Raw genomic sequence first — 230,686 nt, forward strand, 5'->3', positions numbered from 1 at the left:
AGACGCAATGAACCGAAAGTTCGCAAGCATTCACAAAAACCGCACAAACTATCGCATACCCAATTTGCTGAAGCGTCGAAAGACGGTTCGGTACCCGAATTTCTTGACGACCATAGAGCATTGGAACCACCTGATCCCATCCCGAACTCAGAAGTGAAACGATGCATCGCCGATGGTAGTGTGGGGTTTCCCCATGTGAGAGTAGGTCATCGTCAAGATTAAATTCCGAAACCCCTATCTGCGTATGCAGGTAGGGGTTTTGTTTTGTCCGCAGGAAAGTTCGTACAGCAACATCGGAACGGTCCCGGCTGTCACGGTCTGCCGACAGTGCTAAGGTTCGGCCCTAGCTTTTGTATTTTCCCAAGGAAGCCTTTATGCCGGACGCTACGTCCCTCAGTGCTGGTTTTATGGTGGTTCACGGCAACCGCCTGGACGAGCTGCGCAGCCTGGTGGTCAGTTGGATGCGGCGCTACCCGCTGGCTCCCTTGGAAAATGAAATTGCCCTGGTGCAGAGCAACGGCATCGCCCAATGGCTGAAGCTGGCACTGGCCGAAGACCCAGAAGATGACGACATGGGCGGCTGCGGAATCGCTGCCGCCATCGATGTGCAGTTGCCAGGCAGCTTCATGTGGCAGCTCTATCGCATGGTGCTGGGACGTGACGAAATCCCGGCCAAGTCCCTGCTCGATAAAGCCCCGCTGACCTGGCGCCTGATGCGTCTGCTGCCACAGTTGATCAACCAACCGCACTTCGAACCCCTGCAGCGCTTCCTTACGAATGACACCGACTTACGCAAACGCTATCAATTGGCGGAGCGGCTGGCCGATCTATTCGACCAATATCAGGTGTACAGGGCGGACTGGCTCGAAGACTGGGCAGAAGGCCGTCACCAATTACGAAATGGCAGAGGCGAAGCCAAAGCCCTGACTCCGGCCAACTGCTGGCAAGCAGAGCTGTGGCGTGCGCTGTTGCTGGATGTCGGTGCACAAGGCATGGCGCAAAGCCGCGCGGGTGTCCACCAACGCTTTATCGAGCGTATCAATAGTCTCGACAGCGCGCCCAGTGGATTGCCTTCCAGGGTGATTGTTTTCGGGATTTCTTCACTGCCAGCTCAAGCCTTGGAAGCACTTGCCGGGCTGGCTCGATTCAGTCAGGTCTTGCTGTGCGTACACAACCCATGTCGCCACCATTGGGCGGACATCGTCGCCGATAAAGACCTGTTGCGGCATCAATACAAGCGCCAGGCTCGCAAGCGCGGCATGCCGGTTGTGCTTGATCCGCAAACGCTCCATCAGCATGCCCACCCGCTATTGGCGGCGTGGGGCAAGCAGGGGCGGGACTACATCAATCTGCTCGACAGTTACGACGATCCCAACAGCTATCGCTCGGCATTTCGCGATGGGCGCATCGACCTTTTCAGCGATAACCAGCCTCAGAGCATGCTCAATCAGTTGCAGGACGACATCCTGGAATTGCGCCCCCTGAACGAAACTCGCGAGAGTTGGCCAGCAGTCGATCTGACAGAGGACGAATCGATCCGTTTTCACATCGCCCATAGCGCTCAACGCGAAGTGGAGATTCTCCACGATCAGCTGCTCGCACGATTCAGTGCTGATCCAGACTTAAGGCCTCGTGACGTGATCGTGATGGTTCCAGACATCGACAGTTACGCCCCCCACATCCGCGCTGTCTTTGGTCAGCTTGATCGCCACGATCCACGCTTCATTCCCTTCACGCTCGCGGATCAAGGCCAGCGCGGCAGGGACCCGCTACTGATCGCTGTCGAGCATCTGCTCAAGCTGCCCGACAGTCGTTTCCCCGTCAGCGAAATTCTCGATCTGCTGGACGTTCCGGCATTACGCGCTCGGTTTGGCGTAGAGGAACGTGACCTGCCGACCTTGCACCGCTGGATCGAAGGCGCAGGTATCCGTTGGGGGATGAATGCCGAGCAGCGTGCGGGTCTGGGCCTGCCGGAAGAACTGGAGCAAAACAGTTGGCGTTTCGGCTTGCGACGGATGTTGCTTGGTTATGCCGTGGGCAGCGCCAGTGCCTGCGAGGGTATTGAACCCTACGACGAGATCGGTGGCCTGGATGCTGCGCTTATAGGTCCTTTGGTCGCACTGCTGGATGCACTGGAGATTGCCCACCAGGAGCTCACCCAACCTGCGTCGCCCAAACTCTGGGGCATCCGCTTGCAAGCACTGGTGCAGTTGTTCTTCCAGGCCAGTAACGAACATGACGACTATTTATTGGCTCAACTCGAAGAGTTGCGCGAGACCTGGCTTGAGACCTGCGAGTCAGTAGGCTTGCAGGACGAGTTACCACTGACCGTAGTCCGTGAAGCCTGGCTGGCTGGCCTCGACCAAGGTCGCTTGTCTCAGCGCTTTCTCGCCGGTGCCGTCAACTTCTGTACCTTGATGCCCATGCGAGCAATCCCGTTCAAACTGGTCTGCCTTTTGGGCATGAATGACGGCGATTACCCTCGCGCGCAGCCGCCACTGGACTTCGACCTGATGGGCAGCGACTACCGGCCCGGCGATCGTTCCCGGCGTGAAGATGACCGTTATCTGTTGCTGGAAGCCTTGTTGTCGGCGCGGGACCAACTCTATATCAGCTGGGTCGGCCGCAGTATTCGGGACAACAGTGAGCGCCCGGCTTCGGTATTGATAGGACAGCTACGTGATCATCTCGCCAGCGGTTGGCGATTGCACGATGACAAGGCTGATCTGCTTGAGTCCATGACTCAGGAACATCCGCTGCAACCCTTCAGTGCACGCTACTTCCATGAAGGCGATGATTTGTTCAGCTACGCCAGCGAGTGGCAGGTACTTCATCAGTCCAGCGGTTTGACGCCTGCCATCGAGGTTCTTGAGCCCTATATTCAGGACGAGCCGCTGAGCCTGGGTCAGTTGCAGGATTTTCTGCGCAATCCGGTACGGCATTTCTTCAGTCAGCGACTCAAAGTGTTCTTCGAGGCTGCCGAAGCGCCTTTGGCGGATGAAGAGCCATTTGTACTCGACGCGCTGCAACGCTATAGCCTCAGCGACAGCTTGCTCGAAGCAGCGCTCGGGCAATTGGACCAAATCGATCAGGTACTGGAAGCACAGGCGAAACGTCTGCAGAACAGCGGGCTCTTGCCCATGGCTGGTTTTGGCGAATGTTTGCAGCGAGAGTTGATCGAGCCACTGCCGGATCTGTTGCAGCGCTATCAGCAGCTCCTGGCGTTATGGCCGACCCCGCTCACCAGCGCGTTGCCCGTGAGTCTGGAACTGCATGGGCTGCGCCTGGAGGGCTGGCTCAGTGGCCTGCATCAACGCGCGGACGGTGGCTTGCTGTCGGTCACCACGATTCCCAATAGCATCGGCTCACTCAAGACCCGCAAATGGCATCGTCTGACACGACCATGGATCAATCACCTGGTTGCCTGTGCCAGCGGGATGTCGATGACCACCGCGTTGGTGGCCAGCGACGACAGTCTGTTACTGGCTCCGTTGGCGAAGGATGCAGCACTTGATGCCTTGGGTAATCTGTTGCTGGCCTGGCAAACGGGCATGCGCCAGCCGTTGCCGATTGCCGTAAAAACAGCCTTCGCCTGGCTGGCTCAAACCGATCCGGTCAAGGCTGACGCCGCTGCCCGCAAGGCCTATGAAGGCGATGGCCAGACAACTGATGGTGAGCGCCGCGAAAGCCCGGCACTCGCTCGGCAATACGCCGACTACGATGTCCTGATTGCCGACGAGACCTTCCCCGATTGGTGCGACGCTTTGTATCGGCCGCTGCTTGAGGCTCCCTGGCGTTCATTGACCAGCGAGGAGGCGCGCTCATGACCACGAAAACACCGCTGGCCCTGGCATTCCCCCTGCGTGGAAGCCAACTGATCGAAGCCAGTGCCGGGACGGGCAAGACCTTCACCATTTCTGCGCTGTACTTGCGTCTGGTCCTTGGTCATGGCGACGAGTCGAGTGGTTTTGGCCGTGAATTGCTGCCGCCGCAAATCCTCGTGGTGACCTTCACCGATGCCGCGACCAAAGAACTGCGCGAACGTATTCGTACGCGACTGGCTGAAGCTGCGCGTTTTTTCCGCGATGAGACACCGGCACCGGATGGCCTGATTGCGGAGTTGCGCGAGCAATACCTCCCTGAGCAGTGGCCCGGCTGTGCAAATCGCCTGGACATCGCCGCCCAGTGGATGGATGAAGCGGCGGTATCGACCATCCACAGTTGGTGCCAGCGCATGCTGCGCGAACATGCATTCGACAGTGGCAGCCTGTTCACCCAGACCCTGGAAACCGATCACAGTGATTTGCTTGGCGAAGTCCTGCGCGACTACTGGCGACTGTTCTGCTATCCGATGCAAGGCGATGCGCTGAATTGGGTTCGCGGCAACTGGGGTGGCCCGGCAGCGTTGTTGCCGCGAGTGCGTGGATTGTTCGCCAGCGAGCGTGACAGCGTTGAAGGTAAAGAACCTGCCGAGTTGATCGCCGAGTGCCTGGAGGAACGACGGGCCGCGTTGCTCGAGCTCAAGATGCCCTGGCGCCAATGGGCCGATGAGCTGCTTGCCATCTGTCATCAGGGCGTCGCGAGCAAAAGCGTCGATGGTCGCAAGATGCAGGCGCGCTACTTCGAACCCTGGTTCGAAAAGCTCCGGGCCTGGGCCGAAGACGAATCTCTGGAGCAACTGGACATTGGCACCGGCTTCACTCGCCTGACTCCCGATGGCATGGCTGAAGCCTGGAAAGGTGAAGCTCCCCGTCATCCCGGTCTCGATGCGATGCCCGGCCTCAAGGCCAGTCTCGATGGCTTGCCGACCCCCGATGCCGCCGTGCTGCAACATGCCGCCCACTGGGTCGGTGCTCGGTTCGAGGAAGAAAAGCGTCGTCGCGCGGAAATGGGTTTCGATGACATGCTGCTGCGTCTCGATGCGGCGTTGCAGTCCGATGGCGGTGAGCGTCTGGCGACCTTGATCCGCGAGCAGTTCCCGGTTGCGCTGATCGACGAGTTTCAGGACACCGACCCGGTGCAGTACCGAATCTTCGAGAGCATTTATCGCATCGAAGACAACAACCCTGAATCCGGCCTGTTCCTGATCGGCGACCCGAAGCAGGCGATCTATGCCTTTCGCGGTGCCGATATCTATACCTATCTGCGCGCCCGGCAAGCCACCACTGGCCGCCTGCATACCCTGGGCACAAATTTCCGTTCCAGTCATGGCATGGTCAACGCGGTGAACCATGTGTTCCAGCGCGCAGAATCTCGCGAGCAGGGGCGCGGCGCGTTCCTGTTCCGGGAGAAGAGTGGCGAGAACCCGGTACCGTTTCTGCCCGTGGAGTCCCAAGGGCGCAAAGAAGTCCTGCACATTGAGGGGCAGGTTGTGCCTGCCCTGAACATCTGGCATTTGTCCTCTGACCAGCCACTTTCCGGTGTGGTGTATCGACAACAATTGGCCGCCGCCTGCGCCAGTGAGATCACTGCGTTGCTCAATGGCGGTCAGCAGGGGCGTGCGGGCTTCATACAGGATGGTAAGGGTCTCAGAGGCCTGCTGCCGGCGGATATCGCGATTCTGGTGCGCGACGGCAAAGAGGCCCAGGCCGTGCGCGGCGAACTTTCCGCTCGCGGTGTGCGCAGTGTTTACCTGTCAGACAAGGACTCGGTATTCGCCGCGCAGGAGGCCCATGATCTGCTGACGTGGCTCAAGGCCTGTGCCGAGCCGGATGTCGAACGTCCCCTGCGTGCCGCGCTGGCCTGCATCACGCTGAACCTTTCACTGGCTGAACTGGAGCGACTGAACCAGGACGAACTGGCCTGGGAAGCACGGGTCATGCAGTTCCGCGGTTATCGCGAGCTCTGGCGCAAACAGGGCGTGCTGCCCATGTTGCGGCGATTGCTACATGATTTTCAGCTGCCCCAGGCGTTGATCGCGCGCAGCGATGGTGAGCGGATATTGACCAACCTGCTGCACTTGTCCGAGTTGCTGCAGCAGGCCGCCGCCGAACTCGATGGCGAGCAAGCACTGATCCGTCATTTGTCCGAGCATCTGGCATTGTCCGGTCAGGCTGGCGAAGAACAGATCCTGCGCCTGGAAAGCGACGAGCAACTGGTCAAGGTCGTGACCATCCACAAATCCAAAGGGCTTGAATATCCGTTGGTGTTTCTGCCGTTCATCTGCTCGGCAAAACCGGTGGATGGCAGTCGTCTGCCGTTGTATTACCACGATGCCGCGGGCAAGGCGCAGGTGAGCTTGAAGCCGACGGCCGAGTTGATCGCCCAAGCCGACGATGAACGTTTGGCTGAAGACCTTCGTTTGCTCTATGTGGCCCTGACCCGGGCACAACATGCGTGCTGGCTGGGTGTGACTGATCTCAAGCGCGGCAATAACAACGGCTCGGTCCTGCACCTTTCGGCATTGGGTTATCTGCTGGGCGGTGGTGCGCCATTGGCTGAGTCGGCAGGGCTGCGTCGTTGGCTGGAAGACCTGCAGCAAGACTGTGCGGCGCTGAACTACGCTGAAATGCCTGACGCGACCGCCGAGCATTACCATCCGCCACGCAATGAAGCGACGTTGTTGGCCCCGCTGATACCCCGGCGCAAGGCCAGTGAAAACTGGTGGATCGCTTCTTACAGCGCCTTACGCATTGGTGACAGTCTGAGCGTGGGCAGTGACGAAGCACCGGAGAGCGCGCAAGCACAAAAGCTCTTTGATGACGAACGCCTTGATCCTGAAGCGCCACGAGAAGTCGCCGCTGGCGGTGCTGATATTCATCGATTCCCTCGTGGTCCGAACCCCGGCACTTTTCTTCATGGATTGCTCGAATGGGCCGGTGACGAAGGTTTTGCCGCTGCACCGCAAACCGTGGAAGACGCGATCGCCCGTCGCTGCAACCGCCGTGGCTGGGAAGGCTGGATCACCACGCTGAGCGGCTGGCTGCAGCACTTGCTCAAATCCCCATTGCACATCGGTGGCGGGCAGGCGCCGGTGGTGTTCGAGCAACTGACTCAATACCGGGTCGAGATGGAGTTCTGGTTCGCCAGTCATAAAGTCGATGTACTCAAGCTCGATGAGCTGGTGCGTCAATACACCCATCACGGCGTGGCCCGGGTGGCCGCCGAACCGGTGCTGCTCAATGGCATGTTCAAAGGCTTCATCGACCTGACGTTCGAGCATGAAGGCCGTTACTACGTCGCTGACTACAAATCCAACTGGCTGGGCGTCGATGACGCGGCCTATACCGAGCAGGCCATGGAGCAGTCGATTCTCGATAACCGTTACGACCTGCAATACGTACTGTACCTGCTCGCCCTGCATCGCCAGCTTAAGGCTCGGCTGGTCGATTACGATTACGACCGGCATGTCGGTGGAGCGTTGTATCTGTTTCTTCGCGGTACTCGAGCGGCCAGCCAGGGTGTGTATTTTGCCCGTCCGCCACGGGAGCTGATCGAGCGCCTGGACCGGTTGTTCCAAGGCAAGCCAGAGCCCAAGGCCGAACCCGCCTGGGAACAGGGAGTATTGCTATGAGTCGCACTTTCGCCGATTTGCTGCCTACGCCGTTGGCGGCCGAAAGTCTGGCGGACCTGGCCCCGTTGAGCCGCGCAGATGACTTGTTGCTGCTGCTCACGCGCTGGGTCGAACGCGGCTGGCTGCGGGCGCTGGACAAGGCCTTCGTCGCGTTTCTCCACGAGCTCGCTCCCGACGATGATCCGCTGGTGCTGCTGGCCGCCGCGTTGATCAGTCACCAACTGGGTCACGGTCATGTCTGCCTGGATCTGTTCGAAACACTGAAAGAGCCGGATTTTGCCCTGTCGCTGCCGCCGGAGGGTGATGTGCAAAGCGGGGCGATGTTGCTGCCGTCGCAATTGCTTGAGGCGCTGGACGGTGCCCATTGGTGCAAGGTCCTGGCGTCCAGTCGTCTGGTGGCTCTGGCCGTCGATGGGCGTGAGGCTGCGCAACACCGGCCGTTGGTGCTGTCGGGCAAGCGCCTGTACCTGCGCCGCTACTGGGCTTACGAACGGCGCATCGACCACGCGCTGCGCCAGCGTCTGGCGGCACACGAAGCAACGCCGGATGATTTGCCTCAACGCCTGACCGGGCTGTTCGGTCCAGCCAGGCTTGATGACGTGATCGACTGGCAGAAGCTCGCGTGTGCCCTGGCTACCCGAAGTGCATTCAGCATCGTCACCGGCGGCCCGGGAACCGGCAAGACCACCACGGTTGTGCGCTTGCTTGCATTGCTCCAGGCACCCGCAGTGGAGGCCGGTAAACCGTTGCGTATTCGTCTCGCGGCACCCACCGGCAAAGCTGCCGCACGATTGACCGAGTCCATCAGCCAGCAGGTTCAAACCCTGAAAGTGCCTGAAACGGTGCGCGAGAAGATCCCGTCGGATGTGACCACCGTGCACCGTTTGCTCGGCAGTCGTCCCGGTACCCGGCATTTCCGTCACCACGCGGGTAATCGCTTGCCGCTGGATGTATTGGTGGTGGACGAAGCCTCGATGATCGACCTGGAAATGATGGCCAACCTGCTCGATGCGTTGCCGCCCCATGCCCGTCTGGTGCTGCTCGGTGACAAGGACCAACTGGCGTCGGTAGAGGCCGGTGCCGTACTGGGCGATCTGTGTCGTGATGCCGAAGCCGGTTGGTACAGCCCGCAGACCCGCCAGTGGCTGGAGGCGGTCAGCGGTGAGCGCCTCGATGCCAGCGGTTTGCGGGAAGACACCCAAGGCGCGCATCCACTGGCCCAGCAAGTCGTGATGCTGCGCCACTCACGGCGCTTCGGCGAGGGTAGCGGCATTGGTCAGTTGGCCCGTTGGGTCAACCAACAGCATCCCGAGGACGCGCGCAAGTTATTGGCCGCTGCAGGTCATGACGACGTATTTTCCCTGCCCCTCAAGGGTGAGCAGGACCGGGCGCTGGAGCGCTTGTTGCTCGAGGGCCATGGCGGGGGGCCGCAAGGTTATCGGCATTACCTGAGTCTTTTGTGCAGCCAGCGACCATCGCTCGACCGCCCGCTCGACGATCCATGCTGGGCTGATTGGGCTCGCGTGGTGCTGCAGGCCTTCGACGCTTTCCAGCTGTTGTGTGCCGTACGCAAAGGGCCTTGGGGCGTGGAAGGTTTGAATCAGCGCGTGACCGACGCGCTGCTCAAGGCACGGCTGATCGACAGCGACCATCAGTGGTACGAAGGTCGGCCCGTGCTGATGACCCGCAACGACTATGGCCTGGGTTTGATGAACGGTGACATTGGCATTGCCCTCAAGCTGCCGGAGCGTGAAGGCCCGGAGGCCGGGCGGCACGTGCTGCGTGTGGCCTTCCCGCGTAATGACGGGCAGGGCGGTGTGCGCTTTGTCCTGCCAAGCCGACTCAACGATGTCGACACGGTGTATGCCATGACCGTGCACAAATCCCAAGGCTCGGAATTTGCGCATACGGCGTTGATTCTGCCGGATGCTTTGAATCCTGTGCTTACCAAGGAACTGATCTATACCGGGATAACCCGGGCCAAAGACTGGTTCACCCTGATTGAGCCTCGAGCCGGCGTATTCGAAGAGGCCGTGCGGCGCAAGGTCAAGCGCTTGAGCGGGTTAATGCTGGAGCTGGAAGAGGGTGCCTGGCCGAGCCATTGAGGGGCGGTGGCAGACGCCGGAATCTGTCCGATGTGCCGTGGCGCGTCGCCTCGCTGGTGTTTCAGTGCTGTGCTATCGTTGCGGCATCATTTTGTTGCGATCGTAGAGAATTCCTGCATGAAGTTGGCTGTCTGGGCGACAGGGCGCGTCGTTGGCTGCAAACAAGTGCTGCTTGCCGGCCTCCTCTGTTTGTTGACGGGCGTTGCCTGTGCTGAGTCGGAAACTATCGTGAGCAAAGCCGACCAACGTGCCAGGTCGGTCACTCAGGTCGTACTCGGGATCCTCAGTTATGCCCGATGGCCTGTTGAGCCCCAACAACTGCGCCTGTGCGTGGTCGGCCCCACTGAATACACCGACGACCTGGTCAAAGGCACCACACAAGCCACGGGTCGACCGGTTACTGTACGACGGTTGCTGGCTGATAATCCGGTCATCGCCAGTGAATGCGATGCGGTGTACATCGGCAAGCTGACCGGCGATGAACGCAGTCGGCTATTCGCCTCGTTGACGGGACGCCCGGTGGTGAGCATCAGCGAAGGCGGCGATCAATGCACTGTCGGCAGTCTGTTCTGTCTGCGGGTCGGTGATGAGCAGGTGTCCTTCGAGGTCAACCTCGACTCGGTCGCCCGCAGCGGTGTACGCATTCATCCCAGTGTGCTGCAACTGTCGCGCCGCAAGCCGGCGGCGCCATGAATCTATTCAAACCTCGCATACGTCCGACCCTGGGATCGGTTATCGGCCGTGGGCATTTGATCGTCGCCCTGGTGGGCGTGGCCATGGCCAGTGTTTCATTGACCCTGCTGGGTGTTCTGGCTTTGCGGGTCTATGCCGATCACAACCTGAATCTGATTGCCCGTTCGATCAACTACACCGTGGAAGCCGCGGTGGTGTTCAACGACAAGGCCGCCGCCACCGAAGCGCTGGCATTGATCGCGTCCACTGAAGAAGTGGCTGATGCACAAGTGATGGACGAGCAAGGCGAGTTGCTCGCACGTTGGCAACGACCGGAAACGGGGTGGCTCTCCGATCTTGAAATGCAGATCGCCCGAACGATTCTGGAAAAACCCATCAGCATGCCGATCACTCATCAAGGTCGGGAAATCGGCAGCATCTTGCTCATCGGTCACGGCGGCAGCCTGATGCGCTTTTTGCTCAGCGGTCTGGTGGGAATCGTCTTGTGTACCGCTGTCAGTGCCTGGGTAGCGCTTTATCTGGCGCGTCGGCAATTGCGAGGAATCACTGGCCCGTTGCGCAGCCTGGCTGCCGTGGCTCACGCCGCCCGTAGCGAGCGTGCTTTCGACCGACGCGTACCGCCTGCCGACATTGCCGAACTCGACAACCTGGGCAACGACTTCAATGCTTTGCTCGACGAGCTCGAGTCCTGGCAGACCCATCTGCAAAGCGAAAACGAAACCCTGGCCCACCAGGCCAGCCATGACAGCCTTACCGGGTTGCCGAATCGGGCGTTTTTCGAAGGCCGCCTGATGCGCGCCTTGCGCAATGCGGGCAAGCTGGAAGAGGGAGTGGCCGTACTGTTTCTCGACAGCGACCGGTTCAAGGAGATCAACGACAACTTCGGTCACGCTGCCGGTGATGCGGTGCTGATCGCCGTGGCAACCCGGGTTCGTGCGCAGTTGCGTGAAGAGGATCTGGTTGCGCGTCTGGGCGGCGATGAGTTTGCCGTGCTGTTGACGCCGCTGCACAAGATAGAAGACGCCGAACGGATTGCCGACAAAATCATTGCCAGTATGGACGCGCCAATCCTGTTGCCGGGCGGTACCCAGGTGTTGACTTCACTCAGCATCGGCATCGCCGTGTACCCGGATCATGGGCTTACGCCCGGTGCGCTGCTCGATGCTGCAGATACCGCGATGTATCAGGCCAAACGCCTTTCCCGAGGCGCTCACCACACGGCAGGGTCGGAGCACTCTGTCGTCCATCTTCAAACCAGGAGCTAATTTTTGTGTTCACATTCACTCAGCGTTCTCTGCGATTTTTTACGATTAGCTTATTCATGACCTTGCTGGCATTGACCGGTTGCCAGACGACACCGCAGAAAGGACTGACCCCAGCGCAGATCGCTGTACTCAAGCAACAAGGTTTCGAGATGACGGATGAGGGCTGGGCCTTCGGCCTGTCCGGCAAAGTGCTGTTCGGTAGCGATGTCGAACACCTCAACCCTGCCAGTACCCAGATCGTCGAACGCATTGGCAAGGCGTTGTTGGGCGTGGGAATCGAGCGGGTGAGGATTGACGGCCATACCGATGCCTCGGGCGAGGAATCCTATAACGAACAACTTTCCCTGCGTCGCGCGAAAAGCGTTGAAGCGGTATTGGCCGCTGTCGGCATGAAAGAACAAAACATCCAGCTACGCGGCCTGGGCAGCAGCAAGCCCGTCGCCTCCAACGCCACCGCGGCCGGGCGCACCGAGAACCGCCGGGTGTCGATCGTGGTGAGTGCCGATTAATCGGCGAACACCATCTCCCGACTTTCCCCCATCAACAGCGCCTGATTCTGCTCGGTGACGGTACGGATGTAATCCCACAACAAGGTAATCCGCTTGAGCTTGCGCAGGTCCTCCCGGCAGTACATCCAGAACTGCCGGGTGATGGTGATCTCTTGTGGTAACACCGGCAGCAATCGCGGATCCTGAGCCGCTAAAAAGCACGGCAGAATCGCCAGTGACCGTCCTTGCTGCGCCGCCACGAACTGCGCGATCACACTGGTGCTGCGCAGATTGGCACTGGCACCGGGCAGCACATTCGCCAGGTACAGCAGCTCCGAGCTGAACGCCAGATCGTCCACATAACTGATGAATTGATGCTTGCTCAAATCTGCCGGGCGGCGGATCGGTGAGTGCTTGTCCAGATAATCCTGGGTCGCGTACAGCTGCAATCGATAGTCACAGAGTTTGCAGCAGACATAAGGGCCGTGTTCCGGCCGCTCCAGCGCAATGACGATGTCTGCCTCGCGCTTGGACAGGCTGATGAAGTGCGGCAGCGGCAGGATGTCCACCGAGATCGCCGGGTAGGCGTCGACGAAATGGCTCAGCTGCGGGGTGATGAAAAAGCTGCCGAACCCTTCGGTACAGCCCATGCGCACATGCCCGGACAACGCGACGCCTGAGCCCGAGACCTGCTCGCAAGCCATGTGCAGAGTGCTTTCGATCGATTCGGCGTAACCCAGCAGGCGCTGGCCTTCAGCGGTCAGGACGAAGCCGCTGGTGCGGGACTTCTCGAACAACAGCGTACCCAACGAGGCCTCCAGCGAACTGATGCGTCGCGACACAGTGGTGTAGTCCACCGCCAGGCGCTTGGCCGCAGTGCTGGCCTTGCGAGTACGGGCAACTTCAAGGAAAAACTTGAGGTCATCCCAGTTCAACGAGCCTAAAGACGTGATGTTTTTTTGCATGATGGACCGGCTTTTATGTGCGTTCTTATTAGAAGTTTGCACATCTATACTCCAAAAACAGTCCGACAACCAAATCGCGACACACGCCTCATCTCAAGGCGACTTTCTCGCCTTGGCTCCCAAGATAGCTCTCTAAATAAGAACAACGTCCCGGAGACCCGACATGAACGCATCGCTAGAAACCACCGTACAAAAGATCAAGTTATTGATCGATGGCGAGTGGGTCGAATCCCAGACCACCGAATGGCACGACATCGTCAATCCGGCGACCCAGCAAGTGCTGGCCAAAGTCCCCTTTGCGACCGCTGCTGAAGTCGATGCCGCCATCAGTGCCGCTCATCGCGCCTTTCAGACCTGGAAGCTGACGCCAGTCGGCGCGCGGATGCGCATCATGCTCAAGCTTCAGGCGCTGATTCGCGAGCACTCCAAGCGTATTGCCGTAGTGCTCAGCAATGAGCAGGGTAAAACCATCGCCGACGCTGAGGGCGATATCTTCCGTGGCCTGGAAGTGGTCGAGCACGCCTGCTCCATTGGCAGCCTGCAAATGGGCGAGTTCGCCGAGAACGTCGCAGGCGGTGTCGACACCTACACCCTGCGTCAGCCGATCGGCGTCTGCGCCGGCATTACCCCGTTCAACTTCCCGGCGATGATTCCGCTGTGGATGTTCCCGATGGCCATCGCCTGCGGCAACACCTTCGTGCTCAAGCCTTCCGAGCAGGATCCGATGTCGACCATGCTGTTGGTGGAGCTGGCGATTGAAGCCGGCATTCCGCCGGGTGTGCTCAACGTCGTTCATGGTGGCAAGGATGTGGTCGATGCGCTTTGCACCCACAAGGACATCAAGGCTGTTTCGTTCGTCGGTTCGACCGCGGTCGGCACGCATGTCTACGAGCTGGCCGGTAAACACGGCAAGCGCGTGCAATCGATGATGGGGGCCAAGAACCACGCCGTTGTGCTGCCCGATGCCAACCGCGAGCAAGCGCTCAATGCACTGGTCGGCGCCGGTTTCGGTGCGGCCGGGCAACGCTGCATGGCCACCTCGGTGGTGGTGCTGGTGGGCGCGGCCAAACAATGGCTGCCGGATCTCAAGGCGCTGGCGCAGAAACTCAAGGTCAATGCCGGCAGCGAGCCAGGCACTGATGTTGGCCCGGTGATTTCCAAGCGGGCCAAGGCACGGATTCTCGAGCTGATCGAAAGCGGGATCAAGGAAGGCGCCAAGCTGGAGCTGGACGGTCGCGACATCACTGTTCCGGGCTACGAGCAGGGCAACTTTGTCGGCCCGACCCTGTTCTCTGGCGTAACCCCTGAGATGCAGATCTACACCCAGGAAATTTTCGGCCCGGTGCTGGTAGTGCTGGAAGTCGACACCCTCGATGAGGCCATCGCCCTGGTCAACGCCAACCCGTTCGGCAACGGCACGGGCCTGTTCACCCAGAGCGGTGCGGCGGCGCGTAAATTCCAGTCGGAAATCGACGTTGGCCAGGTCGGCATCAACATCCCGATCCCGGTGCCGGTACCGTTCTTCAGCTTCACCGGTTCCCGTGGTTCGAAGCTCGGCGACCTCGGTCCGTATGGCAAGCAAGTGGTGCAGTTCTACACTCAAACCAAGACCGTCACTGCACGTTGGTTCGATGACGACAGCATCAACCACGGTGTGAACACCACCATCCATTTGCGCTAAGGAGCCGGACATGAAAATCGCTTTTATCGGTCTCGGCAACATGGGCGCGCCGATGGCGCGCAACCTGATCAAGGCTGGCCATTCGCTGAACCTGTTTGACCTCAATCAAACCGTGCTGGCCGAACTGGCTCAACTCGGCGGCACCATCAGCACTTCACCGAAGGAAGCGTCGAAAGACGCGCAACTGGTGATCACCATGTTGCCGGCAGCGGCCCATGTGCGCAGTGTCTGGCTGGGTGAAGACGGTGTGCTGGCGGGAATCGCCAAAGGCGTGCCAGCGGTGGATTGCAGCACCATCGATCCGCAGACGGCGCGAGATGTTGCCGCGGCGGCCGCAAAGCAGGACGTGGCCATGGCCGATGCCCCGGTTTCCGGTGGCACTGGCGGTGCAGCGGCCGGGACGCTGACCTTCATGGTCGGCGCCACGCCTGAACTGTTCGCCACTCTGCAACCGGTGCTGGCGCAGATGGGCCGCAACATCGTCCACTGCGGTGAAGTCGGCACCGGGCAAATCGCCAAGATCTGCAACAACCTGCTGCTGGGGATTTCCATGGTTGGTGTCAGCGAAGCCATGGCGCTGGGCAGCGCCCTGGGTATCGACACAAACGTGCTGGCGGGCGTCATCAACAGTTCAACCGGGCGTTGCTGGAGTTCGGAGATGTACAACCCGTGGCCGGGCATCGTCGAAACAGCGCCGGCCTCGCGCGGTTATACCGGCGGTTTCGGTGCTGAACTGATGCTCAAGGATCTGGGGCTGGCTACTGAGGCGGCGCGTCAGGCGCACCAACCGGTCGTGCTCGGCGCGGTGGCCCAGCAGTTGTATCAGGCGATGAGCCTGCGTGGGGAAGGGGGCAAGGACTTCTCGGCGATCATCAACAGCTATCGCAAACCCCAATAAGCGTTTGTGGCGAGGGAGCAAGCTCCCTCGCCACAGGATTCATGCATGCCTTTTTACCGAGAGACCACGTCGGGTGGTCTCTCGGTTTTTTGCGTCAGGCAAACACGAAATACTTGCGCACGGTTTCAACCACTTCCCACGTGCCTTTCATCCCCGGTTCGATGACGAAGATGTCACCGGCGCGCAGGTGGATCGGCGCCATGCCTTCCGGGGTGATGATGCAGTAGCCTTCCTGGAAGTGGCAGTATTCCCACTTCACATATTCCACATACCACTTGCCCGGCGTGCAGATCCAGGTGCCCATGATCTTGCTGCCATCTTCGCTGGTGTACGCGTTGAGGTTGACGGTGTGCGGATCGCCTTCGAGCTTTTCCCATTTGCAGGCGTCGAGTACGGGCAACGGGTGAGTGTCGCGAAGAACGGTAATCGGTGCGGTCATGTGGACTCCGGGCCTTGGAATATAGAAAGTGGTACTGAAGAACTGAAGTCGCACCCTATAGCGCCTATGCTCCGCTCAGTTGTCTGTATTCGACATCGAGCTGTCCAGAAGCGCGCAAACGCTCAAAGATTTTCCGGCGGGCAAAAACCTGCCCCTCAGGGCAGAGTCAAGACGCTCAGCAAGGCCTGGGCATAACGGGGCAACACGGTGAAGTCCCGGGCGCACAGCAACAGTTTGCGGCGAGCCCACGGCTCTTCCAGTACGACGCTTTTGAACGGCGTTTCAGCCGGCCAGCGTTCGACCGCCGCCAAGGGCACGATCGCCAGCCCGGCTCCCCGGGCGACCATGCGCATCACGCCCTCGAAACCATCGGCGCGGATGCGGACCTGCATCCGCAAGCCGCTGTGCAGGGCCTGTTCTTCCAGGTAAATGGCCAAGGCGCTGTTGGCGTTCAGGCCGACGTAGTCGTGGTGCAAAGTGGCGCTGAAATTTAGCGGTCCGGTGTCGGCCAAGGGGTGATCACGCGGCAGGATCAGCACCAGCGGATCGTCGCGGAAATAGCGGGTTTGCAGGCCGTCGGTATCCACGGCGTCGGACACGATCCCCAGGTCTGCTGCGCCCTGGCGCAAGGCGTGGGTGATGCGTGTGCTGGGCAGCTCCTGCAGGTCGATGTCGAGGTTCGGATGGTCGCGCAGAAAGTCCGCCAGCAACTCCGGCAGGTACTCGGTGATCGCAGTGGTATTGCACAGCAACCGCACCTGGCCTTTGACTCCTTTGGCGTATTCGACCAGGTCCTGCTGCATGCGCTCGGCCTGTTGCAGCAGGACTCGGGCGTGCTGCGCCAGTGCCTTGCCGGCCGGAGTGGGGCTGACACCGCGGCGACCTCGCTCAAGAAACTCGATGCCCAGTGAGGCTTCCATCGCGCGGACTCGTGCACTCGCCGCCGCCAGCGACAAATGGCTGCTGGCGGCACCGGCGGTGATGTTGCCAGTGTCGAGGATGTTCAGGTAGAGGCGCAGGTCGGTGAGGTCGAAGTGCATACAGTGTCCCGGATCGTTTTTAGCCTCTACCGATTCAAGAGGCAGCCTCAGTATATGGCAGATTTTCAAGGCCCCCTTCAGGGCCCACGATAGCCCCATGAATACACTTGCCGCGTTCTATCAACATCTGGGCTTGGCCCTGTCTTTATTGGTTGTCGCCACCTTCCTGCTGGCCGGGATGATCAAAGGTGTGATCGGCCTTGGTCTGCCGACCATTGCCATGGGCCTGCTCGGCCTGGCTATGGCACCGTCGCAGGCTGCGGCGTTGTTGATCATTCCCGCGACGCTGACCAACGTCTGGCAACTGGCATTCGGCGGTCATTTGCGCGGGTTGCTCAACCGGTTATGGCCGATGCTGCTGGCGATTTTCATCGGCATTGGTGCTGGCACAGTGTGGATCGGCATGGCCGGTGGACATTGGGTGGTTCGGGGGCTGGGGGCGGCGCTGTTGATCTACGCCTTGAGCGGGTTGTTCCTGCCCACCTTGCGCGTCGGCGGTCGCACCGAGCGTTGGCTCGGTCCGCTCTGCGGTGTGCTGACGGGCGTCATCACCTCGGCCACCGGTGTCTTCGTGATTCCGGCGGTGCCTTATCTGCAAGCACTGGGCTTGAACAAGGATGAACTGGTGCAGGCGCTGGGCCTGTCGTTCACTGTCTCGACTCTCGCGTTGGCCGCCGGCCTGTCATGGCGCGGCGCCCTCGGCGGTGGCGAGTTGAGCGCGTCGCTGCTGGCGCTGATCCCGGCGGTGCTCGGCATGTTGCTGGGGCAATGGCTGCGCCAGCGGATCAGCGCCGTGTTGTTCAAGCGCGTGTTCTTCATCGGCCTCGGCGTGCTCGGCGGCCACTTGCTGATCAGCGGCTAGCGGACGATGTGCTGAGCATCTCGATCGGGCGGATATCGAAATCCTGCTCCAGATATTCCATGCGCATGTCGAGGAACTGCTTCATATGGGGCAGGTTCGAGTGCACGTCCAGATGGGCCTGGGATTGCCAGATCTCGTAGAAGATAAACAGCGTCGGGTCCTGCTTGTCGCGCAGCATGTGGTACTCGATGCAACCGGGTTCGGCGCGACTCGGTTCGACATAGGCACGGAAGAACGCTTCGAAGGCCTCGGCTTTTTCCGGGCGGGTCTTGGCGTGCAGGATGAAGCCTTGCAGTTCGCTCATCAGAATCTCCTAAACAGTCAGAATCGGCGCAAGTTTATGGCAACAATCGCTTGTTGATTCGTGCGTATAGGTCAAATGAATTTTGCGGATGGAGCGCTTATTCCGCGCGAGGCTGATCGTTAGGCTGCCGCCATCGATTCCAACCTTGCGAGATTTCTCATGAAAAAAGTCCTGTTGCTCAATGGCGGCAAAAAATTTGCCCACTCCGATGGTCGCTACAACACGACGCTGCATGAAGCAGCGTTGAGCGTGCTGGATCGCGGTGGTGTGGATGTGAAAACCACGTTCATCGACGAGGGCTACGACGTCGCCGAGGAAGTCGCCAAGTTCCTCTGGGCCGATGTGATCATTTATCAGATGCCCGGCTGGTGGATGGGCGCGCCCTGGACGGTCAAGAAGTACGTCGATGAAGTCTTCACAGCGGGCCACGGCAGCCTCTACGCCAGCGACGGCCGCACGCGCTCCGACGCGTCGCAGAAGTACGGCAGCGGCGGCTTGTTGCACGGTAAAAAGTACATGCTGTCGGTGACCTGGAACGCCCCGCAGCAAGCCTTCGACGACTCGACCGACTTCTTCGAAGCCAAGGGCGTGGACGCGGTGTACCTGCCGTTCCACAAGGCCAATACCTTCCTCGGCATGACCGGTCTGCCGACCTTTTTGTGCGTCGATGTGATGAAGCGCCCGAATATCGAAGCGGATGTGGCGCGTTATGAGCAGCACTTGACCGAGGTGTTTGGCCTTAAGGCATGACGCTCGGCTACTATCGATATCTGAAGCAGTGCAGGACTATCGATAAGGGACACACGTGAAAGCCAGATCCGATGAGTTGCAGATTTTCGTCTGCGTGATTGAGTGCGGGTCGATTTCGGCTGCGGCTGAGCAAGTCGGGCAAACGCCGTCGGCGGTCAGCCGCACGCTGTCGCGGCTGGAGGCCAAGCTCGATACCACGCTGATCAATCGCACCACGCGGCGCATGGACCTGACCGAAGAGGGCAAATATTTCTTCGAGCACGCCAAGCTGATTCTCGATCAGATGGACGAGCTCGAAGAGCGTCTGTCCTCTCGCCAGCAAACCCCGTCCGGGCGACTGCGGATCAACGCCGCGTCGCCGTTCATGCTGCACGCCATCGTGCCGTACATCGATGAGTTCCGCCGTCTCTACCCGGACATCCAGCTCGAACTCAACAGCAACGACTTGATCATCGACCTGCTCGAACAAAGCACCGACATCGCCATCCGCATCGGCACGCTGGCCGACTCGACCCTGCACGCCCGCTCCCTGGGTTGCAGCCCGCTGCACATCGTCGCAAGCACAGCGTATCTGGAACAACACGGCGTACCGAGCGCTGTCGAGGATTTGAGCGAGCACACGCTGCTGGGCTTTACCCATAACGAAGGTCTCAACCAATGGCCACTGCGCTATGTCCACGGTGATCGCTGGCCGATTCAGGCGTCGATCAGCGCGTCGAGTGGCGAGACGATCAGGCACCTGGCGCTGGCCGGTCAAGGCATTGCCTGCCTGTCGCACTTCATGACCATCGACGACATCCGCGCCGGTCGCTTGCAGGTGTTGCTGGCGGAGTTCAACAGCGGATATCGCCAACCCATCAACGCGGTGTACTACCGCAACTCGCAATTGGCCCTACGGATCCAGTGCTTTCTGGACTTTATCCAGGGCAAGTTGGCGGCTTATGCGATTGCCGATTTCAGGGGCTGATTCGCAGGCCGCGTGATCGTTCATTGCGAGCAGGCCACCCATTCACTGGCCCGCCCGCCGTCAATTCCGTAACATCCGCGTCCCTCTTTTCCCGCCTGTATTTTTAGGTAAGCCATGAAACCCAAACGTCTGCGCGCCGATGTCCTGGCCGGACTCACCACCTCTTTCGCCCTGCTCCCCGAATGTATCGCTTTCGCGCTGGTGGCCCACCTCAATCCATTGATGGGGCTTTACGGCGCTTTCATCATCTGCACCCTGACTGCGCTCTTCGGCGGACGGCCGGGGATGGTGTCTGGTGCCGCTGGCTCGATGGCGGTGGTGATCGTCGCGCTGGTGGTGCAGCACGGTGTCCAGTACTTGCTGGCGACGGTGTTGCTGGGCGGGCTGATCATGTTGGCGTTTGGTCTGTTGAGGCTGGGCAAGCTGGTGCGCATGGTGCCGCATCCGGTGATGCTCGGCTTCGTCAACGGTCTGGCGATTGTCATTGCGCTGGCCCAGTTGGAGCACTTCAAGAGCGGTGAGGCCTGGTTGAGTGGGGCGCCGCTGTACATGATGATCGGGCTGGTGGCGCTGACGATGGCCATCGTTTACCTGATGCCGCGCCTGACGCGTGCCGTGCCGCCGGCGCTGGTGGCGATTCTGGGCGTTGGGCTGGCGGTTTACCTGCTCGGCCTGCCGACCCGTACCCTGGGCGACATGGCGCACATTGCCGGTGGCTTGCCGGGTTTTGCGCTGCCAGACATCCCCTGGAGCCCGGAAACCCTGCGCATCATCGTCCCTTACGCGATATTGATGGCGGTGGTCGGCTTGCTGGAAACCCTACTGACCCTGAACCTCACCGACGAGATCACCGAGAGCCGCGGCTATCCGGATCGCGAGTGCGTGGTCTTGGGCGCTGCCAACATGGTTTCTGGTGTGTTCGGCGGCATGGGTGGCTGCGCGATGATCGGGCAAACCGTGATCAACCTCAGCTCCGGCGGTCGCGGTCGGCTGTCCGGTGCGGTGGCCGGGGGGATGATCCTGCTGTTTGTGCTGTTCCTTTCGCCGCTGATCGAGCGCATTCCGCTGGCCGCATTGGTTGGGGTGATGTTCGTGGTGTCGCAGCAGACGTTCGCCTGGGCTTCATTGCGGGTACTGAACAAGGTGCCGCTGAACGATGTCTTGGTGATCATCGCGGTCACGGTGATTACCGTGTTCACCGATCTGGCCATCGCTGTGTTGTGCGGGATCATCATTGCGGCGCTCAACTTTGCCTGGCAACACGCTCGCGAGCTGTATGCCGACAGTCACGTTGAAGCCGACGGCAGCAAGCTCTACCTCCTGCACGGCACGTTGTTCTTCGCCTCGACGACGCCTTTTCTCAACCAGTTCGATCCCGCCAATGATCCGTCTGTGGTCACTGTCGACTGTCGCCACTTGAGCTTCGTTGATTACTCGGCCATCGCCGCGTTGAAGACATTGCGCGAGCGCTACACCAAGGCTGGCAAGCAGCTACGCGTGCTGCACTTGTCCGATCGCTGCAAGAAACTGCTCAAACGCGCCAGCGAGCATCACGACTGACATCGATGGGGGTCGTTCCTGTGCTCTGTGTCACGAGTGGTGGCGAATTATGGACAGTCTGATGGCTACTTAGTAGCATCCGCTGCATACGGATCTTTCTCCTGCGCGTCGATCGACGTGGGTCTATCAAGGAATCGAAATGCACAACTTTACCCATGGCGATAAAACCGTTTCTTTCACCGTCTTGAGCGGTGAAGTGGTGAGCAGTGAAAAAATCAGCGAGACCCGTGTGACATCCACGGGCGGCGTTCAGGTGAACGGTAACGACGGTGATGTGACGCCTGTGCGCATCAGTTCTGTTTCAATTATCAATCATGAGATCTGGGTCAAAACCCCGGACGGTATCGAGCACGATGTAAAGCTGCGCGGCATGGACATTCCTTTGCGCACAGGTCAGGAAATCTCTTTGATCAGTGCCTTGAAAAAGGATGGTTCGCCTCTGCACACCATTTTGCAGAACCACACAGCGTCCAAGCGATGGGTGCTGCGTGACGCGAGTGCACTGAATACCGAACTGGAGCTGTCGCCCTTTAACTGGAAGACAGTGCTGATCGTGCTTGGATTGTGCATCGCCGGTCTTGTTACGGCCGGGCTAGGCTTCCTGGCGGCGGCGGGCTATTTTTTCTACGCGTGGTATCGGGGCGCCCAGCGCAAGAAACTGCTGATTAGAGATTTGAACGCCTACATCGAGACCCTGGACAATCGAGTCGCCAGTCGCGAACAGGCGCCAAGCCCTGTTCAAGCCGAAAGCTCGGACCAGGCTGAAATCTCTTTCCAGGCCGAAAGTCCTGCACCGACGCTATCCCCTGCCGAGACTGAAAGCCCTGCGCTGAACAGTGATAGCGTACGCAGGGCGCTATCGCGCAATCTCTGATGACTTGATCTCGATACAGCAGAGTCAAGCCTGCCTCGATAGTGGAACTATCATCCCTCTACGCTGATTGTTCTCACGCAGAGGGATGAAAATTCCGCTATCCGATTTTCATAACCTGCGATCTCCCATACCTCTGCACGACATCCCTTACCCCTCCACGAAAATTACTTTCACTTCGTTTGAAAGTAGCCCGTCGAAATGATTTATGAGTTTCACAACCCATTCGACGTGACCCTTTCGAGGAGTACCGCATGACGCTTTCCTTCGGCTATTGGCTGTTGGTTTACGCCGCCATCGCCATCATTGCGCTGATCGTTCTGATCGCCCGTTACCGGATCAATCCCTTCATTGTGATCACCCTGGTGTCTATCGGCCTGGCGCTGTTGGCGGGGATGCCGCCGTCGGGTGTGGTGGGGGCGTATGAGGCCGGGGTTGGCAAGACGCTGGGGCACATTGCGCTGGTGGTGGCGCTGGGCACGATGCTCGGCAAGATGATGGCCGAGTCCGGCGGTGCGGAGCGGGTGGCGCGCACCTTGATCGACCGTTTCGGCGAGAAAAATGCCCACTGGGCGATGGTGTGTATCGCCTTTCTTGTAGGGCTGCCGCTGTTCTTCGAGGTCGGTTTTGTCTTGCTGGTGCCGATCGCGTTTACCGTGGCGCGGCGGGTGGGCGTGTCCATTCTGATGGTCGGTTTGCCGATGGTTGCGGGGCTTTCGGTGGTCCACGCGCTGGTACCGCCGCACCCGGCGGCGATGCTGGCGGTGCAGGTCTATCAGGCATCAGTGGGGCAGACCTTGCTCTATGCGATTCTGATCGGTATTCCGACCGCGATTATCGCCGGTCCCCTTTACGCCAAATTCATCGTGCCGCGCATTCAACTGCCGGCCGATAACCCCCTGGAACGCCAGTTCCTGGAGCGTGAACCGCGCGATAGCCTGCCGGGTTTTGGTGTCACCATGGCCACGATTCTGTTGCCGGTGGTGCTGATGTTGATCGGCGGCTGGGCCAACCTGATCTCCACGCCGGGTAGCGGTTTCAATCAGTTCCTGCTGTTCATTGGCAACTCGGTGATCGCCTTGCTGCTGGCGACCTTGCTGAGTTTCTGGACCCTCGGCCTGGCCCAGGGCTTCAATCGCGAGTCGATCCTCAAGTTCACCAATGAATGCCTGGCGCCGACCGCCAGCATCACCTTGCTGGTCGGTGCCGGTGGTGGCTTGAACCGGATTCTGGTGGACGCTGGCGTCACCAATCAGATCGTCAGCCTGGCCGATGAATTCCAGTTGTCGCCGCTGTTGATGGGGTGGCTGTTCGCCGCGTTGATGCGCATCGCCACTGGTTCTGCCACCGTGGCCATGACCACCGCGTCTGGGATTGTCGCGCCGGTGGCCGTTGGTCTGGGTTATCCCCACCCGGAGCTGTTGGTGCTGGCGACGGGGGCGGGGTCGGTTATCTTTTCCCACGTCAACGACGGCGGCTTCTGGTTGATCAAGGAATACTTCAACATGACCGTCACCCAGACCTTCAAGACCTGGACAGTGCTCGAGACGCTGATCTCGGTGGTCGCCTTCGGCCTGACCGTTGGCCTTTCTCACCTGCTTTAGTCGGAGCCATCCGCCATGGACATCCTCTATCAGATCCGCGCTCGTCAGGAATCCTTCAGCGCCGGCGAAGGACGTATCGCTCGGCTGATGCTCGACGATGTAGGATTTGCCGCATCCGCCAGCCTCGATGAGCTGGCGCAGCGGGCGGAAGTCAGCACTGCCACGCTGTCGCGATTCGCCCGCACAGTCGGTTGCCGCGACCTGCGGGATTTGCGCCTGCAACTGGCCCAGGCCAGCGGCGTCGGTAGCCGCTTTCTGGACCCGGCGGGCACGCCTGAACAGTCGGCGTTCTATGGGCAGATCGTCGGCGATATCGAGTCGACCTTGCGCCAGCACCTGGCGGCGTTCGATGAGTCGCGCTTCGCCGATGCGGTGAAACTGTTGGGCAAGGCGCGGATGATTCACGCCTTCGGCATGGGCGGCTGCTCGACCCTGTGCAGCGATGAACTGCAAGTGCGCCTGGTGCGCCTCGGCTACCCGATTGCGGTGGGTCACGACCCGGTGATGATGCGCGTCACCGCCGCCAGCCTTGGCGCCGAACACGCGGTCATCGCCTGCTCGCTGACCGGCATCACGCCCGAACTGCTCGAAGCGGTGGAGCTGGCGCGCAGCTACGGCGCACGAATTCTCGCCATCACCCGCGCCGACTCGCCGCTGGCGCAATTGGCCGATGTGCTGTTGCCGCTGCAAAGCGCCGAGACTTCCTTCATCTACAAACCCACGGCGGCGCGCTACGGCATGTTGTTGGCCATCGATGTGCTCGCCACCGAGCTGGCGCTGGCCAGTCCTGAAGACAATCAAGAACGTCTGCGGCGGATCAAACTGGCCCTGGACGACTACCGCGGCGGCGACGATCACTTGCCGCTGGGAGACTGACATGATGTACGATACGCTGATCCGCAATGCGCTGATTATCGATGGCAGCAACACCCCCGGTTACCCCGCTGACGTGGCGATTTTGAATGGCCGCATCGAGCGAATCGGCGATTTGCACGACGCTCGCGCCATCGAAGAAATCGAGGCCGCTGGCCGAGTGTTGGCGCCGGGGTTCATCGATGTGCATACCCACGACGATACGGTGGTGATTCGCCAGCCGCAGATGCTGCCCAAACTCAGCCAGGGTGTGACCACGGTGATTGTCGGCAACTGCGGGATCAGCGCGTCGCCGGTGAGTTTGCGCGGTGATCCGCCGGACCCGATGAACCTGCTCGGCACCGCCGCGGCGTTCGTGTATCCGCGCTTCAGCGACTATCGCGCGGCCGTCGAAGCGGCCAATACCACGCTGAACGTAGCTGCGCTGGTGGGGCACACCGCGTTGCGCAGCAATCACCTGGACGATCTGTATCGCACCGCGACCGACGCTGAAATCAGCGCGATGCGCGAGCAACTGCGCGATAGCCTTGAGGCCGGTGCCTTGGGTTTATCCACAGGCTTGGCCTACGCCAGCGCCTTCTCGGCATCCACTGATGAGGTGATGCAGTTGACCGAAGAGTTGACGGCATTCGGCGCGGTCTACACCACCCATTTACGCAGTGAGTTCGAGCCGGTGCTGGAGGCCATGGACGAGGCGTACCGCATCGGACGCCACGCACAGTCGCCGGTGATCATTTCCCACCTCAAATGCGCCGGCGCCGGTAACTGGGGCCGTAGTCCGCAATTGCTGGCGTCCCTCGAACACGCCGCAAAAACCCACCCGGTGGCTTGCGATTGTTATCCCTACGCGGCGAGTTCTTCGACGCTGGACCTCAAGCAAGTCACCGACGCCCATCGCATCACCATCACCTGGTCCACGCCGCACCCGGAAATGGGGGGGCGGGATCTGATGGACATTGCTGCCGAGTGGGGCACTGCGCTGCTCGAAGCCGCCCGCCGACTGCAACCGGCGGGGGCGGTGTATTACGGCATGGACGAGGCCGATGTACGAAGCATCCTCGCGCATCCGCTGTCGATGATCGGCTCCGACGGTTTGCCGGAAGACCCGTTTCCGCATCCACGCTTGTGGGGCGCGTTCCCACGAGTGCTCGGACATTTCAGTCGCGACGTCGGCCTGTTTCCGCTGCACACCGCCGTGCACAAGATGACCGGGTTGTCGGCGGCACGCTTTGGCTTGAAGGAACGTGGCGAGATTCGTGAAGGGTATTGGGCGGATCTGGTGTTGTTCGATCCGGCGACGATTCGCGATGTGGCCGACTTCAACGATCCGCAACGGGCGGCGCAAGGGATTGATGGAGTGTGGGTCAACGGAGTCTTGAGTTACCGCGATGGGCAGGCGAACGGCAGAAGGGAAGGGCGATTTCTGGCGCGGGAGGGGGATTTGCGTAGAGGGTTTCATTGATCGCGCCTTCGTAGAAGCTGCCGAAGGTTCGGGCCGCGTTCGGATGATCTTTTGATCCAGGTCTCATGGTGGCACATTGCAGTTAAAGAAAGCCGTCACCAAGCCGAAGCGCTGACATCCAGCCCAGCCACACTGGGCTCATTCAGTCAGGGAGTTACCCCATGAGTTTCGGCAAAACCACCCCGATCCTGCGGATTTTCGATGAAACCAAGGCTTTGGAGTTCTACGTCGAGTTTCTGGGGTTCAAGATTGATTGGCAGCACCGCTTCGAGGCGAACCTCCCGCTGTACCTGCAAATCTCCCGTGGCGAGTGCGTGATACACCTCTCTGAACACCATGGCGACGCGACACCGGGCTCGGCCCTGCGCATCGAGACCGATGAGCTGGAGGCGTTCCAGCAGCAATTGCTGGCCAAGGAATATAAGTTTGCGCACCCACAAATCCAGGCGATGCCGTGGGGCAGTCAGGACATGACCGTGGCCGATCCGTTTGGCAATCGGTTGGTGTTTACCAATGCGATTAGTGTCTAAGCGTTAGATAGCCTTCGCGGGCAAGCCTCGCTCCTTGTACAGGTTACTCACTGAACCTGTAGAAGCGAGGCTTGCCCGAGAAGGCGATTTATCATTCACCGCAAAGTGAATATCAAACCCGGAAGTGACTCACCATCATCTGCAACTGATTGCCCAACCGCGCCAGTTCAACACTGGACGCAGCGGTTTCGTCGCTGGCGGTGGCGGTCTGTTCGGACACGTCGCGTACGTTGATGATGCTGCGGCTGATCTCTTCGGCCACGGCGCTTTGTTGCTCGGCGGCGGCAGCGATCTGCTGGTTCATTGACTGAATGTTGGACACCGTGCGGGTGATGTTTTCCAGTGATACGCCGGCCTTGCGAGTCAGCGCCACGCTGCTGTCGGTCAGGGTACGGCTGTTGTTCATCACCGCCGCCACTTGTTGAGTGCCGTTCTGCAAGCCGGCCACCAGGCCTTCGATTTCCTCGGTGGATTTTTGCGTGCGCTGGGCCAGGCCACGAACTTCGTCAGCCACCACCGCAAAACCACGACCAGCCTCACCGGCACGGGCCGCTTCGATGGCAGCGTTGAGGGCCAGCAGGTTGGTCTGTTCGGCCACGGCTTTGATCACATCCATGACGCTGCCGATTTTGTCGCTTTCCTGCTGCAGTACGCTCATCGCTTCAGTGGAGCGCACCACTTCGCTGGCCAGGCGCTCGATCTGGGCGATGGCTTCGTTGACCACTTTGTCACCTTCGCGAGCTTCACCGTCAGCAGCGGCTGCGGCTTGGGAAGCTTCTTCGGCGTTGCGCGCGACTTCCTGCACGGTGGCCGTCATTTCGTGCATGGCGGTGGCGACCTGATCGGTTTCTACTTTCTGGCTGTTCACACCGGCGCTGGTCTGCTCGGTCACGGCCGACAGTTCTTCGGCGGCGCTGGCGATCTGGGTGACGCCATCGCGGATGCCGCTGATCAAGTCCCGCAGGGTCACGCCCATGCGCGCAATACCTTGCTGCAACACGCCGAGTTCGTCGCGGCGGGTGACCTTGATGTCCTGAGACAAGTCACCACCGGCGATGCGCTCGACCACTTTAAGGGTATCGCGCAACGGACCGGTGATCTGACGGGTGATGACCACGGCGGCGATGATGCCCACCAGCAACGCCAGCAAGGTGCTGATCAATTGAAGTGTGCGGGCCTGGGCGCTTTCGGCATCACGGCGGTCGAGCTGGAATTGATACAGCTGATCGCTCAGGGTCACGATGGCGGCGCCCTGATCGGTCATTTCCTTACGCGCCTGCACCGCATCGCTGTTGGCGGCTTTATAGGCTTGCAAGGCACTGCGGTAGTTGCTCAGGGCGGTTTCCAACTGACGCAGCGCGTCTTGTTGTGTGTCGGCGAAATGCGCGTTCAGCGACTTCAGGCTGGCGATGGCCGCATCCAATTGGGAAACGGCCTTTTGCTCGGTCTCGGCATTGGTGTTGGCGGTGTAGCCGCGCACTTCATAGCGGGCAAGAATGAACGCTTCCTTGGCGGCAGTGATGGCCAGGAACTGTTCGAAGCGCTGATCGCTCAGGGGCATTTGCTGTACGCGGATGTTGATTGCGTCGATCAGCTTGCTGGCGGTTTCGGCGTTGGCGCCCATGGCGTCGCGGGCGCTGTTGCCGGTGCGGTAGGCGCTGCGCATTTTGTTCAGCGACGTCTGATAAGCGGCGATGGTCGCGGCCTGCTCTTTGAGCATTTTGACGTTTTCAGGGTTTTTGAAGCTGCCCAGCAGGGCGGTTTGCTGAGCAACAAAACTGTCCAGGGTGGTTTGCACATTCTGTGCGGCGGTTTCGTCGCCGTTGGTCAGCATGTATTGCAGGCGAACCACGCGCAGCTTGGTCAGGCCGGCATTGAGCTGAGTGATGTCGCTCATCCAGTTGCTGCGGTCAATCAACCCGCCCAGGCTGGTCCAGCCGGTCAGGGCGAGGATGCAGGTCAGTGCCAGGACCAGGCCGAATCCCAGGCCCAGTTTCAGGTTCACGCTGATGTTACCGAACCAGCTATTCATCAAATTCCTCCAGGAACGTTGCGCTTTTAATCGTCTGTTGGCTGGAAGATTTTTGTTTTTGGGAGCCAGCAAGGTGTGTAGCAGGTATGTATCGGCCGCAATCCCGGGAGCTGAAAGGATTTTGTCGGATGGATTCTGTAACAAGATTTTTACGCAGTTCTTAAGCTTTTTTTCACATGGGTTTCACCAGCAGCCAACGCGAGACTCGCTACCCTTGCGGTTTTGTATGATTGTGATGCATGCCGGCGAGGCGGCTGAACGTGGAATTGAGACTGAGTCTGTTCGGAATAAAATGCTCGATCGATCTGAGCCGTTTGGCCCGTTATCGAAACGCAATGGTCGTCGTGGCCTCACTGCTGCTGGTGATTCCGCTGACCGTGTGGCTGTTGCGACCTGCGGCTGTGCCCGATCTGTCCCATGGCAATGTGGCGGGTGCCCGTGCGCTGGCTGCGGGGTGGGCCAAGGGCGACATGATCGTGCTGGTGCGTCACGTTGAGCGTTGCGATCACTCCACCGCCCCCTGTCTGATTGGCAATGATGGCATTACAGATCGCTCGCGCAGTGTGGCAGTGGGGGTCGGTGCGCAGTTTGAACGTCTGGGCCTGAACAAGACCGATATCTATAACAGTCCGATCATCCGTGCGGCACAGACCTCCAGTTATATGTTCAACAAGGTTGGCCTCGGCGAAGACTGGTTGATCAACTGCCGGGGCAGTATGTTACGTGATGCTCTGGCGCACAAAGTGGCGGGGCGCAACCTGATTCTGGTGACCCACAGTGAGTGCATGGCGGAACTCGAAAAAGAGCTCAAGCTGCCGACTGCTACTCTAGGCTACGGCGCTTCTCTGTTTATCTCCGCTGAAAAACCTCAGGAACCTCGTATGCTTGGTTCCATCGAGGCCTCTGACTGGCACTCGGTTACCACCGAATGAGCTTCTTCTTCATCACTCTGGATCTGGACGTACGATGCTGACTTCTTCCCGTTACCGCTTTTACTGGGTGAACTTTGGTATTCCGCTGGCCTGCGCGGTCGCGGTGTTCCTGATGTTTGACATGACCAAAATCGACATCGCTTTCAGCGATCTTTTTTATGACCCGGTTACCCAGGTGTTTCCGTTGGAGCATGTCCGTCTGTTCGAGCAGATCACCCATAAATGGGCGCGGATCATCCCGAACTGGACGGGTGAGATTGCGATCATCGGCGCCTTGCTGTCATTTCTCTGGCCGCGACTGAAGGCTGAAAAACATTCGAAGATCATCGCCTTCCTGGAAAAAATCAAAGTCGCGCCTGTGCTTCGGTTCGCCAGTAAACACCGCCGGGACTTCCTGTATGTGGTGTTCGCGTTTTCCATCAGCACCGGCGTTATCCACTACCTCAAGAGCCACACCAGTGTGTATTGCCCGGTTGAAACCACTCAGTACGCCGGGAAAATCGAGCACAAGGAGTGGTACCAGAATTTTGACCTGCTGAAAGAAGCCGGTGACGGTCGCTGCTGGCCGGGTGGGCATGCGTCGGGCGGCTTCACCATGCTCGCGCTGTACTTCGTGGCTCGCCGCTACCGCTGGCGGTACGCTAAAGCGATGATGTACGGCTCGCTGCTGCTCGGTTTCGTCTACGGCACAACACGGGTCCTGCAAGGCTGGCACTACATGTCCCACACCTTTTGGGCCGGGATCTTCGTGTGGCTGACGTGTTTACTGACGGCATTGGCGTTCTATGGGCGGGCGCGACTGGAGCTGCCGGTGCTGCAAAAGGCTGAGCTACCCGTCGCTGAGCCGTTTACAGGGTCACAAAGTAGTAAGCCTGACGCCCCACCATCATTGTCTTGATCACCTTTAAGGGCGCGGCGGGTTCATTTACACCAGACATGAGTGCCACATTAGCCGGTGAGGCGCTCAGAAACTCATGCAATTGCGCCTCGGTATCCAGGCCTTTGAGTACGCGTCGGGTGTAGAACACGCTGGCGCCGCCCACCCGCTCGTTGGCTTGAAACAACGCGACCTGCTGCCCGCTGGCCTGGAATGCCTGAATCTGTTCAGTCAGCGGCAGGAAGGACAGTGTGCGATCTGCGTGAGGCAATACCCATTGTGCGGCAGCGAGGTAGCTGCCAATCACCACGGCCAGTACGCCAACCCCTATACCGCGACGATGCCGGACAATCAGCCCCGGCAAGGTCGATGCACCGGAGTAGGCCTGAAGTCGCTCGAACAGCACGCTCGCATATTCCGCGGCAATCACCGCCGCTGCAGGCGTCATGGACATCAGGTACACCGTGCGTTTGCTCGACGCCAGGGTCAGCATGACGAACTGCGCCAGCAGCCACACCGTGAAGAACAACAGGTAACGATTGGCCATCAGGCTTTTGCGAAAGTGCCACAGCCCCAGGTACACCAGAATGTTCCAGGGCGCGAAGGTCTCCGGCAGTTTGGCCAGGTAGTAGTAGAACGGTTCGTAATGGCCGGCCTCGACGAAGGAGCCGCTGAAGCGCCCGACACTATTGGTCAGCAACACTTCCCCCACGGCATGCGCACCATCGCGTTGATACAGCACCGCGAGCCAGATCATCAGCGGCACCAATCCCAACAGTGTCAACAGGCCGGGGCGCAGCCAGTCCGAGGGCTTCAGGCACTTGTCCATCAAGGTTTCGGCCAGCAGATACGCGAAGATCACCACCCCCGGCATCGCCAGCCCCAGCACGCCTTTGCTCAAGGTCGCGATGGCGATCCCTGAAGCAAACAGCAGGGCATTGCCGACGGTCGAGTGCCGTTGACCATGAAAAAACGCCAGCAGCGCCATACTCACGCCGAAGGCTAGCAATGCGTCTTCGCCGACGCTGCGCGTATTACTCCAATAACTGGCCATGGTCGCCAGCAAAATCCCCGCCGTCCAGGCAACAATCTTGGGTCGGTTGAATCGCCGCAGCATCGTGTACAACAGCATCACACTGAACAGCCCGGCAAACGCGGACGCGAGCCGCACCGCCCACGGCGTACCGCCGAATGCGCGAATCGCCCCGGCGTCGAGCCACAAGCTCAAGGGCGGTTTTTCAAGAAATGGCTCGCCGAACAAATGCGGGGTCACCCAGTCGTTATCCAGGTGCATCTCCATGGCAATTCCGGCGACCCGGGCCTCCGTGGAACCTTGTAATTGGTGATTGCTTAGCGCGAAGAAAAACAGCAGAGCGGCGAGTAGAAACAGTGAAGAGACGGGGCGTGACATGAGTTTCTGGCTAACCGAGCAGGGGACCGGGAACCCCAAGCATATGAGTTGAATGCTTAACGAAACATGAACGGCCAGCGAGAGGTGACGGGTGACGTTGGGGCAGCACTAACGGAGGGCGATCTGAGTAGCAGCGTCCTTCCAGGCGCTGTTATTGTCTGACGTCATGGAGTTGGTAGTTAAGGATGATGCAATGGAGCTTGCGCTGACGGTTGGCACTCACACATTGAGATTGAGCGCCCCCGACCCCGAATGGTGTAAAGCGTTGCAGCATGCGCTGAACGCCAGTTTTACAGTCCACTGCGAATTTCTGCCCTGGGCCAAACCCTATACCACCGAGGACGAGGCCCGATCGTTCCTCGCGCGAGCAGTCGATGAATTCAAAAGCGAAACCGGTGAGCGGCGGCTGTTTATCGTCGACGATGCCGCGCACGCGATCATCGGCTGCATTGGCTTGAAGCCCCGGCGCCGTAACCGGTATCTGGTCGGCTACTGGGTCAATACCGAGTATTCAGGCAAGGGCTATATGCGTACGGCGCTTGCAGCGTTGATCAAAAGCATGCCCGGTTTCACGTTTTACCTGACCATCGCCTCGGCCAATGTGGCGAGCCAGCGGCTGGCCGAAGCGGCCGGGTTTGGTTTGATCAGACGGTGTTATCAGAGGCCTTGTTTGCAGCCGCATGAGGCGCAGGATACGTATTTGTATCGGTTGAAATGATGGTGGGAGCAGTCACTGGAACCGACCGCTAACCAAATCGCAGGCAAAAAAAAGCCCGCGGGAGGGCGGGCAAACCGTAGTTTCTTGAATGAGCGAGGGGAATGTACAGGTTGGAGGGAGGCGGTGGGGTGAAGAAAAATTCATGTGGATGGATGGCTTTTCCATATTGCTCACCATGACGAAGAGGCATTGATAAAATCATTGCTTTACAAGGCGACTCAACAGTAAGTTACATAAAGTGAAACCTTCTGTAGAGTCTTAGGTGTGCAGTCATACTCAAAATCCACCCAGCCAATGGGGCGCCTCCTCCGGAAACTGACCCTGTTGGCCAGTGACGAGCGCTATCTGTTCACCCCGGACGATCTCAGGGCGTTGGTGCCCGACATTTCCGACGGCGCCTACAAAACCTTGTTGAGTCGTGTGGCCTCGGAAGGCCATCTGGCACGAGTGTGTCGAGGGCTTTACCTGTTTGAAGCGGCCATGCCATCCAGAGGGCTGGTGCTGTTTCATGCGGCCGCCAGACTGCGTGCAATGCAGTTCAACTACATCAGCCTGGAAACAGCATTGAGTGATTGTGGCGTCATCTCACAGATTCCCATCAACTGGATCACGCTGATGTCTTCTGGGCGCAGCAGCACTCTTTCCTGTGGACGTTGGGGCACTATCGAATTTGTGCACACCCGCCAGAAACCTCAGGACCTGGTTGGTCAGCTCCACTACGACGCACGTTGCCGCCTATGGCGGGCAACACCGCAACAGGCATTGAGAGATATGAAGGCGGCGAAACGAAATATGGACTTGATCGATTGGAGCGTTGCCAATGAGTTTGTTTGATGAACTGGTAGATGAGGCACTAAAAAACAAGCAGGATCTGGCGCCATTGCGGGTCGTGGTAGAAAAGGAATTGCTGCACCACGACATCATGTTGGCGCTGAGCTCTGCTGGCATGCTCGCCAAGCTGACCTTCATTGGCGGTACCTGTTTGCGTGCTTGCTACGGTTCTAACCGTTTGAGTGAGGACCTGGATTTTACCGGTGGTGCAGATTTCAATCGCGAGAGCCTGACCGAACTTGCCCATGTATTGGTCACCACACTAAAAACCAAATATGGCCTTGAGGTTGAAGTTGGAGAGCCTGTTCGTGAGGAAGGGAATGTAGACACCTGGAAACTGAAGGTTCAAACCCGACCTGGGCGCAAAGACCTGCCGGCACAGCGCATTAACATCGACGTGTGCTCCATCCCGAGCTATCAGCCACAGCCCATGCAGTTGCTTAACCCTTATGGTGTCGAAATGGGCACAAGTGGTCTGATCTTGCAGGCTGAAACACGCGAAGAAATCTATGCGGACAAGATCGTAGCGTTTGCTCTGCGCCCTAACCGAATCAAGAACCGTGACCTCTGGGATATGGCTTGGCTGCGTCAGCAGGGCGTAACACCGCAACTGGATCTGATTGCGAAAAAACTGGGCGATCATCACTGTAGGCAGGACGAGTTCTTGAGGCTGTTCAAGGAGCGTTCAACGCTGCTCGACACCGATCCGAAAGTCGCCATCGAATTTCGCCGGGAAATGAGTCGGTTCCTGCCGGGGGAGTTAGTAAATCAAACCGTTAATGAACCGGCGTTCTGGACGTTTTTGGTTGGGCATATACGCGACTTGTATGTGATGACAGAGAAAGCGCTGAGCGGCGACGGGGGCATGCAGGACTTAGGCTTCAAGATGTAGCAATGAGGGGCAACAGACGGCATCAGCAAAAAAATGGGCGACCTCAATGAGGTCGCCCATTTTGCTTTTCTACGCGCAAATCTGCGTCTGTAGCTGTCGCTCAATCAACAAGCGCGATCACTCAATGCAAGACAGGAGGCGTGTCTACGGCCGCCGACGCGTTCGGATCGAGGTTATCCTTCGCTCGGTTGACCAAAAGCTCGGTCAGCATCGTCAACTGCTGAAGCGCCAGTGCCACATTGCGCTGCGGGCCTTCGAGTCGGTCGGCAAAGTCCAGCGTCATGACGTTGAGGGACGCCAGGGTTTCGCTGGCGTGAGCGAGCAGGGTGGGCATGTCGACGTCGGGGCGGACGCTGAAGATGTTCCTGTTCAGGTTGCGCCGGCGGGCACTGACGGAGCGTTCGGTGGTTTTGGGCTGTTGGGTCGGGTCGAGGGTTTCAGGTTGTGAAGTGGCCGGATTTTTCAGTGGGATTCGGGTGATCTTTTTCATAAGGGCGTTCCATTGGTTTAGGGATCCTTACGTAATTTCGGCTTGTTAAAACCATCCGCAGGGTCGCAGCGAAGGGTGAAGACTATCTTTCAGAAATGTTGTTCACCAGTTCATGGCAGTCGCTACGGGTTGCAGGAAAATTCCCAGGATGACGTGGTTCTAATCTGTCAGAGAAATCCTTTTCCACTACTGTTGACCCTGAGCAACTGCCGCGCCGTCTCAGTCGCTCAGTGTTGGTGCCTGTGATGGATATCGGGAAAGTGCGGATGACTGTGTTTAATGGGAGTGTGGTCGTGTAAATGGCTATGAGGTTCAGTGCCGTCCCACTCAAAGGCATGTTCATGTTGATGGTGCTCGTCATGAATATGCGGATGGTCATGTGTTTGCGGATCGTGTTGGTGTTCGTGAGAGTGGCTCTCGGTCAGGTGTATCCAGACGCCAACCCCCATCAGACCTGCGGCCACCCAAAATACCCACGTCACCGCTTCGCCTAACAACAGGATCGAAATAGCGGCCCCCAGGAACGGTGCAGTAGAGAAGTACGCACCTGTGCGCGCGGTGCCAAGCCCCCGCAAAGCCAAAACGAATAGCACCAGGCTAACGCCGTAGCCCAAAAAGCCTACCAGTAGCGTTGGCCCCAATAGAGACAATTCAGGGAGATGCATGCCAAGAGCAATCCCCAAAGCGCAGTTGACGACCCCGGCGACCAATCCTTTGATGCCAGCGATAAACAATGCATCCGATGCGGAAACCTTCCGGGTAAGGTTGTTATCGATGGCCCAACAAAAACAGGCAATCACCACGGCGACCGGGCCAACCCAGCCATGGATCCCTGCGGAAGTTTGAGGCCAACCCAAGAGCACGCCACCGGCAACGATTGCGATCATTCCAGCGACGATCCGCCGGTCGGCGTTCTCCTTGAACACCATCCAGGCAAGCAGGGCGGTCAATACCGCCTCAAGGTTTAGCAACAGCGAAGCAGTGGTAGCTGATGTGAGGGTAAGGCCAAACATTAAAGACACCGGCCCCAGCACGCCGCCGAACGCGATAGCGCCAATGAGCCATGGCCATTCGGAAAGGGTTAAGCCGACAGGTTGCCAGCCGCGATCGCGGATCAGCCGGGTAACCGTGAGACCCAAGCCACTTCCCAGGTAAAGCAAACCAGCGAGCAAGACGGGTGAAACGTTCAGCCCCAGGACCTTGGCAAGCGGCGTGCTGGCGCCAAACAGCGCTGCAGCACCCAAGGCGTATATAACGCTTTTGTTCATCATCTGTTCCGTAGCAAAAGGCATGATTGAGAAACACGATACTCGTCATGCATCGATAGCGCATTGAATCGAATCCACAAAAAAGGCACCTGCGATATTCTCGTCAGGTGCCTTTTTGCGTTGGGGCGCGGCAACGATGCCCTATGCCGGATACGTTAAGACGCTGAAACCTGCCGCTGCAACCGCCGCCCCACCACATCCAGCAAATCGCAACCATCACGCAACGAAGTCACCAACACCCGCGCCAGCTCACTGTGAACGCCTTCACTTACAGCGAAGCTCTCCAGCAATTGAGTCGCCGTGCGGATGCGGTAGGCTGCCGTTTCATGCAGCACATCCAGCGGCGCTTCGGTGTCGATCAGCAGCGACGCGATAGTGCAGTCGATGCCGGTGATCGGCATGTATCGATCCATGACAAAACCTCCATTCGATCAATGATCGCGATTGCTCAGTGGCAGACGGGCTCGATCGTCGGCATGGGTGAATCGAGGTTATCCAGCGCTCGATTGATCAACATCTCGGCCAGCACGGCCAGTTGCTGCATCGCCAACGCCACATTGCGATGCGAGCCTTCGAGATGGTCGGCCAGGTCGGTGGTCATGACGTTCAAGGAGGCCAGGGTTTCACTGGCGTGACCGAGCAGGGTGGGGGTGTCGACGTCGGGGAGGATGGTGAACACTTGGCTCACGGGGTCGGGGTGTTTCGGGTTGCGCAAGCGGGCGCTGACGGCGCGTTGGGTGGCTTGGGAGAGTTGGGTCAGGTCGAGGTCTTCCGACTCTGAAAGGGTTGGGTTTTCAAGTGGGTTGGTCTTTTTCATGGAGGAACTCCGAAAGGTTAGGGATCCCTACGCTTTTCGGCCTGTCAAAACCGTCCGCCGGGTTGCAGCGAAGAGGGAAGACTATCTTCCAGAAATGTTGTTCGCCAGTTCATGGAAGCCGCTACGGGTTGCGGGAAATTTCCTAGGATGGTGTGTACGAGCCTGTCAGGCAGGTGTGGACCGACGCTGCGGGCGAGTGAGATCGAAGAGCTTCTATCTCATAAATGGAGCTAGTTACAGTCGGACTGGATTGGTGAGCGCTCCGTCCCGAATAGGGCCATTCCAAGCGATGGGTGAGAGTAGGAATACTGTGGCAAGGAAAGCTACCTGGGACAGGTAAAACGGCTCCAGCCATTGTTGATTCAACGCGACGTATAAAGTGTTATGGGTCACGTCGACCAAAATAATCGCTAACGTAAGCACGATTCCGGCTCTTGGCTTGATGAAAAGTAGCAGTGCTGCAAGCGGGTCAAAAAACGTAAGCGCCCCCCAGAAAATGCGGCTGGCCAAGTAAGCGCTATCCCCGTATCCGTAGTCCCAGAGCAATCCATGCGAAACGTCTGCACGGATGTGATTAGCAGTTGCGATGAAAAGGCAGCATGCGAACAAAATTCTGATGGCGAATGACAATCTTGGCATGGCGTTATCTACATTCGTGATCTATGCCCTGCATGATAGCGGGACCGACCAACGACGCTAACAGTTGCAAACTGGGAATGCGTAATCGCTGAACGCTTGCGTTAAATGGACGAGCTGAAGATGAGCCTGTTGCCAGAACAAATCTGCTAAGGTCGACCATCGTTGATACCGCTGACAGGGAGTCATGCATGGCAAAGCCAGCCGCACGTATCACCGATCCGACCAGTTGCCCAATACTTGGACATGGCACCAAAGCCATCGCCTCCGGATGCTCAAAAATAGAGTCATCCCGGTAGGAAGAGAAAAGGGCCTTTAACCCGATCCACCCCCAGGCTTTTCAAATACTCGATGGTCTCAGACGATGGTGCGTAACCGTGCTTGATAAAGACGCGGTCGGTCTGGATCAGGTTGTCGTCGTCTGGAGCGGGGGGCAGCTTCTGGAAGGGCGTTTTGGATCCGTCGTGGCGTTCGATGGTGGCGACGCAGGGCAGGGTGCCGATGAGTGTCTGGATACCGTCGATGAGCCCAAGGCAGCTTCATCCGAAGCCTATACATCCAGCGCACGGACAAAGACATTCACGTCATTACCGTAGTACACGGAAGAGCCTTCATACTGAAACCGCAACTTAGATAAAACATGAGTAGAAGCATTGTTATCGGGCCAGACGAGAGCAACACACTCTGAAAGACCTAGCACGTCACGCGCATAATCGAGAATTGCCGCACCAGCCTCTGTAGCGTATCCGTTACCCCAAAAGACTTTAGCGAAACGGTATGCCAGTTGAAATCGATCAGTGGATTCTAGGGGGGTGAGGCTTATCCAGCCAATTGGTTTCCCCTGTAACTCCACACGCCAATGCCCTGGCCCCTCATGCGGTGCAGAATTTACATAGGCGAGAACTTCTTTCCGTCGAGAAGGGGTAGGGGCAACTACTCCGGTCGTGTAGCGCATGACCTCTGGGTCGGCCTCCATCGTCATCACAAAACTGACATCATCCGGCGACAGGCGCGTTATCAAAAGTCTGCGGGTCTTAAACGTCGCCATTGCGCAACTCCAATGCTGATTACTCACCGCAGGCAGTCTACTGACGCGGCCGCCGATTGGGACAATAACCGATACCCTAACCAGTTCACGAGCGCAGATGGTTATTGAACGCGCGGTCCACATGTGTTTGCCAGCCGCTTACATTTCAAGAACCGTTCAGCAGAATCAAAGCAAAGGAGCCCGCTCCCACAGGGGGACATGTGAGCCATCGATTGCCAAACCCCAGATGCAACAAAGCCCGCACTTGGCGGGCTTTGTCGTTTTCGGATTGGTGGAGCCGGGGCCGTTTGAACGTGCCGGTCAATATCCCGGATACATTGGGTCTGATGCGGTAGTGATTTTGTTGGGATACACGTGGGGATACACGCTGACCGGGCCTGTGTGTATTTCAGGCGTGGCAATATCGCCTAATCAGCCTTCCTCGCGGGATCTTTTTTGTCTTTTGCCTTCAGCACAGTTTTCCTCATCACTCGGTTGGTCTTGTTATCAACCTTATAGAGGGTGTCTTTTACTAGGAGGAACGAGCTCTTCGTGTCAGCAACCACGAGTTGACCGGTGATCTCACCCTTGTCTGTGATTATGCTGTGAACCCTGCTGATGCCATTGCTTACGTCAATTCCAGAATCTGCCTTGATATTTTCTCGCGCTCTCTCTACCCCATGATGGACGCCGAGGACGGGGGCTATAAACACAAGCAACAGAAGCATCCCTCCCCATGTTCCTTTTTCGAGGATTTCTCCTTTCTTGCTGACCCTACTCATCAGCAAATATACGAATGTCAAAGCCACGGATATGAACATCAATCCTGGTATGAGCGCACCGATGAAAGGGATCAGGTAAACCAATCCCATGATGCTGGAGAAGGCATAGCTATACCCATAAACCAATATGGTGGGGGTGCCGAGCTCCAGCTCAGTCGTGCCGATACCAAACTGCTCGTAGTAAGCACTCAACTCCAGATAGCCATACGCAAGCAGGCCGGCCTGCAGGACAATTGCGAAGTAGGTGAGCAGTTTGATTGCAAAATCCTTGTCGACCTCTCGCACGATTGGTGGGGACTTCGTATCGCCCTGTTGAGGGCTGCTCGACGGAGAACTGATATTGATCGGATTCAGAATCTCTACTTGAATTTTGTTATCTCTTTTCCAGAACACGTGTCTTCCTTGAGAAATAGAGGGGGTTGGAGCGACCTACCTAACATAACGGATCCTACGCCAGAAAAGTCGCCGGGGACCCTGAGGGTTTTATCGACACACGGGGTCGGAAACCCGCGACATCTTGTTAGCGGCAGATCTCCCACCTTACTGAAATTTCAACGTTGAAGTTGAAAGGACCTTGAAGAAAAAGAGACATCGTTACCGTGTAGGTAATGGTGACCTTAGATCCGTCGTTTCGTAGGGCAAATGTACAGGTGAACAGGCAGTTCACCAGGTTCACCTGTTCACTAAGCTGGGAGGTCTCCCGCTATCAAGGTCCTGCGGGTTTCCGCCCCCGTGCTTGTCTCATCGCCTCAGGGGCCCCAGCTCCCGCTTTGAATCTCCTCGCTGGTGGAAGTCAATTTCATGGGGAGTGGGGCGGGTACCTGTCAAATGTCGTGTAACTCGTGTTACAGGTGTAACGAGTCTAGTTAACTGATTGAATTTAAACGATAAATCTAGCGTTACACGCCCTGATAGCGTTCCGTGTTCATGGTGTAACGAAGACGAATTGTGTAACGCTTTCAGTCAGCGAAACCAAGGAAAATCAGCGCTACTTAATCCGGCAGCACTACGGCGCGGGAATAATGAGGTCGGACCACTGAATCCGCCAATGCCTGCGGTCTCGGCAAAGGGCTACTAACGTCTGGCTTTCCCACGTGCGCAGCACGCACAACTGCCGAGCATATTAGGCGAGGTTTTTTGGACCAAAAAAAAACCGCCTCGGTCGAAGCCGAAGCGGCATACCTCTCAGCCATTACTGACTTTTGAAGTAGTCTCGCAGCAGTTCAAAGACGTGATGCACACGTACACAAACCACCACGAAATCCCATGCATGTTTCAAATGTTTCAAATGTTTCAACATGCTAGGCCCTCCCGTAGTTGGGCCATACCTCCAGCGCGCTTATCCCGGAACACACGCGCCTTTCGGAACACACCACGCGTTCCCTATGAGGTGGCTAAGCTGATGGCCTCCCGAAATCCGGCACGGATTACTAAGCCCGTGTTGGGAAGTCCAAATTCATGCTCAAATGCTGGTCATTTACCCCAGCTGCCGAACGCGAATCTGGCCCGATGTTAACGAACTTTTTCCAACCGTGGTGGGGCAGATCCGCGCATTGAGCGGTTATAAAGGGGGAGTTTTCGGTGGAAGCTAGGGTTTACAGGGCTTTGGCTGGAGAAGATTTTTTTAAGTTTTTTTTGTGAGGGTTTTTTTTGTACAAAAAACAACCAAAAAGGCGCCAGCCCTCGCCTGCCGCCACCTCTGAGCGCCGACGTCAGACTGACGTCACACCGCCAATCGTTAATTATTGCGCGAGGTGGCACCAGCTTGTACTCTCTTGTGGACACCACGCGTTCCCTGTGAGACCGCCGGCCCGGCCACTAACCGGACTGGCACAAAAAAGCCGCCCTACTAAGGCGGCTTTTTTTTGCCTGGAAATTGCCAGCGTGGCGCGTTAAAGGCTCTTAATGCCCTAGCTTGATCATTGCTCTCACTTGGGCACGCACCTGACAGCGCGTAACTTCCAATGCTTGGAAGGTTTGAGGGCAAATTACCTCGGCTTGACGCAAGGCGGCGGCCCCCCCGGACCGGCCATTGCCCAGGTGTCCTACTCGTTTTACATAAGCGGCGTTATGGGTAACGGTCATTACCCACCTTCCTCCCCGCTGTCGATGCTGTCGCCCAACGGGTTTGCTTCCGCCATTTTTTTGGCCCACAGCGCAGCGTTTATTTCGTCATTGAACGCGTCGAATTCGTCTTGCTCGAAAATCCCCAGTTCTTTCAGCTCCAACATGCGGCCATTGATCATGCCCTGACGCCAGGCACGAGATTGGGGATCGTCTTCGTCCAGCAGGTAGCCAAGCTCTTCGCGCAATCGCGCCAGACGGCGGGCTTTCAGGGCTTCGTCGGGATCGACAGTCATCGCGGGGTTCCTTTCCTTTGTAATCTTTGGGAGATCTATTAGAGCTCAGACAGAGTCGCATTCTGCAAGCGATGTGTACTGCGCTTAGCGTCGATATCAAATATGACGTCTTTCATACATTGATCTCGGCTCCACTCTCCCGGACCAAGCTTCTCAGCCGGTAACCCGGAATGGGAAAGGAGTTTTTTAGCTGCTGCAGACGCCTCAAGCCCTAACACCGCATATCCCCGCCTCCTTGCTGGAAATACCCAATGTGGTCTGGCGGGTCGAAGTCGAAGTCCCATATTCCCGCAAGGTTGCCTTGAAGCTGGTCCTGCTGATCCGGAAGTCGAAGGATCGAATACATCAGATCTTTCGGTAACAGCCTCCAGTTAACGTCGAGCTCCAACGGACGAAATACAGGGGATACCTTAGTGGTTTCACATTGACCATCTTGGCCCGCAGGTTGACCGTGCAAAGTGCCGTCGTCCTGAGAAACATCGAAGCATCCTGTTGCGAATCGATCCAAATGGGACACAACAATAATCCCTAGGTATGTCGTGTCCTGATTAACCGTCTTGCGCTTGGCCCACCATTCTTTAATCAGAACGAACGAGTTGCCGAGCAAGACGCCGCTGATACCTGCAACAGCCGAAATGATTGCTGAAACATTCCCTGGTTCCATGATTGCCTCTGCGTGGATTGAGCGTAGAAACTCTGATTGTAGGTATAGCGTTCACCTAGGTGCGGGCTTGCATCTCTAAGCCAGAAAACGACACTCCAGTCCCATATCAGTCCCATATGGGTATTTTTCAGACGCCAAAAACCAAAAACCCCCGACTTTCTTTAGTAAAATCAGGGGTTTGCGTTTTCAGAATTTGGCCGTGAAGGAGAGATTCGAACTCTCAATTTTTATAAGTCTGTAGTAGCTAACGACACGCTAACGTGACAGCGCTTTAGGTTGTCATTCGCCTTACGCCACGGTCCGTATCGGTTCGACCGCAGCAATCGTTTCGAAGCTGTTCCCGGCCGACGGCAGGCGTTTATGACCGCCCGCTATCGGCCACAAGCTCTCATCCGAATCATTGAGCTGGATGCGCCGGATTCTGCTTGCTAGGACTCTGTAATCGTTATCAAAGAAATGAAATTCGTCGATCTTGGTCAAGCCACTAGCCACCAGAGATGGCTAGTGGCTATTCTGACATTGCTCATTGGGGGAGACTGAGATCATTGACGAACCCGTCACGTGACCGCCCCTCGCTCAGCAGGCACAAAAACACTAGGGAGCGCATATGAGCGATTATGATAAGTATAAAGACGATGTGACGGATGATATCAAAACATGTATTGAGGCGATGGGCTGCCAGCCTATACTTTTCGTAGGGTCAGGCCTAACTAAAAGATACCTTAACGGCCCTAATTGGGAGGAGTTACTGCACTCGCTTAGTGAAATGTGTCCCGAGATCGATAAAAAATTTGCTTATTATTTGCAGCGCTATCCTAATCTTGTCGACATTGGAACCGTCTTCTCAGAAAAATTCAATGACTGGGCTTGGAGTGGCGGCGAAGACGAGTTTCCCGGTGAATTATTTGGCTCAGGCAATGAGTCCGATATTTACTTCAAACATGCAGTGTGTGAAATTTTTAAGAAATTATTGAGTGAAACAACTGCCACGGACAACGATGAAATTGAACTGCTGAAAAAGATTCACCCTCACTCTATAATCACTACCAACTATGATTGTTTACTAGAGAGCATTTTTCCTGACTACGCCCCGATCATTGGGCAGCGGATTCTCTATGCAAATCATTCAAGTATAGGTGAGATATTCAAGATACATGGATGTGCTTCGGATTCTAGGAGCGTAGTCATCACACGAGAGGACTATGATAACTTTCTGAAAAAGAAAAAGTATCTAAGTGCCAAAATGCTTGCTTTTTTTGCGGAGCATCCTCTTATTTTTGTTGGCTACAGCGCCGAAGATCCAAACATTAGAGCTATACTGTCGGATATTGATGAGATTCTTTCCGAAAATGGCGCGTTAATTCCAAATATTTACCATTTGGAGTGGTCAAGCAAGGAAGTCACCGAATATCCTAGACGTGAACGCCTGATATCGGTATCAGAGAATAAAAGCATACGTATAAAAAGTATCGTTGCACATGACTATAGCTGGGTATACAAGGCTTTTGGCGCTAACCAAGCATTGGACAATGTCAACCCAAAGCTGCTGCGTGCACTACTGGCAAGAACCTATGAGCTAGTGCGTTCTGACATCCCTAAAAACCCCATCCAAGTTGATTACACTGTACTTGCAAACGTTTCTGAGTCAGAGGGGGCATTAGCTAAACTTTACGGAATAGCTGACGCCTCTGACGGCCTAGCTTTCAACGTCAATTTTCCACATACGCCATCAACTTTAGGAGTAAGTTTAGGTTTCAAAGGATGGCACGACGCGAATAAGTTGCTCGAAATTTTGAAGAATACTACTGGTGTAGATATAAAATCGTTCGACAATAAATATCATTGTGCTGTAATGAACGGCAATGAGGTTCAGGCGCATAGATACTCTAACTTGTTGCGACAGTTACTTGAGAAGATAAAGAACGGAGAGGAATTTACTTTGGATTTGCCAGCATAACCTTTTATGCTTAACTAAATGTCTTGTCATGGGTTTAAGATGCTATCAATGTCCTTGGCGCCTTAACAGCCCATCGGGAGTGGCTGAAATCACTGTCATGACGTCATTTGTCAAGATCTGCTAGGATTTTCAACAAGGAGGAACATTGAATTTATTAAGCCTTTCCCCAGAACAATTTGAAAGTATGACATTTGATATTGTTACTACTCTTGGGTTGAGAAATACAGTATGGAGAACTCCTGGAAGCGATGTCGGAAGAGACATTGAAGGAGATTATTTTATTTCGGATTTATCCGGTCAGTATCAACGCCAAAAGTGGTATGTTGAATGCAAAAGATATACAGGTTCTGTTGACTGGCCTACAGTGTGGAATAAAATATCATATGCAGAAGCGCAAAGCGCTGATATGCTTTTATTTGTAACAAGCTCTTCCCTCACGCCGCAAGCAGTTGATCAGGTTAGAGCTTGGAATGAATCACGAAGAAAACCGATTATTAGATTCTGGGGGGCAGTTGAGGTTACTACTAAATTAAATCTTTATCCCCAGCTTGCGAGGAAGTATGGGCTGAAATCAGAAGCGGCATCTAAACTCGATCTATTTTACCCTTCCATATTGCTACTTATTAAAACATCTAATACTCTTTCGCCGGACACCGGGCCGATACCTGAAGTCAAACTATGGCTAGCTCACTCTGTCAGCGAACTGGTATCGACTAGGATGTCAGATATAAAAGTTTTAGATGAATTCTATTTTCGAACTCACAAGATTGAAGATCAATTCGAATGGATAGATTATTCAGGGTTGTGCGTCAAATACTTTGATCGGTTCTCTATTAGAGCGCTATTTGCGTACTTAGTGTTTATTTTTAAGAAAACACCAGTTATCACGCAAGACCAAGAACTTAACTTGGCAATTGAGTTGCCGAGAGCGTTAATTGAGTCGGAAGAAAGTCACATCCAAGCGCTTTCAGGTCTGTCAAATTTTAGCGCTCAGCTAGGGGCTGAAAATATTGGTTTAACTATAATTAAAAGGGCCGTATAAATGGATAACAAAGAAACGTTATTCCTTATTCAAAATATTACTCATCAAGCAATAAATCCTATGAGTGGTGTGATTGGAACACTCGACAATTTAATAGGTGGTGTAATTCCAGAGAATAAAAAGGCTCAGCGATTAGCACGCGCTAGGGCGCAGTTAGAGTATACGGTTTCGTTGATAAGAAACCTTTCATATTTTGCAGAGTACGCATCGGGAAATACTGAATCAATTTCTAACTCCTCTATCAAAACTACCGTTATACCACAGGCTATTATCGAGTCTGCGCAATTCTTTCAAGAGCAAGGGGCGAGTAGTAAGGTAAAGGTAGAGCTAGAGGATAAAAACACTCAAAACTGCGTAAAGGGAGATCCGAATTTACTTAAGCAGGTTTTCATGAATCTCATCGATAATGGAGTTAAATACGGCAAGGCCGGCTCGACTTTGACAATAAAAAATTGGATACAGAAAAAAACTGATAGCCTGATCATTACATTTGAGGGGCAAAGCGAGCCATTTTCTAACGATGACGATATTTTCGCAATCGGGTATAGAGCAAAAAGTGCAAAAGAAAGAACATCTTCAGGGTCCGGCTTAGGGCTTCATATTTGTAAGCTAATCGTCGAGAATGCATTTCAGGGGACGATTGAGGGGAGTCATTCATCTTCTGGAATAACGAAATTTGAAATCAGAATTCCAAATGGGTTTTTAAAATGAGCGCAAAAATTCTAATTCTTGATGATGAGCCTATGTTTTTGGATTGGCTAGAGGACTATGTAGAGTCACTAGGTTTTAGCGTGGATTTTTCAACCTCGATAGATGATGCAAATAAAAAGCTAGTGGGCTCCAGCGTAGATGACTATGCAGCACTTATTTTTGATCTCAATGTGCCGGCCTCTTCTGCGTTTGAAAGCGTATTGGAGCAGAGGGGAAAACTGTTTCAAGAGTTCAGAGGGCTCTTTATTGCGCAGCAAGCTCGAACGAAAGGGATTAACGGTAACAAAATAATAGTTTACTCGGTTCACGACAAGCCAGAAGTCGAAGAGATGTGTCAAAGATTAAATGTTTCATATATACCTAAAGGTAGAGCAAGAGCATTAAAAGAAAAGCTTTCGTCAATATTAACGAGAGCGTGAATAGGCGCTGTCGAAAATATTTTTATTGCTCTGAGGTCGCAAATTTTAAAACAGCTGAGCCGGTCGCATGACGGATTGGACGTGAGAAGACTTACGGTTTGTAACCCTGTAAGCCGACCACTTTCAGAATACCTCACCTCCACGCCGGCAATGGTGATGCGAACCACTTCAGTTGGCTGTCAGTCTCCAGGAATCGCCCCATGGTTTGGTAATCACACGGAGTGACAAATTTTGGAGGAAGGCACACTTCTGCGACCGTCTTCTTATGGCTGAAAGCAGTCTTCTATTAATGCACTATGAAACTACGAATATGATAGAGTTTTTCCAGGAGGCTGTGAGCTGACGACAAAATCATTTGCGTGAGTCAAGCGCTGCCATTAAAAAGGGCCCGTCTGGGCCCTTTTTCAGGTGAAGCAGTTTTACTTCTTCAGCCATCCCTCGACGACGTCAGCGCCGTGCTCTGCTTTCCACTCTTTCAAAGCCTTGTGGTTCCCGCCTTTGGTTTCGATCACTTCCCCAGTATTCGGATTTTTGTAGACCTTGAGTTCGCGTGGTTTGCGTGTGCTCGAGGCCGGGGCCGCAGATTGGCGTCGGGCAGTGGTTTGCGGATCGAGCAGGTTGATGATGTGCTTCAGGTTGTAGCCGTAATGCTCAAGCAGCTTGCGCAGCTTGGTTTCGAACTCGATTTCTTTCTTCAGTCCATCATCACCTTTCAGTGCTTCTAATGCCTGAAGTTGCTCGGCGAGATGTTTTTCCAGCTGACGGTACTCTGCGAGTTTAGACATTTTTATTCCTTTGTTCTGTGGAGTATTACGTGATTATTAAGATAGTCATGCCTGTTACAAATTCGACACTATTTACGGCGGTTCAGTTGCCTTTCAATGTTCGCCATTTCCGCGTTGATCGCGTTGATAGTCAGCGTTTGTATATGACTGGTTTTGCCCGCACCCGCATTTATGGTTTTCAACAAGGCATTCAGGTGGGTTTTCCGAAATTTGAGCGTGTCAGACCAGGTCACGCTGTTCTGTAGTGGCTTGTTCATTACGTTCATCCTCGCGATGTGCCGGATTGCTCACTTCTTCTTGCTGTTGCGGTATAGGTAGACTGCTAAGCTGGACTAAGTCCCGCGCGCTGTATTGACGAGAGCGATCTATTAGCTCGTGCCATGTCCATTGCCCATAGTTTTCGCCTTGCTCAGGAACCGCCAGTTTCATCAGTGCTACCTGATCAAGTCCCAACTGGCTGTAATTTGCCCACAGCTTACCACCCACCTCGAACAACGCTTTTGCTGCCTTGTTCCATTGCTCCTCGAGTACCGTCTGCGAGAGCCACAGAGCGTTGCGTTCTATCCCCCTATGCTTTTCTTGTGCTTCAGCGATGTATTTATCTACGGTGACCAGCTCCTGCTCCAGAGCAGCCATGATCAGGTGTTGCCGACGGTTATGTTCGGTGGCCGCTGTCAGGTTCTTCGCAGCCTTTTGTGCTTCGGCGTTGGCGGTCTTCTCACCTTCGGTGTCGCCCCATGCGACGGCTTGCGCGTAGGCCGTGGCAGCGTCCGTTTCCGCCTGACGGGCTTTGGCCATGTCCTCTACCGCCTGTTGTTGGATCTGCTCCAGGCGGGTGCTGAGGCTTAGACGCTTTTCATTAAGCTCCTGCTCATCCGCTGTCCAGTTATTCATCGCCTCAATGTAACCCGCCATCAGGGAGTCGCAATTGGCGAGGTTTTCACGGCGATTGATCTTCCGATCTAGAAGGTCTGCATTGATGTTGCGCGAATCGAACTTCCTTTTCAGCGTGTTGTAATTGTCCCGCAGTTCGCGTTTCCGATCCGGTTCGATAGGTTCTTCACTTTCCAGCACCGCCTCAAGGGGCAGCAGTTCGGCGTGGAGTTTGTCTGCTTCGAGCAGCAGTTGGTCGCGGCGGTCTTTCAGCTCTTGAATCTCTTTCATCTGTTTAGTCTCTGTTCAATTCGATTGTGGGTTGGTTGAGTGGCTGGCGAGGCCGGAAATAAGCCGGCGCTACCTCAATCAGCAGAGATGCCCTCAGGCAGCCCGAGCCTCGCTCTCATCCATTCCCGGAATCGTCTTCACGATGTAACAGCGTTGCTGACCGAGGCCGGGCAGCCGGACCAGACTCGACGCCTTGCCGTCGCTGCTCGGTTCCAATACACCGCGCTGCAGCAGCTCCTTATTCACGGCGTTGATGTTCATGCCCCGGAAGATCTCCGAGCGCCATGCCTCGGGCAGCACGTAATAGGTGTTCGTGGTGTGTAGGGAGTCGCCCAAGCCGTGCTCCAGCGTCTTGCGAAAGCCGAGACGGTCAATGGTGCGCGGGCCGTGTTCGTCGATCTTTGCCGCCGCCGATTCCCAGCGGGTGAACCTGCTTTCGCCGAAGCGTTCGATGACCTGGCGCAGCCGCGCCAAGATCGCATCGCCTTCGAAGTTCCCGGCACCGCCACGCTCGTTCATCCATGCGTTGAGGCACACGCGGGCGGCGGTGGTGGCGGTTCCATCGGGCCAGCCGGTAATTCCCATCGCGGTGGCCAGCTCACCCGCTGCGGCCGCGAGGCCGAAGCGAGCGGCGGCACGGTGCGCTTGCCCGCTGGCCGAGGTCGGTAGCGATTGGGCGATAAACCCTTCCAGCGTGCGGCGCAGGATGGCGGACCAACCGTGACGTTTGCCCGGCTCGCACAACGCAGTGAGGAAGGCCGTGAGTGGAGTGCCGTAATACTTCGCTACCCGCGCCTTGAGTGCGTCGGCGAGTGACGCCGCATCCTCAAAGCCGTTCAACGCATCGAACATCCCGAGGCCTTTGCTCGCATCGGCCGGAACGGCGAGCATGCGTACCTCCATGCCCGCTTTCAGCTCCTTGTTGGCTTCGGCCATGTGCTGAGCCAGCGTCTTCTCTCCGGTGGAGAGAAACAGCAGGCGCCACTCCTGTACCTGTCGGCCTGCTTGGCCTCGGTCATTGGCGCGTGCCTTGCCGGTGCCGTTGCCGAGCATGTACACCGTCTCGCCGATGATGCGCGGATCGCACATGCCGATTTCATCCAGCACCAGAAGGCCGTCGGAATGCGCGGCGGCGATCGATTCCAGTGCGTTGTCGGTGGAGCGCCACGAACGCACCAGACGAGGCCCGCCGTAGATCGAGGCAGCAACTTGCAGGTGCGTAGTCTTGCCGCCTGAACTGTCGCCGTACAAGTGGAAGCCGCCCGATTCGTGTCCAAGCATGTGCAGCAGCGGGCCAGCAAAAGCCACGCCGACGACGAACGCCAAGCGATGGTTGCCGACACACAGTGCGCCGATCTGATCTTGCCACTGCTCAAGCGTGCCTCCTTCGCTGATCGGCGGAAGCTGAGAGCCGGCCTCGTAGAAGTGCAGGTGTTCGCTGTGCGCGCCGACCTGCTGCTCGGGCAGCAGAAAAGCGTTGTCGTGCCAGCCCAGGCGGGTGACCAGTAGTGCCCGTTGCGCGCTGTCGAAGCCGCCGAGGTAACTCTGCAGGTCGTTGCGTGCGTTGCGTCCGGATCGACTACCGGCGAGGCGCAGGCCCATATCCACCAACGGGCCAAGCACGTCCTTGCCGAAGTCGCCAGTCATGGTGCGCGCCGGGATGTTCCAGCGTTTTTTGGCGCCGTCGGGGTCGTCGAACTCGACCAGTAGGCCCCAGTTCTGGCCTTTGTCGTCGCGGGTGCGAGCCAGGATTTCCAGAGGCGAACACACCGGGCGCGCCTCGCCATCATCGCCAGAATAAAACACACCTTCGGGCGTGAGGCGAAAGCCACCGGGCATCAGGTCATTTTTCGATTTCGCGGGACTCTTAGTGGCTGTTTTTGTCTTCGGTTCTGGTTTGGTCTCTATCTGTTCAGGCTCGGTCTTTTCGACAACCAAACCGAACAGTTCTCCGCTGCTTTCCAGCTCGGCGAAGTGGGCCGCTGTCCAGCCTTTGGCGAGTGCATCAGCGGCGTCGTCGCCATCGCCCCATTGACCACCTTTGGCGAAGGCGGCGCGGCCGTTCTTCAGCGTGGGTTTGAGGTTGAACACCTCCAGCGCGATGACCCGGACCGACGCGGCACCGATCTCGCGCAGTTTGTCGGCGACGACTTCCATGCAGGCTTTGCCGCTGACATCGTTGTCCGGCCACAACAGCACGTCGCGACCTTTGAGCGGTGTCAGGTCGGCTTTGTGCCAAGAGTTGGAGCCATTCGGCCAGCAGATGGCCACGTGACCCGGCAGCAGTTTAGCGGCGGCGTCGGCAGCTTTCTCGCCCTCGCACAGGGCAACCGGCGCGTCGACACGTTGGGCCAGTTCATCAAGACGCAGCAGTGGTCGAGGATCGGGCAGACCCTGCCAGCGCCATTGCGTGGTCTGGCCATCGGCGCGCTGGCACCACGTCAGTGGCGCAAAGACCTTCTTCGGCTTGCCGTCTTCATCGGGGCCGAGGTCGAAGCGGTAAAGCGCCATAAGCGGCTGGCCCTGTGCATCACGATAGATCCACACCTTGGATGGCGCGCCGTGCTGCCGATGCTTGGCCGGGCACTTGTTCATGGCCTCGGCCGGGATCGGCTGAATGGCAGTCCACTCCGGTGCTTTTGTCTTGGCAAGCGCTGGCTTCGCCTGGGCGGCGCCGGGCGATACGTTGAGGAGGTCTGCCAGTTTATTGCAGGCATCTACGTCGGTGCCGCCGTCCAGATAGCGCACCAGATCGATCAGGTCACCGCCCTTGTCGCCGGTGGCAAAGTCGGCCCACGTGCCTTTGCTCAAATTGATCTTAAGCGAACCGGCGCGCTTGTCGCTGCGGGTTGGATTGGGAGCGGTGTATTCCTTGCCGCCGTCTACGCGTTTACCGCTGGGCAACCAATGCATCAGGACACGATCAATGTCTTTCAGTGCAGCGGCTTTCACGTCGGCGAAGCAGGGACGTTTCGCGGAGTTGCTCGGGCGTTGGCTCATGCGTCAGCCCTCGGCAAAAAAAGCGCGTCGTTGATGTCGTCGATCAGGGCTTTGGCCATCTCGCCAAGGTACAGAGCAGGCCAACTGAAACGCTCGCCGCTGTCGCTCATGGCGGCGTTGAAGTTGAGCTGGTTAGCGTGATGCTGCAGCAGGGAAACCATCTCTAGTGCATCTTCGACCGGTACTCCGGCATTCACCCGGAACAACTTCAAATCGGTAGCGTTCACGCGAGTAAATGTGGCGCGACCAAGGGTGGTGGATGTGGTCATAGCGCACCGCCTTTCTGCGCAGCTGGAATGGAGGTGGTGTCACCGTGCAAGGCGAGGGTCTTGATCAGGCCAAGGGTGCCGCGCACGTCCCAGAGGACGGCTGCGATCACATGATTGGCGAGGCGCGAGGATTCGCTTTCGAAGTGATCTTCAAGCAGCGTCAGCACCGAGTCGGCGCGATCAATGGCGCAGGTGATGGCGTCGATGGGCACACCGGCTTCAGCAGTTGGATTCACGCAGAGCAGGTCTTCGGGCAGGGCAAAACTCAGTGCGCTGTTCATTGGGCACCGCCTGCGGTTTCGAGTGCACGGGCTTTGGCCATGTGAGCGTTGTAACGGGAGAGGCGTGTAGCGAGGCTGGAGTTGGCGTGTAAAGCGGCGAGAGCCATTGCACGGTGTGCCGCGGCGCGAATTTTGGACGGATTGAGGGCGTGCATTGGTGAAGCTCCTGTATGTGAGGAGCTGCCACTTATCGTCGCCAAACGATTTAAGGGTGGCAGCTGTGCGCGGGTTGGCGAACCGGGCATACAGGACCCCGGCAGACCCGAAGGTCTCCCACGCACAGCCACCATTAAGCAGGAGTGCGGGCACAAAAAAAGCGCCTGCAATCGGTATGGGGGCGCCTGTGCGCCTGTATGAGCTCGGGTCGCCAAACCCGGTCGCTGATTTTGCAGTGACGGCCAGAGAGTAACGTCCGTTTTTCGAAAGTGCAACTGCGCTGATGGCTTGCGGATTTTTCAGGTGCGGCATAAATTGTTCGTGCATGTAGATTTACCTCAACGCCTCCGGATCGCCCCCGGAGGCGTTTTCGTTTCAGGCATGGGCTTCCCAGCGCAGGGAAAGGAGGGGCAGGAGGCCACCGCTGAGCATGGAGCGGGCGTCTTCGTAGGCATGCGTTTGCTGGCCTTCGTCGACGATCACGGCTCCAGTCTTTTCGCAGTGAAGGGAGAGGGCGCACCAGGTGCCGTCGGCCCAGCTCAGTACGCTGACAACGCGGCCCTGTTTGTCCTGCTGGCGGCGGTAGCGCTCAAGGCGCTGCATGAGGCGAGTTGAAAAGCCGATCCGACGCAGCACGGAGAAGGGATGCATCAAAGCGTTGTTTGCGGTCTGACGACTCATGCGGCCACCTGATCGCGTGCCTCGATGCGGCTGCGTGCCCATGCCTGCACTTCAGACAAAACCCAAGCAACAGGAGCCCCGCGAGCGGTGCTGTTGCTCAGTTTGACGGGCTGCGGAAAACAGCAGTCGGGGCGCTGCATGAGCTTGTAGATAGTGGAACGCTTCATTCCCACAATGCCCTCAACTTCAGGCATGCGGATCAACGTCGAAGATGCATCGAACAGTGGGCTGGAAGATGCAGAAATAAGGCGGGGAAGTTCGATGATAGAGGCTTTCATAGGTCTTGCTCTCAACAGGTTAGGACTGAGAGCGATGATCTAGAAATGGGCCAGCGGTAAGCAGTTCACTTCCAATTGAAATCCAATTGAAATTTCAGTTACAGCACGAAATTGCGTTTGAGAATGGCCTCCACGCTTTTGCGAGTCAGCGCCTTTTCGAGCTCGAGGGTGACCCACTCAGGGCGATGTTTGAGTGGTTTAGCTACTTCACGTTTCAACCAGGCATGCACTGCCGTTTTGACATTCCGTTCTGGCATGCCTTTCGACAAATAGTGCTCACCTTGCTTAACGATTGCAGCATCTCGGGCGCTAATGTCCTTACTACGCTCCATCCCGCTGATGATGCCGCCTTTACTGCGGATAGCTTTCCTCATCGCCCGATCAGCTACGGGCGTCAGTTCGTCATCAATCAAACAGGGGAGGGTAGTGATCGGCTCCAATTGGAAGACATACTCGTCGAGTGCCTGGGTGCGCTGATTCGTATCGACCTGCGATTCTACAAACTGGCAATAAAGATCCCATGGCCAATCGGTCGGTATTGCCGTGATATGCATCCACGCCGCTTTATCGGCGGTGTGCATCCAGTCGTTAAGAACCCCCAGCGCTTTGACAGCACAGGCCATGATGTAGGCGGTGTGTGCCTCGCGATCCGTTGCCGAGTAACAGTTGCTGTACTGGCGAACCCAGTGTGCGAGGCGCGACCTGTGGTCGGTGGAGGCATACTGAAAAATGGTCTCTTCATGCATCGTTGTCTTGATGCACATACTGCTGAGATCGCTATCGATTTCGCCGGTCTGGATGCGCAGACAGCACTGATCAATCAAGTAACACACGTCAGCTAACTGTTCACGGCAGAGCTCATAGAGCGGTTGCGCCGAGAGATGCGCGATCAGGCCAGCAGTTAGCGCTGAACGAGGAGTGATTTGGTGATCAATCATCGCCAAGGTCTCTCAACGTGTAACGCTCGATCCCACGCCCTTCGTTTTGCACGCGTAACCAGCGAGAGTCGGGCTGTAGCAACGAGCCCAGAACGGTAGCCTGCAGCAAGCGTCGGCTGAGTTTGGCGTTACACACTAGGGCGGCGTTACACGGGGTGTATGGACAGTCGCGCAAGCGTGTAACAGGTGCGAAAGCCAATGAATTCGGGCATTTCGCATAGAGCGTTACACGCGTTACACCTGTAACACGGATTTTGGAGGGGGTGAGGATATTCGCGCTCATACCACCTCATCGAAATGTCCGTGAAGGACATTTCCAGCGGCCAACTGATCTAGGTAATCCGCGTACCACTGCATCATCGTCGTACGTTGCTTGAGGTACACCGCTTTGTTGTACACACCCGCGATTCCATCCTTCACATGTGAAAGCTGGGCCTCGATATGGTTTTCATCAAAACCATGTTCGTTGAGGATCGTGCTAGCGATGTGTCGGAATCCGTGGCCGGTTTGTCGACCTTCGTAACCCAGACGACGTAACGCCATCAAGAAGACGGTATTGGAACGTGCTTTAGTCGTATCGCTGCGGCCTGGGAAAAGTAGCTGATAGCTGCCGGTCAAAATGTGTAGTTCTTTAAGCAAAGTTACCGCTTGGTGAGGAAGTGGCACCAAATGCTCTCGGCGACGTTTCATCCGTTCCGAGGGGATGGTCCAAACAGCTTTTTTCAAATCGAACTCAGACCACCGAGCCTCACGAATTTCGGAAGGGCGACAAGCCAGCATGGAAAGCAGGTGGAGCCCAATACGGATATCCATAGCGCTTGGATAAGCGCGGATTGCTCGAAGGAGGGGGGGCAATTCTTCCTGGGATACATGAGCGTAGTTTTCTGCTGGTTTCGTCTGCAGGAATTTGTGAAGACCTTCCAGCGGGTTGTGTGTTGCCCGCCCGGTGACCCGAGCAAGGTCGTAGATGTCACGACACATTCCCCGAACGCGACTGGTCTGCTCAATGATTCCTTTGCGTTCCATCGTGCGAAGAAAATCCATCCATTCCATCGGAAGAATCTCTCGGTAGGAACGGGTGCCGAAGACCGGGAAGACATGCAGCTCTAGTGCGCCGATGGTTCGAACGGCTGTGCCTGCGGTCCAGCCTTTACGCTTGGACGCGTACCACTCACGAGCTAGTTTCTCAAAAGTATTACTGGCGCTTTCTAGCTCTGCGGCTTTTTTGGCTCGCATGGTTGCCAGTAGGTTGCTTCCTTCAGCTGTACTAACACGCAGCTCGGCGGCTTTCTGGCGTGCAGCAGACCCGGCGACTGCTGGGTAGCTGCCTAGCCCGAGCCATGACCACTTACCGTCAGCTTTCTTGTAACGGAGTTGCCACGACTTCTTTCCGTCTGGCCGTACACGAAGGTAAACATTGTTCCCGTCGTGCTCCCGGTACTCCTTCGAGTCAGGTTCCAGAGTGGCTACGACCGTGTCTGCTAGGGGGCGACGCTTGATTTCAGTGCGCTTCATTTCCTTGTACCCATCAGTTTCAATTTACATCCGTGGTACATGAAAGGATACAGCGCACGTTGGGATAGGGGTAGACAGGGAGGGACAGCTAGAAACAAGAAAGCCCGCACAGGGCGGGCTTCTTGGGGTGTTTCGTAGACTGTCTGAGACAGGTCTAGATTGCTATTTGGTGGAGCCGGGGGGAATTGAACCCCCGTCCGCCAGTACTCCGCTGTCGGTACTACATGCGTAGCCTTGTCTATTAAGTTAACCCTCAGCGACCCGACGGGCAGGGTGCTTTGGGCGAGTTGTGTAAGTTTTAGCCGCTTCGTCCACAACGTACTGCACGGCGATTCTGTTCTATATGACAATCACTTTGGGTTTACAGACATCCCCTGATGATTGCTGGACCCGAAGGTACCAGAAGCTCAGGATCTAAGGCTGCTTACGCAGCGAGAGAGAATTCCTGGCCGTAGGTTTCGTCATTGGCAACTATAAGTAGTTGCAACAGTGGATTTACGACTTCTGTTACCAAGTCGGCATGCACCTAAAGTTTCGCAACCGGCGTCGAATCCAAAGCGGCCCCGAACCTGCTGTGTGTAACCAGCAGGTAAGCGAAGTGTACGCCAATACGCGCGGCGAGTCGACCTTCTGTCCTTACCTGCATGTTATCTGGCCTGGCCCTAATGGCTATTCAAGTGGCTTTGAATGTCCTGGAGCGCTTGCTGCGCCAGGGAAACACACTCTCTGTCGTTGTTGGAGGCGTGGGCGGCCTTGGCTTGTTCGGCTTTGGTGACGACGACACCTTTGGTGGCGGCGTCCAGCGTGGCTGCGCTGGACAGCTTGCTATTGACCTCCTGGAGCTTCATTACGCATTGATCGCTATCGTTTGAGGCGTATGCGGAGGAGGCCAGCATTGTTGCAGTGAGGAGCAGTCCAGCCAGGGCGGAACGCTTCATGGGTATCTCCTGGAACGGGGGTGGGGATGGGCCACGCTGATTGGGGCTTAACAAATGGACTGTGGAGGCGTGCAAGGGTTCTGTTTTTGCTGGCGATGGGGTGAAAGATTTTTCCGGGAGGCGGGTGCGAAAAAGGGACAAGAAGCGCCTGATGCCGGTCAGTTAAGACCGCATGCAATCTGTTGCGGCTGCCGAGCTCGCGTGGCTGCGTTCGGCTGCGAAGTAGTCGTGAGTCTGCCTGATGCTCCGCAAGCTTAGGGGTTACGTGGCTCAGAAGGCCAACCCGAAGGTTGGCCTTGTACTGGATTACTTCCCGCCTTTGTTCGCGTTCTTGAGTTGCTGGATAGTTTGTTCAGTCTCGGCTATGCAATCATCAGTCCCTTCCTTGGTGCCTTTTGCCTGATCGGCTTTGGCTTTCGTGACGCTTTCCATTACCTGATCAGTCATCTCTGGAGGAGTCTGTGCCTTGGCATTTTCGATGGTTTTCAAGTTGACCGCACAGAGGTCTTCGACCGCAAACGAGGGGGAGGCCAGCATTGAGGCAGTAACGAACAGACCTAGCAGTACAGAGCGTTTCATGAGTATCTCCTTGAACTGAGGGTCCAGGCATCGCTGGCCATCAGGACGGGCTGCCAATTTGAGGGGAAGTCCCGCGCTGCGGGACTTGATCGGTGGACTGTGGCAGTACGTCAGGGTTCTATTTTTCTTCAGGTTCCCCTGGCCTGAGTGACCCGATCCACTAGATAGACCAGCCCGTGGTAGTCAATTCCACCGTGTTGTGTCAGACCAATCTCACAGGTGCGGCTGGTGGAAATCCCTTCGCTGCATTGCTGTACCGCGTCCTTCAGCGTGCGTAACGAATGCGCGTTCAGTTCCGGCGTGGTAAAGCCCTTGTCGCCAGCGAAACCGCAGCAGTGAATGCCTTCCGGAATGACCACGTTTTTACTGCATTTGCGCGCCAGATCGATCAACGCCTGGCTCTCGCCTAGATGCTGCGTGCTGCACGTGACGTGCACCGCGATAGGTGCTTCCTGCGGGGTGAAGTCCAGTCGGTCCATCAAATGCGTACGGATGAAACGCACCGGGTCGTACAGGTCCAGTCGTTCGTCGCCGAGGTCCTGAACCAGCCGCAGCGTGCAGGGGCTGGTGTCGCAGTAGATTGGGTCGAGCCCGCCGCGGCTGGCATGCAGCAGTGCGCCGATCAGCTCCTGACGTTTGTGTTCGGCCTGTTCGGCATAGCCCTTGGACGCGAATGGCTGACCACAGCAGAGGTTGTCCTGATTGTCTGGAAGGACGACCTGATAACCGGCCTTTTCCAGCAGGCCACGGGTTTTGTCGTACAGCGACATTTGCTCTTTATCACCCGCCGCCGGGCCCATGACCCGCGACACGCAGGCCGCGAGATACACCACCCGAGGGCGCTCGTCCGATACGCTCGGGCTGAAGCGAATGGCCTTTTCCGGCTGTGGCATGGCGTTGGTCCATTGCGGAACCTGGCCTTTGGACAAACGGGTCAATGTTGCCGAAAGCTTCGCCAAACGTGGTGCCCCCAACAGCATCCGTGCACCGTTGGCGACGTGCAAGGTAAAGCGCGCGCCTTGTAACGCAGTGGCGAAATTGCCTTCAATCCAGTTGGCGGTTTTCGTATGGGTCGCGTTACGGTCACGGAGCTTTTTCACCAGCTCGCCGGTGTTGATGCCTACAGGGCAACGTTGTGCACACAGGCCTGTGGCGGCGCAGGTATCGATGCCCTGATATTCGTAGGCCTGTTCCAGTTCGGCGGTGTCTATGCCGGCGCGTTTCTTCGCCTGGATGTCACGCCAGATCACGATGCGCTGGCGTGGGCTCAAGGTCAGGCCTTTCGACGGGCACACCGGTTCGCAGAAACCGCATTCGATGCACTTATCCACAATCTCGTCGGCGGCCGGCAACGGTTTCAAGTGCTTGAGGTGAATCTGTGGATCGTCGCTGAGCACCACGTCCGGGTTGAGAATGCCGTTGGGGTCGAGCAGGCGTTTGAGCTGCCACATCAACTGGTAGGCATCGCTGCCCCATTCCAGTTCGACGAAGGGCGCCATGTTGCGACCGGTGCCGTGTTCGGCCTTCAGCGAGCCGCCGAACTCCACGGCCACCAACTGCGCCACGTCGTCCATGAACGCCTGGTAGCGTGCGACTTCTTCCGCGCTGTTGAAGCCTTGGGTGAAGACGAAGTGCAGATTGCCTTCCAGGGCGTGTCCGAAAAGGATCGCTTCGTCGTAGTGATGTTTGTCGAACAGCTCGATCAGGCGATTCACGCCGATGGCCAGTTGTTCCACCGGGAAGGTCACGTCTTCGATGATCACCGTGGTGCCGGTTTTGCGCACCGCGCCGACGGCGGGGAAGGTGTCCTTGCGGATCGCCCAGAGCCGGGCGTTTTCCACAGGGTCTTCGGTGAAGTCGACTTGTTTTTCCACTGGGAAGTCGGTCAGCGACGCCATGATCTGCGCCAGTTGTTCCTGCAGCAAAGTGGAGGAGGCCGCGCGGGATTCGATCAACAGAGCGCAGGCATTAGGCGACAGTTGTTGTACGAAAGCCGGCATGCCGGGCTTGTCCTGCACTGAGCGCAGGCTGCGACGGTCCAGCAGTTCCACGGCCGACACTGGTTGGCTTTTCAGGACGGAAACCGCGTTGCAGCAGGTTTCCACGTCCGGGAACACAATCAGCGCCGATGCCTTGTTCGGGTGATCGATCACCGTGTCGTAGGTCACCGCGCTGATGAACCCCAGCGTGCCTTCGGAACCCACCAGCAAGTGGCTCAAGATATCCACAGGCTCGTCGAAATCCACCAGGGCATTGAGTGACAGCCCGGTGGTATTTTTCAGACGGTATTTGTGGCGAATTTTCGCAGCCAGTTCGGCATTGGCGCGGGTCTCGCGGCCCAGTGTCGCCAGACGCTCCAGCAATTCGGCGTGGCTCTTTCGGAACGCCGCAACACTGCTGGGGTCTTCGGTATCGAGTCGGCTGCCATCGGCCAACACCAGACGAATCCCGGCCAGGGTGTGATAGGTATTTTGCGCTGTGCCGCAGCACATGCCGCTGGCATTGTTGGCGACGATGCCGCCGATTTTGCAGGCATTGATCGACGCCGGATCCGGACCGATCTTGCGTCCAAACGGTGCCAGCCAAGCATTGGCCTGGGCGCCGATCACGCCCGGTTGCAGACGGATTTGCGTGCCCTGGCCACGGATCTCGCGACCGTTCCAGTTATCCCCCAGCACAATCAGCACTGAATCGCTGATGGCCTGGCCGGACAGGCTGGTGCCAGCGGCGCGGAAGGTCACCGGGACGTGGTCCCGTTGCGCCAGTTTGAGCAGCGCCACTACTTCGTCTTCGGACTCGACGCGGATCACCAGTTTTGGAATCAGCCGGTAGAAACTGGCGTCGGTGCCGAAGGCCAGGGTTGATAGCGGGTCGTCGAAACGTCGTGTTTCAGGAATCAGTTGCTGCGCATCGCGCAGAAAAGCCGCCGGTAGACTCATTGGTCCTCCAGGATCAACACCACCAGGTCTTTCGGGCCGTGGGCTCCGTAAGCCAGCACTTGCTCGATATCGGCAGTCTTCGACGGGCCGGACACCAGCAAGGCGTTGGTCGGCATGCCTTGGGCCCATTCGAATTCCTGCTGCACCTGATAGAAGTTGTCGCGGATTTCACTGGCCTTGAGCAGGGCAAAATGCACCGGCGGCACCAGGCTCATCAAGCGCGGTTCTTCCCGCGTCGGCCAGAGAATCAGGCTACCGGTCGCGGCGATCGCGCCGAGGGTGGTAGTCAGGCTGGCCGGGGTGTCGTTGAACAACTCGGCTTTCCATTCCTCGACCGGGCGGTTGTAGGCTTTGAGCGCTGGCAGGCCAGGATTTTTCGCCCAATGCTCGGTGATGCGTTGCCCGTGGGGCGTCGTCGGCGCAATCAGCAGGCTCGGCAACTGGCGGTCCCGCAGCAGTTGCGCGAGCAATTCGGGCCAGCCTTCCCTGGACGTCAGATGGATTTCGGTATGCACCGCTTCCATCAGTTTGCGCAGTTGCGAAATGCGTTGTTCCGGCGTGTAGGTGTAAGGCTCGGTCACCAGTTCGACATCGAAGTTGTCAGCCACCGGCGTGGTGCCCGTCAGACTGTTGCGCAATTTGGCGAGGATATTTTGCTTGGCGCTCATCAACGGTCCCCCTGTTTGGCCAGATGCTCGCGGGCCATGTCATGCAGTGAGCGGGCCGCGGGTTTCGGTGCGCTGTGGTTCTGGGTCCATGGGCCGACGTTGCTCGGCGTCAGCGCTCGCAGGCGAGTGGCGAAGAAGCCGAACAGGCGATAAAGCGTTGGCGAACTGTTGAGCCTGGCCCAGGCGTTCCAGATAAATCGTTCTTTGCGCGAATACTTGCTGCCCTGACCGCGCATCACTTGATGTGGGCTGTCCGGCGCTTTGACGTTTTCTTCCCGCAGGCGACGCAGCAATGCGGGGATCGGAATTTTTACCGGGCAGACTTCACCGCAGGCGCCGCATAACGACGAGGCACTCGGGTGGTCGGGGACTTTCGCCAGACCGACCATGTGCGGGGTGATGATTTTTCCGATAGGCCCAGGGTAAACCTCTCCGTAGGCATGGCCGCCGATTCGGGTGTAGACCGGGCAATGATTCATACAGGCGCCGCAGCGGATGCAGTTCAGGGTCTGGCGCAATTCGCTGTCGGCAAATGCCTGGCTGCGACCGTTGTCGAGCAGCACCAAGTGCACTTCCTGTGGGCCGTCGAGTTCATGTTCCTTGCGCGGGCCGGAGATCATGTTGACGTAGGTGGTGATCGGAATGCCCAGTGCCGAGCGGGTCAGCAGCGACAGGAGCGGCACCACGTCGCGCAGGTTTTCCACGACTTTTTCGATGCCGGTTACGGCGATGTGCACTGGCGGCACCGTGGTGGTCATCCGCCCGTTGCCTTCGTTTTCCACCAGCAGCAAGGTGCCGGTTTCGGCCACGGCGAAGTTGACGCCGGAGACGCCAATGTCGGCTTCGAAGAATTTCTGCCGCAAGACTTTGCGACCGATCTGAATGAGTTGGTCAACGTCCTTGGTGTACTCCACGCCAAGTTTGTCGTGGAACAAGGACGCGACCTGACCGGCATTCTTGTGGATCGCCGGCATAATGATGTGTGAAGGCTTCTCGTGGTCGAGCTGGACGATGTATTCACCCATGTCCGACTCCAGGCATTCAATGCCTTGAGCTTCGAGGACATGGTTCATCTCCATCTCTTCGCTGACCATCGATTTGCCCTTGATCACTTGCCGCGCCTCGTGAGCGCGGATGATCGACAGGACGATGCCATTGGCTTCGTCTACCGTTTCCGCCCAGTGCACTGTCACACCGTTGCGGGTCAGGTTCTGTTCAAGCTGCTCGAGCAGGTCGGGCAACTTGGATAACGCGCGGGCGCGGACGGCATTGCCCAGCGCTCGCAAATGTTCTCTTTCGTGGGCATCGCTGAAAGACGCTGCCCGTTTGCTCATCAGTGAATCCATCGCCGTGCGAAAGTTATTTCGCAGTTGCGTGTCAGCCAAGGCCTTGTGAGCCCGGCTGCGAAAATCTTCTTCTACGGCGACCGTAGGAATAATCGTGGAGCTGCTCATCGGGCACCTCCGGTTCGCTGCCAAAGGAAGCTGGCCAGATGCTGACCGCGCAACGCCTCCTGCTGTTTCTCCAACGAACCGTTGATGTTCATCAAGCAGCCGCAATCGGCACTGAGTACCTTGTGTGCGCCGGATTCCTTCAACGCACGGGTCTTGTCAGCCACCATCGCACCGGAAATATCCGGCATACGGACGCTGAAAGTCCCACCAAAGCCACAGCATTCACTTTCGTGGCTGTGGTCGACTCGCTCCACGTTGCTCAGCTGCGCCAACAACTCACGGCCATGCAGGTGGGTGTTCATTTCACGGCGTGCCGAGCACGACGTGTGCAACGCCACTTTCACCGGTTCGCCGCTGTCCTTGAGCTGCACCTTGCAGACAAACAGCAGGAACTCGGCAAGCTCGTAAGTCCGTGCCGCGAGGGCCTGAACCTGTTTCAGCGTTTGCGGCTCGTCCTTGAACAGGTCGGCATAGTGTTCGCGCAACATGCCCGCGCAAGAACCCGACGGCACCACCACCGGATAATCCCCGGCAAACAACGCCAGTTGCGAGCGCGCCACGGTCCGGGCCTGTTCGGTGTAACCCGAGGTGTAGGCCGGTTGCCCGCAGCAGCTCTGCCCTTGCGGGTATTCGACACGAATGCCCTCGCGTTCCAGCAGGTGGATCGCGTCCATCCCGGCTTCGGGGTAGAACAGATCCACCACGCAGGTCCCGAACAGGTACACCCGTGACGGTTTTTCGCTGGGGTATTGCCGAGGTTCAGGCAGTGGCGGGGCGACGCGGGTCGCGTTCGGCACAGCGTTGTAAAAAAGCTCGCTCATCAGGCGTGTCTCCGGGTGGTCCCGGTTATCCGTCCGCTGAGGCTGCTGAATATAGAGAGAGAAGCTTTCAGCAGCCTTGCAGACCCGGTTGTGAATAGCTGACGCCGGGGGCGTAACCCAGCGTCGGTTTTTTCCGTGTGGCGTGTAGTGCTTAGTGCACCAGCATGCCGGTGAACCAGTAAGCCTGAGCCAAGGTGATCAGGCCGACGATCGTTGCAAAGAATAGGCTGTGCTTGAGGGTGAAGCGGAACAGATCCGATTCTTTACCCACCAGCCCGGTCGCGGCGCAGGCCACGGCGATCGATTGCGGCGAGATCATTTTGCCGGTCACCCCGCCGCTGGTGTTCGCCGCCACCAACAGGGTGTCGTTGACGCCGATCTGGTGCGCGGTGGTGGCTTGCAGCGAACTGAACAGCGCGTTAGACGAGGTATCGGAACCGGTCAGGAACACACCGAGCCAGCCGAGGAATGGCGAGAAGAACGGGAACGCCGCACCGGTGGCAGCCAATACCAGAGCCATGGTCGACGACATGCCCGAGTAGTTGGTGACGAAGGCGAAGGCCAGCACCATGCCGATGGACAAAATCGGCCAGCGCAGTTCGTAGAACGTCTCTTTTAAAGTGGTCAGACCAGTTTTAATGTTGACCTTCAGCACCAGCATCGAGATCAGCGCGGAGAAGAAAATCGCCGTGCCGGTCGCGGAAACCGGATCGAGTTTGAACACTGCCGGAATCGCTGTCGGGTTGGTTACGATCGGCGCGACCTTGATCACCATTTGATCCAGGTGCGGGATCGCGAAGTTGAACACCCAGCCATACATCGAGCCGCCGGCGGCAAACATCGCCTTGAACGGTTTCAGCGTCCAGATGGTGACCAATACGGTGAGGATCAGGAACGGCGACCAGGCTTTGAAAATTTCTCCCAGGCTGTAGGGCGAAGCCACGGTGGTGCGCGGTTGGCCGAAACCACCGGTGCTGGCCACTACGGAAGCCGAGACTGCGCCGACGATGTGCGCGCCTGCAGCGCGTTTTGGCTGCCAGATTTTCAGGAACAGCGTCAGGGAAATCAGGCTGACCAGCGCCGAGGTGATGTCCGGCAGTTCCGGGCCAATGAAGTTCGAGGTGAAGTATTGGGTGATGGCAAAACTCAAGCCGGCCACCAGCGCAGCTGGCCAGGTTTCCCGAACGCCGCGCAGGCCGTCCATCATGAACACCAGCCAGAACGGCACGAACAGCGACAGCAACGGCAGTTGGCGACCGGTCATGGCGCCGATCTTGAAGGCGTCGATGCCGGTGACTTGCCCGGCGACGATGATCGGAATCCCCAAGGCGCCGAAGGCCACCGGCGCGGTGTTGGCGATCAGGCACAGGCCGGCGGCGTACAGCGGGTTGAAGCCCAGTCCAACCAGCAGTGCGGCGGTAATCGCTACCGGTGCGCCGAAACCGGCGGCACCTTCAAGGAACGCGCCGAAGCAGAAGCCGATCAGCAGCACTTGCAGGCGTTGGTCATCGGTAATCGACAGCACCGAGCTGCGGATCACTTCGAACTGGCCACTCTTGACCGTCAGTTTGTAGAGGAACACCGCTGCCACGATGATCCACGCAATCGGCCACAGCCCGTAGGCAAAGCCATATCCAGCGGCGGCGAAAGCCATGTCGACCGGCATCTGGAAAGCGAAGATTGCCACGGCAATGGACAGCGCCAGGGTGATGCTGCCGGCCACATGGCCTTTGAGGCGGAACACGGCCAAGGCCAGGAAGAAAAATACGATGGGAATGACGGCCGCGAGTGCGGACACGCCGAGACTGCCGAGCGGGCTGTAGAGCTGTTGCCAGGTTTGCATATGGGGTGGCCCCTAATTGTTGTTGGTCAGGCACTGGTCAGCGTTCTTGGATAATTGGTAAGACCAATTTACAATCGCTGTTGGCTAGGGTAAAAGCCTTGGAGGCGGTGTGTCAATTTGCCGCCCTAAAACTTTTGTCGAATGAGCGGTGCAGAACGCATCTGATCTGTTCGATCAAGCGTCGTCTGGTAGGTGCTGGCGCAGCGCCGATAGGCCAGAATAGAGAGCCCGGCGAGCCGCCGGGATCGTGGAGAATTGAGTGATGGGGTTTGATCAGATTCGGCAACGCCGTTTGTCTGACGATATTGTCGAGCAACTCGAGGGGATGATTCTCGAGGGCACCTTGAAGGCTGGCGAACGCCTGCCGGCAGAGCGTGCGTTGGCCGAGCAGTTCGGCGTGTCACGCCCTTCGTTGCGTGAGGCGATTCAGAAACTGGTGGCCAAAGGGCTGCTGGTCAGTCGTCAGGGCGGCGGCAACTATGTGGTGGAATCCCTGGGCTCGACGTTCAGCGATCCATTGCTGCACCTGCTGGAGAGCAACCCCGAGGCCCAGCGCGATTTGCTGGAGTTTCGCCATACCCTGGAAGCGTCCTGCGCTTACTACGCGGCACTGCGCGCCACCGAGGTGGATCGTGAGCGGCTGACGGCGGCGTTTGACGAATTGCAGGACTGCTATTCGCGCCACGATGAAGTGAGTCGGGCGGAAGAGGGCGCGGCGGATGCGAATTTCCACTTGGCGATCGCCGAGGCCAGTCATAACGCAGTGTTGCTGCACACCATTCGCGGGCTGTTTGACCTGCTCAAGCGCAACGTGGTGACCAACATTGGCGGCATGTACAAACAGCGCGTCGAAACCCGTGACATGCTGATTGCGCAGCACCGGGAGTTGTACCAGGCGATTATTGAGGGGCGGGCGGAAGAGGCGCGAGAAGTGTCCAGTCGGCACATTTTGTATGTGCAGGAAGTGCTGGAAGAGGTGCGTCAGGAAGTGCAGCGCATGGCTCGGGCGGAGCGACGCAAGGGGATGTAGTGTGTGGCGAGGGAGCTTGCTCCCGCTGGGGCGCGAAGCGGCCCCCCGGCCAGCATTGTGGGCAGATTGTTTACGACTGCCTCGCAGCCGAGCGGGAGCAAGCTCCCTCGCCACAAAAGCCGCGATCAGGCAGGAAAATTAATCTTCCTTGCCCTTGTTCCGCACCGCACGCTGCAATTCACGGCCGGCATCGCGTTCGCGTTCGGTATCACGCTTGTCGTATTCCTTCTTGCCCTTGCCCAGAGCGATCTCGCACTTGACCATGTGCTTGCTCCAGTACCAGGACAGGCATACGCAGGCGTAACCTTTTTGCTGCACGGCAGCGGCCAGCTTCTCCAGCTCGCGCCGATTGAGCAGCAATTTTCGGGTGCGGGTCGGATCAGCGATAACGTGGGTGCTGGCCGTCGTCAGAGGCGTAATGTGGCTGCCGAGCAGCCAGGCTTCGCCATCTTTGAGCAGTACGTAACTGTCAACCAGTTGCAGTTTGCTTGCCCGCAGACTTTTTACTTCCCAGCCGGCCAGGACCAGACCAGCCTCGAACCGATGTTCGATGAAGTAATCGTGTCGCGCCTTTTTATTTTGCGCGATGGTCCCTGTTGGGTGTTTCTTCTGTTTAGCCATAGGGGCGGCATTATAGGGAGTTGCGCGCGAGTCGGCTACGGTGACGCTACGTGCTTGAGCAGGTTGATTGAATCCCGGACAATGCGGCCTCTTTTTTGAACGCTTGGGCGTGATAACGATGTCGACAGACAAGGTTTCTGTCCACGGCAGTTGGGCTAGCCGCTGGGTCTTCATACTCGCCGCGACCGGTTCGGCCGTGGGTTTGGGGAGTATCTGGAAATTCCCTTATATGGTTGGCGTCTATGGCGGCGGGGCCTTCGTGCTGATGTTCCTGGCCTGCATCGCGCTGATCGGTATGCCCGTCATGCTGGCCGAAACCCTGATCGGCCGGCGCGCGCGGCAGAGCCCGGCCAATGCCTTGAAGGTCCTGGCGCTGGAAGCGGGGCATTCGGCGAAGTGGTCCTGGGGCGCCTTTGCCGGGATGATCACGGCGTTGCTGATTCTGTCTTTCTATAGTGTGGTTGGCGGTTGGTCGCTGGATTACATCATCGACATGGGCCGTGGCGACTTTCGGGGCGTGACGGCTGATCAGGTCGGCGCATACTTCGGTAATGTGATCGCCGACCCATGGCGCCTGACACTTTGGCACACGATTTTCATGCTGTTGTCGGCAGTGGTGATCGCCAAGGGTGTGGTCGCCGGGCTGGAGCGCAGCCTGCGGATCATGATGCCGTTGCTGTTCGTGATGGTGATTGTCCTGCTGGGTTACAGCATGACCACCGGCCACTTCATGGAGGGCGTGCATTTCATGTTCGACTTCCATCCGGACAAGGTGCTTGATGGCTTGTTGCCGGCCATGGGGCACGCGTTCTTCTCCCTGAGCGTGGGTGTCGGCTCGATCATGATCTACGGCGCCTACATGCCGAAGCACTCGTCGATTTCCGGAACCGTCGTCGGTGTGGCGTTGCTCGACACCTTCGTTTCGCTGTTGGCCGGTCTGGCATTGTTTCCGATTGTGTTCGCTGCCGGCCTGAACCCGAGCGAAGGCCCAGGCCTGATGTTCGTCAGCCTGCCATTCGCCTTCGGTAACGTAGCGTTCGGCCAGTTGATGGGCGTAGTGTTCTTCGTACTGGTGGCGATTGCGGCCTGGAGTTCGGCGATTTCCCTGCTTGAGCCGATGGTGGCTTACCTGGTTGAACGCACGAAAATCAGCCGCGCCTGGGTCACCTTCTGGCTGGCATTCACCTGCTGGTTCGTCGGCCTGGGTACCGTGTTTTCTTTCAATATCTGGAAGGAAGCCAAGTTTTTCGTGAACGAAGGCGGGCTGTTTCATCTCTACCAATGGGGGGCGGCCGGAGGCCTGGACTTCTTTGGTGTGATCGACTTCTTCACCTCGCGGATCATGCTGCCACTCGGTGGTTTGTGTTTCGTGGTGTTTGCGGGCTGGGTGATGGGGCGTGAAGCGGTGCGCGACGAGTTGTCGATCCGCAGCCCAGTACTGTTCGCCCTGTCCCTGTTTTTGATGCGCTATGTGGCGCCCATCGGCATTCTTGTAGTGTTTGCCGCCCAGCTGTGGAAGTAACGCTGACATGACGACACACATTCAACGTTCGGCCCTGCTGCCGTATCCGGCGCAAGCGCTTTACGACTTGGTCAACGACGTGGCCCGCTATCCGGAATTCCTGCCGTGGTGCTCATCGACCGAAATTCTGGAAAGCTCTCCCGAGTTCATGCGCGCCAGCGTCGGTGTGGCCAAGGGGGGGCTTAGTCAGCATTTCGTAACGCGTAATACCCTGGTGCCCGGGCGTTCGATCGAAATGAACCTCGAGGAAGGTCCGTTCAGCCAGTTGCACGGCGTTTGGGTGTTCAAACCGTTGGGCGAGAAGGCCTGCAAGATCAGTCTGGACCTGTCGTTCGACTACTCGGGGCCGCTGGTGCGTGCGACGTTGGGGCCTTTGTTTAATCAGGCGGCGAATACGTTGATGGACGCGTTCTGCCAGCGCGCGAAGCAAATGCATGGTTGAGGCCGTGATCAAGGTCGAGGTGGTGTATGCCGCCGTTGATCGTCAGGTGCTGCTGAGCGTAACGGTGCCGGTGGGCGCGACGGTGCGGGATGCGTTGTTCAAATCGGGCCTGAATGGCGAATTCCCGGAGCTGGATCTGGGCAGTTGTCCGGTCGGGATCTTTGGCAAAGTGATCGCTGATCCGGCCACTCGCCAGGTTCAGGAAGGGGATCGCATCGAGGTTTACCGGCCGTTGCTCGCCGACCCAAAAGAAGTTCGGCGGTTGCGTGCAGCCAAAGCGGCCGAGGCCAAAGCCCGGAATCAGTGATTCGATTAAACGCCAGACAATAAAAACCCCGGACATACCGGGGTTTTTATTGCGTCGCAAATTATTGCGGCGAGGTTTCCAGCGGTTCTGGAGTCGGGACCGGGACAGTTTCTACGTTGTCCACGTCCTTCTGGATCTGGTCCAGCAACGAGCCTGGCTTGACCGGTTTTTCTGGCTTCGGCTTCTCGGCGTTTCCTGCCGGCGCGGTCACGGTAGTGCCGCTGTCCTTGCCGAGAATGGCCTCGTCGCGGCTCACGCCTGGCATGAAATCGCCAGAGAGGCTGACAAGTTGGTCATTTGGGTTGAAGATAACGCTAATGCGTTCCTGTTGGCGTTCACCGCCACCGGGTTGCAGGCTATACAGGTAATCCCAGCGATCGGCATGGAACGTGTCGGTCAACAGAGGGTTGCCCATGATAAACCGTACTTGCCGACGGGTCATTCCCGGGCGCAACTGGTCTATCATGTCCTGCGTGACGACATTGCCCTGCTGGATGTCGATTTTGTAAACCCCGGGGAATGAACAACCGGCGAGTGCGAGCAGTCCCACAAAGGTGAAACTGGTTAGCAAGAGCTTGGTGTTTTGCATCGGTGGGCGACTTCCACTATCTTGGCTGGGACAACGTAAACGCCGATCATACCCGCATTAAGAGAAGCTGCGAAGCAGCATCGCGAGAAAGCTGACCATGGTTGAAAATAGCGAACTACGCAAAGCCGGCCTCAAAGTGACCCTTCCACGGGTCAAAATTCTGCAAATGCTCGATTCCGCCGAGCAACGCCACATGAGTGCCGAGGACGTCTACAAAGCACTGATGGAGGCTGGTGAGGACGTCGGTCTGGCCACGGTTTACCGTGTTCTGACCCAGTTCGAGGCAGCTGGCCTTGTGGTGCGGCACAACTTCGACGGAGGCCATGCGGTCTTCGAACTGGACGACGGCAAGCATCACGACCATATGGTCAACGTCGAGACCAGTGAAGTGATCGAATTCTTCGACGAAGAAATCGAGCGGCTGCAGAAAGCAATCGTCGACAAGTATGGCTTCGAGATGGTCGATCACAATCTTGTACTGTACGTGCGCAAGAAAAAGTAAGCATGTCGCGCGAACTTCAGGTTCGCGAAACGAACGAAGGCGACCTCAGGGTCGCCTTCGTGCTTTCTATCCTTCTTAGATTTTCGCGGTAACAACCATTTTCTTCGCGTGAGCCAGGGACTCCTTGGTGAGGTCGATGCCGCCGAGCATCCGTGCCACTTCTTCGACACGATCATTCTTGCTCAGCTTGGAGACGGCTGTGTGCGTGGCATCTTCACCGCGGACCTTGTGCACAAATAGATGTTGATGCCCCTGCGCCGCCACTTGCGGCAAGTGCGTCACGGTCAGAACCTGCCCGCGCTCCCCGAGGCGTCGCAGCAACTGGCCGACAATCTCGGCGGTCGGGCCGCCAATGCCTACGTCCACTTCGTCGAACACCAGCGTCGGTACGCGGGAGGTCTGTGCGGTGATCACCTGAATTGCCAGGCTGATGCGCGATAGTTCGCCCCCCGATGCCACTTTTGCCAGGGCTTTCAACGGTTGCCCTGGGTTGGCGCTCACCAGTAGTTCCACTTGTTCTAGCCCGTTGGGCAGCAGTTCGTCGCTGCTGTTGGGGCGCAGTTCGATGGTGAAGCGGCCACCGGGCATGCCCAGGCGCTGGATTTCCTGTTCCACGGCGCTGGCCAGGCTGCTCGACGCTTGATGGCGCAGGTCGCTCAATTCCCGGGCCTTCTCCTGATAATGACGGGCGTAGGAGGCCAGCTCATCGCCCAGTCGTTCGATGGATTCATCGTTGGCATTCAGGGTTTCGATTTCGTCGAGTAGCTTCTGTTGCATCTCGGCGACCTCGGTCGGCTGGATGCGGTGTTTGCGAGCCAGGGTGTAGATCGCATCGAGGCGCTCTTCCAGGTATTGAAGGCGTGCCGGGTCTGCGTCGAAATTGTCGAGAAAACGGTTCAATTCGCCCACCGCTTCTTCAACCTGAATCTGCGCGCTGGTCAGCAGGTTGCTGGCTTCACCCAGGGCGCCGATCGAATTGTTCACGCTCGATAGGCGATTGAGGCTGGCGGTCAGTGCGTTCAATACATTGCCGGAATCACTTTCGCTGCATTGTTCGACCACTTGCCGACAAATGCCCAGCAGGGTTTCGGCGTTGGTCAGGTTCTTGTGTTCCTGCTCCAGTTGCTCCAGCTCGCTTTCGCCGAGGCCGAGGTTTTCCAGTTCTTCGAGTTGATAGCTGAGTAACTGATGACGAGCGCGCTGTTCGTCGCCGGAGTTGGAGAGGCGTTCCAGCTCCTGACGGGTCTGGCGCCAGCGTTGGGCGGCCAGTTGCACCTGACGGGCAAGGTCCGTGGCGCCGGCGTACTCGTCGAGCAGGCGGCGATGGGTATCGGTTTTGAGCAGGGATTGGTGTTCGTGCTGGCTGTGGATATCGATCAGCAACTCGCCCAGGGCCTTCAGGTCGCCGAGAGGGCAGGGGGTGCCATTGATATAGCCGCGCGAACGCCCTTCAGCAGTGATCACGCGGCGCAGAATGCACGGGCCGTCGTTCTCGAGGTCGCGTTCGGCCAGCCAGGCGCTGGCTTCAGGGATGTCGATCAGGTCGAAGGTGGCCAGGATGTCGGCCTTGTCGGCCCCCGGGCGGACTACGCCGCTGTCGGCGCGATCGCCCAGGGTCAGGCCGAGGGCGTCGAGCATGATCGACTTGCCGGCGCCGGTTTCTCCTGTGATCACGCTCATCCCGCGATCGAGTTCGAGATCGAGATGTTCAACGATGGCGTAGTTGTGTACGGACAGGTGCACCAGCATGAAGGCCGCTCCCAGGCTTTAGGTCTGGTTATTTATACAGTGTTTTGTTTCTGGCTGACAATGCCCCCGCTTAGGTCGATTTGCTTGATTGAAAGAAATCCTTAGCGCGCCTGGGAATGACAAAGCAGTTGTTTTTTGTAGGGTTAATCATCGGATAGCCCTTGAAGCTGAATTTTGCGACCCCATATACCGGGGCAGAAGCGTGAGTTGAGCTCGCGGACGATATTGGAAGGAGAAATCTATGGCTGACGAACAGACAGTGGATACGCAAAATCTAGACGCCAACCAGACCCCCGAGGCTTCGGGTGAAGACCTGGCGGCTCGTGTACAAGTGCTCGAAGAGCAATTGGCTGGTGCGCAGGATCAGGCTTTGCGTGTAGCCGCCGATCTGCAGAACGTCCGCCGTCGTGCCGATCAGGACGTTGAAAAGGCTCACAAGTTCGCCCTGGAAAAATTCGCAGGCGACCTGCTGCCGATCATTGACAGCCTGGAGCGCGGCCTGGAGCTGTCCAGCCCTGACGACGAAAACATTCGTTCGATGCGCGAAGGGATCGAGCTGACCCTGAAAATGTTCCAGGACACCCTGAAGCGCTATCACCTGGAAGCCATCGATCCTGAAGGCGAACCTTTCAATGCCTCGCATCATCAGGCGATGGCCATGCAGGAAAGCGCCGACGTCGAGCCAAACAGCGTGCTCAAGGTGTTTCAGAAGGGCTATCAGCTCCACGGTCGCCTGCTGCGCCCGGCCATGGTCGTGGTCAGCAAGGCGCCTGCACCGGTTTCGCCTTCGATTGACGAGCAGGCTTGAAATTAGCCGCAAGGCCCCCATTTAGAAGTCAAGCGTTTAAGTGCTACCGCAGTCAGCCACCACTACTGCGGCATCCAAATCCAAAGTTTCGGGAGAGTGAACATGGGCAAAATTATCGGTATCGACCTGGGGACTACCAACTCCTGCGTCTCCGTGCTGGAAAACGGCAAGGCCAAAGTTATTGAAAACGCTGAAGGCGCGCGTACCACGCCGTCGATCATCGCTTATGCCAACGATGGCGAAATCCTGGTTGGCCAGTCGGCCAAGCGTCAGGCAGTGACCAATCCGCATAACACCCTGTACGCGGTGAAGCGTCTGATCGGTCGTCGTTTCGACGAAGAAGTCGTACAGAAAGACATCCAGATGGTCCCTTACAAGATCGTCAAGGCTGACAACAGCGACGCCTGGGTTGAGGTGAACGGCCAGAAAATGGCACCGCCACAAATCTCGGCTGAAATTCTGAAGAAAATGAAGAAGACCGCCGAAGACTACCTCGGCGAGCCTGTGACCGAAGCGGTGATCACCGTTCCGGCCTACTTCAACGACAGCCAGCGTCAAGCCACCAAAGACGCCGGCCGCATCGCGGGCCTGGACGTAAAACGCATCATCAACGAACCAACCGCAGCCGCACTGGCCTACGGTATGGACAAGGCCAAGGGCGATCACACTGTGATCGTTTACGACCTGGGTGGCGGTACTTTCGACGTTTCCGTTATCGAGATCGCTGAAGTCGATGGCGAGCACCAGTTCGAAGTGTTGGCCACCAACGGCGACACCTTCCTGGGCGGTGAAGACTTTGACATTCGCCTGATCGACTACCTCGTCGACGAATTCAAGAAAGAAAGCGGCATGAACCTCAAGGGTGATCCGCTGGCCATGCAGCGCCTGAAAGAAGCTGCCGAGAAAGCCAAGATCGAACTGTCCTCGAGCCAGTCGACCGACGTGAACCTGCCGTACATCACTGCAGACGCTACCGGTCCTAAGCACTTGAACGTGAAAATCTCCCGCGCCAAGCTCGAAGCGCTGGTGGAAGACCTGGTTCAGCGCACCATCGAACCTTGCCGCATCGCGATGAAAGACGCCGGTATCGATGTCAGCAAGATCGACGACGTGATTCTGGTCGGCGGTCAGACCCGTATGCCGATGGTGCAGAAAGCTGTTTCCGACTTCTTCGGTAAAGAAGCTCGTAAAGATGTTAACCCGGACGAAGCTGTTGCCATGGGTGCTGCGATCCAGGGCGCTGTATTGGCCGGCGACGTGAAAGACGTTCTGCTGCTCGACGTCAGCCCGCTGACCCTGGGTATCGAAACCATGGGTGGCGTGATGACTGCGCTGATCGAGAAAAACACCACGATTCCTACCAAGAAATCGCAAGTGTTCTCGACTGCTGACGACAACCAGAGCGCCGTGACCATTCACGTGCTGCAAGGTGAGCGTAAGCAAGCCGCACAGAACAAGTCCCTGGGCAAATTCGACCTGGCCGAGATTCCACCGGCTCCACGTGGTGTGCCACAAATCGAAGTGACCTTCGACATCGACGCCAACGGCATTCTGCACGTAGGCGCCAAAGACAAGGCTACTGGCAAGACTCAGTCGATCGTGATCAAGGCCAACTCCGGTCTGTCCGAGGACGAAATTCAGCAGATGGTTCGCGACGCTGAACTGAATGCTGAAGAAGACCGCAAGTTCGAAGAGCTGGCGAGCGCTCGTAACCAGGGCGACGCACTGGTTCACTCGACTCGCAAAATGGTCGCTGATGCTGGCGACAAGGTGAGCGCTGAAGAGAAGACTGCAATCGAAGCGGCAGTAGTTGCCCTGGAAGCCGCTGTTAAAGGCGACGACAAGGCTGTGATCGAAGCCAAGGTTGAAGAGCTGTCCAAGGTCTCCGCGCCAGTGGCTCAGAAAATGTATGCCGAGCAGGCTCAGCCAGCTGAAGGCGCGGCACCGAAAGGCGAAGCGGCTGAAAAAGCTGACGACGTCGTCGACGCTGAGTTCGAAGAAGTTAAAGACCACAAGTAAGTTGTTGGTCGCCCGGTTGACTGCCTTCAGGCGGTGACTGGTAGGATGTCGCCGCGCGGGAGCTTGCTCCCGCGTTGGCGTGTCTGGAGTTAGCGAATTTTTACAGCATGCGACAACGCTCGCGTGTTGGTGGCATGGCCGGGGATGCTCCTGCTTTCCGCGCCGAAAGTGCTGCATCGAATCAAAGACCAGGATCGTTGAATTGACGTGAGTTGGGTCCGGGCCTGTATTGGGGCTCAACGAGTTTGACGAGGCTCAGGAGAGGTTTGTCGAACGTCCTTAAGAGTGCAAAGACTTATGGCAAAGCGTGACTATTACGAAGTATTGGGTGTTGAGCGTGGCTCAAGCGAAGCAGACCTGAAAAAGGCCTACCGCCGCCTGGCGATGAAGCACCACCCGGACCGTAATCCCGATGACAAAGCGTCGGAAGATATGTTCAAGGAGGCCAACGAGGCCTACGAAGTGCTGTCCGATTCCAGCAAGCGCGCGGCCTATGACCAATACGGTCATGCCGGTGTCGACCCGAGCATGGGTGGCGGCGGTGCCGGTTTTGGTGGCCAGAACTTCTCCGATATCTTTGGCGATGTCTTCAGTGACTTCTTCGGTGGCGGTCGCGGCGGCTCCCGTGGCGGCGCGCAGCGTGGCAGCGACCTGCGTTACACGCTGGAGTTGAACCTGGAAGAAGCGGTGCGCGGCACAACCGTGAATATCCGTGTTCCGACACTGGTCAACTGCAAGCCGTGTGATGGCTCGGGCGCCAAGAAAGGCTCCTCGCCGGTCACCTGCCCGACGTGTGGCGGTATCGGTCAGGTACGCATGCAGCAAGGCTTCTTCTCGGTGCAGCAGACCTGCCCGCGTTGCCATGGCCAGGGCAAGATCATTTCCGATCCGTGCGATTCCTGCCACGGCGAAGGTCGTGTCGAAGAGTACAAGACGCTTTCCGTCAAAGTGCCGGCCGGTGTCGATACCGGTGACCGTATTCGTCTGTCCGGCGAAGGCGAAGCGGGCGCGCAGGGTGGTCCGACCGGCGATCTGTACGTGGTAATCAATGTGCGTGAGCACGCGATCTTCCAGCGTGATGGCAAGCACCTGTTCTGCGAAGTGCCGATCAGCTTCGTCGACGCAGCGTTGGGCGGCGAGCTGGAGATTCCGACCCTTGATGGTCGGGTCAAGCTGAAGATCCCTGAGGGGACTCAGACCGGCAAGCAGTTCCGTGTTCGCGGCAAAGGCGTTGCGCCGGTGCGTGGCGGCGGCGCTGGCGACCTGATGTGTCGTGTGGCGGTCGAAACCCCGGTCAACCTGGGTCGTCGTCAGCGCGAATTGCTGGAAGAGTTCCGCAGCTCCCTGGCGGACGACAACAGTCATTCGCCGAAAACCACTGGTTGGTTCGAAGGCGTGAAGCGCTTCTTCGGCGATTTGTAAGGAGTGAGCATGCGACGTATAGCTGTGATGGGTGCCGCCGGCCGCATGGGCAAGATCCTGGTCGAGGCGGTGCAGCAGCGCGCGCCGCTGACCGGTCTGACCGCCGCCATTGTGCGCCCCGGCAGTACGCTGATTGGCGTGGATGCCGGTGAGCTGGCCTCGTTGGGGCGTATTGGTGTGCCGCTGTCCGGTAGTCTGGATTCGGTGGCCGATGAGTTCGACGTGCTGATCGACTTCACGCTCCCGGAAGTCATGCTGAAAAACCTGGCTTTCTGCCGTAAGGCGGGCAAGGCCATGGTGATCGGCACGACAGGATTGGACGCCGCGCAGAAGCAGTTGCTGGCCGAGGCGGGCAAGGATATTCCTATCGTGTTCGCGGCCAATTTCAGCGTCGGTGTAAACCTGTCGCTGAAGCTGCTCGACATGGCTGCGCGCGTGCTGGGTGATGATGCGGATATCGAAATCATCGAGGCTCACCATCGGCACAAGATCGATGCGCCTTCGGGCACGGCGCTGCGCATGGGTGAAGTAATCGCCAATGCGCTGGATCGTGATCTGCAGAAGGTTGCGGTCTATGGGCGTGAAGGTCACACCGGTGCGCGTGAGCGTGAAACGATCGGCTTTGCGACTGTTCGCGGTGGTGATGTGGTCGGTGATCATACGGTGCTGTTCGCCTGCGAGGGCGAGCGACTGGAAATCACGCACAAGGCATCCAGTCGTATGACCTTCGCCAAGGGTGCGGTACGAGCGGCTTTGTGGCTGGACGGTCGTGAGCCAGGCCTCTACGACATGCAAGACGTGCTCGACCTGCGTTAAGATGCAGCCGAAACCGGGTTCAAACATAGCCTTTGAGCCCGGTTTTAAACCGCCAAGCGACGTCCTGTCGCATTCTCCGGCCTTTAGGGCTCATTGGCGGTAGACCAAAAATGCCTTTTTCTGTAAGCTACAGCTTTAGTGTGTCCACTAAAAGCGCGCAGAATAATTCGATGAAGAAGCGGGGTGACGTGTCCATACGTCACTCCGCTTTTTTACAACCTGCGATCGCCCTTTCAGGCTTTATTTACGGGAGGTCTTCTTGACTAAGCCAGCCATACTCGCCCTTGCTGATGGCAGCATTTTTCGCGGCGAAGCCATTGGAGCCGACGGTCAAACCGTTGGTGAGGTGGTGTTCAACACCGCAATGACCGGCTATCAGGAAATCCTTACCGATCCTTCCTACGCCCAACAGATCGTTACCCTGACTTACCCGCACATCGGCAACACCGGTACTACGCCGGAAGACGCCGAGTCCGATCGCGTCTGGTCCGCTGGCCTGGTCATCCGTGACCTGCCACTGGTTGCGAGCAACTGGCGCAACACGATGTCTCTGTCCGACTACCTGAAAGCCAATAATGTCGTGGCTATCGCCGGTATCGACACTCGCCGCCTGACACGCATCCTGCGTGAGAAAGGCGCGCAGAACGGCTGCATCATGGCCGGTGACAACATTTCCGAAGAAGCCGCCATCGCCGCTGCCCAGGGCTTCCCTGGCCTCAAAGGCATGGACCTGGCGAAAGTCGTCAGCACCAAAGAGAAGTACGAGTGGCGCTCGACTGTCTGGGACTTGAAGACCGACAGCCACGCGACCATCGACGCTTCCGATCTGCCATACCACGTGGTTGCCTACGACTACGGCGTCAAGCTGAACATCCTGCGCATGCTGGTCGAGCGCGGTTGCCGCGTGACCGTGGTGCCAGCTCAAACGCCGGCGGCTGACGTTCTGGCTCTGAAACCGGACGGCGTGTTCCTGTCAAACGGCCCAGGTGACCCTGAGCCATGCGACTACGCGATCCAGGCCATTAAAGACGTGCTGGAAACCGAGATCCCGGTATTCGGTATCTGCCTCGGCCACCAACTGCTGGCTCTGGCCTCCGGCGCCAAGACCCTGAAAATGGGCCACGGCCACCACGGTGCAAACCACCCGGTTCAGGATCTGGACAGCGGTGTGGTGATGATCACCAGCCAGAACCACGGTTTTGCGGTAGACGAAGCGACCCTGCCAGGCAACGTTCGTGCGATCCACAAATCGCTGTTCGACGGCACCCTGCAAGGTATCGAGCGTACCGACAAGAGCGCCTTCAGCTTCCAGGGTCACCCTGAAGCCAGCCCTGGCCCGAACGACGTAGCGCCACTGTTTGATCGCTTCATCAACGAAATGGCCAAGCGACGCTAATCGCTCGCCCTGATGTAGCGAAGCCTGGGGGCGGTCCCGAAACCGGCGGCCCCCTCAAGGCTTCAGAGATTGAACAAGACGGCTTGCCGACTGACCTGCGGATTTGAGTGACAACCCATGCCAAAACGTACAGACATTAAAAGCATCCTGATTCTCGGCGCTGGCCCGATCGTGATCGGCCAGGCCTGCGAATTCGACTACTCCGGCGCCCAGGCCTGTAAAGCCCTGCGCGAGGAGGGTTACCGCGTCATCCTGGTGAACTCCAACCCGGCGACCATCATGACCGACCCGGCCATGGCCGACGCCACCTACATCGAACCGATCAAGTGGCAGACCGTTGCCAAGATCATCGAGAAAGAGCGTCCGGACGCGCTGCTGCCGACCATGGGTGGCCAGACCGCCCTGAACTGCGCCCTGGACCTGGAGCGCGAAGGCGTTCTGGAGAAGTTCGGCGTAGAGATGATCGGCGCCAACGCTGACACCATCGACAAGGCTGAAGACCGTTCGCGCTTCGACAAGGCGATGAAATCCATCGGTCTGGACTGCCCGCGTTCGGGTATCGCCCATAGCATGGAAGAGGCTAACGCGGTTCTCGATCGTCTGGGCTTCCCGTGCATCATTCGTCCGTCCTTCACCATGGGCGGCACCGGTGGCGGTATCGCTTACAACCGTGAAGAGTTCGAAGAAATCTGCGCCCGCGGTCTGGATCTGTCGCCGACCAAAGAGCTGCTGATCGACGAATCGCTGATTGGCTGGAAAGAATACGAGATGGAAGTTGTCCGCGATAAAAAGGACAACTGCATCATCGTCTGCTCCATCGAAAACTTCGACCCGATGGGCGTGCACACCGGTGACTCGATCACGGTTGCACCCGCGCAGACCCTGACCGACAAGGAATACCAGATCCTGCGTAACGCCTCCCTGGCGGTACTGCGCGAGATCGGCGTGGAAACCGGCGGCTCCAACGTCCAGTTCGGCATCTGCCCGAACACTGGTCGCATGGTGGTCATCGAGATGAACCCGCGGGTATCCCGTTCCTCAGCCCTGGCATCGAAAGCCACCGGTTTCCCGATCGCCAAGGTCGCGGCGAAACTGGCCGTCGGTTACACCCTCGACGAACTGTCGAACGACATCACCGGCGGCAAGACCCCGGCGTCCTTCGAGCCGTCCATCGACTACGTCGTCACCAAGCTGCCACGCTTTGCCTTCGAGAAATTCCCGAAAGCCGACGCACGCCTGACCACTCAGATGAAGTCGGTCGGTGAAGTCATGGCCATCGGCCGGACCTTCCAGGAATCCCTGCAGAAAGCTCTGCGCGGTCTGGAGGTGGGTGTTTGCGGCCTGGACGAGAAGCTCGACCTGAGCAACCCGGAAAGCATGAGCATCCTCAAGCGCGAACTGACCGTGCCGGGTGCCGAGCGTATCTGGTACGTGGCTGACGCGTTCCGCGCGGGCCTGTCGGTCGAAGACATCTTCGGCATGAACATGATCGACCCGTGGTTCCTGGTGCAGATCGAAGATCTGATCAAGGAAGAAGAGAAGGTCAAGACCCTGGGTCTGTCCGCTATCGACCGCGACCTGATGTTCCGCCTCAAGCGTAAAGGCTTCTCCGATCAGCGTCTGGCCAAGCTGCTGGGCGTCACCGAGAAGAACCTGCGTACCCATCGTCACAAGCTGGAAGTGTTCCCGGTCTACAAGCGCGTCGACACCTGCGCCGCCGAGTTCGCCACCGACACCGCGTACCTGTACTCGACTTACGAGGAAGAGTGCGAAGCTGCGCCGTCGGGCCGTGACAAGATCATGATCCTGGGTGGCGGTCCAAACCGCATCGGCCAGGGCATCGAGTTCGACTATTGCTGCGTACACGCAGCACTGGCCCTGCGCGATGACGGGTACGAGACCATCATGGTCAACTGCAACCCGGAAACCGTTTCCACCGACTACGACACCTCCGATCGTCTGTACTTCGAACCAGTGACCCTGGAAGACGTGCTGGAAATCGTCCGCGTCGAGAAGCCAAAAGGCGTGATCGTTCAGTACGGCGGTCAGACCCCGCTGAAACTGGCCCGTGCCCTGGAAGCCGCCGGCGTGCCGATCATCGGCACCAGTCCTGACGCCATCGACCGCGCCGAAGACCGTGAGCGCTTCCAGCAGATGGTTGAGCGTCTGAACCTGCGTCAGCCGCCTAACGCCACCGTGCGCAGCGAAGATGAAGCGATTCGTGCCGCCGCCAAAATCGGTTACCCGCTGGTGGTTCGTCCGTCCTACGTACTGGGCGGGCGTGCGATGGAAATCGTTTACGAAGAGGAAGAACTCAAGCGCTACCTGCGTGAAGCGGTTCAAGTGTCCAACGACAGCCCGGTGCTGCTGGACCACTTCCTCAACTGCGCGATCGAAATGGACGTGGATGCGGTCTGCGACGGCACCGACGTGGTGATCGGCGCGATCATGCAGCACATTGAGCAGGCCGGCGTTCACTCCGGTGACTCCGCGTGCTCCCTGCCGCCGTATTCGCTGCCTGCACATATCCAGGACGAGATGCGCGAACAGGTCAAGAAAATGGCCCTGGAACTGGGCGTGGTCGGCCTGATGAACGTTCAGTTGGCGCTGCAAGGCGAAGACATCTACGTCATCGAAGTCAACCCGCGCGCATCCCGTACCGTACCGTTCGTCTCCAAGTGCATCGGTGTGTCCCTGGCGATGGTCGCGGCTCGCGTGATGGCCGGTAAAACCCTGAAGGAAATCGGCTTCACCAAAGAAATCATTCCGAACTTCTACAGCGTGAAAGAGGCGGTGTTCCCATTCGCCAAATTCCCTGGCGTGGACCCGATCCTGGGCCCAGAGATGAAGTCCACCGGTGAAGTGATGGGCGTGGGCGACACCTTCGGCGAAGCCTTTGCCAAGGCTCAGATGGGCGCCAGTGAAGTGCTGCCAACCGGTGGTACCGCGTTCATCAGCGTGCGCGACGATGACAAGCCGCTGGTTGCAGGCGTGGCCCGTGATCTGATCAACTTGGGCTTCGAAGTGGTCGCCACTGCCGGTACTGCCAAGCTGATCGAAGCTGCAGGCCTGAAAGTGCGTCGTGTGAACAAGGTGACCGAGGGTCGTCCGCACGTGGTCGACATGATCAAGAATGACGAAGTCACTCTGATCATCAACACCACCGAAGGTCGTCAGTCGATCGCTGATTCCTACTCCATTCGTCGTAATGCCTTGCAGCACAAGATCTACTGCACCACTACTATTGCTGCTGGCGAAGCTATCTGCGAAGCGTTGAAGTTCGGTCCTGAGAAGACCGTGCGCCGCTTGCAGGATCTACACGCAGGATTGAAGGCATGATCAAATACCCAATGACCGTCAAGGGCGCTAAAGCCCTGGAAGAAGAACACGCTCATCTGACCAAGGTCGTTCGTCCGAAACTCAGTCAGGACATCGGTACGGCCCGCGAGTTGGGTGACTTGAAGGAAAACGCCGAATACCACGCTGCTCGCGAGCAGCAGGGGATGGTCGAGGCGCGGATTCGTGACATTGAAGGCCGCATGCAAAACGCTGTGGTCATCGACGTAACGACCATCGAGCACACCGGCAAGGTGATTTTCGGCACCACCGTTGAAATCGCCAATGTCGAGACCGATGAAAGCGTGACTTACCAGATCGTTGGTGAGGATGAAGCAGACATCAAGCTCGGCAAGATCTCCGTCGGTTCGCCGATCGCCCGTGCCTTGATCGCCAAGGAAGAGGGTGATGTGGTGGCGGTCAAAACGCCGGGTGGCGTTATCGAGTATGAGATTGTCGAAGTTCGCCACATCTGAAAGAAGGCGCCCGCTACGTGCGGGTGCCATGCTTTGGCAGCTGACCCAGATGCTCTGGGTTGGCGGCTTGTGGTTGTTGCACATCGGTCTGCTGCCGGTGCTGGGGCAAATAGGCCTGGCGCCGCTGCTGATCGACGAAATTGCAGGTGCGCTGAATACGCTGATGGTGGGATTCGCCACAGCGAGTGTGATTTTTCAGGCTTTGGTGCTGGTACAGGCCGAGGGTCTTGCCAGTCTATGGCGGGATATTCGCGGGCAACTGCTGCTGATGGCGCTGTATGGGTGCGCGATGTATTTCGCAGTACGCTTCGGTTGGCCGCAGGCGCTGCATTGGCAGTTGTTCAGCTATCTTGTCCTGGGGTTTTCCGGGCTGGTGCTGGTGATGCAGCCGGTGCCTGGATGGAGTGTCAGGGTGCGCGAAGCACACCCTTGACCCTTGCCATCACTTGAAGCGATGGACGTTCGACAACTGCTTGTTGACGCTGAAGTTCTTGCGATAAATCAGTGCCATCTTGCCGATGACCTGAACCAGATCGGCTTTGCCGGCCTTGCAGAGTTCTGCAATGGCTGCCAGGCGCGATTCGCGATCGAGGATGTTGAGCTTGATTTTGATCAGCTCGTGATCCGCCAAAGCGCGTTCAAGTTCGGCTAACACACCTTCAGTCAAGCCGTTGTCAGCCACAATCAAAACTGGTTTCAGATGGTGGCCAATGGACTTGTACTGTTTCTTCTGCTCTTGAGTGAGCGGCATAATCTGACCCTTTCGTCTGGATTCTGTAAAATGGCGGCCATTTTACCCGAGGGCTCGTGGATCCGCCCAATTAATCACGACCCTTATCATCGAGGTGCCCAATGGCGCGTTCCAAGACAAGCCTTGGTTGGCTGAAAAGACATGTCAACGATCCCTATGTGAAGCAGGCGCAAAAGGATGGCTACCGCTCGCGTGCGAGTTACAAACTTCTGGAGGTCCAGGAGAAATACAAGCTGATCCGTCCCGGCATGAGCGTTGTCGACCTGGGTGCGGCGCCCGGCGGATGGTCGCAGGTGACTAGTCGTCTGATTGGTGGTCAGGGGCGACTGATCGCCTCGGACATTCTGGAAATGGACAGCATTCCGGACGTGACTTTCATTCAGGGGGACTTCACCGAGGACGAAGTGCTCACGCGGATCCTTGAAGCTGTGGGTAATTCGCAGGTGGACCTTGTGATTTCCGATATGGCCCCCAATATGAGTGGTACGCCTGAAGTGGACATGCCAAAAGCCATGTTTCTTTGCGAGCTGGCGCTTGATTTGGCGGAGCGGATACTCAAGCCGGGTGGTAATTTTGTGATCAAGATTTTTCAGGGCGAAGGGTTTGATGTTTACCTGAAGGATGCTCGTCGGAAATTCGACAAGATCCAGATGATCAAGCCAGACTCTTCCCGTGACAGTTCCCGCGAGCAATACATGTTGGCTTGGGGTTACCGCGGGCGTAGTGAGTAAAACGAGGTTTTTTGGCGGGGTGATAGGTTTTTCATATTTCGCCCCGCATGCATTAGCGAATATTGTGTAGAAAGTGTTTCACAAAGGGTTACAGACGGCGCCTGCCAGAGCCGTAGGTAATGTAGTAAGTTAGGCCGGTGAATATCATGCGAAGCGCGCGCCATTAGCGGAGCTTGCTTCAGAGGGTAGTTAATTGAACGATATGGCAAAGAATCTGATCCTGTGGTTGATCATCGCAGCTGTCCTGGTGACGGTGATGAACAACTTCTCCAGCCCTAACGAGCCGCAGACCCTCAACTATTCCGACTTCATCCAGCAGGTCAAGGATGGCAAGGTCGAGCGCGTAGCGGTTGATGGCTACGTGATTACAGGCAAGCGCAACGATGGCGACAGCTTCAAGACCATCCGTCCGGCAATCCAGGACAACGGTCTGATCGGCGACCTCGTGGATAACCACGTTGTGGTCGAAGGCAAGCAACCTGAGCAGCAAAGTATCTGGACTCAACTCCTGGTCGCAAGCTTCCCGATCCTGGTGATCATCGCCGTCTTCATGTTCTTCATGCGGCAGATGCAGGGCGGTGCCGGTGGCAAGGGTGGGCCGATGAGTTTCGGCAAGAGCAAGGCGCGCCTGCTCTCTGAAGATCAGGTGAAAACCACCCTGGCTGACGTTGCAGGTTGTGACGAAGCCAAGGAAGAAGTCGGCGAGCTGGTCGAGTTCCTGCGTGATCCGGGCAAGTTCCAGCGCCTGGGCGGTCGCATTCCTCGCGGCGTGCTGATGGTTGGTCCTCCGGGTACCGGTAAAACCTTGCTGGCCAAGGCGATTGCCGGCGAAGCCAAAGTACCGTTCTTTACTATTTCCGGTTCCGATTTCGTCGAAATGTTCGTCGGCGTCGGTGCCAGCCGTGTCCGTGACATGTTCGAGCAGGCGAAGAAGCATGCGCCATGCATCATCTTCATCGATGAAATCGACGCCGTTGGTCGCCACCGTGGTGCCGGCATGGGTGGTGGTCACGATGAGCGCGAGCAGACCCTCAACCAGTTGCTGGTAGAGATGGACGGCTTCGAAATGAATGACGGCATCATCGTCATCGCCGCGACCAACCGTCCGGACGTACTGGATCCTGCGTTGCTGCGTCCGGGCCGCTTCGACCGTCAGGTCGTGGTTGGCCTGCCGGACATCCGTGGTCGCGAGCAGATTCTCAAAGTCCACATGCGCAAAGTGCCGATGGGTGACGACGTCGCTCCGGCCGTGATCGCTCGTGGTACTCCTGGTTTCTCCGGTGCCGACCTGGCCAACCTGGTGAACGAGGCTTCGTTGTTTGCGGCTCGTGCCGGCAAGCGCATCGTCGAGATGAAAGAGTTCGAACTGGCCAAAGACAAGATCATGATGGGTGCCGAGCGCAAATCCATGGTCATGTCCGAGAAAGAAAAGCAGAACACTGCTTATCACGAAGCCGGCCACGCTATCGTCGGTCGCGTCGTGCCTGAGCATGATCCGGTCTACAAGGTGTCGATCATTCCGCGCGGTCGCGCACTTGGTGTGACCATGTTCCTGCCGGAAGAAGATCGCTACAGTCTGTCCAAGCGTGCACTGATCAGCCAGATCTGCTCGCTGTACGGCGGTCGTATCGCTGAAGAGATGACCCTGGGCTTCGATGGCGTCACCACCGGTGCGTCCAACGACATCATGCGTGCCAGCCAGATAGCACGAAACATGGTGACCAAGTGGGGGTTGTCGGAAAAACTCGGTCCATTGATGTACGCCGAAGAAGAGGGCGAAGTGTTCCTCGGTCGTGGCGGCGGTGGTCAGCATGCCAGTTTCTCTGGCGAGACGGCCAAGCTGATCGACTCCGAAGTGCGCAACATCATTGACCAGTGCTATGGCACGGCCAAGCAGATCCTTACGGATAACCGTGACAAGCTTGATGCGATGGCGGATGCCCTGATGAAGTACGAGACGATCGATGCCGATCAGATCGATGACATCATGGCGGGTCGTACGCCTCGCGAACCTCGCGACTGGTCTGGCGGCAACGACACTTCCGGCACGCCTCCAGTGGTGCAGGATGGGCGTCCGGAAACACCTATCGGCGGCCCGGCTGCTGACGTTTAAGGTTTGAAATGACTTCTGTTCAGTCCTCGACCCGGTTGCCTTGCGGCAACCGGGTTCTTGATTTGGCCCAGACGCATGTCATGGGCATTCTCAATGTCACTCCCGATTCCTTTTCCGATGGCGGCCGATACAGCCAGCTGGACGCGGCCCTGCGCCACGCCGAGGCGATGGTGGCGGCCGGTGCGACGCTGATCGACGTCGGTGGTGAATCGACCCGGCCCGGTGCCAGGGCCGTTTCGCCGCTTGAAGAGCTAGAGCGCGTAGCGCCTATCGTTGAGCGCATCAGTCGCGAACTGGATGTGATTATCTCGGTCGATACTTCCACGCCTGCCGTCATGCGTGAAACCGCAAGGCTGGGGGCGGGGTTGATCAATGACGTACGCTCGTTGCGTCGAGATGGTGCTCTGGATGCAGCGGCGGCCACCGGTTTGCCGGTGTGCCTGATGCATATGCTCGGCGAGCCGGGCGACATGCAGGACAACCCTCAGTACCAGGATGTTACGAAAGAGGTCGGCGAGTTTCTTGCCGAGCGCATGGTTCAGTGTGCCTCGGTAGGTATCCCTGCTGAGCGGATCATTCTTGATCCGGGCTTCGGCTTCGCGAAAACCCTGCAGCACAATCTAAGTTTGTTTAAGCATATGGAGGCCCTGCATGCTTTGGGGCGGCCTCTGTTGGTCGGTGTTTCGCGAAAGAGCATGATCGGCCAGGCCTTGAATCGACCTGTGGGAGAGCGTCTGCATGGTGGTCTGGCACTTGCGGCGCTGGCTTCGGTCAAAGGTGCGCGTATATTGCGCGTCCATGATGTAGCGGAAACGGTCGACGTGGTGCGGATGATTGCCGCCGTAGAATCAGCTGAATAAGAAAGATGGAGTACTTATGAGTAAGAAATACTTTGGCACCGACGGCATTCGTGGTCGGGTCGGTCAATACCCTATCACTCCTGATTTCATGCTCAAGCTTGGCTGGGCGGCAGGCATGGCATTTCGCAGCATGGGCGCCTGCAAGGTGCTCGTGGGCAAGGACACCCGTATCTCCGGTTACATGTTCGAGTCGGCGCTTGAGGCTGGGCTGACCTCGGCCGGTGCTGATGTGATGCTGTTGGGGCCAATGCCGACTCCGGCCATCGCCTATTTGACGCGGACCTTTCACGCCGAAGCCGGCATCGTGATCAGCGCTTCGCATAACCCTCATGACGACAACGGTATCAAGTTTTTCTCTGGTAAGGGCACCAAGCTCCCGGATGAAGTCGAGCTGATGATCGAAGAGCTGCTAGACACCCCGATGACCGTGGTTGAGTCGAGCAAGATCGGCAAAGTGTCGCGAATCAACGATGCCTCGGGCCGTTATATCGAATTCTGCAAGAGTAGCGTTCCCACCGGCACCAGTTTTGCCGGCCTGAAGATCGTGCTCGATTGTGCTCACGGCGCGACTTATAAAGTGGCGCCTAGCGTGTTCCGTGAGTTGGGGGCTGATGTCGTTGTGCTTTCTGCCCATCCCAACGGCCTGAACATCAATGATAATTGCGGTTCGACCCATATGGCGCCGCTGCAAGCGGCCGTGCTGGCCGAGCGCGCCGATTTGGGTATCGCCTTCGACGGTGATGGTGATCGGGTGCAGATGGTTGATCACACCGGTGCTGTCGTCGATGGTGACGAGCTGCTGTTCATCATCGCTCGCGATCTGCAAGAACGTGGCAAGTTGCAGGGCGGTGTGGTTGGTACACTGATGAGTAACCTGGGGCTGGAGTTGGCCCTGGCGGATCTGGCGATTCCTTTTGTGCGGGCCAACGTTGGTGACCGTTACGTCATCTCCGAGCTGCTGGAGCGCGATTGGCTGGTGGGCGGTGAAAACTCGGGGCACATTGTCTGCTTCAGTCACACCACTACCGGGGATGCGATCATTGCTGCGTTGCAGGTCTTGATGGCGCTGAAACGGCGCGCAGAAGGCCTGGCTCAGTCGCGTCAGGCGTTGCGCAAGTGCCCTCAGGTGTTGATCAATGTGCGGTTTGGCGGTGGTGTGAGCCCGCTCGAGCATCCGACCGTCAAGGAGGCCAGTGATCGTGTCACTCAAGCGATGGCGGGCCGCGGGCGCGTGTTGTTGCGCAAGTCCGGGACAGAGCCGCTGGTGCGTGTCATGGTCGAAGGCGAGGACGAAACGCAGGTTCGCGATTACGCCGAAGAGCTGGCAAAACTGGTAACTGAAGTTTCTGCCTGATTTCGGCTTGCCAGCCATGATTGTGTTGGGTAACATCTGCGCCCACTTTGACCGACGAGGTACAGCATGCGTCGCCCTATGGTAGCTGGTAACTGGAAGATGCACGGTACCCGCGCCAGCGTCGCTGAGCTGATCGACGGCCTTCGTCATCTGGCCTTGCCGAGCGGTGTTGATGTCGCGGTGTTCCCGCCTTGCTTGTATATCAATCAAGTGATTGATGGTTTGCAAGGGAAGTCGATTTCGGTCGGCGCGCAGAACTCTGCGATTGAATCCGGGCAGGGTGCGTTGACAGGTGAAATTTCACCGAGTCAGTTGGTGGATGCAGGTTGTTCCCTGGTGCTTGTCGGGCACTCTGAGCGCCGCCAGATAATGGGCGAGCTCGACGGGACGCTGAATCGCAAATTTGCGGCAGCACAGGCATGTGGCTTGATTCCGGTGTTGTGTGTAGGGGAAACCCTCGAGCAGCGCGAAGCTGGAAAAACTCTTGAGGTTGTCGGGCGTCAGCTGGGCAGCATCATCGAGGAGCTGGGTGTTGGTGCTTTTGCAAAGGCAGTAATCGCTTACGAGCCGGTCTGGGCCATTGGTACCGGGCTGACTGCTTCGCCGCAACAGGCGCAGGATGTGCATGCAGCCATTCGCGCCCAGTTGGCGGCAGAGAATTCTGAAGTCGCACAAGGTGTGCGGCTTCTATACGGCGGCAGCGTGAAGGCGGCCAATGCGGCCGAACTGTTCGGCATGCCGGATATCGATGGGGGGCTCATTGGTGGGGCTTCCCTGAATGCAGATGAGTTCGGTGCGATTTGTCGCGCCGCGGGAAACTGAAAAAATGCTGGAAACAGTCGTAGTCGTTTTTCATCTGCTGGGTGCGTTGGGCGTAGTTGCTCTGGTATTGCTGCAGCAGGGTAAAGGTGCGGACGCTGGTGCATCTTTCGGAGCAGGTGCTTCAAATACTGTGTTCGGAAGCCAAGGTACCTCTACCTTTCTTAGTAAGTTTACTGCTATACTTGCCGCCGGTTTCTTCATGACCAGCTTGGGGTTAGGTTACTTTGCTAAAGAGAAAGCTCACCAGCTGACTCAAGTAGGTTTGCCAAACCCAGCAGTGTTGGAAGTTCCAAAGCAAAAACCGGCTTCTGATGATGTCCCGGTGCTTCAAGAGCAAAAGTCGGCTACTCCAGCGACTGACGTGCCTCCAGCTCAAGAGCAGAAGTAAGAAGAGTTTCAAACGTAGTATTGCCGAGGTGGTGGAATTGGTAGACACGCAACCTTGAGGTGGTTGTGCCCATAGGGTGTAGGGGTTCGAGTCCCCTTCTCGGTACCAATTATCAGGAGAGCCCGCTGTTGCGGGCTTTCTTGTAGGTGGAAGGTTACATTGACCCTGTTAGGGATCGGTCGTATACTTCCGCCCCAGCTTTGTCGCGGGGTGGAGCAGTCTGGTAGCTCGTCGGGCTCATAACCCGAAGGTCGTCGGTTCAAATCCGGCCCCCGCAACCAGTTTAAGGAGCCCCTTTTCAGGGGCTTTTTGTTAGCTGGACACTTTCAACGCCGCTATTCGGCGGCGTTTCAAGGATGGGCGTTTCGCCCATTTTTTTATTTTGCATAGCATGCACATACATGCACGAGGGGGTTCAGGTGTCGAGCAAGCTAGAAGAGTTGCAGGCCTTGCTGGCCCCGGTGGTCGTGGCCCTAGGCTATGAATGCTGGGGTATTGAGTTTTCGGCTCAAGGTCGCCACTCAATGTTGCGCGTTTATATCGATAAAGAAGGCGGCGTGCTGGTGGACGATTGTGCCATCGTCAGTCGCCAGATCAGCGGTGTGCTGGATGTTGAAGATCCAATCTCCGTTGAATACACCCTTGAAGTTTCCTCGCCTGGCATGGAACGCCCACTGTTCACTCTTGAGCAGTTTGCAAAATTTGCCGGTGAACAAGTGAAGATCAAGCTGCGCTCGCCTTTTGAAGGTCGACGCAACTTTCAGGGCCTTCTGCGCGGTGTAGAAGAGCAGGACGTCGTGGTGCAGGTTGAAGACCATGAGTTCCTGTTGCCGATCGATATGATCGACAAGGCCAACATTATTCCCAGTTTTGACTGAGACGCGGATCCCGCGGATCCAATGGCTTGCGAAAGGCGAGGCGTACGATGAGCAAAGAAGTACTGCTGGTTGTTGAGTCGGTATCCAATGAAAAGGGCGTACCGGCAAACGTAATTTTTGAAGCGCTGGAGCTGGCTCTGGCCACTGCTACCAAAAAGCGTTTCGAGGACGAAGTCGATCTGCGTGTGGAAATCAATCGCCACACCGGTGCTTATGAGACATTCCGTCGCTGGACGGTCGTCGAAGAAGCAGACCTGGACGATCCGGCTATCGAAACCTGGCCGAGCAAGGTTGCGCAAACGCATCCTGGCGCCAAGGTCGGTGACGTTGTCGAAGAAAAAATCGAATCCATCGAGTTCGGCCGCATTGCTGCACAGACTGCCAAGCAAGTCATCGTGCAGAAAGTTCGCGAAGCCGAGCGTGCTCAAGTCGTTGATGCCTATCGCGAGCGTTTGGGGGAAATCATCTCCGGCACCGTGAAGAAAGTCACCCGCGACAATGTGATCGTCGACCTGGGCAATAACGCAGAAGCGTTGCTGGCCCGTGAAGACATCATCTCTCGCGAAACCTTCCGGGTTGGCGTGCGTCTGCGTGCGCTGCTCAAGGAAATCCGCACCGAGAACCGCGGCCCGCAGCTGATCCTGTCGCGTACCGCGCCGGAAATGCTGATCGAGTTGTTCCGCATCGAAGTGCCGGAAATCGCTGAAGGCCTGATCGAAGTAATGGCTGCATCCCGTGACCCGGGTTCGCGTGCCAAGATCGCGGTCCGCTCCAAAGACAAACGCATCGATCCGCAAGGCGCTTGCATCGGTATGCGCGGTTCGCGCGTCCAGGCAGTGTCCGGCGAGTTGGGCGGTGAGCGTGTGGACATCGTCCTGTGGGACGATAACCCTGCTCAGTTCGTGATCAATGCAATGTCGCCGGCTGAAGTGGCGGCAATTATCGTTGACGAAGATGCCCATGCAATGGACATCGCCGTTGGCGCAGACAATCTGGCTCAGGCCATCGGTCGCGGTGGTCAGAACGTGCGTCTGGCTAGCCAGTTGACTGGCTGGACCCTGAACGTGATGACCGAATCGGACATCCAGGCTAAGCAACAAGCAGAAACCGGCGACATCCTGCGCAACTTTATCGACGAGCTGGAAGTCGACGAAGACCTGGCACAGGTGCTGGTAGATGAAGGTTTCACCAGCCTGGAAGAGATTGCCTACGTACCGTTGGAAGAAATGCTCAACATCGACGGCTTTGACGAAGAAACCGTCAACGAGCTTCGCGCTCGCGCCAAGGATCGTTTGTTGACTAAAGCCATCGCTACTGAGGAAAAGCTGGCAGACGCCCATCCGGCCGAAGACCTGCTCTCGCTTGAGGGCATGGACAAGGATTTGGCGATGGAACTGGCGGTGCGCGGCGTAATTACCCGCGAAGACCTGGCCGAGCAGTCTATTGACGACCTGCTCGACATCGACGGCATTGACGATGATCGTGCCGGCAAGTTGATCATGGCCGCCCGAGCCCACTGGTTCGAGTAATTAGGCGCGGCCTGAGGAGAGAAGTGCATGACGCAAGTCACGGTGAAACAACTGGCCGATGAGGTCAAAACACCGGTAGAGCGCCTGTTGCAGCAGATGCGTGAGGCAGGTCTGCCGCACACCGCCGCCGAAGAACATGTGACTGACAGTGAGAAGCAATCTTTGCTGACTCACTTGAAAAGCAGCCACAAGGCGAAAGTGGAAGAACCACGCAAGATCACGCTGCAGCGTAAAACCACCAGCACCCTGCGTGTTGCTGGCAGCAAAAGCATCAGCGTTGAAGTACGCAAGAAGAAAGTCTTCGTGCAGCGCAGCCCGGAAGAAATCGAAGCCGAGCGCAAACGCGAACTGGAAGAACGTCGCGCAGTAGAAAATGCTGCACGTCAGAAGGCTGAAGAAGAAGCCAAGCGTCGCGCCGAAGAAGAAGCGCGTCGCCAGCCTGCTGCTGCGCAAACCGCTCCTGTCGAAGCTGTCGCAGCGCCTGTTGCAGTTGCCGAACCTGTGCGTGAGAGCGCCCCGGTCGTGGCCGCTGCACCTGCACCGGCAGCCGACACTCGCAAGCGCGACGAGCAGCGTCGTCCGGACAAACCACGTGCCGACGATAGCAATCGTCGTGGCAGTGGTGATGGCGAGCGCAAAAACGCTCCGCATCGTGCTTCGGTCAAGGAAAAAGCGCCTGCTCCACGTGTTGCCCCACGTACTACCGACGAAGAAAGCGATGGCTTCCGTCGCGGTGGTCGCGGCAAGGCCAAGCTGAAGAAACGCAACGCCCACGGTTTCCAGAGCCCAACCGGCCCTGTTGTGCGCGAAGTGAAGATCGGCGAGACCATCACTGTTGGCGATCTCGCCCAGCAGATGTCGGTCAAGGCTGCTGAAATCATCAAGTTCATGTTCAAACTGGGTACCCCAGCGACCATCAACCAGGTACTGGATCAGGAAACTGCCCAACTGGTTGCCGAAGAGCTGGGCCACAAAGTGACCCTGGTCAGCGACACCGCCCTGGAAGATTCCCTGGCCGAGTCCCTGAAGTTTGAAGGTGAGACGTTCTCCCGTGCACCGGTTGTGACCGTAATGGGTCACGTTGACCACGGTAAGACCTCGCTGCTCGACTACATCCGTCGTGCCAAGGTAGCTGCTGGCGAAGCCGGTGGTATCACCCAGCACATCGGTGCGTACCACGTTGAAACCGAACGCGGCATGGTCACCTTCCTCGACACCCCTGGTCACGCCGCGTTTACCGCCATGCGTGCCCGTGGTGCCAAGGCGACCGACATCGTGATCCTGGTGGTTGCAGCGGACGACGGCGTAATGCCGCAGACCGTTGAAGCTGTTCAGCACGCTCAGGCGGCTGGCGTACCTCTGGTTGTTGCAGTGAACAAAATCGACAAGCCGGGCGCCGATCTCGATCGCATCCGTAGCGAATTGTCGGTTCACGGCGTGACTTCGGAAGAGTGGGGCGGCGACACCCCGTTCGTATCGGTTTCGGCGAAAGTCGGTACCGGCGTGGACGAGTTGCTCGAAGCTGTTCTGCTGCAAGCTGAAGTTCTCGAACTGAAAGCAACCCCATCGGCCCCTGGTCGTGGTGTTGTGGTTGAATCGCGTCTCGACAAAGGTCGTGGCCCGGTTGCAACCGTTCTGGTTCAAGACGGTACCCTGCGCCAGGGCGACATGGTGCTGGTCGGTTCGAACTATGGCCGCGTTCGCGCCATGCTCGACGAGAACGGCAAGCCAATCAAGGAAGCCGGTCCTTCCATCCCTGTCGAGATCCTCGGCCTGGACGGTACTCCGGACGCTGGCGACGAGATGAGCGTAGTTGCTGACGAGAAGAAAGCCCGTGAAGTGGCTCTGTTCCGTCAAGGCAAGTTCCGCGAAGTCAAACTGGCCCGTGCTCACGCCGGCAAGCTTGAAAACATCTTCGAGAACATGGGTCAGGAAGAGAAGAAGACGCTCAACATCGTCCTCAAATCCGACGTCCGTGGTTCGCTGGAAGCGTTGAACGGTGCCTTGAATGGCCTGGGTAACGACGAAGTGCAAGTGCGTGTGGTCGGTGGCGGTGTCGGTGGTATCACCGAATCCGACGCCAACCTGGCACTGGCCTCCAACGCTGTACTGTTCGGCTTCAACGTGCGTGCCGATGCCGGCGCTCGCAAGATCGTCGAGCAGGAAGGTCTGGATATGCGTTACTACAACGTGATCTACGACATCATCGAAGACGTCAAGAAAGCCCTTACCGGTATGCTGGGCAGCGATGTTCGCGAGAACATCCTGGGTACCGCTGAAGTGCGTGACGTGTTCCGTTCGCCGAAGTTTGGCGCGATCGCCGGTTGCATGGTTATCGAAGGTGTTGTTCACCGTAACCGCCCAATCCGTGTACTGCGTGAAGACATCGTTATCTTCGAAGGCGAGCTGGAATCCCTGCGCCGCTTCAAGGATGACGCTTCCGAAGTACGTGCCGGCATGGAATGCGGTATCGGCGTGAAGAGCTACAACGACGTCAAAGTCGGTGACAAGATCGAAGTCTTCGAGAAGGTTCAGGTTGCTCGCAGCCTCTAACTCGCGCACTTCAAGAGCCGTGATGGCCAGCCGCATGCAATTGCGCGGCGCATCAGTCGGACTCTAAACGCAACGCCCGGTCTGGCTTTTGTCAGGCCGGGCGTTTGCCGCTTTCAGACCCTTCGGGTTTCACCGTGGGGCAGTAACAGGTAACAAGACATGGCAAAAGAATATAGCCGTACCCAACGTATCGGCGATCAGATGCAGCGTGAGCTGGCACAGCTGATCCGTCGTGAAGTCAAAGACCCGCGCGTCGGGCTGGTCACCATTACCGCTGTTGAAGTCAGCCGTGATGTCGGTCACGCCAAGATCTTCATCACCGTGATGGGGCAGGACAGCCGCGACGATATCGCGCAAAGCATCAAGGTGCTCAACTCCGCCGCCGGTTTCCTGCGCATGCAGTTGGCTCGCGAGATGAAATTGCGCAGCGTTCCACAGTTGCACTTCCATTACGACGAAAGTGTCGTGCGTGGTGCGCACCTGTCGGCCCTGATCGAACGCGCGGTGGCTGAAGACAATCAGCACCCGGTAGCGGCTGAACCCGAAGACGCCAAGGAGTAATCGGTGGCTCAGGTCAAACGTATCCGTCGTAACGTCAGCGGTATCATCCTGCTCGACAAGCCGTTGGGGTTCACTTCCAACGCGGCGTTGCAGAAGGTCCGCTGGTTGCTCAATGCCGAGAAGGCCGGGCACACCGGCAGTCTCGATCCGCTGGCCACTGGCGTGTTGCCGTTGTGCTTCGGCGAGGCCACCAAGTTCTCGCAATACCTGCTCGATTCCGACAAAGGTTATGAAACCCTGGCGCAACTGGGCAAGACCACCACCACGGCGGATGCCGAAGGTGAGGTTTTGCTGGAACGTCCGGTGACCGTTGGTCGTGCCGATATCGAAGCTGTGTTGCCGAAATTTCGTGGGCAAATCAGTCAGATACCGCCGATGTACTCGGCACTCAAGCGCGATGGGCAGCCGCTGTACAAGCTGGCCCGTGCAGGTGAAGTAGTGGAGCGCGAACCGCGTTCTGTTACTATTGCGCGCTTGGAATTACTGGCCTTTGAGGGTGATACTGCGCGGCTTGCGGTGGATTGCAGCAAAGGCACCTATATCCGTACCCTGGTGGAGGATATCGGTGAGCAACTCGGTTGTGGCGCTTACGTGGCTGAATTGCGACGTACCCAGGCCGGGCCTTTCACGCTTGCACAGACCGTCACTCTGGAAGAGCTGGAAGCGGTACATGCCGAAGGCGGCAACGAAGCGGTCGACCGCTTCCTGATGCCATCGGACAGCGGCCTGCTGGATTGGCCACTGTTGCAGTTCTCGGAAGCGAGCGCGTTCTACTGGCTCAACGGCCAGCCGGTACGTGCCCCGGATGCACCGAAATTTGGCATGGTACGGGTACAGGATCACAATGGTCGCTTCATCGGTATCGGTGAAGTGAGCGAAGACGGGCGCATCGCGCCACGTCGACTGATTCGGTCAGAATGACCGAACGAGGGTGGCTGTTAACAGGCACGGTCACTACTCATTTTTAGATACAGGGATTTGTCCCTGGCCTGTTGAAACTGTTTTTCTGAAACGGTTTCCTGATAAAAGGATTGCCTCATGGCTCTCGACGTTCAAGAAAAAGCTCAAATCGTAGCTGACTACCAGCAAGCTGTTGGTGACACTGGTTCGCCAGAGGTGCAAGTTGCACTGCTGACCGCCAACATCAACAAACTGCAAGGTCACTTCAAGGCCAACGGTAAAGATCACCACTCCCGTCGTGGTCTGATCCGCATGGTTAACCAGCGTCGTAAGCTGCTGGACTACCTGAAAGGCAAGGACGTGAGCCGTTACAGCGCTCTGATCGCTCGCCTGGGTCTGCGTCGCTAATAAGCGATTGCGCTAGAGGTTGGTTGTTTGCTGTGTGCCAGCGGGTTTCCCGCAGGTACATGGCAGGCTCCCAGCCTCAAGTTTTATCTGGACAATAGTTTTACCCTGGACAATGACAGTCGGGCCGATTCCCGGCGTTGCCCAAGAATTTCGCAAGAAACCAGTTCCCCCAAGAGCCACAAAGAAGGTAGGACACCGTGAACCCGGTAATCAAAAAATTCCAGTTCGGTCAGTCGACCGTTACCCTCGAGACTGGCCGTATCGCCCGTCAGGCCTCCGGCGCAGTATTGGTCACCGTTGACGACGACGTCAGCGTATTGGTGACCGTAGTCGGTGCCAAACAAGCCGATCCAGGCAAGGGCTTCTTCCCTCTGTCTGTTCACTACCAGGAAAAGACTTACGCCGCCGGTAAGATCCCTGGCGGTTTCTTCAAGCGTGAAGGCCGTCCTTCCGAGAAAGAAACCCTGACTTCCCGACTGATCGACCGTCCGATCCGTCCGCTGTTCCCTGAAGGTTTCATGAACGAAGTGCAGGTTGTCTGCACCGTCGTTTCCACCAGCAAGAAGACCGATCCGGACATCGCAGCGATGATCGGTACCTCGGCTGCGCTGGCTATCTCCGGCATTCCTTTCGATGGCCCGATCGGCGCTGCCCGCGTTGCATTCCACGAAAGCACCGGTTACCTGCTGAACCCGACTTACGAACAACTGAAAGCTTCGAGCCTGGACATGGTCGTTGCCGGTACTTCGGAAGCCGTGTTGATGGTTGAATCGGAAGCCAAAGAGCTGACCGAAGACCAGATGCTGGGCGCGGTACTGTTTGCTCACGACGAGTTCCAGGTGGTGATCAACGCCGTTAAAGAACTGGCCGCTGAAGCTGCCAAGCCGACCTGGGCCTGGGCTCCTCAGCCAGAAGCCACTGCTCTGCTGGGTGCTATCCGTGCCGAGTTCGGCGAAGCGATCTCCCAGGCTTACACCATCACCATCAAGGCCGACCGTTACGCTCGTCTGGGCGAACTGAAAGACCAAGTGGTTGCCAAGCTGTCCGGTGAAGAAGGCCAGCCTTCCGCTGCTGACGTCAAAGCTGCTTTCGGCGAAATCGAATACCGCACCGTTCGCGAAAACATCGTTAACGGCAAGCCACGTATCGACGGCCGCGACACCCGCACCGTACGTCCGCTGAACATCGAAGTGGGTGTTCTGCCGAAGACCCACGGTTCGGCACTGTTCACCCGTGGCGAAACCCAGGCTCTGGTCGTCGCGACACTGGGCACCGCCCGTGACGCACAGCTGCTGGACACCCTGGAAGGCGAGAAAAAAGACCCGTTCATGCTGCACTACAACTTCCCTCCGTTCTCGGTGGGCGAGTGTGGTCGCATGGGTGGCGCTGGTCGTCGTGAAATCGGTCACGGCCGTCTGGCTCGTCGTTCGGTTCAGGCCATGCTGCCTGCTGCCGACGTGTTCCCGTACACCATCCGTGTCGTGTCGGAAATCACCGAGTCCAACGGTTCGAGCTCCATGGCTTCGGTCTGCGGCGCTTCCCTGGCTCTGATGGACGCTGGTGTACCGATGAAGGCACCGGTTGCCGGTATCGCCATGGGTCTGGTTAAAGAAGGCGAGAAATTCGCCGTCCTGACTGACATCCTGGGTGACGAAGACCACCTGGGCGACATGGACTTCAAAGTAGCCGGTACCGCCAAAGGTGTTACCGCGCTGCAGATGGACATCAAGATCAAGGGCATCACCGAAGAAATCATGGAAATCGCTCTGGGCCAAGCCCTGGAAGCGCGCCTGAATATCCTCGGTCAGATGAACCAGATCATTGGCCAGTCGCGTACCGAACTGTCGGAAAACGCTCCGACCATGATCGCGATGAAAATCGACACCGACAAAATCCGTGATGTCATCGGTAAAGGCGGCGCGACCATTCGTGCGATCTGTGAAGAGACCAAGGCTTCGATCGACATCGAAGACGACGGCTCGATCAAGATCTTCGGCGAAACCAAGGAAGCGGCTGAAGCTGCACGCCAGCGCGTTCTGGGCATCACCGCTGAAGCTGAAATCGGCAAGATCTACGTCGGTAAGGTTGAGCGCATCGTCGACTTCGGCGCATTCGTCAACATCCTGCCGGGCAAGGACGGTCTGGTTCACATCTCGATGCTGAGCGACGCTCGCGTTGAGAAAGTGACCGACATCCTGAAAGAAGGCCAGGAAGTGGAAGTTCTGGTACTGGACGTGGACAACCGCGGCCGTATCAAGCTGTCCATCAAAGACGTAGCAGCGGCCAAGGCTTCGGGCGTTTAATTACCCCCGCGCCTGACCGTTGAACAGCAAAACGCCCCGACTGGTTCGGGGCGTTTTGCTGTGTGCAGGAAAAAGCTGAGCGTGGAATTTGGTGTGGCGGGGGAGCTTGCTCCCTCGCCACAAGTTGCCGGACCTCGAGACCGGTGCTAGGTTTAGCCCACAGCCCGTGTAGCTCAGCCGGTAGAGCAGCGCACTCGTAACGCGAAGGTCGCAGGTTCGATTCCTGTCTCGGGCACCATTTTCCCCGCTTACTTCACCTTTCTGCTCAGCTCCTCGACGGTGCGCTTGAGCTGATCCATCGCGCGATCCTGATCGCTGATTTCCCGTTTAAGACTGGAGATCTCGCTGTTGTTCGAGCTGGAGCTGGAACCGCTGTTGCGCTTGAGCTCTTCCACTTGTTTGGTGAGAGTGTTCAGGTCGCGTTCCTGTTCATTGACCGTGCGCTTGAGATCATCAATCTCCTTGCTGCTGGAGCTGGTGCTGGAACCACTGTTGCGTTTGAGTTCTTCGATCTGACGGGCCTGTTCGCTGATAGTGCGCTTCTGGCTTTCGAGATCGCTGGCATTGGCCTTCACGGTTTTTTGCAGGTTTTCCAGATCATCGATGCTGACACTGGTTCTGACGAGCGTGTCCTTGCCGTATGAATTGTGGAGGGCAGAGATTTTGTCGGAGTACAGCGAAGGGTCAGAGGCGACTTCGACAGCCGCTTGAGCTGCACTGGCCAATGTCAGGCTGCCGAGCAGCAGGGTAGCAGCGGCAAGACGGGTAGACGAAAGCTTCGAAAAACTGCGCATCACTGGGGTTCCTTGTGAAGTGCCGATATGGCACATCGCTATGACTTGGGATTTGAATTTATGTTCCCCGAGGTCTCCAGCATCTCTTGCACACAGCTTTTTGCGGGATAGATGTAAAGAGCCGTGTAAATCGTCGGCAAAACGTCCTATATTCGTTGCCTGCATGAGCATCGCCCAGCAGTTTTCAGATGATCCCGAATGGTTCTGAAGGCCAGACAAACCGGGCTTCAAACGGTTTTTTTGCGTCAGAGAGATCCTTGATGATCCAGATCCATCTTCCATTCCCCAGATCAGCGAGAACGCCATGACCGTTAAAGAATTGACCCAAGAAGCCAGACACGAAGAAGCCCTGAAAAAGTACGTACTGGATGCACCCCAGTTACTGGAAGAGATCAAGGACTTGCCTGCCGACGATCAGAAGGACCAGATCCAGTGGGCGTTCGAGGATGAGGCAGAAGCCCAGGGCTTGCAGCCGTGGGAGCTGACGCTCAAGTACACCTCAACCCCGGAAGAGTTCGAGGCTGCGCGCCTGGCGCTGCACAAGGAAGCGGCCGAGGTATTGGGTGTCGAGTGGGAAGAGTACTGCGAGATGAACAATCTGGTGGTCTGATACAAAAACGCCAGCCTCATCGGGGCTGGCGTTTTTCTTTATGCGAAGAACTCAGAGGCTCAGTCGCATCGACAGATCCACCGCCTTCACATCCTTGGTCATCGCACCAATCGAAATGTAATCCACCCCGGTTTGCGCAATCGGCAGCAACGTACTTTCGTTGATGCCGCCACTGGCCTCCAGTTTTGCCTTGCCGGCATTCAGGCGCACGGCTTCACGCATGTCATCCAGGCTCAGTTCATCGAGCATGATGATGTCGGCCCCCGCCGCCAGGGCTTCTTTGAGCTCCGTCAGGTTCTCCACTTCGATCTCCACCGGTTTGCCCGGAGCGATCTTGTGCGCGGCAGCAATAGCCTCAGGGATGCCACCGCAGGCGGCGATATGGTTTTCCTTGATCAGGAAGGCGTCATACAGGCCGATGCGGTGGTTGTAGCAACCGCCGCAGGTCACGGCGTATTTCTGGGCCAGACGCAGCCCCGGCAGGGTTTTGCGGGTATCGAGCAACTTCACTTGGGTCTGGGCGACGAAATCCGCCAGGTACTGCGCGCGCGTGGCCACGCCCGAAAGCAGCTGCAGGAAGTTCAGCGCGCTGCGTTCGCCGGTGAGCAGCGAGCGTGCCGGGCCTTCGAGGTGGAACAGCGCCTGATTGGGTTTCACCCGCTCGCCATCGCTCACCTGCCAGTGCACGGCGACCCGCGGATCCAGCTGCCGAAACACGGCATCGACCCATGCAGTGCCGCTGATGACGGCCGCGTCGCGGGTGATGATGGTGGCTTTGGCCAGACGTTCGGCCGGGATCAGTTGCGCGGTGATGTCGCCGCTGCCGATGTCCTCGAGCAACGCACGGCGCACGTTGGCTTCGATTTCGGCGGTCAAATCGGCGAGACGTAGATTCGGCATAACGGGCTCCACAAACAAAGTGGCCCGATTATAGGGCCATGGCGCGAGGCAACCCAAGGCATCAACAACCATCCCGTCGTTCGCAAGCCTGCATTTGGTCGATTCGCGTGAGCAATTGACTCTAAGCAAGGGTCTTTCATAAACGTCTGTTTCTTTGGGAGCGCAGAGTCTGCTGGCACAAGAGAGGTCTTTTGCAGATAATTCTGCCTTGCATTTGACGTCATAGCTTTGACGTACCTTTGGATTCCCGATTATTGAATGACAGCGGGTGTGCAATGTTCTCCGCTGAACGCCGGCTGTGTGGCCGGCGTGCTCGATCTTTCTTACCGAACCGAAGAATCACCGTTTCAGGAGGCTTGGATGCACAACGACGGGAATGTAGTGCCTTTGCACAAGGCGACTACCGATCAGGCGACTCATTCGCTGCTCGCCCGCCTGCCTGTGATTCTGCTTCAGGTTCGCGACAAAGCTGCCCAACAGCTCAAGCAGGGTTTGCAGGAGCTGTTCGATAACGCCGACGACACCTTGTTCGAAATGGCCGACCGGGCCCGAAACGATGTCGAGCAAAACATTTTCTTCGAAGCCATGCGCGATTTGCGCCTCAAGCGCAAAAGTATCGAGCGCGGTTTTCTCGAGCAGTTCCTCGAGGCTTTCCTCAGACTCACGCAGTGCGACACCTCACAGGCTGCCTTGCCCCGGGCATTGGCTTTCGATACCTCGGCGTCGCTATCCCATGACGACATGGAGCGTAATGTGGCGGTGGAGATCATGGTCGGCAAAGTGCTGAACCGCGATGGCTTCGCCCTCGACCAACTCACCGCCCGACTGAGCACCCTGTTGGGCAAGAAACTGGTCGAACAGCACAACCCTCTGGGGCCGACGCTGCTCTGCGAGTATTTCCTGCAGGCGGGTCGCAACCTGGGGATGGAGATCAAGGTCAAGCTGATCATCCTCAAGCTGTTTGAGCGCTATGTGCTCAGCAACGCCGATCAGCTCTACGCCGAAGCCAATCAATTGCTGATCGCCACCGGTGTGCTGCCGGACCTCAAGCCCGCCCCGGCGCGGCGTGCCACTGATCGAGCGGCTGCCAGTGCTCACGCCGACCCTGTCGAGGCAGGGAGTCGCAGCAGCAATCCACAGATTGACGAGGGGGTGCAGGAAGTTTTCGCCGCCTTGCAGGAGTTGCTGCTCCATGTGCGCGGCAGCGTTGCGCCGACCCTGGAGGTCAGTGCCCAGACCCAGCCCATTTCCACCCGCGACCTGCTGCGACTGCTCTCGCACTTGCAGCAATATGTGCCGGCGCTGGCGGTTCAGGACGACTTCGACCTGCGTAACCAGCTCGAACTGCTGCTGACCCGGGTCAGCGTCAAAAGTGGCAGGTCGCGGGTGGTCGGGGTGGCTGATGAAGACGTGATCAACCTGATCGCCATGCTCTTCGAATGCATTCTCGATGACCGCAACCTGCCGGACTCCCTCAAGGCGCTGATTGGCCGCTTGCAGATTCCGATGCTGAAAGTCGCGGTGCTCGACAAGAGTTTTTTCAGCCGCAGCAGCCATCCCGCCCGGCGCTTGCTCAACGAAATCGCCGCGGCGGCCATGGGCTGGGGCGAGTGCGATGACCATCAGCGCGACAGTCTGTACCTGCGCATTGAGCAGGTGGTGCAGCGCTTGTTGAACGACTTTGTCGATGACCCGGCGATCTTTTCCGAACTGCTGGCGGATTTCCTCGCCTTCACCCATGACGAGCGTCGTCGCAGTGAATTGCTGGAGCAGCGCACCCGAGACGCCGAAGAAGGCCGCGCCAGGACCGAACTGGCCCGTCAGCGCGTCGAGCAGGCGTTGAATCAGGTGTTGGTGGGCAAGGTTTTGCCGCACAGCGTGGTGGTGTTTGTTCAGGAGGCCTGGAGCAAAGTGCTGTTGCTGACCGGCCTCAAGCACGGTGATCAGTCCGCCGAATGGCACGCCGATGTGCAGACCATGGAGCAGTTGATCTGGAGCGTGCAGCGCCATGACGAACCCGATGCGAGCCTGCGCTTGTTGGCGCTGGTGCCAGGGTTGCTCAAGTCATTGCGCGATGGGCTGAACAGCTCGGCATTCGACCCGTTCGCTACCAGCGAGTTTTTCAGCGAGCTGGAAGCCCTGCACGTTCAACTGTTTGAACGTCCGAGCCAGAACAGCACGCCTGTCGAGGGGCCGATAATGGTCGAAGTGCAGGAGGAAATCGTGCTTCGCACTGCTGACGAAGGCCCGGTCGAAACGGCCTCGGTGCGTTTGCCGGAGGGTGATGCCGCGCTACTGCAAGTCGATCAACTGCGCCCGGGGTGCTGGGTCGAGTTTCAGGAAGACGAGGAAAACACCCTGCGTTGTAAATTGACGGCAATCATTGAATCCACCGGCAAGTACATCTTTGTCGACCGTACCGGAATGAAAGTGCTGGAGCACAACCGTACCGGCCTGGCCCTGGAGTTTCGGCGTGGCGCGGTGCGCACGCTGGACGACACCTTGCTGTTCGATCGGGCGCTGGAATCGGTGCTGGGCAACCTGCGGCGTCTCAATCGCGGCAAGTGATCGCGCGCCGAGGGTCTATCGCGGCATACTGGGCGCCAACACAGTCGTCGTTGAAGGAGCCTGTATGCAGTTGGACCCCGCGAGTGGTTGGTGTCAGGGTGTGCGTTTATGCCCTTCGCCCAACTTCAATGCGCGCCCCGAGGGCGAGATTTCCCTGCTGGTGATCCACAACATCAGTCTGCCGCCCGCGCAGTTTCTGACCGGCAAGGTGCAGGAATTTTTCCAGAATCGTCTGGATGTCACGGAACATCCCTACTTTGCAGGGATCGCCGACCTGCGGGTGTCTGCGCACTTTCTGATTGAACGTGACGGCACCGTCACTCAGTTTGTCTCTTGTCTTGAGCGCGCCTGGCACGCCGGCGTTTCGTGTTTCGAGGGACGGGAAACCTGTAACGATTTTTCCGTGGGCATCGAGCTTGAAGGCACGGATGATCTACCGTTTACCGATGCGCAGTATCAGGCGTTGACGACTCTGACCCGACAGCTGCAAAGCGCCTTCACGGGCATCACCGCGCAACGTATCTGTGGGCATAGCGACATTGCACCCGGGCGCAAGACTGATCCGGGACCGGCGTTTGACTGGGCGCGCTATCGTGCGGCCCTGGCAAAAGCCGCTCAGGAAGAAGAGGAGCAACAATGAGTTTTCTGGTGCTGCTGTTAGCGGTCTGGATCGAGAAATTCTCGGCCCTGCGCCATCGGGTTCAACGTGATGCGGGTTGGGTGCGCGAGCTGAACAAGCTTGAAGTGAGCCCACGCATGAGCAACCGTCCGTGGCTGATACTGGTGGTGCTGGTGTTGTTGCCGGTGGCGCTGCTGGGGTTGCTGTTGGTGGTGCTGGACCCGGTGGCCTATGGCTTGCTGGCGTTGCCCGTGCACCTGTTGGTGGTGATTTACAGTCTGGGGCGTGGCGATCTGCTGGCCGGCCTGGGGCCGTTTCGCGATGCCTGGCGCCGGGAAGACCTGCAGGCTGCCGCCCATGTGGCCAAACGCGACCTGGATATCTGCGCCGACAGTGGCGAGCAACTGCTGGAACGGGTGCAGGGGCATTTGTTGTGGGAGGCCTATCAGAGCTTTTTCGCGGTGATCTTCTGGTACTTCCTGCTGGGCCCGGTTGCGGCCCTGAGCTATCGGCTGCTGGCGCTGGCCGAAGAGCATGGGCAGAACCCGGCCGTGGTCGAGCGCGCGACACAACTGCGCCACGCGTTCGATTGGGTGCCGGTGCGGTTGCTGGCGGCGAGCTTCGCGCTGGTCGGCAACTTTGTCGCGGTCAGCCGGGTGATGCTGCATGAGCTGCTGAACTGGAACATCAGCGCCGCCCAACTGATCGAGAAGGTCGGACTGGTTGCCGGTGAAATTCCGGCGCCGGTGGTCGGCCCGGACGGCATCAACAGCCTGGACCGGATCTGGGAACTGCTGCTGCGTGCGGCAGTGCTTTGGTATGCCGGTTTTGCGTTGTGGACTGTTTTGTCCTGACTCCAATCTACGGACGCTTTTGTGGCGAGGGGGCTCGCCACAGGGGCTCATCCGCTCCAACAACGGCGACCTGTCGTTAACCTTAAGTTACAAAACCTCCCTCCGATTTAGGCTATACAGAGGCAGCGCCAATAGTGGCTATCTGCTGTCTCTGCGCGCCTGCCAATAAAAATAAGAAATCAAAGGGAGACTTCACAGTGAAGAGCTTGCTCTATCCCGCCGTCGCGCTGATGAACCGCCTGAGCTTCGGCATGAAGTTCAGCCTGATCAGCGTGCTGTTCCTCGTACCGATGCTGGTGACCAACTTCTATCTGGTGCGCGACTCCTATCGCGAATTCCAGGGCACCCGGATCGAGTTGCAGAGCCTCGACCTGTTGGGCAGCGGCCTGAGCCTGCGTCGGGACCTGGAGACCCTGAACAACCTGGTACAGATCAACGTCACCCTGGGCCAGTCCGGCAAGGCCAATCATGTCGAATCGACGATCAGTGCCCTGGAGCAAAGCGTCCTGAGCCGTTTGCAGGGGTTGGCGGCGATGACTACTGACCCGGAGCAAATCACGTTTTTCGATGGCAAACGCGATGAAATGATCGCCGCGTTCAAGGCCCAGCAAGCGGAAAACTCCCTGCAAAGCAAAAGTGCGCTGATCGGCAAGTTGCTCGGCAGCGCGCAGATTTTCAGCCAGATCATCGCCAGTCAGGCCGGCCTGAGCCGCGACAGCCAGAGCGACATGCGTCAGCTGAGCGAACTCATTACCAACGTCACGCCGGCCGTCACCCAGACACTCGGCGAGGGCCGGGCGATGGGGTCTTACTCGCTGGGGCAGGGTTTTCTCAATTCGGCCTCGAGTACCCGATTCGATGAGTTGCTGGCGCAGATCGAGAAACTTCAGGCCGAATACGGCCTGAAGTTGAAGGACGCTCTGGGCTCCAGTAAAGCCGCGCACGAAACCCTGGCGGCTCAGGCAGAAAGCAGCAAGGCCTCCCTGAAAAAGGCCAGTGAACTGTTCGAAGAACAGGTGGTGATGGCCGACACCCTCGATGCGCCGTGGCAGGCCTTTTTCGATCAGGTCACGGGCCTGATGGACCAGACCTATCAACTCAACGAAGCCACCCTGAAGTTTCTCGGCACCCAGTTGCAGCAGCGGCTGGAGCAGCACCGTACCCACATGGTGTTGCAGGCGGTGGCGCTGGCGCTGGTGTTTGTGTTGATTTTTTACCTCTATGGTGGGTTCTACGCTTCGACTCGCACCACCCTCAAGCGTCTGGGCGCAGTGATGGACAAGGTGGCGGCCGGTGACATGACCGTGACCTTCAGCGCCAACAGCCGCGACGAGCTGGGCGAGTTGGGTGAGGTGTTCACCGGTACCGTGAAGAAAATCCATGACCTGATCGAGCGAGTGGGGCAGACCGTCAGCGAGGTCGAGCGCCAGGCCGGGCAGGTCGAAAGCGTGTCCGCCCAGAGCAACCAGGCGGTAGCGGGGCAGCGTACGCAGATCGAACAGGTCGCCACCGCGATGAACCAGATGTCGGCCACTTCCCAGGAGGTGGCGCGCAGTGCCTCTGCGGCCGTCAGCAGTGCCCACAGCGTCAATGACGAGACCGTCAGCGGTCGCGGATTGGTGGAGTCCCAGCAGGGCAGCATCGCTGCACTGGCCAGCGAAATCGATCAGTCGGTGCGGGTGATCAATCAACTGGCCAGCGACAGTCAGTCCATCAGTCGTGTGCTGGAGGTGATCAAAAGCATTGCCGAACAGACCAACCTGCTGGCCCTCAACGCCGCCATTGAAGCCGCCCGCGCGGGCGAGCAGGGCCGGGGTTTTGCGGTGGTGGCGGATGAGGTGCGGACCCTGGCCAAGCGCACCCAGCAATCGACCGAAGAAATCGAGCAGATGATCGCCAAGTTGCACAGCGGTGTCGGTGCGGCGGTCAAGGCAATGGGCACCAGCCATCAGATGGCTAGCGGCACGGTCGGGCAGTCGGAAAAGGTCCAGCAGGCGCTGGAAAACATCCTCGGCGCCGTCGGCATGATCGTCGACCAGAACCAGCAGATTGCCGCTGCGGTAGAGCAGCAGACCGCTGTGGCTCACGACATCGACCAGAACATCGTCGAGATCAACCGCGCCGGCGAGCGCACCGCCGAAGGCGCGCACCAGACCGAGAATGCGAGCCGAGCGCTGTCGGCGCAGGTGGTGGAGCTCAAGCAGTTGATCAGTGCGTTCCGGGTTTGATGCCACGAAGCAGATCAAATGTGGGAATCAACGGATTACCAGTTGAACAGCTCACAGGCGTTGGCCGTGCTGGCAGCGGCCAGTTGTTCGGGGCTGATCGTCATGAGGGTGGCCAGTGCCTCACAGATCGCCGGCAAATGGGCCGGGCTGTTGCGTTGGCCGGGGAACATGGCGGGGGCCATGTCCGGTGAGTCGGTTTCCAGTACCACCGATTCAAGGGGCAAACCGGCAATCACCCGGTGCATGCGCAAGGCTTGTGGCCAGGTCGCGGCGCCGCCGAGGCCGAGTTTGAAACCGAGCTTGATGTATTCGCGAGCCTCTTCCTGGCTGCCGGCGAAGGCATGAATGATCCCCGCCCGTTTCAAGCGAAACCGTTTGAGTGTGGCGATCACCGCTGCGTGGCTGCGTCGCACATGAATCAATGCTGGAAGATTGAAGTCCGCCGCCAGTTGCAGTTGGGCGTCGAACAGCGTTTGCTGACGTTCACGATCCAGAGTTTCGATGAAGTAATCCAGACCGATCTCGCCCACCGCGCATAGCTGGCGATGGCCCGCTAACCGCGTCAGCCAGTCACCGAGTTCGGTCAAATCTTCAGGGCGATGGTCATCCAGATACACCGGGTGCAAACCAAACGCCGCGTGCAGATCGGGATCGCTTTGCACCAGCTCCCAGACCCGCTGCCAATTGGCCTGATACACCCCCAGCACCACCATCCGCCGCACGCCGAGGGCGCGGCTCTCGGCCAGCAGCGCCTGACGATCCGGGTCGAAGTCCGGAAAGTCCAGGTGAGTGTGGGTGTCGATCAGTTCCACGGTTCAGTCCTGAAGAATACGCTGCTTGAACGTCCGCGCGATGGCCTGCACGCCGGGCTGGTAATCGGCCTGTTCGATGGCGGTCACTGCCAGTTCCAGGGCTTTGTCGGCGATCAGTTGATGCTGCTGGGCCATGGCGTTGACCGGCAGCGGCAGGAAGTCCAGCAACTGCGTATCACCAAAGGTGCCCAGGCGCAGCGGGCGGCTTTTCAGCGGGAAATCGTGCAAGGCATCGAACACGCCCTGAAGCAGCACGTAGGAGGTGGTCACCAGCGCATCCGGCAAATGGCCCAGGCGTTGGATCAATTCTTCCATCAGTTGTTTGCCGCACTCACGGCTGAACGACTCGCCGTGCTCGATCAGCGCCTCGCCTTTGAAACCGTTCAGCGCTTCCTTGAAGCCCGCTGCCCGCTCCTGGCTGATACTCAATTCGGGGCGTGCACCGAGCAGCGCGATCTGTTTTGGCAGCGGGGTCAGCAGGCTGCGGGTCAGGTGCAGGCTGGCTTCGCGATCATCGCTGATCACCGAGCAGAAATGCTCGGGCTCCATCACCCGGTCGATGGCGATGATCGGAATGCCTTTGGCCTGCAACTGGCGATAACTGTCGTCACCGGCCGGCAGGCAACTGGCGACGATCAGCGCATCGCAGCGGCGGGCGCGGAACAGTTGCAGCAATTGCCGTTCGCTGTCCGGCGCATCGTCGGAGCTGGCGATCAGCAGCTGATAGCCGCGCGCCCGGGCGCCTTGTTCCAGCAGTTTGGCGATTCGCGCGTAACTGGGGTTTTCCAGGTCCGGCAGAATGAAGCCCAGGGTGCGGGTGTGCCGACTGCGCAGCCCGGCGGCCTGCGGGTTGGGCGTGAAGCCATGTTGTTCGACCACTGCCCGCACGCGCTCGACAGTGGCGCTGCTGATGCGTTGCTGTTCGGCCTTGCCATTGATGACGTAACTGGCGGTGGTCACGGAGACACCGGCCAATTGTGCAATATCACTGAGTTTCAACCCGGTATTCCTTGTTTTTAGAGCGTGCCCTGACATTTTCGCCAATCCTACCCGATTGAGGCAGGCGACCATTGTCGCAGCACATCCGATAATTGGACTTCAAGGATGAGACATTATCGAGTAACGTGCCTAAGATTCTAGATTAAACGTTTCAGCAGGCGTATTTTCTACGTTATAGGTCGCTTTGGCCGGTTCTGCCGCGAAACCGCCAAAACTGCGTCTGAAAAGGTGTTCTCAAAACGCCTAAGCTGAATCAATCAAAACAATACCTGGCGTCACACGGCGCCAAAAAGGAGAAAGCATGCTCGAGCTCACCATAGAGCAGATATCCATGGGCCAGTCGGCTGTGGATAAAGCCACCGCCTTGCAATTGCTCGCTGACCGACTCGTGACCGATGGCCTGGTGGCCGACGGTTACCTCGCAGGCTTGCAGGCCCGGGAAGCCCAGGGCTCGACCTTTCTCGGCCAAGGTATTGCCATCCCCCATGGCACTCCCGAAACCCGCGATCAGGTATTCGCCACCGGCGTGCGGCTGATGCAGTTTCCTGACGGCGTGGACTGGGGCAATGGCCAGATCGTTTATCTGGCCATCGGTATCGCCGCCAAATCCGATGAACACCTGCGCCTGCTGCAACTGCTGACCCGTGCCCTCGGTGAAACCGATCTGGGCCAGGCCCTGCGCCGCGCCAGTTCCGCCGAGGCCTTGCTGAAATTGCTGCAAGGCGCGCCACAAGAGCTGGCACTGGACGCACAGATGATCGGCCTCGGTGTGTCCGCCGATGACTTCGAAGAGCTGGTTTGGCGCGGTGCCCGTTTGCTGCGTCAGGCCGATTGCGTGAGCAACGGTTTTGCTGGCGTCTTGCAGCAGGTCGAAGCGTTGCCGCTGGGCGATGGCCTGTGGTGGCTGCACAGCGAGCAAACAGTGAAGCGTCCGGGCCTGGCGTTCGTTACCCCGGACAAACCCATCCGCTACCTCGGTCAGCCACTGAGCGGGCTGTTCTGCCTGGCCAGCCTCGGTGAAGCCCATCAGGCGCTGCTCGAACGTCTTTGCGCGTTGCTGATTGAAGGTCGCGGCCATGAATTGGGCCGTGCCACCAGTAGCCGCGCGGTGCTGGAAGTCCTTGGCGGTGAAGTGCCGGCGGACTGGCCGAGCGCACGCATTGCCCTGGCCAACGCCCACGGTTTGCATGCGCGCCCGGCGAAGATCCTCGCGCAACTGGCGAAAAGTTTTGAAGGCGAGATCCGTATACGCATCGTCGATGGCCACGACAGCGCGGTGTCGGTGAAGAGTTTGAGCAAACTGCTCAGCCTTGGCGCCCGTCGCGGTCAGGTGCTGGAGCTCATCGCCGAACCGGTCATCGCCGCCGACGCCTTGCCGGCCTTGCTGGCGGCCATCGAAGAAGGCCTCGGTGAAGAAGTCGAGCCGCTGCCCGTGGTAAGCCAGCAGCGCGAAGTGCTCGTGGAGGTGGAGGTCGCCGAAACACTGCTCGCGCCAGCGTCCGGCAGCCTGATTCAGGCGATTGCCGCGGCACCGGGGATCGCCATCGGCCCGGCGCATATTCAAGTGCTGCAAGTCATCGATTACCCGCTGCGCGGTGAGTCCGCGGCCATCGAGCGCGAGCGTCTCAAGCAAGCGCTGGCCGATGTGCGTCGTGACATCGAAGGCCTGATCGAGCGCAGCAAGGCCAAAGCGATTCGCGAGATTTTCATCACCCATCAGGAAATGCTCGACGACCCGGAATTGACCGACGAAGTCGAAACCCGCCTCAAGCAAGGTGAAAGCGCCGAAGCGGCGTGGATGACGGTGATCGAAGCCGCCGCCAAACAACAGGAAGCGCTGCAGGACGCGTTGCTCGCCGAACGTGCCGCCGACTTGCGCGACATTGGCCGTCGGGTGCTGGCGCATTTGTGTGGCGTCGAAACGCCTGCGGAGCCTGCGCAACCGTACATTCTGGTGATGGACGAAGTCGGCCCGTCGGATGTGGCGCGTCTTGATCCGACGCGCGTCGCCGGCATTCTCACCGCTCGCGGTGGTGCCACGGCCCACAGTGCGATTGTCGCCCGGGCCCTGGGTATTCCGGCACTGGTGGGCGCCGGCGCCGCCGTGTTGCTGCTGAAACCGGGCACGCCGCTGTTGATCGATGGCCAACGCGGCCGCCTGCACGTGGACGCCGATGCCGCGACCTTACAGCGCGCCACCGAAGAGCGCGACACCCGCGAACTGCGTCTGAAAGCTGCCGCCGAACAACGCCATCAACCGGCGCTGACCACCGACGGCCACCCCGTGGAAGTGTTCGCCAATATCGGTGAAAGCGCTGGCGTCACCAGTGCGGTGGAGCAGGGCGCCGAAGGCATTGGCCTGTTGCGCACCGAACTGATTTTCATGGCTCATTCACAAGCACCGGACGAGGCCACCCAGGAAGTCGAATACCGTCGTGTACTCGATGGCCTTGCCGGGCGGCCGCTGGTGGTGCGCACCCTCGATGTCGGTGGCGACAAACCGCTGCCGTACTGGCCGATCGCCAAAGAAGAAAATCCGTTCCTCGGCGTGCGTGGCATTCGCCTGACCCTGCAACGTCCGCAGGTCATGGAAGCGCAATTGCGCGCCTTGCTGCGTGCGGCGGATAACCGTCCCTTGCGGATCATGTTCCCGATGGTGGGCAGCGTCGATGAGTGGCGCCAGGCTCGGGACATGACCGAACGTCTGCGTCTGGAAATCCCGGTCGCCGATCTGCAACTGGGGATCATGATCGAAGTGCCGTCGGCTGCCTTGCTGGCGCCGGTATTGGCCAAGGAAGTGGACTTCTTCAGCGTCGGCACCAACGACCTGACCCAGTACACCCTGGCCATCGACCGTGGTCACCCGACTTTGTCGGCCCAGGCTGACGGCTTGCACCCGGCGGTGCTGCAACTGATCGACATCACCGTGCGTGCGGCTCATGCTCATGGCAAGTGGGTCGGCGTGTGCGGTGAACTGGCGGCCGATCCGCTGGCGGTGCCGGTGCTGGTGGGCCTGGGTGTGGATGAGTTGAGCGTGTCGGGCCGCAGCATTGCCGAGGTCAAGGCGCGCATTCGCGAACTCAGCCTGACCCAGACTCAAACCCTTGCCCAACAGGCCCTGGCCGTGGGCAGCGCGAACGAAGTCCGCGCATTAGTGGAGGCGCTGTAATGGCCAAGATCTTAACCCTGACCCTCAACCCGGCGCTGGACCTTACCGTTCAATTGCCGATGCTTGTGCCCGGTCAGGTCAATCGCAGCGACGAAATGCACACCCACGCCGCCGGCAAAGGGGTGAACGTGGCGCAGGTGCTGGCCGACCTCGGGCATCAGCTGACTGTCAGCGGGTTTCTCGGGGAAGATAACCTTCAGGCGTTCGAAACCCTGTTCGCCAAACGCGGCTTCACCGACGCGTTTATCCGCGTCCCTGGTGAGACCCGCAGCAATATCAAGTTGGCGGAAAACGATGGGCGCATCACCGACATCAACGGCCCGGGGCCGCGGGTCAGTGAAGCGGCGCAGCAGGCTTTGCTCGATCGGCTCGACCAGATTGCACCAGGGCATGACGCGGTCGTGGTGGCCGGCAGTTTGCCCCGTGGCGTGAGTGCTCAATGGTTGCGGGAGTTGATCCTGCGCTTGAAAAAACGCGGCTTGAACGTTGCGCTCGACACCAGCGGTGAAGCCCTGCGCGCCGGCCTGTCGGCTGGCCCGTGGCTGATCAAGCCCAACACTGAAGAGCTGGCTGAAGCACTGGATTGCGAAGTGGTTTCCGTGGGCGCCCAAGCCGAGGCCGCGAGCCGTTTGCACGCTCATGGCATCGAGCACGTGGTGATTTCCCACGGTGCCGACGGGGTGAACTGGTTCAGTGTCGGCTCGGCGATGCACGCCACGCCGCCCAAGGTCAGTGTGGTCAGCACCGTCGGTGCGGGGGATTCGTTGCTGGCGGGCATGTTGCACGGCTTGCTCAGTGCCGATACGCCTGAACAGACCTTGCGTACCGCCACCGCGATTGCCGCCATGGCCGTGACTCAGATCGGTTTTGGCATCGGCGACGCCGCGCAACTGGCGCAGCTCGAACAGGGCGTGCGCGTGCGCCCCCTGACAGAACAATAAGAGGGTTTGCAATGAAATTAGCCATTGTTACGGCCTGCCCGAACGGCATGGTCACCAGTGTGCTGTGTGCTCGTCTGCTCGATGCAGCGGCCCAGCGTCAGGGCTGGAGCACCAGTGTCGAAGTCGTGGATGCAGCCCATCCGGAACGTCAATTGTCGGCGGCGATCATCGAGGCCGCCGAGTGGGTGTTGCTGGTCACCAGCGCGCCGGTGGATATGTCGCGGTTTATCGGCAAACGGGTGTTCCAGAGCACCCCGGCCCAGGCCCTGCAAGATGTCGAAGCGGTGCTGCGCCGTGGGGTAGAGGAAGCCGAGGTTTACGTCGCGCCCGCAGCCACCGCTGAACCTGCCGCGGTTGCTAAACAGGCGCCACGCCTGGTGGCCGTCACCGCGTGCCCGACCGGTGTCGCCCACACCTTCATGGCCGCCGAAGCCTTGCAGCAAGCGGCCAAGCGTCTGGGTTACGACCTGCAAGTGGAAACCCAGGGCTCGGTCGGCGCACGCAATCCGCTTAGTGCAGAGGCGATTGCCGATGCTGATGTGGTGCTGCTGGCGGCAGACATCGAAGTTGCCACCGAGCGTTTTGCCGGCAAGAAAATCTACCGCTGCGGCACAGGCATCGCCCTGAAACAGGCCGAAGCGACGCTGAACAAAGCCCTGGCCGAAGGCAAGCAGGAAAGCGCTGCGACCGGCGCCAAAGGCCCGGCCAAGCAAGAGAAGACCGGTATCTACAAACACCTGCTGACCGGTGTCTCGTACATGTTGCCGATGGTGGTGGCGGGCGGTCTGATGATTGCCTTGTCCTTCGTGTTCGGCATCACCGCGTTCAAGGAGCAAGGCACGCTCGCGGCGGCGCTGATGCAGATCGGCGGCGAGAGCGCGTTCAAACTGATGGTGCCGCTGTTGGCGGGTTACATCGCCTACTCGATCGCTGACCGTCCGGGCCTGGCGCCGGGGATGATCGGTGGTTTGTTGGCGAGCACGCTCGGTGCCGGTTTCATCGGCGGGATCATTGCTGGTTTCATCGCCGGCTATGCGGCCCAGGCGATCAACCGTTATGCGCGCTTGCCGCAAAGTCTTGAGGCGCTGAAGCCGATCCTGATCATTCCGTTGCTGGCGAGCCTGTTTACCGGTCTGGTGATGATCTACGTGGTTGGCAAACCGGTGGCCGGGATGCTTGCGGGGCTTACCCATTTCCTCGACAGCATGGGCACCACCAACGCAATTCTGCTCGGTGTGCTGCTGGGCGGCATGATGTGCGTCGACCTTGGTGGGCCGATCAACAAGGCGGCTTACGCGTTTTCGGTGGGGCTGCTGGCATCGCAGAGTTATGCACCGATGGCCGCGACCATGGCCGCCGGCATGGTGCCGCCGATTGGCCTGGGCATCGCCACGTTGATTGCCCGGCGCAAGTTCGCCCAGACGGAACGCGAGGCCGGTAAAGCGGCGCTGGTGCTGGGGCTGTGCTTTATCTCCGAAGGGGCGATTCCGTTCGCGGCCAAAGACCCGCTGCGGGTGATTCCGGCGAGCATCGCCGGCGGTGCGCTGACCGGCGCGTTGTCGATGTACTTCGGCTGCAAACTCATGGCGCCGCACGGTGGATTGTTTGTGATGCTGATTCCGAATGCGATCAACCATGCGCTGTTGTATCTGCTGGCGATCGTGGCCGGGAGTCTGCTGACGGCGGTGGTGTATTCGGTGCTCAAGCGACCGGAAACAGTGGAACTGGCGCTGGAGCCGGCTAACGCTTAACAGCCAAAGATCGCAGCCTTTGGCAGCTCCCGGCCAGAACAGTGTTCGACCGCGATATGGCGGCGTACATCGAGCCTGGAGCTGCTGGAGGGTGCGATCTTTTTTGTGTCATACCTGATTCATGCGGCCATGCTTTAGTTTTCCTTTTTCAGGGAGAGCACCATGAGCGAATTCGACCTCGGCCGCCGTCGTGTCATACAAGCTGTCGGAGCCGGGCTGTTGCTGCCCGGGCTGGCGCCGGCGGTGATTGCATCGGTCAAGGATCGACCGCAACTCACCGATGGTGTGCAGTCCGGCGACCTGTTGGGCGACCGGGCGATGATCTGGAGCCGTAGCGATCGCGCGGCGCGGATGGTGGTGGAATGGGACACGCGCAGCCTGTTCAGCAACCCTCGTCGATTCGTCTCGCCATTGGCCGATGCCGGCACCGATTTCACCGCTCGGGTCGAGCTCACCGGCCTGCCTGCCGATCAGGCAATTTTCTACCGCGTGACGTTCGAAGACGCCCAGAGCGGTGTCGCCAGCGAACCGTGGTTCGGCCATCTGCGCAGTGTGCCCAGCGCTCGGCGGAATATTCGCTTCGTCTGGAGTGGCGACACGGTTGGCCAAGGCTTCGGCATCAACCCGGACATCGGCGGTATGCGCATCTACGAAGCCATGCGTCTGCGCCTGCCGGACTTTTTTATCCACAGCGGTGACACCATCTACGCCGACGGCCCGGTGCCGGCGCAACTGACCACCGAAAGCGGCCGGGTGTGGCGCAACATCACCAGCGAAGCCAAGAGCAAAGTCGCCGAAACCCTCGACGAGTATCGCGGCAATTACCGCTACAACCTGATGGACGAAAACGTCCGTCGTTTCAACGCCGAAGTGCCGCAGATCTGGCAATGGGACGACCACGAAGTGGTGAACAACTGGTCGCCGGGCAAGCAACTGGATGATCGCTACAAGAGCAAAGATATCCACAGCCTGGTGGGCCGCGCACGGCAGGCCTGGCTGGAATATGCGCCGATGCGTTTGCAGAGCGCCGACGGTGGCGGGCGGATTTATCGCAAGCTGAGTTACGGGCCGATGCTCGATGTGTTCGTGCTCGACATGCGCAGCTACCGAGGTGCCAACGACGACAACCTCGGTGCCGCCAAGCCGTTTCTCGGTCGCGAACAATTGGACTGGCTCAAACGTGAATTGAAAGGCTCCCAGGCTCAATGGAAAGTCATCGCCGCTGACATGCCCATCGGCCTCGGCGTCCCGGACGGCGAAGTCAGCCCCGGTGTGGCGCGTTGGGAAGCGGTGGCCAACGGTGATCCAGGCCCGGCTCAGGGCCGTGAACTGGAGATCGCTGAATTACTGGGCTTTCTGCGAGCGCAGCAGGTGCGCAATTTCGTTTGGCTGACGGCGGATGTGCATTATTGCGCGGCGCACCATTACCATCCTGATCGCGCGGCGTTCCAGAACTTCGAGCCGTTCTGGGAATTTGTCGCGGGGCCGCTGAATGCGGGGAGCTTCGGGCCGAATGCGCTGGATAAAACCTTCGGCCCCGAGGTGGTGTTCCAGAAGGCGCCAGCGGCGCAGAACACCTCGCCGTTTGCCGGGTTTCAGTTTTTTGGCGAGGTGAACATCGATGGGCAGTCGGGGGAGTTGAGTGTCGTGCTGCGGGATCTGGATGGGGTGGGGGTGTTCGAGCGTAAGTTGCAGCCGGTTTGAGGGCAGCATGATTGTTCCCACGCTTTGCGTGGGAACAATCATCAACGGTGTCAGTAAACGTCGCGGCGGTAGCGGCCCTGTTCGATCAGGCGCTCGACTTCATCCGCACCCAGCACGTCGTTAAGCACTTGGTCCACCCCTGACGCCATCCCCTGCAAACTGCCGCAGATGTAAATCACGGCGCCATCGGCCAGCCATTTCTTCAGCTCGCCGGCAGACTCGCGCAGGCGATCCTGCACATAGACTTTCTCGGCCTGATCGCGGGAAAACGCCAGGTCCAGACGTGCCAGATCACCGTTGATCAACCACTCTTCCAGTTCCGCACGGCACAGGTAATCGTGTTCCCGATTGCGCTCGCCAAACAGCAGCCAGTGGTGCTGTTGCCCGTCGGCAATCCGTGCCTTGAGCAAGCTGCGCAACCCGGCCAGCCCGGTGCCGTTGCCCAGCAGGATCATCGGCACCGGTTCGTTCGGCATATGGAAACCACTGTTGCGCCGCACCCGCAGGCTGATGTGGTTACCCACAGGGACATGTTCGGTCAACCAGCCGGAGCCGATGCCCAGGCTGCCGTCTGGGTGCCGCTCCTGACGCACGATCAATTCCAGCACGCCGTCGGCGGCGATCGAGGCGATGGAGTATTCGCGCAGGGCCAGTGGCACCAACGCATTCACCAGCGCTTGCGCGTGCAGGCCGACCAGATGAGCGCGGTTCTCGGGCAGTTGGCGGCTGGCCAGGGCTTGCTCCAGAGACTGCGACAGGCCATCGAGTTCAACCGTGGCTCGACCATCAATTCCCAGGCCTTCGAGGAAATGCTCGATGGCCCACGCACCATTGCGCGGCAGCACTTCCACCAGATCACCGGCCAGCCAACTGCTGGTGCTGGGAGCGGTGAGGCCGAGCAAGTACACGGGAGCTCCACTGCTGTCCGGGTTCATCAATTCGCGGCGGGTCAGGGTCCAGTTGTCGTAGCTGGGCGCTTGCCAGGTGTCGACCGGTGCCTGACCCGTCAGCAGACCGAGTTGCTGTTGCCAGTGACGCAGGGCGTAAGGGTCGCCACCGTCGACTTCAACCGGGGCGAACAAGGTCTTGCCGCCGTGCTCGCCCAGCCAGGTGTGCAAGCGACGGGCGAAGCCGCAGAAGTGTTGATACTGGCGGTCACCGAGGCCGAGCACGGCATAGTTCAGGCGTTTAAGACTCGGTGCACGCCCCAGCACTTTACGTTCGAAACCGCGGGCGCTGTCCGGCGCTTCGCCGTCGCCGAAGGTGCTGACCACAAACAGCGCGTTGCTGGAATCTCGCAGGTCCTGTTCGCTGACATCGGCCAACGGTTGAACTTTCACCGGTAATCCGGCGGCCTGCAATTGCCCGGCAGTCTGCCAGGCGAGCTGCTCGGCAAACCCGCTCTGGCTGGCGAAGCCGATCAGCCATGCCGGTGCGTCGCTACCCGGTTGCTCAAGGCCTTTACGGGCATCCTTGATCTGACGTTTCTTGCGTCGGCGGTCCAGGTACAGCAACCAGCCCGTGACGAAAAACAGCGGCATGCTCAGCGCGGTGATGGTCAGGATGATCCGCCCGACCAGCCCGAAATAACTGCCGACGTGCAGTGCATAAATACTGGTCAGCAACTGCGCCTTGAGGCTCTTGTCGCTGTAGCGGTCATGACGGCTGACGGCGCCGGTCACCGGATCGAGGGTGATCTGGTTCCGTGCCTGGTCGTGGGGTGAATCCTTCAGCAGGTAGAACACGGTTGCCGGTTGCCCGGCCACTGGCGGCATCCGAACGTTGTAGGACGAAAGACCAGGGCCGGCGGCGCTGTAGATGCTGCTCCACATGGCGGCGTAATCGGCGGTGGGGGCCGGGCCGCTTGGCGCAGGGCCGCGACCACTGCGAACCCGCTCGTTTTGCGGCGAGTCGGACAGCAGCCTGGTCAGCCCTTTGTTGTACCACTCGTACGACCAGGACAACCCGGTCAGTGCCGCCAAAAGGTAGAACACCAGGCACCAGGTACCGGCCACCGAGTGCAGGTCCCAGTTGAAGCTGCGGCCCTTCTTCTTCCAGTCCAGCGTCAGCCAGGCGCGCCAGCTTTTCCACTGGCGCGGCCAACGCAGGTACAGGCCGGACAGGCAGAAGAACACCAGAATCAGCGTGCAGGCGCCGGTGATCTGCCGGCCGGTATCACCCATGGCGAGGAAGCGGTGCAACTGCAGCATCAGGCCGAAGAAGTCCTGGCCGGTGACGTCGCCCATGAACTCGGCGGTGTACGGGTCGAAATAACGCATCTGCCCGCGACGTTCGCCGGGCGGCGCCGTGAAGATCACCCGCGCAGCATTGCCGCTGTCGGTCTCGACCCAGAGCATAGAGACGATCTTGCCCGAAGCACTTTCGATTTTCTCCACCAGTTCGGCCGGTGGCAGCACGCCGGCGATCTGCTTCTCGACGTGCAGCACGGAGGGGTTCAGCGTTCGCAGGATTTCATCCTGAAACGATACTGCCGCCCCGGTAATGCCCATCAGGGCCAGGACCAGTCCGGCGCTGATGCCGAAAAACCAGTGCAACTGGAACAGGGATTTCTTCAACACGTCGCTCGCCTTGTTCGTTCAAAAGTCATCATCACGGCGCGCATTATGCCGTGAGTTGTCGAGAAGCATTCTTTTTTACACGCAAAAGCCCCGTTCACTTTGATGAACGGGGCTTTGGCCTGAGCGCTTTGGTCTTCACGCTTCTGTTATCAGAAGTGGAAGTTGGCACTCAGCAGGGCAGTGCGGCCCGGCGCCACGTGGGCGTAGTGCGTCTGGAATACCTGGTCGAAGTAACGCTTGTCGGCCAGGTTTTGTACGTTGAGTTGCAGGTCGACGTTCTTGGTCAGGCGGTAGCTGGCCATCGCGTCGTAACGCCAGTAGGACGGGATCTCCACCGAGTTGGCGACGTTGCCGAACTGGGAATCGACGAAGGTCGCACCGGCACCGACGGTCAATTTGTCCGGCACCAGGTCGTAGGTCGACCAGAACGTGAAGTTGTTTCGTGGGGTGCTTGGCATGTGGTTGCCTTCATCGGCGGCGAGGGTGGTTTTGACCACTTCGCTGTCCATGTAGGTGTAGCCGCCGAAGACTCGCCAGTTACGGGTCAGCTTGCCGGTGTAGGTCAGTTCCAGGCCATTGACCTGCTGTTCGCCGTCCAGCACTTGGGTGGTGCCGCCGTCCGGATCGTTGATACGCGCGTTGGTTTTCTCGGTGCGGAACAGTGCGGCGGTCAGCGACAGGTCATCACCGAAGAAGTCCCACTTGGTGCCGACCTCGTAGTTGCGGTTCTTTTCCGGGTCCAGACTGCTGTTGTTCGCCGCCAGTTCCAGGCCACCGTTGCCGCTGGTTTCGCCGGCCGGGTTGCTGGACGTTGAGTAGGCGGCATAGATGCTGCCGTTTGGCAGCGGGTTGTAGACCACGCCGATCTGGTAGTTCACCAGGTCGCTGGTGTTCTGACGGGAGAAACTGCCCGCTGGAGCCGTGCTGCTGGCGTTGGCGAAACCGCTGGATTCGACCTGGTAGTTGTCATAACGCAGGCCCAGGTTCAGGGACCATTGCTCGTTGAACTTCAGGGTGTCGAACACGTAGGCCGCGGCGGTCTTGGTGTCGGTGTCGGTGAAGGCGTTGCTGTCGGTGATCGTGCCGTTCCAGTTATCCCCAGGCGTCGGGTTGTACAGGCTGGTGCAGTCGCCGGAGTTGAACAGGGCACGGTTGCACTGGGTACCGCTGGCGCTGGAAGTCAGGAGGTACGGGCGGTTGTGGGTGTCCTGATAGGAAAACTCCAGACCGGTCACCAGGCTGTGCTCGATGGCGCCGGTGTTGAATTTGGCACTCAGGTCGGTCTGGTTGATCCAGCCGCTGGACGTCGAGTTACGGCTCTTCGCGCCACGGTAGACACTGCCGTTGGCCACGTTGCCCTTGCTGTCGTCAGGGTTGGTGACGATGTAGTCCAGGGTTGAACGGGACATGCGAAAGCTGTTCGACACGGTCAGGCTATCGTTCAGATCGTGCTCGAGCTTGATCGTGCCGCTGTCGTTGCTGGTCTGGCGATAGTCGCGGCCGGTGAGGCCGTAGAAGTTGTCGCGGTTGACGTTGGCCGGCTTGTCGACGTTGTACTTGCTGCGGTTGGAGCTCAGGGTCAACGGGATGCCGTAGTCGGGCATGTCGTCGGTTTCGACGTGGTAGTAGCCGACGGTCAAGCGGGTGTCGGTGCCCAGGCCGAAGGCGAAGGACGGTGCCACGCCCCAGCGACTGACGTCCACGGCATCACGCCCGGCGACGTTGGCTTCGTGCTTCATCAGGTTCAGCCGGAACGCCGAGGTGTCGGTCATTTGCTGGTTCAGGTCGAGGGTGGTGCGCTTGGTCTGGTCCGAACCCCAGGTGAAGCCGCCGTTGTAGGCATTACCCAGCTTGGCTGTCTTGCTCACCAGGTTCAGGCTGCCACCGGTGGATCCGGCGCCGGTGAAGGCTGATCCCGGGCCCTTGCTGACTTCGATCGATTCAACGTTGAAGATCTCGCGGCTCTGGGACGCCACGTCGCGCATGCCGTCGATGAACACGTCGCTTTCGGCGTTGAAGCCGCGAATGATCGGACGATCACCGGCCGGGTTGCCGCCCTCGCCGGCACCAAAGGTGATACCCGGCGTGGTGCGCAGGGCGTCGACCAGGCTGGTGGCGCCGGTGTCGCGAATCACTTGTTGCGGGATCACGGTGACGCTTTTCGGCGTCTCGCGCAGTGGCGCGGTGTACTTCTTGGAGGCCGAGGTATCGGTCTTGTAGGAGGTGTCATCCTGCTCGCCTACAACGCTGGTCGCGTCCAGGGATATGGCATTGCCGGGTGCTTTTTCGTCGGTCTTCTCGGCCGCGAAAACCATGTGGCCCGCAGAGCCGGCGGTGATCGCCACGCCAATTGCAGACGCGAGCAAACGCGGTGAACTGACCGTTGATTGTGGTTGTTGGCGTGACATGTGAATTCCCCTCCCCAAGGATTTGAGGTCGCGGAATGTAGAGTAAATACGTATCTGTATCAATTGCGAAACGTTGCTATTAGCGACGAATTTACATTCTTTACAATTTGCCTTTACGGTTTTTGCGGTTTCATTCGTCTCTTGGGTTTTACATGTGCAATAAGAATCAATACCATTAACGCCCCTTTGCTTTCAGGTGTCTTTCGATGTTGTTGCACATTCCCGGCGTGTTCGCGAAAGAAGAAGTGCAGCGCATTCGCCAGGCCCTGGCGCAGGCGGATTGGGCCGATGGCAAAATTACCGCCGGTTATCAGTCGGCGAAGGCCAAGCACAATCTGCAACTGCCTGAAGGACATCCGTTGACCAAGGAAATCGGTGCGGCGATGCTCGAACGGCTGTGGAAAAATCCGCAGTTCATGTCAGCGGCATTACCGCACAAGGTCTTCCCTCCGTTGCTGAACTGTTACACGGCCGGTGGCAGTTTCGACTTCCATATCGACAATGCCGTGCGTCAGCCCAAGGGCAGCATCGAGCGGGTGCGCACCGACCTGTCGGCGACGCTGTTCTTCAGTGACCCGGAGGATTACGACGGCGGCGAACTGGAAATCCAGGACACCTTCGGCACCCAGCGCGTGAAATTGCCGGCCGGCGATATGGTCCTGTATCCCGGCACCAGCCTGCACAAGGTCAACGCCGTCACGCGTGGAACCCGCTACGCATCGTTTTTCTGGACGCAAAGCCTGGTGCGTGAAGACAACCAGCGCGCTTTGCTGTTCGAGATGGACGGGGCGATTCAGCAACTGACCCAGGACATGCCCGACCATCCTTCATTGATCCGCCTGACCGGTACTTACCACAACCTGTTGCGTCGCTGGGTCGAGGTATGAGTTATCAATTGCGCCGCGAGGAAGTCCTCGACGGTGATCGCCTCAAGGCCATGCTGGAGGAAAGCCCGGCGCGCGCAGCCCAGGCGATTCTGATCGCCGCCCGTGAAGGTGTGCTGGATGCCCAGGCCTTGCTGGGACAGATTTTGCTGGACGGGCGGGGTATCGAGCGGGATCAGCCGCTGGCGCTGCGCTGGTTCGAGATTGCGGCTCAGCGCGGGCACTTGATGGCGCGCAACATGCTTGGTCGTTGCCATGAACATGGCTGGGGGTGCACCGCCAACGCCACGAGCGCCGCGGGGCATTATCGCCTCGCCGCCGAGGCAGGACTGGATTGGGCGATGTACAACTACGCCAATCTGCTGGCTACCGGGCGCGGGGTGGTCGAGGATCAGGCGCAAGCGCTGAATCTCTATCGGCGTGCCGCTGAATTGGGCCACGCAAAGTCGATGAACCTGCTGGGGCGATACCTGGAAGAGGGGCACGATTGCCCGGCAGATCCGCACGCTGCCCGTGACTGGTATCGACGCTCGGCTGAAGGAGGGGATTTTCGCGGTCAGTTCAGTTATGCGGCGGTGTTGGCGGATGAAGGCAAGGTCGACGAGGCGTTGGGCTGGTTACGCAAGGCCTTGGATGGCGGGAATTTGAATTTCTTGCGGGTGGCGAGCAAGGTGCTATTGACGTCGACCGATCCAAGAATTCATGGGCTGGCTACCGAGTATCAACAGCGTGCTCGGGAGCTGACGCCAGGATAGATCGTTCCCACGCCCTGTGTGGGAGCGGTCAGCACAGGCACAAAAAAGCCCATGACACGTCATGGGCTTTTTGATTTCTGCGTGCAGTGCTTATACGTAGAACGACTTCAGCGGCGGGAAGCCATTGAACTCGACGGCGCTGTAGCTGGTGGTGTACGCACCGGTCGACAGCCAGTACAAACGATCACCGATCGCCAGGTTCAGCGGCAAACCGTACTTGTAGTTTTCGTACATGATGTCGGCGCTGTCGCAGGTCGGGCCGGCGATGACCACTTCTTCCATCTCGCCTTTCTTCTCGGTCCAGATCGGGAACTTGATGGCTTCGTCCATGGTTTCGATCAGGCCGGAGAACTTGCCCACATCCGTGTACACCCAACGCTCTACAGCGGTACGGGATTTACGCGCCACCAGCACCACTTCGCTGACCAGAATGCCGGCGTTGGCGATCAGCGAACGGCCCGGCTCCAGGATGATTTCCGGCAGGTCGTCGCCGAAGTCTTCCTTCAGGAAGCGGATGATTTCTTCAGCGTAGGTTTCCAGGCTGTTGGTGCGGGTGATGTAGTTGGCCGGGAAGCCGCCACCCATGTTGATCAGCTTCAGGTGGATGCCGTCTTCTTCTTTCAGGCGTTCGAAGATCACTTTGACCTTGGCGATTGCCGCGTCCCAGACGCTGATGTCGCGCTGTTGCGAACCGACGTGGAACGAGATGCCGTATGGCACCAGGCCCAGGTCACGAGCCAGGATCAGCAGGTCCATGGCCATGTCGGTCTGGCAGCCGAATTTGCGCGACAAAGGCCAGTCGGCAGTGGTCGAGCCTTCAGTCAGGATACGCACGTAGACTTTCGAGCCCGGAGCTGCCTTGGCGATGTTGCGCAGGTCGGCTTCGGAGTCGGTCGCGTACAGGCGCACGCCCTTGTCGTAGAAGTAGCGAATGTCTTTGGATTTCTTGATGGTGTTGCCGTAGCTGATCTGGTCGGCGCTGACGCCACGGCTCAGCACTTTGTCCAGCTCATAGATCGAGGCGATGTCGAAGCTCGAGCCTTTCTCTTTGAGCAGGTCGATGATTTCCACGGCCGGGTTGGCCTTGACCGCGTAGTAGACCTTGGCGAATTCGAAACCGGCACGCAGGTCGTCATAGGCCTGGGCGATCATCGCGGTGTCGATCACCACGAACGGGGTTTCTTGTTTGTCGGCGAAGGCCTTCATTTTCTGGAAGGTTTCGCGCGCGAAATAGTCTTCGACGTTGATCGACATGCTGGGAACTCCTACTGGCAAACTGAAATTATCAATGGGTGCAAATGAACGCCCTCCGTATCCCCACTTTGGTTCGCCTACTTCCCAAGGCATGTCGCCGAAAGCAAAAAGGCCATGGGAAATGCAGATTCCCTTGGCCTTGCTGTCTCGTCGTCAGTACTTGAGCCGGATGGATCGTTTCCAGCATGGACGTTCGGCGCGAACTTTAGGGCGTGAGGGGCTTGAGATCAACAAAAAATGTCGCGTTTTTGCACGCTTCCGTCGTGCGGTCCCTGACAGCTACTGATGTAACCGACCTGCGTGACAGTGTGATGTTCCCAAGACAAGGATTTTAGAAGGGAGCTTGCTTGGCTTTTGTGGCGAGGGAGCTTGCTCCCGCTGGGGCGCGTAGCGCCCCCAAAATCAGGCAATGCGGTTCTTCAGTAGGATCGCATCGGCTGACTTCACGACTGCTTCGCGGCCGGACGGGAGCAAGCTCCCTCGCCACAAAAGCACTAGAGCCTCATACAAGTCAGGTCAACGCAGTTTCCGCTGGCGAAACAATGCTGGTCTTGCCCCCACGGGACTTGCCGGAGCTCAAATATTCCGCAATCGATTCCTGAGTCACCTCACCGAGAAACACCCGCTCGGCGTCCATCACCGGCAGCCACGAGCGGTTGAACTCGTACATACGCGACAGCAGGATGCGCAAATGTTCGTCATACGCCGCGGTGGCGTTGAACTCGCGCCGGTATTGCGCGCAGGTGCCGGTCTGGCGATGCAGGTCGCGCCGACGCACATAGCCCAAGGCTTTGTTCTCGGCGCAGGTCACCACCACGTAGCGGCGGTCCAGTTCGTCCATCAATTCCAGCGCTTCGGCCACCGGGGTTTCCGGGCTCACCGACGGCGCGTTGTCCGCCGCATCTTCAGCCTTCACCAGCAGCAAGCGTTTGAGCGTGCTGTCCTGGCCGACGAAGTTGCTGACAAAATCGTCCGCCGGATGCGCGAGCAAGGTGTCTGGGTGGTCGATCTGCAACAGCTTGCCGGCGCGGAAGATCGCGATTTTGTCGCCGAGCTTGATGGCTTCGTCGATGTCATGGCTGACCATGATCACGGTCTTGTTCAGCGCCCGTTGCATCTCGAAGAACTCGTTCTGGATCATTTCGCGGTTGATCGGGTCGACCGCGCCGAACGGTTCGTCCATCAACAACAGCGGCGCATCCGCCGCCAGTGCTCGAATCACACCGATCCGCTGTTGTTGGCCGCCGGACAATTCACGGGGGTAGCGAGTCAGGTATTGCTTGGGTTCAAGCTTGATCATGCTCATCAACTCGCGGGCGCGGTCGTGGCATTTCTGTTTGTCCCAGCCGAGCAGGCGCGGAACGATGGTGATGTTTTCCTCGATGGTCATGTTCGGGAACAGACCGATCTGCTGGATCACATAACCGATGTTGCGGCGCAGGGTCACTTCGTCGAGGTCGGTGGTGTCTTCGCCGTTGATCAGGATCTTGCCCGAAGTCGGTTTGATCAACCGGTTGATCATTTTCAGCGTGGTGCTCTTGCCGCAGCCCGATGGCCCGAGGAACACGCAGATCTCGCCTTCATTGACGGTCAGACTCACCGAGTCCACGGCTTTCACATCTTTGCCGTTGCTTTGGAAGGTCTTGCTGAGGTTTTGAAGTTCGATCATTTGAGCAGTCCTTTTGGAGTCAGCGTGCGTTGCAGCCATTGCAGAAGCAGGTCGGCGAAGATGGCCAGGAGACTGACCAGCACCGCGCCGACGATCAGCATCGACATGTCGCTGCGGCTGATGGAAGCGAGGATGAGTACACCGAGGCCACCGGCGCCGATGGTGGCGGCGATGGTCATCACGCCGATGTTCATCACTACGGCGGTGCGGACACCGGCGAGGATCACCGGCACGGCAATCGGCAGTTCGACCATGCGCAGGCGCTGACCGAAGGTCATGCCGATACCCCGGGCGGCTTCGCGAATGCCGGCTTCCACGCCGGTCAGCGCCAGGTAGGTGTTACGCATGATCGGCAGCAGCGAATAGAGAAACACGGCGGTGATTGCCGGCATCGGGCCCAGGCCCTGGCCGAACCTGGAATAGAACGGCAACAGCAGGCCGAATAGCGCAATCGACGGCACGGTCAGCAAAACCGTGGCGCTGGCTTGCAACGGGCCGGCCAATGTCGGGAAGCGGGTCATCAGGATGCCCAGCGGCACGCCGACCAGAATCGCCAGCGTTACCGCGATGCCAACCAGGGTGATGTGCTGCCAGGTCAGGTGCAGCACTAGCGGCCAATCGAGATGGGAAAAGGCGTTGAGAAATTCCATGTCTTTTTCTCCTCTGCCTTATTGAACAGACAGCAGTGGATGCTGGCGCAGGAAATCGGCGGCAACGGATGAAGGGCTTTCGTGATCGACATCGACCCGTGCGTTGAGCTGGCGCATGGTGGCGTCGTCGAACAGTTCGGCCAGTGGCTTGAGCTCTTCGGCGAGTTTCGGGTGGGCATCGAGGTAGGCCTGGCGCACCACCGGCGCGGCGGTGTAGTCGGGGAAGTAATGCTTGTCGTCTTCGAGCAGCTTGAGTTTGAAGGCGTTCAAGCGACCGTCGGTGGTGTAGACCAGGCCGGCGAACACCTGGCCATTGCGCAAGGCGGTGTAGACCAGCCCGGCATCCATCTGGCGAATGTTGTTGCGGGTCAGGTTCATGCCGTAGAGATCAACCATGCCGCCCAGGCCGTCGGAACGGTTGGCGAATTCGGTGTCCAAAGCGACGAGGTGATTAGTCTTCGCCTCGGCTTGCAACACCTCGTTCAACTGGCTGATGGTGTTGATCTGCGGGTAAGCCTTCGCGGTTTTTTCCGGCAGGGCCAGGGCGTAGGTGTTGCTGAATTTCGACGGAGTCAGCCAGATCAGGCCTTTTTTCTCGTCGAGTTCTTTCACCCGGGCGTAGGACTGCGCGCTGTCGAGTTTTTCAGTGACATGGTTGTAAGCCACCAGCGAGACGCCGGTGTATTCCCAGAGCATGTCCAGTTGGCCGCTTTCGTGAGCACTGCGGGCCAGATTGCTGCCCAGGCCGCCGGTCACCTGGGTGTCGTAACCCTTGGTGCGCAGGTATTGGGAGGTGATTTCCGCCAGCAGGGTTTGTTCGGTGAACACCCGGGCGCCAATGCGGATCACGGGTTTTTCAGCGGCTTGGGCGATTCCTGCGAACAGCAGAACGCAGCCTAGTAAAAAGCTTGATGTCTTCATGAGAATTCCTTTGCCGAGGCTTAAGACGGGCGCAGGCCGCGTTCGAGCCAGAGGCGGCTGGCGAGTGTCACCAGTCCGTCGAGCAGCAAGGCCAGCAGGGCGGTGCAGGCCGCGCCGAGCAGCAGTTGCGGCTGATTGTTCAGGGCGATGCCGGGGAAAATCAGGCTGCCCAGGCTGTTGGCGCCAATCAGGAACGCCAGCGGCGCGGTCCCGACGTTGATCGCCAATGCCACGCGCACGCCACCGATGATGATTGGCACGGCATTCGGCAATTCGACCCGGCACAGCACCTGAGTCGGGGTCATGCCGATGCCGACGGCGGCTTCCTTGAGCGAACCCTGAACGTTTTTCAGCCCTTCATAGGTGTTGCGCACGATCGGCAACAGCGAAGCCAGGAACAGAGCGAAGATTGCCGGACCGCTGCCGATGCCGAGGATGCCCAGGGCGATGGCCAGTACGGCGAGCGGCGGCACGGTATTGCCGATGTTGAAGATCTGCATGAAGCGTTCGGCGCGTCCAACCATGGTCGGGCGGCTGAGAAAGATACCGGCGGGTATGCCCACAACAAGGGCGGCCAGCATGGAAGCGAGGACAAGAATCAGATGAGCTTGCAGGTAAAACAACAAATCGTCGCGGTACTGTTCGATCGTGTTGATGCCAATCCAGTGGACCAGCAGGGCCAGAAGAGCGACGACAACCGCACCTCCTGCCAGCCCTTTGCCATAGCGAATAGCCACAGGCAGACTCCTTTTTTCAGTCGGCGAACGCAGTCCCGTGTGGCATGCCATTCCTGGCTGCCGGGAAAATAACGTTCGCGAGAAGCAGCTCTTCATGCTGATGAAACCGCATGAGATAGAGCCATAAGCGCAGCCTCGTCAGGCTAACTTGCTGATTTTTCAGCCCCTGACGATGGGTCGTAACAGGGGAGTGGACGTCTCCAGCTTTTAAAAGGTTCCATAATCAGCAGCATTTAGCCACCAAGAAGGAGCTGCCCGCGCTGATTACGGCCATCGGCAGCTCCTGTGCGTGGTGGTCCGTAGATCACTTTTTAAGCTATACTCGCCGCCCTTTTTTGAATCACCGCCAGGCGATTTCCCATGACCAAACAGGCCGCCGAAGTCGCGAAACGCCGCACTTTCGCCATTATTTCCCACCCCGATGCCGGTAAGACCACCATCACCGAGAAGCTCTTGCTGATGGGCAAGGCGATTGCGGTTGCCGGCACGGTGAAATCTCGCAAGTCCGACCGCCATGCCACCTCCGACTGGATGGAAATGGAAAAACAACGGGGTATTTCCATTACCACGTCGGTCATGCAGTTCCCGTATCGCGACCACATGATCAACCTGCTCGACACCCCGGGCCACGAAGACTTCTCCGAAGATACTTACCGCACCCTGACTGCGGTGGACTCGGCATTGATGGTCCTCGACGGCGGTAAGGGTGTAGAACCACGGACCATCGCCCTGATGGACGTCTGCCGTCTGCGTGACACGCCGATCGTCAGCTTCATCAACAAACTCGACCGTGACATCCGCGACCCGATCGAACTGCTCGACGAAATCGAAGCGGTCCTGAAGATCAAGGCCGCGCCGATCACCTGGCCGATCGGTTGCTACCGCGACTTCAAGGGTGTTTATCACCTCGCCGACGACTACATCATCGTCTACACCGCCGGCCACGGTCATGAGCGCACCGAAACCAAAATCATCGAGAAGCTCGATTCCGATGAAGCGCGCGCACACTTGGGTGACGAGTACGAGCGTTTCATCGAGCAGCTGGAACTGGTGCAGGGCGCCTGCCACGAATTCAATCAACAGGAATTCCTCGACGGCCAACTGACCCCGGTGTTCTTCGGTACCGCGCTGGGCAACTTCGGTGTCGATCACGTGCTCGACGCTGTGGTCGACTGGGCACCGCAACCACTGGCCCGTGTCGCCAACGAGCGCACCGTCGAGCCGGTGGAAGAGAAGTTCAGCGGTTTCGTGTTCAAGATCCAGGCGAACATGGACCCCAAACACCGCGACCGCATTGCCTTCATGCGTATTTGCTCCGGCAAATACGAAAAGGGCATGAAGATGCGCCATGTGCGCACCGGCAAGGACGTGCGGATCGGCGACGCGCTGACCTTCTTCTCGTCCGAGCGTGAGCAACTGGAAGAAGCGTTCGCCGGCGACATCATCGGCCTGCACAACCACGGCACCATCCAGATCGGCGATACCTTCACCGAAGGCGAAACCCTGGGTTTCACCGGCATCCCGCACTTCGCCCCGGAACTGTTCCGTCGCGTACGCCTGCGCGATCCACTGAAATCCAAGCAACTGCGTCAAGGCTTGCAGCAACTGGCCGAAGAAGGCGCCACCCAGGTGTTCTTCCCCGAGCGCAGCAACGACATCATTCTCGGCGCCGTCGGTGTGCTGCAGTTCGATGTGGTCGCCAGCCGTTTGAAAGAGGAATACAAGGTCGAGTGCTCCTACGAGCCGATCACCGTGTATTCCGCGCGCTGGATCGAGTCCGGCGACAAGAAGAAGCTTGAGGAATTCACCAACAAGGCCGTGGAAAACCTCGCCCTCGACGGCGGCGGTCACCTGACCTACCTGGCCCCGACCCGGGTCAACCTGGCACTGATGGAAGAACGCTGGCCGGACGTGAAATTCCGTGCGACGCGTGAGCATCACTAAGCGCTGAGTTGCAAACCCCAAAGCCCCGATGCGCGAGTCTCGGGGCTTTTTATTGTCTGGGCTGTGTACCGCACCGAAGCGACTCAGTTGTCCGGGCGTCCTTCCGTGCTCGCCGAGCCCGCATCACTTAGTTGATCTGGTTATAGGCATTATTCGAAACCAATCTCCCTTCTCACGGCATTTCCCGACCTTCGTTAGCGTCCTATCTGGAGAATCGCGCTAAATTTCTCTCTGCGCCATTCCGGCACCCATGCTTCACCCAAGAAAGGATGGAATCGGCTATGAGCATTATTCAACGCATAGTGTTGCTGCTGAAGGTTTTGGTGATGATATCCCTCGGCACGTCAGCGGCGTGGGCGGAGTGCACGAACCATGATGAACAGGCCTGGAGCGGGCAAGGCGTGCACAGCGAGCTGATGCTCGCCGCATCGGAATCGGGTAGCTCGAACGATGATGACTCGACCGACGACTCGGACAGCAACGAAGACGACACTTGAGCCTGAATGACAGGCAAAAGAAAACCCCGTCTGCCTGACTGATGCGCAGTCGGGGCAGAAGGGGTTTGGTTAACTCAGCAAAAGCGCGCCCCGGCACCGGGGCGCGTTTTTTTCAGGCCGCGCCGTCGAGGAATTGCTCGGCGTAGTGGCAAGCCACCTGGCGTGTGTCGAGCAGACGCAGGGCCGGCTCTTCGATGGCACAGCGCTCGGTCGCGTACGGGCAGCGCTTGTGGAAGGCGCAGCCGGACGGTGGATTCAGCGGGTTTGGCAGTTCGCCGACGATCTTGATTTTCGGCTTGTCCGGATCCGGGTGAATGGTCGGCGTCGCCGACAACAACGCCTGGGTGTACGGGTGCAGGGGACGGGTGTAGATGTCCTCTTTCGGCCCCATTTCCACCGGACGGCCGAGGTACATCACCATCACGTGATCGGCAACGTGGCGTACCACCGCCAGGTTGTGGGAGATGAACACGTAGGCGGTGTTGAACTCTTGCTGCAAATCCATGAACAGGTTGAGTACCTGCGCCTGAATCGACACGTCCAGCGCCGAGGTCGGTTCGTCCGCCACCAGCACTTTCGGCTGCAACATCATCGCGCGGGCCAGGGCGATCCGCTGGCGCTGACCGCCGGAGAACATGTGCGGATAGCGCTGGTAGTGCTCGGGACGCAAGCCCACCTGCTTCATCATCGCCTGGACTTTCTCGCGACGTTCGGCGGCACTGAGGTTGGTGTTGATCAATAATGGCTCTGCAAGCTGATCACCGATTTTCTGCCGTGGATTCAACGACGCGTACGGGCTCTGGAACACCATCTGCACATCTTTGCGCAGTTGCTTGCGCTGAGCCTTGTCGGCACCGGCGACTTCCTGCCCGGCGATTTTCAACGAGCCGGAGGATGGCTCTTCGATCAACGTCAGGGCACGGGCCAGGGTGGATTTGCCGCAACCGGACTCACCCACGACAGCGAGGGTCTTGCCGGCTTCCAGTTCGAACGACACACCGTTGAGGGCGCGCACGGTCGCATGGCCCTTGAACAGGCCACGGGACACTTCGTAGTGACGGGTCAGGTTGCGGGCGGTAAGTACGACGGCCATTACGCCACCTCCTGGTTCAACGGGTAGAAGCAGCGGGCGAGGCTGTTGCTTTTCTGGTCAAGGGCTGGACGCTGGGTGCGGCAATTGTCTTGCACGTACGGGCAGCGCGGCGACAGCAGGCAACCTTGCGGACGGTCGTAACGACCGGGAACGATGCCCGGTAGCGTCGACAGGCGCGCAGCACCCAGGCTGTGTTCTGGAATGGCCTTGAGCAGCGCTTCGCTGTACGGGTGCGCCGGAATGTCGAACAGTTGTGGCACCTGACCGACTTCAACCGCTTGGCCGGCGTACATCACGCACACGCGCTGGGCGGTTTCGGCCACGACCGCGAGGTCGTGGGTAATCAGCACCAGGCCCATGTTCTGCTCTTTCTGCAGGGCCAGCAGCAGGTCCATGATCTGCGCCTGAATCGTTACGTCGAGCGCGGTGGTCGGTTCGTCGGCGATCAGCAGTTTTGGTTCGCCGGCAATCGCCATGGCGATTGCAACACGCTGGCTCATGCCGCCGGAGAGTTGATGCGGGTAGGCATCCATACGGCTGGCGGCGCCTGGGATTTCCACTTTTTCCAGCAGTTCGATGGCGCGAGCGCGGGCTTGCTTGCCGGACATTTTCAGGTGCAGGCGCAGCACTTCTTCGATCTGGAAGCCCACGGTGTAGCTCGGGTTCAGCGCGGTCATCGGGTCCTGGAAGACCATGGCCAGGTCTTTGCCGACGATCTGTCGACGCTGACGGTTGCTGAGCGCGAGCATGTTCTTGCCGTCGAAATTCAGGGCGTCAGCGGTGACGATCCCCGGATGCTCGATCAGGCCCATCAGCGCCATCATGGTCACGGACTTGCCGGAACCCGACTCGCCAACGATGGCCAGCACTTCGCCCTTTTCCACGGATATGTCGAGACCATCGACCACCGGAACGGCGTTGGCGTCGCCGAAGCGAACGTTGAGATTCTTGATTTCTAACAGTGACATTTGAATCTCCTCAGGCGGCGTTCTTGAGTTTCGGGTCCAGCGCATCGCGCAGGCCGTCGCCCATCAAGTTGATTGCCAGCACGCTGAGCAAAATGGTCAAACCAGGCAAGCTCACCACCCACCAGGCGCGTTCGATGTAGTCGCGAGCCGAAGCCAGCATGGTGCCCCACTCAGGGGTTGGCGGTTGTACGCCAAGGCCGAGGAAGCCCAGTGCCGCGGCATCGAGAATCGCCGAGGAGAAACTCAAGGTGGCCTGAACAATCAGCGGCGCCATGCAGTTGGGCAGCACGGTGACGAACATCAGGCGAGGCAGACCGGCACCGGCCAGGCGCGCGGCGGTCACGTAGTCGCGGTTCAATTCGCCCATCACCGCGGCGCGGGTCAGACGAACATAGGACGGCAACGAAACCACGGCGATGGCAATAATGGTGTTGATCAGGCCAGGGCCGAGGATGGCGACAATTGCCACCGCCAGCAGCAGGGACGGCAGGGCCAGCATGATGTCCATCAGACGCATGATGGTCGGGCCGAGCACGCGCGGGAAGAACCCGGCGAACAGTCCCATCAGGATGCCTGGAATCAGCGACATCACCACCGATGACAAGCCGATCAGCAGGGACAGGCGCGAGCCGTGAATCAAACGCGACAGCAGGTCACGACCGAGTTCATCGGTACCCAGCAGGAACTGGATATGCCCGCTTTCCAGCCAGGAGGGCGGGGTCAGCAGGAAGTCGCGGTACTGTTCGCTCGGGTTATGCGGTGCGACCCATGGGGCGAAGATCGCGCAGAAAATCACCAGCAGCATGAACAACAGGCCGGCGACGGCCCCTTTGTTCCTGGAAAAGGCCTGCCAGAATTCTTTGTAGGGCGACGGATACAGCAGGCTTTGATCGACTGCTACCGGTGTAGTGAGAGTGGTCATGGTCTTGATCTCAGCGCTGATGACGGATGCGTGGGTTGGCAAAGCCGTAGAGGATGTCCACTACGAAGTTGACCAGAATCACCAGGCAGGCGATTAACAGGATGCCGTTTTGCACCACGGGATAGTCCCGTGCGCCAATGGCTTCGATCAGCCATTTGCCGATGCCGGGCCAGGAGAAGATGGTTTCGGTCAGGACCGCGCCGGCCAGCAGCGTGCCGACTTGCAGGCCGACCACCGTCAGTACCGGAATCAGCGCATTGCGCAGACCGTGCACGAATACCACGCGCGATGGCGACAGGCCTTTGGCGCGGGCGGTGCGGATGTAGTCTTCACGCAGCACTTCGAGCATCGACGAACGGGTCATCCGCGCAATCACCGCCAGCGGGATGGTGCCGAGCACGATGGCTGGCAGGATCAGGTGATGCAGGGCATCGAAGAACGCTCCGACGTCATCGGCCAGCAACGTATCGATGAGCATGAAGCCGGTGCGTGGCTCGATGTCGTAGAGCAGGTCGATCCGCCCGGATACCGGGGTCCAGCCCAGGCTCACCGAGAAGAACATGATCAGGATCAGGCCCCACCAGAAGATCGGCATCGAGTATCCCGCCAGGGAGACACCCATTACCCCATGGTCGAACAGGGACCCTCGCTTGAGTGCCGCGATCACCCCGGCCAGAAGGCCCAGGATGCCGGCGAACAACATGGCGGCCGAGGCCAGTTCCAGGGTCGCGGGGAATAGAGAGCTGAACTCGGTCCAGACGCTTTCACGGGTACGCAGGGATTCGCCGAGATCGCCGTGGGCCAGTTTGCCAATGTAATCCAGGTATTGGGCATACAGCGGTTTGTTCAGACCTAGGCGTTCCATTGCCTGAGCATGCATTTCGGGGTCGACCCGACGTTCGCCCATCATCACTTCCACGGGGTCGCCAGGAATCATGCGGATCAACGCGAAAGTCAACAAGGTGATGCCGAAGAACGTGGGGATCAGTAACCCCAATCGGCGGGCAATAAAACTAAACATCTTGTGTGGTACCTCATCAGCCGGTTAGGCATGCCCGGCATCGCTGGGGTCAGCGATGCCGGGCGTTTCTTATCTACTTCACCTGGGTGGTGGCGAAGTTGTTAGTGGTGAGGGGGCTAATGTGATAGCCCTCTACGTTGGTGCGCATTGCAGTGAACATGCGGGTGTGCGCCATGCTGATCCATGGCTGGTCCTGATTGAAAACGTCCTGGGCCTGTTCGTAGAGCGCCGTGCGTTCAGCCGGGTTCACTTTGGCCCGTGCTTCGTCGATCAGCGCCTGGAACTTTTCATTGCACCAGCGAGCGTAGTTTTCGCCGTTCTTGGCGGCCTCACAACTGAGCATAGGCGTCAGGAAGTTATCCGGGTCGCCGTTATCGCCTGCCCAACCGGCGGACACCATATCGTGTTCGCCGTTCTTCGCGCGCTTGAGCATCTCGCCCCATTCCATGACACGAATATCGACCTTGATGCCGACCTTGGCCAGATCTGCCTGCATCATTTGTGCGCCGAGCATCGGATTAGGGTTGGTCGGGCCGCCGCCGTTACGGGTGAACAGGGTGAACACGGTGCCCTCCGGTACCCCGGCTTCCTTGAGCAGGGCACGAGCCTTGTCGAGGTCGCGAGGCGGGTTGGTCAGTTTATGGTTGTAGCCCAGCAGGGTGTCCGGGTACGGGTTGACCGCCACCGTCGCATTGCCCTTGCCGAACAGCGCGTTGACATAGGCCTCTTTGTCGAACGCGATGTCGATGGCTTTGCGCACCCGCACGTCGCTCATGTACTTGCGGGAGGTATTCATGGCGACATAGGAGACGGTCATCGCGTTCAGCTCATCAACCTTCAGGTTGGTGTCTTTCTTGATGCTCGGGATGTCATCCGGTTTTGGATACAGCGCGATCTGGCACTCGTTGGCCTTGAGCTTTTGCAGGCGCACGTTGTTGTCGGTGGCAATCGCCAGGACCAGAGCATCAGCCGGTGGCTTGCCACGGAAGTAGTCCGGGTTGGCCTTGAAGCGCACCTGGGCGTCCTTGGCGTAACGCTGGAAGATGAACGGGCCGGTACCGACCGGTTTGTTGTTCAGGTCGCCGGTCTTGTTGGCCTTGAGCAGTTGATCGGCGTACTCGGCGGAATAGATCGAGGAGAAGGCCATGGCGATGTCGGCCAGGAACGGCGCTTCTCGGCGGGTCAGGGTGAACTTGACCGTGTTGTCGTCGACTTTCTCTACGCTTTTGAGCAGTTCCTTGAAGCCCATGCTCTCAAAGTACGGGAAGCCCACGCTCGACAGTTTGTGCCATGGGTGATTCGGGTCCAGCTGACGCTGGAAGCTCCAGACCACGTCGTCGGCATTCATGTCGCGGGTCGGCTTGAAGTAATCGGTGGTGTGAAACTTGACGCCTTTGCGCAGGTGGAACGTGTAGGTCAGGCCGTCTTCACTGATGTCCCAGGATTCGGCCAGCGCCGGAATCACTTCAGTGGTGCCGGGCTTGAAGTCCGCCAGGCGATTGAAGATGGTTTCGGCCACTGCGTCGGCTGTGACTGCAGTCGTGTACTGGGCCATATCGAAGCCTTCCGGGCTGGCTTCGGTACAGACCACCAAGGGTTTGGCCGAGACGCCAACAGCGACACTCAGCAATGCGGCAGCGATGGCCGCTCGTAGGGGAAGCATTTTCATCAAGAACCCTCTGCAATCGGTTGAACAGGAAAAAACCGAACGGCCGACTCGTCATGAGTCAGCCGCCGGCGTGCGTTTTACAAAATGTTGAACGGGATGGTGGTCACGAGACGGAACTCGTTGATGCTGCCATCCGCCTGGTTTTCGCTGGCACGGTGCGCGGTGTAGGTTGCGCGAACAGTGGTGGCCTTCAGCGGGCCGCTCTGCAGGGCGTAGGTCGCACCGATACCGTATTCGTAATGGGTTTCGCCATCCTGGGCCTGGATACCGTCGTAACCCTTGCCTGCTACGCCTTCATTGCCGGTGTAGTGAGTACCGTCGATGCCCCAGCCACGTGCCTGGTAGATGTTGAACTTCAGACCTGGCACGCCGTATTCGGCCATGTTCAGACCGTAGGCAATCTGGAAGGACTTCTCGTTCGGGCCGTTGAAGTCCGACAGCAGGGAGTTGGCCAGGTAGATGCCGTTGGTTTCGTGCAGGTAGTCGAAGTACTCGTTACCGTTCACTTCCTGGTAGGAGAAGGTCAGGCTGTGGGCCTGGTGGGTCAGGCCGAACGACAGGGAGTAGGTGTCGTTGTCGATTTTGCCTATGAGGGCTTTACCTTCTTCCTGGGTTTTGTAGTAGTTCAGGCCGGTGGTCAGGCTCAGGACCTGGCTGTCGCCCAGCACATGACTGGCGCCGAAGTAGTACTGGTTCCAGATGTCTTCGGCCTGGGTCGCCCAAAGGCTGGTGGTCAGGCTGGCGAATGGGGTGTAGGTGATACCGCCGGTGTAGATGTGATCGGTTTCAACGATGCCGTTGGCGTATTCGGTGCGGAATTTACGCTGGCTTTCTTCGGTACGCGGAGAGTTGCGATCGAAGGTGGCCAGGTCGAAAGCCAGATTGTTCAGCTCTTCGCTGTGGATGGCCACACCTTCGAAGCTCGAAGGCAGCGCACGGTTACCGATGACATCGACCATCGGGCTGCTGAAGTTCATGCGGCCAGCGGTCAGGGTAGTGTTGGAGACACGGGCCTTGACGTTGGCCAGGCCCAGTTTGCTCCACTGGCCGACGGCGTCGCCACCTTCTTCGGTCAGGGTACGGTTGTTGCCCGCGCCAGGACGGGTTCCCGGTGCGCCGCCGTTGTTGGACGCCAGATCCTTGCGATCACGATCCAGAGCGATGGCGTTGTAGGCCGCCACTTCGGTGCTGAAACCTACGGTGCCTTGAGTGAAGCCGGAGTTGTACTTGAGGATGGTGCCCTGAACCCAGTTGATACGACGATCAGTCGGGGTTGATACACCGTCTTTCTTGTAGCTGAACGTGCCGCCACGTTTCAGTTGCTCGTTGGCATACCAGTTACGCGTGCTACCGGTGATCGACTGCCCTTCGACGAAGCCAGTGGCTTCACTCTGAGCACTTTTCTCATTCACGGTAACCGGGGTGAACGCCTGGCTCTGGGACTCTGCGTAAGCCGTGGCGGTCACGCTGCTGATGGCCAAGGCCAATAACGCGGTGCTGCTCAGTTTCATGTGTGAAGCTCCTTTCTTTCTTTTTTTAATGCCGGTCTTTTTTGGTGATCCGGCTATTTGGTTTAGAACTCATTCAGGCTTCGCAAACGTTTGCTGCAGGCCGATTTGACGAATTACGGCAATACGCTTGCGTGAGGGCGGAATCCGCCCCCCAGCGTTTCTGGCTAATTGGTTATTGGTCGATACTGACGCCCGAGAACACGTTGCGACCGAAGGGGCTGACCTTGAACCCTTCGACTTTGGCGCTCAACGGCTGGTTGACCGTCGAGTGGGCGACCGGCGTAATCGGCACCTGCTGCTTGAGGTACTGCTGCGCCTGTTTGTAGAGCACGGTGCGCTGGTCGCGATCGGTGACGACCTTGGCCTGCTTGATCAGCTTGTCGTAGGCCGGATCACACCACATGGAGTAGTTGTTGCCGCCGATGGCATCGCAGCTGTAGAGCGTGCCGAGCCAGTTGTCCGGGTCACCGTTGTCACCGGTCCAGCCGATCAGGCTGATGTCGTGCTCGCCGTTCTTGGTGCGCTTGATGTACTCGCCCCATTCATAGCTGACGATCTTGACCTTGAGGCCGATCTTCGCCCAGTCCGCCTGGAGCATTTCGGCCATCAGTTTGGCGTTGGGGTTGTACGGACGCTGGACCGGCATGGCCCAGAGAGTGATTTCGGTGCCTTCCTTCACGCCAGCGGCCTTGAGCAGTTCCTTGGCTTTTTCCGGGTTGTAGGAGGCGTCCTTTATGGTGTCGTCATAGGACCACTGGGTCGGTGGCATGGCATTGACCGCCAGTTGACCGGCACCTTGATAGACGGCGTTGAGAATGCCTTGCTTGTTCACCGCCATGTCCAGCGCCTGGCGCACTTCGAGTTGGTCGAAAGGCTTGTGCCGGACGTTGTAGGCGATGTAGCCGAGGTTGAAGCCGGGTTTCTCGATCAGTTGCAGTTTCGGATCATTCTTCAGTGCGGTCACGTCGGCGGGGCGCGGGTGCAGGGTGATCTGGCATTCGTTGGCCTTGAGCTTCTGCACGCGCACCGAGGCGTCGGTGTTGATGGCAAAAATCAGGTTGTCGAGCTTGACCCGGCTCGGGTCCCAGTACTGTTTGTTGCCGCTGTAACGGATGTTGGAGTCTTTCTGGTAGCTCTTGAACACGAACGGCCCGGTGCCGATCGGCTTCTGGTTGATCTCGCTCGGCTTGCCGGCCGCCAGCAACTGGTCGGCGTATTCGGCCGAAAGGATGGCGGCGAAGCTCATGGCGATGTTCTGGATGAACGCGGCGTCGACGTTGTTGAGCGTCATCACCACGGTCAGCGGCCCGGTCTTTTCGACCTTGGCAATATTCTTGTTCAGGCTCATCCCGTTGAAATACGGGAACTCGGTCGGATAAGCCTTACGGAACGGGTGCTGCGGATCGAGCATGCGATTAAACGTGAACAGCACGTCGTCGGCGTTGAAATCGCGAGTCGGCGTGAAGTATTTGGTCGTGTGAAACTTCACCCCTTCACGCAGATGAAACGTGTATTTGAGGCCGTCCTCGGAAATATCCCAGCGGGTTGCCAGGCCTGGCACGACATTGGTGGCGCCTTTTTCAAACTCTGCCAAACGGTTGTACAGCGGCTCGGCGGCGTCGTTATCGGTCGCAGTGGTGTACTGCGCGGTGTCGAAACCGGCGGGGCTGCCTTCGGAGCAGAACACCAGGCTGTTATTGGCGGCCTGGCTGATGGAAGTGGCGGCCAGCAGGCCGGTGCCCAGCAATGCGGATAAAACCAAGGAATGGCGCATGACGCTCCCTCTTTTTGTAGTGTTATTCAATGCGCCGCGATCCCGTCCGGGGACGTTGTGGCGGCATTGAGCTCAAACCAATACGGGCAGCAAACCGATAGCCCACACAGTCACTGGTCAGAACCCGACGGTAGGTGCCGTGGGTCTGGCAGTAAATGCGCTGAGTCCTAAAGACTCGTAGGAAAAGGCAACTCGTCCTAACCCCTGGCTGCGTCAGACAGCGGATTTGGATGTAGGCAAATTCCTAACTTCTCGGCAGAAAAAAAGCAGCGGCGACACTGAAAACGTCGCCGCTGCCTTTTCTTATTTGCTGACGCTGACGCCGTAGAAGGAGTTCAAGCCAAATGGGCTGATCTTGAAGTCCTGCACGTTGGCGCGCATGGGTTGGAACACCGTCGAGTGAGCGATAGGTGTCATTGGAACAGCATCTTTGAGGACGTGTTGCGCCTGTTTGTACAGTTCGGTGCGCTTGGCCTGATCGGTGGTGCGTTTGGCTTCCTTGACGAGGCCGTCGAATTTCTTGTCGCACCATTTGGAGAAGTTGTTGCCACTCAGCGAGTCGCAGCCGAACAGCACGTTGAGCCAGTTGTCCGGATCACCATTGTCGCCGCTCCAGCCGATGATCATCGCCTGGTTCTCGCCGCCTTTGGAGCGCTTGATGTACTCGCCCCATTCGTAGCTGGTGATCTTCACGTTCAGGCCGATCTTCTTCCAGTCGGACTGCAGCATTTCAGCCATCAGCTTGGCGTTCGGGTTGTACGGACGCTGTACCGGCATCGCCCACAGAACGATTTCGGTGCCTTCCTTGACGCCGGCTTCCTTGAGCAGCTGCTTGGCTTTCTCAGGATCGTACTTGGCATCCTTGATGGTGGTGTCGTAGGACCATTGGGTCGGCGGCATGGCGTTGACGGCCAGTTGGCCTGCGCCCTGATAAACCGAGTCGATGATCTGCGGCTTGTTGACGGCCATGTCCAGCGCCTGACGAACTCGCAGGTCGGCCAGCGGGTTCGGCTCGTTGCTGCCCTTGACCTTGTCCATCACGTTATAGGCGATGTAGCCCAGGTTGAAACCAGCCTGCTCAGGCATCTTCAAAGTTTTATCTTCTTTGAGCGCCTTCAGGTCGGCTGGACGCGGGAACAGAGTGATCTGGCACTCGTTCTTCTTCAGCTTCTGGATGCGTACCGACGGGTCGGTGGTGATGGCGAAGATCAGGTTGTCGATCTTCACGTCATCAGGCTTCCAGTAGTCCTTGTTCCCGGTGTAGCGGATGTTGGAGTCTTTCTGGTAGCTCTTGAACACGAACGGGCCGGTGCCGATCGGTTTCTGGTTGATGTCGGCAGCCTTGCCTTCCTTGAGCAGCTGGGCAGCGTACTCGGCGGACTGGATCGAGGCGAAGCTCATGGCCATGTTCTGAATGAACGCGGCGTCTACGTCTTTGAGGGTGAACTTGACGGTGTGGTCGTCGACTTTATCGATCTTGGTGATGTTGGTATCCATCCCCATGTCGGTGAAGTACGGGAATTCGGTCGGGTACGCCTTACGGAACGGGTCATCCTTGTTAATCATGCGATTGAAGGTGAACAGCACGTCGTCGGCGTTGAACTCACGCGTCGGCTTGAAATACGGAGTGGTGTGGAACTTGACGCCTTCACGCAGGTGGAAAGTGTAAGTCAGGCCGTCACTGGAAATGTCCCACTTGGTCGCCAGGCCAGGAATCACAGCGGTGCCGCCGCGCTCGAACTGGGTCAGGCGGTTGAACATGGTTTCTGCAGAGGCGTCGAAGTCGGTTCCGGTGGTGTACTGACCTGGGTCGAAACCGGCCGGGCTTCCTTCGGAGCAGAACACCAGGTTAGACGCCGCTTGGGCGAAAGGTGCACTGGCTAACAGGCTTGCGCCGACTAAAAACGGAATGACCGCGTGTTTAAGCATGGTGGCCTCATGATTTGTTGTCATTTTTGGATTAGAGGACGACCTCGTGAGTCGACCTGCGGATACTTATGCAGGGGCCGTACCCAATGCAAGATCCGGAATGGCCACAAGTCCTAAAGAGTGGCACGAACGTACCTTAATGTCGCATATGTGTAAAAACTGATGTATTTGACCGTTTGCGCAGGTTTTTTACGGTGCAAGTCGTGCACCGATAAGGGGCGACCGGGGCGGTTGACGCACCCGGTTGGAGCCTGGTGTTACTTATTTATACCCACGCCATAGAACGGTGTGAGGCCAAACGGACTGATCTTGAAGTCGGTGACTTCCTTGCGCAGTGGCTGGAACACCGTCGAGTTGGCAATGGGTGTGATAGGTACTTGTTGTTTAAGGATTTGCTGGGCCTGTTGGTACAGTTTGACCCGCTGTTGTTTGTCCGTGGACACCTTGGCTTGCTGCACCAGTTTGTCGTAGACCGGGTCACACCATTTGGCGTAGTTGCTACCTTTCACCGCAGCGCAGCTGTAGAGCACGCCGAGCCAGTTATCCGGGTCACCGTTGTCGCCGGTCCAGCCGTAGATCATTGCGTCATGCTCACCGTTCTTGGCGCGCTTGATGTATTCGCCCCATTCATAGCTGACGATGTTGGCCTTGATCCCGACTTTCTCCCAATCCTGCTGGATCATCTGTGCCGACATCCGCGCATTGGGGTTGGAGGCGCGCTGCACGGTCATGGCCCACAGATTAATTGTGGTGCCGGGAGCAACTCCCGCTTCTTTCAGTAGCGCGCGGGCTTTGGTCGGGTCGTGCGGGGCGTCCTTGATGCTCGGGTCATACGACCATTGCGCCGGTGGCAAGGCGTTTTGCGCCAGTTGCCCGGCACTCTGGTAGACAGCCTTGATGATCGCCGGCTTGTCGATGGCCATGTCCAGCGCCTGACGCACCTTGAGCTGGTCCAGCGGTGGGTGGGTCACGTTGTAGGCAAGGAAGCCGAGGTTGAAACCGGCTTGCTTGAGCACCCTCAGATTCGGGTCTTGCTCCATCACTTCGATGTCTGCCGGGCGTGGGTAGCCGCTGACCTGGCACTCGCCGGCCTTGAGTTTTTGCAAGCGCACGGCGGCGTCCGGGGTGATCGAGAAAATCAGGTTGTCGAGTTTCACGTCCTCGGGTTTCCAGTAGGCCTTGTTGGCGGCGTAGCGGATTTGCGAGTCCTTTTGGTAGCGCTTGAACACGAACGGGCCGGTGCCGACGGGTTTCTGGTTGAGGTCGGCGGCTTTGCCTTCCTTTAACAGTTGGGCGGCGTATTCGGCGGATTGCACCGAGGCGAAGCTCATGGCGAGGTTTTGCACGAACGCGGCGTCGACGTTGTTCAGGCTGAAGCGCACGGTGTGGTCGTCGATCTTGTCGATGCTTTTGATCGTGGTGTTCAGGCCCATGTCGGTGAAGTACGGCGACTCGGCGGGGTAGGCCTTTCGGAAGGCGTTGTCCGGGTCGAGCAGGCGCTGGAAGGTGAACAGCACGTCGTCGGCGTTGAAGTCGCGGGTGGGGGTGAAGTAGTCGGTGGTGTGGAATTTCACGCCGTCGCGCAGGTGGAAGGTGTAGGTGAGGCCGTCCTCGGATACGTCCCATTTTGTTGCCAGGCCGGGTTCGATTTCGGTGCCGCCGCGTTTGAATTGGGTGAGGCGGTTGAAGACGGTTTCGGCGGAGGCGTCGAAGTCGGTGCCGCTGGTGTATTGGCTGGGGTCGAATCCGGCAGGGCTGGCTTCGGAGCAGTAGACAAGGGTGGTGGCGGCTTGGGCGGTTTGTGCGAGTGATGCGGTTGTGGCTAGGGCGAGTGCGAGCAGAAGTGGTTTGACGGTGGTTCTTTCCATGGAGTCCCCGAGGGCTTTGCGGCGATATTTTCCTGAGGGTAGCGTTGTTGGCGGGGAGGGTGGAAATATCGTTTTTTGAGGGGGACCCCTCTATCCGGGCATAGTCTGCCGGTCTTTGCGTTGATGGCGGACTGTAGGAGCTGCCGAAGGCTGTGATCTTTTGATCTTAAAAATCAACGTCAAAAGATCGCAGCCTTCGGCAGCTCCTACGCAAAGCGGTGTCAGGCGGGCGTTGTGGGTGAAGTTAATCCGTTTCACGTTGCTTGAATGAGCGCGTGGCTCACGCCGTATACCGGGCCCGACTAAAAAACAGCGCAGCCCCGAGGGCGATAGCATTGGTTGAAACGATGCCCAGATCGAAGCCGGCGATGAAAGGCGGCAGCATAAAAATACTCGAAAACCCCAGAGCGAACAGGGTGATGCCCAGCCATTTTCTGAGGCCATAGGATTTCAGATAGAAGAACAACAGCAGGAATACTGCATAAGCCACGGCGTACAGGCCATATTCGTTCATGATCTCACCCGCCTTGAGTCTTGATGATCATGGACGATCCTGAGTGCTGAGGGCCTATGCCACCGCTGACCTGTGCATCCAGGCTGACGATGACATCGCCGGCGTGATAAGTCGGCAATTTGCTCAGCGTGAACTCGCGGACTGCCCATCCCACCGGGATGGCCGCACCGGGCATGAATTTACCTGCCGCTGCCCCGAAAACACCACTGGTGAGGTTGGCGATACTTGTTCGTTGAGCATTGAGTAAATCCCCCTGTTGCCGGGTCAGGGGTTTGGAGATCCCGACCATCATTTGGCAAGGCAAATCCTTGGCGAGCATTTTGTCATAGAGCTCTACCACCAGATTGCTCACTTCATAGTGGGCGGCTTTCGCTTCACCAAAATGCAGTGTTCTGAGGCTACCCCGTTCACCGGCTGACAGGGTGAAGCGCGATACGTTGAAGACAATTCCATGGTTGCCGGAAAACTGATCCCTTTCAAACTTCAATGCTCGCGTCCTTATCGAGTCTGGAAAGGCAGGGAGTTTCTCTTAGCTCCTGGGCTTTCGCAAATGCAAAATCAAAAGCAGCTGAGGCGGCCTGTTTACTCGCGTGTACACCGCCCTGCCGTTTTCGTGTCCGGGTTATCGCATCAAGGCATCAACACTTCAATCGCCCCATCCGCTGTCATGCTGACCTGGCTGGTGCCGGCTTCAACTTCTGGCGTCACCGGTGCCGAATCCATGCCGGCGGCTTTCATCATCATCGGCCCGCGCATGTACGGTTGTGGATAACCGTTGCTGTTGAGGTTCAGGTTGACGATTTTGTAGCTCTTGCCACCCAGGGCGTCGGTGGCCAGTTGGGCGCGGGACTTGAAGGCGGTCACGGCTTCTTTGAGCAGGGCGTCTTCGCTGGCTTTGCGGGTTGGGGTGGCGATGGCGAAGTCCATGCCGCCCATTTTCAGGTCGGTGAGCAGTTCGCCGGTGAGTTTGGACAGGGCGGCGAAGTCCGAGCTTTCCAGGCGCAGTTCGGCGCGTTCGCGCCAGCCGGTGATTTTCTGGCCTTTGGTGTCGTAGATCGGGTAGCTGTTGCGGCTGCCTTGGCGCAGGGTGATGTCCTTGACCTGTTTGGCCTGGGCCAGCGCCTTGTTCATGGTAGTGCTGACGTCGGCGGCGAGTTTGGCCGGGTCGGTGTTTTGTTCTTCGGTGTAGAGGGTCACGATCATCAGGTCGCGGGCCACTTCCTGGCTGACTTCGGCGCGCAGGGAGATCTGGTTGTAATGCAACTCGTCGACGGCCAGGGCCGGGAGGCTGGCGGCGGTGCCAACGCTTAGGGCAAGAAGGGCGGCGCTGCGGCGCAATGTGTGCATGAAAAGCTCCTTGGACGATGCGCAGGGGTTAGGGTCCGAACCTGCGTGAAACCATCAGACTCTAGCTTCAATGGTCCGTTTCGCACAGTTACAACTTCTATACAGTCTCAACCGGTGCCGGGCTTTTGTGGCGAGGGAGCTTGCTCCCGCTCGGCTGCGAAGCAGTCGCAAAGTCGGTATGCGTGGTTTGCCAGTTTCACCCGGTTGAATGGTTGGGGTCCGCTTCGCAGGCCGACGTGAGCAAGCTCCCTCGCCACAGGGGCTCATCGGCGAAGCATTCACTTATAAATCCATGAGCCGCAACTGTGGTCGTTTGCCGCACTTTCGCCTCTCAGGCCCGCGGCTTGGTTATACTCCGTGCGATCCGCCTGGAGCGCTCATCAGGAGAGCTCATGCTCGCCCCCGTACAATTGACTTCCGCCACTCGCCAGAACCTCTGGCGGCTGACTTTCATCCGGATTCTGGTGCTCGCCGCCCAGGCCGGCTCCGTAGGCCTGGCCTACTGGCTCCAACTGCTGCCGTTGCCGTGGGTGCCGCTGGCGATGACCCTGGGCTGTTCGACGCTGTTGTGTGTGTTCACCGCCGTGCGCCTGCGCACTTCGTGGCCGGTTACCGAGCTTGAATACGCCCTGCAACTGGCCTGCGACCTGTTTATCCACAGCGCCTTGTTGTATTTTTCCGGTGGTTCGACCAACCCGTTCGTCTCTTATTACCTGGTGCCGCTGACCATCGCCGCCGTGACGCTGCCGTGGCGCTATTCGGTGATTCTGTCGGGTATCGCCCTGGCGCTGTATACGTTGCTGCTGGCGCGGTTCTACCCGCTGGAAACCTTCCCCATCGCCCGGGAAAACCTGCAGATCTACGGCATGTGGTTGAGTTTTGCCTTGGCCGCCGCCGTCATCACCTTCTTTGCTGCACGCATGGCTGAAGAGCTGCGTCGGCAGGAAGAGCTGCGTGCGATCCGTCGCGAGGAAGGCCTGCGCGATCAGCAATTGCTGGCCGTCGCGACTCAGGCTGCCGGTGCCGCCCATGAACTGGGCACGCCGCTGGCGACCATGAGCGTGTTGCTCAAAGAGATGCAGCAGGATCACCCCGACCCGATGTTGCAGGACGATTTGAAGGTTTTGCAGGATCAGGTCAAGTTGTGCAAGGAAACCTTGCAGCAACTGGTGCGCGCCGCCGAGGCCAACCGTCGTATGGCGGTGGAGATGCAGGATGTCACCGACTGGCTCGACGAAGCGCTCAACCGCTGGCACCTGATGCGTCCTGAGGCCAGTTATCGCTTCCAGCGTCTGGGCCAGGGCACGGTGCCGCGCATGGCGCCGCCGCCGGATTTGACTCAAGCGCTGTTGAACCTGCTGAACAACGCCGCCGATGCCTGCCCTGAAGGCTTGCAAGTGACCCTGGACTGGACCGTCGAAGACTTGACCATCAGCATTCGCGACCATGGTGCCGGTGTACCGCTGGCTATCGCCGAGCAGATCGGCAAACCGTTTTTTACCACCAAGGGCAAAGGTTTCGGCCTGGGCCTGTTTTTGAGCAAGGCCAGCGTGACACGCGCCGGCGGCTCAGTGAAACTCTACAGTCATGAGGAAGGCGGCACGCTCACCGAGCTGCGCCTGCCCCGTGTCGCCCGAGGAGACGAACATGAGTGACGAGATCCAAGTTGAAGGCGAAGAACTGCCGCATTTGCTGCTGGTAGACGACGATGCAACCTTCACCCGCGTGATGGCCCGCGCCATGGCCCGCCGTGGTTTTCGCGTCAGCACCGCAGGTTCCGCCGAAGAGGGCCTGACCATCGCCCAGGCCGATATCCCTGATTACGCCGCGCTGGACCTGAAAATGGACGGCGATTCAGGCCTGGTGTTGCTGCCCAAGCTGCTCGAACTCGACCCGGACATGCGCGTGGTGATCCTCACCGGTTACTCGAGCATTGCCACTGCCGTCGAGGCAATCAAGCGCGGCGCCTGCAATTACCTGTGCAAACCGGCGGATGCCGATGACGTGCTGGCCGCGTTGCTCTCCGAGCACGCCGACCTCGACAGCCTAGTGCCGGAAAACCCGATGTCCGTGGACCGTCTCCAGTGGGAGCACATCCAGCGCGTCCTGACCGAGCACGAAGGCAACATCTCCGCCACCGCCCGTGCCCTGGGCATGCACCGCCGCACGCTGCAGCGCAAACTGCAGAAGCGTCCGGTCCGTCGCTGAACGAGCGCTGAACGGTTATCGCCAGCTCTCGCGATCACACGAGCCGATCATCTATGATCGGTTCGTGTGTGTTCTTTTCTTTATCGAGCCTTATCCATGAATCAGAACGCTGAATATTCCGCGGTCAACGATGCTGTGCGCGGGCAGTTTTTTCGCAAAGTGTGGGCGATGACCACGCCTTACTGGCGCAGCGAAGAGAAGGGCAAGGCCTGGACGCTGTTGATCGCTGTGATTGCGCTGTCATTGTTCAGCGTGGCGATTTCGGTGTGGATCAACAGTTGGTACAAAGACTTCTATAACGCCCTGCAAAAGAAGGACGAAGCAGCCTTCTGGCAGCTGATTCTGTATTTCTGCGGCATCGCCGCCGTGGCGATTCTTGGCGCGGTGTATCGGCTTTATCTGACTCAGATGCTGACCATTCGCTGGCGAGCCTGGCTCACCGAAAAGCACTTCGCCCGCTGGCTAGGCAGCAAGAATTACTATCAGCTGGAGCAGGGCGGTTACACCGATAACCCGGACCAGCGGATTTCCGAAGACCTCAATAAGTTCACCACCAACACCTTGGGCCTGGGCCTTGGGCTGATACGGAACATCGTCAGCCTGGTGTCGTTTTCGATCATTTTGTGGGGCGTGTCGGGCAGCATCGAAGTGTTTGGCTTCACGATCCCCGGCTACATGTTCTGGTGCGCACTGGTTTACGCCGCCGTCGGCAGCTGGCTGACGCATGTGATCGGTCGTCGCTTGATCAGCCTCAACAACAACCAGCAACGTTTCGAAGCCGACTTGCGTTTCTCCATGGTGCGGGTCCGCGAAAATGCGGAGAGCATTGCGCTGTACAACGGCGAACCCAACGAGAACCGTCGTCTGAGCAGTCGCTTCGGCCTGGTTTGGCACAACTTCTGGGACATCATGAAAGTGTCCAAGCGCCTGACTTTCTTCACCGCCGGTTATGCCCAGATTGCAATCATCTTTCCATTCATGGTCGCTGCGCCGCGTTACTTCGCCGGCAAGATCGAACTTGGTGAGCTGATGCAAATCAACTCCGCGTTCGGCAATGTGCAGGAGAACTTCAGCTGGTTCATCAGCGCGTACCAGGACCTTGCCGAGTGGCGCGCCACCTGTGATCGTCTGCTGAGTTTCCGTCAGGCCATGACCGACAACGAAGAGCGCGCGCCGGCCATCGACGTGCAGAATCAGGGTTCGGCACTACGGGTGCATAACCTTGGTCTTGACCTCGCTGACGGTCGTCATTTGCTGACCAATGCCGACATGACCGTGGAGGAGGGCGAGCGCGTCATGCTCAGCGGTCGTTCCGGCAGCGGCAAGTCGACCTTGCTGCGAGCGATGGGGCACCTTTGGCCAGCCGGCCACGGCAGCATTCGCCTGCCGACGGCGCGTTATCTGTTCCTGCCGCAAAAACCCTATCTGCCGATTGGCAGCCTGCGTGAGGCGTTGAGTTATCCACAGCCGGGCGACACCTACCCGCACGAGCGCTACGTCCACGTGCTGGAAACCAGCCGCTTGCCGCACCTGGTTTCACGTCTGGATGAAGCCAATCACTGGCAGCGCATGCTTTCGCCGGGTGAGCAGCAACGTCTGGCCTTCGCCCGTGCGCTGCTGTATGCGCCGCAATGGCTGTACATGGACGAAGCCACCTCGGCGATGGACGAAGAGGATGAAGCGTCGTTGTATCAGGCGTTGATCGATGAATTGCCGGGGCTGAGCATTGTCAGCGTCGGCCATCGCAGCAGCCTGAAACGTTTCCATCCACGGCATGTGCGCATCGAGAATGGTCACCTGGTGGACCAGGCCGTGACCGCCTGAACCTGTGGGAGTGTGGCATGCCCGCGATGAACGATAACGCGGTTCGTCAGGAAACCGCGTCAAGGCCATCGCGGGCATGCCACGCTCCCACAGGTCAACGGTGATCGTACAACCCGCATGCGCTATGATGCGGTTTCAGCCGTTTTTTCGAGACAGACGTTCACCATGGAAAACCCGATCGACGCACCTCGCCTCCCTCGCAAGCGCCGCAGCCTCGCACAGGAATTGGTGACGGTGTTGTCCGAGCAGATCCGCGACGGTCAGCTCAAGCGTGGCGACAAATTGCCCACCGAGTCGGCGATCATGAATGCCCATGGCGTCAGCCGCACCGTGGTGCGTGAAGCGATCTCCCGTTTGCAGGCCGCAGGGCAAGTGGAAACCCGTCACGGCATCGGCACCTTCGTGCTCGACACCCCGAGCCCGAGCGGTTTTCGCATCGACCCGGCGACCGTGGTGACCTTGCGCGACGTATTGGCGATTCTGGAACTGCGCATCAGCCTGGAAGTGGAGTCCGCCGGCCTTGCCGCGCAACGTCGCAGCCCGGAGCAGTTAGCGGCGATGCGTGAGGCGCTGGACGCCCTCAACGAAAGTGCCGCCCACGCCGGCGATGCCGTGGCGTCGGACTTCCAGTTCCACCTGCAAATCGCCCTGGCCACCGGCAACCGCTACTTCACCGACATCATGACCCACCTGGGCACCAGCATCATTCCGCGCACACGCCTCAACTCCGCGCGCCTGGCCCATGACGACCAGCAGCACTACATGAGTCGCCTGAGCCGTGAACACGAAGAGATTTACGATGCGATTGCCCGGCAGGATTCCGATGCGGCGCGAGCGGCGATGCGCTTGCACCTGACCAATAGCCGCGAGCGGCTGCGCCAGGCGCATGAAGAGGCGCAGGCGCAAGGTTGAACGGTGCGTGGCAGGAAATCGTTCTACTCAAAAAAGCGCCTGACCGGTAAACGATCAGGCACGATGAGGGTCAGGCTTCGATAAACAGTATCAGGGGCTCAGAACACGGCTCCAGACTCGACTCGTCCGCGAGTTTGTAGCGCAATTCCACTTCTGTGTTCAGGTACTTTTCCAGTTCTGTTTTGGGGATTCGCAGTTCAATTCCCGTCAGTTTTACCATGTCGTCGCAGGCGTCGTCCCAGACGCCGGTAGGCTCTGCGAGGCCCTCCCAGTCAGGCTCTTCCGTATTTGTGCCGAGGGTCGGGTAGACATCCCAGTTCGGCGGAATATCGTTCGGGTCCGGCACGCGGACGATCAAGTCTTCACTTAGGGTCGATAGCTGGATGGTTGCCCGATCGGCTGAGTGCTCCGGGAACTGCGGAAGGTGTGCAATAGCAAAAGTCATGTTGAATCGCTCTCCTTGAAAGATCTGCCGCGATCCTTCGCGGCAGTCGTCGCACTTTACCGGGCGCATCGGTGATCTGCCGAACCCGATTATGACCAGGCATTTCAAGGTTCAACACTGCGCGCAGGCAATGATCCTGGGGCGTTGAGTGAAAAATTCCCGAGGGTACTCTTCCGACAACGTATCTCTCTCCTGAGCTTGAAAGGCGTCCCTTTCACCCCTTTAAACAACAATGTTGTCTGACAAAAATACCCACCCAGCGATGAAATGCAGTTGACGGTTGTATTTTAAGTTGTACGATGACCTACAACTTCGGCGAAGGCTGAACGGTTTTCTCACACAACGTTGCTACCAGGGTGTTCGAATAATGAATCCACAAGAACTGAAGTCCATCCTCTCTTCCGGCTTGCTGTCGTTCCCGGTCACCGACTTCAATGCCCAGGGCGACTTCCATCGCGCGGGCTACATCAAGCGTCTCGAGTGGCTGGCCCCATACGGCGCCTCGGCATTGTTCGCCGCAGGCGGTACCGGTGAGTTCTTCTCTCTGGCGGCCAGCGAATATTCGGAAATCATCAAGACTGCGGTCGACACCTGCGCCAGCAGCGTGCCAATCCTCGCCGGTGTCGGTGGTTCGACCCGCCAGGCTATCGAGTACGCTCAGGAAGCCGAGCGCCTGGGCGCCAAAGGCCTGTTGCTGCTGCCGCACTACCTGACCGAAGCCAGCCAGGACGGCGTTGCCGCGCACGTTGAAGCCGTGTGCAAATCGGTAAAAATCGGTGTGGTGGTCTACAACCGCAACGTCTGCCGCCTGACCGCGCCGCTGCTGGAACGACTGGCCGAGCGCTGCCCGAACCTGATCGGCTACAAGGATGGCCTGGGCGATATCGAGCTGATGGTGTCGATCCGTCGCCGTCTCGGCGATCGCTTCAGCTACTTGGGCGGCTTGCCGACCGCTGAAGTCTACGCCGCGGCCTACAAGGCTTTGGGCGTACCGGTTTATTCCTCGGCGGTGTTCAACTTCATCCCGAAAACCGCGATGGATTTCTACCACGCCATTGCTCGCGAAGATCACGCCACCGTCGGCAAGATCATTGATGACTTCTTCCTGCCGTACCTGGATATCCGCAACCGCAAGGCCGGTTACGCGGTGAGCATCGTCAAGGCCGGGGCAAAAATTGCCGGCTATGACGCAGGCCCGGTGCGTGCACCGCTGACCGATCTGACGGGCGAAGAGTACGAAATGCTCGCCGCGCTGATCGACAAGCAGGGCGCGCAGTAACACTCGATAAAACCAGGGCCGCTGAGCGATCAGCGGCTTTTTGCGTGAGGAGATTTGTTGTGGCAGATGCAAAGCGTTTTGATAACTACATCAACGGTGAATGGGTGACGGGCAGTGATTACTGCGCCAACATCAACCCGTCCGAGCTGAGCGATACCCTCGGCGACTATGCCAAGGCTGATCTGGCGCAGGTTCACGCCGCCATCGACGCCGCCCGCGCCGCGTTCCCGGCGTGGTCCACTTCCGGTATTCAGGCTCGGCACGATGCGCTGGATAAAGTCGGCAGCGAGATCCTCGCCCGTCGCGAAGAGCTCGGCACGTTGCTGGCCCGGGAAGAAGGCAAGACCCTGCCCGAAGCCATCGGCGAAGTGACCCGCGCCGGCAACATCTTCAAGTTCTTCGCCGGTGAATGCCTGCGTCTGTCCGGTGACTACGTGCCGTCGGTGCGTCCGGGCGTCAATGTCGAAGTCACTCGCGAAGCGCTGGGCGTGGTCGGCCTGATCACGCCATGGAACTTTCCGATCGCGATCCCGGCGTGGAAAATCGCTCCGGCTTTGGCTTACGGCAACTGCGTGGTGCTGAAACCTGCCGATCTGGTGCCAGGCTGTGCCTGGGCGCTGGCGGAAATCATCTCCCGCGCCGGTTTCCCGGCCGGCGTGTTCAACCTGGTGATGGGCAGCGGGCGAGTAGTCGGCGAGGCGCTGGTCAACAGCCCGAAAGTCGATGGCATCAGCTTCACCGGTTCGGTCGGCGTGGGCCGGCAGATCGCGGTCAATTGCGTGTCGCGCCAGGCCAAGGTGCAGCTGGAGATGGGCGGCAAGAACCCGCAGATCATTCTCGACGATGCCGACCTCAAGCAAGCGGTCGAACTGTCGGTGCAGAGCGCGTTCTACTCCACCGGCCAGCGTTGCACCGCGTCGAGCCGTCTCATCGTCACCGCCGGGATTCACGACAAATTCGTCGAAGCCATGGCTGAGCGCATGAAGTCGATCAAGGTCGGTCATGCGTTGAAGTCCGGCACCGACATCGGCCCTGTGGTCTCGCAAGCGCAGTTGGAACAGGACCTGAAGTACATCGACATCGGCCAGTCCGAAGGTGCGCGTCTGGTCAGCGGCGGTGGTCTGGTGACGTGCGACACCGAGGGTTACTTCCTCGCCCCGACGCTGTTTGCCGACAGCGAAGCTGCGATGCGCATCAGCCGCGAAGAGATCTTCGGCCCGGTGGCCAACATCGTTCGCGTAGCGGATTACGACGCTGCACTGGAAATGGCCAACGACACCGAGTTCGGCCTGTCGGCGGGTATCGCCACTACGTCGCTGAAGTACGCCAACCACTTCAAGCGCCATTCCCAGGCCGGGATGGTGATGGTCAACCTGCCGACCGCCGGTGTGGATTACCACGTTCCGTTCGGTGGGCGTAAAGGTTCATCCTATGGTTCACGTGAGCAAGGTCGCTATGCGCAAGAGTTCTACACGGTCGTAAAAACTGCCTACATCGGTTCCTGATACACCGCAATACCTGTAGGCGCCGGCTCCCATAAAAGCCGGCGCCTACAAATAAATCGTTATTACCCGCATAAAAATAATCAGTGGGAGTACATCTACAATGCAATCGACCAAGCCGACTCACGTCCGCTATTTGATTTTGCTCATGCTGTTTCTGGTGACCACGATCAACTACGCCGACCGGGCGACCATCGCGATCGCCGGCTCCAGCCTGCAAAAAGACCTCGGCATCGACGCGGTCACTCTCGGTTATATCTTCTCCGCATTCGGTTGGGCCTACGTGGCCGGGCAAATTCCCGGTGGCTGGTTGCTGGACCGGTTCGGCTCGAAAAAAGTCTATGCCCTGAGCATCTTTACCTGGTCGCTGTTCACCGTACTGCAAGGCTATGTCGGTGAGTTCGGGCTTTCCACCGCCGTCGTCGCGCTGTTCATGCTGCGCTTTCTGGTGGGCCTGGCCGAAGCGCCATCCTTCCCCGGCAACGCACGCATCGTAGCGGCGTGGTTCCCGACCGCAGAACGCGGCACCGCCTCGGCGATCTTCAACTCGGCGCAATACTTCGCCACCGTACTGTTTGCGCCGCTGATGGGCTGGATCGTCTACAGCTTCGGCTGGCAGCACGTGTTCATCGTCATGGGCGTGATCGGCATCATCTTCTCGGGGATCTGGCTGAAAGTTATCCACAGTCCGCGCCAGCACCCGATGATCAACGACGCCGAGTTCAAGCACATCGCTGACAACGGCGGCATGGTCGACATGGACCAGGACCAAGGTAAAGGCAAAAAGGTCGACGGTCCGAAGTGGGACTACATCCGCCAGTTGCTGACCAACCGCATGATGCTCGGCGTGTACCTGGGCCAGTACTGCATCAACGGCATCACCTACTTCTTCCTGACCTGGTTCCCGGTGTACCTGGTGCAAGAACGCGGCATGACCATTCTCAAGGCCGGTTTCATTGCCTCGTTACCGGCGATCTGCGGGTTTATCGGTGGCGTGCTCGGCGGGGTGATTTCTGACTATCTATTGCGCAAGGGCCACTCGCTGACCTTCGCTCGCAAGGCGCCGATCATCGCCGGTCTGCTGGTTTCCAGCAGCATCGTGGCTTGCAACTATGTGGACGTGGAATGGATGGTGGTCGGCTTCATGGCCCTGGCCTTCTTCGGCAAAGGTGTGGGCGCATTGGGCTGGGCGGTGGTGTCCGATACCTCGCCGAAACAGATCGCCGGTTTGAGTGGTGGCCTGTTCAACATGTTCGGCAACATCGCATCGATCACCACGCCGATTGTCATTGGCTACATCATCAGCTCCACCGGCTCCTTCAAATGGGCGCTGGTGTTCGTCGGTTGCAACGCGCTGGTCGCGGTATTCAGCTACCTGGTGATCGTTGGCCCGATCAAACGTGTGGTACTCAAAGAGCCGCCAGTCAGCGGTCCTGAAACGAACAACAAGTTATCTGAAGCGCATTCCTGAGGAGCGGCGTCATGCAGTTGATTGAACATTCCGACTCGCCGCGCTACATCCGCCTGCACGAGCGGGACAATGTGGTGATCGTGGTCAACGATCAGGGCGTGCCGGCCGGCACCGAATTCCCCGATGGCCTGGTCACCGTGGATTTCGTGCCGCAGAGCCACAAGGTCACCCTCGAGGACATTCCCGAGGGCGGCCAGGTGATTCGGTACGGCCAGACGATCGGCTACGCGTTGCAGCCGATTCCTCGCGGCAGTTGGGTCAAGGAAGATCAACTGCGCATGCCCACCGCGCCACCGCTGGACAGCTTGCCGCTATCCACCGAAGTGCCGGCCGCGCAGGCACCGCTGGAAGGCTTCACCTTCGAGGGCTATCGCAACGCCGACGGCACCGTCGGCACGCGCAACATTCTCGGCATCACCACCACCGTGCAATGCGTCACCGGCGTGCTGGATCACGCGGTAAAACGCATCAAGGACGAGTTGCTGCCCAAGTACCCGAACGTCGATGACGTGGTGGCGCTGACCCACAGTTACGGCTGTGGCGTGGCGATCACCGCCACCGACGCATACATCCCGATCCGCACCGTGCGCAATCTGGCGCGCAACCCGAACCTGGGGGGCGAGGCGCTGGTAATCAGCCTGGGCTGCGAGAAATTGCAGGCCGGGCAGGTGATGCATGAGAACGATAGCTCGGTGGATTTGAGCGAGCCGTGGTTGTATCGCTTGCAGGATTCCAGTCACGGTTTCACCGAGATGATCGAGCAGATCATGGCGCTGGCCGAAACCCGTTTGAAGAAGCTCGATCAACGCCGCCGGGAAACCGTGCCGGCGTCCGAGCTGATCCTCGGCATGCAGTGCGGCGGCAGCGATGCGTTCTCCGGGATCACCGCCAACCCGGCCCTGGGCTATGCCTCGGACCTGTTGCTGCGGGCTGGTGCGACGGTGATGTTTTCCGAAGTCACCGAAGTGCGCGATGCGATTTACCTGCTGACGTCCCGGGCGCAAACCGAAGAAGTCGCTCAAGAGCTTGTGCGGGAAATGGACTGGTACGACCGTTACCTGGCCAAGGGCGAAGCGGATCGCAGCGCCAACACCACGCCGGGGAACAAGAAGGGCGGGTTGTCGAACATTGTCGAGAAGTCCTTGGGCTCGATCGTCAAATCCGGCAGCAGTGCGATCAACGGGGTGCTTGGCCCTGGGGAACGGTTCAAGCGCAAAGGGCTGATTTTCTGCGCGACCCCGGCCAGTGATTTTGTCTGCGGGACGTTGCAGTTGGCGGCGGGGATGAACCTGCATGTGTTCACCACCGGCCGTGGTACGCCTTATGGGTTGGCGATGGCGCCAGTGGTGAAGGTGTCGACTCGCACAGAACTGGCGCAGCGCTGGCCGGACCTGATCGACATCGATGCCGGGCGGATTGCCACCGGGCGGGCATCGATCGAAGACCTCGGCTGGGAGTTGTTCCACTACTACCTGGACGTGGCCAGCGGCAAGAAACAGACGTGGGCGGAGCAGCACAAGCTGCATAACGACATCACCTTGTTCAACCCGGCGCCAATCACGTAAGACAGCGTTATCGTTCATTGCGGGCTTGTCCGCGAAGGGGCCTTGGAACTGACTGAAGGTTTCAAGAATGTACCCATAAATGAAAAGGCCGCGGTCCATATTGGATCGCGGCCTTTTCATTGGCTTCGATTCAGGCGTCAGACCGCATCCAGCTCCGGTTCGTCCGCCTGGATGTTAACGGTTGCTTTCACTTCATCGTGACGACGGATGAACTTCCAGTCCGCCTCGTCGATGTAGATACCGTTCGGGCCGCTGCCGCCTTCCAGGTCGATGGCGACGCTGGCGCAGACTTGCGGCTTCACACTCGCCAGGATCGGCACGAAGCCCAGTTGCAGGCTGGTTTCCAACAGCGCTGCCTGGTTCTTCTCGTCGATGTCCGCTGCCTCGTCGAGGTAGTACGGCAGGCGCACGCGACCAGCCTGGTCGCGGTCCATCAAGTGCAGCAACAAGTACATGTTGGTCAGCGCCTTGATGGTCATGGTGGTGCCGTTGGACGCCGCGCCGTCGATGTCGGTGTGGATCACCGGTTGGCCATTGACCTTGGTGATCTCGAACGCCAGCTCGAACAGATCCTTGAGACCGAGCTGGTTGTGGTTGGCCGCCACCAGCCGTGCCAGGTATTCCTTGGCTTCTTCGTTCTTGTTGTCCTGCTCGGCGCTTTGGCTCAAGTCGAAGACGGAGAGGGTTTCGCCTTCTTCGTACTGACCGGCGCTGTGGATGATCTGGTCAATGTGCTTGAGCGCTTCCTTGTTCGGCGCGAGCACGATACGGAAACTCTGCAGGTTGGAGACCTGACGTTTGTTGATCTCACGGTTGAACAGCGCCAGTTGATGTTCGAGGCTGTCGTAGTCGCTGCGGATGTTGCGCAGGGTCCGGGCGATGTCGGTAACCGCCGCGCGACGCGCCTTGCCGAGGGTCAGGGCTTCATCGGTGCGGTGTGCGTACGCGTTGATCAGCAGTTGCAGGCGACGCTCCATGTCGTCTTCGCTGTCGAACTTGGCCACGCCCTTGAGGCGAACCTGCGCGTAGAGCGCGTCGATCTGCCCGTCGGCCCGCAGCAGGCCTTGCCAGCTGTCCTGATAGTCATTGAGCAATGGCAGCAGGTTGTCCATGGAGTCGTCGACCGGGTCCATGAACGGCGTGCCGAACGGCAGGTCGGCCGGCAACAGCTGACGGCGGCGCAGGGCGTCGTCGAGGGTGCGTTGCTTGGCTTCCATGTCACCGATCTGCCGGCCAACCAGTTGCAGCTTGGCCGACAGTTGCTGGACGCGTTCGGTGAAGGCATCGCTGGAGCGTTTCAACTCGTCCTGGGCGGCTTCCATCTGCGCCAATTGCTCAAGCTTGTCGCCTTCTTCGGCGCTCAGGGTTTGCGCGCGGCGGAAGTCTTCCAGGGCTTTCTGCGCATCTAGCACTTGCTGGTACAGCGCTTCGGTCTGGGTCTTGCTGGCCGCACGGTCGGCTGCTACGGCTTGCTGGGTTTTCAGTTGCTTGAGTTCTTTGTCCAGACGCTCTTTCTGATCGCGCAGTGCCGCACGGTCGGCCAAGGCTTGCAGGGCCGGCGGCTCGATGTGCGACAGGTCGATGGACAGGCCCGGCACTTCGAAGCGCTCGCCTTTGAAGCCATCGAGGATCAGCTCCATGGACTTGACCCACTCACCGTCTTCATCCAGCGCGATGCCGTGTTCACCCAACGGCAGGCTGAACAGCGCGCTGTTGAACAGTCGCATCAGGCGCTCGACGTCCTGCTGCGAGAACTCTTCGCGCAGACGGGCATAGCTGTTGTTGTCAGCGTGATCGAGTTGTTGCTTCACCGATTTCAGGCGTTTTTCCAGATCCCGCAGACGCTCTTCCAGGTCTTCGGCCGAAAACTGCCGCGACTGGGCCAGCGCACCAGCCAGTTCATCGTGTGCGTCCTTGGCGGCGAGCAATTGCTGTTCGAGGACTTTGACGTCATCGACCAGGGCGAAGCGATGCTTGAGCACCGACAATTCGCCGAGCCAGCGCTGGATGCCGGTGATTTCCCGCTCCAGGCGCATCAGCTCTTGAGTACCACCGCGTTGATCGTTTTGCAGGGCGTCCTGCTCGTTGCGGTAGTGCTCGGCCTGAATCGTCAGTTCTTCCTTGCGCGCACTGGCGTAGTCCGACCAGGTGCCGAGCAGGGAATCGAGCAGCGGCGACAGGCGATGCAGTTTGCCGCGCAGGATATCCCGCTGTTTCACGCCGTTGGCCAAGGCTTCGACCAAGGGACCGGCCGCGACCAGCGAGTTGTAGTCCTGCTCCATGCGGCGGACATCGCGGAACGCTTCTTCGCACGCGGCGATGTAATCGACACTGCCGGAACGCAGGCTGTGTTCGAAGGCATCGAGGAACAGCTGCTTGAGCTTGGCCGCGGTGATTTCACGCATGTGCAGCAGGTTGATGAACAGGGCGCGGAAGGTCTTCAGGCTCTGCTCACTGGTGGAGCGCAGCGGGATCAGCGTCAGGTCGAGCGGAATCGAGGTGTGGCCGCCCACCAGCAAACGACGCAGTTCATCCGGCTTGAGTTCGTAGGCTTTCAGGCCTTCGCGCTCAAGATTGGTGAACAGCTCTTTCTGCCGCAGGCAGGTGTCGTCTTTCTGATAATGAGCCAGGTCGAGTTTGCCGGCGTAGGCAAAGAACTGGTGACCGAAACCACCACCCGGGCCGCGACCGACCACGCCAATCACGTGCGGGCCGTGGGGCAGGGAGACTTCGACGAGGATGTAACTGGTGTCCGAGGCGAAGTAGAAACGCCGCGATTGTTCCAGGCTGTACTTGCCGAAACTCATGTCCGACATGCGCGCCAGAATCGGGAACTGCAAGGCGTTGATCGAGGCGGACTTACCAAGGTTGTTCGCGCCGTAGACCGACAGCGGCTCTTCCAGCGGGAACAGGCCGAGGCTGTAACCGGCGGTGTTCAAAAGGGCAAAGCGGCGAATGCCGTAGCGTTCCTTGCTCATGCGTCGGTCTCCTGTTCTTCGGCAATGGCGCGGGCCAGGGCGTCTTCTTCGCTCTCTTCTTCAAACTCGGTGAGATCGAGCGGGTCGTCGGTCTGCAGCAGTTTTTCGTCGCTGTCTTCGTCGATCAGCACCGGCGCCGGCAACGGCAACGGCAGCACGCTGTGCAGGCTGGCGGCCAGGTCGCGGTCTTGCTGGACCGACAGGCAGACATCGAGGAAGCGGTGCATCGGCGGCAGGAAACGGTAGACACCGTTTTCTTCGCCGGCGAATCCGAGCTGGGTCATGCGGCGCATGATTTTTTCTTCGAGTTCTTCGACGGTCTGCACTTCGGCCTGGATAAACAGGTCGCGGTACTTTTCCAGCAACGATGGCAATTCATCGCGACCGAGGCTGCCACCGTCGAGTACGGCGATCGGGTCGCGGCCCTGGTCGGCCAGGTGTTCGACGAGGATGAAGGTGAACAGCGCCAGACGTTGCGCCGTCTTGTTTACCGCTGCCGCGGCCAGGTCCGGCACGAAGTAGTAGAAACCACGGGTGTCGCACACCAGTTCAAAACCCAACGCCTTGAACAGGGTGCGGTACTGGTCCTGGAAGTTCGACAGTTGGGCGTACAGCTCCGGGTCGCGGCGGCTGACGTGGTAGCCCTTGAACAGCTCGCGAAAGATCGGCGCCAGCTGGGACAGTTCGTTTAGATCAAGATGCATGTGGGGTGCTCGCAGAATCCTCGGCGGCGGTGTCGCGGGCCGAGAGCAGGGCGAAGGAGCGCAGGCTGACCTGGTGCTCGTGAGTGTGGTAATCGCGGCGTTCCAGACGCTCGCGCTTGAAGCGTTTTTCCCGCGACAGGCGCGAGAACCAGTAGAGCAATTCGTCGGTGGCGCCGTCCGGCTCCTGCTCCAGCAGCCAGCTCATCAGGTCTGGCATCGGCAGGGCGTCTTCGCAACGTTCGAGCATTTCCCGAACCGTGCGTGGCGCGCGCGGGGCTTCGCCTTTCTGGGTCTTGTGGGCCTTGGGGAAACGCGCCGGTTTCGGCTCGAAACGGGCCAGGGCGTAGATATAGGCTTCGACCTGGCTGGCACTGCCGAGGAAGGTGCTTTGCGGGCGGGTGAACAGCGGCATCGCGGCTTGCGGCACCGCATCGATGCCTTTACGACGAATGGCCGACAACGCCAGGGCTGCGCCACGGGTCACGGCGTTGTGCCGGCGGGCTTCTTCGCGCAGCGGCAGCAGCAGCTCGCGGGCGTGACGCAGGGTCAACTGGGCGCTGGTCTGCATTTCGAGGATGCGCGCGTGGGTGCGCAGCAGCATGTCGTCGTCGACCAGATGGCCGAGGCGCTGCTGTTCGGTGAGCATGCGCAACAACACGTTCTCAACCTTGCGCACGCCTTGTTCGAAGGCGCCGTCGGCATTCACCAGCTGAATCATCGGTTCGACGTATTCGTCCCAGGTCGCCAGCACTTCAGCATAACGCTGACGCAGCGGAATCTGCCGGTCGCTGGTCTTGGCCCGTTCGGCAACGGCCACCAAGGCCTGTTCGTCGTTGGCGAGTTTCTTCAGCACGTCCCGCACGCGCATGTCGAGCAGGCGCAACTGGCGCGCCAGATCGTTGCCGTCGCGAATGTCGAAGGCGTCCTGGATGTAACCGGCCAGGCGTTCGAGGTGGCGCAGATAGGCTTCGATTTCCAGGCACAGGCCCAGACGGTGCTCACGGCGCAGGTAAGCGAGGAAGTCATGGATCTGTGCGTTGAGCTCGAAACGGTTCGGGCTTTTCGCCACGGGAACCAGAATGTCGAGGCGAATCCACACGTCCAGCAGGCTGGTGATGTCCTGCGGTGTGCTGTCCAGTTGCTGGGCGGCCAACTGTGAACGCAGTTCGTTGAGGCTCAGGGTGCCTTGGTCGAAGTGCTCGCACAGTGGCTCCAGAAGTGCCCAGTGTTCAGCGAGGGCGCGCAAGACGCGCTTGGGTTCGATCATCGGAATGGCCGGCTGGTTGGCAATTAAAAGCCGCGATTGTACTTCATCGCAGCCGTGTCGATTCACTCTGGGGATGGGCTGTCGCTTCTTCTATCGGTGAAGTCTATCGATCAAGCGTGGGCGATCTTGAGCGAAGGGCGGTAGAATCACCGCACTTTAGTTATCCACAAGTGGCCGACCTTTGCTTATCGAGTCCCGTCGCCGCGCTTATTTGACCGCCATGCAGGTGGTCAACTGGCTGCCGCGCACCGAATTGCCCTTTGCTGCGCCATCGCGGCCCGAACTGCTGGAGATGCCCGAGCCAGCGGTCGTCGCCCCGGTTGCACCTGCTCCGGTGGCGCAGACGCCCGTGGAACCCGCGGCCAAACCGGCCGAGCGGGTGAAAATCGAGGTGCCACGGCCGACGCCATCGGCTGGAAAACCAGCAAGCAAAGCGACGCAAGAGAGCGAAGAGGTACCGCTCGTCGCCAAGGCTGCACCAGTGCCGCCGCCGCGTTTCGCTCTGCAATTGCTGCGAGCCGGTCGCTGCCTGTTGCTGGTGGAGTTACCCACAGGCGAAACTTTCCAGACCCGCGACCCCGCTTATCTGTTGCTCAAAGACATGCTGCGCGCCGCTGGCCTGCCGGACAGCCCGCAGATCGTCGGCGAGCCGGTGCGCTGGCCGCTGCTGGCTCGCGGCACAATGGACCAAGGGCCGGAAGCGGCTCGGGATTTCGTACAAGGTTTTCTGTCGGCCCGCCTGGAAGACGCACCGTGCGTCTGCCTGTGGCTGATCGGCCTGCCGGCGGTGCGTTTTGCCGGTGAGGCCAGCGCCGAATCCTTCAACCGTGAACTTCAGGTCGAAGGCCTGGGGTCGGTCTGGGCCTTGCCGGGCCTGGAGTTATTAATGGAAGAGCCACAGCGTAAGGCTGATGTCTGGCAAGCCATGCGTCGGCTGATGGCGCGTTGGAAAGAATCGAATGAGTGACGCTGTATCGTTCCGCCCGATGACCGAGGCGGACCTGGACGCTGTACTGAAAATCGAATACGCAGCCTACAGCCATCCCTGGACCCGCGGGATTTTTCTCGATGGCCTGGGCAAGTACCAGATCTGGCTGATGTTCGAAGGGCAGCAGCAGGTCGGTCATGGCGTAGTGCAGATCATCCTTGATGAGGCGCATCTGCTGAACATCACCGTCAAACCGGAAAATCAGGGCCGCGGCCTGGGCTTGACGCTGCTGGAGCATTTGATGTCGATTGCCTACAAGGCTGAGGCGCGGGAATGCTTCCTGGAAGTGCGCGACAGCAACCGGGCGGCGTTTCGGTTGTATGAGCGGTATGGGTTTAACGAGATCGGGCGTCGGCGGGATTACTACCCGGCGGTTGGCGGGCGGGAAGATGCGGTGGTGATGGCTTGCACCTTGGTTGATTGATCGTTTCTAAAGCCTTCGCGGGCGAGGCTTGCCCGCGAAGGCGTCTTCACGAACGTCAACGATCAAGGCTTGCCGTCCAATGGATCCTGCTGTGCCAGTTCCTCTTCATCCAGCCCATCGCCCCCACCGATATCGTCCTCGTCGACAATGCGCAACTCCCAATCCGCCTGGCCGTCTTCACCCGCTTCGTGGGCATCCCGTGCGCCGTCTTCACGGATCAGGGTTTCCGGGGTCAAGTCATCGTCGGTGGCGTCATTGTCATTGGTCGAGCCCCCAGTCATGCGGGGTTTACGGACGCGCGCGTCGGGCATCTGCTGTGCATGCTCGTGTTCAGGTGTCAGGTCGCCGATTCTGGTGCCGGGTTCTTCCTCGTCGAAATCCAGCTCATGCACCGAGCCCATGCGGTCTTCATCGTCGTCGATGGGCTCGGGTGGCTCCTGATCGAACGGACGTCGTGAATCAGTCATGGCAATTCCTCATACTGTAGGCCCTACTACAATTGACCCACTGGGCTGCCGAGAATTCCCGCGGGCATGGAGCGCCGGCTAGCCGCTACATACATCAGGACATCAGGGGGATCTGCATCTCGTGCGTGACCCCGACGGGCGGTTGTCTGTCAAAGCAGTGCATCATTCTCGAGGCTTCATTGCATGAACGACTTACAAGATCTGATTGATAACAACGAACGCTGGGCTGATGCGATCACCCGCGAAGATCCTGATTTTTTTGCCAAGCTAGCCCGTCAGCAAACCCCGGAATACCTGTGGATCGGCTGTTCAGACGCACGCGTGCCAGCCAACGAAATCGTCGGCATGCTGCCGGGTGATCTGTTCGTGCACCGCAACGTGGCCAACGTGGTGCTGCACACCGACCTCAACTGCCTGTCGGTGATTCAGTATGCGGTGGATGTACTCAAGGTCAAACACATCCTGGTGACCGGCCACTACGGCTGCGGCGGTGTACGCGCCTCGATGCAGGATCGTCAGTTGGGCCTGATCGACGGCTGGTTGCGCTCGATTCGTGATCTCTACTATGAAAAACGCGACGAACTGGCCAAGTTGCCCACCGAAGAAGAGCGGGTCGACCGCCTCTGTGAGCTCAATGTGATCCAGCAGGTGGCCAACGTCGGTCACACCAGCATTGTGCAAAATGCCTGGCACCGCGGGCAGAGCCTGTCGATCCACGGCTGCATCTATGGCATCAAGGACGGTCGCTGGAAGAGCCTGAACGCCACCATCAGCGGTTTCGAGCAGTTGCCGCCGCAGTACCGTTTGCGCCCGGTCGAGGCACTGTAAAAGCCATTCAGATGAGACTTCGCCGACGCCAGTGTTGAAAGAACTGTTCTCCATTGGCATTCGGTGACTCGTCGTAGCCGATGATCCAGCCACGGCAGCAAGGACAACCGCAGCGGCAGGCGAACTGCCGCAGCAGCTTGTCTTCTGTCGCGGCGAAATCCATCGTCAGTCGGTCACCCTTTTTGATGTCTTTGAGCGCCCATAACCACAGCTCGCTCATATCGAGAAAGACGTTGGGGTCGCAGGAGTGACTCAGCAGACCACTGAAGCACGGATCGTAGACATGGATTCCCGGCGCCAACTGCCGGGTGTGTCGGCAGCGATAGGGCAATAGATGTCCGGAAACCCGGCAGATTCGGCTGATGCGGGGGAACTCGCGCAGTGCCGCGACCGCCATTGCCGATCCCTCAGCGTTGTAGATGATTTCAAAGTCGTCTTTGGAGGGGAATCCAAGGCGAAGGGGCAACTCTACAAACGGATAGATGCCATTTGATGACGGCGGTGGTAGTCCTTGTTCGGCATGGCGTCTCATAACAATCCTTGTCAGTTGGGTGCTACGACCTCCGTCTGCTGACATCCTGTCAGCTCTGCAGCACGTGGATACGACACAAGCCTCTCGCAAATGAGATAACCGGTCTACTGTCAGATATGACAGTCGAGAAAAGCTCTTTCCCGCGTCAGCCATGGCTCACGCGGGAAAGACTTCCTTCGTTTTACAAGTGTGGGGCAGATGCGGAGGTCATAAGGGCCGGGGTCTGCAGCTGTTTCAGCTCGGATTTGACCGGCGCTGTCGAGCATTTGGCCACCGCTTGCTCAGGCGTCAGGTTGCGAATCGAGGTGTAGAACAGTTCGCAGGTTTTTTCTTTCTGGGTCACTTGCCAGGTCTGAGTGCAGCTTTTCAGCTGAGCGGTAGGGTCAGTGCCCGGTTTGCTGCCCATTCCGGCCTGCCAGCACGCGGCACTCAAATCCTGCCCCATGACTTTCAGCCCCGCGGCGTCGGCCTTGGCCTGCGCATCGTCGCCGCTATAGGCTTCGGGGTCGGCGGCGTACCAGATGTAGCTCGGGTGGTTGGAACCCAGTACGGGTACCGTCACCCCCTTGCTCGGGCTGATGGTTGCCAGGCCCAATATTTCTACGGTCTGCCCGTATTGTTGCTTGATCCAGTTACGCACTGGTGAACCAAAGGCGACCATTGGCAATGCTGCACCTTTGGCATTCTGGCTGACTTCCTTGACCATGGTGGTCTGGTAGTCCGTGAAGTAGTTGTAGACGCCTTCCAGATCCTTGCCGGCGGTGGACGGCGCGGCAATCGGCGCGATGTCGATGATGGTCTGATAGGCCGGCGTCTGGTCGGCGGGAATGTTGTTGGCGTTCAGCAGCGCGGCCCAGCGGTCGGTGGTCTTGGACTCCAGATAGTCCTGGGCCTGGGTCAGGGAATAATCTGGCGGGAAGTGCAGCAGTTCGACGCTTTTGCGGTTTTCCAGCGCCATGCCCAGCGGCAGGAACAGGTACCAGTTATAGGTCCATTTGCCATCGGCACTCAGCTTGTTGGCACCGTTGTAGGCCAAATCCCCAGCATTGAGCAGTGCGGTCAGTGGCTTGTCATAGCCTTTGGGCACACCGCTGATATGGGCGTGGAGCTGCTTGTTTTCGGTTTTGACCAGCACTTTTGCGGTCTTGTAGCCATCGCGCTGTACGCTTTGGGTCAGGTAATGCTCGACGGTCTGCTCCAGTGTCCAGTTGCGGAAGCAGATGACATTACAGTTGTTGGGGTAGGCGAACAGCCGGGTAACGCGCTCGGTACTGCCCAGATTCAGATCGACATCGGCGTGAGCGGCGGCGCTCAGGGTGAGCGCGGCGAGGGTGAATCCTGCGAGTTTGAACATGCTCAGATCCTTTTCAGCGTGAGCCCTCGGAGGTGGGGCGGGTACATACTGGAACTAGTTGTGTCGAACGGTCTAGTACACAAGTGAAAAGAGCGCCAGTCAGAGCCCCTTTTTCATCAGGCAAAGTGCAGTGTATTGCTCAAGTCGCCCATGGGTTTCTGGCCACGGGCAATCATTGCATCGTCCCGCTGCCTGAGGCCATCGAGCTTTTCAAGCTGAAACACCCGGGTGATCAACCGCAGAATCGAGCCAGTGTCATAGACCGTGTGATCCACCATGCCCTTGCGCGCAAACGGCGAAACGACCAGCGTCGGTACCCGCGAGCCCGGTCCCCAGCGGTCGCCCTTGGGCGGTGCGACGTGATCCCACCAACCGCCGTTCTCATCGACCGTGACCACGACCACCATGTTTTTCCACTGCGGGCTTTCCCGCAGCACTTTCAGGGCGCGGACGATGTGCCGGTCGCCGGACGCTACATCGGCGTAACCGGCGTGCATGTTCAGGTTGCCCTGGGGTTTATAGAAACTCACCGCCGGCAGCTTGCCCGCCTCGGCATCGGCAAAGAACTTGTTGGTATTCGATTCATCGCCCAGCCCCGCATCCCGTAGACGTTTACCGCGCTCCAGCGGGTTTTCCGGCCCCTGCTGCTTGAAGTAGTTGAACGGTTGGTGGTGGTACTGGAAGTTCGGGATTTTCGGAATACCGCCAGAGTCCTTGTACTGATCCAGCGTCGCCTGCCAACCTCCGGCATACCAGGCCCAGTCGATGTTTTTCTTCGAGAGCTTGTCGCCTATGTGCTCGTGGGTCTGGGGGACCATGACGTTCGGCAGGTCTGGTTTGGCGTACGCAGGACGCTCCGGGTCGCGAATCCAGGTCGGCCAGTACGGCGGAGCGAGCGTGTTGACCCCATAGCCGTCCGGCGTCAGCGCGCTGGGGCCGAATTGGGGTGGGCCGGTCATGGCGCTGGCTGGGGATTGTTCCAGGGGCTTGAGGCGTGGGTCGGCCGGATCATCGCTTTGCAGCGTGGCGATCTGTGTCTTGGCTACCGAGTTGACGGCGTCCGGATAGAACGGCGCGGTGGCGCTGATCAGGTATTGATGGTTGAGAAACGAGCCGCCGAAAGCCCCCTGGAAAAAGTTATCGCAGAGCACAAATTCTTGGGCAACGTCCCACAACCGCAGGGAATATCGACTCTGGGCGTAATGCCCCATGGGCAGGCCACCGGAGTCGCCCCAGGCGACAAAGCCGTCATTTTTGCCACCGTTGATCTGCATCTGGTTCTGATAGAACGCATGCCACAGGTCGCGCGTCACCAGGCCGAACGGCAAGTCTTCTGCGTTCGGACCTTTGAGGGCAAAGGGCGCGTTAGGCAGGTGCTCCTGGAACTGGGTTGCGCTGGGGTAAGTCACGCCATCGAGGGTTTGCGGGCCGATCTGCAGCACGCCGCCCCAGACTGGCGGCAGGGTCTGCAACAGGCTGCCATCGCGATCGCGCTGCTGATATTCGACGGGCTTGAGGCCCGAGAGCGGTTTCTCGACGCCAGGGAAGTCGCCGAACAGGTTATTGAAACTACGGTTCTCGGCGTAGATCACCACTACGGTTTTCACCTGGTCGCGTAAGGCTTTGTCCAATTCGACAGGTGAAAGCAGGCGTTCGAGCGGTTTACCCGAGTCATCGCCATGACTGCCACAAGCGCTGAGGGTCGCGCCGACACCGAGTACCGCCACGCCACCCAGGAAGCGGCGGCGACTGGTGTCGGTGGGCGTATCTGTTTGCGGGGAAGAGGCGTCGTTGCGGTTTTCTTCATCGTTCATGGCGAGTTCCGTCTTGCTAAGTTGTTTCAATATGTTTCGGCGGGACGCTAGCAGCGAGGTGTGACAGAGGGGTTACGTTTGTGAAAACAATGAGTCGCCAGTGTGGAAGCAGCCCGCTTCCACACTGGATTGGTGGTGGATTGAAGGTCGGCGTCAAGGCATCACCGGCGCCATATACGTAAGCGTCGTCCCTAGCGCCCACAGCAGAAACAGCACCAGTGGCGTGTGCACCAGCAACTGCACGAACGAAAACCCGATCAGATCCCGGGCCTTCAACCCGAGCACGCCCAGTAGCGGCAGCATGTAGAACGGGTTGATCAGGTTCGGCAGCGCTTCGGCGGCGTTGTAGATCTGCACGGCCCAGCCCAGGTGGTAGTTCAGGTCATTGGCCACTTGCATGACGTATGGCGCTTCAATGATCCATTTGCCGCCACCGGAAGGGATGAAAAAGCCGAGGATGGCCGAGTACACGCCCATCAGCAGGGCATAGGTGTCGTGGGACGCGATTTGTACGAAAAAGGTCGAGATGTGGTGGGCCAATGATTGTCCGTCGGTGCCCTTGACCACCGTCATCAGGGCAGCGATCGAGCCGTACAGCGGGAACTGGATCAGCACACCGGTGGTGGTCGGCACCGCACGGGCCACCGCATCGAGGAAGCTGCGCGGGCGCCAGTGCAGCAGCGCGCCGAGCATCAGGAACAGGAAGTTGTAGGTGTTCAGTCCGGAAATCGCGCTGATCGCCGGTTTGGTCGCAAACTCATGGAACAGCCATCCGGCCGCCAGCAATGCCAGCAGAATCGTCAGCAGCGGGCTGTATTCCAGCCATTCACCAGGGCGGGTACGCGGTGCTGGCGCCGGCAGACTGAAACCCGGATCGATACCGCAGGCTTTGGCGTCACGGGCTGTCGCGGGGCCGGGCGCGGTGGCGTAGGCAACGATTAGCGAGACCACGGTCAGTGCCAGCAACAGCACACCCGACTGCCAGAGAAAGATCGTTTGAGTGAAGGGAATGACGCCCGTGATCGACAGAATCGATGGCGGCAAACTGGCGGGGTTGGCTTGCAATTGTGCCGCGGACGACGACAGACCCAAGGCCCAGACCGCGCCCAGACCAAGATAGGCGGCGGCACCGGCGGCTCGGTAATCCATTTTCAGATCGGTACGGCGGGCGAGGGCACGTACCAGCAGCCCGCCGAATACCAGTGACAGCCCCCAGTTCAGCAACGACGCGACCATGGAAATCAGCGCCACCCAGGCCACGGCGGAACGGCCGTTTTTCGGGACGCGTGCCAGGCGGTCGATCAGTTTCACCGCCGGTGGCGAACTGGCGACCACGTAACCGCCGATCACCACGAATGCCATCTGCATGGTGAACGGAATCAGGCTCCAGAAACCGTCACCGAAGGCCATGGCGGCGTCGGTGGGTTTGGCGCCCATGGCCATGGTCGCCACAGCGACGATGATCACTGCCAGCGCGGCGAATACCCAGGAGTCGGGAAACCAGCGTTCGGCAAAGTTTGAACAATGCAGGGCAAAGCGCGCATAGCGGCTATCTTCGATATCAGCGGCCACGGGAGTACCTCGTTTTTATGTTTATTGTGGGGTTCAGGGCGCAATGGCCCATCCGGTCGGTGCCAACAGTAAATCAATCGGCCCGTTGCGGGGACGCTGTTTGGGGCGTTTGGGACTATGGTCTAACGGGTTGTCCGCAAGCGCATTTGCGTAGACCGTGGGCGCCTTGGTTTTTTGCCTGCCAGAGTTCTTTTACATGACTGCCAACATCAATGCGCGCCCGGCGCCCTTCACTCGCTCGGACTACAAGACCCTGGGGCTTGCAGCCTTGGGCGGTGCGCTGGAAATCTACGACTTCATTATTTTCGTATTCTTCGCGCTGACCCTCAGCCAGCTGTTCTTCCCGCCGGAAATGCCCGAGTGGCTGCGTCTGCTGCAAAGCTTCGGGATCTTCGTCACGGGCTACCTCGCGCGTCCGTTGGGCGGGATCCTGATGGCGCATTTCGCTGACCGGTTGGGACGCAAGAAGGTGTTCAGCCTGAGCATATGCCCTCGGTTTCCTGCAGGCGGGGCTGACCTTCGGTTACCTGATCGGCGCCTTGACGGCGACTTTTCTGGCTCAGGCGTTCACCTCGGCGCAAATCCTCGATTACGCCTGGCGTTACCCGTTTCTGCTGGGCGGTGTGTTTGGCGTGATCGGTGTCTGGCTGCGCCGCTGGCTCAGCGAAACCCCGGTGTTCATGGCGATGCAGGCCCAGCGCGAGGCCGCTGTCGAACTGCCGCTGCGCACGGTGGATTTCCTTCACCTACAACATTGCCTACGCCGCCTGGGCGAGTGTCACACCGCTGCTGTTGATCGGTCTGATGCCGTGGAGTCCGTGGATTTGTGTGATCTTCTGCGCGGTGATGGGGGCCGTGGGCATCAGCAGCGCGGTGTATTTCGGTGCGCGAATGCCGCGAGTCGGGCGCTGTTCGGTGGCTGGCGCGGCATGAGGCTGTTTGTGCCGCGACTATTTTTGTAGGACAACCCTGCAACACTCTTCAGAAAATACCTGCAAAGCCGATGGCTAGGCTGTAAGCCGCTTTTTATCTCTGTCCATCGGTGCTTCCCATGTTCAATAAACGCTTGAAGCAGGAGCTGTCGGCTCTTCGCGAAGAACTCTCCAGCCTTCTGCAAGTCAAGGAGAGTCTGGAAAGCGAGATGCTGGTCCTGACTCTTGACTCCGATGGGCGAATTCAATCGGTCAACCAAAACTTCGTCAGTGAGATGCTCTACAAAAGCAATGATCTGATCGGCCGGCACATCGAAGACCTTGTTCCGGTCCATGTGAAATCGGATGAATTCCATAACCGTTTCAAGGCCGCGCTGACCCGTGGCGAGCACTTTGCCGGCGCGGTCCGTTTGCTACGCGGCAACGGTGCCGAAGCCTGGTTGCGTTCGATCATGCAGCCGGTGCGCTCCTCGGACGGCCGTATCAAGAACTTCTCGATTTACTCCAGCGACCTGACCCGTACCATCGAGGCGTCCCGTGAGCATGAAAACCTGATTGGCGCGCTGGTGCGTTCGACGGCAGTGATCGAGTTCGACCTCAATGGCAACGTGCTGATGGCCAACGAGCGTTTCCTCAGTGGCATGGGTTACAGCCTGGCGCAGATCCAGGGTAAACATCACCGCATCTTCTGTGAGCCAGAGGAATACAACAGCGCTGAGTATCAGAACTTCTGGCGCCGTCTGAACGCTGGCGAGTTCGTCGCTGATCGTTTCAAGCGTGTCGATAGCCACGGTCGCTTGGTCTGGCTGGAGGCTTCCTACAACCCGGTGGTCGATGCCAACAACAAACTCTACAAAGTGGTGAAGTTCGCCACGGTGATTACCGATCAGGTCAATCAGGAGCAGGCTGTCGCCGAGGCGGCCAACATTGCCTACAGCACTTCTCAACAAACCGACCAGAGTGCACAGCGCGGAACTGCCGTGGTGACCCAAGCTGTAGACGTGATGCGTGACCTGGCCAAACACATGCAAACCGCTGGCGAAGGTATCGAAGCACTGAACGAGCAATCGCTGGTGATCGGCACCATCGTCAAAACCATCAGCGGCATCGCCGAGCAGACCAACCTGCTGGCGCTCAACGCGGCCATCGAAGCGGCTCGTGCCGGTGAACAGGGACGTGGGTTTGCCGTGGTGGCGGACGAAGTCCGGCAATTAGCCTCGCGCACCAGTCAGGCGACCGATGAAATTGTCGGCGTCGTGCGTCAGAACCAGGACATGGCGCGCAACGCCGTGGCGCTCATGACTGACGGCAAACTGCAGGCTGAACAAGGCCTGGCGCTGGCGGCGGAGGCGGGCACGGTGATCGTCGAGATCCAGGACGGTGCGCAGAAAGTGGTGAACGCAGTCGGGCAGTTTGCCAACCAATTATCGACTTGATGCTATCTATCCGGCGCGGGTAGTCCTCAAAAAGGCCTACCTCCCGGTAAGCCTTTCCTCATTCCTGCGTAAGACTCAATCCCCCAATGCTTCCCCCTCACGCCGTGGATCGGCCCCGCCGGCCAACGTGGCTTTCCCCTGCTCATCCTTGACCCGAACAATCGCCTGCGTCCCGCTGGTCATGTCGATCTCGCTCACGCTGTGCCCTTTGTCCTTCAGCGCCTGAATCAGTGCCGGGCTGAACTGACCCTGTTCCAGTTCGGTCGGGCCGTTGCGGCTGCCGAAGTTGGGCAGGTTGATGGCGGCTTGCGGGTCGAGGTTCCAGTCGAGCAGGCCGATGGTGGATTTGGCCACGTACTCGATGATCTGCGAGCCGCCGGGCGAGCCGACGGTGGCCACGAACTCGCCGCTCTGGCGGTCGAAGATCAGTGTTGGTGCCATGGACGAGCGCGGGCGTTTGCCGGGTTCGACGCGGTTGGCGACTTTTTGCCCTTGCTCTTCGGGGATGAACGAAAAGTCGGTCATCTGGTTGTTGAGCAGAAAACCCTGGACCATCAAGTGTGAGCCGAATGCCGCCTCCACGGTGGTGGTCATGGACACGGCATCGCCCTCGTCATCGACTGCCACCACCTGCGAGGTGGAGATGCGTAGCGGCGAGCGGTCCGGCGCGTAGGCGACCTGAATGCCCGGCGGGGTGCCGGGTTTGGCCTGGCCCATGCTGCGCTCGCCAATCAAGGTTGCGCGGGTCGCCAGATAAGTCGGGTCGACCAACCCTTTGACCGGCACGGGTACGAAGTCGGTGTCGGCAACGTATTGCGCACGATCGGCATAAGCCAGGCGTTCGGCTTCGGCGATCAGGTGCACGGCTTCAGGGGCTGGCTCTATGCCCGCTGGTTTGCTGGTCTTGACCGGTTTGAGTGGTGCCAGGGCAAAGCGTGGGTTGCGGGTTTCCAGGGCCTGCAAGGTGCCTAGGATTTGTGCCACGGCGATTCCGCCCGATGACGGCGGCGGCATGCCGCACACTTGCCAGCGTTTATAGTCGGTGCACAGCGGCGCGCGTTCCTTGGCCTTGTAGCCCTGGAGATCGCTCAGCGACAGGCTGCCGGGGTTGGTATGGCCCTGAACCTTGGCGACGATCTCTTTTGCGATGGTGCCTGTGTATAGCGCATCGGGACCTTCCTTGGCGATGCGCTTGAACACCGCCGCGAGTGCCGGGTTTTTCAGCTGTGTACCGACGGCTTTCGGATGGCCATCGGCAGTCAGAAAGTAGGCGGCCATGTCCGGTGAACGCTGGATAAACGCGTCGGCCGCGATCAACTGATGCAGGCGTGGCGAGATGGCGAAACCTTGCTCGGCGAGTTTGATGGCGGGTTCGAACAACCTCGCCCACGGCAGCCGACCGTGCTTTTGATGGGCCAGCTCCAACGCCCGCAACACACCCGGCGTACCCACCGAGCGCCCGCCGATCTGCGCCTGAGTGAAAGGCATCGGTTTGCCGTCGGCTTGCAGGAACAGTTTCTCGGTGGCACCAGCCGGTGCGGTTTCGCGACCGTCGTAGGTGCGCACGGCCTTGCCATCCCACAGCACAATCAACGCGCCACCGCCGATGCCCGACGATTGCGGCTCGACCAGCGTCAACACCGCTTGCATGGCAATGGCCGCATCAATCGCCGAGCCACCCTCGCGTAGCATCTCCCTCCCGGCTTCGGCCGCCAACGGGTTGGCGGCCGCGGCCATGTGTCTGGAGGCGTGCTGCGTCTGCAGGTCAGTGCGATAACCGGAGGTGATTTCCGGCGCGGCCGGCAAGGTCGAGACCGAAGGCGAAGAGGGCGGGGCGTTACACGCGGCGAGGGTTAAAGCGGTGGCGATCAGCGAAAAGGCTGACAGGCGATAGCGGTTCAAGTGGAAGGCTGAGAACACGCGAGGCACTCCGTCCATGGGATAAAAGGTCCAGGGACTTTATCGGCCGAAGGAGTGCTACGCAAATCAGGGTTCGCCCGCCACTTTTCTCGAGGCATAAAAAAACGGCCTACCTTTCGGTAAGCCGTTTTTAGTACTTGGTGGCTACACAGGGACTTGAACCCCGGACCCCAGCATTATGAATGCTATGCTCTAACCAACTGAGCTATGTAGCCAAGTGGCGCGCATTATTCACCTGGAACGACGATGCGTCAAGCGTAAATCTAAAATATTTCTCCACACTTTCAACCGCTTATCCCGCTGACCCGAAAAATCGGGTCAGCGGAGGGCATCAACCGAGCTGAAATCTCCCGGTATTCGCACTCAAGGCCTTGCTGCCCTGGCTCAAGGTGTCCGCGGCGAGGTTCACCGCCCGCGCGCCTTCGAGCAAGCGTACCGCCGCCTGATCGACTTGCTGGATGTTGCCGCTGACTTCATCAGCGGTACTCGCTTGCTCTTCAACGGCAGTGGCGATTTGTGCCAGGGTGTCGGTGACGCTTTGCACCGCGCTGGCGATTTCCCCCAGGCGTTCGCCGAGACCGGTGACGGCTTGCGCATCCGATTGCGCCTGGCCGCAGGCGGCTTCCATCAGGCTTACCGCTTCGTTCACGGTGCTGCGCAGGCTGTCGACGGTGCCGGCGATCTGCGCGGTGGAGGACTGGGTGCGTTGCGACAGGCTGCGCACTTCATCGGCCACCACCGCAAAGCCGCGACCTTGCTCGCCAGCCCGTGCGGCCTCGATGGCGGCGTTGAGGGCCAGCAGGTTGGTCTGCTCGGCCACGCCGCGAATGGTATCGACCACCAATTGAATCTGCTGCCCTTGCTCGCTGACCCGACCCAGTGCCGCCGCCGTGTCATTCAACCGCTGATTGAGTTGCTGAATACTCGCTGTCGTACGCTGGCTGTCACGGCTGCTATCGGCGGCGATGCGCTGGGTGTGCTGAGCGCTGCCAGACGCCTGTTCGCAACTCTGGGCGACCCCTTGGGAGGTCGCGGCCAATTGCGTGGCCGCGGCGGCGATCTGGCTGATCTGCAACTGCTGGGCTTCGACTTCGCCAAGGGCACCGCTGGAGTGATCGTTGAGGGTGCGCACCGCGTTGCTTAACTGCAGGGTTTCGTGATCGACCCCCAGCAAACTGTTGCGCAGTTGTACCACCGCGACGTTAAGCGAGGTGCTGATCGCCGCCAGTTCGTCGCGGCCATGTACCGGCACTTGCAGGCTCAGGTTGCCGTCGCGCAGTGCTTCGGCCAGCAGTGTGATGCCGCTGGCGCTGCGACGGATCGAGGCCTGTAGGCAGATGAACAGGTACAGCGCGGCCAGCAGCAGGCAGCCAAAAATTGTCGCCACCAGGATGAACTGGCGGATGGCCGAGCCGTGGTAATAATCCAGTCGTTGATCCAGAGAAACCAACGATTGCTGGCGCAGCGAGGCAAGGTTACCGAGGACGGCGTCGAGACTGCGTTCGAAGTCTTCGGGCTTGAGGTTGATGCTGCCACCGAAGACGCCGTCGTCCAGCACTTTCAAACCGGCATCCAGCTGCTTGAGGCTGTCATGGTACTGCCCGGCCCAGGTTTGCAGGGCGCTGGGCAAGCGGGCTTCCAGCAGGCTACCAGTTTTCACCAGCTGTTCCCGAGCATCGCCGATGCGGCTGCGCAAGTCGCGCAATTGCAGGCGGCTTTGCAGAGTGAACTGCCCGGACACCACCGAAGCTTGACCAACCGCGGCGAGGCGACCGACCCGTTCGATCAGGTCCGGTGCGTGTTGAGTGGAGATCTGCGTCAGCAGATAAGTTTCCAGCCATGGCGCGAGGGTCAGGCGATTGTCCATGGCGATTTGTTCGCGCAAGGCTTGCAGGGCGCTCAAGGCATTGGTGAAGCGATCATAGCCGTCCGGCCACCATCCAACGCTGCTCAGGCTTTTCGAATCCAGGCCAGTGAGGGCGCTTTGCAAGGCTTGATAGCGGGTGAGGGTCTCGCCCTCGGCGCCTTCGGTTTTCAGGGCATTGCCCAAGTCTGTGATCGCTTGGGCCACGGCCGGCTGAACCGTGTCGAACGCTGCCATCGCCGCGATAGTTGCAGGTGTCGGCTGGCGATTGGTTTCGGTGGCGCGCCAGCGCGCGGCGCGGTCACGCTGGGCGGCGAGCAAGTTGTCGAGCGCATCCAGGGCAATCAATTGCCGGACCCCGGCGCGTTCGCCGGCGATCAGGCTCAACTTGTCACGATAGTCCTGGCCGATCATCCACAAGCTGCCTGCCAGCGGCAGGATAAACAGCAGAAACAGCAGCTGAAATTTGCGCGCGAAGCCGAAACGCCCCAGCAGCCCGATCCCCGGTGATAAAAAAGCCTGCATGCCCCATGACTCCTCTGGACACCACGCACCATTGGCGTGCGTCGAGGCCATGGCGACCGCGACTGATGTCCTTCTAAAAGGCCTCGAAAGTTCACCTTGGTCCGCTCTGTAGGCCGACTCTGTAGCGAAACTTCCCATTCTCGGTCCCCTTTGTAAGGGGCCGCGTTGAAGCGGATAAGCAAGGCAAGATTCAGACCATGGCTTTGCGCTATCACCTTTTTTGAGGTCGTTAGCAAGCTAAGGGGATGGCGCGACTGCACCGAAAAATGGCACATTGACCGACCTGCCTGTGCGCACCCATCCGCAGTACGGAAACTCTCATGGCCATCAGCAACGCTCAGTCCGCCGCGACATCGACGCCCGCTCCTTCACAAAGCAGTCCGCTGGTCATGCGCATCATCGGCGCGGTGGCGCTGGCGCACTTGATCAACGACCTGATTCAGGCGGTGCTGCCGTCGATCTATCCGATGCTCAAGGCCAACTATGGCCTGACCTTCACCCAAGTCGGCCTGATTACCCTGACTTTTCAGTTGACGGCCTCGTTGTTGCAGCCGTGGGTGGGTTACCACACGGATCGCCATCCCAAGCCCTGGCTGTTGCCGGCCGGCACTGTCTGCACATTGATCGGCATTTTGATGATGTCGGTAGTCGGCAACTTTCCGATGATTTTGCTGGCAGCAGGGTTGATCGGCATCGGCTCGTCGACTTTTCACCCGGAAGCTTCACGCGTCGCGCGACTGGCCTCGGGCGGGCGCTTCGGCCTGGCGCAATCGACGTTTCAGGTCGGCGGTAATGCGGGCTCGGCCTTCGGGCCGTTGTTGGCGGCGGCGATCATCATTCCCTATGGTCAGGGCAATGTGGCCTGGTTCGGCGTGTTCGCACTGTTTGCGTTATTCGTGCTGTACCGGATCAGCCGCTGGTACGCCAATCACTTGAACCTGTTCAAACTCAAACAAGGTCAGGCAGCGACGCACGGTTTATCAAAAGGCCGGGTGATCAGTGCGTTGGTGGTACTGGGGTTGCTGGTGTTCTCCAAGTATTTCTACATGGCCAGTCTCACCAGTTACTTCACGTTCTACCTGATCGAGAAATTTGACCTGTCGGTGGCCAGTTCGCAGCTGCATCTGTTCCTGTTTCTCGGTGCGGTAGCGGCAGGGACCTTCTTCGGCGGGCCGATCGGCGACAGGATCGGGCGCAAGGCAGTGATCTGGTTCTCGATCCTCGGTGTGGCGCCGTTCACGCTGCTGCTGCCCCATGTGGACCTGTTCTGGACCAGTGTGTTGAGTGTGGTGATCGGTTTCATTCTGGCCTCGGCGTTCTCGGCCATCGTGGTGTATGCGCAAGAACTGGTGCCGGGAAATGTCGGGATGATTGCCGGAGTGTTCTTCGGCCTCATGTTCGGTTTCGGTGGGATTGGTGCGGCGTTGCTCGGGCATTTGGCGGATATTCGCGGCATCGAGTATGTGTACTTCCTGTGTTCGTTCTTGCCGCTGTTTGGGGTGTTGGCGATCTTTCTGCCAAGAACCAAAAAAGTCTGAACCAACATCCCTCCACTGTGGGGACCGGCGAGCTCGCTAAGCTTCCACAGTGTTTCGCAAGTGGGGCCGATGATTCTGTTCGGCCCAAAAAGCCCGCCTCAAAAAATCCACATCGGCAGATTCGCCACCAGGCGGACCTCGTCGTAGCTACCGTCGATCTGCCCGCCCGTGGCCCGATGGTTGTAGACAATGGTGCGAATCACCGCGTTTTTCAGTGCTCCGGATTGCACCACGTACGCCACCATTAAACCGTTTTCATCGTGTTTGGCATTGTCCAGCCCCCGCACGTTGTAACCGGTATTGCGCCCGTTACGGTCGCCGCTGTAATGGGTGCCGTCGATGTCCCAGCCTTTTGCGTGCCACAGACTGGTCGTCAGGCCCGGTACCCCTAAAGACGCCAGATCCAGGTCATAGCGCAGTTGCCAGGACTTCTCGTTCGGGCCGTTGTAGTCCGAGTACAACGAGTTGGCCATGTAATTGCCCGTGGACTCCCAGACGTAATCGAAATACTCGTCGCCAAACACCTGCTGCCAGGCCAGAGTCAGGCTGTGGGCCCGGTGCGATGCGGTGAACGCCAGGCTGAAGGCGTCATTGTCGATGTAGCCCAGGCGCTGCTCGCCCTGATCCTCGGTGTGGTAGTAATTCAGTGCAGTCTTGAGCGCAATCTCGCGCCGATCCCCGATCAACTGGGTCAATCCCAGATAGGTCTGCTGCCACATGTCCTCGAAGCGTGAGGTGTAGAGGCTGACGTCCAGACCGTAAGGGGTTTTGGCCATTCCTCCGAGGTAGGAAATACGCGACCCCGAATACGCCCGGTTACCGAAGGTGGTGGTGAGTTTTTCGCTGCCGGTACCGGTACGTGGAATCGCCCGTTCGAAGCTGCCGGCCTGCAATGACAGCCAATCGAGTTCGTTGCTGAACAGGCCTACGCCCTGAAAGCTCGAGGGCAGGGCGCGATTGTCCTTGTAACGCAGAATCGGGTTGTCGGTGAGCAAGCGACCGGCCTTGATTTCTGTGCTGGAAAAACGCAGCCGCAGATCACCGACACCCAAACGGCTCCAGGTCGGTAGCGCATCGCCATCGCTGTCCACCAGCACCCGATCGCCACCATTGGCGACACGCCCATGTCCGCGCTCCAGGTTGATGGCGCTGAACAATGAAGCGTCCAGCCCGAAGCCGACCGCCCCTTGGGTATATCCGGAGCTGTAGTTGAGCATCGCGGTTTGCACCCAGGTTTCACGGATGCGGGTCCGCTCCAGGCCATCTTCTTTCTTGATCCCCAGGTAGGTAGAACGTCGGGTGTGTTGGTTGGCATAGTAATGGCGCAAGTTCAGCCCCAAATGGCTGCCGTCGACAAAACCCGGGGCCTGGGCTTGAGTGCTCGGCGTTTCATCCGCCGTTACAATCAAAGGGCTGCCGACGGCAATGCCGGCCATCAGAAGTACACGAAAATCCATTTCGATAAGTCTCTAGACAAAAAAACAGGCACACGCTGCTAATGCCTGTCAGTTAAGAAATTTGAGCAACGAAAATCCTGTGGGAGCGTGCGGTGCGGCGATCCCACAGGGCTATAAAATGCTTCAGCGAGACGGCGGGCTGGGCCAGTGGCGAATCGTGCCGCGCCAGTTTTCATAGGTCTTGCCGAGCCGAAGCAACCACTGGTCTGCGAAGCGCGGAGCGATCATCTGCAGGCCGATCGGCATGCCTTGGTCGGTAAAGCCGCAGTTGATTGACAGGGCTGGCTGCTCGCCCATGTTCCACGGCACAGTGAAGACGATGTGCTCGAACGGCAGGCGCGGGTCATTGGTGGGCGAGGCCCATTCAGCCGCAAAGGCACTGACCTGGTTGGTCGGCGACAACACCAGGTCGACATTATGAAAGACCTCGGCTGCCCGGCGCCGGATTTCGAACGTCTGGTTGAACCCCTCAACCGCCTGCACGGCGCTCAGGTTCTCGGCCGCTGCCGCCCAGTCGCGAATGTAGGGCAAGACCTGATCGAACCGTTCGGGGCTCAGGGCCTGCAACTGACTCCACTGTCGCGCCTGCCAGAATTGATCCAGGCCCTGGAGCACAGCGCGGTCCATCAGTGGCTTGATCTGACGTACCTGGGCGCCCCTGCTTTCGAATAGGCGAGCCGCTTCCCGAACCGCCGAGCACACCTGTTCGTCTGGTTGAATGCCACAGCCAGGATCGAGCATCAGACCGATTTTCAGCCCTTGGACCGACAACTGTCCCAGGGCCCAATCGCCTTGTTCCGGTAGCAGGCTGGTGGCATCCCGCGCATCGGGGCGGGACAGGTAGCGCATCATCAGCGCACAGTCATCCATGCTGCGGGTCATGGGGCCGGCACAACGGCCGGTGTAATAGGGGTCGATGGGGATGCGCCCGAGTGTCGGCTTGAATCCCACCAGGGCGCACCAGGCTGCGGGCAAACGGACCGACCCGCCGATGTCGGTGCCGACATGCAGCGGCCCATAGCCGGCCGCTGCCGCCGCCGCCGCGCCGGCACTGGAGCCTCCGGGATTGTTCGCCAGGTTCCAGGGATTGCGTGTCACGCCGTGGAAACTCGACAGCCCCGACGACAACATCCCGTAGTCCGGAACCGTTGTCTTGCCCAGGACTATCGCTCCGGCCTCACGCATCCGCGCCGCCGGTGGTGCGTCGGCTGTGGCCGGGATCAGCTCGGTCGCGGCGCAGCCCAGGGGAATGCAGTCGCCTTGCGTCGCTATCAACTCCTTGAGTGTCACGGGTAAACCATCGAGCAGACCACGGGGTTGGCCCCGGCTCCAGCGCTCGCTGGCGGCAGCCGCCAGTTCCCGGACCCGTTGCGGGTCAAAGGCGTACAAGGCATTAAGATGGGGTTCCCAGCGCTCGATGTGGGCCAGCAAATGGTCGTAGTATTCCAGCGGTGACAGTTCCTTGCTGGCGAACAACACCAACAGTTGCACCGCCGATAGATCATGCAAATCGTTGACGCAGCTCATGCCAATTGCCGTCCTTTGGTATTCAGGGGCCAGCGCCGCGACCGGCGGCGCGAAAAGGTCAGGCTCAGGCGCCTGGAACCACCGAAACGTCAGCCACCGACGAGGAGCGAAAGCCGAAGAACAACGCCATGAGTGCCCCGACGGCCCCCATGACCACGCAATAGCCTACGCAGACCCAAGGGCTCCACGGCATCAGTCCGATCAGCAGAAGCGGTGTGGTACTGGCCCAGAGTGCATAGGCAATATTGTAGGTAAAGGAGATACCGGACACCCGGATCCGGGTCGGAAACAACCCCACCATTACCGAGGGCACCGCACCCACTACGCCGCAGGTCAGGCCGGCCAGCGCATAGGCCACGCTGATCCAGTAGCTGCCACTGATCAGGCTGGCGTAAAGCACCGCGGTCCCCACCGGCAGCAGCAGGCTATAAACCAGCACCGCGCGCCAGGCGCCGATCCGGTCCACCAGTAATCCAGCCAGTACACAGCCGATATTCAGGAACACAATGCCCAGGCTGCTCAGCGCGAACGTATGGCTGGCGCTCATGCCGAAGCTTTTCTGCATGACAGTCGGGGTGATCACCACCAGCACCACCACCGCCGATGTCAACACACAGGTCAAAAGCATCGCCGGCAGGATGGATTTGCGGTGATCGCGCAATACTGTCCGTAATGGAAACTCCGCATCCAACTCACGTCGCGCCTGCAAGGCCATGAACACCGGGGTTTCACTCAGCCAGCGCCGCAGCCAGACCCCGATCACCCCGAATACACCACCCAGCAGGAAGGGGAGGCGCCAGGCGAAGTCGAGTATCTCGGCGGGGCTATAGAGCCGCGCCAGGAGGGTTGCGGTCAGTGCCCCCAGCAGATAGCCAAATGTTAATCCGGCCTGCAGCACACCCAGGGCATAGCCACGACGCCTGACCGGGGCATGCTCGGCCACGAACACCCAGGCGCTAGGCACTTCGCCGCCCACAGCGGCACCTTGCAGCACCCGCAACAGAAGCAGCGTCAAGGGCGCCCAGTAACCGATCTGTTCGTAGGTCGGCATGATTCCGATCAACAGGCAGGGCAAAGCCATCATCAGGATGCTCAGGCTGAACACCCGCTTGCGCCCCACCCGGTCTGCGAAATGCGCCATCAGGATGCCGCCCAGCGGACGTGCCAGATAGCCGGTGACGAAAATTCCGAAACTTTGCAGCAAGCGCAGCCACTCAGGCATCTCTGGCGGAAAGAACAACTGGCTGAGGGTCAGGGCGAAGAACACAAAGATGATGAAGTCGTAGATTTCCAGCGCACCACCCAGCGCCGCCAGGCCGAGGGTCTTGTAGTCAGACCGGGAAAAGCGACCGGGTTGTGGATCAATGTGGGCCGTCATAAAGGGACTCTAAACAGGAACTCATGAAAACTCGCGACTGAAACAGCATTCGAAACCACGCCCTTGAACAGGCAGTGTCGTTCGAATGAAGCCATCAGGTACATAGCCGGTAATGGTCCATCCAATTACCGGGCGGGACAACCAGACAATGCATCTGGGTTGCTTTTTAGGGCAAATCTGTACATTGAGTTTTTGCGTGTTTAACCAATAATCGGGCACTTCCTAACCCTGGATATTGAGCGCAACATGGAAGAAATTCAGCGTAATTTCGACGATTTTAATCACCCGGACGTTGAAGCGATCGCGATTATCCGCGGTCGCGTGTTGCAGGCATTGCAACAATATTTGCTGGAGCGCGACTTCAAGCAGCTGATGCCCATTCTCATGTCGCCCATCACTGACCCCTTGAACCATGCGGTCTACCCCGCTGAACTCCAGTACGAAACGCGGCGCCTGAAACTGACCGCCAGCATGATCTTCCATAAACAGCTGGCATTGACCGCCAGAGGTCATGACAAGATATTTATCGTGGCGCCGAACATTCGTCTGGAAAAAGCCGAGATCAAGGATTCGGAGAACCACTTGCTGGAATTCTCCCAGTTCGACTTCGAAATACGTGGCGGCAACATGCACCAGGTCATGGCGCTGATCGAAGGCTTGATCAAGCACACCTTCGCCGAGGTCAGGCAACACTGCTCGGCCCAGCTGGCCCACCTCAATCGCCAGCTGCCGCACTACGAGACGCACTTTCCGATATACAGCTCGGACGAGTTGCGCGCCGAGTATGGCGACGACTTCGAGAAGATCATGTCGGCCAAGGCCCACACGCCGTTCTTCGTCACCAACTACCGCCGGGAATTCTATGATCGCGAAACACCCGGCAAGCGCGGCCAGTACAACAACTACGACCTGATCTATCCCGACAGCTATGGCGAAGCCCTGTCGGGTGCCGAACGAGAGTTCGAGTACGAACAGATCATCTACCGCATGGAAGAGTTGTCGATGGACCTTGCGCCCTTCGCCAATTACCTCCAAGTCGCCAAGCGCGGCCTGCTTCATCCGAGCGCCGGCGGCGGGCTGGGGATCGAGCGACTGCTGAAGTTTATCTGCGGCAAACGTCGCATCCGCGATGTTGCGCTGTTCGACCGCACCGTCGGTACCAGCTTCCTGTTCTGACCCACCGTCACTTTTGCGCTGCCCCGCTTTCAGGCGGCGGCAGGCGCTGCTCTGGAGAAAAACCATGCCCGCGTTGCGTATCCACTGGTGCTCACCGCTCGACAGCGGTCAACAAAAGGCTTCCGAGAAATACAACACTGGTGCCCTGGACTTTGCCGGTATTGTCGACTTCGCTCAGGAAGCCGATGAGTTGGGGATCGACTCGCTGCTGATGGGTATCAGCTACCACATGCCTGACCCGCTGCCAATGATCGGCGCCCTGGTCCGAGAGACCAGCCGAGTCAAATTCATCCTGGCGTATCGCCCCGGCCTGCTGCCGCCGACGTTGTTCACGCAGATCGTCAATACCGTGTCGTGGATGTCCGACAAGCGTATTGCATTGAACCTGGTCGCCGGTATTTCCCCCGATGAACAAGCCTTTTATGGCGACTTCGTGGCCCACGATGGACGTTATGAACGCACCAGCGAATTCCTCGAGATTTTGCATCGTTTCTGGAAAGGCGAAACGCCCCTGACCCATCACGGCGCTCATTACCGTATCGAGCAAGCGCAATTGGGACTGCCTTTCAAGGACAACGAACGTCCACACATCTATTTGAGTGGCGCTTCGGAAATCGCCCAGCAGATCGCCGTGAAACACAGCGATTGCTGGTTACGCTACGGCGACACGCCGCAGGGTATCGCCGAGGCCAGCCGGGCAGTGCTCGAGGCGGGTTGTTCGGTGGGGATTCGCATGCATGTGCTGGCTCGGGAAACCCGTGCGCAAGCCCTGTCGGCCGTTGAAAGCATGATGGAAAACCCGGATGAGCAGCATCGCGAATGGGTTCGTCAGTTCGTCGGGCGTTGCGACTCCGAAGCCGTCAAGACTTCGTTCCGTCTGGCCGACAAGGCTGAACATGACTGGCTGTCGCCAATGCTCTGGTCCGGTGCCGTGGCCTACCGTGGCGGCCCGGCGCTGTGCGTGGTCGGCAGCTATCAGGAAGTGGCCGAATATCTGCTGGAATACAAGAAAGTAGGGGTCAGCGAGTTCATCTTTTCCGGCTGGCCGACTCGTGACGAAATGCGCGGTTTCTGTCGCCATGTGTTGCCACGCCTGCGCAAGCTCGAGGCCGAACTGGAAAGCCAGCATGCATGACACAGCCCGGTTGCGGCGTTTCGGTGCCGGCCTGCTGTTCGCGCTGTTGGCGGAACAAACGGTGCTGTTCGCAGTACCGTTGATGATCTTCCAGCTCACCGGCAATGTCCGTTACTCCGGAGTGGCGTTCGCTCTGGAGTGGCTACCGGCACTGCTGGCCTATCCGTTTGCCGGACTGCTGGCGGACCGCTTCGGCGGGCGTCTGCTGTTTCGCCACGCCAATACCGCGCGAGCGGTGAGCCTGGGGTTGACTGCCGGGGTCTGCTGGTATGCGCCAATGCTTACGGTCTGGGCCTTGATCGGCAACGGCATCGTGCTCTCGCTGCTGATGGCGCCGGTGCGTATGGCGGTGGAAAAGAGCGTACCGCTGATCGCTGGCCCCGAACGCCTGGCCCACTGCCAGTCCCTGGTGCAGAACATGGAGCTGCTGGCCATGGCGCTGGGCCCGGCGCTGGCGGCACTGCTGGCGATGTACGCCGACAAGCGCCTGCTTCTGGGGCTGGCGGCGCTGGCATTCGCCGCGGCGGGTGTGTGTTGGAAAGGCCTGCCCAATACCCAGTCGGCCAGCCCGCCGAAGAGCATCCGCAAGGACCTGGTCCTGGGCTGGAGTCTGTTATTGAACAATCCGCCGGTCTTATCCCTGGCGCTGCTCAATTTCACCATCAACCTGGCCTTTGCCTGCGTTCTGAGTGCCAATGCCTTTGTCATCAGTGGCGTGTTCGGTGCCGCCGACGGGGTGTTCGGCCTGATGAACGCCGGGGCCGGTGCACTGGGCTTGCTCAATTTCATTCTGGTGCCGCGGCTGTTGGCGCGGATGTCGATCTACCGCCTCGGTACATGGGGGTTTGCCTTGCTCTGCCTGGGCCTGATCTGTATGGGCGCGGCCAGCGGTGTAGCGCTCTATGCCATCAGTTTTCTCCTGGCGATGGCCGGCTGTGCCTTGTTCAACGTGTTCAATCGGACTCAGCGTATCAAGGCGATTGCCGCCGACCACTTGGGCAAGGTGATGGGCCCGTTCTACCTGGTCAACCTGCTGTCCTACCCATTGGGCGGCCTGCTGACCGCCAGTATCGGCCATGAGTACGGAGTCCAGACATTGATCCTGGCCCTCGCGCTGCTGCTCGCCATCCCCGGCGCCTTGCTGTTCAACCTGACCACCCGGCGCTTTCGCACCGCTCTGGACTTTCCCCCCTCAGCCATGGAGGCAACGCAATGAAAGGATCGCAAGACTGCCTGATTGCAACCGTCGAATCGGATTCGCACATGTGGAATCTGGTTTATCTGCAGCTGTGGTTGGCGGAGCACGGTTTCAACGTCAAGAACCTCGGCAGTTGCACTCCGGTGGAGGTGGTTCTCGCCACCCTTGAGCTGCGGCGCACGCAATTGTTGGTGGTCAGCAGCGTCAACGGCCATGGACATTTCCAGGGGCTGGAGCTGATTCGTCAGGTGCGTCAACAGCACCCGGATCTGCATTGTGTCATCGGTGGCAAGTTGACCACCTCGGAAGACCACACGCGGGCGGTTCGCCAGGAGCTGCTGGCCGCCGGTTTCAACGAGGTGTTCATCGGCCCCGACGCCATCGAGAACTTCGAAAACTACCTGAACACCCTTGAGCGCTCGAAACCTGCGCTCGTCCTGGGTACCGGCACGGCACCGTGCTGGACCTGAGTCCAGCCCTCTTTTTTTCACAGGATCGAATCGATGCATATCGTTATCGTCAATCGCTGGCCGCGTTTCCAGGACCCAAGTCGCTGGGACAATGAACTGACCCGCTACGAAGAGTTCTTCGATCATCAGCGACATCGGATCAGCTATGTGGTCGACGGCCTTGGCGCCGAGGGCGTACTGGCCCCCCGGGAGCACATCGCCCATCTGGTACAGGTCGATGACGTCAATCAGTACCCTCAGTTGTTGGCAGGCGTTCAGGAAATCATCGATCGCGTCGGTCCCGTGGACCAATTGATCGCGCTGTCGGAGTTCACTCTGGAGATCGCGGCGTGGGTACGACAGACCCTGAACATTCCTGGTCACGGCCTGGAGCAGGTGGCGGTTTACCGCGACAAGGCACGAATGAAAGAAGTCCTCCAGGAACACGGCCTGGCGGTGCCACCGTTCATTCGCTGCAATGACGTGAAACAGGCGCTGGAGTTCGCCGATGTTGTCGGCTATCCAGTGATCGTCAAACCGGTGGATGGCGCCGCCAGCATCGGCGTCGCCAAGGTCGAGGACGCCCAGGCCCTGCGCGTGATACTCAGCGAAGTGGACCTGGGGCGCTATGAAGTCGAGGCCTTCATCCAGGGCCAGACTTATCACATCGACGGTTTCACCGATGACAGCGCCGGGGTGCCTTTCCAGGTGGTGTCGCGCTATATCAACAGCTGCCTGGATTTCGCCAACGCCAAACCGCTGGGTTCAGTGATCCTCCAGTCTTCGGAGTTGCGCACCCGGATCGAAGTCTTCAGCGAGTCCTGCCTGCGGGCATTGGACCTGCGCAACAGCGCCTTTCACCTGGAGATATTCGTCGAGGCGGATGGCTCGCTAGTGTTCCTTGAAGTGGGAGCCCGGGTGGGCGGCGCCGAAGTGCCACATCTGATCAACAAAGTCTTCGGTGTGAACCTCTATGAGCATTGGCTCAAAGGCCTGGCCGGTGAGCGCGTGCCCTTGCCGACGATCCAGGCGGATCCCAGCGGTGGCTGGCTGGTCGTCCCCAAACCGGCACAACTGCCATGCCGGGTAATCGAGGCGCAAACGCTGCGCCCGCACCTGAACTCGCTCTGGCGAGAACTGCTGCCCCGGCCCGGACAGATCCTTGAAGCCGGCGGCAGCTACGACGCCCTGCACAGCGGTCGCTTCATTTTCACCGACGCGAGCGAAATGGATATCGAGAGCGACATCCAGCACGCGATCAAGAACTTTCACTTCCAGGCCGAACCGATATGAACATTGCCATTACCTCTGAAATGGCCGACGCCCCCTTGCTCGGCGAGTTGAATCGCTACCTCAGTGCGGTGGACCGACGTGCCGTCGCCACCCTGGGGGAACGGTTGGTCGATGCCGCTGGCGGTGTTGACGGGCTCGCGGACTACAAGCTGATGGTGGCCTATGGCGGCGGCAAGGACAGTTCCTACACCGTATCGCTGATCCGCGCCGTGCAACTGCACCTGAACGTACTGCATGGCCGCACCTTCTTCTTGCGCATTGCCAATATGCGTCACGCCGGGGTCCCGGATGCGGTCATGGCGAACATCGACCGGGTCTATCGGGCCCTGCACCTGTATGACGATCCTCGGGTCGAGATGCTGGTGGTCGATCACCAGCAGATTCGCCCGTTCGAACGTCACTTGCCATTCCCTGGGCAGGTGCGCGCGATGAACCGCTTCGATGTGCTGATGAACGGCCATCGTACCGCTGGCGACGGCCGCCCGACGTTCTGTAACAGTTGCAACCTGGCGGTCGCCGACTTCTACGGGCGTGCGGCCTGGTGGCAAGGCGGTGTCGACGCGGTGGTCACGGGTGATTCGCGCAAGGAACAGAAGCATTACTTCACTTGGATCATGCGCCTGGCCCAACGTTTGGGGCTGAACGTCGACGAGTGTCGGCGCCAGGGATTTCGCGGCCTGCTCCAGGCCCTTGATGGGGTGGCCCAGGTGTATTTCGTCGAACTGTTCGGTGAGGGCTTCGACGAACAGCGGGCTGAACGTAGGGTGGCCAGCGGCAGCGAAAGCGCCGACCCGGACTTCATCAGCATCTACGACCTGGTGAGCTACCGGGTGGAAGACCACTGGGAGTTGATTACCGAGTTTCTCGATTTCCGCTTCGAAGAACTGGCGTTCAGTTTCACCGAATCAGACTGCGCCAACCCCATGCTGATGGCGCACTTTCGCGGGCTCAAGGCGCAGTACGTACAGGGTCGTCACTACCATGACGGTATCAGCGAATACCTAGAGTTGGCCCAGGGCTTGATGCGCAAAAAGGAAATGCCCCAGCGCCTGATCGACCTGGCACTGTCGGCCTACGCCGGTGCCGAAGGCAAGGACGCTCGTCGAGCGCTGGCGAATCGTTTCGCCAACGAGGCGTTCGGGCTCGACGAGATACAACTGACTTGTCTGCAGTTCGCGCCCTTCGTCGAGCGTGGCCGCGAGCTGTCGAGCTTCATCACGACCTGTCACCCTGAGCGTCTGGCAGATCTGGAGGACCTTCACGGCGTTCTGGCCGGTAGTCGCCAGAACAGCGCTCTGAGCCTGTGGCTGAACCAGGTCAGCGGCTTGCCGTTGCCGGCGCTACGTAGTCTGTACGCCCATCAACAGATCGATTTCGATAGCGACAGCAGCCTGATTGCCCGGGTTCGCGCCGGTGATCCGCATAAGGGCCGGATAACCCGTTTCGACCCGGCCACGGGTGAAAACGTGGTTGAACTGGTGTCGGGGCGCTAAGTGATGGACATGACAGGAGGTCATTTCCAGCGCTTCATCGAGCAGGCCCGGGAACGGCGCGAACTGGTGGTGCAACCACGCATGGGCTTCGGCGGACTGGCGCCGATGCGCGCCGGGTTGGCTGCAGTGGCCGGGTTGCCTTGCGCCACCATCGGAACCATCACCCTGGACAGCTACACCCGGGTCGGTGATTACCAGAGCGCGCTGCAGTGCCTGAACAGCGACAGCCCACTGAACGGTTTCCCGATCATCAGCCATCCGCTGGAAGCGGTGCGTGGCATGCTCGATGGGCTCTACGGCCCGTCGTTCCCGATCCAGGTCCGCCATGGCACCGCCCAACCGCAGCATGTTTTCAAGCGGTTGGCGGCCCTCGGACTCGACGCCACCGAAGGCGGCCCGGTGTCCTACTGCATGCCTTACAGCCGTTTGCCACTGGCGCGGGCAGTCGAGGCTTGGGCGCAAAGTTGTCAGTTGCTGGCCGATGCCACTGCCCATGGTCATATCGAGAGCTTCGGCGGTTGTTTGCTGGGTCAGCTGTGCCCGCCGTCAATGCTGATCGCGATGACCTTGCTCGAGGCTTTGTTCTTTCGCCAGCAGGGCATTCGCAGCGTCTCGTTAAGCTACGCCCAAGGCACGTCCATGGCCCAGGATTTCGGAGCTTTGCAGGCCCTGCGCGAACTGGCTGCCGACTATCTGGACGGCGTCCATTGGCATGTCGTGGTGTATTCCTACATGGGGGTCTTTCCCTCCACCGGTCATGGTGCTCGCCGCCTGATCTATGACAGTGCGCGCCTGACCCAGGCTGCCGGCTGCGAGCGATTGATCGTCAAGACCGTTGCCGAATCCCGGCAGATTCCATCGGTCGAGGACAACCTCGAAGCCCTGGCAATGGCGGCCGAAGCCGCCGCGGGCGACGCATTGGAGATCGACCCGGTCAGTGAAGGCTATCGCCAGGAAGTGTTGTTCGAGGCACGGCAACTGGTGGAAAGCACGCTGGACCTGCACACCGATATTGGCGTCGCGTTACTCCAGGCTTTCGCCCGTGGGCGGCTCGACATTCCCTACTGCCTGCACCCCGACAACCCTGGCCGCGCCACGACCCGCATTGACGACCACGGTGCCTTGCGTTGGGGCAATGTCGGTGGCCTGCCGTTGCCCCAGAGCTGCGGTCTTTCTTCGATCGGACCGGGTATTACCTCGTCCGAATTGTTCCAGATGTTGCATTACACGGTGAACCGTTATGACCAACCCTTGCACTGACTCCACTTTGGCGCCGCTGATTCTGGTCGACGCCTATTCCACCGGCGCTCTGCTGGCCCAGGCTTTGGCGGAGCATCGCCCACTGCTGCATGTGCGTTCACGCAACGACATGCCACCGGCCTTTGCCGCGAGTTGCCCGCAGACACTGTTCCGCGTGCACTACGGCGTACATGAGGAAGGCCTTGAACCGTTGCTGGAAAAGCTCGCGGCCCAGGCGCCAGCGGCGGTGTTGACCGGCAGCGAATTTGGTGTCGAATTGGCGGATTTGCTGGCCGCCCGTCTCGGCCTGCCCGGTAATGATCCCGAATACTCTGCCGCCCGTCGTGACAAATCACTGATGGCCGAACAGGTCGCTGCTGCCGGATTGCCGGTGGCTGCGCAACTGCGTACCGCCTCCAGCGCAGAGGCTCTGGCCTGGTTCCAGGCTCGTGGCGAATCGACGGTGGTGGTCAAGCCACTGGACAGTGCGGGCTCCGATAATGTGTTCATCTGTCACGATGCCGCTCAACTGCATGCGGCCATCGACTGCATTCTCGGCGCTACTAACCTGATGATGCGCAGCAACCGGGCGCTGTTGTTGCAGGAATACCTGGAGGGCGACGAGTACGTTATCAACAGTGTCAGTCATCAGGGCGAGCACTGGATCACTGATGTCTGGAAATGCACCAAGACGTTGAGCGCCGACGGTCGCAAGATCTATGACCGTGAAGACCTGTTGCCCGCCGATGCGCCGGAGCTTGATGGGCTGATCGATTACGTCGAAGGCGTGCTCGATGCCTTGGCCATCACCCACGGTCCGGCCCATACCGAAGTGATCCTCACGACTCGCGGCCCGCGCCTGCTGGAAACCGGTGCCCGTCTTTCCGGGCTGGCCAACCCACCGGCGCTGCAAGCGGCGACTGGCAACGACCAGGTCGCGCTGACCTGCACCAGCTATCTGGAGCCGGCCCGACTGGCATCGTTTCCCAAGCGCTATCGCTTGCAGCAGCACGCCCGCGGACTAAACCTGATCGCCCGCCATAGCGGCGTCTTCGCCCAACTCGATGTACGCAAGCGCCTGGAGGCTCTGCCGAGCTTTTACAACGCGCGCTTTCGTTTTACCGAAGGTCGCCCAAAAACGCCGACCATCGACCTCAACAGCTCGCCGGGTGCCGTATTCCTTGTGCACCCGAGCGCCGACAGAATCCGCCAGGACCATGAAACCTGGCGTGAATGGGAGAAAGACTGGTTGTAGTGACAGACGCCCCATCCCCGGGGTTTTCAATCATCACAGGAAGACACTTATGAGCGCTCATACCCGTACTAAACGATTGACGGTTCCGCAACTGGTCGCGATGAAGGGCCAACAGAAAATCGTATCCCTTACGGCGTACTCCAGCTCTATTGCCAGGTTGATAGACCCAATCGTCGATTTCATTCTGGTCGGTGACTCTACTGCTATGGTCGGCTATGGTCGGGCCTCGACGCTGAGTATGCAGCTCGAAGAAATCATCGGACACACCCGGGCCGTGGTCGACAGCACGCGCCTGTCTTGCGTCATCGCCGACATGCCTTTCGGCAGCTATCAGGAATCTAACGAACAGGCCTTTCGCAATTGCGCGCAGGTCCTGGCGCGCACCGGTTGCGATGCCGTCAAGCTGGAAGCCAACAAGGCCCTGGCGGGTACCGTCGAGTTTCTGGTGGCACGCGGTATTCCGGTCATGGCCCACGTCGGGCTGATGCCGCAGTTCGTCAATGTCATGGGAGGGTTCAAGGCCCAGGGCCTGACCGCCGAAGCCGGTGCGATGATTGCCGAGGACGCTCGGGCCAACCTCGAAGCCGGTGCCTTCAGTCTGCTGCTCGAGGGGGTGGCCGAAGGCGTGGCCCGGCAAATTACCCTGGATTCGAAAATGCCCACCATCGGCATTGGCGCCTCACCGGCCTGTGACGGCCAGGTGCTGGTGACCGAGGACGTGCTGGGTCTGGGCGGTGAACAGGTGCCGCGCTTCGTCAAGCAGTACGCTGATGTCGGCGCGGTGATTCGCGGCGCTTGTGAGCGTTTTGCCGAAGAGGTGCGCGATGGCCGCTTCCCTGAATCGCGGCATTGCTATGGGCTCTAGGCATAGCTATGGTTCTTCGCTGATAGCCTGGGCCAGTTTCTTCAGGGCCAGGGGAATATCCTTGCTCCAGTCGAGGGTGTAGCTCAGGCGCACGTGATGCCGCCAGGCCCCCTGCTGGCTGAATATTTCCCCGGGGGCGATAACGATGCGCTGGGCCAGCAAGCGCTCGAACACCCGCCGCATGTCCACCGAGTGTCTGGCCTCGAGCCAGAAGGTCGCTCCGCCTTGCGGGGCGACAACCCGTAACTGGCCATCGCCGTGCGCCTCCAGCAAGGCCTCCATCCGTTTCATCCGGTCCAGCAGCATGGCCCGCAGCACCATTAGATGCTGGTCGATGCGCTTGGAGCTGAAGAGTTTGGCGATCGCTTTCTGACGGATCGGCGACAGACGAAATGCCCGTTCCAGAAATAGCCGATGCAACTGAGGCCCGTGTCGGCGACACAGTACATAACCATAGGGCGCTTCCGAGCCGATGATCTTGTCGAAGGTTGAGAACACCAGCAGCTTTTCCGGATCGGCAAAATCGCGATAGCGCGCGGGTTTGGGAGAGAAATAGAACTCGCCATAGCTGTCGTTTTCGAACAGCCAGACATCCCGCTCCGCCAGCCAGCGACAGATTTGCTGTTTATCCTGCGCCGGCATCAGCTTGCCTTGGGGAATATTCACGGTCGACGACAGCACCGCCAGCCGAATGGGCTCACGCCTGAGCAACTCACTGAGCGTGGACAGATCGAAGCGTCCATCCTCGCCGAGCGGGACTTCGATCACGCGAATCTTTGCTGCCTGCAACTGACGCAGGATCGCCCATGAGCAAGGCGACTCCACCAGCGCCACAGTGCCACCCAGATTCAAGGCGCTGAGGGACAACTCCAGCACACTGCGCAGGTCCGAGCCGATAAACACGTGCTCGGCCTGCCAGTAGCTGTGAGTGGAACGGGTGTAGCGGTCGGCCAGGGCGCCGCGTAACTCGGGCTCGCCGAACGGCTGATAGAGTGGCGCATGGGAGCGCGGGTATTGCCGGGCCAGTTCGCGCTCCATCATCAACAACGGGTTTTCCAGCGACAACAACATCGCCGGCGCGTCGCTGCTCAGGGCCAGCATCCCCGGCTGGCGCGCGTTGGAGAATACGCTGTCCAGCAGATTGGGCGAGCCCTCGTTCAATAAGGGGGCCGGCATCGCCTTGGTGAAATAACCGAACTTGGGTTTGGCATAGATCCGTCCCTCGTCTTCGAGAAGCGAATAGGCGTACTTGGTCGTCGACACCGACACATTCAGGCGCCGGGCCAGTTGCCGCAAGGACGGCAATTTCTGTTCACGTTCCGAATTGGCGGTTTCGATCAGCTCGACCAGATAGCGGTACACCGCCTGATAGGCGAAAGAGGCGTCTTTGGTTGTAACCAGGCTCACTTGTTGAAATTCCTGTGTGCCCACTGCACGAAAACGCTGGCGACCTGAAGCGGCAAGCCTGAGGTATGTTTTTCCAGGTGTTCAAGTCCGGCGATGATCTGGGACCTGATGGCAATGCCATCAAGCAAAACCAGGAGACACTCGAAAGGAAATGGCATGCTCTTCATCCCTGTAGTGATTGCCAATAAAACTATTCTTGCATAACTGGGCAGCGTTCCCGCGTTACCGGACAGGCTACGGATGGAGGAGGGGGGGTGTCCCAATATGCAAAATCCCCGTATCAGCGAGTGATTACGGGGATTTTGTGTCTATCGAGGTCCGTGGAAAACCACGGTTCCTCTTTACACGTTAAACCGGAAGTCGAGGCTGCAGGGGCCGTGGCTGAAGGGATGTTTGCGCTGGAATCAGAAATATAGTCACCCCCGTATACACTTTAATGTTGGCTACTCTTTTTTCAGGTCTTGATGCGCGGTTTGTCCCGCTTCCTGTAGATAAGTCATCCAGAGAGTGAATCACGGACCCGTTCCCGCAGGCGGCGCATGCCATCGGCCGTCGCGCAAGAAAAACGCAAGAGTGACTGGAATCGTGCATTTTTAATCATTTTTAATCATTTTTATTTTTTAACTATATATATAGTAGTTGCTTCCATAGCGAATTCTTTGCGCCATATCGAATCTGCACCAAAAAGGAATTTACATAATGATCTCTAACGAAAGAGGGTTTTGGACTAGCGCTGCGCGTCATGTGAAAGGAAAAGATTCTATTGATGCAGTCCAGGTCAAGCAATGGATCAAGAACTTAGTGGTTTCGCTGGTCGGCTTGGCCATGTTAGATACGGGAACGGAACAGCAAATGAAAGCCTGAACATTCTTTTCGTATTCTGCGCATTTTGTTTGGCCGCCTCGTCAATCTACGGTTCCTGTAATCGACGATGTATTTTGTAGTCAAATCCAACTGGAGAAGTAATATGTCCGTCAATCTCGTCATCAGCTTTAATGTAAAAGAAGAAAAGCTGCAATCGTTCAAGGACATCATGAACGACGTGAAGATCAATCTGCCGAAGGTGGACGGTTGCCAAACGGTCAAGATCCTCAACCACTTGGAGGATCCACTCGCGTTCACGCTAGTGGAAGCCTGGGATTCGCGTGAAATGCACGGCACCCACGTCGACCAGATGATCTCGAGCGGTCAGTGGAGCGTCATCGTCGAGCATCTGAGCAGTGCACCGGTCAGCGGCTACTTCAGCGAAGTTTGATACCGTAACGTCAGCGGCAGGGCGCGTGCGGCGAGTCCGGCTGCGCCTCCGGCGCCATCTCGGGCATACACGAGCTATTTGCTGTTATGTATTTTCTGCTATTTTCCTGGATATCCTCTTCCGTCCCGAACGTCCTACACGCTTGGGCAGCAGCATGTCGCGCTGCTGGATACCGTCCTGTCCAAATGGGGCGGCCAATTTGTTGAGAAGCCATAGCAATGACACTCGAAGTAGTACCGGCGGCGCTTTATTCGATGCGCAACGTAAAGCCAATCCTCGCTGACGGTAGCTCGTCCATCCTCCATAAAACGCTTGAAACGAACCTGGAAAACAAGGCGATCTATATCGCCACGCCGTTGATCGTCTACATCAAGCAGGGCAAGCAGATTATTCGCGACTATGACGCCATGGCCAATGTCGTCGACGAGAATCATTTGATTTTCCTCTCCAAAGGCATTTACACGGTATCGGACTACGTCACTGGCAGCGATATCTTCGAGGCGGTGCTGCTGTTTTTCGACGACAAGCTGATCGCCAAATACCTGTCGCGTGCGGCCGGCACAGGTAATTCGCATACGGACGTCCTGCAGAAAAACGTGCACGGCACTTATACCCTGCACGCCAATGAACAGATTCAGCGCTATATCGATTCGCTGAATTATGTCTACAAGGGCGCGGAGGGCTCCGACGCGCTGCTGGAATTGAAACTGCTCGAACTACTGCACCTGATCGCCATCCAGGACAAGTCCTTCCGTTTCCTGCGCGAGCTGTCCTGCGGCGGCAGCCGCAAACGCCGCCTCATCACCGACTTCATGGAGCAGTACTATTCGCACAAGCTGAAGATTGAAGATTATGCCCTGCTGACGGGACGCAGCGTGTCGACCTTTATCCGCGACTTCAGGCGCAGCTACAACACCACCCCGAACCGCTGGATCATCGAAAAAAAAGTCGACATCGCGCATCAGCTGTTGACGGCTAAAAATTATTCCGTCACCGACGCGGCTGCGGAGGTGGGATATGAAAATACCTCCCACTTCATCAAGGTCTACAAGCAACGGTACGGTGTCACGCCGAAGAAAGCCAAGACCTTCGCAGCAGAACTGTAGCGCGACAAGGCCCAAGCCCCCGCTGCCGCGACAGGGTGTTGTTTGGCCTGTCACAACAGTCGGTTCCTGACCGAAAGCCCTCATCCATAATGCACGCGGCTGACTGCGTCAGAGTGTTTGGATGCGCTATTGGGGCAAGCCATTGCTCACGTTGAAGTCGAACGTATTCCCAGGGAGCGGATACCCAGTGCTGCGACCGCTGTATGACGTTTTGTCAGTCAATCTGTATCTAACGTTCCCCCTTTGACCACCCTACTATCGCAGCCTTGGTCTTGGCGGTTCCCTATGCGTATGACGCGCTGCGACTCGGCTGCGCGCGCTATCTGCTCTACCTTGCCTGGCAAGCGGTCAAGTCCAACACGCCGACCACGGCAGTATGCTGGCGCAATACATCGTGCTTGGTTTTACACAGATCGTCATTAGCGTGAGCGTCAACGCGCTGATTGCCGTCATGGCTGGCGCCATCGTGACATTTCTCGCCAGCAGGCCCGTGTGGCAGATCGTGCAACGCTGGCTGATGGGGACGGGGACGGTCCTCGCGAGCTGGCCATGTGCATGGCCGTAGAAGGGCGGCGCTGAACCGGGCTGTTTGCGGTTGGCGCGGCGCGGTAAACCTGCGTCACCCGGATTTGAGAGCGGCCCCTGTGCATCGCGCCAGGCGCACTAGAAAAAGATCCGAGCGGGTTATCGAAAGCCCCTGACCAACCACCCTGAACGATAAGGACATGAAATGTTGCGCATATTGGGTAAGGCATCGTCGATCAATGTACGAAAGGTGCTTTGGGCATGCGCCGAGATCGAAATCCCCTTTGAGCGAGAGGATTGGGGGGCTGGTTTCAAGTCGACGCGCACGCCCAAATTCATTTCGCTGAACCCCAACGCAACGGTGCCGGTGATCCTGGACGACGACTTCGTGCTCTGGGAGTCAAACTCGATCATTCGGTATTTGGCGTCTCGCTATAACGGAGGTCATTTTTACCCGGTCCAACCGAGAGCAAGAGCGCGGGTGGACCAATGGATAGACTGGCAAGCGTCGGACCTCAACAGATCGTGGACGTATGCCTTCATGTCGTTGGTCAGGCATTCGCCTGACCATCAGGACAGCAGAGCCTTGGCAGCCGCTTGCAGCCTGTGGTCAAGGCACATGGAGATCCTGAATCGACAACTCGAATCAACAGGAGCCTACATCAGTGAAGACGGTTTTTCTCTCGCAGACATACCGATAGGCCTGTCGGTTAACCGATGGTTTGAAACACCGCTCGATCATCCAGACTTTCCTGCTGTAAGTGCCTATTACGAACGGTTGAGTCGTCGACCTGGCTACCTCCTGCATGGAAGAAACGGGACTCCGTAATAGTTCAGCATGGTGTCAGGCGGCGCCAGGGACATTTGTTCCCATTGCCTCCTCCACGGTCAACCGGCAGTTGCTGCAGTCGGCCAAGGGGGCGGTGGTCATGGCCGGCATGAACGCTGGTGTGCAGGCCGGTGGAGGCGCCGCAATCTACATGGGCTATCTGTTCTAGTCGCGCATAGCAGGTCGATATAACGCCCAAAAAAAAGCCGCGAATCAACGCGGCTTCTTCGATGCCAACAACGCTACACGTTGAAACGGAAGTGCATCACGTCGCCGTCTTTAACGATGTAGTCCTTGCCTTCCAGACGCCATTTACCGGCTTCTTTGGTGCCGGCTTCGCCCTTGTACTGGATGAAGTCGTCGTAGGCGATGACTTCGGCGCGGATGAAGCCTTTTTCGAAGTCGGTGTGGATCACGCCGGCGGCTTGCGGTGCGGTAGCACCGACGCGGACGGTCCAGGCGCGGACTTCTTCGACACCGGCGGTGAAGTAGGTCTGCAGGTGCAGCATTTCGTAGCCGGCGCGGATTACGCGGTTCAGGCCAGGCTCTTCGAGGCCGAGGGCTTCGAGGAACATGTCTTTCTCTTCGCCGTCTTCCAGTTCGGCGATCTCGGCTTCGATCTTGTTGCAGACCGGAACCACCACGGCGCCTTCTTCTTCGGCGATGGCCTTGACCACGTCCAGCAGCGGGTTGTTTTCGAAACCGTCTTCAGCGACGTTGGCGATGTACATGACCGGCTTGGTGGTCAGCAGGTGGAAACCGCGAATCACCTGCTTCTCATCGGTGCTCATGTTTTTCATCAGGCTGCGCGCAGGCTTGCCCAGGGTGAAGTGAGCGATCAGCTGCTCCAGCAGGCCTTTCTGGACCACTGCGTCCTTGTCACCGCCCTTGGCGTTACGAGCGACTTTCTGCAGCTGCTTCTCGCAGCTGTCGAGGTCGGCGAAGATCAGTTCCAGGTCGATGATTTCGATGTCGCGTTTCGGGTCGACGCTGTTGGAGACGTGAATCACGTTCTCGTCTTCGAAGCAGCGGACCACGTGGGCAATGGCATCGGTCTCGCGGATGTTGGCGAGGAACTTGTTGCCCAGGCCTTCACCTTTCGAGGCGCCGGCCACCAGGCCTGCGATGTCGACGAATTCCATGGTGGTCGGCAGGATACGCTTGGGCTTGACGATGGCCGCCAAGGCTTCCAGGCGCGGATCCGGCATCGGCACGATACCGCTGTTGGGCTCGATGGTGCAGAAGGGGAAGTTCTCGGCCGCGATCCCGGACTTGGTCAGGGCGTTGAACAGGGTGGACTTGCCGACGTTAGGCAGGCCGACGATGCCGCAATTGAATCCCATGGTGTTTCCCCTCGGGTAAGAGTCAGGCCTTCTGGCTGTGCAGGTTTTTCATCGCGCGGTTCCATTCCCCGGCGAGGATATCCGGCAGCACGCCGAGGGCAAAGTCGATGCTGGCATCGAGTTTTTCCTGTTCGGCGCGTGGCGCACGACCCAGGACGAAGTTTGAAACCATACTGGCAACGCCCGGGTGGCCAATGCCAAGCCGCAGGCGGTGAAAGGTATTCTGATTGCCCAGTTGCGCAATGATGTCGCGCAACCCGTTATGACCGCCATGGCCGCCGCCCTGTTTGAGCTTGGCAACGCCCGGAGGCAGGTCGAGTTCGTCATGCGCCACCAGAATTTCTTCCGGCTTTATGCGAAAGAAGCCGGCAAGTGCCGCTACGGCCTGGCCGCTGCGGTTCATGTAAGTGGTGGGAATCAGTAGACGAACATCCTGACCCTGGTGCGAATAGCGCCCGGTCAGGCCGAAATATTTGCGATCGGCCACAAGGTTGACACCCTGCGCCTGCGCGATGCGCTCAACAAAAAGGGCCCCTGCGTTATGCCGGGTCTGTTCGTATTCAGCGCCTGGATTTCCCAGGCCAACGATCAGTTTGATGGCAGTCACGATAGGGGCCCTTCCTTGAAGTGGTGGATAACATCGCCGCCATCAGGGAGTGCGGCGAAAGTGGACGACAAGTGCTCATTTACCATTATGTAAACTCCGCGTTCTCGCCCGCTTTCTCGCTACGCTCTAGTCCGCGATGTTTCCGGTCACTCCGGCGTACAGAGTGAAATTACTCTGCAGCGCCTTCTGCAGCTTCTGGAGCAACACGTGGAGCGTGAACGTTGGCAACAGCCAGGTCGTTACCGTGAGCCAGAGCAACAAATTCAACGCCTTTAGGAGCGCTGATGTCGGACAGGTGAATGATCGAGCCGACTTCGGCGTTAGCCAGGTCAACTTCGATGAATTCAGGCAGGTCTTTCGGCAGGCAGGACACTTCGATTTCAGCAACAACGTGCGAAATCTCGCCGCCTTTCTTCACCGGAGCAGCTTCGTTGATGAAGTGCACTGGAACGATAGCGGTCAGCTTTTGGCCAGCAACTACGCGTACGAAGTCAGCGTGCATCACGTGGCCTTTGGCCGGGTGACGCTGCAGAGCCTTGATGATTACGTTTTGCTTGGTGCCGCCAACGTTCAGCTCGATGATGTGGCTGTAAGCCGCTTCGTTTTCGAGCAGTTTGGCAACTTCTTTAGCCAGCATGCTGATGGATTCAGGGGCTTTTTCGCCACCGTAAACTACAGCTGGAACCAGGCTTGCGAGACGACGCAGGCGGCGGCTCGCACCTTTCCCCAGGTCGGAACGCACTTCAGCATTCAGAGTAAAATCGTTCATGTTGTATCTCCAAAATAACCACATTCGCCCCAGCGTTTGCGACCAGCGCTAAAGGCGATATGGGCAAAAAAGCCCCGCCCCGACATGAATGCCGGGGCGGGGCGCTTTTCGTCAACAGGATGTAATGAAAAGGGCAGGGCCCTTAACGGAACATCGCGCTGATCGATTCTTCATTGCTGATGCGGCGGACCGCCTCGGCAACTACCGGTGCGATATCCAGTTGGCGGATACGCGCACAGGCTTGTGCTGCAGCGGACAGCGGGATGGTGTTCGTCACCACCAGCTCGTCCAGCACGGAATTTTCAATGTTTTCGATCGCCCGACCCGACAGCACAGGGTGCGTGCAGTAGGCGAAAACCTTGGCAGCGCCATGCTCTTTCAAGGCCTTGGCCGCGTGACACAGAGTGCCGGCGGTATCGACCATGTCATCGACCAGAATACAGGTACGCCCTTCGACATCACCGATGATATGCATCACTTCAGAGTGATTGGCTTTCTCACGGCGTTTGTCGATGATCCCGAGATCCACGCCCAGGGATTTGGCAACAGCCCGTGCACGCACGACGCCGCCAATGTCCGGGGACACGATCATCAGGTTTTCGAAGCGCTGATCTTCAATGTCATCCACCAGTACCGGGGAGCCGTAGATGTTATCTACCGGAATATCGAAGAAACCCTGGATTTGGTCAGCATGCAGATCAACCGTGAGAACACGGTCGATGCCGACTACGGTAAGCATGTCAGCAACGACTTTCGCGCTGATAGCCACACGTGCGGAACGCGGACGGCGATCCTGACGGGCATAACCAAAGTAAGGAATAACAGCAGTGATACGAGTAGCCGAGGAGCGGCGGAAGGCATCAGCCATCACTACCAGTTCCATCAGGTTATCGTTGGTCGGAGCGCAAGTCGGCTGAATAATGAAGACATCCTTACCGCGGACGTTTTCATTGATCTCGGCTGTAATTTCGCCGTCGGAAAACTTACCGACAGAGATGTCACCGAGAGGGATATGCAGCTGACGTACGACACGCCGAGCCAGATCGGGGTTAGCGTTCCCCGTAAAGACCATCATCTTGGACACGCGCAGTACCTGAAGGCTGAGGGTAACCTGGATGAGTATAGGAAAATGGCAGGGGCGGCTGGATTCGAACCAACGCATGGCAGGATCAAAACCTGCTGCCTTACCGCTTGGCGACGCCCCTGTATCTGTTGCTACGAGTACCCAGTACCCGATTCCTTTTAGAGCAGACTTTGCAGCTTGCGATGCAACATCGAAACGTTGCTTCCTTTTGCTACAAACCCTGTAAGGGTCTCTGTAAGAAGGGCCGAGACTTTATCAGCTTCAGCTTTGCTTGGGAAGCCCCCAAACACACAACTTCCAGTTCCGGTGAGTTTTGCTTCGGTAAATTTACCTAGCAAATTCAAGGCGTTACGTACCTCTGGATAACGTCTTGCTACCACCGGTAAGCAGTCATTTCGACTGTTTCCCTTGGGAACGGGGCGCACTTTAATGGGAGGAGTGTTACGTGTCAACAGCGGATCTGAAAAAATTTCTGCTGTACTTACAGATACTTGCGGCACAAGCACCAGATACCACGGTTCCTCGGGTTCTACAGGCGTGAGTTTCTCCCCCACGCCCTCGGCGAAAGCCGCGTGGCCACGCACGAAAACCGGGACGTCGGCGCCAAGTGTCAGACCCAGCGCGGCCAGCCTGTCGTCATCCCAGCCCAGTTGCCAAAGATGATTGAGGCCCAGCAACGTGGTCGCCGCATTCGAACTGCCGCCACCGATTCCACCGCCCATGGGCAGGATTTTTTCGATCCAGATGTCGATGCCCAGCGAACAACCGGATTGCTCCTGGAGTTTTTTCGCGGCTTTGACAATCAGGTTGCTGTCGTGAGGGACGTCGGCGAATTCGGTGTGCAACCGAATCACGCCATCGTCGCGAACGGCGAAGGTGATTTCATCGCCGTAATCGAGAAACTGAAAAATCGTCTGCAACTCGTGGTAACCGTCTTCACGGCGGCCGAGGATATGCAGCATCAGGTTGAGTTTGGCGGGCGAGGGCAGAGTCAGGCGTGGGGCAGTCATCTTCACTGCCCCAGTTTGCGCGGTTGCCAGTCCTTGATCACCAGCGTGACATCAAGGTCGGTGCCGTGCAGTTTGATCCGCTCGGGCAGCCAATAGCCGTTTTGCTCGGCATAACTGAGGTACTCGACCTGCCAGCCATCCTGTTCGAGATTGGCCAGGCGGCTGTCGACGTCCAGGGTCAGACGACTTTTGCTGTCCGGGGCCGGGAGACCGCGAACCCACCACGCCAGATGGGACACCGGTAATTTCCAGCCCAGTTGCTCTTCGACCAGGGCTTCCGGAGTCGACGCGTCATAACGGCCCTGATTGGCCACTTCCAGCGAGACTTTGCCGGGGCGTCCGGTCAAGCGGGCCGCGCCGCGACCCAGCGGGCCGGAGAGGCGGATATCGTAGTAATCCTGGCGTTGCAGCCAGAACAGGGTGCCGCTGCCCGAATCTTTTGGCGCGCGGATACCGATCTTGCCGTTGATCTGCCAGCCGTCGAGGCTGCTCAGTTGTTGTTTGTGCTCGCGCCATTGGGCCGGGTTACCGTGCCCCCCGACCGATTCACGGGCGCTGAAGCCCGCGCAACCGGCGAGCAGGGCGATGAAGCTGAAAACGATGATGTGGCGCAAAAACATAATCTTAAAGAGTCTCTGATCCGGTCAGGCGCTTGATGGTGCTGCGCAGGGTAGGGCTGTCGGGCTGCTCCTTGAGGAACTTGCTCCAGACTTGTTTGGCTTCGCGTTGTTTGCCATTGGCCCACAGGACTTCGCCCAGATGAGCGGCAACTTCCTGATCAGGGAAGCGCTCCAGTGCCTGGCGCAAATAGCGCTCGGCCTCATCGAGGTTGCCCAGGCGGAAATTCACCCAGCCGAGGCTGTCGAGAACGGCCGGGTCTTCCGGGTTCAACTGGTGCGCCTGTTCGATCAGGGCCTTGGCTTCGGCGTAACGCGTGGTGCGGTCGGACAGGGTGTAGCCGAGGGCATTCAACGCCATCGCATTGTCCGGGTCACGTTTGATGATCAGTCGCAGGTCTTTTTCCATCTGCGCCAGGTCATTACGTTTTTCCGCCTGCATGGCTCGGGTATACAGCAGATTCAAATCATCCGGGAATTTCTGCAGGGCTTGCTGCAAGACGTTCCAGGCCTTGTCGCCCTGTTTGTTGGCCGACAAGGTTTCGACTTCGATCAGGTACAACTGGATCGCATAATCGGGTTGCTCGTCGCGCTGGGCCGCCAGACGGCTTTGGGCTTCGGCGGTCCTGCCGTTGTTCATCAGAATATCGGCCTGACGCAATTGCGCTGGCAGGTAATCGTTGCCCGGCCTGACCTGGGCGTACTCGATCAGCGCGCCCTGGGGGTCGTTACGCTCTTCCGCGATACGCCCAAGGTTCAGATGCGCCGAGTCGACGTGGCTTTCCCTGGCGATCAAGTCTTCCAGATAACCTTTTGCCTCGTTCCAGGCCTTGGCTTCCAGGCAGACCAGAGCCAACGAATAACGCAGTTCGTCGTCTTCCGGGTATTGCTGCACCAGGCTCGAGAACTCGACCTTGGCGTCGTCCATGCGGTCCTGTTCGACCAGCGTGCGCGCGTAGGTCAGGCGCAGGCGTTTGTCGTCCGGGTATTTCTTGATGCTTTTTTGCAGTAACGGCAAGGCTTCACCGCCACGGTTGAGCCCTTGCAGCAGGCGCGCGCGCAGCAGAATCGGCGCTATTTCGCCTTCTTCCGGCGGGTTGTCTTCGAGCAGGGTCAGCGCGCCTTTGGCGTCGCCATCCTGTTGCAACAGCAAGGCCTTGCCGAAAATCAGCTGGTTGTTGTGCGGGTGGCGCTGCAACAAACGGTCAAAACCTTTCATCAGGCCGTTGCGGGTTTCCTGGTCGGTATCGGCCGCAGACAGGGCGAGGAAGTCGAAATGAGTGTCGCCTTTGCCTTGCAGGACTTTTTCCATATAAGCCATGGAGTCGTCGTAACGCCCGGCACGGGCGAGTTGCACGGCCGCCGCCCGTTGCGCCTCGAGATCGTTCGGGGCGTTTTTTGCCCAGATCAGCGAAGTGTCGAGGGCCGCTTGATCGGCGCCCAGGTATTCGGCAATGCGAAATGCCCGCTCGGAGATGCCCGGATCCTGGGTATTGATAGCCTGGGTCACGTAGTTGTCCAGGGCAATGTCGTAACGATTGCGCTGGCCAGCCAGTTCGGCGCTCAACAGGCTGAAGACAGTTTCTTCGCTGAACGAGCTGTAAACCTTGGGCTTTTCAGGCGCCGGAGTGCTGTCTTCGACCGGCGGCGTACCGTCCGACGAAACGGGTGCCAAGGCCTGGCAGCCGCTGAGGAAGACAAAAGCGAGGAGCAACGCGGAAGATCTATTCATATAGGAAGAGGACGACTAACCTGCGGTCGGATCATCATGACACAAGCCTTCGGCCAAACATAACCGCCCGGCCAATTTACCCGCATACGCAATCCCGGCAGGCCCGGTGCCGGTGTAAACGAGAACGGATCGCAGCTTCGGCAGCGTCAACCGGGACGATAGATATCGAGTGGTTGTTCTGGCTCTGTCGAAGTAGGACAATTGTCGGCTTCACGTCACCATCAGCGACCTTGAATGGCCTTCCTTGCACTCGGTATTAACCACAAGACTGCTTCAGTAGACGTCCGCGAGCGCGTGGCCTTTACCCCTGAGCAGCTGGTTGAGGCCTTGCAGCAGCTCTGCCGACTCACCGACAGCCGCGAAGCTGCGATCCTCTCCACCTGCAATCGCAGTGAACTGTATATAGAACAGGATCACCTTTCGGCTGACATCGTGCTGCGCTGGCTGGCCGATTATCATCATTTGAGCCTCGATGAGCTGCGTGCGAGCGCTTATGTGCATGAAGATGATGCGGCAGTTCGCCACATGATGCGGGTCGCCTCCGGGCTCGATTCGCTGGTGTTGGGTGAACCACAGATTCTCGGCCAGATGAAATCGGCCTACGCCGTGGCTCGCGAGGCGGGCACCATTGGTCCGCTACTCGGGCGTTTGTTCCAGGCCACGTTCAATGCGGCCAAACAGGTGCGAACCGACACCGCCATCGGTGAAAACCCGGTGTCCGTGGCGTTTGCCGCGGTCAGCCTGGCGAAACAGATTTTCAGTGATTTGCAACGCAGCCAGGCCTTGTTGATCGGCGCTGGCGAGACCATCACCCTGGTCGCCCGCCATCTGCATGAGCTGGGCGTGAAGCGAATCGTGGTCGCCAACCGCACCCTGGAGCGCGCAAGCACCCTGGCCGAGCAGTTTGGCGCCCATGCGGTGTTGCTCTCGGACATCCCGACAGAACTGGTGCGCAGCGACATCGTCATCAGCTCCACCGCCAGCCAGTTGCCTATTCTCGGTAAAGGCGCGGTGGAAAGCGCCTTGAAATTGCGTAAGCACAAGCCGATTTTCATGGTGGATATCGCAGTCCCTCGGGATATCGAGCCGGAAGTCGGCGAGTTGGATGACGTTTATCTGTATAGCGTCGACGATCTCCACGAAGTGGTCGCCGAAAACCTCAAGAGCCGTCAGGGCGCCGCTCAGGCGGCCGAAGAGATGGTGTCGGTCGGTGCCGAAGATTTCATGGTTCGCCTGCGCGAACTGGCGGCGGTGGATGTGCTCAAGGCTTATCGTCAACAAAGCGAGCGCCTGCGCGACGAAGAATTGCAGAAGGCCCAGCGTATGCTCGCCAACGGCAGCAGTGCCGAGGACGTGCTGGTGCAACTGGCCCGTGGCCTGACCAACAAACTCTTGCATGCCCCGAGCGTGCAATTGAAAAAGCTCTCTGCCGAAGGCCGCCTCGATGCGCTGGCCATGGCCCAGGAACTCTTTGCCCTCGGTGAGGGCTCATCGGATAGCTTTTCGGATAAGAAACCGCAATGAAAGCGTCACTGCTCAATAAGCTGGACATCCTCCAGGACCGTTTCGAGGAATTGACCGCCCTGCTTGGCGATGGCGAAGTCATTTCCGATCAGAACAAATTCCGCACCTATTCCAAGGAATACGCGGAGGTCGAGCCGATCGTCGACACCTATAAACAGCTGCTTAAAGTGCAGGGCGACCTCGAAGGCGCACAGGCACTGCTCAAGGACAGCGACCCGGACATGCGTGAAATGGCCGTGGAAGAAGTCCGCGAAGCCAAGGAACGATTGATCGAGCTCGAAGCCAGCCTGCAACGCATGCTGCTGCCCAAGGATCCGAACGACGGTCGTAACGTGTTCCTGGAAATCCGCGCGGGCACCGGTGGTGACGAGGCGGCGATTTTCTCCGGCGACCTGTTCCGCATGTATTCGCGTTACGCCGAGCGGCGTGGCTGGCGGGTAGAGATTCTCTCGGAGAACGAAGGCGAACACGGTGGCTATAAAGAAGTTATCGCCCGTGTCGAAGGCGAGAACGTCTACGGCAAACTGAAGTTCGAATCCGGTGCGCACCGTGTGCAGCGGGTTCCGGCCACTGAATCCCAAGGTCGTATCCACACCTCGGCCTGCACCGTGGCGGTATTGCCCGAGCCGGATGAGCAGGAAGCCATTGAGATCAACCCGGCGGATCTGCGGGTCGACACCTATCGCTCCTCCGGTGCCGGTGGTCAGCACGTCAACAAGACCGACTCGGCGATTCGTATCACCCACTTGCCGTCCGGTATTGTCGTCGAGTGCCAGGAAGAACGTTCCCAGCACAAGAACCGCGCCCGGGCGATGTCCTGGCTGTCGGCCAAGCTCAACGACCAGCAGACCAGTGCCGCGGCCAATGCCATCGCCAGCGAGCGTAAATTGCTGGTCGGTTCCGGTGACCGCTCCGAGCGGATCCGTACCTACAACTTCGCCCAGGGCCGGGTCACCGACCATCGGGTCAACCTGACGCTGTATTCGCTCGACGAAATTCTTGCGGGCGGCGTGGATGCGGTGATCGAACCGTTGCTGGCCGAGTACCAGGCCGATCAATTGGCAGCGATAGGTGAGTAAATGACGATCATTGCCAGCTTGCTGCGCGCCGCCGATTTGCCTGATTCGCCCACCGCGCGTCTGGATGCCGAATTGCTGTTGGCGGCGGCCTTGGGCAAGTCCCGCAGCTTTCTGCACACCTGGCCTGAGCGTATCGTCCCGAGCGAAGCGGCACTGAAGTTTGCCGAGTATTTGCAGCGCCGCCGCAGCGGTGAGCCAGTGGCCTATATTCTGGGTCAGCAAGGCTTCTGGAAGCTCGACCTGGAAGTCGCGCCCCACACGCTGATTCCGCGTCCCGACACTGAATTGCTGGTGGAAGCGGCGTTGGAACTGTTGCCGGCCACCCCAGCCAAGGTGCTCGATCTGGGCACCGGCAGTGGTGCCATCGCCTTGGCGCTGGCCAGCGAGCGTCCGGCCTGGAAGGTCACCGCCGTGGATCGCGTGCTGGAAGCCGTGGCCCTGGCCGAGCGCAATCGTCAGCGCTTGAACCTGAGCAATGCCACGGTGTTGAGCAGTCATTGGTTCAGTGCCCTGGAAGGCCAGCGTTTTCAACTGATCATCAGCAATCCGCCCTACATAGCTTCGACCGATCCGCATCTGGTAGAGGGCGACGTACGCTTTGAGCCGGCCAGTGCCTTGGTGGCGGGTGTCGATGGGCTCGACGATTTGCGTCTGATCGTCGCCCAGGCACCGGATTATCTTGACGCGGGTGGCTGGTTGATGCTCGAACACGGTTACGATCAAGCCTGCGCAGTGTGCGATTTGCTGCTGACCCGCGGCTTTGAAGAAGTCCATAGCCGCACCGATCTGGGCGGTCACCAACGCATCAGTCTGGGGCGCTTGCCGTGCTGAATGATCAGGAATTGCTGCGATACAGCCGGCAGATTCTGCTGCAACACGTCGACATCGACGGCCAGTTACGGCTCAAGGAAAGCCGTGTGCTGATTATCGGTCTCGGTGGCCTAGGTTCGCCGGTTGCGCTGTACCTGGCCGCGGCCGGTGTCGGTGAGTTGCATCTGGCGGACTTCGACACGGTCGACCTGACCAATCTGCAACGCCAGATCGTTCATGACACCGACAGCGTCGGCCTGAGCAAGGTCGATTCGGCGATCCGTCGCCTGACCGCGATCAATCCAGAGATTCAGCTGATCGCCCATCGCACTGCATTGGACGAGGATTCGCTGGCCGCCGCTGTTGCCGCGGTGGATCTGGTGCTGGACTGTTCCGACAATTTTTCCACCCGCGAGGCGGTCAACGCTGCGTGTGTGGCCGCGCGCAAGCCGCTGGTCAGCGGTGCGGCGATTCGTCTGGAAGGGCAATTGTCGGTGTTCGACCCGCGTCGTCCAGAGAGCCCGTGCTACCACTGTTTATACGGGCACGGCAGCGAGGCCGAGTTGACCTGCAGCGAGGCGGGCGTCGTCGGTCCTTTGGTCGGGTTGGTCGGCAGCCTCCAGGCACTGGAAGCGCTGAAACTGCTGGTGGGGTTCGGCGAGCCGCTGGTGGGGCGCCTGTTATTGATCGATGCCTTGGGCTCACGCTTCCGTGAATTGCGGGTCAAACGTGATCCGGGCTGCAGCGTCTGCGGGTCGCGCCATGCGTGAAGCGCCGATTGCTGTGTTCGATTCCGGCGTCGGTGGACTCTCCGTGCTGGCCGAGATCCAGCAGTTGCTGCCCAACGAGTCTCTGTTGTACTTCGGCGATTGCGGGAATATTCCCTACGGCGAGAAAACCCCGGCATTCATCCGCCAGCGTTGCAGTGTCATGGCGCAGTTCTTTCAGCAGCAAGGTGCCAAGGCGCTGGTGCTGGCTTGCAACACCGCGACGGTGGCCGGCGTTGCGGACTTGCGGCGCGATTACCCCGAGTGGCCTATCGTCGGCATGGAGCCTGCGGTCAAACCGGCCGCTGCGGCGACGCGCAGCGGTGTGGTCGGCGTGCTCGCCACCACCGGTACTTTGCAGAGTGCCAAGTTTGCTGCCTTGCTCGATCGTTTCGCCACCGATGTACGGGTGATTACTCAGCCGTGCCCCGGGCTGGTGGAGCTGATTGAAAATGGCGATCTGCACAGCGAGACATTGCGTCAGTTGCTGCAAGGGTATGTCGAGCCGCTGCTGGCTGCAGGTGCAGATACGATCATTCTGGGCTGTACCCATTATCCCTTTTTAAAGCCACTGCTAAGGCAGATGCTCCCGCAAAGCATCAGCTTGATCGATACGGGTGCCGCTGTGGCGCGGCAGCTCCAGCGTCTGCTGGCCGAGCGTGAATTGCTGGCCGAGGGGCCTGCTCGCCCCGCACAGTTCTGGTCGAGTGCGGACCCAGAACATTTCAGAAATATCTTGCCGATCCTGTGGAATATGTCTGGGGTTGTGCGAAGCTTCGAAAAGTAGAGACGCGTAGCAAACGAATAATTGGGGTGAGCTTCTGATTAAACGGTGACTTCTATAGCTTTGTTTGTTTTGCAGCATAAAAATCATACTAAATTGTTCGGAAAAGGATGTTTCTAATGAAGCGACTATTCTGTTTGGCCGCGATTGCGACCGCATTGATGGGGCACAGTTTTACCGCGCAGGCGGCAGGGGTGGAGTTCGGGGTCGGCCAGACCAGCGATTCGACCATGACCTACCGACTGGGCATGCAGTTCGATTGGGACAAGAGCTGGTTGCAGAGTGATGTTGGCCGCTTGACCGGCTACTGGAGCGGCGCTTACACCTACTGGGAAGGCGACAAAACGGCGAGCAATCACAGTTTGTCGTTCTCGCCGGTACTGGTGTACGAGTTTGCCGGTCAGACCATCAAGCCCTACGTCGAAGCGGGTATCGGTATCGCGGTGTTTGCCAACACCGAATACGAAGATAACAAGCTCGGCAGTGCCTTTCAGTTCGAAGACCGTTTCGGGTTTGGTCTGCGCTTTGCCGGCGGACATGAAGTCGGGATTCGCGCCACCCACTACTCCAATGCCGGGATCAGTAACCCGAACGACGGTGTAGAAAGCTACGCATTGCATTACACGATGCCGTTGTAAGCCTGCAGTGTTTAGATGTGGGAGCTACCTGTGGCGGGGGCTCTCACATGGCATCGGGTGACTGCGATCTCACCGATACGCCGTCGCAATCCCCTGGCGTTCGGTGATGCATTCCGGTGCGCCCATTTCGAACTCCCGGCAGATCAGCGGACGCTTTTCATAGATGGTGCACATCATGCTGTTGCGATCCAGTGCGGCGCACCAGCCGTCATCCAGTCGCAGCATGACTTCACCACCCCAATCATCGGTATCGATAAAACGTTCGGGCACGCCGGTGTCAGTGATCAGCATCACTTCAAGCTGGCAGCAGCAGGCTGCGCAGGTCGAGCAGGTGACCGCAGGCTCGGCGACTTGCGTGTGGGGAATGGTTTTCATGGCGCGCAGTGTAAGGCAGTGGGCCCACGCTGTGTAAAAGGCCTGACAGACGCTCAGGCTTCACGGCAGATCCTCGATCGGCGGCTTGTTTCGCGCTTGTTCGTCGATTGCCAGTCCCGCCCGGTCGGGTTGTTGCGGCAGGGGCCAAAGAACAGGCATGAGCAGCTCCGGCAAGGAGCATTCCAGTGGACGATTCTTGATCATGTCGAGGAGGTATCGCGCGGCTTGGCCTGCCGACCAGTCGAGATGTATCGGGGCGCCGTCGTTCAGAGGCGTATCGATAAGCCCTGGGCTGACCACGGTCATTTCGATGTTTTCCGGCGTCATGTCGATGCGCAATGACTCGAATAGATGACGCAACCCGGCCTTTGAATCGCCATAGGATTCGGCCCACGGCAGGGGTAACCAGGTCACCGAACTGGCAATGCCCACCAGATGCGGCGCAGTGCCCGCCTGCAGCAAAGGCCGGGCGGCTGCGATGCAATAACTGCTGGCAAGCAAGTTGGTACGCATGATGTGCTCGATGATTGACGAATCGAGCTGATTGGCGTCGACGTATTCGCAGGTGCCTGCGTTAAGGATCATGGTGTCCAGAGAGCCCCATTCCTGCGCAATCTGCTCACCGATTTCGCGCACCCTTTGGCTGTTGGTCAAATCGCCCGCGACCACCAGCACTTGACCGGGATAGCGCTCAGACAGGGATATCAGTGATGCCACCGAGCGGGAGCTGGCCGCCAGATGAGCCCCGGTTTTCAGTATTTCTTCAGCCAGCACAGCACCAATACCGTTGCTGGCGCCGGTCAACCAGTATCGCCTTGGAGGTGTACGACTCATCCCAATCCCCTTATTTACCCAATATTTCCCTGGCTCAATTCCGTGTTCATGACGCAACGCTGCAGCATCAATTTAATGACGGTGGCGATAAACCCTGTCGTGATGGCAGGTTCTTGAACGCGGCCAGGGCCCGTTCACGGGAAGCACTCAGATTGACGATAGGCGACGGGTAGCCTCTCACACCGAACAATCCGCCGAGATTGGCCAGATTGTGCAGGTCTTTATTGTTCATTTCGTTGAGCTCCGGCAACCAATGCTTGATGAACACCCCTTGTGCATCGAATTTTTCCGACTGGCTCAGCGGGTTGAAAATCCGGAAGTAGGGTGCCGAATCGGTGCCGGTGGACGAACTCCACTGCCAGCCACCATTGTTCGCCGCCAGGTCGCCATCAATCAGGTGCCGCATGAAGAAACGCTCGCCCTCACGCCAGTCGATCAACAGGTTCTTGGTCAGGAACATCGCCACCACCATGCGCAGACGGTTGTGCATCCAGCCGGTTTCCAGCAATTGGCGCATGGCGGCATCGATGATCGGCAGGCCGGTGCGGCCTTGCTGCCAGGCCTTGAGTTCTTGCGGGGCGTCACGCCAGACCAGGGCTTCGGTTTCCGGCCGGAAGGCGCGGTGCCGGGATACACGGGGGTAGCCCACCAGTATGTGTTTGTAGAACTCGCGCCACAGCAGCTCGTTGATCCAGGTGATGGCGCCGACCTTGCCGCTTTCGAACTCGCCCTGATTGCTTCGCAACGCGGCGTGCAGGCACTGACGAGGGGAAATCACCCCGGCGGTGAGATAGGCCGAGAGCTGGCTGGTGCCGGGCTTTGCCGGGAAGTCGCGTTCGCTGTGGTAATAGTCGATCTGGGCGTCGACAAAGGTGTCGAGGCGGCGCCGGGCTTCGGTTTCACCGGCTGGCCAGAGGGCACGCAAGCTGTCGTTGGGAGAGTCGAAACCCTCGACACGGGAGGGCGGTTCGTCGCTGCTGATATCCAATGGAGCCTGAAGGGCGGGTGCAGCGACCAATCCGGGCAATGAAGCGTGCAGGCGTTCGTAGCAGACCTTGCGAAACTGGCTGAAGACCTGGAAGTAGGTTCCGGTTCTGGTGAGCACGGTGCCTGGCTTGAACAGCAGCTGATCGAGGTGGCTGTAAAAGTCGATGCCCCGGGCTTTGAGCGCTTGGGCCACCGCCGCATCACGGCGGGTCTCATGAATGCCGTATTCCTCGTTGACGTGCACCGCGTCGATCTTCAGCTGCTGGCACAGTTCGAGCAGAACCTTGGGCGCTTCATCCCAGCGGGACGCGTGGCGAATCAGTAGCGGGATGTTCAGGGCGTCCAGCGCGCGGCGTAATTCGGCGAGGTTGCGCAACCAGAAGTCCACTTTGCACGGCGCGTCGTCGTGCGCAAGCCACTGCTGCGGGCTCGGCAAATACACCGCCACACACGGGCCACGGGCTGCGGCGGCCGAGAGGGCGGTGTTGTCGTGTAGACGCAGGTCGCTGCGCAGCCAGATCAATTGCATGGTCGTATCCGTACGATTCATCAAAAAAGCGCCATTAAATGAGCCCGCGCTGTATCAGGTCCAGATGGGCCGATAACGGGCTGTCGGCCAGGATCAAATCAGCAATGGCGGTGTTTTTTGCGGACAAATCGGCGTGGTGGATGCATACCGTTGGTCCAGCGATCATTTTTGGGCAACTGACGCCATTCAAAAGTTTCGACAATTTTGCAAGATTCATGGCTTTGCTGGAATACAGCAGGACGCCGCGGGCTTGCAGGTGATCGATCGCCAGCGTCAGTTCGCCGGCCGGGAGTGGCCAGTCGAAAACTTCCACCGGGCAATCGGTGCTGCTGATCAACCAGGCGGTGAGCCATAGATGAGGTTCCAGAGGCAGGTCCGAGTGATTGATCAGCAGCAGCGGAGCGGTACGTAACTGGCGGTTGTTGTGGTAAACCCTCGCGCCGAATTTGCTGCGCAACCAGGAATAGACAAACACCCGCTCCATCTGCGCGCCGAACTGGCCTTGCCAGCGTTGTTCCAGTTCCGCCAGCCACGGCATCAACAGGTGTTCACACAAGGTGCGTGGCGGATACAGCGCCATCGCCTGGTTCACGGTGTCATCGAGGGTGCGTTCGGCCAGTTGGGTAACGGCTTGTAGCAGTGTCTGGCGCAACACCAGCCAATCGTTTCCGACGGGCTCGGCAAGTACCTGAGGCGTGTCGAGCAGTTGCTTGACCTGACCGACCGCCACGCCGCGATTGAGCCAGGTGAGGATCGTCAGGATGCGTTGAACGTGTTCGGCACAGAACAGCCGATGCCCCTTGGGAGTGCGCTGAGGCACGATCAGCCCATAGCGCCGTTCCCAGGCGCGCAAGGTGACGGCGTTGACCCCGGTCTGCCGGGCCACTTCACGGATGGGCAGCCAGCCTGCGTCCAGGGCCTTTTTGAAGTCGGTGCCGAGGTCTTCGCTGGCGCTGGTGTCCGGTGGGGTTTTCATTAGATTGCGTTTCGCAAGCTGAGGTTTTCCGGGTGCGGTTGCAGGTAAACCTGTTGCGCAATGTATGGATCCGGGTGCTGGCGAAAGTAGTGTTTGAGCAACGTCAGCGGTACCACCAGCGGCACGATGCCGTGACGATACTGGCTGATCACATGCTGCACTTCCTGTTTGTCTTCAGTGCTGATGGCCTGTTTGAGATAGCCGCTGAGGTGTTGCAGGACGTTGGTGTGGGTGCGGCGCGTGGCGCATTTTTTCAAGGCCGCCATCAGCTCGCTGAAATAGCGCGGGCCGATGACTTCAGGGTCGGTCCGGCCCATGTTGCCGAGCAGGTTTCCCAGGGTTTTGTATTGCACCGGGTTGTGGGCCATTAACAGGTATTTGTAGCGCGAGTGAAAATCCGTGAGGCCGCGCCGGGTCAGGCCGGTTTGCAGCAACTGCTGCCAGGCGCTGTAGGCGAATACGCGAGTAAGGAAGTTTTCCCGCAGCACCGGATCGTTGAGCCGGCCTTCTTCCTCCACCGGCAAATCGGGATGCAGCGCGCAGAAGGTCCGGGCGTAAATGCCACGGCTACCGCCGTCCACCGGCGCGCCGTTGGCGTGGTAGACCTTGACCCGCTCCAGACCGCACGAAGGGGATTTCTGCATGAAGATATAGCCGCAGATGTCGCCCAGCTCCAAAGCCATTTTCCGAGCATATTCGGCCAGCGGCCGGGTGACGTTGTTTTCAGGGTTGACCGTGCCGACCGCCTGCGGATGCTCAGGGTTGCCGACCAGGCGGATCGGTTCGCGAGGGATACCCAGGCCGATGGCAACTTCTGGGCACACCGGGACGAAATCGAAATAATCGGAAAGGATGTGGCTGCACAGCCGTGACGTCTTGTGCCCGCCGTTGTAGCGCACCTCGGCCCCCATCAGGCAGGCGCTGATGGCGATTTTGGGTGGGATCGTTGATTGTGCAGGCATCGGGGCACCTCGAATCCAGACCTGTACGGATTGTTAAATCTGTACAACATTCGTTCAGCATAGATTCAAAGGTGTACAAGTCAATTTTTTTGTATAGGTTTTTTCAGGGCTGCTGTCCGTGTCGACAGCAGCAATGTGCTCGAATCGAGGCGGTTCACTGCAGGTGTTCGTGCAGACGGCGGGCCGCTTCCTGGCCACTGAGCCAGGCGCCTTCGACACGGCCGGACAGGCACCAGTCACCGCATACATACAAGCCCAGATCAGCATCAGCCAGGGCACCCCACTCATGGCTGCTGGCCGGACGGGCGTAAAGCCAGCGGTGAGCGAGGCTGAAAGTCGGTGCAGGCATGGCGTCGTGCAGCAGTTCGGCAAAGGCACCATGCAATTGCTCGATCACCGCTTCCTTGGACAGATCGATATGCTGCCGGCTCCAGGCGCTGGTGGCGTGCAGCACCCACGTGTCGAGGGTGTTGTCGCGTCCCGGTTTGCTACGGTTGCGCGCCAGCCAGTCGAGGGGGCTGTCCTGCACGAAGCAGCCTTCGATCGGGGTATCCAATGGTGTGTCGAAAGCCAGGGCGACCGCCCAGGTCGGCTCCATTTTTACCCCGGCGGCGGCCCCGGCGAGTTTCGGCGCGGCGGGCAGCAGCGCGGTCGCCTGAGGGGCTGGCGTGGCAATCACCACATGACTGAACGGCCCGTGGGTGAAGCCTTCGGCGTCTTGCAGATGCCAGTGCTCTTCACCGCGATAGACCTCGGTGATCCGGCAGCTGAACTGCACTTCCAGGTCACCGAGCAGGGCACGGGTGATGGCGCTCATGCGCGGCGTGCCGACCCAGCGTGTCTGTTCGTCCGGCGAGGGGCTGAGTTGGCCGCCGTGGTAGGTATAGAGCTGCGGTGTCCACACGGCGACCCAACCGTTGGCTTGCCAGCGCTGGACTTCGGTGACGAAGCGACGGTCGCGGGCAGTGAAATATTGCGCGCCCATGTCCAGAGCACCCGCATCGCTGCGCTTGCTTGACATGCGTCCGCCACTGCCGCGGCTTTTATCGAACAGATGAACGACATGCCCGGCCTCCGTAAGAGCCTGGGCGGCTGAGAGTCCGGCGATGCCGGTGCCGATGATTGCGATAGGTACAGTCATAGGGGCCTCGTTTGCCTTTCTGTACAGACTACGCCGTGGTTCAAACCTGTACAATATTGTTTTTTGGTATAACTTTTAGCGTTCTCGTTCTGAGAGCTTGGCCTATTGTTAAACACAGAACCTGCCCGATACCAAAGATCCCTGCATATAAAAATAGACTAGTGATCTGGGTAAAACGCCACGCGAGGAAGATGTCATGCACATATTGCTGACCGGCGGTACTGGTTTGATAGGACGTCAGCTCTGCCGACACTGGTTGAGTCAGGGACATCACCTCACGGTCTGGAGTCGCACGCCCGCTAAAGTCGCCAAAATCTGCGGCACTCAGGTACGGGGAATCGCACGGCTTGAGGATTTTGGGCCAGAACCGGTGGATGCAATTGTCAACCTTGCGGGGGCGCCGATCGCCGATCGGCTCTGGACCCACAAACGCAAAGCGCTGTTGTGGAGCAGTCGGATCACCCTGACCGAAACCCTGTTGGCCTGGCTCGAAAGTCGTGAGCAGAAACCGCAGGTGCTGATCTCCGGCTCAGCGATTGGTTGGTACGGCGACGGCGGCGAGCGGGAGTTGACCGAGCAATCGCCACCGGTCATCGATGATTTCGCCAGCCAGTTGTGCATCGCCTGGGAAGAAACCGCGCAACGTGCCGACGCCTTGGGCATTCGCGTGGTTCTCATCCGCACCGGGTTGGTGTTGTCCGCCGAGGGCGGCTTTTTGTCCCGGCTGTTGTTGCCGTTCAAACTGGGGCTGGGCGGGCCGATCGGCAGCGGTCGGCAGTGGATGTCGTGGATTCATATCGAAGATCAAATCGCCCTGATTGATTTTCTTCTGCATCGCAATGGGGCCAGCGGTCCCTATAATGCCTGCGCGCCCAAACCGGTGCGCAATCGCGAATTCGCCAAAACGTTGGGTGACGTGTTGCATCGTCCCGCGTTCATGCCGATGCCGACTCTCGTCTTGAAGGTCGGACTGGGCGAGTTGTCATTGTTGTTGCTGGGGGGGCAGAAGGCGATGCCGGCTCGCTTGCTGGAAGCGGGTTTCACTTTCCGGTTCACTGATTTGCGCGCGGCATTGGACGATCTGTCCGGCCGCCTCTGAAATAGGACGTTGCATGACCGATCACGCATTGCTTCTGGTCAACCTGGGTTCACCTGCCTCCACCTCGGTGGCGGATGTGCGCAGTTACCTCAATCAATTTCTGATGGACCCGTATGTGATCGACCTGCCTTGGCCGGTGCGGCGTTTGCTGGTGTCGCTGATTCTGATCAAGCGCCCGGAACAATCGGCTCACGCTTACGCGTCGATCTGGTGGGAGGAGGGCTCGCCGCTGGTTGTGCTCAGCCGTCGCCTGCAACAGGCCATGACCCGGCAGTGGACTCACGGGCCTGTTGAGCTGGCGATGCGGTACGGCGAGCCGTCCATTGAGTCCGTGCTGGTGCGGCTGGCTGCCCAGGGGCATAAGAAAGTGACCCTGGCACCGCTCTATCCGCAATTCGCCGACAGCACTGTGACCACGGTGATCGAAGAAGCCAAGCGCGTGGTGCGCGATAAAAAGCTCGACGTGCAGTTCTCGGTTCTTCAGCCGTTTTACGATCAGCCGGAATACCTCGATGCGTTGGTGGCCAGTGTCAGGCCTTATCTGCAACAGGATTTCGATCATCTGCTGCTGAGCTTCCACGGTTTGCCGGAACGTCACCTGAAAAAGCTTAATCCGGGGCACAGCTTCGAGGGTGGCGGCGATTGCTGCGCCGGTGCGCCACCGGAAGTGGTCGCGACCTGTTACCGCGGTCAGTGCCTGCGCACGGCCGCAGAGTTTGCCAAACGTGTGGGCATACCGGACGGCAAGTGGTCCGTATCGTTTCAGTCGCGTCTGGGCCGGGCCAAGTGGATAGAACCCTACACTGAAGCTCGCCTCGACGAGTTGGCCAAAAGCGGCGTGAAGAAAGTCCTGGTGATGTGCCCGGCGTTCGTTGCCGATTGCATCGAGACGCTGGAGGAAATCGGTGATCGTGGGAAGGAGCAATTCCGCGAGGCGGGAGGGGAGGAGTTGGTGCTGGTGCCTTGCCTCAACGATGAGCCACTGTGGGTCAGGGCGTTGAGTGCCATGTGCGAAAGGGCGCCATTGGCTTTATAGGAACGTACATTGAAGTGACGGCTGGCTGGTTTTGGCGAGGGAGCCAGCTCCCGCCGGGTCGCGAAGCGGCCCCAAAATCTTTGCAGTCAATGAAGATTTTGTGAGTGCTGCGCACTGGTGCGCCAGCCCGGTCAAGCGGGAGCAAGCTCCCTCGCCACAGGGGATTGAGTCGCCTGCTTACAACAGCGGCTCATCCGCCTTCTTGTGCTTCCAGCTGTCATTGCCCGGCAGCAACAGGTTCAGTGCAATCGCCACCACCGCGCACAGCGCGATGCCTTTGAGGCCGAAATCGCTCTGGCCGGTACCGGTGCCGACCAGCATGCCGCCAATCCCGAACACCAGCGTCACCGAGACAATCACCAGGTTGCGTGCTTCGCCCAGGTCGATCTTGTGGCGGATCATGGTGTTCATGCCCACCGCGGCAATCGAACCGAACAACAGGCAGAGAATCCCGCCCATCACCGGCACCGGGATGCTTTGCAGCAGCGCGCCGAATTTGCCGATGAACGCCAGGCTGATTGCGAAGATCGCCGCCCAGGTCATGATTTTCGGGTTGTAGTTCTTGGTCAGCATCACCGCGCCAGTCACTTCGGCGTAAGTGGTGTTGGGTGGGCCGCCGAACAGACCGGCCGCGGTGGTGGCAATGCCGTCACCGAGCAGGGTGCGGTGCAGGCCGGGCTTTTTCAGGTAGTCGCGACCGGTCACGCTACCCACGGCAATCACGCCACCGATGTGCTCGATGGCCGGGGCCAGGGCCACCGGAACGATGAACAGAATCGCCTGCCAGTTGAATTCCGGCGCGGTGAAATGTGGAATCGCGAACCACGGTGCCACGGCAATCTTCGCGGTATCGACCACGCCGAAATAAAACGCCATGGCAAAACCCACCAGCACACCGGAGATAATCGGCACCAGGCGGAAAATACCTCTGCCGAACACCGCGACGATCAGGGTGGTCAACAGCGCGGGCATCGAAATCATCATCGCCGTCTGGTAATGAATCAGCTCAGTGCCGTCGCCCGCCTTGCCCATCGCCATGTTGGCGGCAATCGGCGCCATGGCCAGGCCGATGGAGATGATCACTGGGCCAATCACCACCGGAGGCAGTAAACGGTCGATAAACCCGGTGCCTTTGATCTTCACCGCAAGGCCGAGGAAGGTGTAGACGAACCCGGCCGCCATCACACCGCCCATGGTCGCCGCCAGGCCGAACTGGCCCTTGGCGAGAATGATCGGGGTGATGAAGGCGAAGCTCGACGCCAGGAATACCGGCACCTGACGCCCGGTGACGATCTGGAACAGGATCGTCCCTAAACCTGCGGTGAACAGCGCCACGTTCGGGTCGAGGCCGGTAATCAGCGGCATCAACACCAGGGCGCCGAAGGCCACGAACAGCATCTGCGCGCCGGACAATACCGTGCGCCAGAGCGGATCGTTGAACTCTTGCTGCATGGTCACGCGTCCTTCTGCTTGGTGCCGAAGATCTTGTCACCGGCATCGCCCAAGCCTGGGATGATGTAACCGTGTTCGTTCAGTTTCTGGTCAATGGAAGCGGTGTAGATGGTCACGTCCGGGTGAGCCTTCTCCACAGCGGCGATACCTTCGGGAGCGGCCACCAGGACCATCGCGCGAATGTCCTTGCAGCCGGCCTTCTTCAGCAAATCGATGGTGGCGACCATCGAGCCGCCGGTGGCGAGCATCGGGTCGATGATCATCGCCAGGCGCTCGTCGATTTCCGGCACCAGTTTTTCCAGGTAGGTGTGGGCTTCGAGGGTTTCCTCGTTACGGGCCACGCCCACGGCGCTGACTTTGGCGCCCGGGATCAGGCTCAGCACGCCTTCGAGCATGCCGATACCGGCACGCAGGATCGGCACCACGGTAATTTTCTTGCCGGCGATTTTCTCCACCGACACCGTGCCGCACCAGCCTTCGATGTCGTAGCTTTCCAGCGGCAGGTCTTTGGTGGCTTCATAGGTCAGCAGGGCGCCGACTTCTTGAGCGAGCTCACGGAAATTCTTCGTGCTGATGTCGGCGCGGCGCATAAGGCCAAGTTTATGACGGATCAGCGGATGGCGGATCTCACGGATGGGCATGGGGAAAGGCTCCGGCGGCGGGCAAAAAAACCGGCCTAGATTAATCTATCCGAGGGTGTTGTCCTATAGACATACAGTACGTTAGTCCACAAACGCTTGATCTGGCCGTGCGGGATGCGTACCTTTGCCCGCTTTTCCGAATCCGTCCCTCCCCCTCAAACCCCTTGGAGAGCGCCATGTCCGCTGATCTCGAGCATATCCGTCAAATCATGCGAGAGGCTGACTGCCTGTACACCGAAGCTGAAGTCGAGGCGGCCATCGCCCGCGTCGGTGCACATATCAACGAACAACTGGCTGAAAGCAATCCGGTGGTGTTCTGTGTGATGAACGGCGGCCTGATTTTCGCCGGCAAGCTGCTCACCCATCTGCAATTCCCGCTGGAAGCGTCCTACCTGCACGCTACCCGCTATCGCAACGAAACCAGCGGCGGCGAGCTGTTCTGGAAAGCCAAGCCGGAAGTTTCGTTCATCGACCGTGACGTGCTGATCATCGACGACATCCTCGATGAAGGTCACACCCTGGGCGCGATCATCGATTTCTGCAAACACGCCGGCGCCCGCAAAGTGCACACCGCCGTGCTGATCGACAAGGACCACGACCGCAAGGCTCGCCCGGACCTGAAAGCCGATTTCGTCGGCCTGCCGTGCATTGACCGCTACATCTTCGGTTATGGCATGGACTACAAAGGCTACTGGCGTAACGCGAACGGAATTTTTGCCGTTAAAGGCCTGTAAGCAGGTTGACTGTCTGGGGGTGGTTTTAGCCGCCAGACACGTTGATGCTTGAAGGCAGATCTCCCATCCGAATGCGTGCGCAGTTCGCTTGAACCGCGCGCTCAGTCCTGCCCGACGAGCCAGCGTTCGCTTTTGCGTCGAGCCTGTTCCAGGTTGTTCACGTAAGCCAATTGACGCTGTTCCCGATGGATGCCCGCGCGCCTGAGTTTCAGGCGCACGCGCGCAGCCGTCCCGACCAGAATCAGGCCGATGCCGTCGGTGCGATAATCCCTGAGGATATTGTCGAAGGCTGCCAACGCCGTCATGTCCAGCATGGACACGGCACTCATCTCGACAATCACCACTTTGACCTCCGGGCTGAATTTGCGCAGCACGCCCAGGGCCTTTTCCGCTGCACCGAAAAACAACGGTCCGCGTATCGCATAGCAACGAACATGCTCCGGCAAATCCTGTAAGGCTTGATGGAACTCTCGAGGCAGTTCGGCGGTGTCCGTGAGGTCGCTCATGCGCTTGACGAACAACCCGGCGGCCAGCAACAGCCCAACGGCAACGGCCAGCACCATGTCGAACAGCACTGTCAGGCTCAGGCAGGTCAGCAAGACCAATACATCGCTGCGTGGTGCAATGCGCAGGGTGTGCACGACATGCCGGGCCTCGCTCATGTTCCACGCCACCATCACGAGCAGCGCCGCCAGCGCGGCCATCGGCAAGTAGCTGAACAGCGGGGCGAGGGCGAGTATCGCCAGCAGCACCACCGCGCTGTGGATAATTGCCGCCAATGGCGAAAACGCCCCGCTGCGCACGTTGGTGGCGCTGCGGGCGATCGCCGCGGTGGCGGTAATGCCGCCGAACAACGGTGCGACCAGGTTACCAATGCCTTGACCCAGGAGTTCGGCGTTGGGGTCATGTTTGCTGCCCGTCATGCCATCGGCCACCACCGCACACAACAACGATTCGATGGCGCCGAGCATGGCAATGGCGAACGCTGGTGCCATTAATTGGCGGATCAGGTCGTAAGACAGATGCAGCGGCTGACCATTGGGCCCTGGCAGATTCCACGGCCAGTCGAAGCTCGGCAGAAACGGCGGAATGCCGGGGTGGCTGACACCATCGACGATATAGTTGAAGCGCTCGCCCAGCGTCGCAATCGGTAACCCGCCGCTTTCCAGCGCCAGCCCCAACATTGCGCCGATGGCCAGCGCCACCAGATGCCCCGGAACCCTTGGCACAAACCGCGGCCAGACGATTAGAACCGCCAGGCACATGACACCGATGATTCCGTCCCCCAGGCGGGCGCTGGGCAATGCCTGGAGCAGCGCACCTAATTGCTCGATGTAATGTTCGGCATGCCCGGTGGTACTCAGGCCCAGCAAATCCTTTAGTTGGAGTGTGGCGATGACAATGCCGATCCCGGCGGTAAAGCCCAGGGTCACCGGATAAGGAATGTACTGAATCAGCCGTCCGGCCCGAATCAGCCCCAAGGCAATCAGGATGGCCCCGGCAAGCATGGTGCAAAGCAGCAGGCCACCCAGGCCATATTGTTGGGTGATCGGCAGCAGTATCACCACGAACGCGGCTGTCGGCCCGCTGACATTGAAGCGCGAGCCTCCCGTCAGGGCGATCAGGGGGGCCGCGATCAGCACCGTATATAAACCTTGTTGGGGCGCTACTCCCACCGCAATCGCCAGGGCCATGGCCAGGGGAATGGCGATAATCCCTACCGTCACCCCGGCACTGATGTCGCCACGCAAGCGTCTGAGGCTATAACCTGCACGCAGAGTTTGACGCCAGGCGGCGAATAACGGGGGGATGGAGAATGGCATAGGGACTCCACAGTAGACGGCACGCCGTCGAAATAGGGCTGAAGGCTCTTTCAGTATGCCCAGCCTTGTCTTCGAGAGTATTGATCTGGATCGGTTATTCGCCCGATTGATCATCATGCTAGAGTGCTCGGCCTCGTCCCAGGAGCCTGTCATGAGTCTTTTGATCCGCAGCTGCGCCGCCCTGATGTTGGTCTTCAGCCTACCCCTGGCCGCCGCTCCGGCACCGATGCATGTGCAGTTTTTGCCCCCGGACGACTTGACTCTGCGTGAAGCGGAACCCGAGCAGCAACAACTGTTGCAGGTCACCGAGTATTCGGTGGTCCTCGGCAGCCAGCGTCAGTCCAACCAACAACCGATCCCGGTCACCTCACCCTTGCTGATCCGCCTCAAGGGCAAACCCTTGAACAAGGGTGCGACCATCAGCCAGGTGATGGTCAACTTCGATGGCGAAAGCAAAAGCCTGAAAAAGCCGATCTACGACAACAAAAGCAAAACGCTAACGCTCTATTACCCGTTGGCCCAGTACCGGGTGGTGATCGACTTGCTGCGCAACGACACGGTGTATTGCCAGTTTCTGAGTTACGCCAACGGCCATATCTGGGCCGATCTGCACACCGGCAGCGTTCGTCCGCGTTGAGCCCGGCATCAAGGCAGGGGTAAACTGCCCGCCCTGTGAAATGTCTGCGAGCTGGAGTCGGCAATGCGTAAAGATAAGAAGCAAGTGATTGGTGACGAGATCGGCGATGCGCAGATCAAACTGTTCCTCGATTTTGAGCCGGTCGACGCCACTTCACCGTCGCTGCACAAACTGATCAAGGCCTACCGCGGTCTGCGCATCGATGACTTCGAGCGTTTTCTGACGTTCTTTGTCGAAGCCGGCTACGATCTGGACGGCAAGGATGAGCACGGCAATGACTTCGTGGCCCTGATTCAGGATCAACGTAACGCGGCCGAGTACATCGAGTTGATCGACAAGGCTCGCGGTTAACGTCAGGCACACTGGAATTTTGTGGCGAGGGAGCTTGCTCCCGTTGGGCTGCGAAGCGGCCCCAAAATGCTGCGAATGGCGGAGATTTTGTGAGCGCTGCGCACTGGTGCGCCAGCCCGGTCAAGCGGGAGCAAGCACCCTCGCCACAAGATTGTTTCACCGCACACAAAAAAACGCCCCGCCCTCAATGAGGACGGGGCGTTTTTTATGCGGCTGAATCAAGCGTAGCTTTGGGTTTCGCTGCTTGCTTCAACCAGTTCCAGTGCGACGTTGTTCTGCGCATTGATCTTGCGATACAGCGCAGCGTCGGTTTCCAGGACTTTCTCCCGAGCCGGGAAGATTTCCGCCAGTTTGGCAGCCCACTCGCCCTTGGCCTTGTTCGGGAAGCATTTCTCGATCAATTCCAGCATGATCGACACGGTCACCGAGGCGCCTGGCGAGGCGCCGAGCAGAGCGGCAAGGGAACCGTCCTTGGCCGCGACCAGTTCGGTACCGAACTGCAGAACGCCGCCTTTCTTCGGGTCTTTCTTGATGATCTGCACCCGTTGGCCGGCCACTTCCAGGCGCCAGTCTTCGGCTTTCGCTTCAGGGTAGAAGCGACGCAGGGATTCCAGGCGCTGCTCCATCGACTGCATCACTTCGCTGACCAGATACTTGGTCAGGTCCATGTTGTTTTTGGCCACGGCCAGCATTGGACCGATGTTGCCGGCGCGGACCGACATCGGCAGGTCCATGAACGAACCGTGCTTGAGGAACTTGGTGGTGAAACCGGCATAAGGTCCGAACAGCAGGGACTTTTTGCCATCGACCACACGGGTGTCCAGGTGCGGCACGGACATTGGTGGCGAACCGACCGCGGCCTGGCTGTAGACCTTGGCCTGGTGGTGCTTGACCACTTCCGGGTTGTCGCAACGCAGCCACTGGCCGCTGATCGGGAAGCCGCCGAAGCCTTTGCTTTCTTCGATGCCCGACGCTTGCAGCAGCGGCAGTGCCGCGCCGCCGGCGCCAAGGAAGACGAATTTGGCGTCGACTTCGCGGGTATTGCCGCTGTTGACGTCCTTGATGCTGACGGTCCAGCCGCCGTTGTTACGCTTCAGGCCGGTGACGCGCTTGCAGTACTTGACCTGGGCATCGGGCGCGCTGGTCAGGTGCTTGAGCAGTTGGTTGGTCAGGGCGCCGAAGTTGACGTCGGTGCCGTTCATCACGCGGGTGGCGGCGAGGACCTCGTCAGCCGGACGGCCCGGCATCATCAGCGGCATCCACTCGGCCATCTTGGCTTTGTCTTCGGTGTATTCCATGTCCGAGAAGGCATGGTGCTTGCTCAGGGTCTTGAAGCGTTCCTTGAGGAAGGACACGCCATTCTCACCCTGCACGAAGCTCAGGTGCGGCACCGGGCTGATGAACGATTTGCACGAACCGAAGGTGCCTTTCTTGGTCAGGTAGGACCAGAACTGCTTCGACACCTCGAACTGGGTGTTGATGTGCACGGCTTTCTTGATGTCGACGGTGCCGTCAGCGGCCTGCGGCGTGTAGTTCAGCTCACACAGCCCGGCGTGACCGGTACCGGCGTTGTTCCACGGATTGGAACTCTCCGCGGCACCGGAATCCATCAGCTCGACGACTTCCAGCTTGATCGCGGGGTCGAGCTCTTTAAGCAGTACAGCGAGGGTGGCACTCATGATGCCGGCCCCAACCAGTACTACGTCGACTGCTTCGTTATGCGCCATTTAACGCGTCTCCAAAATCTGCAGCACCAAATTGTCGGCATAGCTGCCAGGCGTTCCGGGGCGTGTCAGTGATGCCCCAGGTACCCATGGCCAGGATCGCCATGTCCGAATCTTCGCAATTTTTCGCAACTTCGACGGATGCATGCGGCCTGGCTTCAAGAGTCACATGAACTCATTTCGGCACGCGGCTGGCAATTCGACTTATGGTCGAGACATCCGTTTGTGCAACCAAATCCGTAGCGGACAGGCTTCAGGCTCCGGTGTTCGAGGAGTACTCGGTCCTGTGTCGTTGGGCTGTTGTAGACGCTAATGGTGCATTTTCAGACGCAAAACTATTCATTTGCTCGCCACACTCTTGTGAAGTTGTGAAAACCCGTTTTTTTCACGCTCTTTTGAAGACGTGAACCTCAAAAAAGGGCTGTCCCAGCCTGGCACCGTGCCCGGATGGATTGCCGCCATGGGGTGCATGGGCAGCAAAAACGGGCAAACAGCTCAGTGACCGAGCGTAATGACAGCTCTGCAGATTCGCGAAAAGTGGGGGTTTTGCTTGAGAAACAGCAAGCGCGCCAGCTTCACTCGATCTGTGTGGGCGGCTCTCTGTGGGCGGTGCGGGGTGTCAATACCGAGGCATTGAACGATGCTGCGAGGCCCGATCAGGAGACGTCCTTATAATCGGGGGGAGATTGTATCTAAGAAACGCAGGGAAATGGTCGTGTTTAATGACTTTTATTAGGCGTCGGGTCAGGTGGTCAGCAGTTGCTGCGCGCGTGCACGTGGCTGGTGCTGGCTGACACGGGCACTGGCGGGCAGAGGCTGGTGCAGCCAGTTGAGGCGAATTTCTTCGATTTCGACCCAACCATCGCCCATGGGCTGGAGGCTGCACTGCTTGAAGGCCTGGCAGTGGCCATTGTGGTCGAGCAGGGCGAAACTGCGGTGCAGCGGGCGTGGCGCGAACAGGGAGACGAGAAAACGCATGGCAACGTACCTTTTGGGGGTGACTGCCATAAAGGTTGCCAGCGGGCGGTGACAAAGGTGTGACAGGAACCGCGCTGCGCCGGGTTTGTCAGAGATTTCAGTAATCGTTGCGCGAAGCTAGTTCGCCGCAGTGGCGCACCGCTATACTGCGGGCATCGTTAGTTGCCTGATTCTGGAGAGAAGAGCATGTTGCAACGCCTGTTGTTCGGTTTGATCACTGTGACCAGTTTGACCCTCGTCGGCTGCGCCCACAGCCCGCAACAACTGAGCCCGGAACCCAAGCTGACGGCTCAGCTGGCGCCGGTCGGCCATGGTCAGCCGGTGGTGGTGCGTGTGGTGGACGGTCGTCCATCGCCAACCCTGGGGACCCGTGGCGGTCTGTACCCGGAGACCAGTGCGATCACGGTGCAGGGCGCGCAGATTCTGCCGAAGCTGCAGGCTCAAGCTGAGGCGGCCGTGCGGTTGCTGGGCTTCACGCCGACGGCCAATGCGCTGAATGCGCCGCAATTGACGGTGACCCTGGCCGAGCTGAAGTATCAGTCGCCCAAAGAAGGTTTGTATGTGACTGAAGCTACAATTGGCGCGACGTTCCGTTCCGATGTGCAGAATGCCAACCGTCGTTACAGCGGTCGCTACGGCGCGTCGCTGGATCAGCGTTTTGGCATGGCGCCGAATCAGGAAACCAATACCAAGCTGGTCAGTGATGTGCTGAGTGATGCGTTGACCCGCTTGTTCAAGGACCCGACGATTGGTCAGGTGCTTGGCGAGTAACGGTTTGTAGCTTGTTTAAAGAACCCGGCGCCAGTGATGGCGCCGGGTTTTTTTGTGCCTGCCGTTCCAGCAAGGGAAATCAAGCCGCTTGCGAATAGAAGTCCAGAACACTCACCCCGGTCAGCAAATCCGTCTCCGGCAAATCCGCATGTTGATGCCCGCCCAACGCGCAATACACCAGCCAATGCCGGTCCTGTACATTGAAGGCGAGGCTGCCGACTAAGGTTTGTTGTTCGTCGCTTTGGGCAATGAGGTAAAGACGATCCTGGTTTTCGGCGTGGAGCATGACGCGGTCCGTGTCGGTTTCGAAGGGCGACAGACTGGCGGATTCAGATGACGGCGCCGTGACACAGGACAATAATCGGCTAAATGGTTTCGTTATTTGTCGGAAAGGGGGGGCAGGCCGGAGCGCTTTCGGTAGAATCCGCGCCGTGGTCGTCGGTCCCGGCGTCTGTTACACCGGTTTGCCTGAGGTTTGTGATGTCGCTGCAATTGATTTCGCTCTTTACCGCTCATCCCGCCAAACTGATCAACCTGCTGGCCTTGCTGTTCGCCTGCCCGGGCGGCTGGTTGCTGCACGCCACCCGTCGTCGTGAACAGCGCGCGATGGCCAGTATCGAAGCCCAGCGCCAGAGCCGACCCAGCGAAGAGCCGACGCTCGATTGGGCGACCTTGCGCATGAACCGGTTTTTCTATCGCTTCGGTTTTGCCTGCCTTGGGATGGCGCTGCTGGTGTCGTGGGTCAGTACTCGCGTCTGAAGTTCTGACACAGTTACAGTGTCTGACTGACCTACTGCACCAAGACAAACAAAAACGGCGCCCGAAGGCGCCGTTGTCGTATCCAGCCATTACCCTACAACGGTAGCCCGGCCTTGACCCGATACTGATTACGCACCGGCATCGCATATTGCAGCACCAGGAACGGACGATGTTCCTCGGGGCAAGCTTCCAGTCGACGCTGCCATTCTTCCTGAGCCTTGGCCAGTTCATCTGCCGCAAACAGCTCGGCCGCTTTCGGCACCTGCAATTGCGGGTCGGCGTCTTTCCACTGCGCATACGCCAGGTAATGCACCGGGAATAACCGGTAACCGCCCAGAATCTGCTTGTCCATTTCGATCGCCAATTGCTTGGTGTCTTCGAACAGTTCGGTGATCGGCGCGGCGAAGTTCACGTGGACCCGGCCTTTGTAACCGGTGATGCCCTTGGCGATGCTCGCGTCATCCTCGCCCGGCGCCTTGGTGTAGGTGCCGGTGGTGGCGCGGATGTACAGCTCGCGGGCCTTGGCCTGGTCGCAGGGGTCGTACTCGTAGCTGATCGACACCGGGGTGAGGTTCAGCGAACGGATGACTTCGCCGAACGGCTCGTCCTTGCGGCTCATGTGGAACATCTTGAGGATCGCCGACTCGGTGCGGTCGTCGCCGTCCTTGGCCCGGCCTTCAGCCTGAGCGATCCAGATCGAGGCGCAATCGTTGCGGATCGAATGGTTGATGTAGGCCGACAACAATTGATACGCCGCCATTTTCTCGCGACGACCGGTGATCGAACGGTGCACGATGAAGCTCTTGTTCAGGCGCATCAGGTCGCTGACAAAAGGCTTCTGCAGCAGGTTATCGCCAATGGCAATGCGTGGGGTCGGCAGGCCGGCGTGGTACACGGCGTAGTTGACGAAGGCAGGGTCCATCACGATGTCGCGGTGGTTGGCGATGAACAGGTAGGCACTGCCGGACTTGAATTGCTCCACGCCGGTGTAGGTCACCCCGTCCGTGGCGCGCTCGATGGTGTGGTCGACGTAAAACTCGACTTTGTCCTGCAACGTGGCCACTGACGTGACGTCGGCGAACTCACGGCGTAGCCGATGCGCTATAAGAGGTTTGAGCATCCAGCCGAAGGCACCGGCAAAGCGCGGGAAGCGGAAGTGGGTGAGGATATCTAGAAACGCCTTGTCGCCGAGCAGACGTGCCAGCACTGCTGGGACTTCGCTGTCGTCGTAAGGTCGGATGGCATCGAATTCGCCCATCATGCTCTCTTGTTAGAAACGGCTAGGGTAAGTAAAGGTATTGATCGAAAACCAACGGGGCACGGTCTGAAAGGTAGTCAGACAAAAATAGCCCTGTAAATAGACCGGCGATTATACGCACAAGTCACCTGGGAGACCGCGATGCTGGAAACTGCGCAGTATGAATGTCCGTATTGCGGTGAAGAAGTCGAGGCTGTTCTGGATTTGTCTGGCGGTGATCAGACCTATATCGAGGATTGTCCGGTGTGTTGTCGTCCCATTACCTTTGTCTTGCAGGTTCACGGCGAGGAGTGGCACCTCGACGTCTACAGCGAAAACGAATGAAGGGGTTCACCCATGCAGCGTATCTACGAGCCGGAAAACCTGATGGAAGGCGAATTGCTGCTAAGCATGCTGGCCAGTGAAGGCATCGAGGCGCATCTGGTGGGCCGGGATTTGATCGGCGGTACCGGGGAATTGCCGATATTCGGCCTGCTGGGTGTATCGGTCGATAACGACCAGGCGCAATACGCGCGGGAACTGATCGCCGCGTACAATGCCGCGCTGCCGCTGTCCGGCGATGAACCGGACAGCTTTCCCGGCACGCTGGTCTGTTAGGCTGACGTTCGTTTGATCAAGAGTCGTATTGCCCCATGTGTGGACGTTATGCCCTGTTTCGCTGGAACCCCGCCTTCGCAGCCCTGCCCGGATTTCCCGCCGATCAGCAGGCCCAGTGGAATATTTCTCCCAACGATTCGGTGTTGATGCTGCGTGCCGGTGCAGACGGGCAGCGTGAGTTGGCCCGCGCCCGCTGGGGCCTGACGCCGCCGTGGCTGACCGACCTGTCCCGCACGCCGGCCCATGCCCGTGCCGAAACCGTTGCCGAACAGCCGATGTTTCGCGAAGCCTTGCGCCTGCGCCGTTGTCTGCTGCCGGCCAATGGTTTTTACGAGTGGCGCGGTACTACGCGCAAACGTCCATACTGGCTGACTCCGGGGGAGGGCTCGACGCTTTACTTCGCGGCGATCTGGGAAGCGTATCCAGTGCAGGAGCAGGTATGGCTGAGTACGGCGGTGATCACCCAACCTGCTTCGAGTCAGCGTCGGCCGTTGATTCTCGATGCGGCGGGGCAGGAAGCCTGGCTCAATCCTGAAACCCCGCTACATGCCTTGCAGGCGCTGCTGGCCAGCGAACCCGCGGCGCTGCGCGAGCGGGTGCTGGCGAACATGGTGAATGATCCGAAGCTCAATGGGCCGGAGTGTTTGACCCCGGGCTGAGCGCGTAATGATCGTTCCCACGCTCCGCGTGGGAATGCAGCCATGGACGCTCCGCGTCATTGAACCCTAAACCTTGAACTGATTGATCAACCGGCGCTGCTGTTCCGCCAACTTGGTCAAATCCGCACTCGCTGCGCTCGATTCATCCGCACCACCAGCCACTTCATTGGCTACTTGCCCGATGTTGATCACGTTGCGGTTGATGTCGTCGGCCACCGCGCTCTGTTCCTCGGCGGCGCTGGCGATCTGGGTGTTCATGTCGTTGATCACCGACACCGCTTGCGTAATGGTCTCCAGCGCTTGGGCCGCTTTCGCCGCGTGCTGCACGCTTTCGTCGGTGCGGTTCTGACTGTCTTCCATGACCCGCACCACATCGCGGGTGCCTTGTTGCAGTTGCTGGATCATGGTCTGGATTTCTTCCGTGGCCTTCTGGGTTTTCTGCGCCAGGTTGCGTACTTCATCGGCCACCACCGCAAAACCCCGACCCTGTTCACCGGCCCGCGCGGCTTCGATGGCCGCGTTCAAGGCGAGCAGGTTGGTCTGCTCGGCGATGCCGCGAATGGCCGTCA

203 protein-coding genes, 5 tRNA genes, 1 rRNA gene, 1 other RNA gene and 5 pseudogenes (1 of these 215 cut by a window edge) are annotated in these 230,686 nt (G+C 58.8%); 115 read left to right on the forward strand and 100 right to left on the reverse strand.

Annotation, left to right across the window (positions count from 1 at the left end; all coding sequences use genetic code 11):
- The first annotated feature begins 102 nt into the window (after positions 1-102).
- The 7 genes from rrf (at position 103) to F475_RS18520 (ending at position 12,085) form a co-directional block, all read left to right on the forward strand.
- Positions 103-218: ribosomal RNA gene (rrf, locus tag F475_RS18490) — 5S ribosomal RNA — on the forward strand.
- Between the two features lie 156 nt (positions 219-374).
- On the forward strand, positions 375-3,827 hold the full coding sequence (gene recC / locus F475_RS18495) for an exodeoxyribonuclease V subunit gamma (RefSeq protein WP_111454441.1): 3,453 nt from the start codon (positions 375-377) through the stop codon (positions 3,825-3,827).
- A complete protein-coding gene (gene recB / locus F475_RS18500; protein ID WP_111454442.1) occupies positions 3,824-7,513 on the forward strand; it encodes an exodeoxyribonuclease V subunit beta in 3,690 nt (1,229 codons plus the stop codon). The genes recC and recB overlap by 4 nt, the downstream gene beginning before the upstream one ends.
- Entirely contained in the window at positions 7,510-9,618 is a 2,109-nt protein-coding gene (gene recD, locus F475_RS18505; protein WP_111454443.1) for an exodeoxyribonuclease V subunit alpha, read from the forward strand. Before recB ends, recD begins: the two co-directional genes overlap by 4 nt.
- Positions 9,619-9,735: 117 nt before the next feature.
- Entirely contained in the window at positions 9,736-10,311 is a 576-nt protein-coding gene (locus tag F475_RS18510; protein WP_018929415.1) for a YfiR family protein, read from the forward strand.
- A complete protein-coding gene (locus F475_RS18515; RefSeq protein WP_111454444.1) occupies positions 10,308-11,576 on the forward strand; it encodes a diguanylate cyclase domain-containing protein in 1,269 nt (422 codons plus the stop codon). Before F475_RS18510 ends, F475_RS18515 begins: the two co-directional genes overlap by 4 nt.
- A gap of 56 nt (positions 11,577-11,632) precedes the next feature.
- The gene (locus tag F475_RS18520) at positions 11,633-12,085 is read left to right on the forward strand and encodes an OmpA family protein (RefSeq protein WP_018929417.1); all 453 of its coding nucleotides are present in this window, start codon (positions 11,633-11,635) and stop codon (positions 12,083-12,085) included.
- Here F475_RS18520 and F475_RS18525 read toward each other — a convergent pair.
- Positions 12,082-13,029 (reverse strand): LysR family transcriptional regulator, encoded by a 948-nt coding sequence (locus tag F475_RS18525; protein WP_018929418.1) that lies wholly within the window; start codon positions 13,027-13,029, stop codon positions 12,082-12,084. The genes F475_RS18520 and F475_RS18525 overlap by 4 nt on opposite strands.
- Before the next feature lie 163 nt (positions 13,030-13,192).
- Between F475_RS18525 and F475_RS18530 the strand changes: the two genes are divergently transcribed.
- Together F475_RS18530 and mmsB are read left to right on the forward strand one after the other, a co-directional pair.
- A complete protein-coding gene (locus F475_RS18530; protein ID WP_086946401.1) occupies positions 13,193-14,710 on the forward strand; it encodes a CoA-acylating methylmalonate-semialdehyde dehydrogenase in 1,518 nt (505 codons plus the stop codon).
- 10 nt (positions 14,711-14,720) lie between these two features.
- Positions 14,721-15,608: a 3-hydroxyisobutyrate dehydrogenase gene (gene mmsB, locus F475_RS18535; protein WP_111454445.1), complete on the forward strand. Its 888-nt coding sequence runs from the start codon at positions 14,721-14,723 to the stop codon at positions 15,606-15,608.
- A gap of 94 nt (positions 15,609-15,702) precedes the next feature.
- Here mmsB and F475_RS18540 read toward each other — a convergent pair whose 3' ends face one another.
- Positions 15,703-16,047: a cupin domain-containing protein gene (locus F475_RS18540; protein ID WP_007900627.1), complete on the reverse strand. Its 345-nt coding sequence runs from the start codon at positions 16,045-16,047 to the stop codon at positions 15,703-15,705.
- Between the two features lie 155 nt (positions 16,048-16,202).
- Complete coding sequence (locus F475_RS18545; protein ID WP_111454446.1) at positions 16,203-17,087, reverse strand: LysR substrate-binding domain-containing protein; 885 nt, start codon at positions 17,085-17,087, stop codon at positions 16,203-16,205.
- Positions 17,088-17,184: 97 nt separating this feature from the next.
- On the opposite strand from F475_RS18545, the gene F475_RS18550 reads away from it, so the two are divergent.
- Positions 17,185-17,949 (forward strand): sulfite exporter TauE/SafE family protein, encoded by a 765-nt coding sequence (locus F475_RS18550; RefSeq protein ID WP_111454447.1) that lies wholly within the window; start codon positions 17,185-17,187, stop codon positions 17,947-17,949.
- On the opposite strand, the gene F475_RS18555 is transcribed toward F475_RS18550, so the two are convergent.
- Complete coding sequence (locus F475_RS18555) at positions 17,939-18,253, reverse strand: putative quinol monooxygenase (protein ID WP_018929423.1); 315 nt, start codon at positions 18,251-18,253, stop codon at positions 17,939-17,941. The two genes, F475_RS18550 and F475_RS18555, sit on opposite strands and share 11 nt — an antisense overlap.
- Before the next feature lie 159 nt (positions 18,254-18,412).
- Here F475_RS18555 and F475_RS18560 point away from each other — a divergent pair, with 159 nt between their 5' ends.
- The 8 genes from F475_RS18560 (at position 18,413) to F475_RS18595 (ending at position 26,870) form a co-directional block, all read left to right on the forward strand.
- Positions 18,413-19,003: an NAD(P)H-dependent oxidoreductase gene (locus F475_RS18560; protein ID WP_018929424.1), complete on the forward strand. Its 591-nt coding sequence runs from the start codon at positions 18,413-18,415 to the stop codon at positions 19,001-19,003.
- 55 nt (positions 19,004-19,058) lie between these two features.
- Positions 19,059-19,970 carry a LysR family transcriptional regulator gene (locus tag F475_RS18565; RefSeq protein ID WP_018929425.1) on the forward strand — a complete coding sequence of 304 codons (912 nt, stop codon included), beginning with the start codon at positions 19,059-19,061 and terminating at the stop codon, positions 19,968-19,970.
- Between the two features lie 114 nt (positions 19,971-20,084).
- Entirely contained in the window at positions 20,085-21,530 is a 1,446-nt protein-coding gene (locus tag F475_RS18570) for a SulP family inorganic anion transporter (RefSeq protein ID WP_111454448.1), read from the forward strand.
- Between the two features lie 139 nt (positions 21,531-21,669).
- Positions 21,670-22,404 carry a hypothetical protein gene (locus F475_RS18575; RefSeq protein ID WP_111454449.1) on the forward strand — a complete coding sequence of 245 codons (735 nt, stop codon included), beginning with the start codon at positions 21,670-21,672 and terminating at the stop codon, positions 22,402-22,404.
- 251 nt (positions 22,405-22,655) lie between these two features.
- Positions 22,656-24,005, forward strand: coding sequence for a gluconate:H+ symporter (locus F475_RS18580; protein WP_018929428.1), 1,350 nt, complete (start codon positions 22,656-22,658; stop codon positions 24,003-24,005).
- Positions 24,006-24,020: 15 nt separating this feature from the next.
- Positions 24,021-24,881 (forward strand): MurR/RpiR family transcriptional regulator, encoded by an 861-nt coding sequence (locus F475_RS18585; protein ID WP_018929429.1) that lies wholly within the window; start codon positions 24,021-24,023, stop codon positions 24,879-24,881.
- Position 24,882: 1 nt separating this feature from the next.
- Positions 24,883-26,340 carry an amidohydrolase family protein gene (locus F475_RS18590; protein ID WP_111454450.1) on the forward strand — a complete coding sequence of 486 codons (1,458 nt, stop codon included), beginning with the start codon at positions 24,883-24,885 and terminating at the stop codon, positions 26,338-26,340.
- Between the two features lie 161 nt (positions 26,341-26,501).
- A complete protein-coding gene (locus tag F475_RS18595; RefSeq protein WP_111454451.1) occupies positions 26,502-26,870 on the forward strand; it encodes a glyoxalase superfamily protein in 369 nt (122 codons plus the stop codon).
- Positions 26,871-26,982: 112 nt separating this feature from the next.
- Here the strand turns inward: F475_RS18595 and F475_RS18600 are convergent, their stop codons facing one another.
- Positions 26,983-28,902 carry a methyl-accepting chemotaxis protein gene (locus tag F475_RS18600; protein ID WP_018929432.1) on the reverse strand — a complete coding sequence of 640 codons (1,920 nt, stop codon included), beginning with the start codon at positions 28,900-28,902 and terminating at the stop codon, positions 26,983-26,985.
- Positions 28,903-29,162: 260 nt separating this feature from the next.
- On the opposite strand from F475_RS18600, the gene F475_RS18605 reads away from it, so the two are divergent.
- Both F475_RS18605 and F475_RS18610 read left to right on the forward strand, forming a co-directional pair.
- Positions 29,163-29,834, forward strand: a complete 672-nt coding sequence (locus tag F475_RS18605; protein ID WP_111454526.1) for a histidine phosphatase family protein — start codon at positions 29,163-29,165, stop codon at positions 29,832-29,834.
- A gap of 34 nt (positions 29,835-29,868) precedes the next feature.
- On the forward strand, positions 29,869-30,732 hold the full coding sequence (locus F475_RS18610) for a phosphatase PAP2 family protein (protein WP_111454452.1): 864 nt from the start codon (positions 29,869-29,871) through the stop codon (positions 30,730-30,732).
- Here the strand turns inward: F475_RS18610 and F475_RS18615 are convergent.
- Positions 30,683-32,122 (reverse strand): glycosyltransferase family 39 protein, encoded by a 1,440-nt coding sequence (locus F475_RS18615; protein ID WP_111454453.1) that lies wholly within the window; start codon positions 32,120-32,122, stop codon positions 30,683-30,685. The genes F475_RS18610 and F475_RS18615 overlap by 50 nt on opposite strands.
- Before the next feature lie 193 nt (positions 32,123-32,315).
- Between F475_RS18615 and F475_RS18620 the strand changes: the two genes are divergently transcribed.
- The 3 genes from F475_RS18620 (at position 32,316) to F475_RS18630 (ending at position 34,563) form a co-directional block, all read left to right on the forward strand.
- Positions 32,316-32,840, forward strand: coding sequence for a GNAT family N-acetyltransferase (locus F475_RS18620; protein ID WP_111454454.1), 525 nt, complete (start codon positions 32,316-32,318; stop codon positions 32,838-32,840).
- Positions 32,841-33,134: 294 nt separating this feature from the next.
- Positions 33,135-33,674, forward strand: a complete 540-nt coding sequence (gene abiEi / locus F475_RS18625) for a type IV toxin-antitoxin system AbiEi family antitoxin (protein ID WP_111454455.1) — start codon at positions 33,135-33,137, stop codon at positions 33,672-33,674.
- Complete coding sequence (locus F475_RS18630; protein ID WP_111454456.1) at positions 33,661-34,563, forward strand: nucleotidyl transferase AbiEii/AbiGii toxin family protein; 903 nt, start codon at positions 33,661-33,663, stop codon at positions 34,561-34,563. Before abiEi ends, F475_RS18630 begins: the two co-directional genes overlap by 14 nt.
- A 121-nt stretch (positions 34,564-34,684) precedes the next feature.
- Here the strand turns inward: F475_RS18630 and F475_RS18635 are convergent, their stop codons facing one another.
- From F475_RS18635 to F475_RS18690, 10 genes and pseudogenes are all read right to left on the reverse strand, one after another.
- Complete coding sequence (locus tag F475_RS18635; protein WP_111454457.1) at positions 34,685-35,053, reverse strand: DUF6124 family protein; 369 nt, start codon at positions 35,051-35,053, stop codon at positions 34,685-34,687.
- 227 nt (positions 35,054-35,280) lie between these two features.
- Positions 35,281-36,321 (reverse strand): DMT family transporter, encoded by a 1,041-nt coding sequence (locus tag F475_RS18640; protein WP_111454458.1) that lies wholly within the window; start codon positions 36,319-36,321, stop codon positions 35,281-35,283.
- 155 nt (positions 36,322-36,476) lie between these two features.
- Positions 36,477-36,734 carry a hypothetical protein gene (locus F475_RS18645; RefSeq protein ID WP_018929441.1) on the reverse strand — a complete coding sequence of 86 codons (258 nt, stop codon included), beginning with the start codon at positions 36,732-36,734 and terminating at the stop codon, positions 36,477-36,479.
- Between the two features lie 35 nt (positions 36,735-36,769).
- Positions 36,770-37,138 (reverse strand): DUF6124 family protein, encoded by a 369-nt coding sequence (locus tag F475_RS18650; RefSeq protein ID WP_111454459.1) that lies wholly within the window; start codon positions 37,136-37,138, stop codon positions 36,770-36,772.
- Between the two features lie 953 nt (positions 37,139-38,091).
- Positions 38,092-38,298 (reverse strand): annotated as a pseudogene (locus F475_RS30765) (hydrolase); the annotation flags it as partial.
- Between the two features lie 26 nt (positions 38,299-38,324).
- Complete coding sequence (locus F475_RS18665) at positions 38,325-38,822, reverse strand: GNAT family N-acetyltransferase (RefSeq protein WP_018929446.1); 498 nt, start codon at positions 38,820-38,822, stop codon at positions 38,325-38,327.
- Positions 38,823-39,229: 407 nt separating this feature from the next.
- Positions 39,230-39,976 carry a hypothetical protein gene (locus F475_RS18670; protein ID WP_111454461.1) on the reverse strand — a complete coding sequence of 249 codons (747 nt, stop codon included), beginning with the start codon at positions 39,974-39,976 and terminating at the stop codon, positions 39,230-39,232.
- A gap of 1,691 nt (positions 39,977-41,667) precedes the next feature.
- The gene (locus F475_RS18680) at positions 41,668-41,943 is read right to left on the reverse strand and encodes a hypothetical protein (protein WP_111454463.1); all 276 of its coding nucleotides are present in this window, start codon (positions 41,941-41,943) and stop codon (positions 41,668-41,670) included.
- A 211-nt stretch (positions 41,944-42,154) separates the two neighbouring features.
- A complete protein-coding gene (locus tag F475_RS18685; RefSeq protein ID WP_256597168.1) occupies positions 42,155-42,607 on the reverse strand; it encodes a hypothetical protein in 453 nt (150 codons plus the stop codon).
- A 288-nt stretch (positions 42,608-42,895) separates the two neighbouring features.
- Positions 42,896-43,087: a hypothetical protein gene (locus F475_RS18690; protein WP_146602939.1), complete on the reverse strand. Its 192-nt coding sequence runs from the start codon at positions 43,085-43,087 to the stop codon at positions 42,896-42,898.
- Positions 43,088-43,214: 127 nt separating this feature from the next.
- Between F475_RS18690 and F475_RS18695 the strand changes: the two genes are divergently transcribed.
- From F475_RS18695 to F475_RS18710, 4 genes are all read left to right on the forward strand, one after another.
- Positions 43,215-44,564 carry an SIR2 family protein gene (locus F475_RS18695; protein WP_111454465.1) on the forward strand — a complete coding sequence of 450 codons (1,350 nt, stop codon included), beginning with the start codon at positions 43,215-43,217 and terminating at the stop codon, positions 44,562-44,564.
- A 145-nt stretch (positions 44,565-44,709) separates the two neighbouring features.
- Positions 44,710-45,606, forward strand: a complete 897-nt coding sequence (locus F475_RS18700; protein WP_111454466.1) for a restriction endonuclease — start codon at positions 44,710-44,712, stop codon at positions 45,604-45,606.
- Complete coding sequence (locus tag F475_RS18705; protein WP_111454467.1) at positions 45,607-46,317, forward strand: sensor histidine kinase KdpD; 711 nt, start codon at positions 45,607-45,609, stop codon at positions 46,315-46,317. It begins immediately after the preceding gene.
- Positions 46,314-46,736 (forward strand): response regulator, encoded by a 423-nt coding sequence (locus tag F475_RS18710; RefSeq protein ID WP_111454468.1) that lies wholly within the window; start codon positions 46,314-46,316, stop codon positions 46,734-46,736. Before F475_RS18705 ends, F475_RS18710 begins: the two co-directional genes overlap by 4 nt.
- 419 nt (positions 46,737-47,155) lie before the next feature.
- On the opposite strand, the gene F475_RS18715 is transcribed toward F475_RS18710, so the two are convergent.
- Positions 47,156-47,521 carry a histone-like nucleoid-structuring protein, MvaT/MvaU family gene (locus tag F475_RS18715; protein WP_111454469.1) on the reverse strand — a complete coding sequence of 122 codons (366 nt, stop codon included), beginning with the start codon at positions 47,519-47,521 and terminating at the stop codon, positions 47,156-47,158.
- A 29-nt stretch (positions 47,522-47,550) separates the two neighbouring features.
- On the opposite strand from F475_RS18715, the gene F475_RS31115 reads away from it, so the two are divergent.
- Positions 47,551-47,766: a hypothetical protein gene (locus tag F475_RS31115; protein WP_158538465.1), complete on the forward strand. Its 216-nt coding sequence runs from the start codon at positions 47,551-47,553 to the stop codon at positions 47,764-47,766.
- Here the strand turns inward: F475_RS31115 and F475_RS18725 are convergent.
- From F475_RS18725 to F475_RS18800, 17 genes are all read right to left on the reverse strand, one after another.
- Positions 47,741-48,685, reverse strand: coding sequence for a chromosome segregation protein SMC (locus F475_RS18725; RefSeq protein ID WP_111454471.1), 945 nt, complete (start codon positions 48,683-48,685; stop codon positions 47,741-47,743). The two genes, F475_RS31115 and F475_RS18725, sit on opposite strands and share 26 nt — an antisense overlap.
- A 93-nt stretch (positions 48,686-48,778) precedes the next feature.
- Positions 48,779-51,685, reverse strand: a complete 2,907-nt coding sequence (locus F475_RS18730) for a DUF927 domain-containing protein (RefSeq protein ID WP_111454472.1) — start codon at positions 51,683-51,685, stop codon at positions 48,779-48,781.
- Complete coding sequence (locus F475_RS18735) at positions 51,682-51,954, reverse strand: DUF3077 domain-containing protein (protein WP_111454473.1); 273 nt, start codon at positions 51,952-51,954, stop codon at positions 51,682-51,684. The genes F475_RS18730 and F475_RS18735 overlap by 4 nt, the downstream gene beginning before the upstream one ends.
- Entirely contained in the window at positions 51,951-52,235 is a 285-nt protein-coding gene (locus F475_RS18740; RefSeq protein WP_111454474.1) for a hypothetical protein, read from the reverse strand. Before F475_RS18740 ends, F475_RS18735 begins: the two co-directional genes overlap by 4 nt.
- Positions 52,232-52,390 (reverse strand): hypothetical protein, encoded by a 159-nt coding sequence (locus tag F475_RS30490; RefSeq protein WP_170930078.1) that lies wholly within the window; start codon positions 52,388-52,390, stop codon positions 52,232-52,234. The genes F475_RS18740 and F475_RS30490 overlap by 4 nt, the downstream gene beginning before the upstream one ends.
- A 376-nt stretch (positions 52,391-52,766) precedes the next feature.
- Entirely contained in the window at positions 52,767-53,072 is a 306-nt protein-coding gene (locus F475_RS18745; protein ID WP_111454475.1) for a hypothetical protein, read from the reverse strand.
- Positions 53,069-53,350, reverse strand: coding sequence for an AlpA family transcriptional regulator (locus F475_RS18750; RefSeq protein WP_111454476.1), 282 nt, complete (start codon positions 53,348-53,350; stop codon positions 53,069-53,071). Before F475_RS18750 ends, F475_RS18745 begins: the two co-directional genes overlap by 4 nt.
- 98 nt (positions 53,351-53,448) lie before the next feature.
- Positions 53,449-54,288, reverse strand: coding sequence for a hypothetical protein (locus F475_RS30775; RefSeq protein WP_256597169.1), 840 nt, complete (start codon positions 54,286-54,288; stop codon positions 53,449-53,451).
- Positions 54,289-54,567: 279 nt separating this feature from the next.
- Positions 54,568-55,803, reverse strand: coding sequence for a tyrosine-type recombinase/integrase (locus F475_RS18760; RefSeq protein WP_111454477.1), 1,236 nt, complete (start codon positions 55,801-55,803; stop codon positions 54,568-54,570).
- A 167-nt stretch (positions 55,804-55,970) separates the two neighbouring features.
- Positions 55,971-56,368, reverse strand: a transfer-messenger RNA (tmRNA) gene (ssrA, locus tag F475_RS18765).
- 97 nt (positions 56,369-56,465) lie between these two features.
- Positions 56,466-56,741, reverse strand: coding sequence for a hypothetical protein (locus F475_RS18770; RefSeq protein ID WP_064616132.1), 276 nt, complete (start codon positions 56,739-56,741; stop codon positions 56,466-56,468).
- Positions 56,742-57,047: 306 nt separating this feature from the next.
- The gene (locus F475_RS18775; protein WP_111454478.1) at positions 57,048-57,320 is read right to left on the reverse strand and encodes a hypothetical protein; all 273 of its coding nucleotides are present in this window, start codon (positions 57,318-57,320) and stop codon (positions 57,048-57,050) included.
- Positions 57,321-57,448: 128 nt separating this feature from the next.
- Positions 57,449-60,259, reverse strand: coding sequence for an FAD-binding and (Fe-S)-binding domain-containing protein (locus F475_RS18780; protein WP_111454479.1), 2,811 nt, complete (start codon positions 60,257-60,259; stop codon positions 57,449-57,451).
- The gene (locus tag F475_RS18785; RefSeq protein ID WP_018929465.1) at positions 60,256-60,927 is read right to left on the reverse strand and encodes a lactate utilization protein; all 672 of its coding nucleotides are present in this window, start codon (positions 60,925-60,927) and stop codon (positions 60,256-60,258) included. The genes F475_RS18780 and F475_RS18785 overlap by 4 nt, the downstream gene beginning before the upstream one ends.
- Positions 60,927-62,381 (reverse strand): LutB/LldF family L-lactate oxidation iron-sulfur protein, encoded by a 1,455-nt coding sequence (locus tag F475_RS18790; protein WP_111454480.1) that lies wholly within the window; start codon positions 62,379-62,381, stop codon positions 60,927-60,929. The genes F475_RS18785 and F475_RS18790 overlap by 1 nt, the downstream gene beginning before the upstream one ends.
- Positions 62,378-63,202: a (Fe-S)-binding protein gene (locus F475_RS18795; protein WP_018929467.1), complete on the reverse strand. Its 825-nt coding sequence runs from the start codon at positions 63,200-63,202 to the stop codon at positions 62,378-62,380. The genes F475_RS18790 and F475_RS18795 overlap by 4 nt, the downstream gene beginning before the upstream one ends.
- Positions 63,203-63,353: 151 nt before the next feature.
- A complete protein-coding gene (locus tag F475_RS18800) occupies positions 63,354-65,045 on the reverse strand; it encodes a lactate permease LctP family transporter (RefSeq protein WP_064616135.1) in 1,692 nt (563 codons plus the stop codon).
- A 262-nt stretch (positions 65,046-65,307) separates the two neighbouring features.
- Between F475_RS18800 and F475_RS18805 the strand changes: the two genes are divergently transcribed.
- Positions 65,308-66,075, forward strand: coding sequence for an FCD domain-containing protein (locus tag F475_RS18805; protein ID WP_064616136.1), 768 nt, complete (start codon positions 65,308-65,310; stop codon positions 66,073-66,075).
- A gap of 138 nt (positions 66,076-66,213) precedes the next feature.
- Here F475_RS18805 and smpB read toward each other — a convergent pair whose 3' ends face one another.
- Complete coding sequence (gene smpB, locus F475_RS18815) at positions 66,214-66,696, reverse strand: SsrA-binding protein SmpB (RefSeq protein WP_018929470.1); 483 nt, start codon at positions 66,694-66,696, stop codon at positions 66,214-66,216.
- A gap of 118 nt (positions 66,697-66,814) precedes the next feature.
- Here smpB and F475_RS18820 point away from each other — a divergent pair, with 118 nt between their 5' ends.
- The 3 genes from F475_RS18820 to F475_RS18830 are packed head-to-tail and all read left to right on the forward strand — an operon-like array spanning position 66,815 to position 68,967.
- Positions 66,815-68,218 (forward strand): sodium-dependent transporter, encoded by a 1,404-nt coding sequence (locus F475_RS18820; RefSeq protein WP_111454481.1) that lies wholly within the window; start codon positions 66,815-66,817, stop codon positions 68,216-68,218.
- A gap of 7 nt (positions 68,219-68,225) precedes the next feature.
- Positions 68,226-68,660: a type II toxin-antitoxin system RatA family toxin gene (locus F475_RS18825; RefSeq protein ID WP_007933502.1), complete on the forward strand. Its 435-nt coding sequence runs from the start codon at positions 68,226-68,228 to the stop codon at positions 68,658-68,660.
- A complete protein-coding gene (locus tag F475_RS18830; protein ID WP_111454482.1) occupies positions 68,653-68,967 on the forward strand; it encodes an RnfH family protein in 315 nt (104 codons plus the stop codon). The genes F475_RS18825 and F475_RS18830 overlap by 8 nt, the downstream gene beginning before the upstream one ends.
- Positions 68,968-69,028: 61 nt before the next feature.
- On the opposite strand, the gene F475_RS18835 is transcribed toward F475_RS18830, so the two are convergent.
- Positions 69,029-69,556, reverse strand: coding sequence for an outer membrane protein assembly factor BamE (locus F475_RS18835; protein WP_018929473.1), 528 nt, complete (start codon positions 69,554-69,556; stop codon positions 69,029-69,031).
- A 97-nt stretch (positions 69,557-69,653) separates the two neighbouring features.
- On the opposite strand from F475_RS18835, the gene fur reads away from it, so the two are divergent.
- Complete coding sequence (fur, locus tag F475_RS18840; RefSeq protein WP_003197684.1) at positions 69,654-70,058, forward strand: ferric iron uptake transcriptional regulator; 405 nt, start codon at positions 69,654-69,656, stop codon at positions 70,056-70,058.
- 75 nt (positions 70,059-70,133) lie between these two features.
- On the opposite strand, the gene recN is transcribed toward fur, so the two are convergent.
- Positions 70,134-71,807, reverse strand: a complete 1,674-nt coding sequence (gene recN / locus F475_RS18845; RefSeq protein ID WP_018929474.1) for a DNA repair protein RecN — start codon at positions 71,805-71,807, stop codon at positions 70,134-70,136.
- Positions 71,808-72,048: 241 nt separating this feature from the next.
- Here recN and grpE point away from each other — a divergent pair, with 241 nt between their 5' ends.
- From grpE to F475_RS18885, 8 genes are all read left to right on the forward strand, one after another.
- Positions 72,049-72,615 carry a nucleotide exchange factor GrpE gene (gene grpE, locus F475_RS18850; protein WP_018929475.1) on the forward strand — a complete coding sequence of 189 codons (567 nt, stop codon included), beginning with the start codon at positions 72,049-72,051 and terminating at the stop codon, positions 72,613-72,615.
- A 102-nt stretch (positions 72,616-72,717) separates the two neighbouring features.
- Complete coding sequence (gene dnaK / locus F475_RS18855; RefSeq protein WP_111454483.1) at positions 72,718-74,634, forward strand: molecular chaperone DnaK; 1,917 nt, start codon at positions 72,718-72,720, stop codon at positions 74,632-74,634.
- A 297-nt stretch (positions 74,635-74,931) separates the two neighbouring features.
- Complete coding sequence (gene dnaJ, locus F475_RS18860) at positions 74,932-76,056, forward strand: molecular chaperone DnaJ (RefSeq protein WP_018929477.1); 1,125 nt, start codon at positions 74,932-74,934, stop codon at positions 76,054-76,056.
- A gap of 9 nt (positions 76,057-76,065) precedes the next feature.
- Entirely contained in the window at positions 76,066-76,872 is an 807-nt protein-coding gene (dapB, locus tag F475_RS18865) for a 4-hydroxy-tetrahydrodipicolinate reductase (protein ID WP_026286671.1), read from the forward strand.
- Positions 76,873-77,131: 259 nt separating this feature from the next.
- Positions 77,132-78,268 (forward strand): glutamine-hydrolyzing carbamoyl-phosphate synthase small subunit, encoded by a 1,137-nt coding sequence (gene carA / locus F475_RS18870; RefSeq protein ID WP_018929479.1) that lies wholly within the window; start codon positions 77,132-77,134, stop codon positions 78,266-78,268.
- Between the two features lie 117 nt (positions 78,269-78,385).
- Positions 78,386-81,607 carry a carbamoyl-phosphate synthase large subunit gene (carB, locus tag F475_RS18875; protein ID WP_018929480.1) on the forward strand — a complete coding sequence of 1,074 codons (3,222 nt, stop codon included), beginning with the start codon at positions 78,386-78,388 and terminating at the stop codon, positions 81,605-81,607.
- Complete coding sequence (gene greA, locus F475_RS18880) at positions 81,604-82,080, forward strand: transcription elongation factor GreA (protein ID WP_018929481.1); 477 nt, start codon at positions 81,604-81,606, stop codon at positions 82,078-82,080. The genes carB and greA overlap by 4 nt, the downstream gene beginning before the upstream one ends.
- A 28-nt stretch (positions 82,081-82,108) precedes the next feature.
- Positions 82,109-82,513, forward strand: coding sequence for a hypothetical protein (locus F475_RS18885; protein WP_007933533.1), 405 nt, complete (start codon positions 82,109-82,111; stop codon positions 82,511-82,513).
- A 9-nt stretch (positions 82,514-82,522) separates the two neighbouring features.
- Here the strand turns inward: F475_RS18885 and F475_RS18890 are convergent, their stop codons facing one another.
- Entirely contained in the window at positions 82,523-82,831 is a 309-nt protein-coding gene (locus F475_RS18890; protein ID WP_007900503.1) for a YhbY family RNA-binding protein, read from the reverse strand.
- Between the two features lie 101 nt (positions 82,832-82,932).
- On the opposite strand from F475_RS18890, the gene rlmE reads away from it, so the two are divergent.
- The 16 genes from rlmE to F475_RS18970 all read left to right on the forward strand — a co-directional run bounded on the left by rlmE (position 82,933) and on the right by F475_RS18970 (position 98,469).
- Positions 82,933-83,562: a 23S rRNA (uridine(2552)-2'-O)-methyltransferase RlmE gene (gene rlmE / locus F475_RS18895; RefSeq protein ID WP_007933535.1), complete on the forward strand. Its 630-nt coding sequence runs from the start codon at positions 82,933-82,935 to the stop codon at positions 83,560-83,562.
- A gap of 202 nt (positions 83,563-83,764) precedes the next feature.
- Positions 83,765-85,675 (forward strand): ATP-dependent zinc metalloprotease FtsH, encoded by a 1,911-nt coding sequence (gene ftsH / locus F475_RS18900; protein ID WP_111454484.1) that lies wholly within the window; start codon positions 83,765-83,767, stop codon positions 85,673-85,675.
- Positions 85,676-85,683: 8 nt separating this feature from the next.
- Entirely contained in the window at positions 85,684-86,535 is an 852-nt protein-coding gene (gene folP / locus F475_RS18905) for a dihydropteroate synthase (protein ID WP_019582454.1), read from the forward strand.
- A gap of 16 nt (positions 86,536-86,551) precedes the next feature.
- Positions 86,552-87,889 (forward strand): phosphoglucosamine mutase, encoded by a 1,338-nt coding sequence (glmM, locus tag F475_RS18910; protein WP_018929485.1) that lies wholly within the window; start codon positions 86,552-86,554, stop codon positions 87,887-87,889.
- 66 nt (positions 87,890-87,955) lie between these two features.
- Positions 87,956-88,711, forward strand: a complete 756-nt coding sequence (tpiA, locus tag F475_RS18915; protein ID WP_007933541.1) for a triose-phosphate isomerase — start codon at positions 87,956-87,958, stop codon at positions 88,709-88,711.
- 4 nt (positions 88,712-88,715) lie between these two features.
- Positions 88,716-89,099 (forward strand): preprotein translocase subunit SecG, encoded by a 384-nt coding sequence (gene secG / locus F475_RS18920; RefSeq protein WP_018929487.1) that lies wholly within the window; start codon positions 88,716-88,718, stop codon positions 89,097-89,099.
- Positions 89,100-89,121: 22 nt separating this feature from the next.
- A tRNA-Leu gene (locus F475_RS18925) sits at positions 89,122-89,207 on the forward strand.
- Positions 89,208-89,303: 96 nt separating this feature from the next.
- A tRNA-Met gene (locus F475_RS18930) sits at positions 89,304-89,380 on the forward strand.
- Positions 89,381-89,518: 138 nt separating this feature from the next.
- Positions 89,519-89,977, forward strand: coding sequence for a ribosome maturation factor RimP (gene rimP, locus F475_RS18935; protein WP_007973115.1), 459 nt, complete (start codon positions 89,519-89,521; stop codon positions 89,975-89,977).
- A 47-nt stretch (positions 89,978-90,024) separates the two neighbouring features.
- Positions 90,025-91,506 (forward strand): transcription termination factor NusA, encoded by a 1,482-nt coding sequence (gene nusA, locus F475_RS18940; protein WP_007933547.1) that lies wholly within the window; start codon positions 90,025-90,027, stop codon positions 91,504-91,506.
- 27 nt (positions 91,507-91,533) lie between these two features.
- Entirely contained in the window at positions 91,534-94,059 is a 2,526-nt protein-coding gene (gene infB, locus F475_RS18945; RefSeq protein WP_086945987.1) for a translation initiation factor IF-2, read from the forward strand.
- 159 nt (positions 94,060-94,218) lie between these two features.
- Entirely contained in the window at positions 94,219-94,620 is a 402-nt protein-coding gene (gene rbfA, locus F475_RS18950; RefSeq protein WP_007900467.1) for a 30S ribosome-binding factor RbfA, read from the forward strand.
- A 3-nt stretch (positions 94,621-94,623) separates the two neighbouring features.
- Positions 94,624-95,541 carry a tRNA pseudouridine(55) synthase TruB gene (gene truB, locus F475_RS18955; RefSeq protein WP_007933551.1) on the forward strand — a complete coding sequence of 306 codons (918 nt, stop codon included), beginning with the start codon at positions 94,624-94,626 and terminating at the stop codon, positions 95,539-95,541.
- Positions 95,542-95,658: 117 nt separating this feature from the next.
- Positions 95,659-95,928, forward strand: a complete 270-nt coding sequence (gene rpsO, locus F475_RS18960) for a 30S ribosomal protein S15 (protein ID WP_011332409.1) — start codon at positions 95,659-95,661, stop codon at positions 95,926-95,928.
- Positions 95,929-96,125: 197 nt separating this feature from the next.
- Positions 96,126-98,231 (forward strand): polyribonucleotide nucleotidyltransferase, encoded by a 2,106-nt coding sequence (gene pnp / locus F475_RS18965; RefSeq protein ID WP_018929489.1) that lies wholly within the window; start codon positions 96,126-96,128, stop codon positions 98,229-98,231.
- A gap of 162 nt (positions 98,232-98,393) precedes the next feature.
- Positions 98,394-98,469 (forward strand) — tRNA-Thr (locus F475_RS18970).
- A 10-nt stretch (positions 98,470-98,479) separates the two neighbouring features.
- Here the strand turns inward: F475_RS18970 and F475_RS18975 are convergent.
- Positions 98,480-99,025 carry a hypothetical protein gene (locus F475_RS18975; protein WP_018929490.1) on the reverse strand — a complete coding sequence of 182 codons (546 nt, stop codon included), beginning with the start codon at positions 99,023-99,025 and terminating at the stop codon, positions 98,480-98,482.
- Positions 99,026-99,329: 304 nt separating this feature from the next.
- Here F475_RS18975 and F475_RS18980 point away from each other — a divergent pair, with 304 nt between their 5' ends.
- Positions 99,330-99,635, forward strand: coding sequence for a DUF6388 family protein (locus F475_RS18980; RefSeq protein ID WP_018929491.1), 306 nt, complete (start codon positions 99,330-99,332; stop codon positions 99,633-99,635).
- A gap of 51 nt (positions 99,636-99,686) precedes the next feature.
- On the opposite strand, the gene nadC is transcribed toward F475_RS18980, so the two are convergent.
- Positions 99,687-100,535, reverse strand: coding sequence for a carboxylating nicotinate-nucleotide diphosphorylase (nadC, locus tag F475_RS18985; protein WP_019582448.1), 849 nt, complete (start codon positions 100,533-100,535; stop codon positions 99,687-99,689).
- A 360-nt stretch (positions 100,536-100,895) separates the two neighbouring features.
- Here nadC and F475_RS18990 point away from each other — a divergent pair, with 360 nt between their 5' ends.
- From F475_RS18990 to F475_RS31120, 4 genes are all read left to right on the forward strand, one after another.
- Complete coding sequence (locus tag F475_RS18990) at positions 100,896-103,103, forward strand: DUF1631 domain-containing protein (protein ID WP_111454485.1); 2,208 nt, start codon at positions 100,896-100,898, stop codon at positions 103,101-103,103.
- Between the two features lie 64 nt (positions 103,104-103,167).
- A complete protein-coding gene (gene ampD, locus F475_RS18995; protein ID WP_028939912.1) occupies positions 103,168-103,743 on the forward strand; it encodes a 1,6-anhydro-N-acetylmuramyl-L-alanine amidase AmpD in 576 nt (191 codons plus the stop codon).
- The gene (gene ampE, locus F475_RS19000) at positions 103,740-104,576 is read left to right on the forward strand and encodes a regulatory signaling modulator protein AmpE (RefSeq protein ID WP_064616142.1); all 837 of its coding nucleotides are present in this window, start codon (positions 103,740-103,742) and stop codon (positions 104,574-104,576) included. Before ampD ends, ampE begins: the two co-directional genes overlap by 4 nt.
- A gap of 1,523 nt (positions 104,577-106,099) precedes the next feature.
- Positions 106,100-106,804, forward strand: coding sequence for a methyl-accepting chemotaxis protein (locus F475_RS31120; protein ID WP_371924359.1), 705 nt, complete (start codon positions 106,100-106,102; stop codon positions 106,802-106,804).
- A gap of 35 nt (positions 106,805-106,839) precedes the next feature.
- Here the strand turns inward: F475_RS31120 and F475_RS19010 are convergent, their stop codons facing one another.
- Positions 106,840-107,616 carry a TatD family hydrolase gene (locus tag F475_RS19010; protein WP_019651087.1) on the reverse strand — a complete coding sequence of 259 codons (777 nt, stop codon included), beginning with the start codon at positions 107,614-107,616 and terminating at the stop codon, positions 106,840-106,842.
- A 3-nt stretch (positions 107,617-107,619) separates the two neighbouring features.
- Complete coding sequence (gene cra / locus F475_RS19015) at positions 107,620-108,615, reverse strand: catabolite repressor/activator (protein WP_018929498.1); 996 nt, start codon at positions 108,613-108,615, stop codon at positions 107,620-107,622.
- Positions 108,616-108,916: 301 nt separating this feature from the next.
- Here cra and ptsP point away from each other — a divergent pair, with 301 nt between their 5' ends.
- From ptsP to F475_RS19035, 4 genes are all read left to right on the forward strand, one after another.
- Positions 108,917-111,784, forward strand: coding sequence for a phosphoenolpyruvate--protein phosphotransferase (gene ptsP, locus F475_RS19020; protein WP_019582441.1), 2,868 nt, complete (start codon positions 108,917-108,919; stop codon positions 111,782-111,784).
- On the forward strand, positions 111,784-112,725 hold the full coding sequence (pfkB, locus tag F475_RS19025) for a 1-phosphofructokinase (RefSeq protein ID WP_018929500.1): 942 nt from the start codon (positions 111,784-111,786) through the stop codon (positions 112,723-112,725). The genes ptsP and pfkB overlap by 1 nt, the downstream gene beginning before the upstream one ends.
- Positions 112,726-112,736: 11 nt before the next feature.
- Positions 112,737-114,476 (forward strand): PTS fructose-like transporter subunit IIB, encoded by a 1,740-nt coding sequence (locus F475_RS19030; RefSeq protein ID WP_064616146.1) that lies wholly within the window; start codon positions 112,737-112,739, stop codon positions 114,474-114,476.
- Between the two features lie 162 nt (positions 114,477-114,638).
- Positions 114,639-116,180: an alkaline phosphatase gene (locus F475_RS19035; protein ID WP_111454487.1), complete on the forward strand. Its 1,542-nt coding sequence runs from the start codon at positions 114,639-114,641 to the stop codon at positions 116,178-116,180.
- 50 nt (positions 116,181-116,230) lie between these two features.
- Here the strand turns inward: F475_RS19035 and F475_RS19040 are convergent, their stop codons facing one another.
- Both F475_RS19040 and F475_RS19045 read right to left on the reverse strand, forming a co-directional pair.
- Positions 116,231-118,759, reverse strand: coding sequence for a sulfite reductase flavoprotein subunit alpha (locus tag F475_RS19040; RefSeq protein ID WP_111454488.1), 2,529 nt, complete (start codon positions 118,757-118,759; stop codon positions 116,231-116,233).
- A gap of 149 nt (positions 118,760-118,908) precedes the next feature.
- The gene (locus F475_RS19045; protein WP_111454489.1) at positions 118,909-121,167 is read right to left on the reverse strand and encodes a TonB-dependent siderophore receptor; all 2,259 of its coding nucleotides are present in this window, start codon (positions 121,165-121,167) and stop codon (positions 118,909-118,911) included.
- A gap of 206 nt (positions 121,168-121,373) precedes the next feature.
- Here F475_RS19045 and F475_RS19050 point away from each other — a divergent pair, with 206 nt between their 5' ends.
- Together F475_RS19050 and F475_RS19055 are read left to right on the forward strand one after the other, a co-directional pair.
- Complete coding sequence (locus F475_RS19050; protein ID WP_111454490.1) at positions 121,374-122,054, forward strand: Fe2+-dependent dioxygenase; 681 nt, start codon at positions 121,374-121,376, stop codon at positions 122,052-122,054.
- Positions 122,051-122,806, forward strand: a complete 756-nt coding sequence (locus tag F475_RS19055; RefSeq protein ID WP_111454491.1) for a tetratricopeptide repeat protein — start codon at positions 122,051-122,053, stop codon at positions 122,804-122,806. Before F475_RS19050 ends, F475_RS19055 begins: the two co-directional genes overlap by 4 nt.
- A gap of 90 nt (positions 122,807-122,896) precedes the next feature.
- Here the strand turns inward: F475_RS19055 and F475_RS19060 are convergent, their stop codons facing one another.
- The 5 genes from F475_RS19060 to F475_RS19085 all read right to left on the reverse strand — a co-directional run bounded on the left by F475_RS19060 (position 122,897) and on the right by F475_RS19085 (position 128,037).
- Complete coding sequence (locus tag F475_RS19060) at positions 122,897-124,060, reverse strand: type III PLP-dependent enzyme (RefSeq protein ID WP_018929507.1); 1,164 nt, start codon at positions 124,058-124,060, stop codon at positions 122,897-122,899.
- A 511-nt stretch (positions 124,061-124,571) separates the two neighbouring features.
- On the reverse strand, positions 124,572-125,729 hold the full coding sequence (locus tag F475_RS19070) for a betaine/proline/choline family ABC transporter ATP-binding protein (RefSeq protein ID WP_111454492.1): 1,158 nt from the start codon (positions 125,727-125,729) through the stop codon (positions 124,572-124,574).
- Entirely contained in the window at positions 125,726-126,379 is a 654-nt protein-coding gene (locus F475_RS19075; RefSeq protein ID WP_111454493.1) for an ABC transporter permease, read from the reverse strand. The genes F475_RS19070 and F475_RS19075 overlap by 4 nt, the downstream gene beginning before the upstream one ends.
- 18 nt (positions 126,380-126,397) lie before the next feature.
- On the reverse strand, positions 126,398-127,300 hold the full coding sequence (locus tag F475_RS19080) for a glycine betaine ABC transporter substrate-binding protein (protein ID WP_111454494.1): 903 nt from the start codon (positions 127,298-127,300) through the stop codon (positions 126,398-126,400).
- A gap of 20 nt (positions 127,301-127,320) precedes the next feature.
- Complete coding sequence (locus F475_RS19085) at positions 127,321-128,037, reverse strand: ABC transporter permease (protein ID WP_111454495.1); 717 nt, start codon at positions 128,035-128,037, stop codon at positions 127,321-127,323.
- A 360-nt stretch (positions 128,038-128,397) separates the two neighbouring features.
- Here F475_RS19085 and F475_RS19090 point away from each other — a divergent pair, with 360 nt between their 5' ends.
- Both F475_RS19090 and F475_RS19095 read left to right on the forward strand, forming a co-directional pair.
- A complete protein-coding gene (locus F475_RS19090; RefSeq protein WP_064616153.1) occupies positions 128,398-129,981 on the forward strand; it encodes a peptide chain release factor 3 in 1,584 nt (527 codons plus the stop codon).
- 281 nt (positions 129,982-130,262) lie between these two features.
- A complete protein-coding gene (locus tag F475_RS19095; protein WP_111454496.1) occupies positions 130,263-130,478 on the forward strand; it encodes a hypothetical protein in 216 nt (71 codons plus the stop codon).
- 112 nt (positions 130,479-130,590) lie between these two features.
- Here F475_RS19095 and F475_RS19100 read toward each other — a convergent pair whose 3' ends face one another.
- The 12 genes from F475_RS19100 to F475_RS19155 all read right to left on the reverse strand — a co-directional run bounded on the left by F475_RS19100 (position 130,591) and on the right by F475_RS19155 (position 145,094).
- On the reverse strand, positions 130,591-131,571 hold the full coding sequence (locus F475_RS19100; RefSeq protein WP_064616155.1) for a peptide ABC transporter ATP-binding protein: 981 nt from the start codon (positions 131,569-131,571) through the stop codon (positions 130,591-130,593).
- Complete coding sequence (locus F475_RS19105) at positions 131,571-132,539, reverse strand: ABC transporter ATP-binding protein (RefSeq protein WP_019651113.1); 969 nt, start codon at positions 132,537-132,539, stop codon at positions 131,571-131,573. Before F475_RS19105 ends, F475_RS19100 begins: the two co-directional genes overlap by 1 nt.
- A gap of 10 nt (positions 132,540-132,549) precedes the next feature.
- Positions 132,550-133,461 carry an ABC transporter permease subunit gene (locus tag F475_RS19110; protein WP_019582425.1) on the reverse strand — a complete coding sequence of 304 codons (912 nt, stop codon included), beginning with the start codon at positions 133,459-133,461 and terminating at the stop codon, positions 132,550-132,552.
- 10 nt (positions 133,462-133,471) lie between these two features.
- Positions 133,472-134,482: an ABC transporter permease subunit gene (locus F475_RS19115; RefSeq protein WP_018929516.1), complete on the reverse strand. Its 1,011-nt coding sequence runs from the start codon at positions 134,480-134,482 to the stop codon at positions 133,472-133,474.
- A gap of 73 nt (positions 134,483-134,555) precedes the next feature.
- Positions 134,556-136,151, reverse strand: a complete 1,596-nt coding sequence (locus F475_RS19120) for an ABC transporter substrate-binding protein (protein WP_018929517.1) — start codon at positions 136,149-136,151, stop codon at positions 134,556-134,558.
- A gap of 77 nt (positions 136,152-136,228) precedes the next feature.
- Positions 136,229-137,662, reverse strand: a complete 1,434-nt coding sequence (locus F475_RS19125; protein ID WP_018929518.1) for an OprD family porin — start codon at positions 137,660-137,662, stop codon at positions 136,229-136,231.
- A gap of 172 nt (positions 137,663-137,834) precedes the next feature.
- Complete coding sequence (locus F475_RS19130; protein WP_018929519.1) at positions 137,835-139,436, reverse strand: ABC transporter substrate-binding protein; 1,602 nt, start codon at positions 139,434-139,436, stop codon at positions 137,835-137,837.
- A gap of 303 nt (positions 139,437-139,739) precedes the next feature.
- Complete coding sequence (locus F475_RS19135) at positions 139,740-141,365, reverse strand: ABC transporter substrate-binding protein (RefSeq protein WP_018929520.1); 1,626 nt, start codon at positions 141,363-141,365, stop codon at positions 139,740-139,742.
- Positions 141,366-141,622: 257 nt separating this feature from the next.
- Entirely contained in the window at positions 141,623-143,233 is a 1,611-nt protein-coding gene (locus F475_RS19140) for an ABC transporter substrate-binding protein (protein ID WP_111454497.1), read from the reverse strand.
- 280 nt (positions 143,234-143,513) lie between these two features.
- Positions 143,514-143,747: a hypothetical protein gene (locus F475_RS19145; protein ID WP_018929522.1), complete on the reverse strand. Its 234-nt coding sequence runs from the start codon at positions 143,745-143,747 to the stop codon at positions 143,514-143,516.
- A 4-nt stretch (positions 143,748-143,751) separates the two neighbouring features.
- Positions 143,752-144,234, reverse strand: a complete 483-nt coding sequence (locus F475_RS19150; RefSeq protein WP_019582420.1) for a hypothetical protein — start codon at positions 144,232-144,234, stop codon at positions 143,752-143,754.
- A 143-nt stretch (positions 144,235-144,377) separates the two neighbouring features.
- A complete protein-coding gene (locus F475_RS19155; protein ID WP_111454498.1) occupies positions 144,378-145,094 on the reverse strand; it encodes an SIMPL domain-containing protein in 717 nt (238 codons plus the stop codon).
- A 392-nt stretch (positions 145,095-145,486) separates the two neighbouring features.
- Between F475_RS19155 and F475_RS19160 the strand changes: the two genes are divergently transcribed.
- From F475_RS19160 to F475_RS19175, 4 genes are all read left to right on the forward strand, one after another.
- Positions 145,487-146,749 (forward strand): ATP-binding protein, encoded by a 1,263-nt coding sequence (locus F475_RS19160; protein ID WP_018929525.1) that lies wholly within the window; start codon positions 145,487-145,489, stop codon positions 146,747-146,749.
- Positions 146,742-147,302: a response regulator transcription factor gene (locus F475_RS19165; protein ID WP_007939714.1), complete on the forward strand. Its 561-nt coding sequence runs from the start codon at positions 146,742-146,744 to the stop codon at positions 147,300-147,302. The genes F475_RS19160 and F475_RS19165 overlap by 8 nt, the downstream gene beginning before the upstream one ends.
- Positions 147,303-147,398: 96 nt before the next feature.
- The gene (locus F475_RS19170) at positions 147,399-149,126 is read left to right on the forward strand and encodes an ABC transporter ATP-binding protein/permease (RefSeq protein WP_018929527.1); all 1,728 of its coding nucleotides are present in this window, start codon (positions 147,399-147,401) and stop codon (positions 149,124-149,126) included.
- A gap of 165 nt (positions 149,127-149,291) precedes the next feature.
- The gene (locus F475_RS19175; RefSeq protein WP_018929528.1) at positions 149,292-150,038 is read left to right on the forward strand and encodes a FadR/GntR family transcriptional regulator; all 747 of its coding nucleotides are present in this window, start codon (positions 149,292-149,294) and stop codon (positions 150,036-150,038) included.
- Between the two features lie 70 nt (positions 150,039-150,108).
- Here the strand turns inward: F475_RS19175 and F475_RS19180 are convergent, their stop codons facing one another.
- Positions 150,109-150,483 (reverse strand): hypothetical protein, encoded by a 375-nt coding sequence (locus F475_RS19180; RefSeq protein ID WP_111454499.1) that lies wholly within the window; start codon positions 150,481-150,483, stop codon positions 150,109-150,111.
- A gap of 367 nt (positions 150,484-150,850) precedes the next feature.
- Between F475_RS19180 and kdgD the strand changes: the two genes are divergently transcribed.
- From kdgD to garD, 4 genes are all read left to right on the forward strand, one after another.
- Positions 150,851-151,762, forward strand: a complete 912-nt coding sequence (gene kdgD, locus F475_RS19185) for a 5-dehydro-4-deoxyglucarate dehydratase (protein ID WP_007939720.1) — start codon at positions 150,851-150,853, stop codon at positions 151,760-151,762.
- A gap of 59 nt (positions 151,763-151,821) precedes the next feature.
- Positions 151,822-153,267 (forward strand): aldehyde dehydrogenase family protein, encoded by a 1,446-nt coding sequence (locus tag F475_RS19190; protein WP_018929530.1) that lies wholly within the window; start codon positions 151,822-151,824, stop codon positions 153,265-153,267.
- A 100-nt stretch (positions 153,268-153,367) separates the two neighbouring features.
- Positions 153,368-154,735 (forward strand): MFS transporter, encoded by a 1,368-nt coding sequence (locus tag F475_RS19195; protein WP_111454500.1) that lies wholly within the window; start codon positions 153,368-153,370, stop codon positions 154,733-154,735.
- Between the two features lie 11 nt (positions 154,736-154,746).
- The gene (gene garD, locus F475_RS19200) at positions 154,747-156,300 is read left to right on the forward strand and encodes a galactarate dehydratase (RefSeq protein ID WP_019651129.1); all 1,554 of its coding nucleotides are present in this window, start codon (positions 154,747-154,749) and stop codon (positions 156,298-156,300) included.
- A 137-nt stretch (positions 156,301-156,437) separates the two neighbouring features.
- Here the strand turns inward: garD and mksF are convergent, their stop codons facing one another.
- From mksF to mksB, 3 genes are read right to left on the reverse strand one after another with little or no spacing between them, the layout of a single operon-like run.
- Positions 156,438-159,278 carry an Mks condensin complex protein MksF gene (gene mksF, locus F475_RS19205; protein WP_018929533.1) on the reverse strand — a complete coding sequence of 947 codons (2,841 nt, stop codon included), beginning with the start codon at positions 159,276-159,278 and terminating at the stop codon, positions 156,438-156,440.
- Entirely contained in the window at positions 159,275-159,982 is a 708-nt protein-coding gene (gene mksE / locus F475_RS19210; RefSeq protein WP_111454501.1) for an Mks condensin complex protein MksE, read from the reverse strand. Before mksE ends, mksF begins: the two co-directional genes overlap by 4 nt.
- Positions 159,972-161,249, reverse strand: coding sequence for an Mks condensin complex protein MksB (mksB, locus tag F475_RS19215; RefSeq protein ID WP_177431116.1), 1,278 nt, complete (start codon positions 161,247-161,249; stop codon positions 159,972-159,974). The genes mksE and mksB overlap by 11 nt, the downstream gene beginning before the upstream one ends.
- Before the next feature lie 220 nt (positions 161,250-161,469).
- Between mksB and F475_RS19220 the strand changes: the two genes are divergently transcribed.
- Both F475_RS19220 and rimI read left to right on the forward strand, forming a co-directional pair.
- On the forward strand, positions 161,470-162,216 hold the full coding sequence (locus tag F475_RS19220; protein ID WP_111454503.1) for an energy transducer TonB: 747 nt from the start codon (positions 161,470-161,472) through the stop codon (positions 162,214-162,216).
- Positions 162,209-162,661 (forward strand): ribosomal protein S18-alanine N-acetyltransferase, encoded by a 453-nt coding sequence (gene rimI / locus F475_RS19225; RefSeq protein ID WP_018929537.1) that lies wholly within the window; start codon positions 162,209-162,211, stop codon positions 162,659-162,661. The genes F475_RS19220 and rimI overlap by 8 nt, the downstream gene beginning before the upstream one ends.
- A 62-nt stretch (positions 162,662-162,723) precedes the next feature.
- Here rimI and F475_RS19230 read toward each other — a convergent pair whose 3' ends face one another.
- Positions 162,724-163,128: a serine kinase/phosphatase gene (locus tag F475_RS19230; protein WP_111454504.1), complete on the reverse strand. Its 405-nt coding sequence runs from the start codon at positions 163,126-163,128 to the stop codon at positions 162,724-162,726.
- Positions 163,129-163,311: 183 nt separating this feature from the next.
- On the opposite strand from F475_RS19230, the gene can reads away from it, so the two are divergent.
- Positions 163,312-163,956, forward strand: a complete 645-nt coding sequence (gene can, locus F475_RS19235) for a carbonate dehydratase (RefSeq protein WP_007939732.1) — start codon at positions 163,312-163,314, stop codon at positions 163,954-163,956.
- Positions 163,957-163,963: 7 nt separating this feature from the next.
- Here the strand turns inward: can and F475_RS19240 are convergent, their stop codons facing one another.
- The 4 genes from F475_RS19240 to F475_RS19255 form a co-directional block, all read right to left on the reverse strand.
- Positions 163,964-164,488, reverse strand: a complete 525-nt coding sequence (locus F475_RS19240) for an SET domain-containing protein-lysine N-methyltransferase (RefSeq protein ID WP_064616164.1) — start codon at positions 164,486-164,488, stop codon at positions 163,964-163,966.
- A gap of 181 nt (positions 164,489-164,669) precedes the next feature.
- On the reverse strand, positions 164,670-165,842 hold the full coding sequence (locus F475_RS19245; RefSeq protein WP_111454505.1) for a hypothetical protein: 1,173 nt from the start codon (positions 165,840-165,842) through the stop codon (positions 164,670-164,672).
- A gap of 116 nt (positions 165,843-165,958) precedes the next feature.
- Positions 165,959-167,656, reverse strand: coding sequence for an acid phosphatase (locus tag F475_RS19250; RefSeq protein WP_111454506.1), 1,698 nt, complete (start codon positions 167,654-167,656; stop codon positions 165,959-165,961).
- Between the two features lie 153 nt (positions 167,657-167,809).
- Positions 167,810-169,228, reverse strand: coding sequence for a short-chain fatty acid transporter (locus F475_RS19255; protein ID WP_064616166.1), 1,419 nt, complete (start codon positions 169,226-169,228; stop codon positions 167,810-167,812).
- A gap of 196 nt (positions 169,229-169,424) precedes the next feature.
- On the opposite strand from F475_RS19255, the pseudogene F475_RS19260 reads away from it, so the two are divergent.
- From F475_RS19260 to F475_RS31130, 3 pseudogenes are all read left to right on the forward strand, one after another.
- Positions 169,425-170,161 (forward strand): annotated as a pseudogene (locus F475_RS19260) (MFS transporter).
- A gap of 208 nt (positions 170,162-170,369) precedes the next feature.
- Positions 170,370-171,056, forward strand: a pseudogene (locus F475_RS31125) (PAS domain-containing protein); the annotation flags it as partial.
- 102 nt (positions 171,057-171,158) lie between these two features.
- Positions 171,159-171,596, forward strand: a pseudogene (locus tag F475_RS31130) (methyl-accepting chemotaxis protein); the annotation flags it as partial.
- Positions 171,597-171,671: 75 nt separating this feature from the next.
- Here the strand turns inward: F475_RS31130 and ggt are convergent.
- From ggt to F475_RS19280, 3 genes are all read right to left on the reverse strand, one after another.
- Entirely contained in the window at positions 171,672-173,516 is a 1,845-nt protein-coding gene (gene ggt / locus F475_RS19270; RefSeq protein WP_111454508.1) for a gamma-glutamyltransferase, read from the reverse strand.
- A 138-nt stretch (positions 173,517-173,654) separates the two neighbouring features.
- Positions 173,655-173,731, reverse strand: a tRNA-Met gene (locus F475_RS19275).
- Positions 173,732-173,847: 116 nt separating this feature from the next.
- Positions 173,848-175,905 carry a methyl-accepting chemotaxis protein gene (locus F475_RS19280; protein ID WP_111454509.1) on the reverse strand — a complete coding sequence of 686 codons (2,058 nt, stop codon included), beginning with the start codon at positions 175,903-175,905 and terminating at the stop codon, positions 173,848-173,850.
- A 320-nt stretch (positions 175,906-176,225) separates the two neighbouring features.
- Between F475_RS19280 and F475_RS19285 the strand changes: the two genes are divergently transcribed.
- Positions 176,226-177,443 carry an MFS transporter gene (locus tag F475_RS19285; RefSeq protein ID WP_018929546.1) on the forward strand — a complete coding sequence of 406 codons (1,218 nt, stop codon included), beginning with the start codon at positions 176,226-176,228 and terminating at the stop codon, positions 177,441-177,443.
- A gap of 98 nt (positions 177,444-177,541) precedes the next feature.
- Here the strand turns inward: F475_RS19285 and F475_RS19290 are convergent, their stop codons facing one another.
- From F475_RS19290 to F475_RS19300, 3 genes are all read right to left on the reverse strand, one after another.
- On the reverse strand, positions 177,542-178,879 hold the full coding sequence (locus tag F475_RS19290; protein ID WP_371924360.1) for an OprD family outer membrane porin: 1,338 nt from the start codon (positions 178,877-178,879) through the stop codon (positions 177,542-177,544).
- A 144-nt stretch (positions 178,880-179,023) separates the two neighbouring features.
- Positions 179,024-180,427 (reverse strand): amidase, encoded by a 1,404-nt coding sequence (locus F475_RS19295; protein WP_111454511.1) that lies wholly within the window; start codon positions 180,425-180,427, stop codon positions 179,024-179,026.
- Between the two features lie 64 nt (positions 180,428-180,491).
- On the reverse strand, positions 180,492-181,805 hold the full coding sequence (locus F475_RS19300) for an MFS transporter (RefSeq protein WP_111454512.1): 1,314 nt from the start codon (positions 181,803-181,805) through the stop codon (positions 180,492-180,494).
- Between the two features lie 246 nt (positions 181,806-182,051).
- Between F475_RS19300 and F475_RS19305 the strand changes: the two genes are divergently transcribed.
- The 9 genes from F475_RS19305 (at position 182,052) to panB (ending at position 191,908) form a co-directional block, all read left to right on the forward strand.
- The gene (locus F475_RS19305) at positions 182,052-182,981 is read left to right on the forward strand and encodes an asparagine synthetase A (RefSeq protein ID WP_018929550.1); all 930 of its coding nucleotides are present in this window, start codon (positions 182,052-182,054) and stop codon (positions 182,979-182,981) included.
- Between the two features lie 64 nt (positions 182,982-183,045).
- Complete coding sequence (locus tag F475_RS19310; RefSeq protein WP_018929551.1) at positions 183,046-184,116, forward strand: LLM class flavin-dependent oxidoreductase; 1,071 nt, start codon at positions 183,046-183,048, stop codon at positions 184,114-184,116.
- Entirely contained in the window at positions 184,109-185,332 is a 1,224-nt protein-coding gene (locus tag F475_RS19315; protein ID WP_064616173.1) for an MFS transporter, read from the forward strand. Before F475_RS19310 ends, F475_RS19315 begins: the two co-directional genes overlap by 8 nt.
- The gene (locus tag F475_RS19320) at positions 185,329-185,784 is read left to right on the forward strand and encodes a cobalamin B12-binding domain-containing protein (protein ID WP_018929553.1); all 456 of its coding nucleotides are present in this window, start codon (positions 185,329-185,331) and stop codon (positions 185,782-185,784) included. The genes F475_RS19315 and F475_RS19320 overlap by 4 nt, the downstream gene beginning before the upstream one ends.
- A 33-nt stretch (positions 185,785-185,817) precedes the next feature.
- Entirely contained in the window at positions 185,818-187,056 is a 1,239-nt protein-coding gene (locus tag F475_RS19325; protein WP_064616174.1) for an acetyl-CoA carboxylase biotin carboxylase subunit family protein, read from the forward strand.
- A complete protein-coding gene (locus F475_RS19330; protein ID WP_111454513.1) occupies positions 187,053-188,549 on the forward strand; it encodes a hypothetical protein in 1,497 nt (498 codons plus the stop codon). The genes F475_RS19325 and F475_RS19330 overlap by 4 nt, the downstream gene beginning before the upstream one ends.
- Positions 188,550-188,552: 3 nt before the next feature.
- Positions 188,553-189,809: a hypothetical protein gene (locus F475_RS19335; RefSeq protein ID WP_018929556.1), complete on the forward strand. Its 1,257-nt coding sequence runs from the start codon at positions 188,553-188,555 to the stop codon at positions 189,807-189,809.
- Entirely contained in the window at positions 189,790-191,043 is a 1,254-nt protein-coding gene (locus tag F475_RS19340; protein ID WP_018929557.1) for an ATP-grasp domain-containing protein, read from the forward strand. Before F475_RS19335 ends, F475_RS19340 begins: the two co-directional genes overlap by 20 nt.
- Before the next feature lie 49 nt (positions 191,044-191,092).
- Positions 191,093-191,908 (forward strand): 3-methyl-2-oxobutanoate hydroxymethyltransferase, encoded by an 816-nt coding sequence (gene panB / locus F475_RS19345; protein ID WP_018929558.1) that lies wholly within the window; start codon positions 191,093-191,095, stop codon positions 191,906-191,908.
- Positions 191,909-191,914: 6 nt separating this feature from the next.
- Here the strand turns inward: panB and F475_RS19350 are convergent, their stop codons facing one another.
- Entirely contained in the window at positions 191,915-193,315 is a 1,401-nt protein-coding gene (locus tag F475_RS19350; protein ID WP_018929559.1) for a PLP-dependent aminotransferase family protein, read from the reverse strand.
- Positions 193,312-193,473 (reverse strand): hypothetical protein, encoded by a 162-nt coding sequence (locus tag F475_RS30495; protein ID WP_018929560.1) that lies wholly within the window; start codon positions 193,471-193,473, stop codon positions 193,312-193,314. Before F475_RS30495 ends, F475_RS19350 begins: the two co-directional genes overlap by 4 nt.
- Before the next feature lie 541 nt (positions 193,474-194,014).
- On the opposite strand from F475_RS30495, the gene F475_RS30500 reads away from it, so the two are divergent.
- The 5 genes and pseudogenes from F475_RS30500 (at position 194,015) to F475_RS19370 (ending at position 197,030) form a co-directional block, all read left to right on the forward strand.
- Positions 194,015-194,179, forward strand: coding sequence for a hypothetical protein (locus tag F475_RS30500; protein WP_177431117.1), 165 nt, complete (start codon positions 194,015-194,017; stop codon positions 194,177-194,179).
- Between the two features lie 103 nt (positions 194,180-194,282).
- Positions 194,283-194,570 (forward strand): putative quinol monooxygenase, encoded by a 288-nt coding sequence (locus F475_RS19355; protein WP_018929562.1) that lies wholly within the window; start codon positions 194,283-194,285, stop codon positions 194,568-194,570.
- Between the two features lie 218 nt (positions 194,571-194,788).
- Positions 194,789-195,676, forward strand: coding sequence for an AraC family transcriptional regulator (locus tag F475_RS19360; RefSeq protein WP_086946017.1), 888 nt, complete (start codon positions 194,789-194,791; stop codon positions 195,674-195,676).
- A gap of 257 nt (positions 195,677-195,933) precedes the next feature.
- Positions 195,934-196,255: pseudogene (locus F475_RS19365) on the forward strand (LysE family translocator); the annotation flags it as partial.
- A 151-nt stretch (positions 196,256-196,406) separates the two neighbouring features.
- A complete protein-coding gene (locus tag F475_RS19370; protein WP_086946018.1) occupies positions 196,407-197,030 on the forward strand; it encodes a glutathione S-transferase family protein in 624 nt (207 codons plus the stop codon).
- A gap of 242 nt (positions 197,031-197,272) precedes the next feature.
- Here F475_RS19370 and ychF read toward each other — a convergent pair whose 3' ends face one another.
- The 8 genes from ychF to F475_RS19410 form a co-directional block, all read right to left on the reverse strand.
- Positions 197,273-198,373, reverse strand: coding sequence for a redox-regulated ATPase YchF (ychF, locus tag F475_RS19375; protein WP_018929566.1), 1,101 nt, complete (start codon positions 198,371-198,373; stop codon positions 197,273-197,275).
- Between the two features lie 22 nt (positions 198,374-198,395).
- A complete protein-coding gene (gene pth / locus F475_RS19380; protein ID WP_008074178.1) occupies positions 198,396-198,980 on the reverse strand; it encodes an aminoacyl-tRNA hydrolase in 585 nt (194 codons plus the stop codon).
- Between the two features lie 169 nt (positions 198,981-199,149).
- Positions 199,150-199,749, reverse strand: coding sequence for a 50S ribosomal protein L25/general stress protein Ctc (locus F475_RS19385; RefSeq protein WP_018929567.1), 600 nt, complete (start codon positions 199,747-199,749; stop codon positions 199,150-199,152).
- Between the two features lie 142 nt (positions 199,750-199,891).
- A complete protein-coding gene (locus F475_RS19390) occupies positions 199,892-200,833 on the reverse strand; it encodes a ribose-phosphate pyrophosphokinase (protein WP_003171603.1) in 942 nt (313 codons plus the stop codon).
- A gap of 46 nt (positions 200,834-200,879) precedes the next feature.
- Positions 200,880-200,954, reverse strand: a tRNA-Gln gene (locus tag F475_RS19395).
- Between the two features lie 37 nt (positions 200,955-200,991).
- Complete coding sequence (ispE, locus tag F475_RS19400) at positions 200,992-201,843, reverse strand: 4-(cytidine 5'-diphospho)-2-C-methyl-D-erythritol kinase (protein ID WP_064616180.1); 852 nt, start codon at positions 201,841-201,843, stop codon at positions 200,992-200,994.
- 2 nt (positions 201,844-201,845) lie between these two features.
- The gene (gene lolB / locus F475_RS19405; RefSeq protein WP_018929569.1) at positions 201,846-202,463 is read right to left on the reverse strand and encodes a lipoprotein insertase outer membrane protein LolB; all 618 of its coding nucleotides are present in this window, start codon (positions 202,461-202,463) and stop codon (positions 201,846-201,848) included.
- A 4-nt stretch (positions 202,464-202,467) separates the two neighbouring features.
- A complete protein-coding gene (locus tag F475_RS19410) occupies positions 202,468-204,192 on the reverse strand; it encodes a tetratricopeptide repeat protein (protein WP_086946020.1) in 1,725 nt (574 codons plus the stop codon).
- Positions 204,193-204,426: 234 nt separating this feature from the next.
- Between F475_RS19410 and hemA the strand changes: the two genes are divergently transcribed.
- The 6 genes from hemA to F475_RS19440 all read left to right on the forward strand — a co-directional run bounded on the left by hemA (position 204,427) and on the right by F475_RS19440 (position 209,794).
- Entirely contained in the window at positions 204,427-205,716 is a 1,290-nt protein-coding gene (gene hemA / locus F475_RS19415) for a glutamyl-tRNA reductase (protein WP_007939757.1), read from the forward strand.
- On the forward strand, positions 205,713-206,795 hold the full coding sequence (gene prfA, locus F475_RS19420) for a peptide chain release factor 1 (RefSeq protein ID WP_007939759.1): 1,083 nt from the start codon (positions 205,713-205,715) through the stop codon (positions 206,793-206,795). The genes hemA and prfA overlap by 4 nt, the downstream gene beginning before the upstream one ends.
- Positions 206,796-207,626, forward strand: coding sequence for a peptide chain release factor N(5)-glutamine methyltransferase (prmC, locus tag F475_RS19425; protein WP_111454514.1), 831 nt, complete (start codon positions 206,796-206,798; stop codon positions 207,624-207,626). It abuts the gene before it with no gap.
- Entirely contained in the window at positions 207,620-208,375 is a 756-nt protein-coding gene (locus F475_RS19430; protein ID WP_018929574.1) for a molybdopterin-synthase adenylyltransferase MoeB, read from the forward strand. Before prmC ends, F475_RS19430 begins: the two co-directional genes overlap by 7 nt.
- A complete protein-coding gene (gene murI / locus F475_RS19435) occupies positions 208,368-209,159 on the forward strand; it encodes a glutamate racemase (RefSeq protein WP_018929575.1) in 792 nt (263 codons plus the stop codon). Before F475_RS19430 ends, murI begins: the two co-directional genes overlap by 8 nt.
- Before the next feature lie 116 nt (positions 209,160-209,275).
- Positions 209,276-209,794 carry an acyloxyacyl hydrolase gene (locus tag F475_RS19440; protein ID WP_018929576.1) on the forward strand — a complete coding sequence of 173 codons (519 nt, stop codon included), beginning with the start codon at positions 209,276-209,278 and terminating at the stop codon, positions 209,792-209,794.
- A 69-nt stretch (positions 209,795-209,863) separates the two neighbouring features.
- Here the strand turns inward: F475_RS19440 and F475_RS19445 are convergent, their stop codons facing one another.
- The 6 genes from F475_RS19445 to F475_RS19470 form a co-directional block, all read right to left on the reverse strand.
- Positions 209,864-210,169: a YkgJ family cysteine cluster protein gene (locus tag F475_RS19445; RefSeq protein ID WP_018929577.1), complete on the reverse strand. Its 306-nt coding sequence runs from the start codon at positions 210,167-210,169 to the stop codon at positions 209,864-209,866.
- Between the two features lie 60 nt (positions 210,170-210,229).
- Entirely contained in the window at positions 210,230-211,003 is a 774-nt protein-coding gene (locus F475_RS19450) for an SDR family oxidoreductase (protein ID WP_026286680.1), read from the reverse strand.
- A 67-nt stretch (positions 211,004-211,070) separates the two neighbouring features.
- A complete protein-coding gene (phrB, locus tag F475_RS19455) occupies positions 211,071-212,519 on the reverse strand; it encodes a deoxyribodipyrimidine photo-lyase (RefSeq protein ID WP_111454515.1) in 1,449 nt (482 codons plus the stop codon).
- A gap of 34 nt (positions 212,520-212,553) precedes the next feature.
- Entirely contained in the window at positions 212,554-213,495 is a 942-nt protein-coding gene (locus F475_RS19460; protein ID WP_111454516.1) for a MerR family transcriptional regulator, read from the reverse strand.
- Positions 213,495-214,457, reverse strand: a complete 963-nt coding sequence (locus tag F475_RS19465; protein ID WP_111454517.1) for a DUF523 and DUF1722 domain-containing protein — start codon at positions 214,455-214,457, stop codon at positions 213,495-213,497. The genes F475_RS19460 and F475_RS19465 overlap by 1 nt, the downstream gene beginning before the upstream one ends.
- A 154-nt stretch (positions 214,458-214,611) precedes the next feature.
- Positions 214,612-215,598, reverse strand: a complete 987-nt coding sequence (locus tag F475_RS19470; RefSeq protein WP_019582382.1) for an NAD(P)/FAD-dependent oxidoreductase — start codon at positions 215,596-215,598, stop codon at positions 214,612-214,614.
- Positions 215,599-215,794: 196 nt separating this feature from the next.
- On the opposite strand from F475_RS19470, the gene F475_RS19475 reads away from it, so the two are divergent.
- Both F475_RS19475 and hemH read left to right on the forward strand, forming a co-directional pair.
- Positions 215,795-216,697 carry a TIGR01777 family oxidoreductase gene (locus F475_RS19475; protein WP_026286681.1) on the forward strand — a complete coding sequence of 301 codons (903 nt, stop codon included), beginning with the start codon at positions 215,795-215,797 and terminating at the stop codon, positions 216,695-216,697.
- Between the two features lie 13 nt (positions 216,698-216,710).
- Positions 216,711-217,733, forward strand: a complete 1,023-nt coding sequence (gene hemH / locus F475_RS19480) for a ferrochelatase (RefSeq protein ID WP_111454518.1) — start codon at positions 216,711-216,713, stop codon at positions 217,731-217,733.
- Between the two features lie 177 nt (positions 217,734-217,910).
- Here the strand turns inward: hemH and F475_RS19485 are convergent, their stop codons facing one another.
- Positions 217,911-219,185 (reverse strand): uracil-xanthine permease family protein, encoded by a 1,275-nt coding sequence (locus tag F475_RS19485; RefSeq protein WP_111454519.1) that lies wholly within the window; start codon positions 219,183-219,185, stop codon positions 217,911-217,913.
- A 2-nt stretch (positions 219,186-219,187) separates the two neighbouring features.
- Positions 219,188-219,826, reverse strand: coding sequence for a uracil phosphoribosyltransferase (gene upp / locus F475_RS19490; RefSeq protein ID WP_007939777.1), 639 nt, complete (start codon positions 219,824-219,826; stop codon positions 219,188-219,190).
- Between the two features lie 176 nt (positions 219,827-220,002).
- Between upp and F475_RS19495 the strand changes: the two genes are divergently transcribed.
- Entirely contained in the window at positions 220,003-220,560 is a 558-nt protein-coding gene (locus tag F475_RS19495; protein WP_007939779.1) for a hypoxanthine-guanine phosphoribosyltransferase, read from the forward strand.
- A 101-nt stretch (positions 220,561-220,661) separates the two neighbouring features.
- Here the strand turns inward: F475_RS19495 and dauA are convergent, their stop codons facing one another.
- Positions 220,662-222,383, reverse strand: a complete 1,722-nt coding sequence (dauA, locus tag F475_RS19500; RefSeq protein ID WP_111454520.1) for a C4-dicarboxylic acid transporter DauA — start codon at positions 222,381-222,383, stop codon at positions 220,662-220,664.
- Positions 222,384-222,534: 151 nt separating this feature from the next.
- Here dauA and F475_RS19505 point away from each other — a divergent pair, with 151 nt between their 5' ends.
- Together F475_RS19505 and F475_RS19510 are read left to right on the forward strand one after the other, a co-directional pair.
- Entirely contained in the window at positions 222,535-223,020 is a 486-nt protein-coding gene (locus tag F475_RS19505) for a hypothetical protein (RefSeq protein WP_111454521.1), read from the forward strand.
- Positions 223,021-223,083: 63 nt separating this feature from the next.
- The gene (locus F475_RS19510) at positions 223,084-223,371 is read left to right on the forward strand and encodes a PA4642 family protein (RefSeq protein ID WP_018929588.1); all 288 of its coding nucleotides are present in this window, start codon (positions 223,084-223,086) and stop codon (positions 223,369-223,371) included.
- Positions 223,372-223,589: 218 nt separating this feature from the next.
- Here F475_RS19510 and mqo read toward each other — a convergent pair whose 3' ends face one another.
- The gene (gene mqo, locus F475_RS19515) at positions 223,590-225,098 is read right to left on the reverse strand and encodes a malate dehydrogenase (quinone) (RefSeq protein WP_018929589.1); all 1,509 of its coding nucleotides are present in this window, start codon (positions 225,096-225,098) and stop codon (positions 223,590-223,592) included.
- Positions 225,099-225,839: 741 nt separating this feature from the next.
- Positions 225,840-226,073, reverse strand: a complete 234-nt coding sequence (locus F475_RS19520) for a hypothetical protein (RefSeq protein ID WP_064616185.1) — start codon at positions 226,071-226,073, stop codon at positions 225,840-225,842.
- 186 nt (positions 226,074-226,259) lie between these two features.
- Here F475_RS19520 and F475_RS19525 point away from each other — a divergent pair, with 186 nt between their 5' ends.
- Positions 226,260-226,844 (forward strand): YajG family lipoprotein, encoded by a 585-nt coding sequence (locus F475_RS19525; RefSeq protein ID WP_018929591.1) that lies wholly within the window; start codon positions 226,260-226,262, stop codon positions 226,842-226,844.
- A 79-nt stretch (positions 226,845-226,923) separates the two neighbouring features.
- Here F475_RS19525 and F475_RS19530 read toward each other — a convergent pair whose 3' ends face one another.
- On the reverse strand, positions 226,924-227,130 hold the full coding sequence (locus F475_RS19530; protein ID WP_018929592.1) for a hypothetical protein: 207 nt from the start codon (positions 227,128-227,130) through the stop codon (positions 226,924-226,926).
- Positions 227,131-227,324: 194 nt separating this feature from the next.
- Here F475_RS19530 and F475_RS19535 point away from each other — a divergent pair, with 194 nt between their 5' ends.
- The gene (locus tag F475_RS19535) at positions 227,325-227,603 is read left to right on the forward strand and encodes a hypothetical protein (protein ID WP_007939791.1); all 279 of its coding nucleotides are present in this window, start codon (positions 227,325-227,327) and stop codon (positions 227,601-227,603) included.
- Positions 227,604-227,697: 94 nt separating this feature from the next.
- Here F475_RS19535 and F475_RS19540 read toward each other — a convergent pair whose 3' ends face one another.
- The gene (locus F475_RS19540) at positions 227,698-228,864 is read right to left on the reverse strand and encodes a 1-acyl-sn-glycerol-3-phosphate acyltransferase (RefSeq protein ID WP_064616186.1); all 1,167 of its coding nucleotides are present in this window, start codon (positions 228,862-228,864) and stop codon (positions 227,698-227,700) included.
- Between the two features lie 138 nt (positions 228,865-229,002).
- On the opposite strand from F475_RS19540, the gene F475_RS19545 reads away from it, so the two are divergent.
- The 3 genes from F475_RS19545 to F475_RS19555 are packed head-to-tail and all read left to right on the forward strand — an operon-like array spanning position 229,003 to position 230,117.
- Positions 229,003-229,185 carry a CPXCG motif-containing cysteine-rich protein gene (locus F475_RS19545; protein WP_018929594.1) on the forward strand — a complete coding sequence of 61 codons (183 nt, stop codon included), beginning with the start codon at positions 229,003-229,005 and terminating at the stop codon, positions 229,183-229,185.
- A gap of 12 nt (positions 229,186-229,197) precedes the next feature.
- The gene (locus F475_RS19550) at positions 229,198-229,458 is read left to right on the forward strand and encodes a putative signal transducing protein (RefSeq protein ID WP_007939795.1); all 261 of its coding nucleotides are present in this window, start codon (positions 229,198-229,200) and stop codon (positions 229,456-229,458) included.
- A 35-nt stretch (positions 229,459-229,493) separates the two neighbouring features.
- Positions 229,494-230,117 carry an SOS response-associated peptidase gene (locus F475_RS19555; RefSeq protein WP_007939796.1) on the forward strand — a complete coding sequence of 208 codons (624 nt, stop codon included), beginning with the start codon at positions 229,494-229,496 and terminating at the stop codon, positions 230,115-230,117.
- A 66-nt stretch (positions 230,118-230,183) separates the two neighbouring features.
- Here the strand turns inward: F475_RS19555 and F475_RS31135 are convergent, their stop codons facing one another.
- On the reverse strand, positions 230,184-230,686 hold the 3' portion of the coding sequence (locus F475_RS31135; RefSeq protein WP_370741153.1) for a methyl-accepting chemotaxis protein. It continues 340 nt past the right edge of the window; the window shows 503 of its 843 coding nt (coding positions 341-843); its start codon lies beyond the right edge, outside the window; the stop codon is at positions 230,184-230,186.

It is taken from the genome of Pseudomonas sp. URMO17WK12:I6 (genome assembly GCF_003253625.1).
GTDB lineage: Bacteria > Pseudomonadota > Gammaproteobacteria > Pseudomonadales > Pseudomonadaceae > Aquipseudomonas.

Excerpts from the sequence above, each read along its gene's own strand:
- F475_RS19340 (WP_018929557.1), top strand. The coding sequence starts at position 189,790 with ATGACCAACCCTTGCACTGACTCCACTTTGGCGCCGCTGATTCTGGTC.
- rbfA (WP_007900467.1), top strand. The coding sequence starts at position 94,219 with ATGGCAAAAGAATATAGCCGTACCCAACGTATCGGCGATCAGATGCAG.
- smpB (WP_018929470.1), bottom strand. The coding sequence starts at position 66,696 with ATGGCTAAACAGAAGAAACACCCAACAGGGACCATCGCGCAAAATAAA.
- F475_RS18530 (WP_086946401.1), top strand. The coding sequence starts at position 13,193 with ATGAACGCATCGCTAGAAACCACCGTACAAAAGATCAAGTTATTGATC.
- prmC (WP_111454514.1), top strand. The coding sequence starts at position 206,796 with ATGACGATCATTGCCAGCTTGCTGCGCGCCGCCGATTTGCCTGATTCG.
- F475_RS18550 (WP_111454447.1), top strand. The coding sequence starts at position 17,185 with ATGAATACACTTGCCGCGTTCTATCAACATCTGGGCTTGGCCCTGTCT.
- F475_RS19545 (WP_018929594.1), top strand. The coding sequence starts at position 229,003 with ATGCTGGAAACTGCGCAGTATGAATGTCCGTATTGCGGTGAAGAAGTC.
- nadC (WP_019582448.1), bottom strand. The coding sequence starts at position 100,535 with ATGCCGAATCTACGTCTCGCCGATTTGACCGCCGAAATCGAAGCCAAC.
- F475_RS19170 (WP_018929527.1), top strand. The coding sequence starts at position 147,399 with ATGAATCAGAACGCTGAATATTCCGCGGTCAACGATGCTGTGCGCGGG.
- F475_RS18540 (WP_007900627.1), bottom strand. The coding sequence starts at position 16,047 with ATGACCGCACCGATTACCGTTCTTCGCGACACTCACCCGTTGCCCGTA.
- F475_RS19080 (WP_111454494.1), bottom strand. The coding sequence starts at position 127,300 with ATGAAGACATCAAGCTTTTTACTAGGCTGCGTTCTGCTGTTCGCAGGA.
- F475_RS18680 (WP_111454463.1), bottom strand. The coding sequence starts at position 41,943 with ATGACTGTCGATCCCGACGAAGCCCTGAAAGCCCGCCGTCTGGCGCGA.
- F475_RS19295 (WP_111454511.1), bottom strand. The coding sequence starts at position 180,427 with ATGAGCTGCGTCAACGATTTGCATGATCTATCGGCGGTGCAACTGTTG.
- F475_RS19460 (WP_111454516.1), bottom strand. The coding sequence starts at position 213,495 with ATGAAAACCCCACCGGACACCAGCGCCAGCGAAGACCTCGGCACCGAC.
- F475_RS19165 (WP_007939714.1), top strand. The coding sequence starts at position 146,742 with ATGAGTGACGAGATCCAAGTTGAAGGCGAAGAACTGCCGCATTTGCTG.
- dnaK (WP_111454483.1), top strand. The coding sequence starts at position 72,718 with ATGGGCAAAATTATCGGTATCGACCTGGGGACTACCAACTCCTGCGTC.
- F475_RS18515 (WP_111454444.1), top strand. The coding sequence starts at position 10,308 with ATGAATCTATTCAAACCTCGCATACGTCCGACCCTGGGATCGGTTATC.
- F475_RS19180 (WP_111454499.1), bottom strand. The coding sequence starts at position 150,483 with ATGACTTTTGCTATTGCACACCTTCCGCAGTTCCCGGAGCACTCAGCC.
- F475_RS19335 (WP_018929556.1), top strand. The coding sequence starts at position 188,553 with ATGGACATGACAGGAGGTCATTTCCAGCGCTTCATCGAGCAGGCCCGG.
- F475_RS19100 (WP_064616155.1), bottom strand. The coding sequence starts at position 131,571 with ATGGCCGTCGTACTTACCGCCCGCAACCTGACCCGTCACTACGAAGTG.
- rpsO (WP_011332409.1), top strand. The coding sequence starts at position 95,659 with ATGGCTCTCGACGTTCAAGAAAAAGCTCAAATCGTAGCTGACTACCAG.
- F475_RS18595 (WP_111454451.1), top strand. The coding sequence starts at position 26,502 with ATGAGTTTCGGCAAAACCACCCCGATCCTGCGGATTTTCGATGAAACC.
- F475_RS18635 (WP_111454457.1), bottom strand. The coding sequence starts at position 35,053 with ATGAAAAAGATCACCCGAATCCCACTGAAAAATCCGGCCACTTCACAA.
- ptsP (WP_019582441.1), top strand. The coding sequence starts at position 108,917 with ATGCTCGAGCTCACCATAGAGCAGATATCCATGGGCCAGTCGGCTGTG.
- mqo (WP_018929589.1), bottom strand. The coding sequence starts at position 225,098 with ATGGCGCATAACGAAGCAGTCGACGTAGTACTGGTTGGGGCCGGCATC.
- F475_RS30490 (WP_170930078.1), bottom strand. The coding sequence starts at position 52,390 with ATGCACGCCCTCAATCCGTCCAAAATTCGCGCCGCGGCACACCGTGCA.
- mksE (WP_111454501.1), bottom strand. The coding sequence starts at position 159,982 with ATGCATCTTGATCTAAACGAACTGTCCCAGCTGGCGCCGATCTTTCGC.
- recC (WP_111454441.1), top strand. The coding sequence starts at position 375 with ATGCCGGACGCTACGTCCCTCAGTGCTGGTTTTATGGTGGTTCACGGC.
- F475_RS18975 (WP_018929490.1), bottom strand. The coding sequence starts at position 99,025 with ATGCGCAGTTTTTCGAAGCTTTCGTCTACCCGTCTTGCCGCTGCTACC.
- carB (WP_018929480.1), top strand. The coding sequence starts at position 78,386 with ATGCCAAAACGTACAGACATTAAAAGCATCCTGATTCTCGGCGCTGGC.
- F475_RS19520 (WP_064616185.1), bottom strand. The coding sequence starts at position 226,073 with ATGCGTTTTCTCGTCTCCCTGTTCGCGCCACGCCCGCTGCACCGCAGT.
- F475_RS31120 (WP_371924359.1), top strand. The coding sequence starts at position 106,100 with ATGTCGGCCACTTCCCAGGAGGTGGCGCGCAGTGCCTCTGCGGCCGTC.
- rimI (WP_018929537.1), top strand. The coding sequence starts at position 162,209 with ATGAGTGACGCTGTATCGTTCCGCCCGATGACCGAGGCGGACCTGGAC.
- pfkB (WP_018929500.1), top strand. The coding sequence starts at position 111,784 with ATGGCCAAGATCTTAACCCTGACCCTCAACCCGGCGCTGGACCTTACC.
- F475_RS30500 (WP_177431117.1), top strand. The coding sequence starts at position 194,015 with ATGATCTCTAACGAAAGAGGGTTTTGGACTAGCGCTGCGCGTCATGTG.
- F475_RS19450 (WP_026286680.1), bottom strand. The coding sequence starts at position 211,003 with ATGAGTCGTACACCTCCAAGGCGATACTGGTTGACCGGCGCCAGCAAC.
- F475_RS18715 (WP_111454469.1), bottom strand. The coding sequence starts at position 47,521 with ATGTCTAAACTCGCAGAGTACCGTCAGCTGGAAAAACATCTCGCCGAG.
- F475_RS19110 (WP_019582425.1), bottom strand. The coding sequence starts at position 133,461 with ATGACCACTCTCACTACACCGGTAGCAGTCGATCAAAGCCTGCTGTAT.
- F475_RS19325 (WP_064616174.1), top strand. The coding sequence starts at position 185,818 with ATGCATATCGTTATCGTCAATCGCTGGCCGCGTTTCCAGGACCCAAGT.
- rlmE (WP_007933535.1), top strand. The coding sequence starts at position 82,933 with ATGGCGCGTTCCAAGACAAGCCTTGGTTGGCTGAAAAGACATGTCAAC.
- F475_RS19145 (WP_018929522.1), bottom strand. The coding sequence starts at position 143,747 with ATGAACGAATATGGCCTGTACGCCGTGGCTTATGCAGTATTCCTGCTG.
- F475_RS18695 (WP_111454465.1), top strand. The coding sequence starts at position 43,215 with ATGAGCGATTATGATAAGTATAAAGACGATGTGACGGATGATATCAAA.
- F475_RS18835 (WP_018929473.1), bottom strand. The coding sequence starts at position 69,556 with ATGCAAAACACCAAGCTCTTGCTAACCAGTTTCACCTTTGTGGGACTG.
- dauA (WP_111454520.1), bottom strand. The coding sequence starts at position 222,383 with ATGCCATTCTCCATCCCCCCGTTATTCGCCGCCTGGCGTCAAACTCTG.
- F475_RS19175 (WP_018929528.1), top strand. The coding sequence starts at position 149,292 with ATGGAAAACCCGATCGACGCACCTCGCCTCCCTCGCAAGCGCCGCAGC.
- F475_RS19220 (WP_111454503.1), top strand. The coding sequence starts at position 161,470 with ATGCAGGTGGTCAACTGGCTGCCGCGCACCGAATTGCCCTTTGCTGCG.
- F475_RS18585 (WP_018929429.1), top strand. The coding sequence starts at position 24,021 with ATGGACATCCTCTATCAGATCCGCGCTCGTCAGGAATCCTTCAGCGCC.
- F475_RS18725 (WP_111454471.1), bottom strand. The coding sequence starts at position 48,685 with ATGAAAGAGATTCAAGAGCTGAAAGACCGCCGCGACCAACTGCTGCTC.
- F475_RS19300 (WP_111454512.1), bottom strand. The coding sequence starts at position 181,805 with ATGACGGCCCACATTGATCCACAACCCGGTCGCTTTTCCCGGTCTGAC.
- F475_RS19130 (WP_018929519.1), bottom strand. The coding sequence starts at position 139,436 with ATGCGCCATTCCTTGGTTTTATCCGCATTGCTGGGCACCGGCCTGCTG.
- greA (WP_018929481.1), top strand. The coding sequence starts at position 81,604 with ATGATCAAATACCCAATGACCGTCAAGGGCGCTAAAGCCCTGGAAGAA.
- F475_RS30775 (WP_256597169.1), bottom strand. The coding sequence starts at position 54,288 with ATGATTGATCACCAAATCACTCCTCGTTCAGCGCTAACTGCTGGCCTG.
- F475_RS18600 (WP_018929432.1), bottom strand. The coding sequence starts at position 28,902 with ATGAATAGCTGGTTCGGTAACATCAGCGTGAACCTGAAACTGGGCCTG.
- F475_RS19075 (WP_111454493.1), bottom strand. The coding sequence starts at position 126,379 with ATGGAATTTCTCAACGCCTTTTCCCATCTCGATTGGCCGCTAGTGCTG.
- nusA (WP_007933547.1), top strand. The coding sequence starts at position 90,025 with ATGAGCAAAGAAGTACTGCTGGTTGTTGAGTCGGTATCCAATGAAAAG.
- F475_RS19055 (WP_111454491.1), top strand. The coding sequence starts at position 122,051 with ATGAGTTATCAATTGCGCCGCGAGGAAGTCCTCGACGGTGATCGCCTC.
- F475_RS19240 (WP_064616164.1), bottom strand. The coding sequence starts at position 164,488 with ATGAGACGCCATGCCGAACAAGGACTACCACCGCCGTCATCAAATGGC.
- can (WP_007939732.1), top strand. The coding sequence starts at position 163,312 with ATGAACGACTTACAAGATCTGATTGATAACAACGAACGCTGGGCTGAT.
- F475_RS19155 (WP_111454498.1), bottom strand. The coding sequence starts at position 145,094 with ATGCACACATTGCGCCGCAGCGCCGCCCTTCTTGCCCTAAGCGTTGGC.
- F475_RS19050 (WP_111454490.1), top strand. The coding sequence starts at position 121,374 with ATGTTGTTGCACATTCCCGGCGTGTTCGCGAAAGAAGAAGTGCAGCGC.
- F475_RS18825 (WP_007933502.1), top strand. The coding sequence starts at position 68,226 with ATGACGACACACATTCAACGTTCGGCCCTGCTGCCGTATCCGGCGCAA.
- infB (WP_086945987.1), top strand. The coding sequence starts at position 91,534 with ATGACGCAAGTCACGGTGAAACAACTGGCCGATGAGGTCAAAACACCG.
- F475_RS18630 (WP_111454456.1), top strand. The coding sequence starts at position 33,661 with ATGAGTTTGTTTGATGAACTGGTAGATGAGGCACTAAAAAACAAGCAG.
- ampD (WP_028939912.1), top strand. The coding sequence starts at position 103,168 with ATGCAGTTGGACCCCGCGAGTGGTTGGTGTCAGGGTGTGCGTTTATGC.
- F475_RS19245 (WP_111454505.1), bottom strand. The coding sequence starts at position 165,842 with ATGTTCAAACTCGCAGGATTCACCCTCGCCGCGCTCACCCTGAGCGCC.
- ftsH (WP_111454484.1), top strand. The coding sequence starts at position 83,765 with ATGGCAAAGAATCTGATCCTGTGGTTGATCATCGCAGCTGTCCTGGTG.
- F475_RS19445 (WP_018929577.1), bottom strand. The coding sequence starts at position 210,169 with ATGAAAACCATTCCCCACACGCAAGTCGCCGAGCCTGCGGTCACCTGC.
- F475_RS19315 (WP_064616173.1), top strand. The coding sequence starts at position 184,109 with ATGCATGACACAGCCCGGTTGCGGCGTTTCGGTGCCGGCCTGCTGTTC.
- F475_RS18510 (WP_018929415.1), top strand. The coding sequence starts at position 9,736 with ATGAAGTTGGCTGTCTGGGCGACAGGGCGCGTCGTTGGCTGCAAACAA.
- F475_RS18890 (WP_007900503.1), bottom strand. The coding sequence starts at position 82,831 with ATGCCGCTCACTCAAGAGCAGAAGAAACAGTACAAGTCCATTGGCCAC.
- recN (WP_018929474.1), bottom strand. The coding sequence starts at position 71,807 with ATGCTGGTGCACCTGTCCGTACACAACTACGCCATCGTTGAACATCTC.
- F475_RS18820 (WP_111454481.1), top strand. The coding sequence starts at position 66,815 with ATGTCGACAGACAAGGTTTCTGTCCACGGCAGTTGGGCTAGCCGCTGG.
- F475_RS19410 (WP_086946020.1), bottom strand. The coding sequence starts at position 204,192 with ATGAATAGATCTTCCGCGTTGCTCCTCGCTTTTGTCTTCCTCAGCGGC.
- F475_RS18750 (WP_111454476.1), bottom strand. The coding sequence starts at position 53,350 with ATGAAAGCCTCTATCATCGAACTTCCCCGCCTTATTTCTGCATCTTCC.
- F475_RS19280 (WP_111454509.1), bottom strand. The coding sequence starts at position 175,905 with ATGCAGGCTTTTTTATCACCGGGGATCGGGCTGCTGGGGCGTTTCGGC.
- ispE (WP_064616180.1), bottom strand. The coding sequence starts at position 201,843 with ATGACTGCCCCACGCCTGACTCTGCCCTCGCCCGCCAAACTCAACCTG.
- F475_RS18685 (WP_256597168.1), bottom strand. The coding sequence starts at position 42,607 with ATGGAACCAGGGAATGTTTCAGCAATCATTTCGGCTGTTGCAGGTATC.
- F475_RS19485 (WP_111454519.1), bottom strand. The coding sequence starts at position 219,185 with ATGCAGCAAGAGTTCAACGATCCGCTCTGGCGCACGGTATTGTCCGGC.
- F475_RS19470 (WP_019582382.1), bottom strand. The coding sequence starts at position 215,598 with ATGACTGTACCTATCGCAATCATCGGCACCGGCATCGCCGGACTCTCA.
- grpE (WP_018929475.1), top strand. The coding sequence starts at position 72,049 with ATGGCTGACGAACAGACAGTGGATACGCAAAATCTAGACGCCAACCAG.
- panB (WP_018929558.1), top strand. The coding sequence starts at position 191,093 with ATGAGCGCTCATACCCGTACTAAACGATTGACGGTTCCGCAACTGGTC.
- F475_RS18590 (WP_111454450.1), top strand. The coding sequence starts at position 24,883 with ATGATGTACGATACGCTGATCCGCAATGCGCTGATTATCGATGGCAGC.
- dapB (WP_026286671.1), top strand. The coding sequence starts at position 76,066 with ATGCGACGTATAGCTGTGATGGGTGCCGCCGGCCGCATGGGCAAGATC.
- F475_RS19045 (WP_111454489.1), bottom strand. The coding sequence starts at position 121,167 with ATGTCACGCCAACAACCACAATCAACGGTCAGTTCACCGCGTTTGCTC.
- F475_RS18740 (WP_111454474.1), bottom strand. The coding sequence starts at position 52,235 with ATGAACAGCGCACTGAGTTTTGCCCTGCCCGAAGACCTGCTCTGCGTG.
- F475_RS18665 (WP_018929446.1), bottom strand. The coding sequence starts at position 38,822 with ATGGCGACGTTTAAGACCCGCAGACTTTTGATAACGCGCCTGTCGCCG.
- recB (WP_111454442.1), top strand. The coding sequence starts at position 3,824 with ATGACCACGAAAACACCGCTGGCCCTGGCATTCCCCCTGCGTGGAAGC.
- F475_RS19535 (WP_007939791.1), top strand. The coding sequence starts at position 227,325 with ATGTCGCTGCAATTGATTTCGCTCTTTACCGCTCATCCCGCCAAACTG.
- mmsB (WP_111454445.1), top strand. The coding sequence starts at position 14,721 with ATGAAAATCGCTTTTATCGGTCTCGGCAACATGGGCGCGCCGATGGCG.
- F475_RS19070 (WP_111454492.1), bottom strand. The coding sequence starts at position 125,729 with ATGATCGAACTTCAAAACCTCAGCAAGACCTTCCAAAGCAACGGCAAA.
- F475_RS18610 (WP_111454452.1), top strand. The coding sequence starts at position 29,869 with ATGCTGACTTCTTCCCGTTACCGCTTTTACTGGGTGAACTTTGGTATT.
- F475_RS19310 (WP_018929551.1), top strand. The coding sequence starts at position 183,046 with ATGCCCGCGTTGCGTATCCACTGGTGCTCACCGCTCGACAGCGGTCAA.
- F475_RS18705 (WP_111454467.1), top strand. The coding sequence starts at position 45,607 with ATGGATAACAAAGAAACGTTATTCCTTATTCAAAATATTACTCATCAA.
- F475_RS19320 (WP_018929553.1), top strand. The coding sequence starts at position 185,329 with ATGAAAGGATCGCAAGACTGCCTGATTGCAACCGTCGAATCGGATTCG.
- prfA (WP_007939759.1), top strand. The coding sequence starts at position 205,713 with ATGAAAGCGTCACTGCTCAATAAGCTGGACATCCTCCAGGACCGTTTC.
- F475_RS18775 (WP_111454478.1), bottom strand. The coding sequence starts at position 57,320 with ATGAAACGCTCTGTACTGCTAGGTCTGTTCGTTACTGCCTCAATGCTG.
- F475_RS18885 (WP_007933533.1), top strand. The coding sequence starts at position 82,109 with ATGCTTTGGCAGCTGACCCAGATGCTCTGGGTTGGCGGCTTGTGGTTG.
- dnaJ (WP_018929477.1), top strand. The coding sequence starts at position 74,932 with ATGGCAAAGCGTGACTATTACGAAGTATTGGGTGTTGAGCGTGGCTCA.
- F475_RS18645 (WP_018929441.1), bottom strand. The coding sequence starts at position 36,734 with ATGGATCGATACATGCCGATCACCGGCATCGACTGCACTATCGCGTCG.
- tpiA (WP_007933541.1), top strand. The coding sequence starts at position 87,956 with ATGCGTCGCCCTATGGTAGCTGGTAACTGGAAGATGCACGGTACCCGC.
- F475_RS19290 (WP_371924360.1), bottom strand. The coding sequence starts at position 178,879 with ATGGCCGGCATTGCCGTCGGCAGCCCTTTGATTGTAACGGCGGATGAA.
- F475_RS19305 (WP_018929550.1), top strand. The coding sequence starts at position 182,052 with ATGGAAGAAATTCAGCGTAATTTCGACGATTTTAATCACCCGGACGTT.
- F475_RS19230 (WP_111454504.1), bottom strand. The coding sequence starts at position 163,128 with ATGACTGATTCACGACGTCCGTTCGATCAGGAGCCACCCGAGCCCATC.
- F475_RS30495 (WP_018929560.1), bottom strand. The coding sequence starts at position 193,473 with ATGCCATTTCCTTTCGAGTGTCTCCTGGTTTTGCTTGATGGCATTGCC.
- F475_RS19195 (WP_111454500.1), top strand. The coding sequence starts at position 153,368 with ATGCAATCGACCAAGCCGACTCACGTCCGCTATTTGATTTTGCTCATG.
- garD (WP_019651129.1), top strand. The coding sequence starts at position 154,747 with ATGCAGTTGATTGAACATTCCGACTCGCCGCGCTACATCCGCCTGCAC.
- mksF (WP_018929533.1), bottom strand. The coding sequence starts at position 159,278 with ATGAGCAAGGAACGCTACGGCATTCGCCGCTTTGCCCTTTTGAACACC.
- F475_RS18735 (WP_111454473.1), bottom strand. The coding sequence starts at position 51,954 with ATGACCACATCCACCACCCTTGGTCGCGCCACATTTACTCGCGTGAAC.
- F475_RS19370 (WP_086946018.1), top strand. The coding sequence starts at position 196,407 with ATGTTGCGCATATTGGGTAAGGCATCGTCGATCAATGTACGAAAGGTG.
- F475_RS18710 (WP_111454468.1), top strand. The coding sequence starts at position 46,314 with ATGAGCGCAAAAATTCTAATTCTTGATGATGAGCCTATGTTTTTGGAT.
- folP (WP_019582454.1), top strand. The coding sequence starts at position 85,684 with ATGACTTCTGTTCAGTCCTCGACCCGGTTGCCTTGCGGCAACCGGGTT.
- F475_RS18730 (WP_111454472.1), bottom strand. The coding sequence starts at position 51,685 with ATGAGCCAACGCCCGAGCAACTCCGCGAAACGTCCCTGCTTCGCCGAC.
- F475_RS18795 (WP_018929467.1), bottom strand. The coding sequence starts at position 63,202 with ATGAGCGAGCTTTTTTACAACGCTGTGCCGAACGCGACCCGCGTCGCC.
- F475_RS19465 (WP_111454517.1), bottom strand. The coding sequence starts at position 214,457 with ATGCCTGCACAATCAACGATCCCACCCAAAATCGCCATCAGCGCCTGC.
- ampE (WP_064616142.1), top strand. The coding sequence starts at position 103,740 with ATGAGTTTTCTGGTGCTGCTGTTAGCGGTCTGGATCGAGAAATTCTCG.
- F475_RS18745 (WP_111454475.1), bottom strand. The coding sequence starts at position 53,072 with ATGAGTCGTCAGACCGCAAACAACGCTTTGATGCATCCCTTCTCCGTG.
- F475_RS19550 (WP_007939795.1), top strand. The coding sequence starts at position 229,198 with ATGCAGCGTATCTACGAGCCGGAAAACCTGATGGAAGGCGAATTGCTG.
- F475_RS19540 (WP_064616186.1), bottom strand. The coding sequence starts at position 228,864 with ATGATGGGCGAATTCGATGCCATCCGACCTTACGACGACAGCGAAGTC.
- abiEi (WP_111454455.1), top strand. The coding sequence starts at position 33,135 with ATGGGGCGCCTCCTCCGGAAACTGACCCTGTTGGCCAGTGACGAGCGC.
- F475_RS18800 (WP_064616135.1), bottom strand. The coding sequence starts at position 65,045 with ATGCAAACCTGGCAACAGCTCTACAGCCCGCTCGGCAGTCTCGGCGTG.
- F475_RS19330 (WP_111454513.1), top strand. The coding sequence starts at position 187,053 with ATGAACATTGCCATTACCTCTGAAATGGCCGACGCCCCCTTGCTCGGC.
- F475_RS19125 (WP_018929518.1), bottom strand. The coding sequence starts at position 137,662 with ATGAAACTGAGCAGCACCGCGTTATTGGCCTTGGCCATCAGCAGCGTG.
- F475_RS19440 (WP_018929576.1), top strand. The coding sequence starts at position 209,276 with ATGAAGCGACTATTCTGTTTGGCCGCGATTGCGACCGCATTGATGGGG.
- F475_RS18760 (WP_111454477.1), bottom strand. The coding sequence starts at position 55,803 with ATGAAGCGCACTGAAATCAAGCGTCGCCCCCTAGCAGACACGGTCGTA.
- kdgD (WP_007939720.1), top strand. The coding sequence starts at position 150,851 with ATGAATCCACAAGAACTGAAGTCCATCCTCTCTTCCGGCTTGCTGTCG.
- F475_RS18570 (WP_111454448.1), top strand. The coding sequence starts at position 20,085 with ATGAAACCCAAACGTCTGCGCGCCGATGTCCTGGCCGGACTCACCACC.
- F475_RS18780 (WP_111454479.1), bottom strand. The coding sequence starts at position 60,259 with ATGAGTCTACCGGCGGCTTTTCTGCGCGATGCGCAGCAACTGATTCCT.
- F475_RS18525 (WP_018929418.1), bottom strand. The coding sequence starts at position 13,029 with ATGCAAAAAAACATCACGTCTTTAGGCTCGTTGAACTGGGATGACCTC.
- F475_RS18615 (WP_111454453.1), bottom strand. The coding sequence starts at position 32,122 with ATGTCACGCCCCGTCTCTTCACTGTTTCTACTCGCCGCTCTGCTGTTT.
- F475_RS18770 (WP_064616132.1), bottom strand. The coding sequence starts at position 56,741 with ATGAAGCGTTCCGCCCTGGCTGGACTGCTCCTCACTGCAACAATGCTG.
- F475_RS19060 (WP_018929507.1), bottom strand. The coding sequence starts at position 124,060 with ATGTCGATCAACGTCGAAGACTATTTCGCGCGCGAAACCTTCCAGAAA.
- F475_RS18790 (WP_111454480.1), bottom strand. The coding sequence starts at position 62,381 with ATGAGCAGCTCCACGATTATTCCTACGGTCGCCGTAGAAGAAGATTTT.
- ychF (WP_018929566.1), bottom strand. The coding sequence starts at position 198,373 with ATGGGATTCAATTGCGGCATCGTCGGCCTGCCTAACGTCGGCAAGTCC.
- F475_RS18575 (WP_111454449.1), top strand. The coding sequence starts at position 21,670 with ATGCACAACTTTACCCATGGCGATAAAACCGTTTCTTTCACCGTCTTG.
- F475_RS19285 (WP_018929546.1), top strand. The coding sequence starts at position 176,226 with ATGGCCATCAGCAACGCTCAGTCCGCCGCGACATCGACGCCCGCTCCT.
- F475_RS18980 (WP_018929491.1), top strand. The coding sequence starts at position 99,330 with ATGACCGTTAAAGAATTGACCCAAGAAGCCAGACACGAAGAAGCCCTG.
- F475_RS18555 (WP_018929423.1), bottom strand. The coding sequence starts at position 18,253 with ATGAGCGAACTGCAAGGCTTCATCCTGCACGCCAAGACCCGCCCGGAA.
- F475_RS18580 (WP_018929428.1), top strand. The coding sequence starts at position 22,656 with ATGACGCTTTCCTTCGGCTATTGGCTGTTGGTTTACGCCGCCATCGCC.
- F475_RS19095 (WP_111454496.1), top strand. The coding sequence starts at position 130,263 with ATGAGCATTATTCAACGCATAGTGTTGCTGCTGAAGGTTTTGGTGATG.
- F475_RS19360 (WP_086946017.1), top strand. The coding sequence starts at position 194,789 with ATGACACTCGAAGTAGTACCGGCGGCGCTTTATTCGATGCGCAACGTA.
- F475_RS19510 (WP_018929588.1), top strand. The coding sequence starts at position 223,084 with ATGCGTAAAGATAAGAAGCAAGTGATTGGTGACGAGATCGGCGATGCG.
- F475_RS19525 (WP_018929591.1), top strand. The coding sequence starts at position 226,260 with ATGTTGCAACGCCTGTTGTTCGGTTTGATCACTGTGACCAGTTTGACC.
- F475_RS18990 (WP_111454485.1), top strand. The coding sequence starts at position 100,896 with ATGCACAACGACGGGAATGTAGTGCCTTTGCACAAGGCGACTACCGAT.
- F475_RS18650 (WP_111454459.1), bottom strand. The coding sequence starts at position 37,138 with ATGAAAAAGACCAACCCACTTGAAAACCCAACCCTTTCAGAGTCGGAA.
- F475_RS18640 (WP_111454458.1), bottom strand. The coding sequence starts at position 36,321 with ATGAACAAAAGCGTTATATACGCCTTGGGTGCTGCAGCGCTGTTTGGC.
- F475_RS19120 (WP_018929517.1), bottom strand. The coding sequence starts at position 136,151 with ATGAAAATGCTTCCCCTACGAGCGGCCATCGCTGCCGCATTGCTGAGT.
- F475_RS19135 (WP_018929520.1), bottom strand. The coding sequence starts at position 141,365 with ATGCTTAAACACGCGGTCATTCCGTTTTTAGTCGGCGCAAGCCTGTTA.
- secG (WP_018929487.1), top strand. The coding sequence starts at position 88,716 with ATGCTGGAAACAGTCGTAGTCGTTTTTCATCTGCTGGGTGCGTTGGGC.
- F475_RS19115 (WP_018929516.1), bottom strand. The coding sequence starts at position 134,482 with ATGTTTAGTTTTATTGCCCGCCGATTGGGGTTACTGATCCCCACGTTC.
- F475_RS18830 (WP_111454482.1), top strand. The coding sequence starts at position 68,653 with ATGGTTGAGGCCGTGATCAAGGTCGAGGTGGTGTATGCCGCCGTTGAT.
- F475_RS19090 (WP_064616153.1), top strand. The coding sequence starts at position 128,398 with ATGACCAAACAGGCCGCCGAAGTCGCGAAACGCCGCACTTTCGCCATT.
- mksB (WP_177431116.1), bottom strand. The coding sequence starts at position 161,249 with ATGATCGAACCCAAGCGCGTCTTGCGCGCCCTCGCTGAACACTGGGCA.
- F475_RS19495 (WP_007939779.1), top strand. The coding sequence starts at position 220,003 with ATGTCCGCTGATCTCGAGCATATCCGTCAAATCATGCGAGAGGCTGAC.
- lolB (WP_018929569.1), bottom strand. The coding sequence starts at position 202,463 with ATGTTTTTGCGCCACATCATCGTTTTCAGCTTCATCGCCCTGCTCGCC.
- F475_RS18805 (WP_064616136.1), top strand. The coding sequence starts at position 65,308 with ATGGGGTTTGATCAGATTCGGCAACGCCGTTTGTCTGACGATATTGTC.
- F475_RS18620 (WP_111454454.1), top strand. The coding sequence starts at position 32,316 with ATGGAGCTTGCGCTGACGGTTGGCACTCACACATTGAGATTGAGCGCC.
- F475_RS19385 (WP_018929567.1), bottom strand. The coding sequence starts at position 199,749 with ATGAACGATTTTACTCTGAATGCTGAAGTGCGTTCCGACCTGGGGAAA.
- upp (WP_007939777.1), bottom strand. The coding sequence starts at position 219,826 with ATGCCCATCCGTGAGATCCGCCATCCGCTGATCCGTCATAAACTTGGC.
- F475_RS19475 (WP_026286681.1), top strand. The coding sequence starts at position 215,795 with ATGCACATATTGCTGACCGGCGGTACTGGTTTGATAGGACGTCAGCTC.
- F475_RS19035 (WP_111454487.1), top strand. The coding sequence starts at position 114,639 with ATGAGCGAATTCGACCTCGGCCGCCGTCGTGTCATACAAGCTGTCGGA.
- murI (WP_018929575.1), top strand. The coding sequence starts at position 208,368 with ATGCGTGAAGCGCCGATTGCTGTGTTCGATTCCGGCGTCGGTGGACTC.
- F475_RS19505 (WP_111454521.1), top strand. The coding sequence starts at position 222,535 with ATGAGTCTTTTGATCCGCAGCTGCGCCGCCCTGATGTTGGTCTTCAGC.
- hemH (WP_111454518.1), top strand. The coding sequence starts at position 216,711 with ATGACCGATCACGCATTGCTTCTGGTCAACCTGGGTTCACCTGCCTCC.
- recD (WP_111454443.1), top strand. The coding sequence starts at position 7,510 with ATGAGTCGCACTTTCGCCGATTTGCTGCCTACGCCGTTGGCGGCCGAA.
- F475_RS19250 (WP_111454506.1), bottom strand. The coding sequence starts at position 167,656 with ATGAACGATGAAGAAAACCGCAACGACGCCTCTTCCCCGCAAACAGAT.
- hemA (WP_007939757.1), top strand. The coding sequence starts at position 204,427 with ATGGCCTTCCTTGCACTCGGTATTAACCACAAGACTGCTTCAGTAGAC.
- F475_RS18560 (WP_018929424.1), top strand. The coding sequence starts at position 18,413 with ATGAAAAAAGTCCTGTTGCTCAATGGCGGCAAAAAATTTGCCCACTCC.
- F475_RS19160 (WP_018929525.1), top strand. The coding sequence starts at position 145,487 with ATGCTCGCCCCCGTACAATTGACTTCCGCCACTCGCCAGAACCTCTGG.
- F475_RS18785 (WP_018929465.1), bottom strand. The coding sequence starts at position 60,927 with ATGAGCGCCAAGCAAAATATCCTCGCCAAATTGCGCAACAGTCTGACG.
- F475_RS18520 (WP_018929417.1), top strand. The coding sequence starts at position 11,633 with ATGACCTTGCTGGCATTGACCGGTTGCCAGACGACACCGCAGAAAGGA.
- F475_RS19105 (WP_019651113.1), bottom strand. The coding sequence starts at position 132,539 with ATGTCACTGTTAGAAATCAAGAATCTCAACGTTCGCTTCGGCGACGCC.
- F475_RS19030 (WP_064616146.1), top strand. The coding sequence starts at position 112,737 with ATGAAATTAGCCATTGTTACGGCCTGCCCGAACGGCATGGTCACCAGT.
- glmM (WP_018929485.1), top strand. The coding sequence starts at position 86,552 with ATGAGTAAGAAATACTTTGGCACCGACGGCATTCGTGGTCGGGTCGGT.
- F475_RS19530 (WP_018929592.1), bottom strand. The coding sequence starts at position 227,130 with ATGCTCCACGCCGAAAACCAGGATCGTCTTTACCTCATTGCCCAAAGC.
- phrB (WP_111454515.1), bottom strand. The coding sequence starts at position 212,519 with ATGCAATTGATCTGGCTGCGCAGCGACCTGCGTCTACACGACAACACC.
- F475_RS19555 (WP_007939796.1), top strand. The coding sequence starts at position 229,494 with ATGTGTGGACGTTATGCCCTGTTTCGCTGGAACCCCGCCTTCGCAGCC.
- F475_RS19355 (WP_018929562.1), top strand. The coding sequence starts at position 194,283 with ATGTCCGTCAATCTCGTCATCAGCTTTAATGTAAAAGAAGAAAAGCTG.
- fur (WP_003197684.1), top strand. The coding sequence starts at position 69,654 with ATGGTTGAAAATAGCGAACTACGCAAAGCCGGCCTCAAAGTGACCCTT.
- F475_RS18545 (WP_111454446.1), bottom strand. The coding sequence starts at position 17,087 with ATGCACTTCGACCTCACCGACCTGCGCCTCTACCTGAACATCCTCGAC.
- F475_RS19140 (WP_111454497.1), bottom strand. The coding sequence starts at position 143,233 with ATGGAAAGAACCACCGTCAAACCACTTCTGCTCGCACTCGCCCTAGCC.